This window comes from Mycobacterium fragae (assembly GCF_002102185.1).
Taxonomy (GTDB): domain Bacteria; phylum Actinomycetota; class Actinomycetes; order Mycobacteriales; family Mycobacteriaceae; genus Mycobacterium; species Mycobacterium fragae.
This window is the reverse complement of sequence record NZ_LQOW01000005.1, coordinates 57,672-249,438: the sequence shown is the minus strand read 5'-3', so window position 1 is coordinate 249,438 and position 191,767 is coordinate 57,672. Positions and strand designations below refer to the sequence as shown.

Below are 191,767 nucleotides of genomic sequence, written 5' to 3'. Positions count from 1 at the left end.
ATCTTGCGGGCCTCGTCCTCCACCGTCTGGGCGTGCACATCAAAACGGCCCGCCATCGCCCGCATCTCGTGCGGGTCCGTCATAAAACGCGTGGTCACCTGAATGTCTCCTTTATCTCAAATCATTCGATATCAACCGTTTTGCGGATTGAGCATGTGAGGGGCTCCTTCGAAATGTGTCGCGGTCCAACGCGCTACGGCTGAGTCGGGTACCGCACTAACGCCACCTAGCTGGTAGCAATTGCATTGGCAACCTCAGTGGCTGCATACGAGCCGGCGCTGGTGGCTAGGGTGTTCACGAACATCTCGTGAATCGCGACCGCCTGGGCGCTGATCGCCTGATACATCTGGGCGTGCGCGGCAAACTGTGCTGCCGTAAGCGCCGACACTTCGTCGGCAGCGGCGGGAACCACGCCTGTCGTCGGTGCTGCTGCCGCCGCGTTGTGAGCGGCCATGGTCGACCCGATGGCCTGCAGACTGGAGGCTGCTGCCGTGAGCACCTCCGGTTGTGTTGTCACGAACGACATTTGGCTTCTCCTTTCTAGTTATCCCCACCGAGCCTTCCGTGGCGTTGAGGTCTTCGTGTTGTCGCCGGAAGACAGGTGCACGGCATGGATGCCCGGTTTTTTCGACAGCTGGGCGATGAGCCCGTCAAGTTCAGCCTCATTGGTCTCCCAGTGCTGCACCGAGTCCGGGTTCTGCGACATTTCCGCCAGGACATGCTTGAGGTTCTCCGGCGTCTCGCTGTCCTTGTCCGACGAGGGGCGGCCTACCCCTCGGGCGGCGATTCCGGCTGTCGCGCGGGGAACACCGCCGCCCAGAGCGCTTCCGGCCAAACTTGCCAGGGCCATCTGACCATAGAGGCTTCCCGTGACCGCGGGGGCGGCAGCCGCGCTGGTGCTCTGCAACACGGTGGCGGCCAACCTGATCGTCGGAGTGGCTGCGGCCCAGCTCGGCGGCACCGACAACGCCCCCACCAGGCCCGCGCTGCCGACGCTCGCCGATACCGTCGACCCGCGCGCCGCCAGTCCCGCTGCCCCCAACACTCGCGTGCCCGAACCAAGCTCCGCGAACAGCGGCCCCTCTAGTTCGACGGCCCTGTCGTTGATAGTCCGTGCGGCTGCGACCAAGCCCAAGCTAGTGCTGAGCAATGCGTCGTTAGCTGGGCGGATACCTTTGGTGACAAACTCGATATTCCCGGCGGCCAGCGCCAACGGCGATGAATTCAGGCTGGTCAGCAAACTCGTCAATGACGGCGGCGGATCAGCTGCCGCGGGCGTTGCGAGACTTTGCAGCCCTTGCGATGTCGCCGACATCAGCTGCGGCAACGTCGATTGTGCGTTCGTGCCTGCGGACGTCCCGGTGGCTTGGGCAACCGCAGCGGCCTGGCCGCCGACTCCGCCCGGGTTGGTGGTCTGCGGCGGCGGGGTGAACGGCGTCATCTGCGATGCGGTCGCCGAGGAGCCGCCGTAGCCGTACATCGCTGCGGCGTCTTGGGCCCACATATCCCCGTACTGAGCTTCGGTCGCCGCGATCGCCGGCGTGTTCTGGCCAAAAATGTTGGTCGCCACCAGCGACGCCAGCTGGCTGCGGTTAGCCGTGATCACCGGCGGAGGCACCATTGCCGCAAACGCGGTCTCATAGGCAGCCGCTGCCGCCCTGGCTTGGGCGGCGGCCTGCTCGGCCTGCGCGGCGGTGGCACTCATCCACGCCGCATACGGCGCGGCCGCAGCCGACATGGTCGCCGACGACGGGCCTTGCCACTCAGCGGTCAGCCCCGAGATCACCGAGAAGTAGGAGGCCGCGGTCGAATGCAGCTCGGCGGCCAGCTCATCCCACGCCGAAGCCGCCGCCATCATCGACCCGGACCCGGGACCGATGTACATGCGGCCGGAGTTGATCTCCGGCGGCAATGCTCCAAAATCCATCACTGCCCCTTAGCCGTTCGCAATCGTGTCAGCGGCCTCGGTGCACACCTGGTCGCCGCCGCCAACATTTCCGGCTGTGTCCTCACCACAGACACGTGTCCACCTCATGTCGTGGGCAGCGAAAGTTGCGCCCGTCGTACAAATGCATCGCTGTTGTTGATCCGGCACTGTCGGCAAACGCCTGAGCGACAACGGTTTGGGTACGATCACCAGACGTCCGGCCTTCAACACCGTGGCCGCCGAGCCTGTGGCGGCGGGGTTGAAGTCGATCTGGTGGTTGAAGGTCATCGGACGTGTCTCCAAAATTTCAGGGCGGGGCCGGTAACGCGCTGCAACGGCGGCTATTCCTTCGCGTCGTCGGCGGGTATCACGATGATGGTGGCCGTGGTGGCCGGCCCCCCGGTTCCGGCCCCGCCTACGCTGAGGGACCGGGCAGCGGTACCACCGGTACCGGCCATGGCACGTCCCGCCAAACTGGACAAGGCCATATTGCTGAATAGGCTCCCCTGACCGTCTGCTGCGAGCGCCGCGGGGGCGGTAGACAGAGCGGTTTGCGGCAATGCGACGGCGACCGGCCGCACCGGCTGGGCGCCGACGGTCCAACTTTGCGGCACCGAGAGGTTTCCGACCAAGCCGGCGCGGCCCATGCCCGCCGATATCCCGTTCCCGCCCGCTGAGCCCACCACACGCGTCTCCAAACCAAGGCCGGGGCCCAGCCCCGACTTCAACCGGTCCCTTTCGAGCCTGTGGGCCGCGCTGGTCAGGTTCGCCCCGTTTTGGGGCACCAGATAATTTTCTACGCCTAAGAGATACGGGCTGCCGCCAATGCCGTACAACGAGGTCGGCCCTAACGGGCCAGTGAGGAACTGGTCGAGTGAGAGCAGGGACGACAGCGGCGACGGCGGATCAGCCGCGGCCGCAGCGGGCGCTGTCGTCCCACTGGGCGCCGCGAGGCTTTGCAGTGCCTGCGGTGTCGTCGACATCAGCTGGGGCACCGTCTGTGCATGCGTAGCGGCCGCCGTGCCGGTGGCCTGGGCGACTGCGGCGGATTGGCTTGCCGCGCCCGCCGGATTCGTTGTCTGCGGTGCCGGACTGAACGGCGTCACCTGCGAGGCGGTCGCCGACGAGCCGGCATAGCCATACATCGCGGCGGCATCCTGGGCCCACATCTCCGCGTACTGGGCCTCCGTGGCCATGATTGCCGAAGTGTTCTGACCGAAAAAGTTTGTCGCGACTAACGCCATCAACTGGGCACGGTTCGCCGCTATCACAGGCGGGGGCACGGTGGCGGCGAACGCCGTCTCATAAGCCGCCGCCGCCATTCTGGCCTGGTTAGCGGTTTGCTCGGCCTGGGCTGCGGTGGCAGTCATCCACGCCGCATACGGTGCGGCCGCGGCTGCCATCGCCACCGACGACGGACCCTGCCAGCCAGCGGTCAATCCTGAGATCACCGATCCGTATGACGCCACCGTCAACTGTAATTCGGCGGCCAGCACATCCCAGGCCGCCGCGGCAGCGAGCATCGGCCCCGGCCCAGGGCCCGCATACATCCGACCGGAGTTAATCTCTGGCGGGAACAAACCGAAATCCATCAACAAACCCCCTTAGGGGGAAGGCATGCGATTGGTGACAGCGCTTGGACGCCAACAGGATACAGCTCACTGATCAGTGCCACGGCGCGACTATATCGTGAATATCCTTTGCATTCAATATGTTTGGAGCAAATTGCAGGTTGCGACCATCCCTTGGGCGCAGCAGATCCAGCGTCGTCACCGATGTGCGACGGATGGCAAACCCGTTCGACGCCAATAGATGTCGTCCACTAAGGGCTACTATTATTAATGGCCTTGACACTTCAGCCGAAGATGGCGCTCCTCGGCTGAGTACAGTTGCAACATCTGCATACGCTGCCCTGTGAGCCTTTTGAATCAGCTTGTCGTTGTTACCTCCGGCGTTGTAGACAGCACGGCGCTAGGACCGTTCTTGACGTACTTTTTGCGTCGGTTGCGCACCAGCGGCCTCTGCGAAATCGCCCTACCGACTGATTACGATTCCGTTAAGTGACGCTGCTGGTGGTGATTTGTCGCACCGTTGCGACACGAACGCCGGGGTAGAAGATGCATCCCGCGGCGCCCAAACCGCTATCGAACTGTTTACCGATCGGCACACGCATCATCGGGTGATCGGTTGCTTTCCGCGAGCCGCAGACGCCACCGAACGCTACGAGCCGCGACTGCGCCATTGCCGATGTCGTCGGCGTTGCAGATACGCCTCAATGCCGAGGCGATTCCGGGCTACGGCGGGCGGCGCCATTCGTGCCAGGTATCGGCAGCCATATCCCGGCGCTCTTGCGCGCCGAACTTCGCCTATCACGCCGCACATTGCCCACCTCCTCGCTCTCCCGGTACCCCCGCAGAGCATTGAGGCGGGTGACATACCCGCTGACCGGCCCCGATAAACCGGTCCATCCCCAACCGACGCAGTACTCAAGAACGCGGGTCGGTCGTCACATCGCGGCGGTTGACCGTGCGCCCGTGAGGAGTGCGGGCCCGGGTATCCCCGGCCGTCGAATTTTGCAAGCTCCGCTCTAGACCGCGTCTGTGACTACGGCTGCCAGCGTCCGTGCATCTGGCTGGCGCTACGGGGTATCGGCCCCTGCGCTCATCCGATCGGGCTGAACTCGCGGGTCAGGTCGTCGATAGCCGATCCCAAGCGGATGCCAGCACAGGGAACGATGCACCATGAGCGACGGTTCAACGGCGAGCACTGCGGGTATGCGAGCCGCATCCATTCCAGAAATCGGGCAAAGCGTGGACTGCGTTTCAACCTCAGTCAGGAACTGCGGGCGGCTCCTCGATCTTCGGGCCGGAAGCGATGCTCGCCATTCACGGTCTTGCTGTCGCGCTTGCGGAAAGCATGCGTGGCGAGCTGCCGACGTGAGCGCGCCGGAATGGGCAAACTGGGCGTAGAACCGGCAGGTTCGCGGTGACTGTCCAGCTAAACAAAAGCAAATTGTCGCCGGATGTGTTCGCGGTAGTGATGGCCACTGGAATCTTGTCCGTTGCGGCACGCAACCACCACTACACCTGGCTCAGCGCCTCCCTCAGCCTTTTCACTGCCCTAGCTCTCGTGGTTCTCGTTGCCGCGACGGTCATCGTCGCCGCCGCCAAGGGCCGGGTCGTGCCGTGGTCCATGACAGATGCTGAGGTCACCCTGCCCCTATTCACGTTTGTCGCCAGCTGTGCGGTGCTGGCCAACCGCCTATCCTCGTCCTATCCAATGGCGGTGCCGATACTCGGCGCGACTGCTGCATTGGCCTGGCTGATATTGCTGGTGCTGAGTTTGCGCAACCTCTGGGGGCGCCGCTTAGCCGAACTGCGAAGTCAAGCTCACGGTGCATGGCTCCTCGTTAGTGTGGCCACGTCAGGATTGGCGATCGTAGCCGCCAAGTTGACCAATAACATGGGTCAGCGCCGCTGGCTGATAGCCGCGTTGGCGTTCTGGGGCTTGGCATTGGCTCTCTACGTGATGTTGACGTCGCTGATGGTGTGGCGTGCCGTCGCCGAAAGACTCGACCGCGACGGATTTGAACCGGACGCCTGGATATTGATGGGCTCACTCTCGATCGCGGTCGTTGCTGGCCACTACATCGCGGAGCAGGCCCAGAACGGACTAACTGGGACGATGCGTGTGGTCACGGTAGTGCTCTGGGCACTGGCGAGCGCGTGGATACCGCTTCTGATGTACTTCAGCCTGCACCGCATAGAACAGCGACCGAAGATTTTGGACTTTACCGGCGCGTGGTGGACATTGGTGTTCCCGCTGGGGATGTACTCCGCCGCCACCTACGCGATAGCCACCGAACTCCACACGCAACCGCTGCAAACCGTTGCGCTAGTTGGCTTTTGGAACGCACTGATGGCCTGGGTGATCGTGGCCGTCTCTGCTGTGCTGCGAATACCCCGGGCGGTCAACGCGATCACCACAGACGGCACGCACGAGCCGCGGCACTCGTCTACTGAGCCAGGTGGACGCTCGCCGGAGCGTGGGCCGGCCGATGCATCCGGCGGCGACCGTGTGCGACGTCTGGGTTCGGGGCAAGAGTAGCCCTGTGCCTAACGCGGTTGCCGAGGACGCCAGCGAAGGCGACGCAGACTGCCTCAGTGATTCCTCCGCCAGCGCTACCAAAACCATGGAAGTCTGCCGGGGCATCGATGTCCAAAACGTTCCATCAAGATGCCGGTCGCTCGTCCGATCATGTCTCGAATGACCGGAGGTCCGAAATGCCGCGTACGCAATTTGAGCGCGCTGCACAATGTGACGGCTACCGCTAGCTTGTGGGCCCGTCACCTTCTACTCCGTCGCGTTCGAGGATAAGCTTCAGATATCGCAGTTCGGTTCGGGCGTGTTCGCGATCTTTTTTAATCCCGTTAAGTAGACGGGTGAAGCAGAACTCCATGACCTGGCCGAGCAGGTGGCGAGGGAAGTTCGCCCAGACCTCAGCGCTTACCCGCGCCGTCGACGAGTCCTGCGGCTCCACACGCCATGTCACACCCTCGCCGACCGTGAGGGGTACGCCAAGCCAGCGGTACCGTGCCGTGGCGTCCCACGTGACCGCCCTATCGGGTTTTACGTCGGTGATCTCACCGACCGCTTCCCCAGGTATACCGCCGATACGCTCGCGGATCCGGAAGCGAGCCCCCGCAGAGGTTACGTCTCGGTCGTTGAGCGGCTCCAGGTTGATGTGTTCGGGGTTCGATGCGGGCCACCAGTTTTCGACGTCGCGCAGTTGCTGCCAGACCACGTTGTGAGGTGCATTGATCAGGATGTCTTCGGTGAATTTGAACGCCACGTTTTGCATCATCCTTTCAGCTGCTTGTCTCAGGTGTGGTCTGGCCGCCTGGCAACCTGCCGCCAAGATTGCCCTCATTGGGGCGCGTTCATTGCTGCAGCCACTCCCACGCGTGGCCAAGTTCGTCGCGGCGAAACGTCCGCAACTCACCGTTTATCAGCAGTGCTGCAACTGCTTTCACGCAGAATTCCTCCCACTTGGGGGCGCCGACCATTGCTATCTTTTCGAAATCCCGCCTATGCCGGAAGTCCAGGACGCTGTTGGCCCATGCGGCCCCGACGCTCCAACCCGCAAAGGCGCTGTCCATCACGAACACGACGCGAAGCTTGCGAAACTGCTTGAGTAACAGTTCGATCCGCGGGGCAAGCACTTCGCGATAGTCCGCTCCGCTCAACTTCCCTGTTGCCCGAATACCTAAGATGTTGCCGCTACTTTCCTCCAGTAACTCAATCACTTTGGCGGTCTCCGGCTGCGGTATAGGGCCCGAACAACTCCTGGTCGTTTGCGCCGACGCCCTCGGGCGCCGTGACGATGACGATGATCGCCTTGTTTTGCTCGCAAATGGTGAAATCAAGAAATGGGCAGCATTGCTGCTCCCGTCGGACGAACTCCCGTACCTGAGCGGCCGCTGACCAATGATATGAGAGTTCGATGCGGGAGCCGTCGCGCCGGTAGTCGCACAGGGCCTCCTCGTTGAGCCGTTTGATCCAGCCCAACCGGTCGTTGTATTCGGCCCCGACGAGCGTGCATGCGATCGGCGAGGATTCCGTTTTCTTGGACATTCCTTCACCATTGCGCTTCAAGCTGCTTGAGGTTCAAGAAGGATGGCGAGAAAATTTGGTCATGAGCCTTAGGATCGGCCAGCTGGCGCAAGCAACCGGAACCACCGCGCCTACGATCCGCTACTACGAGGCAATCGGCCTTCTCCCCAGCCCGCCGCGGGCCGGCGGCCAGCGCCGTTATGGCGAAGATGATGTGCGGCGGCTGACGTTTATCCGGCGCTGCCGCGACTTCGGCTTCCCGATCGAGCAGGTACGAATACTTGCGGCGTTGACGTGCGACAGCGAATGCTCCTGCGCCGAGGCGCGAGACCTGGGCGTGGCGCATCTCGCAGCAGTGCGCGAGAAGATACGAGAGCTGCGTATCCTCGAGCACCACATCGCCCGTCTTATCGAAGCTGCCGAAGCTTCCTGCTGCAGCGGGTCGGCCGCTGACTGCGTCGTGCTCGACGCACTCGCAGAACCGGCACCGTAAAGAACGGGATGAATGCCAAAGCCACTTGATACTCTTCTGGCGACGAAGCGACACTTCTCCGCCGGATTGCTGTATGACGGGGCGGCGGCGAATCACTGCCTTACATCGCATAGTCCGGTAGTTCTATGTCGTCGCGGAACTCACGCTGGATGATCCAGTCAGCAAGCGGGGGGACAACCAGTAGTTTGCTTGCCTGGTTACGTGTCCAAAGCCCAAGCGATGTCTTGGGCGCGAACGTAGATGCGAAGTTCCGAGCGGAGCGCTGCTTGCCCGCGATCAGTGGTCGCAACAGTTGCTCGTAGCGCTGAAACGCCACGCGGTGGTCGCCGCGGGCTGCATTGAGCTCGCCGGCAAGCACGTAGGCCTGCAGCATCGCAAGCCCGGTGCCCTCACCGGCTAACAGTGACACACAGCAGGCAGCGTCGCCGATCAACGCAACGCGGCCCTTCGACCAACAGTCCATGGTGATCTGACTGACCCGATCGAAGTACACGTCGTCGGCTTGATCCAGTTGTGACATGATTTGTGGGCATTCCCACCCGACGCCGTCGAACGCTTGGCGCAGAACAACTTTGGTGTCGTCGAGATCTTTCGGGTCTGCGCTGCATTCGTCATCGTCGGCGTAGACGAGCAGAAACAGTGTCCGGTCATCTCGCAGCGCAAACCTTGCCACCATGTGCCCGGGCTCGGTGTAGGCCACATAGACGAGCTCATCGCGCGGTCGGTAGCCCTGGGCCTCGAACGCCGCGACCCGGTAGCCGATGTCGGTCTGGAATTTCGCGTTCGGACCGAAAACCAGAGCACGTACCGGCGAATGGATGCCGCCAGCGCCGATCACCAAATCGAAGCGACGGCATTGTCCGTGCTCGAAAGTGACCTGCGCGCCGCTACCGTCTTGCTCGATATCGGCGATACTGTCGTTGAAAACGGTCTCTACGTGGCCGTCGATGGCCCCATAGATCAGTGCCGCGAGATCACCACGCCGCAAACTGGTAAACCGACCGCTGAAACTGCGCCGGAAGCTCGCAACCGGGAACCCGCCCACCTTGCGGCCGCTGCGATTGATCAGACGCACTTCCTGAACCGCATACCCTGCATCCTGCAGGGCAGGAGCTAAACCCATCCGCTCCGCGACCGCATAACCCGCTCCCCAGAAATCGATCAGGTAACCTCCGGTCCGAAGCTGGGGGGCTTTCTCGATCAACGTCGGTTCGTGGCCACTGCGCCGCAGCCAATAGGCCAACGTAGGTCCGGCGATTCCGGCACCGCTAATTGCAACCTTCATATTCCTCTCCATTACCCGGACACGAATTTTGCGGCTGCACTCAAACCCGCTGTGAAACTCGTTTCCGCGCGAGTGCTTCGTGCTCCTCGGTAAGCGCTGCCGGGGGTCGACGCACGTACCTCGTCCACGTCACGATGGCGGCGATGACGTAGAACGCCAAGAAGATCCAATACGCGGGCGTGTCCGTGCCAGTGATGAGGTAGGACTGACGCAACGCCAGGTTGATTCCAACCCCGCCGAGTGCGCCGAATGCCGCGACGAACCCGATCACCGCCCCCGAGGTGGCTTCCGACCAATGACGACGTTCGGCCTCGCTGACGTTCAGTAGATGGCTGCGCGCGTCGAAGACCGACGGAATCATCTTGTAGACAGCACCGTTGCCGAAGCCAGACAGCACGAAAAGCACCATGAAGCCGCCGATGTAGCCCACGGCCGTTATCGTCGTCGGCCCCGGGGTGTGGTCGTCGAGGGTGCTGATGCCGACAAGAAGGGCGGTGGCCACCCCCATGGCGGCGAACACCGCCAAGGCGACGCGACTGCCGCCGACACGGTCGGCGAGCCTGCCGCCATAAATTCGGGCCAGCGATCCCAACGCCGGCCCGATGAATGCGAACTCGGCGGCATGCAATGCCGCTTGGGCGTGAGTCTGCCCGGCGGATTCGAAGTTCACTTGCAGCACAAGGCCAAACGCGAACGAGAATCCGATCCACGACCCGAACGTGCCAAGGTAAAGCAACGCCAGCAGCCAAGTGTCACGCTGGGAGAGGATTGCGCTTAAGTGGCCCACCCGTGTCGGATGTTCCAGGTTGTCCATGAAGTACGCGGCCCCGAACGCGACGACGGTCAGTAGCACGAGATAAAGCCCGCACACCCAATAGGGTTGACGGTGGCCTGCAATAGCGATCACAAGCAGCCCAACCAGCTGGATTGCCGGTACCCCGAGATTGCCGGCTCCAGCGTTGAATCCCAGGGCCGAGCCCTTGAGCCGATGCGGGTAGAAGGAGTTGGTGTTGGTCATCGACGCGGCGTAGTTGGCGCCGCCGCAGCCGGTGAGCGCGGCACAGACCAGATATGGCCACAGCGGCAGGCCCGGATGAGCCAGCATGAGGATCGCGCCGACGGTGGGGATCAGCAGTATCAGTATTGAAAATACCGTCCAGTTCCGGCCGCCAAAGTGCGCGATTCCCAAGGAATATGGGATGCGCAGGCAGGCCGCGACGAAGGTGGCGGTGGCGCCGAGCAAGAATTTGTCGGCCGCCGAAAAGCCGTAGGCGCTGTGGGGCATGAACAACGCCATAACCGGCCAGAGCGTCCAAATGCCGAAGGCGACGTGGTCGCACGCGACGATCCAGAGCAGATTGCGACGGGCGATGGCCTTATTGCCGAGCTCCCATGTGGCCGCATCTTCGGGATCCCAGTTGGGGATGCGATGCCCGGAGGATGTTCTCAGGGTGCGGCTCATCGTCGTTGTGCGGTAACGAGTAGGTACTCCCATTGCATGACGCCGTTGTGAATGTATTGCTCGGCGAGTTCGACGAGTTGGGCGTCGAGAGTAGCGGCCAGCACGGGCTTGTTGCCGATGGTGCGATAGGCGTTGATCGTTGGGCCGTAATGAGTTTTGAAATAGTCGTGCACAGCCTGCGCGCTGGCGAAGCGGTCGACGGTCAACATGCCGCGCCGGGTAGTGACCTCGCTGACGCGGTCGCCGAGCAACCCCACGGCGTAGTCTTCGCGTCCCCACAGTGACGCTGGCGGCACCCCGGGCGCCAGGGTGGGCCGATACGGTCGGATGGTGTTGAGCATCTGGCCGAAGAATCCCTCGTAGGTCCAACTGAGCACGCCGATGGTGCCACCTGAGCGACAGACGCGGACCAGTTCGTCGGCCGCACGTTGATGGTGTGGCGCGAACATCACACCGATTGCGGAGATCACGATGTCGAACTCGCCGTCCGCGAACGGCAGAAGTTCGGCATTCGCTTCACACCACTGCAGCGTCACGCCGTGTTGTGCAGCCCGGGCCTGAGAGCGCAATAGCAGTTCGGGGGTGAGGTCGCTGGAGACAACGCTGGCACCGGTCTTGGCAGCCGGGATTGAGATGTTGCCCGAACCTGCGGCGACGTCGAGCACGCGATCACCTGGGCCGATGCCGGTGGCCTCCACGAGCACCGGGCCCAGCGGAGCCATCACATCCTCGGCCATCAACGCGTAGTCGCCCAGCGCCCACACGGCTTGGGCAGTGGTCACCAGCGCTGGTCTGCCGGTAGGGGTATCGATGGTCATCACGACCTCCTCAGTTAGGAGAAAGCGCTGCGAGCTGCGACGTCGTTGTCGGCGGGGCGCATCAAAAGCTGATGCGGACGATAGTAGCAGTAGGCAATAATTGATGTCTATTATAATTGAGGTCTGCTACGATGTTCAGGCCGCCACTGACACCGCCGACCGGCTCGGACAAGGGGAGCGCCGATGCCTACCGAACCCGCCACGGCAACCGATGAGTCTCTCGATGCCATCACCGACGCGCTGCTGACCGCCTCCCGCTTGCTGGTGGCTATCTCGGCGCACTCGATCGCTGAAGTCGACGAGACCATCACGATTCCGCAGTTTCGAACCCTGGTGATCTTGTCCAACCGCGGTCCGATGAACCTGGCCACCCTGGCCGGACTGCTCGGGGTGCAACCGTCGGCCACTGGGCGCATGGTTGACCGGCTCGTCGGCGCCGGACTCATCGACCGGCTGCCGCATCCGACGTCGCGGCGCGAGCTTCTGGCCGCACTCACTAATCGCGGGCGTCAAGTGGTGCAACAGGTCACAGCGCACCGGCGCGTTCAGATAGCCAGCATCGTGGAAAAGATGCCACCACCGGAACGCCGCGGGCTGGTACGCGCTCTCACAGCGTTTACCGCCGCTGGCGGCGAACCCGCCGCAAACCTCGAGGACATCGACACCTGAGCCAAGAGCTCATGCGTCGCGGGATTGCGAAACAGCCCAAGGCTCAAGCGATTTCGTGGGTCGTCGGGGATAGGCTAATCGGCCTGCATTGGATCAATGTTCGGTGGCAGCGGCCCGTAGCCGCTCGGCCCTGGCGGTTTCGCGGTTGAGGCGCTGCGCATGGTAGATCGACACTTTGGTGTGATACATCAGCAATGACGCAATCCCGACTGCGATGATTGCTCCGGGCACCACGGAGAACGACCCGGTCATCTCGGCCACCATGATCAAAAGTGCTAGCGGTGCGTGGGAGACGCTGCCGAAACACGCCATCATCCCGACCACCACAAAGATGCCCGGACCGTCGGGCACTCCCGGAAGGTGGAACAACTCGCCCAGCCGCCAGATCGCCGCTCCCACGAATGCCCCGATCACAATTCCGGGCCCGAAGATTCCCCCCGAGCCGCCGGTGCCGATCGACAGCGATGTGGCGACGATTTTGGCGATCGGAAGGACCAGCACGATCCACAGCGGAATCGCCATCAGCGTCTCCTTGCTGCTGGCCAGCTGCACCCAGCCGTAGCCACTGCTGAGGATCTGTGGAATCGCCAAGGCCAACAGGCCAACCAGCAGCCCGCCGATAGTGGGTTTGAGCACCGCGCCGCCGGGGAGTCGAGCGGTCAGCGTCACGGTCGCGTAGAAGAAACGGGCATACAGGTAGCCGACAGCTGCCGCGACAAGACCCAGTACGACGAACCACAGCAGCGGCCAGGCGCTTTCGAAGCGGTATTCGGCGTCGATGTAACCGAACATCGGGGCGAAGCCCAGAAACGAGCCAAACACGGCATAAGCCGTTGCGGAGGTGATGAAACCGGGATAGAGCGTGCCGTACTCGAAGTCGTCACGATAGACGATCCCGGCCGCCAGGACGGCACCGCCGAGCGGCGCGCCGAAAATGGCGCCGATGCCCGCGCCGACGCCCAGCGACACCAGGATCCGGCCATCCGCGTCGGACAGGCCGAGCCGTCGGGTCAGCAGTGACGCGAAGCCGGCCGAAATTTGAGCGGTCGGACCTTCACGACCACCCGACCCGCCCGAGCCGATGGTTAGCGCACTGGCGACCATCTTCACCAAAACAACCCGTCCCCGGATATGGCGCGGATCGCTGTGCACAGCTTCGATCGCACTATCTGTCCCGTGGCCCGTCGCTTCAGGGGCAAACCCGGCCACGATCAACGCCGACGCCAGCGCACCCGCCGTCGTCACCAACGGAATCGCCCAGGGCCTCACGTAGCTAGCCGACCCAGCACTGCCGCCGTCCACGAGGGGGGTGGGAACGTGGTAACCGGCCAAATAGCCCAACAGAAATTCACCGGTGTACTTCAGCGCCATGTAGAAGGCGACCGCGCCGAGGCCGGCGATGACACCGACCATGACGCCGAGCAAGAGCCATTTGTACAGATATTCGAGATTGCCCACGAAGCGGCCGAATGGGCCGCCGCCGCGGTCGGTGTCATCCGCCTCCGGCATGCCCGCGACGCTAGCAGTGCCGACCCAAAGACGTCGCTCGCTCGATGCGTCAGGTCGCGGCAACGCCACCGACTGGCTAAGCAGTTTCAGCGATTGCTCCATTGCGGACAAATGGTTGATGTGCTCGCTGCCCAGCATGCGAGTGGCCCGACTATGCGTAGGGAGTAGGGCTGCCATTCCGAATGGGCCGAAACTGCTTCACAATTGAGGTCAATCTCGTCGCCATGTTGGCGGTCGTCAGGGTTCGATCAGGCCGGTTCTGATCGCGTACCGGGTTAGTGCCAAGCGGTCACGCAGACCTAACTTCTGCAGGGTGTTTGTCCGGTGCCGGTCCACCGTCTTGGCACTGATGCCAAGAGTATTCGCGATTTCTCGGGCTGAGTAACCCTCGGCGATTAGTTTCACCACCTCCTCCTCGCGTGGCGTCAAAATGGTGTCGGGCAACGCCTCTCCTTGCTGCACCCGGCGCAGATATTCCCGGATCAGCGCGGTCACCGCCCCGGCATACAGAAAAGGTTCACCGCGCAAGGTCGCCCGGCAAGCCTCGATGAGGTCGCGGTCGGCCACGGATTTGAGAACGTAACCGGACGCACCGACCCTGAGCGCTTCGAAGAGGTACTGCTCGCTGTCGTACATCGACAGGATCAGCGTCCGCACATGGGGATGCCTGCGATTGATCTCTCGTGCAGCCTGCAGCCCGGTCATCCGCGGCATCGCGATGTCGAGGACGGCCAGGTCTACCGGGATGCCATCGAGGGCCGCGAGAGCCTCGCCCCCATCGGCGGCCTCGGCAACTACACATAGGTCGGGCTCGGCGTCCAGGATCATTCTTAGGCCGCTTCGCACGAGCGCATGATCGTCGGCAAGGAGGATACGCGCCGGCTGCGACACCATCACTGGCTCCGAGCGATCGATCCTAGCGGCACGACAAGTCTGACTTCGGTCCCCTCGTTGCTCGGCGAGCTGATCGTCAGGGTGGCATTCACCAGCAGAGCGCGCTCACGCATACCGCTGATCCCTGCGCCCTCGGAGATCGCTCCGCCCCTGCCGTTGTCGGCGATCCGCAGCGTGAGTTTTTCCGGGGTGGCATGGAAGTCCAACCAGGCTTTGTGGGCGCTGGAATGGCGGGCGACGTTGGTCAAGCTCTCCTGGGCGATGCGATAGCAGACCAATTCAACATCGGGCTTGAGCCGGTCCGCTTGCGGGGCAATGTGTTTGACGACACCGATGCCACTCGCTTGGGCGAACTCATTGCATAGCGCATGCAGCGCGCTCGGCAACCCAAGGTCTTCAAGCGCATCCGGCCGTAGCCTGCGGGCGATGCCACGCACCTCATCGAGGCTGGCGCGCACGGTTTCCTGGGTGTTCTCGAGGTCGCTGAGTAGCCCAGAGGGCGCGCGGTCAATGGCTCGCTTGAGGTTGAGCAGCGCGACGGTGAGGGTTTGGCCGATCTCGTCGTGCAACTCCCGAGCGATCCGTTCACGCTCGTTCTCCTGCGCGGCCAGCGCCGCCGCGCTCGCGGAAGTCCGTTCTGATTCGAGCCGGTCCAGCATGGCGTTGAAGGACGTGATGAGTTGATGTAGATCGCGATCACCTCGGTCATGCATGCGGTCGCTGCGCCGCGGCGGATCGACCCGCCGCATTGACGCGGCGAGTCGATCCAGGGGGGCGAGCTTCGACCGCAGCAGTAGCGCGTTGGCGGTCAGCATCACCGCTAATCCGATCCCGAGTACCGGGATCTCCGCCAGCTTGATGGGCTTCGACACGGTCGCCGGCGACATGACGAGGACCAACGTGCCGAGGGTAAAGATCAGACCGTTGATCAAAACGACCCACCGGAACAGGCCGCCTGCCGGGATTCTCGTTCGTCGCCGCAGCTCGTCCATGACGGCTGCCCAGCGCTTCATACCACCAGCCTGATCCGGGTTGCAGCGGTTTGTCCATACAGGTCCGATCCCCTCGCAAATGGGTGTCAGACGCGATACCGATCGGCCTGTCGACCATCGAGACTGGTGTGCGTAACAAGGATGAAACATTTACGAAACAATGAGGAAATTAGCGCAACGGGCAGTTATCGGCGTCGCCAGTGCGCTGGTGATCACGGGCATCGTTGGCGGTACCGACCTGCTTGGACAAGCCCGCGCGGACGACATGCAGCGCGCTGCCTACGTGACGGATCCATGGCCGCCGCAGGAGGAGCCGCCCCGGGCGGATCCGCCTCCCAGCATTCTGACTATTTGCCGGCCAGCGGGGATGTTTGGGCAACACTGTTTTCAGCGGATCGTGCCATGAATCCGCAGGAGCCCCGGCACCTCATACCATCAGCCTGATTCGGGTGGCCGCGGTTCGTCTATACGGGTTCCATCCCCTCGCAAATGGGTGTCAGACGCGATAGTGATTGGCCGGTTGGCGACCGAGACTTGCGTTATGTGCGCAGGAGGGTCGAGCGATACCGATCGGACGCGTGAAGTGGCAGTGACGTCCGCAATTACTACGGACACAAACCAAATGGACCTGGACCGCATTACTCACCCGTTGAGGGTGGCCAAAGGCTCGCATCGGCCAGGATCTGACCGGGGGTGTGCCATGAATGTCATCTCATATATCAACGGCGATGCGGAGATCACCGATTTTCCGTCGTGCTCGGCCCGCCCTCTGGCCGCATTTGTTCAGTGGTGCAACGACTTGTTAGCCGGGCAGGACGGCTACCTGTCATCCGACGACAGCCTGCTGGTGCTCGAACTCGGCTGGCAGACCATGGGGACGGCAGATGCTTCCCGTGCTGTAGTCCACGCGTGGGTGGCCGAACTGCTGACCAGTCCCATATGGGGCGTTGTCGAATACGCCAAAAACATTGCTATCAAAATAACTTTCGATATCGCCGACTTGCACCGCATGGTCGCAGCAGGCGACACGCCGCCTATCACCGCGTGGTACAGCGCCGACCGCGCCGGACGCGCCGCCGCTCGCGCATACAGCCCGACGCTAAACGCGGCGGGGCTTTATGCCGTCCGCGCCGCTTACCAGTCGACCGCGATCGGGGCCACCGCCCACTCGGCACGGCTAGACGCCGTCACTGGCAACGTCCTTCGCGCCCACGCTCTGGGGGCCGGTAGCACCGCGGCCACCCGCGCCGTGCGGCTCACCCGGCACGCGATCGACTCGTGGCGTCATCTGACTCGGGTCGGACAGTCCGAGGACATCAACCTGGTGCCGCTCGACCGCGCCACGCAACGCAGAGAGGTACCCGCATAAAGAGGCCTCAGCCTGGACACAGGCATCATCATCCAGGTTATCGACGCCGGCGTACTGCAAATAGGTCGTCGACAACTCCGATGATTTCGTCGCCTCCCGACCTCGGGCCCGTAACGCACGCTGCACATTTCGGCCCTCGACAGCAGAACCGAACCCGTCGACGAAGTCGACGCCCGGTGGACCAACACCGTCACCACCCTCTGCTGAGGCGCACAACGCAACCGCGACAATCGCCGATTCCGGTCCGCTGACCGGACGGAGGACGTGTCAACCCAACAGCCGCAGCGAATCGCAGATAGCGAGACGGCGATGACCTGGATGTGGTTAGACGACAGGCATTTTCCTTGATCAATATCACTGCCCGGGTGAGCTTGTCCGATCGGTTCACAGGCACCTTGACTCCAGAAACAGCGCAGCGACATCTATTGAGAGAGGAGAGGAATCGATGTCGCGATTAGACACATCGAAGATGTTGAGTATCTACGATCGGATCGGTGGCCATGAAGCCCTTGAGCTCGTCGTAGACGACTTCTATGCCCGGGTGCTTGCCGATGATCACCTGTCGGGCTTCTTCACCGGGACGAATGTGAATCGCCTGAAGGGCCGCCAAGTCGAATTTCTTGCAGCCGCTCTCGGTGGGCCGGGACCGTATACCGGTGCTTCGCTGAGGCAGGTGCATCAAGGCCGTGGAATCACCATGCGCCACTTCAATCTGGTGGCTGGACACCTCACCGACTCGCTGCGTGCGGCTGGAGTCCCGTCCGAGACAGTCACTGACATACTCGGTGTCATTGCACCGCTAGCGGACGACATCGTATCCGGGAACACTGTCGCGGCGAAGGGCTGAAGTCGCCCGGGTGTTAGAGCTATCAAGGGCTGTGGATCGAAGCAAGCGATGGATTCACATGCCGAAGTGCGTGCGTTGCAGCGCCGCAACGGCTTCCGGCGGTCCGCTCACTTCGACTTGCGCAGCAGCTTGGCGCCCAAAGACGTATAGCAGGAGTTCGCCTGGCGGGCCGCTGAGTCGAGCCGTCGGTTCGCCTGGATGAACCGTCACCCGCTCGTTGGTTCCGCCCCACTCAATCTCAAGGCCGCATGCGTGAAGCCGCCGACTCAGATAGCGGCTGCCGCGACGAACGTTTCGCCACAAGGCAGCATTCATTGCGGGCGTGAGGCTACGGGGCCCTTGTCCATTGGCTCTGCGGACGTCCTCGTGATGAACAAAGAACTCGTTGAGATTCGCCAACGCGCGGACCCATCCGATGCGGAAGAGCCCGATGGGAGGACCAGACCGAATCCGCGCGACGAGCCACGTGAAGTCTTTGCTCTGGGCCAATCTGATCCTTTGCCGCTCGGCGAACCGCTGGAAGGGGCGGGGTAGCACGATGCAAGGGCCAGCGATGAAATCGCGTTCTCGCAACACGATGTGGGCGGCGAGGTCGTGAGCAGTCCAGCCCTCGAGCAGCGTGGGAGCGGACGGGCCGCGCTCGTCGAGCAGATCACACAGTTCAAGGCGCTCCTGCGTGTCCAGCGGAACATCAGCCATGCCGCCCCTCCCCAAAAGCGGGGATCGTCACCGCTTCCACGCCAAGAATCGCATGACTGTGCGCGATGTTCAGCTCAATGCGAAGTAGCGCAGCCAGAGATAAATCGCCGAGAGCGCAATGGACATTGCCGTGACCACCGCGCCTTTGCGGGTGAATTCCCAAAAGGAGATGGGATTACCCGAACCCCGGGCTATTCCGAGCATTACGACATTCGCACTCGCCCCGACGGCGGTCAAGTTGCCGCCGAAGTCGGCACCCAGCGCCAACGCCCACCAGAGTGTGTCGGGCTCAACGGAACCCGGCATGACCGCGCCCAGCTCGGTGACGATCGGTGTCATCGTGGCGACGTAGGGAATGTTGTCGATAATGCCGGACACCGGTGCTGAGATGCCGAGGATCAGCATCACGGTTAATGATTCGCTACCGCCGGTCACCTCGGTTGCCGCCCGCGCCAGGTGGTCGATAATACCTGTCTTGGCCAGGGCCCCGACCATGATGAACAGTCCGGCGAAGAACAGCAGAGTGTCCCACTCGACGCTGGACACGTAGTCGGAACGCTCCAGCCCAGAGATCACGATGAGGATGCCCGCGCCCAGCAGTGCCACGACAGACGGCTCGATGTGCAGCACCCGATGGGCGATGAATGCGCAGAACACCAGCGTTAGGACGATGCCGCACTTGACCAGCAGCCCGTGGTCGCGGATGGCCTCGCGTTCGTCTAGCGACATGACATCGGCGACCCTCTCGGCATCGACGTCGAAAGACCCTCGGAACAAGATCGGTAACAGCGTGACGAAGACCGTCATCACAATGAGGACGATCGGTGCCATGTGTACGAGGAAGTCGTTGAATGTCAACCCTGCTCGGCTGGCGATGATGATGTTGGGCGGGTCGCCGACGAGTGTCGCCGCACCACCGATGTTGGATGCGAACGCTTCGGCCATTAGAAACGATGCGGGGTTGATCGCCAGCCGATCGCACACCAACAGGGTGACCGGTGCGATTAGCAACACCGTGGTGACGTTGTCCAACAAGGCCGACCCAAACGCCATCACCACCACCAGCAGGATCATGATGCGCAGCGGGGAGCCTTTGGCGCGTTTGGCGCACCAGATCGCGACGTATTCGAAGACGCCGGTCTGGCGCAGCACACTGACGATGATCATCATGCCCAGCAGTAAAAAGATGACGTCCCAGTCGATTCCGGTTCGATGCGAGTAGAAGACATCCTCGGACCGGATCACAGGCAGGGTGACCACGGCCGCTGCCCCCGCGAGCGCCACCAGTGTCTTGTTGATGCGATCGCTCGCGATAAGCGCATACGCGACCACGAACACCGTGACGGCGACGATGCTCATTGGCTGTCAAAGCTGTAGGCCATAGTGCTTCCGGTCGTACGACAGAGGCCGACCAGGCTTCCCGGTACACCGAATTGCCAACGTTATCAGCAACGGTCGGCAGGCGTGATGCGAGGAGAACGGTCAACGAATTGCAATCGGTTGGCGCCGTCAGCTCAACACGAAGTAGCGCAGCCAGAGGTAAACCGCGGTGAGCCCGAGCGAGACGGCGGTGACCAATGCGCCCTTACGGGTGAACTGCCAGAAGGAGATGGGATTGTCTGCGCGCCGGGCAATCCCGAGGATGACCACATTGGCGCTGGCCCCTACTGCGGTGAGGTTGCCACCTAAGCCGGTACCCATGGCAAGTGCCCACCACAATACGTCGGGATGGACGTGTCCGATCGTGGATGGGCCAAGTTCGGTGACGATCGGTGCCATCGTCGCGGCATACGGGACATTGTTGATGACGCCGCTGAACACCAGCGAGGCTCCGAGGATCAGCATGGTCGCCAACAACGCATTGCCGCCGGTCACCCCGGTCGCCAAGCGTGCCAACTCGTTGACGACGCCAGTCTTGACCAGGGCGCCGACCATGATGAACAGCCCGGCGAAGAACAGCAGCGAGTCCCATTCGACGCTGGACAGATAATCGGAACGCTCCTGTCCGGAGATCACGATCAGGATGCCGGCCCCCATCAGGGCCACTATGGACGGGTCCAGACGCAGTAGCGAGTGCGCGATGAAGGCTGCGAATACCAAGACGAGGACGACACCGCATTTGATGAGCAAGCCCGGATCGCGGATGGCCTCCCGCTCCTCCAGCGACATGACGTCGGCGACTCGCTCGGCGTCGACGGCGAACGCGCCCGGGAACAATCGCGGCAGGAGTGCGACCAAGACGCCGATGATGATGATCACGATCGGTGTCAGGTGCGCCAGGAAGTCGTTGAAAGTCAGGCCGGCTCGGCTCGCGATGATGATGTTGGGCGGGTCGCCGACCAGGGTCGCTGTGCCGCCGATGTTGGATGCGAATGCTTCTGCCATCAAAAACGGTGCCGCGTTGATGGCCAGCCGGTCACACACCAACAGCGTGACTGGCGCGATCAGCAGCACAGTGGTGACGTTGTCCAGCAGAGCCGATCCGACCGCGGTGACCAGCACCAGCAGGATCATGATCCGCAGTGGGGAGCCCTTGGCGCGTTTGGTGGCCCAGATCGAGATGTACTCGAAGACGCCGGTCTGGCGCAGCACGCTGACGATGATCATCATGCCCAGCAGCAGAAAGATGACGTCCCAGTCGATTCCGGTGTCGTGAGAAAAGAAGATGTCGGTGGACCTGATCACCGGCAAGCAGACCACGATCGCCGCGCCCGCCAGCGCCACGAGGGTCTTGTCGATACGTTCGTAGGCGATCAGTGCATAGGCGACCACGAACACCGTCACCGCGACGACGCTCATCGGCGCTCCGCCGCGATCAATGTTTCAGTGCCGCGTCGATCAGCCGCGACGCGGTGATCACGCCGCGCAGGTCGCCGTGTTTGACCACGGCGATCAGCGGACTTCTGCGCTGCGCCATGACTGCGGCAACCTCGATGATGGTGTCGTCTGCGTCCACCGGCGGGATGTTGAGCAGGTGGTCGGGGAGCACCTCCCGGACGGTTTTGCCGCCCAACTTATCCGCGGCGCGGTCTGCCATGGATTCGTTGAGCACGCCGGCCAGCGAGGGGTCGTCTTGGACGTAGCGCGGCAAGAGGAATCGGACGACCTGCGAAGCCGGTAAAACCGCATACGGCTTACCGGATGTATCGGTAACCAACAGCCCGGGCAAGCGGTGCTCGGCAAGCATCCGGGCAGCTTCGAGAGCATTGGAGTCGGTGGTCACGACGGGGAAGTCTTCGGCGATTTCCTCTGCGCGCATACGGCGACGATACGTTCTCGGTGCGGACGGTGCGCACCAGTGTTGGCACGAGACGATCCGGTCGTGCCTGCGTACACTGGCGGGATGCTTGAACAGATCCGCGGCCCCGCCGATCTGCAGCACCTTTCCCAACCGCAGCTACGCCAACTGGCTCACGAGATTCGCGGTTTTCTCATCCACAAGGTCGCTGCCACCGGCGGGCATCTGGGGCCCAACCTGGGCGTCGTCGAGCTGACGCTGGCGCTGCACCGGGTGTTCGACTCGCCGCATGATCCGATCATCTTCGACACCGGCCACCAGGCATACGTGCACAAGATGCTGACCGGCCGTGCCGCGGATTTCGAGAGCCTGCGTAAAAAGGGTGGACTGTCGGGCTATCCGTCGCGCGCCGAGAGTGAACACGACTGGGTGGAGTCCAGCCATGCCAGCGCCGCGCTGTCCTACGCCGACGGTTTGGCCAAGGCGTTCCAGCTGACCGGGCACCGCAACCGGCACGTGGTGGCGGTGGTTGGCGACGGCGCGCTCACCGGCGGCATGTGCTGGGAGGCGCTGAACAACATCGCCGCGGCCCGCCGCCCCGTGGTGATCGTGGTCAACGACAACGGGCGCAGCTACGCGCCCACCATCGGCGGCTTCGCCGACCACCTGGCCACGCTGCGGCTGCAGCCCACCTATGAGCAGCTGCTGCAAAAAGGACGCAGCGCGATGCGCGGCATGCCGATGATCGGCGAGCTGGTCTACCACTTCATGCACAGCGTCAAGGCCGGTGTCAAGGACGCCTTGTCGCCGCAGCTGCTGTTCACCGACCTGGGGCTGAAGTACGTGGGGCCGGTCGACGGTCACGACGAACAGGCGGTGGAGTCGGCACTGCGCAGCGCCCGCGGGTTCGGTGGCCCGGTGATCGTGCACGTCGCCACCCGCAAGGGCATGGGGTACGCGCCGGCCGAGGACGACGAGGCCGAGTTGATGCACTCCTGCGGCGTCATCGACCCGTCGACCGGGGTGGCCACCAAGGTGCCCGGGCCCAGCTGGACGGCGACGTTCTCCGAGGCGCTGATCGGCTACGCAGCCAAGCGCCGCGACATCGTCGCCATCACGGCGGCCATGCCGGGTCCGACCGGCCTGACCCCGTTCGGACAGCGCTTTCCGGATCGGTTGTTCGACGTCGGCATCGCCGAGCAACATGCCATGACGTCGGCGGCCGGGCTGGCCATGGGCGGGCTGCACCCGGTGGTGGCGATCTACTCGACGTTCCTCAACCGGGCGTTCGACCAGATCATGATGGACGTGGCGATGCACAAGCTGCCGGTCACCATGGTCCTCGACCGGGCCGGCATCACCGGCCCCGACGGCGCCAGCCACAACGGCATGTGGGACCTGTCGATGTTGGGCATCGTCCCGGGCCTGCGAGTGGCCGCGCCCCGCGATGCCACCCGACTGCGCGAGGAGCTCGGCGAGGCGCTCGACGTCGACGACGGCCCGACAGCGATTCGCTTCCCGAAAGGCGATGTGGGCGAAGACATTCCGGCCGTCGAGCGGCGTTCCGGTGTGGACGTGCTCGCGGTGCCGGGCGACGGGTTGAACCACGACGCGCTGCTGGTGGCGGTGGGAGCGTTCGCGTCGATGGCGCTCGCGGTGGCCCAGCGGCTACGCAAACAGGGCATCGGGGTGACGGTGATCGACCCGCGGTGGGTGTTGCCGGTTCCCGACGTGCTGGCCGAATTGGCGGTCACGCACAAGGTGGTCGTGACGTTGGAGGACAACGGCGTGGCCGGCGGTGTGGGCTCGGCGGTGTCAGCGGCGCTGCGGCGCGCAGAGGTCGACGTGCCGTGCCGCGACGTCGGGCTGCCGCAGCAGTTCTTCGACCACGCGTCGCGCAGTGAGGTGCTCACCGCCGCCGGGCTGACCGAGCAGGATGTGGCCCGCCAGATCACCGGCTGGGTCGCGGCGTTGGGTAACGCCGTTTCCGAGGCCGACATCCGCGAGCACCTGGACTGAACCCAGGGCGCGACCGGCTAACCCAGCGCCGCGGCCAGCACGGGGACCACCAGTTCGCGCTGCCACCGGCGCGCCTGCCCCGCCGCCAGAAACTGATCGACCGCCGTCGTCGGGTTCTCGGTCGGCTCCCAGTCCCAGCACAGCCGTCGCACCAGCTCGGGTGAGACCAGGTTCTCCACGGGCACCGACACCCGCTGCGACAACTCGCCCAGCGCGGTGCGGGCCGCGTTCAGTCGCGCCGCGGCCTCGGGTCTGCGCTTGTACCAGCGCGCCGGCAACGGTGGCCCGTTGGGTGCTTCGGCATCCTCCGCGGCGACGGGGTTCTCCCGGGCCGTCTGCAGCGCCGACAACCAGATCGACGCGTTTTGGCGCTGCCGTCGGCCCCCGAATATCGGGAGGGCGATCAGGTCGTCGACGGTCTTCGGATCGGCGACGGCGGCATCGATGATCGCCGAATCCGGCAGGATGCGCCCGGGTGCGATGTCGCGGCGTTGGGCGATGCGGTCCCTGGTGATCCACAGCTCGCGGACCGCGGCCAGGCCGCGCTGGTCACGCACCCGATGGATGCCCGATGTGCGCCGCCAGCGGTCCCGCCGGGTCGGCGGTGCCGCCACCACTCCCGCGGTCCGCAGATACTCGAATTCCTCTGCGGCCCAGCCGGTTTTACCCTGTTCGGCCAGCACGCCCGCGACCGCGTCACGCAGTTCGATGAGCACTTCCACGTCCAGGGCGGCATAGTTGAGCCACGCCGCCGGCAGCGGACGTTTGGACCAGTCAGCCGCCCCGTGGCCCTTGGCCAGGCCCAGACCGAGCAACCGGCGCACCTCGGCGGCCAGATTGACCCGGTCGAATCCGGCCAGCCGCCCGGCCAGCTCGGTGTCGTACAGCGCGGGCGGTCGCATGCCGACCTCGGCCAGGCACGGCAGATCCTGATCGGCGGCGTGCAGAATCCACTCGTCGTCGGTGAGCACTTCGGCCACCGGCCGCAGCACGGCCTGCGGGTCGCCCCCGTGGCTGACCGGGTCGATGAGCACCGTGCCCGCGCCGGCCCGCCGGATCTGGATCAGGTAGGCGCGGTTGGAGTACCGGAAGCCCGACGCCCGTTCGGCGTCCACCGCGAACGGCCCCTCGCCGCCGGCCAGCAACGCCGCGGCGGACTTGATCTCGTCGACACTGGTGGCGAGATCGGGTACGCCGTCGGCCGGACTGAGCAGCGGGGTGGGGTCCGGTTCCGTGCTGTCGGGCTCGTCGGGCACTGCCTGGGAAGGTTCGGGGCACATCTCAGGCGCGGGACCGCGAGCCCAGGTCGGTCACCCCGACCGGCGGCAGGCCCGCGGCGTGTTCGAGCACCTCGCAAAACGCCTCGACGTGTGTGCCGATGTCGGGGGTGGTCGCGGTCCAAGACGCCCGCAGCTCCAGCTGGTGGGCGCGCGGCGGTCCGGAGATGTCTCCGTAGCGCACCGAGGTGGTGGCGGTGACGGTGCCGCCGAGCGCGGTGACATGCTCGGCGCGCGCATCCAGGGCTTCGACCAGCCAGCTCCACGCCACTTCCGGCAGCAGCGGGTCGACGGCCTCGCTGGCATCGAGGTCGGCCTGGATGTAGGCGACCAGCCGCATGGTGCCGTCCCAGGCGTCGGCGCCATCGGGGTCGTAAAGCAGGATCAGCCGACCGAACGCTTCACCCTCCGGACCCCCCGCCCCATCCGGGGCGACGTCCACGTCGGGATGTTTGACTTCGGCACCCAGCGCGTGGCTGTACGGCGCGAGCCGCTGCGGCGGGCGGATCGGGCCCAGCTCGATCTCCGACCGCACGGTGGCAGCATTCATCGCCGCCACCGCCTCGCGGAACAGAACCGGTTCGGCGGAAGTCACAACCTGTGACGCTAGACCTAACCGCTGACAGGCGGTAACAGGCACGCCGCCGTCACGCCGGACCGGCGGAAAAGCGCGCCGGCCGCTTCTCGCGGTGCGCCGCCAGACCCTCCTGGACGTCGGGCCCGCTGAACGATAGAAACTCCAGGCCAAGGGAGGTTTCAAAGGCCGGCGCGAACATCCGATACCAGTGGTTGAGGCTGTGCTTGGTGAACCGGATCGCGCTCTGTGCCCCCTGCGCCAGGTCGCCGGCGATGCGGGTCGCGGTGGCCAGCACGTCGTCGTCGTCGACGCAGGTCGAGACCAGCCCGATCCGTTCGGCTTCCTCGCCGGACAGCGGCTCACAGGTGAGCAGGTAGTACTTCGCCTTGGCCATGCCGACCAGCAGCGGCCAGCAGATCGCAGCGTGGTCGCCGGCGGCCACCCCCAACTTGGTATGCCCGTCGATGATCTTGGCGTTGCGCCCGGCCACCGACACGTCGGCGAGCAATGCCACCACCAGCCCGGCGCCCACTGCGGCGCCGCGGATCGCCGAAACGACGGGTTTGTCGAAGTTGACCATGTTGAGCACCAGATCGCGGGCCTCGCGCATGATGCGCATCCGGTCGGGGAAGTCGCCCATCGTTTCCGCGATCAGGTCGAAGCTGCCGCCGGAGGAGAAGGCCCTGCCCTCACCGCGGACCAGGACGGCCCGCACGTCGGGGTCACGATTGATGGCCGGCCAGATGTCGGCGAGATCGCGGTGCATCTGCGGCCCGACGGAGTTCAGGCCCGGCGCGTCGAGGATCACTTGTAGAACCCCGTCGGAGCCGGGTTCGATTCGCAGACTTGGGAACTCGCCGTAGTCGACCGGAGGGTGCTGTACTGGCATACCGACGAGGTTACGCAGGCACGGTCAGGCGGCCCGCATCGGCCTTGACATCTCCGCGGACGATACGTTCGGCCAGCCGCGACGCCAGCGCCATGATCGTCAACGCCGGGTTGGCGCTGCCCTGGGTCGGGCACACCGATCCATCGACGAGAAATAGGTTAGGCACCGCCCAGGTCCGCTGGTCGGAGTTCACCACGCTGGTATCCGGGTCGCTGCCCATGCGTGCGCCACCGATCAGGTGGGCGAAGCGCTGGATGGTCAGCACGTCCTGGGCGTCGGCCGCATGCAAGATGTTGGTGATCACCTTGGTGGAGTACTCCATGTTGGCCTTGTCGTTGTCCGACAGCGAGTAGTCGAACCGGGCGACCGGAATCCCGTAGGGGTCGGTCTCGTCGGCCAGGGTCACCCGGTTCTCCGGGTGCGGAAGCAACTCGTTGAGCACCCCGATGGTGGACCAGTGGTTGTAGTCACGCATGTATTCGCGCAGCGCCGCACCCCAGTGTCCGTCGGCCAGCACATGCTCGGCCCAGCCGATCGGCATCGGCGACACCGTCTGGATGGAGAAGCCGCGCGCGAAGCCCCGGTCCGGGTCGGTTTCGTAGAACTGCTCCGAGGAAATCTCCGGTGGCGGCGCCTTGTACATCCGCATTTCGTCGGGCCAGCGGCCGGCGGTCTGCGAGGCACCCTGCACCATCACATAGCGGCCGACCTGGTCGTTGTTGTTGCACAACCCTTTCGGGAACCGTGGACTGCTTGAGTTCAACAGCAGCCGCGGCGTTTCGATCGAATAGCACGCCACCGCAACCACTTTGGCACGCTGGCAGCGCTCAGTAGAGCTGTCCTCAGCGAAATACGTGACGCCGCGGGCATTTCCGGCCTCGTCAAGCTCGACCCGGCTGGCCATGCAGTTTGCCCGAATCTCGACACCGTGAGCCAGCGCGTCGGGGAGATGTGTGACATAGGGGCTGGCCTTGGCGTTCACCTTGCAGCCCTGCAGGCAGTAGCCGCGGTAGATGCAGTGCGGCCGGTTGCCGAACGTGCCGTTGACGATTCCTACCGGTCCCACTCGCATCTCGATGCCGAGGTTGATCGCGCCTTCCCAGAGTTTCATCGCCGCACCCGAGACCGGATGCGGCGCATGCGGATAGCGGTGCGGATCGCCCCACGGCCAGTCCTGACCGGCGACGGGCAGCTCGGCTTCCAGGAGCTCGTAGTGGGGCCGCAGGTCGGCATAGCTGATCGGCCAGTCGGCGCCCACCCGGTCACGGGTGAACGTTTCGAAGTCGCTGGGATGGAATCGCGGTGTGTAGCCGGCGTAGTGGATCATCGATCCGCCTACGCCGCGCCCGGAGTTGTTCTTGCCCAGCTCTTGCGGATCCGAGCCGCCGATGATCCGCTTCTGGGTCCAGTACAGCTGATGCGAACCGGCCTCGTCGGAGACCCAGTCCTCGTCGGGGTGCCAGAACGGACCTGCTTCCAGGATCACGATCCGCCAGCCGGCGCGGGCCAGCCGCTGCGCCAGCACCGAACCACCCGCGCCGGCGCCGACGATCACCAGGTCGACTTCCTCGTCGTCGTGGTAGCGGCGCATGGTGGCTTCGCCGGGTAGGTCGCGCGAATGCACGTCGAGCAAGAACCGCGAGTCGTTGTCGGGCGGCCCATATGCTCCCTTCAGCAGCCCGCGCCAGAAGTCACCCATCGATGTCTTCCTCTTCGATGGTCTTGACCGGGTCCTCGGACGTGGCTCCCGGCTTTTCGAACGGCTCGCGGATCCCGACACCGCCGAGCCGCATGAAGCCGCGGGGATAGGCCGGCCCGCCGAACCCGATCTCGTTCCACGCCCAGGGATGGCTGTAGAACGCGCTCAGCGCGCCCCGCATCACCACCGACCAGGCGCGCGAGACGTTCAACTTCTCCCAGCTGCCGCCGTACAGCTGGGCATCGGCGAACCGCTGCACGACCGATTCGCGGGTCTTGGCTTCGGCGGCGGCGAACGACTCCGCACCGGCGTCGCGCGCGGCCTCGTCCAGTCCGTTCAGCACCAGGCGCCAGGTGTCGCGGTCATCGGGCATGTCGGCGTACTGAAAGCCGTCCAGCCGCCCGTCGGCGAGCTTGGCGTCGACGAACTCGGCCACCGGGATCCGAGGTTCGCCGTCCTGAGCGAGCACGGTGTCGCAGAACGCGCGCAGCGTCGGCTCCTGCGCGGAGTCGAAGAACCGCAGCGGTCCGGGTTTCTCCAACCTGGCCAGCACCACTTTGCGGGTGGCCTCATCCCAGGTGTCGACCGTGGACAGCACGTCATAGTCGGGATAGCGGCCGATCATCTGCGGCGTGACGCCGCGGCGTTGGCGCGGCAGCCAGGACGGGTGCAGCGGCTTGCCGTCGGGCCGCAGGTTGGGCAGATGTTTGCCGCTGGCGATATCGGGCCGGTCGGGCATGCTCACTTCTCGCGGCGCAGAATCGCGGCCAACACACCCATCGCCCCGACGATGCTCATCAGCCCGGGAGCGGCGATCGGGGGGCCCATTGGCACGTTGTACGTATACAGCCGCCAGCCACCGGGCCGGCGTGCCACCCCGCGAGCGTGGAAGTACTGGCCCATCAGCCCGTTTGCCGCGTAGATCGCGCCGGTGATCGGCAGCCACCGCTTGGCCCAGCGCTTGGAGAACACCCCGGCCACCCCGGCGACCACCACCGGCGGCGTGACGACGATCGGGCTCCACATCCACTTGTTGCCGAAGCTGGCCCGGTAATGCTCGAAGTACACCTCGGCGGTCGTCACCAGCGCCGCGAACGCCGTCAGCCCGGACAGCGACCGCTCGAAGCGACCGTGGGCGATGTTGCGCAGCGCCCGGTCGACGAAGTACTCGGCCTCCTCGACCAGATCTCCACCCGGCTTGTCCATGAGAAACATCCACCGCTCCTTCCGTGCCGTCGAGTCGCACCGAGCACATTCCCCAAAACCACGGCTCGCACACGTGCCGTGGCAGCATTGACCGCAATGAGTACGCGTCGCGCGCTTCCCGAGTCGCCGTACCTGGCTGCGGCAACGGGCCGCAAGCCGCACCGGGTGCCGGTGTGGTTCATGCGCCAGGCCGGCCGCTCGCTGCCCGAATACCGGGCCCTGCGGGAACGGCACAGCATGATGGAGGCCTGTTTCGACGCCGAACTGATCGCGGAGATCACCCTGCAGCCAGTGCGCCGCCACCACGTCGACGCGGCGATCCTGTTCTCCGACATCGTTGTCCCGCTGCGCGGCGCGGGTGTCGACGTGGACATCGTCGCCGATGTCGGGCCGGTGATTGCGACGCCGGTACGCACCGCGGCGGATGTCGGTGCATTGAAACCCCTTGACCCGCAACGTGTTCAGCCTGTGGCGGACGCCGTCGCGACGCTGGTGGGCGCGTTGGGCGACGTTCCGCTGATCGGTTTCGCCGGTGCGCCGTTCACGCTGGCGTCCTATCTGGTCGAGGGGGGCCCGAGCCGTCACCATGCCCGCACCAAGGCGATGATGCTGGCCGAGCCGGACAGCTGGCATGCGCTGATGGAGAAGCTGACCGACCTCACCATCGACTTCCTGCGGGTGCAACTGGACGCGGGGGTGGATGCTATCCAGGTGTTCGACTCGTGGGCGGGCGCGCTGTCGCTGTCCGACTACCGCAGCTACGTGCTGCCGCACAGCGAGCGGGTTTTCGCCGTACTGGCCGACCGCGGCGTGCCGATGACGCACTTCGGCGTCGGCACCGCCGAGCTGCTGGGCGCGATGTCCGCTGCCGGTGCGACGGTGGTGGGAGTCGACTGGCGAACCTCGCTCTCCGATGCCGCCGCCCGGGTTCAGGCCGGAACGGCGCTGCAGGGCAACCTCGATCCGGCCGTGCTGCTTGCGGGTTGGCCGGTGGTGGAGCGTGCGGCACGCGCCGTGGTCGAGGACGGCCGTAAAGCCATCGACGCCGGCGTGTCCGGGCATGTTTTCAACCTCGGCCACGGCGTGCTGCCGGAGACCGACCTCGGGGTGCTCACCCAGCTGGTGTCGTTGGTCCATTCGCTATGAGCTCGTATTGTGTTGTCGGCGGCGGAATCTCGGGCCTGACGGCGGCCTACCGGTTACGGGTCGCCGCCGGCGACGAGGCGAGTATCACGCTGTTCGATCCGGCCGACCGGCTCGGCGGGGTATTGCGCACCGAGCGCGTCGGCGGCCAGCCCATGGACGTCGGTGCCGAGGCGTTCGTCGTGCGCCGCCCTGAGGTGCCGGCGCTGCTGGCGGAGCTCGGTCTTGCCGACCGCCAGCTCGACACCACCGGTGCGCGTCCGCTGATCTACAGCCAGGACCGGCTGCAGCCGATGCCCTCGGGCACCCTCGCCGGGATCCCGTCGTCGCCGGCCTCCATGGTGGGGCTGGTCGACGATGCGACCGTTGCGCGGATCGCCGCGGAACCGGGCCGCCCGCTGCACTGGCGACCCGGCAGCGATCCGTCGGTGGGCGACCTGGTGGCCGACCGGTTCGGCGAGCAAGTGGTGAGCCGGTCGGTGGATCCGCTGCTGGGCGGGGTGTACGCCGGGTCGGCCGCCACCATCGGTGTCCGCTCGGCCACTCCCAGCCTGGCGGCAGCCCTCGATGCTGGTGCGGCCAACCTGACCGACGCGGTGGGACGCGCGCTGCCGCCGAGTACCGACGGGCGGGTGTTCGGCGCGGTGGACGGCGGCTACACGGTTCTGGTCGACGAGCTCGCCCGGGCCGGTCGGCCGCGTTGGGTGCAGGCCGCGGTGGACAGGATCGAGCCGGGTTGGGTGTTGCACGACGACACCGGCGCCAGCTGGCACGCCGACGCGGTGGTCTTGGCCATCCCGGCGCCGCGGCTGGCGAGCCTGGTCCAGGGCATCGCGCCACGCGCCGCCGCCGCTGCGGGCCGGGTCGCGAGCGCGTCGACGGCGATCGTGGCGTTGGCGCTGCCCGTTGACGCTGCGCTCCCGGATAATTCCGGGGTGCTGGTGGCCAGCGGAGAACGGTTGCGCGCCAAGGCGATCACATTGTCGTCGCGTAAGTGGGGGCGCCGGGGCGATGTCGAGTTGGTGCGGTTGTCGTTCGGGCGGTTCGGGGACCCCCCCGCACATCAACCGGCGCGTTCCGCCTCCGACGACGAGCTGCTCGGCTGGGCGGTCGACGACCTCGAGGCCGTGTTCGGCGCCCCTGTCGAGCCGGTGGATGCCCGCGTGCGGCGCTGGGTCGACGCGATGCCGCAATACGGGCCCGGTCATGTCGATCTGGTCGCCGAGTTGCGCGCCGGGTTGCCCCCGACGCTGGCGGCGGCGGGCAGCTACCTCGACGGCATCGGCGTAGCGGCCTGTGTCGCCGCGGCTGGTCGGGCCGCGGCAGAGCTGCAGAACGCCTTGAACACAGAAGTGGCACGATAGGACCATGGCCCGCCTGGACTACGACGCCCTCAACGCCACCCTTCGCTACCTGATGTTTTCGGTGTTTTCGGTACGGCCGGGTGTGCTCGGTGAGCAGCGGGACGGGGTCGTCGACGAGACCGCCACCTTCCTCAAGAAGCAGGAAGACGGCGGGGTGGTGGTGCGGGGTCTCTACGACGTCTCCGGTCTGCGGGCCGACGCCGATTTCATGATCTGGACGCACGCCGAACGGGTCGAGGCCCTGCAGGCGACCTATGCCGACTTCCGTCGCACCACCACGCTGGGACGGGCGTGCACACCGGTATGGAGCAGCGTGGCCCTGCACCGGCCGGCGGAGTTCAACAAGAGCCACATCCCGGTGTTTTTGGCCGGCGAAGAGCCCGGCAACTACATCTGCGTGTATCCGTTCGTGCGGTCCTACGAGTGGTATCTGCTGCCCGACGAGGAACGTCGCCGCATGCTCGCCGAACACGGCATGGCCGCCCGCGAGTACAAGGACGTCCGGGCGAACACCGTGCCGGCGTTCGCGCTCGGCGACTACGAATGGATCCTGGCGTTCGAATCCCCCGAGCTGCACCGCATCGTCGACCTGATGCGTGAGCTGCGGGCCACCGACGCCCGACGCCACACCCGTGCGGAGACACCGTTTTTCACCGGCCCGCGGGTGCCCGTCGAGCAGCTGGTCGCCTCGCTGCCATGACGGCTTCAACGGATCCCAGTCGTTTCGAAGAGATGTACCGCGACGAGCGGACCTCACACGGTCTGCCGACCGCAACACCGTGGGACATCGGCGGCCCGCAGCCCGTCGTCCAGCAGCTGGTGGCGCTCGGCGCGGTCAAAGGCGAGGTTCTCGACCCGGGCACCGGCCCCGGCCACCACGCCATCTACTACGCCTCAAAGGGTTACACGGCCACCGGCATCGACGCATCGCCCACCGGCCTGGAACGTGCGCGCGAGAACGCGCGACGGGCCGGGGTGTCGGTCAACTTCCAGCTGGCCGATGCGACCAAGCTGGAGGGGCTGGAGAACCGCTTCGACACCGTCGTCGACTGCGCGTTCTACCACACCTTCAGTGACGACAAGGAGCTCCAGAACTCCTATGCCCGGGCTTTGCATCGCGCCACCAAGCCGGGGGCGCGACTGTACATGTTCGAGTTCGGCGCCCACAACGTCAACGGCTTCCGGATGCCGCGATCATTGTCCGAGGACGACTTTCGGCAGGCGCTGCCCCGTGCGGGCTGGGAAATCACGTACTTAGGGCCGACGACCTACCAGATAAACATGAGCTCGGAAACCTTCGACTTGATGCTTGCCCGCAATCCCGATGCGGCCGAACAGATCAAGCCGCTGGCCGAACGTTTCCGGATCATGGAGCCGTGGCTGGAGGACGGCCGCGCACACGCCCCGTTCTGGGAAGTACATGCCCGCCGAGTGGCCAGTTAATACACGCGAACGGCTAAAACACGTGCAATAACTGGCCACTCGACGGGGCAGATCAGGCAGGCACCAGCCGCAAGCAGATCGAGTTGATGCAGTAGCGCTGATCGGTCGGCGTGGGATATCCCTCGCCCTCGAAGACGTGGCCCAGGTGGCTGTGGCAGTTGGCGCACAGCACCTCGGTGCGGCGCATCCCCATCGAGTCGTCGGGCCGCAGGATCACCGCATCGGAGTCCGCCGGGTCGAAGAACGACGGCCAGCCGCAATGGGATTCGAACTTCTCGGTGCTGCGAAACAGCTCCGCGCCGCAGGCCCGGCACTGGTAGACACCTTCGGTCTTGGTATCGGTGTATTCACCCGAGAAAGGCCGCTCGGTGCCGGCCCGTCGCAGCACCGCGAACTCCTCGGGCGTGAGCTTGGCACGCCATTCATCGTCGCTCAGTTGCACCTTGGGCTGCGAAGAAGAGGTCATGCATCCACGGTAGCGCGCGGCCGTTCGGCCGCCAGCCACGCCGGATCGATCCCGTTGTCCAGCCGGTTTTCGGCCTTGGCATCCAGATAGCGGAAGTACAGCACGCTGAAGGTCACGATCAGCAGCAGCGACCAGCCGTAGGTGATCTTCAGGTATTCCAGCGGACGCCCGACATACATCCAGTTGAACAGCAGCCAGCGGTCCATCGTCATGAAGCCGTAGATGCCCAGCCACGCCGGCCAGTTGCGGATCACCGAGTTGGGCAGCACGACCGTCATCAGGAACGGGAACAGCATCATCGAGTAGTAGCCCTGCGCCAATGACAGCACCAGCCACGACCACAGCAGCAGCACACCGGAAGAGGTCAGCAGCCAAAACCGCGGGTCGCGGGTGCGGTAGTAGCGGTACAGCAGCCATAGGCTGCCGATCGCGATGAGTGTGAACAGGATCCGCAGCAACAGGATCAGCCAGGTCGGCAGACCGAAGTACACGCCGTTGCCCAGGATCGAGCTGTTGAAGTAGTCGCGTGTGCCCATGATGTAGGGCAGCGTGCGGGTGAAGAAGTCCATCGGGTCGGCGACCAACGGCACCGCGGCCAGGTTGAACACCGCCGGCACGATGATCGCGGCCAGCACCGCGCGCCACTGGCGGTTCAGCAGCGGCAGCAACAGCAACGGTGCCAGCACCGGTTTGACCACCAGCGCCAGGCCGATCACACCGCCGGCCCACCATTGATGTCGGGTTTCGCCGTCGAGCAGCCACCGGAAGAACAGCACCTCCAGCAACAGGATGCAGCCGTTGATGTTGGTGAAAACCAGTGTGTTGGTTACCGATTCGGTGCAAAACATGGCCAGCAGCAGCGCGGGCGCCGCGACCGAGGTCAACGTGAAGTTGAACATCCGCAACAGCAGGTACGCGGCGATGATGATGGCCACGGTATTGCAGGCGATGAACAGATACCGCGACTCCGCGAACGACAGATAGCCGAACGGCGCCATGATCAGCGTTCCGCCTGGCGGGTACAGGTAGTGCGGGTCGACGTAGTCGAAATGCTCGTTGTAGATGGCCCACCCATGCCGGAAGTTCAGCACCGCGCGGTAGACCGGCTTGAAGTCGTCGGTGATATTGCCGTTGGTGGTTACCACGACACTGCGGTGGATCACCGCCAGGATGGCCACCGGCCACAGCGCCGATCGCAGCACGGTGGCGGTGCTAGGCGATGAGGTGCGGGGGCGAAACAGGGAGTCGACTGCCGTCACGAGCGCACCGTACACGGACGCTCGCCCGATCGATCAAGCGGGACAGTATATGTCGGTGTCCGGCAGCTTCCCGCTGTTCAGGTAGCCGATCAGTGGTGGCACCGCGCACGAGGAGTAGATGCTGGCGCCGTGCCCGATGCCCTGCCACATCACCCGCTTGCTGGCCGCGGTGGCGTTGATGATCGTGGCGGCGGTGGCGGCGACGCCGTCCATGCCGACGATCGGGTCCTTTTGCGCGCCCAGCAGCAGCGCGTTGGTCTTGAGAACCTTGGGTGGCTGCGGCGGCGAGGCGCTCGGCCACGCCACGCATTTGACCAGGCTGAGCGCGCCGACGGTGCCGAACTGGGGATAGAGCTTGCCCCAGGCGACGACCAATTCCCGCACCCGGTCGGGGGTGGGGCGGTTGAGTGCGTCGCTGCAGGAGTTGACGAACTGGCCGTCGGTCTCCCGGGTATTTTCCGCCCGGGTGATCAGGCTGGTCAGCAGGTTGGTGTCACCCGAGCGTGCGCTGGCCAAGGCGTTGGCCAGGTCCGTGGTGCTGCCGACGCGGTCGCCGGTGGGGAAACCCAGCGCAGTCGAGATGGCGTTGGCGACCGAGGCCACCGACGCGCCGCCGGGCCCGTGGCTGGCGCGGGCATCGGCCAGCAGCGAGGTGACGGCGGCTTTGGCGTCCGGGGCCAGCGGGCAGTTGACCGCCGCACATTGTGCGGCGAACGCGTCCAGCGCCGCCTGCTGGCCTTTAACGCGTTGTTCCGCAGCAGCTTCGGCGCCCACGCCGTATCCGATCGGCGAGTCGAGGACCAGCCTCGCCACCTTGTCGGGATGCGAGCCGGCGTAGGACAACGCCACCTGGGCGCCATTGCCGATCCCGATCAAGGCCAGCGCGGGCACGTCCCAGGTGCTGCGCAGCCGCTCGATATCGGCGGCGGCGTGCGCGTTGTCGTAGGCGGAGTCGCCGGGCGCGATGGTGTCGGTGCAGCTGGTGGTGGCGCTCTGCATGATGTCGGCGAGGTTGGCGACCGGGTCGTCGCCGGCCTGGAACTGGGCCTGGTCGCGTATTCCCTGGCGGTCGAACTGGTCCAGGCAGTCGACCGGGCTCGACGCGCCCATGCCGCGGCGGTCGACCGCGACGATGGGATGGCTGCGCAGCACGTCGGCGCCGGCACGGGACAGCCACACCGGCAGCTGCAGCGACGACGGCACATCCCAGCCGGTGGTGAAGACCAGCGGGCCGGCGTCGGGCGGCGTCTGCGGCGAACGCGCGCGCACCACACCGATGCTCAGCGTGCCGGCAGCGCCGTTGACCGGGTCGAGGTCGGCGTCATAACTCGCACAATCCAGCTTGACTCCCGGCGCCGCGGGCACGGCGGCATCCCCGAATTCCCGCGAGGTGCAGTCGCGCCACGACAAGTCGTTTTTAGGCGCGGCGATCGGCGGCGGGCCCTTGGGCGCCGACGTCGTCCCGGGCTGGCCCTGCGGCCGGGCGCCGGAGTTCGTCGCGAAGCGCGGGTTGGCGGCCAACCCGGGCGCGCAGCCGGCCACCAACACGCTCACCACGATCAGCGACGTGGCGATCGGACGGCGCCGGCTCATGCCGACCACAGTAGCGATTCCCGTCCTACTCGCCCTTGACGTAGCGGGTGTACAGGTACCCGGCTTCGTCGGTCAGGATGTGCGCGCAGCGCATCCCAGTGAGCACCTGGCCCGGTCCGGTGGCGATTCGGCGGGCCTGACCGCCCACCAGGCTGGGCGCGATCGTCAGGCACAGTTCGTCGAGCAGGTTGCGTTCGACGAACGAGCTGAACAACATGGGGCCGCCCTCGGTCAGTACCCGGTACAGGCCGCGATCGGCCAGTGCGGCCAGCATCGCGGGCTCGTCGACCCGCGCCGGGTCGTCGCCCGAGCAGTCGACCACGTCGGCGAGTCCGGCAAGCCGACGCTGTGTCTCCTCGGCGGCCTCCGTACAGGTCAGCACCAGCGGGGGTACTTCGGTGCGGGTGAACACTGGCATATCCCGGTCCAGGCGGCCGGACTTGGTGACGATCGCGATCTGTGGGACTTCGCTTTGCCCGCGCGCCTGCCGGTGCTGGCGCTGCGCGACGGTGGGGCGTGCGCCGGAATAACCCTCGACCCGCACCGTGCCCGCCCCGACCAGAATCACGTCGGCGAGTTCGCGCAGTAGGTTGAACAGCGCCCGATCGCCCGGGCCACCCAAACGGCCGGTGGTGCCGCCGACCGTGGCACCACCGTCGAGGCTGGCGATGAAGTTCGCCCGCAGCCAGATGCCGTTGTGCTCGGCCGGGTAGCCGTACAGCTCGGGCAGTTCGCTGCCGTCGAGTTCGCGGATCGACCCGAGCAGTCTCAGCATGAGCTCGATTGCAACACGTCGGTAGGGTGCCCGCATGGACCGGGTCGGTCATCTAGTCGATCGGCGGCCGACCGTGTCACCTGAGCGGCTCATCGCCCAGCTGACACCCCCGCCGACCTTCGCCGAGGTGAGCTTTGCGAGCTATCACCCGGACCCGGCGGAGCCGACTCAGGCCGCGGCCGTCGAGGCGTGCCAACAGTTCTGTCGGCAAGCCGTCGAACGCCGGGCGGGCCGCAGGAGGCTTTTCGGCAGACGGGAAGTATTGCCCGGGGCCGGGCTGTACCTCGACGGCGGTTTCGGAGTCGGTAAAACCCATCTGCTGGCCGCGGCCTACCACCAATTGGATGGCATCAAGGCGTTCGCGACGTTCATGGAGCTGACCCAGCTCGCGGGGGTGTTCGGTTTCGCCGAATGCGTCGACCTGCTGGGCGATTACACGCTGTTGTGCATCGACGAGTTCGAGCTGGACGACCCGGGCAACACCACGCTGATCTCGCGCCTGCTCACCGAACTCGTCGAGCGTGGCGTGTCGGTGGCGGCGACGTCCAACACGTTGCCCGAGCAGCTGGGGGAGGGCCGCTTCGCCGCGCAGGACTTTCTGCGTGAAATCAACACGCTGGCAGCGATTTTCACCGTCGTGCGGATCGAGGGACCCGACTACCGGCACCGCGACCTGCCGCCGGCGCCCGAGCCGCCGTCCGACGAGCAGGTCGCCGCGCGGGTCGCGGCGGTCGACGGCGCGACCCTGGACGACTTCGACGCCCTGTGCGCGCACCTGGCCAGCATGCACCCGTCGCGCTATCTCACGCTGATCGAAGGCGTGACGGCGGTGTTTCTCACCGGCGCGCACACCATAGACGACCAGAACGTGGCGCTGCGGCTGGTGGCGCTGACCGACCGCCTCTATGACGCCGGCATCCCGGTGCTGGCGTCCGGGGAGAAGCTGGACCGCATCTTCAGCGAGGAGATGCTGGCCGGAGGATTCCGCAAGAAGTACCTACGGGCTACCTCGCGGCTGCTGGCATTGAGCGCTACAGTTCGCGCGCCATGAGGTAGTCGTGCTCGACACCGGCACCCACGCGGAATGTCCTGGTTCCGGTGACCGTAAAGCCATGCTTGAGGTAAAAGCGTTGCGCCCGTTGGTTTTCCTGGTTGACCCCAAGCCACACCCGGCTGTCCCCAAGTTCAGCGGCGGCTTGCAGTGTGGCATTCATCAACGCCGTCGACACTCCGGTTCCGTGATGCTCCGGCAGCACGTACATCTTGGACAACTCAACGCCCGGGCCAGCGCTGTCGCGAACGAGCATCGCGTAGCCGGCAATCCGATCATCCTGGCTGGCGGTGAGGATCAGGCGCTGCGGATCCGCCAGGTACTCGCCGAAGCGCGCGACGGACAGATTGGCGTCGACGAACGACGCGATGTTCTCGGGCGTCACCGAGGGCGGACACGCCAGCCGAAACGTGCGTGCGGCGACGGCGGCAAGCTCGTCGATGTCGATCGAATCCGTGGTGGCGACGCGGACGGCGAGGCCGCTTGTCCTCAAAGGTTCCACTGCGCGAGGTGCACGCCCGTCTTCCTGTCCAGCAGCACGACATTGGAGACCGGGTCACGGTACGCCTCCCAATACACGCCGCCGCGGACCACCGAGCCCGCCGGTGCATTCGCCAGCGCGGCGTCCAGCGCGTCGGGTGCGTCGGACGGGCGGGGCTTGTAGGCGTCGGCGAACGGGGTGACCCCGTCAAACGCGAAATCGGTGGCCATCTGATAGGGGGTCGGCACGCGGACCGCGTGGATCGCCACGTCGGCGCGCACCACCGCGCTGTCAGGGAAGCTCTTGACCGGGACGCCGACGCGGTTGTAGCCGAATCCCGGTGGCGGGTCGACCGGCTGGACGCTGCTGACGGTGACGTCGGCGACGATCTTGCCGGTATCGACGCGCAGCGTGTCGCCGAGGTGGCCGATCGGTGCGTCGCCGGCTGATGCGCGTGGCGCCGCAACAAGCGTGGCCGCAAAGACGGCGATCAGGACAACCAGGCAACGGTGCATGTTTCCTCCTCGGCGACCATCGAATGATGGCACATCCCGCCGGCGGCGTCGCCGGGTTGATCGCCCTAGTCGCTCGTGCCGGCCACAAGAGATTCCAGCACCGCGACCAGATCGGCCTCGGCCCGGTCCTTGTCGACGCCGACCCGATGCAGCGGGCCGTCACCGTCTTCCAGTTCGAGTAAGGCGAGCAGTAGATGCTCGGTGCCGATGTAGTTGTGGCCCAGGCGAAGTGCCTCACGGAAAGTCAGCTCGAGTGCCTTGCGGGCCGGGCCGCTGAACGGGATCAGCTGCGGCGGCTCGTCTTCGGCGGGGGGCAGTGCGATCGCGGCACGCACAGATTCGGGGTCGACGTGCTGCGCTCGTAGCAGCTTGGTGGCAAGTGCGTCGGGATCGGCGAGCACACCCAGGATCAGGTGATCGGGGGTGATTTCGGCGTTGCCGGCTTCGTGGGCGGCGTTTTGGGCCGCGACGACGGCGTTGCGGGCGCGGGGGGTGAAGCGCTCGAAGCCTTGGTTGGGGTCGATCGAGGCGGCCTCCGCTCGGGGCACGAATCGCTTCTGCGCCGCCTGTTTGGTGACGCCCATGCTCTTGCCGATGTCGGTCCAGGACGCCCCCGACCGGCGCGCTTGATCGACGAAGTGCCCGATCAGGTGGTCGGCGACCTCGCCCAGGTGTTCTGCCGCCAGGACAGCGTCGCTGAGCTGGTCCAGGACGTCGGCGTGCACCCGCTTGATGGCAGTGATCAGCTCGTCGAGCCTGACGGGATGGGTGACCGGGGTCGGTCCAGAAGCAGATTCCGTCATGCCGTCAACATTAGGTTGACGATTGGTATTCGTCAACCTTGAGTTGACGTCAGCTCAGCCCTTCGGATAGCCGCGCCGAACCGTGCGATCCAGGATGCCGAGCGTGGCACGCAGCGCGAGCTCGGAAATGACCGGGAAGATTCCGGCGTCGCGCCACTTCTCGTCGATTTGGGACCAGTCGTAGAACGACGTGACGAGCGTGCTCTCGCCGTCCTCCTCGGGCTCGAGGCGGTAGCCGTAGACGTGTCCGACCTGCGGTCGGATCTTGCCCAGGATGGTCCAGGAGATCAGCCGGTCCTGCTCGAACTCGCGGATGCTGACCGTGACGTCGTACTTGCCCATTTCGGGGAAGTCGTTGAGCGCCTCACGGTCCATGTGGACGACGAAGCTGTCGCCGACGCCGGCCACGGGCTGGCCCTCGGCGTCCTGCAACATCCCCGACGAGTCGATGGCGACGTGGCCGTGCGGATCGCAGAGCACTGCGAAGATATCGGCGGCCGGAGCGGCGATGCGGCGCGAGACGTCGATGCGCTCGGTCATGAATCGCTGCCCGTGGTGTAGGACGCCGCCCCGGTGCCGGCGAGCTTGCCGCCGTCGACGATCAGGTACTCCTCGCGAATCGGCCGACCGGCGAACCAGTCCTCGAGGATTTCCCGGGTCCCCGCGGCATAGCGGGCCTGCGCAGAGAGCGTGCTGCCCGAAATATGCGGCGTCATCGCATTATTCGGCATCGTCCGCCACGGATGGTCGGCCGGCGGCGGCTGCGGATACCACACGTCACCGGCATAGCCGGCCAGTTGGCCACTCTCCAGCGCCGCGACAATCGCGTCCCGCACACAGATTTCGGCGCGGGCGGTGTTGACGATGTAGGAGCCGCGCCGCATCGATGCCAGCAACTTTTCGTCGAACAGGTGATAGGTCTGCGGGTGCAGCGGGGCGTGAATGGACACCACGTCGACCGCGCGCACCAGCGAGGCCACGTCGGGATGGAAGGTGACGTTGAGTTCCTGCTCGACCTCGCTCGGCAGCCGGCGGGTGTCGGTGTAATGCAGGTTGACGTCGAACGGCACCAGCCGGCGCAGCACGGCCTGCCCGATCCGGCCTGCCGCCATTACCCCGACGTCGAAGCCCTCCAGGTCGTAGGCGCGCTCGACGCAGTCGGCGATGTTCCAGCCGCCATTGGTCGCCCACTGGTGCGATGGCACGAAATTGCGCACCAACGCGAGGATCTGCATCACCGCGTGCTCGGCGACGCTGATGCTGTTGCTGTAGGTCTCCTCGGCGACGGTGATGCCGCGGGCGATCGCCGCGTCGAGATCGACGTGGTCCGAGCCGATGCCGGCGGTGATCGCCAGCTTGAGCTTGGGCGCCTTGGCGATCCGCTCCGCGGTCAGGTATGCGGGCCAAAACGGTTGGGAGATAACGATATCGGCGTCGGGCAGCTCGCGCTCGAATTCCGAGTCCGGGCCGTCCTTGTCCGATGTCACCACCAGCTGATGCCCGCCGTCTTCCAGGAATTTCCGCAGCCCGAGTGCACCGGACACGCAGCCGACCAGCTCGCCGGGGGTGAAATCGATCGACGACGGGCTGGGCAGCGTCTGGCCGCCCGGATAGCCGTGTAGCACCGGAACGCTATCCCGGGCATACACCGGCGGATAGCCCGACACCGGGTCCGGATACAACACCAGCACGACTTTGGCCATGACGTCCTCCGTTCTTCGGGTTCTCCGCCGGGGGAAGACTATCCCGCGGGTGAACCGCGGTCGACAAGACAACGTCGCCGATATGACCGATGATGATGCGATGAGGTTTGCGCTGGTAGCGCTGACGAGCCTGGCCGCCATGCTCGGCTCGGCGGTGCCGGCGCAGGCCGACCCGGGGCTCGACGCGAGCTTTCTGGGCGCGCTCGACAAGGCGGGCATCACCTATCACAACGGGGCCGACGCCGTCGCCGCGGCCCACACGGCATGCAACCTGATGGACAAGGGTCAGCCGGAACTCGACGTCATCAAACATGTGACGGAAAAGAACCCCGGGTTCACGATTTCCGGCGCCGCCAAGTTCACCGCGATCGCGGCGAGTGCATACTGCCCTCAACATCTGAATGTCGTCGGCGGCAATGGCGGTGACGGCGACTCCACATAGCCTGGGCACGGGGAGGTTCGCTATGAGGTTGCGTCGGATTGCAGCTGCGCTGGTGGTTGCCACCTGCGTTCTGACGCCGAGCTGTCATTACAACAACGCGAACTCCGCGCGCAGCAGCGAATCACCGACGCCCCCGCCGCCCCCGCCGACAGTCGCGGTGGCCGCCCTAGACGGCCTGCTGCTCACTCCCGACCAGATCGACGCCACGATGGGCGCCAAAGGCATGGCGGTCAAAGGGGCAACGGCCACGCAAATGAATGACGATTCGCGCTACGTGGAGGACGCCGAGTGCCAAGTGATGTCCCAGGCGGCGAATGCTCCGGTCTATGCCGGTAGTGGTTGGACTGCTTATCGCGGTCAACAACTTCAAGAACCCGGCGATTCACACGATCACTACCTCTACCAGAACGTCGTGTCATTCCCATCCGCGGACAAAGCCGCCGCATTCGTCGCAACCTCGGCGCAGCGCTGGCTCGCCTGCTCCAACCGCAGATACCTCGCGCACAACGTCGCGCCCCAGAACGACATCTGGTGGAGTGTCGGGCCGGTCGAGAACTCCAACGGGATGCTGAGCGTGATCAAGAAAGACGAGGCAGTCCCGGGATGGGCTTGTCAGCGCGCGTTGACCGCCGCCAACAACGTTGCGATCGACATCAACGCGTGCGCGTACACCGAAGGGGGCAATTTCGGCGTCAACATCGCCCAGCAGATTGCTGCCAAAGTTCGTAGTGCGAGCCCGCGCAAGCCGCGCTAATCGCTCTTCACCCAGGGTTGGCAGCTGTGCGTCAAGAACGCGACGTCGCCGGGCTTCAGCGCGACGGTCTGAGGCTCATTGCCGATGTTGTTATTGATGATGTCGGTTGGATTGAGGCTGTTCAGCCTCGCCCAATAGCAATCGGATTCCCCCTGAGCGCTTCGACCACCCGAGCGATAAATGCCCGGTTCGATGTCGGTGCCGATTCGATAGGTGCCGTCGGTCTCCATCGTCTTTTTGGGGAGGGGCGTCGGCGGCGGGGGGACGGTCACCGTAACTGTCTTGGTGACAACCGGTTGGAGTGTGGATGTCACCGTGGCCATTGGCCGGCTAGGCCCTCCGCAACCCGCAAGCGCTATCGCGGCTCCCACGAGGGCAAGCTTCTTCCGATGCATTGAAGGAGAGTAAGCACGGGAGTGCTGTCCTGACGCTGTTTTTCGCGCTTGAAAGATGTGGGTGACTCCGCTGCTCGATCCAACCTTCGTTGGAATCCGCCCCGCGGCGCGCACTAATTGGGGCAGTAAAACTGCCGCGCCCCGGCCATGATCCAGTATCTGTCCCCGCCGACCGCGGGAACCTGTCGGGCCACGATCGCCTCAACCGTGGAAGTAGGTAAGCCGTCGGTAAATTGGGCGCATGCGATGTGTGCCGCTCTGATCGCGGTGTTCGCGTCGCCCCCTACGTTGTGCTCCGCAAGGAACGACAAGAACGGCTGATCTTGCGGATCGGCATGCGCGATCGGCGCTAACCAGATCCCCGCCACCACCGCTGCTACCAGCGCTATTTTCACGATTCGTCCTAGTGAAGTGACGCCTGCGTGCATTCGCTGCCGTCACCCTAACGGATGAACGACGTCACCGGCTCGGGGTTGGCATGGGCATCGACGGCATGCCCGGCCGTGGCGGCATGCTCGGCATGTTTGTCATCGGCATTTTCATGTCTTTCATCATGGACGCACAACAATCGTTCGACTGAGTTGGCGGCGGGTCGGCTTTCATCATGTGACAGCCGCTCGGCTGGGCGAAGAGGAGATAGAGGCCGGCGGCGATAACGAAGATGCCGACCGCGATGCCGGTGATGGCGAGTATTGGGTAGAGCCAGCGAGTCCAACCCGGGGTGGGGGGAGGGCTCGTCGAGGTGGTGGAGGCGGTGTCAGTCATCGTCCTTACCCTTCCTGCGGGGCGGTTGGATTAGTGGCGGACAATCTATTATTCGCCAGCCGCAGCTATATCGGGCGATTTGTTTACCAGCGCGTATTCGCTGTGGCCGACCACGCCCCTGCCGGCCAGGCGACCGCCGGGGTATTGCAACAGCGCGAGCCGCTGTTCGCAGCATTCCTGCGCCGTGCGCCGGCCATATCGCATTACGGTCGGGTCGCAGGGCGCATGTCAACCCTCGATAGCGATTGCTCGATTGCGGTACCCGCCCTACTCGGCCTGCTTATCGTGTTGCTCAACCCGTGGCGCCGGGAGCTGGTTGGCCGCTGCGCGGCGTCTTGATCTGCGGCGTACTTCGCGAATGCCCTGCAAGCCTCGTTGACCAGCTCGTTAGTAAGGCTGCCATCGCGTACAGCACGCACAACATCACCGACTGCCTGCACGACGACGAGATCAAAAGTCAAGCATGCCGGCGACAAATGGCCCTCAAGCAGCGCGTGGTTAAGGACGGCCTTGAAGCGATCCAAAAGTTCCTCGTAGGACGGCGGTCCCGCCGTTTCTTGCATGGTGCATATAAGGCTTCTCCTATTGCGGCATCAGCGCAATAGCAAAGTGTCTGTCGAAGGTTTGCTGCCGCGGCTGGCCCGCCGTGGCTCGGCCGATCCGCAACTCCAGATGCTCCTGTCCCATTGGGCAGGTCTGGGGCAGGCGGCGCGTTGCGTAGTCCAAGTAACGCGTGCACAACGCTGGTGCGCGGTACTGGGATTGAACCAGCGACCTCTTCCGTGTCAGGGAAGCGCTCTCCCGCTGAGCTAACCGCGCCCGGTCAAAGAAATTGAGGTGGAGACGGGAATCGAACCCGTGTGCACGGCTTTGCAGGCCGTTGCCTCACCACTCGGCCACTCCACCGCGGGGTTTGATGCCATTTGCACCCGAGCGGATGACGGGATTCGAACCCGCGACCCTCACCTTGGCAAGGTGATGCGCTACCAACTGCGCTACATCCGCGCGCAACGGACGAGATCGTCGCCCGGTGCGAAGCACGACGATAGTCCACCTGAGCGGGCCCGCACAAATTTTCTTGGTGGCGGCGGGCGTGCCTCCATGGCGGCCCACGCAGCACATTCTGTTGAGGCTACGACGCGTGCTACCTTCGACGTCGTTCGCCTCTCGGCACCGGTCCTGTAGCTCAGCGGGAGAGCGTCCGCCTCACACGCGGAAGGTCGCTGGTTCGATCCCAGTCGGGACCACAAGCATTGGCGCGATCGTGCATTGGGGCCGCGAAGCGGTGGATTGCCACCGATTACGACGTCCGTCGCAGCCGCCCGGCCGACGCCCCGTTACCTTGGCATACATGGACAGCGAGCCGGGCGAATCCGAGTTCACGGGACTGGGCCGGCGCGAGCTGGAGAGCCAGATGCACCAACAGCTCGACGAGCTGCGGGCAGCGCGCGACCAGATGGGCCAACTGGTGCAGGTCATCGTGGAAATCGGCGCCGATTTGGACCTGGATGTGACGCTGCATCGAACTGTCGATGCCGCGATGGAGCTCACCGGCGCCCGCTACGGAGCGCTGGGCATCCGCGGACCCGGCGGTGCAGTCGTCTCGTTCATCCACGCCGGCATGGACGAGGACACCGTGCGGCGGCTCAGCGACCTGCCGGTGGGTGAGGGCCTGCGTATCGACGACCTGAGTGCTCACCCGCAGGCCACCGAACTCCAAGTCCACCAGCCGCAGATACGGGCACTGCTGGGAATACCGATCACCATCCGGGAATCCGACTTCGGCAACCTTTACCTGGCCGATGACCGGCCCGGCCGAGTTTTCTCCGAATCCGAGGAGGGCGCGGTGCGGGCGTTGGCGTCGGCGGCGGCCGTGGCCATCGACAACGCGCGGCTATTCGAGGGAGAACGCGAGTCGGCGAAATGGACGAAGGCCAGTCGTGAAATCACGACCGCGCTGCTCTCCGGTGACCCGCAGACGGGGCCCTTGCAGCTCATCGTGAACCGGGCGCTGGAGCTGGCCGGAGCCGAGCAGGCGATCTTGCTGGTCCCCAGCGAGCCCAATGTGCCCCCCGATGAGGTCGACACACTTGTCGTGTCCGCCACCGCGGGCCGGTACGCCTCGCAGGTCATCGGTCAGCAGGTTCCGGTGGACGGCTCCACCACGGGAGGTGTTGCGCGTCGTGGCATTCCGCTGATCACCGATTCTTTCCAATATCCCATCGAGGGATTCACCGATGTCGGTGAGCGCTCCGCAATCGTCATGCCGCTGATTGCCGACGGCGCGGTGCTTGGGGTTATCGCTGTCGCGCGCAACCCGCAGCAGCCGCCATTCGGTAACGATTACCTAGATCTCGTCAGTGACTTTGCCCGACACGCTGCTATTGCGTTGGCGCTGGCGGCAGGTCGCGAGCACGCGCTCAATCAGCAACTCGCCCAAGCCGACACCGTCGATGACGCGCTGCGAGCCGCAGCCGAGGAACTGCGTCGACTGTGGCGGGCTCGCCGCGTCATGGCCGTTACCTTCTCTCGGCACGGCTCATCCACGGAAACCGCTTCCGGCGCACCAGATCTCGTGTCAGTCGGCGAGCCTGCGCAGTGGCACGACTTGCCAGCCCAGACCCGAGACATGCTCAGCTCATTGCGCGACGGCGAGCTACTCACGCCGAATGCGACGCAGCCCGGGACGGCCGGCATCGCGCTGCAGCATCCCGAGGGGGTGCTCGTCGTCTGGATCGATCTGGCTGAGCAACGGCCATTCACCCTCGAGGACCAGACCTTGCTGACCGTGCTGGCAGGCCGCCTCGGCCAGGGCCTGCACCGCGTGCACCAGGTTGACCAGCAGCGCGAGACCGCGCTAGCGCTGCAACACGCAATTCTCGGCCCCGCTGATCTACCGCGCGGGTTCGCGGTGCGCTATCAGGCTGCCAGCCGCCCCCTACAGGTGGGCGGTGACTGGTACGACGTCGTCGACCTGGAGGACGGACGCATCGCGCTGATCGTCGGCGACTGTGTGGGCCATGGCCTCACGGCGGCGACCGTGATGGGACAGCTGCGCAGCGCCTGCCGCGCGCTCCTGCTCGATCAGCCCAGCCCTAGCGCGGCTCTCGCAGGTCTGGACCGTTTCGCCGCGCGGCTGTCCGGCGCCCAGTGCACCACCGCGGTCTGCGCCGTGCTCGACCCGGACACCGGTGAACTGGTGTATTCCAACGCCGGGCACCCACCCCCCATCCTGGTCTATGCCGACGGCACGACCCGGACGCTCGAGGACGGCCACACCATTCCATTGGGATTACGAGCCAATCGACCTCGCCCCGAAGCCCGTGTGACCATGCCGCCGCGCGCGACCCTGCTGCTCTACACCGACGGCCTGGTTGAGCGGCGCCGACGTGGCCTGGACCATGGCATCGCCCGCGCCTCAGCCCTCGTTCAAGAAGGCCGAGCATCCACACTGGATGATTTGGCGAGCCGGATCATGTCCCGCCTCGCGCCGAGCGGCGGCTATCAGGACGACGTTGCGTTGCTGCTCTACCGCCAGCCCGCCCCCCTGGAGATGCGCTTCCCCGCCCACGCTGACCACCTCGCCCGTACCCGCGCCGCCTTGCGCAGCTGGTTGACCCGAGCCCGGGTTGATCCGGGGCAAAGTTATGACGTGCTCGTCGCCGCCGGAGAGGCCGTCGCCAACGCCATCGAACACGGTCACCGCGATAGTCCGGAGGGCCTAATCACCCTGCGCGCGACCGCTCTGGTGGACCACGTGCAGTTGACCATTGTGGACACCGGCTCGTGGAAGTCGCCAGAACCGGCAACCAATCCGCATCGCGGCCGGGGTATCACGATCATGCGAGCACTCATGCAGGATGTGACGATTCAACCCGATACGGCCGGAACAACAGTTCACTTGTCCGCGAGGATCACCTGATGCCCACATCGCTCACCCTCGACACCGTGCGTCGCGACGGAAAACTCGTGCTGATCGCGGCGGGGGAAATCGACCTAAGCAACGTCGACACATTCACTCGAGCCCTCACCACGGCCGTCACGGAGAGTGCGGGCAGCAAGGCGAGGGTCACCGTCGACCTCAGCGAAGTGGAGTATCTGGACAGCGCCGCCGTCAACGCGCTGTTCGCCCACGCCGAGCATATCCACCTCGTCGTCCGCCCCCTTTTGATCCGCGTCTTCACCGTGAGCGGCCTAAACGAATTGGCCACTATTGAGACCGCGCAGCCGAAGCAGAACCCTGGCTAGATAGCCAGCCGGCGGGGTCGAAAACTAATCGTCTATCTCCCCGGAAATCCCACGCTCGATCCTTGCCTGGGTCGCGGGCGGCAACACGATCAGACCGTCGAGTTCCTTGCAAGCGAGGTCGTATGCGTGCTGACGCTCCTGTGGAGCCGCGGCCGAATCCGATACCACGCGCAGGAGGCTCTGAGCGCGCGCGATCCGCTGCTGCTCGTCCTGGGCAAAGCCGTTGCGACGGGTGCGAACTGCCTCCGCCTCAGCGACATTGAATGCGCTTACATATTCCTGAACCGCGGCCAGATACTGTTCCGCTGCCTCTCGGTCATCGAGAAGGTCTTCCGCTTTCACCGGGCGCAGGAAGTCCGCTCGCAGCTTGGCCTTGTGGAAGGCCGTCGTAAGCGGATTACGCATGTCGGTCATGAGCGGAAAGTCCAGAAGCTTCGCGAAGTCGAGTTCATACTCCAGCCAGCGTGCGTCTGTACGGCTGTGCTCTTCCACGACACGTTTGATCGACGCCCATTGGGCGGCATGGTTGCTGCCGGCGCGTGCTGACGGCGCGGCGGCCGGCAAGTCGTCTGGGTGCCCGGCCCGATCCCGGGCTTGCATTCCTCGCCGCTGGGCGGCAGAGAACGCCTTGACCGCGGCGATGATCATCCCGGCCAGCGGCACTATCAGGAGGAGTAACTCTGCCAGCCGGAACAGCAAGCCCATATGGCGATGATGCCACCAGGGCCGGCGTCAGCGCGGGCTCGAATCAAACCCAGACGTAGAGACGAGGAGCGCTAGGTTCGTCTCGCTGAAATGAAACGGGTGTGTCAACGCCGGCGAGTGCGACGCGAATCGCCTCCGCATCGGCGGAGACGGCAACGATGGTCCCGATGTGGTACTTGTGCTCGTCGTCCCACCTGATGGCGGCATGGCACCCCAGATGCCGCACGGAAAGCTCCTCCGGCGCGACTTGGGTCGGCTTCGCCGGGGACACAGGCGCTCTTGGGCTCGGATGATCATGCGCCGGTCCGGCATCCTCCGACCATGCACGGTCGTCGCCGAAGTACTCGACATCGTCGCTGCTGCGCTCAACGCGAGTCACCGCGGACTGCAACCTCTTGGAGGCAGGCGCATCGTCGTCGACCCAAAGCTTCCAACCCGGTGGAGGCGGCGGCCACGAGGGGTCCGGCGACCACCCGGCTGGCGGCACCCAACCCTCAGGCGGCTTAGGCCAGTTCGGCGGAGGGTTGTAACGCATCGACATTCACCCTTCAGCTTGAGGGTTCGCACTGAATCAACCATATCCGAGCGGCGGTCGGCCCACCGCGACATGCCACGACGCGAAACCGTGCGTGCATCGCGTTTCGCGGGCAAGATGTCCGGCGTGGCTATGCACGAGGGGCGGGCCCTCGCGGACATAAATCTCAGTGGCGTGCCGCTGGCGACCGAGCTTGAAGCCTTCCTCTGCCGGCGTGATCCGCGCTTGAAAAATGTCCAGGTGAGGCGCGCCGTTCCGACGGGGGACATCGAAACGCGGGTCCAGCCCAACAAGCGCTGGTATGAGGTCACGTACTGGACTGACGACGAGGAACCGGACGAAGCGGACAGTTGATCGCATGACCGGAAAGGATGCGCCGTGACGGGAGTGCGTGATCGGGTCGTCGATCGAGCTCGTGGGATGCGTGACCTGGTGCGGTCTGAAGCTGCGGAGTCCGAGCGGTTGCGCACGCTTTCCGCGCCGATCGTGGAAGAGATGTGGGCCAGTGGCCTGATGTCAGCGTTCAATCCCGTGGCGGCGGGCGGCGTCGAACCATCATTGGCGGAGATGATCGAGACGTGGATCGAAATGGCTTGGCAGGACGGCTCTTTCGGCTGGATCGGTATTGCAAACCTGCCGTCGGCGTTCGCCGCAGCGACCTATCTTCCCGACGAGGGTTTCGCGGAGCTGTTCACCCGCAACGACAACCGCGTCGCCATCGGCGGCCAGTACTTCCCCAACGGTCAGGGCGTGGTCGTCGACGGCGGGTACCGGCTTAGCGGCGCATGGAATTTCGGCTCCGGCACCGCTCACTCGGCCTATATCGGTGCCGGCTTCTTCCCGATGGACAACGGTGAGATGCGCTGGGTCAGCGAGGGCATTCCGGAAATGCGCGTTGCGTTTCTGCCGCGGGAGCAGGTCACCTTTACCGACGGATGGTATGTGCAGGGGCTCAAAGGTACTGGCTCCTATGACTACAACGTCACCGACGTGTTCGTGCCGGAGTATCGAACGATGCCGTTGTTCACCCGTGAGCCTTTCCGGGGAACCTCGGCGGCCAGCCGCATGGGCCTGATGCCTGTCACCGCCGCCGGCCACGCGTCGTTCGCGTTGGGTGTCGCCAAGAGCATGCTCGACGACGTCGAGGAACTCGCGGCCACCAAGGTGCGGATGAGTGACATGGCGACGCTGGCCAGTCGTCCGACTTTCCAAAAGGGTCTCGCCCATCACGTGGCGGCGTGGCGGGCGGCGCGTCTTCTGGTCTTCGACGCCTTCACAGCGGCCGAGGCGGCACTGGACGCCGGTGACGAGCTCACGCCCCGACTGCGAGCCGACATGCGGGTGGCCGCGGTGTACGCCACCGACACGGCACGAGCATGTGCCGAGTGGGCCCATCTCGCGGCGGGCACCACATCGATCCGTGAGGGCAGCCGACTCGAGCGCGCTTTCCGCGATATCTACACCGGCACTCAGCATGCCTTCATCAGCGAGAAGGTGGCGATGGACGCAGCACAGATCTGGCTTGGCATCGCTGAGGATCATTTCGGACTCTGACTGTGCGCCAACCGAATTCGCCTGTTACGAGAGGACCGCTAAATGGTGAGCGCTGATCGCGCCCGTTCGCGCACATTCGTGGTGACGGGCGCGGCATCCGGCATCGGCCTGGCCACCGCCCAGCGCCTGGTGGCCGAAGGTGCAACCGTCGTCGGGGCCGACATCGCCTCGCCGCCAGACCTCGGCCCGCAGTTCCGGTTTGTGACGGCCGACGTGACCGACGAAGCCGCGATCGCTGCGGTGCTGGCCGCTGTGCCCGACCGCCTCGACGGGGTGGTGCATGCTGCCGGCGTCGCCGGCGGCGGTCCGGTCCACCTGCTCGACAAGGCCGAATGGGACAGGGTGATCGGAATCAACCTCACCGGCACGTTTCTGGTCGTCAAGGCCGCGCTGGCCAGGATGATCGAGCAGCCCCGCGTCGACGGTGAACGAGGCTCCATCGTGACACTGGCCAGCATCGAGGGCCTTGAAGGCACGGCGGGCGGCAGCGCCTACAACGCCGCGAAGGGTGGCGTCGTCCTGCTCACCAAGAACATCGCGCTCGACTATGGCCCGAGTGGCATCCGGGCCAACGCCATCTGCCCCGGCTTCATCGCAACGCCGATGACCGACAGCGTTTTTGACATTCCCGGGATGGAGGATCCGAAGGCTTCGATCACCGAGGAGCATGCCCTGCAACGGTTGGGGGAGCCGGAGGAGATCGCGGCGATGGCTGCCTTCCTGTTGTCGCCCGACGCGTCGTTCGTCACTGGTCAGGCCATCGCCGTCGACGGCGGCTACACAGCCGGCCGCGACCACGGAGTGGTTCAGCTTTTCGGCTTGCCGCGGTAATTCACGCTCTCAGAAGTGGAATCCCGGAAGCGGGAAGTGGAAACCCGGCATCACCGGGGCGGCGGGAACCGGCATCCGGGGGGCCGCCGGAGCCGGCATCGTGGGCATCCGGGGAGCGGCTGGAGCCGGCATCGTGGGCGCCTGCGGGGCCTCCGGTGCCGGCATCAGCGGGAAATGCGGGGCCGCGGGGGGAGGCAATTGCATGGGAGGCTGCGGGTCCGGCACGTTCACGGGCGGCTGCGGCGCGGGCATCAGCGGGAAATGCGGGGCCGCGGCGGGTGGCAGGTTCACCGGCGGCTGGGATACCGGCTCGCGTACCGGGGGGATCGGCTGGTAGATGGGAGGGGCCGGCTCGCGCACCGGGGGGAATGGCTCGCGGATCGGTGGGAACGGCTGGCGCACCGGCGGGTAGGGACGGTGCACCGGCAACGGTGACCGCACCGGAGGCTGGGGAGCCGGCAGCTGCACCGGCGGCTGTGGGGCCGGCGCCTGGACCGGGGGCGGCACGCGGACGGGAGCCGGGGGCGGCACGCGGACGGGAGCCGGAGCCGGCACACGGACCGGCACCGGAATCGGCACGGGCACAGGTGCGGCAGGAACCGGCACGGGTGCGGCCGGAACCGGCACGGGCGGTGGTGCGGCCGGCGGCGGAACCGCGGGCGCCGGCACGTTCACCGGCGGGGCCGCCGGCGCCGCGGGCAGGTGAACGGCAGGCGGTTCGGGTGCCGCAACCTGCGCCGCCGGCGGCGAGGGCGCCTGCTCGGTCGGCACGATGAGAGCTTGGCGTGGAGTGGGCCGCAACGCCACCGCAGGCCGGATCCCCATCGCCAGCGCGATCTCCAGCGCCAGAGCAGCGGTCACCACGATGACCGCCAACACGCTGCCGACCAGCAGCATCGGGCTGCGCCGCTCCAGAACCGCGTTCAAGCCGCCGGCGGCGATAACAGCGGTCGGGGCGTCGGCGTCTTCGTCGGGGATCGCACTGTAGGCCAGGTCTTCTTCGCTCAGCTCGGCGTCGGGGCGATTAGCGGTGACTTCCAGGTAACCGGGCGAGACGGCGTAACGGTCCACTACGCCGGTGCCGGGATCTTGTGCGTAGGCCAACGCCGCAGTGGACGAGGCGAATAGCGGCGCGTTGGCCGACGCCAGCGCCGCGCCGCGGGCCAACGCGGTGTCCGGCTCCTCCGGCGCACTCACGGGCAGCCGGGTCGTCGCCTCCAGCGCCGGCTTGATCGGCGCGATATCCACACCGCAGCCCACGACGAACAGACCCTGCGGCCGGGTCTCCAGCCACTCGGCGTCGGCGACCATCGCCGCCAGCTCGGTGACCGGGTCGTCGCTTCGCAGCGGGCGCCGGTAGACGTCGGTGACCGAACCGTCCGCGGAGTCGACGACTGCCAGCGTGGCGGTATCCGGCTCGACGAACAGCATCGCGGTGGTCGCGTAATTCATTGCCTGGCCGACGGTTTGGGCCAGCGCAGCGGCAGCCAAAAAAGCCGAGACCAGCATGACGTTCTCGACCTTGCGGGCGGCCAGCGCGTCCCGCAGCGCCGCGGCATCAACCGGGTCTGTCCAGGTCACTCCGGTCGACGTCAACTGGTAGCCGGCTTCGGCGGCGCTTTCGCGGGTACCGAGTATGGCGGCAATCACCTGGTCGGCGCCGCCGAGGGTCGCTGCGTCATCGGCGGCAGCGACCTCGAAATTCTCTTCGTCGACGGTCACGCCGTCGGCGTTTTCGCCCTCGACCAGCACCATGCGAATCGTCGCGGGTGCCATCGATACCCCGAGAACGATGTCCACTGCACCTCCAAGTGCCCCGCGCGAGCCGCCGCCTGGATACGTCGCAGCAGGACAAGATGACGTTACATCGTCAGGATTAGTGCCAGCTGTGAAATTTCAGGCCACCCGGAACTGTTCCAGGTCAGCCTGTTTGACGGTCAGCCCGTGGCCCGGCGCCGTCCGATCCGGGCGCAGCAGGCCGCCCGGTTCGGGATCGATGGTGCCGTCGAAGGCCAGTCCTTCGATGCGGACGTGATCGTGGAAGTACTCGAGATGGCGCATGTGCCAGACCGCGGTACCGACCTGACCACTGATCTGCGGCGCGCAGTGCAACGACAAGTCCATGCCGCGCGCATCGCACAGGGCGGCGACCTTGAGCACACCGGTGATCCCAAGGGCGCGAGTGACATCGGCCTGCAGGCAGTCCACCGCTCCTGCGTCGAGCATCTGGTGGAAATACGGCAGGTGATAGCCGTACTCACCGGCGGCGATGTCCATACCCGCCGGGCCGTGCTCGCGTAACTGGTGCAGGCCGTCCAGGTCGTCGGAGGTCACCGGTTCTTCGAACCACCGCACGTCATAGTCGGCGAAGCGCTGGGCCCACAGCAGGGCCTGCTTGCGGTGGTAAGCGCCATTGGCGTCGACGAACAGCTCCACGTCATCACCGATCGCCGACCGCGCCGCCTGAACCCGGCCGATGTCGGCGTCCGGGTCGCTGCCGACCTTCATTTTGACCCGCGGGATACCGGCGTTGACCCAGCCACACAGCTGCGCGCGCAGGGCGTCGTTGTCGTACGAAGTAAATCCGCCGCTGCCGTAGATCGGAGTGGCGTCATGCACGGCGCCGAGCGCGACCACCAGTGGTTCGTCGAGCAGTCGAGCCCGCAAGTCCCACAGCGCGATGTCGACTGCCGAGATCGCCTCGGAAACCACACCTGGCTTGCCCAGATTGCGAACCGCATGCTGCATGTCGGCCCACCGGGCCGGCGGCTGCAGGGCGTCACCGTCCTTGACGACGTCGGCGAGCTTGGCGGCCACCACCGTCGCGACGGCGGTGCCGGCATACGTGTAGCCGGTGCCGACCTGGCCTCCGGCGTGCACGCTCACCAGCACGAGGGTGGTCGAATCCCACGACAGCGTCCCGTCCGCCTCCGGGGCGTCCGTGGGAATGGAGTACGCGGAGACTTCGACGGATTCGACGGGGATCGCTGATCCGGCACGCAAAGTCATGTCCGGTGACTACCCGCAACGCAAAGCGGGTATGCGGCGCCCGGGTATCCGATGCGAAGGGACACTATGCAAGACACCCCACTGCGCGCCGACGAGTTTCCACCGCATGTGCTTCGCGAGTATGCGTTGCTCGCCGACGGCGAGCGCGGCATCGTCGTCGGGCCGCGCGGCGACTGTTGCTGGATGTGCTTGCCCCGCTGGGACAGCCCCGCGGTGTTCACCTCATTGCTCGGCGGCACCGGCGTGTACGCGGTCGCCCCGGATCATCCGCGCTACGTCTGGGGCGGCCGCTATGAAACGCGGTCGTTGATCTGGCGGTCCCGGTGGGTGACCACCGACGGCATCGTCGAATGCCGCGAGGCACTGGCCTTTCCGGGCGACCCGCATACCGCGGTGGTGCTGCGTCGTATCCGCGCGTTGGACAAGCCGATGCGCATGCGCATCACGCTGGACATCCGCGCGGGCTTCGGCGCCGAGCGCATGCATGAGCTGGCCTGCCACGACCGCATCTGGAACGGTCGTTCGGGGCCGCACCGGTTCCGCTGGGCCGGAGCGGCTGACGCGCAGCGAGGCGACGACGGGTCCCTGCAGGCGATCGTGCACGTCGTCCCGGGGCACGACCACGACCTGGTGCTGGAGGTTGCCGATCGGGAACTGCCTAAGGACCCGGCGCGGCCCAACGACGCCTGGCGCAACACGGAAAAGGCTTGGGCCCAAGCGGTTCCAGCAGTCTCCGACAGCTTGGCCGACGACGACGCGCAGACCGCCTACGCGGTGCTGCGGGGCATGACGGGCAGCAGCGGCGGCATGGTCGCCGCGGCGAGCATGGCGCTGCCGGAGCGGGCAGAACAGGGTCGCAACTATGACTACCGCTACTGCTGGATCCGCGACCAGTCCTACGCCGGGCAGTCCGTCGCCGTCGCCGGCGTGCACCCCTTGCTCGACGACGCGGTGCACTTTGTCAGCGAGCGGGTGCTTGCCGATGGTCCGCAGCTCAAGCCGGCCTACTGCATCACCGGCGACGCCCCGCCGGGGGAGCAGGATCTCGACCTGCCGGGGTATCCCGGCGGCGCGGTCAAGACCGGCAATTGGGTGACCGACCAGTTCCAGCTCGACGCCTTCGGCGAAGCGCTGCTGCTGTTCGCTACCGCTGCCCGGCTGGACCGCCTCGACAAGCAGCACTGGCAAGCCGTGCAGACCCTGGTCGACGCCATCGAGAAGCGCTGGCGTGAGCCCGACGCCGGGATCTGGGAATTGGACGACCGGCGCTGGGCCCATTCCCGGCTGATCTGTGCGGCCGGCCTGCGGCGCATCGGCGAGGAGGCGCCCGCGCGGCAGGGCGCAGAGTGGCAGCATCTGGCTGACCGATTGATCACCGATGTCGACTCCGACTGTCTGCATCCGGACGGCAGATGGCAACGCGCACCGGATGATTCGCGAATCGATGCGGCTCTGCTGACGCCGACGATCCGCGGGGCTATTCCGGCCAACGATCCGCGCAGCATCGCTACCGTCGAGGCGGTGCGTGCGGACCTCGGCCGCGATGGGTTTGTGTACCGGTTCCGGCCGGACGAGCGACCGCTCGGCGACGCGGAGGGCGCGTTCCTCCTGTGCGGATTTCTGATGGCGCTGGCCGATCATCAGCTGGGCAACGATCTCGCGGCCGTTCGGTGGTTCGAACGCAACCGCACGGCCTGCGGTCCGCCGGGCCTGTTCACCGAGGAGTTCGACATCCGTCAGCGGCAATTACGCGGAAACCTACCGCAGGCTTTTGTGCATGCGTTGTTGTTCGAGACGGCGCATCGGCTCGCCGATTCCGGCAGAGTGTCCGTCGGCACCGGGACGGGAGGCGGCCGATAGACCTGCGGCAATGGTTTGCAGGGCGGCGCGGCGGGGTACCTAGCCGCCGTGGCTCCTGTCGACAGAATGCTCGTCGAATTGTGGAAGCGCAGCCGCGTGTACCGGATGTTGCGGCTGGGCGGCTATGTCGCCTTCGACCTGCCACGCACGGTGACCGCGCTGGGCGGACTGCTGCTGCTCGGCATCGTCGTGGCACATCTGTACGTGCTGACCACCCAAACGGCGCTGCCGGCGTACTTCGTCGTCTACGCCGTGGTGTTGATCGTGGGTTGCCTGGCGGCGGCCGGAGCCATGTGGCTCGCCCTGAACCCCCATGTGCCGCAGTTGGGTTGGCTTTTGGGTGACCTGATTTCGGTCGTCTTCCTCGGCCTGTATCTGGCCAGCCGCGCGGCCAGCCTGCCGGGGCTGGTGGCGTTGACCGGCCGCTGGGACGTGGCGCCCGGTTCCCTCGCGGGGGCTTTCGCGCTGGGCTTCATCGCGGTGCACATGTCGGTGCTGTTGGGCATCAATGTGGCGTACCCGCAACGACAGAACTGGCGCGACTAGCGGGAGGGGCATCGGCGATGACGTTCAACTACCCGGTGTGGCTGCGGATCGACCATTGGCTCAATGTGCTGTTTCTGACGTTGCTGTTGCGCAGCGGGATCGAGATCTTGGGCACTCACCCGAAGTTGTATTGGCACGAGGACAGCAAACCCGGCACCGAGTGGGCGCGCTTTACCACCAAGGAAATGCCGACGAACAAGTTGTACGACACCCTCGATGAGGAGGAGTCCTACAGCTCGATCGTCGCCCTGCCCGGCCACAAGAAACTGGGGATGGGCCGGCACTGGCACTTTTTCGCGGTGATCGGGTGGATTCTGGTGGGGCTGTCCTACTACATCCTGCTGTTCGGGACCGGCCAATGGCACCGGTATTGGCCCTATTCGTGGGAGATATTCCCGGATGCCTGGAACGACATCGTCGCCTACATGACGTTCAACCTGCCGCCGCTGCTGCCCAGTGAGCCGCTTGATGCCATCCAGAAGCTGGCCTACGCCGCGGTCATCTTTGTGCTCGCGCCGTTTCAAATCCTCACCGGCGCCGCCCAATCGCCGGCCATCGAGGCGCGGTTCCCCTGGTATGTGCGGATGTGGGGCGGACGGCAGTGGGCGCGCAGCCTGCATTTCTTCGGCCTGCTCTCCTTCCTGATCTTCATCGTGATCCATCTGTCGATGGTGTTCTTCTGGGGCTGGGGCCAGCTGAATGCCGCGATGATCTTCGGCTCGGTCCGCAACATCAACTGGGCCACGTTCTGGTCGTTTGTGATCATCGGTGCGATCGTCGCCGTCCACGTCGCCGCCACGGTGTGGAGCCTGCGACGGCCTGATCAGGTTCACCGAATACTCGGCGCGATCAATACCCGGGCCAAACTCATGCTGTTGCGCCCCTTGGATTCTCGGCAGAACTATCCGGTGGAGAAGCTGTCCAAGGAACATCGCGTCAACGGCAAACCACCCTGTTCCAGCGAGTACAAGGTGATGGCGGTGCACAACTTCGTCGACTGGCGGCTGCGGGTCGGCGGTCTGGTGGAAAATCCGGTGACACTGGATCTCGCGGCGCTGCGAGCGCTGGGGGAACCGGAAACTCAACGGGTGCTGCACAACTGCGTGCAGGGCTGGACGAGCATCGGTCAATGGAGCGGCCTGCACCTGAGCAGCTTGGTGGAATACGTCAAGCCGCTGCCCCAGGCACGCTACATCTGCGTCCTCACCATGCAGGACAACAGCCGCGACGAACCCAGCTCGGATGGATTGGGGCAGTTCTACGAAGTGATCGATCTCGAACTCGCGTACAAGCCACAGACCATCCTGGCCTACGAAATGAACGGCCACCCTTTGCCGATCAAGCACGGCGCGCCAGTGCGGCTGCGGATCGAGACCCAGGTCGGGTTCAAGATGGCCAAATGGATCAACCAGATCGAGTTCGTCGACGACCACCGGGGCATCGGGATGGGCTTCGGCGGCTGGCGGGAGGACAACATCCACTACGACAAGGATGTGGAGATCTGAGATGACCCACCCCCGTCCCGAACTCGTGAGCCTGAATTCCGCTGAGCGCGAATGTGTTCTCAAGCAGGTCACCGCCAAAGGCGGACACTGCGAGAGCTGCGGCGGCACCGATCTCGAAGTGGGCGACGCACTCTATCTCGGTTTTCTGTTCCTCGACGAGGACGACGACGCCTACATGGTGGCGCTGACGTGTCGCAACCCGGATTGCCCCGAGCCGCGGACCGGAATCAGGCTACGCGAGAAGGACTTTCTCATCCGCGACGCAAACGCAGCCCGCGCCGCGAGCTGGACCGTCGAGCTCCCCGATGCCGTTTAGCTTTAGCGGGCGGGCTGTCGGTGAACACCGGATGAGCCAGGTCGAATCGATCGATCAGTTCCGATAACCCGCGCAGCTCGTCGCACAGCGATTGAAAGCGGCGTTCGTCGGCATCGCTGAGGACGCCCTGCGTGCTGTAATGCACCAGTCGGCGCAGCCGCCCGGCCAGTGCAGCGCCCCACCTGATGCTGAAGTCGTAGTCTTCGCCTTCCTCCAATTCGTCTTTCTGACCCAGCTTCTTCAGCGCCTGGATCTGCTCGTTCAGCAACTCGAAGTCGTCGTCGATGCCGATCGGCGTTTGGCTTTCCGGTGTCGCGGTCATCGGTCCTCACAGGTGCGGCTTGGCGACGCCGATCACGTATTGCGCGCCGCGCAGGGTGAGATACACCCGGTGCGGCCCGATCGCCATCCCGGACAGCGGCGCCGACTTCGCCCGCCCGGCGGGCAGACTCGAGCGGTAGTCGACAACGTGGATCACATTCATGGTGTCGTTCGGGTATCCGCCGAAGCTGTTGGTTTCAAGCGTCACCAGTTGCCGGTCGGTGGCAGCGTAGATCCGGGTGTCGTCGGTTCCGAGGTAGCGGATCGGAGCCGACGGCAGGGGTGCGCGGCCGACCACTTCCAACCCTCGTCCGCCCCATTGGGAGTCGACCGAATAGAGGATGGCGTGGGCGTGGTCGGCGACGTAGGTGCGGGTCACCTTTGTGTTGTTGCCCGCCGACACGGCGACGTTTATGGCCAGCGCGCCGCGTTCCTCCGGAGGCGACGAGGGGCCTTTGTAGAACCGGATTCCCGACGGGGCGAAGAGGTGATAGGCGATCTCGCGGCCGCGATTGGAGCCGTCGATCGAGTCCGCCCGATCCCCGGTGACCTTCGCGGCCGGCAACTTCCGGTAGCCGTACTCCTCCACCGGTGTCACCGTTGATCCGTCGGCCGACAGCGCCAGCAGGATGCGCATGCCGGCATCTTCGGACAGGTAGTCCGGGGCGGGGCCGGCGTCGAAGTGGTCGACGGACTGCAAGCTGGCGATGTCGACGACGGCGACTGTGCCACGCTGCGGCTCCGGCACGAAGACCTGCCCGTCGTTTATTTGGTTGATCTGTAGATTGCGCCCGGCTTCCAGCGGTGCGGACACCGTGGTTTGCGCCGTACCGGCATTCTCGACGCCGCTGACCTTCGCCACTCGATGGTCGTCGGTGAGCGCGAGCAGGGTGTGGCTGCCGTACGACCACACCGGGTTGTGCAGCGCCGCGCCGACCGCGGTCAGCGTCACTTCGGGTGTGCTCTCCGGCTGTCGCGGAGACGAACACCCGCCGACGACGAGAGCACCTGCGGCGGTCACGGCACACCAGCGCCACATACCGGTGGTCACGATCGATGCAGTACCCGGACAGCCGCCTCGCTACACCTGAGTTTCGTCGAACTGGCCGCCGGGTAGCCAATGACCGCGCGCACCACAACCAGCCCGGCGCGCAAAATCCGGATACTGCAGGAGGAAATCATGGCAGCGCCTGCCGCCGACACACCGACGGACGTCGTCGAATTCCTCGTCGGCCAGCACGATCAGATCAAGGACCTGTTCGCCGAGACGCTCAAGGCCACCGGCAAGGATCGGAAGGAGCCGTTCATCAAGCTGCGGCGACTGCTCGCCGTGCATGAGACCGCCGAAGAGGAGATCGTTCACCCGCGCGCCAAGCGCAAGCTGCCCAACGGCAGAGACGTCGTCGCAGCGCGGCTGGAAGAAGAGCACGACGCCAAGAAAGTGCTCGCCCAGTTGGAGAAGCTCGACGTCAGCTCGCAGGAATTCACCACCGAACTGAGCAAGTTCCGTGACGCGGTCGTGCAGCACGCGGAGAAGGAAGAGAAGCAGGAGTTCGCCAAGCTGCAAAAGGAATTGAGCAGCGAGGAGCGGGAAAGGATGGGCCGCGCCGCCAAGCTTGCCCAAGCGATCGCACCGACCCGCCCACACGCCGGGGTGGAATCCCAGGTGGCCAATCTGATGGCGGGACCGTTCGCGGCGATGCTGGACCGGGCCCGCGACGTCATCACGGGTAAGCGCTGAGGCCGGTCATGGCGAGTCTGGGTTACTTCCTGTCCTGCGAGGAATTCCCGCCCAATGAGTTGGTGCGCCAGGCCGTTCGAGCCGAGGCTGCCGGCTTCGAACGGCTCTGGATTTCCGATCACTTCCATCCGTGGAACGACAAGCAGGGCCACAGTCCGTTCGTGTGGTCGGTGATAGGCGCGCTGTCCCAAGCGTGTTCGCTGCCGGTGACCACGGCGGTCACCTGCCCGATCATGCGGATCCATCCCGCGGTGGTCGCCCAGGCCGCCGCCACCAGCGCCACGCAGCTCGACGGGCGGTTCGTCTTGGGCCTGGGAACCGGGGAAGCACTGAACGAGCACATCACCGGCCAGCATTGGCCGACATCGGCGATCCGGCGACAGATGCTCGAGGAAGCCGTCGAAATCATCCGCAACCTCTTCTCCGGCGAGCAAATCAGCCACCACGGTCGATATTTCACGGTGGAGAATGCCCGCATCTACACCGTGCCTGCGCAGCCGGCTCCGATCTATATCTCCGGTTTCGGCCCGCACGCCGCCCGGTTGGCGGGGCGGATCGGCGACGGTTATCAAAGCACGATGGATTCACCGGAGCTGCTCGCCGCGTTCCGCGAGGCCGGCGGCGAAGGCAAACCCACCCAGGCCGGCTTCAAAGTCTGCCACGCCCCGACGACCGAAGACGGCGTCCGCACCGCTCATGATTTATGGCCAAACGAGCACCTGCCCGGTGAATTGGCCCAGATCCTGTCCACGCCAAGCCATTTCGAGCAGGCGTCGAGTTTGGTTCCCGAGTCGACGGTCGAGCAAGCCGTGCCGTGTGGACCGGATCCCAAGCCCTACATCGAACGGATTCGCGCGTTCCTCGACGTCGGCTACGACGAGGTGTACATCCAGCAGATCGGTCCCGAACAAGACCGGTTCTTCGACTTCTGGGAGTCGGAGATCGCACCCGAGTTCGCGGCCTGATGGCTACGCCAGCCGGGGCCGAACGCTACCTGCCCGAGGACCGCAGCTTGGACTCGCTGGCGGCCGCGGCCAGCGGTTGTCATGGCTGTGCGCTGTACAAGAACGCGTCGCAAACCGTGTTCGGGCACGGGCACCCGGATGCGCCGATCATGTTGGTCGGCGAGCAGCCCGGCGACCGCGAGGATGTCGAGGGGCTGCCGTTCGTCGGCCCCGCCGGGCGGCTGCTGGCCCGTGCGCTCGACGACGCGGGCATCGATCCGGATTTGACGTATCAGACCAACGCCGTCAAGCACTTCAAGTTCACCCGCAAGAACGGCAAACGACGGATTCACCAGAAGCCCAGCCGTACCGAGGTCGTCGCCTGTCGGCCCTGGCTGATCGCCGAGATGGAGACGCTCCAGCCGCAGGTGGTGGTGCTGCTCGGCGCGACAGCCGCCCAGGCGTTGCTCGGCACGTCGTTTCGGTTGACGGCCCATCGTGGCGAGCCCGTGCATCTGCCCGACGGCGACGGTCTGCGGCTGGACCCCGAGCCGCTGTTGACTGCCACGGTCCACCCGTCCGCGGTGCTTCGCGACCGCACCGATCGCGAGAAGGCCTACCAGCTGTTTGTGGAGGACTTGCGTACCGCACGCAGCGGTCTTACCACCGTTTGACAGGCGTACTCGCGGGTATACGTCGGCTACCCAGCAAACCGACAGCGCACTCAAGGAGTACCCATGCCTAAGACCGCCGACTTCATCCTCGACCGCTTGCGGCAGTGGGGAATTCACCGAATCTACGGATACCCGGGCGACGGCATCCTGTCGATGCTGGGTGCGCTGGACCGGGCCGGGGGAGACCCGGAGCTCATTCAGCCCCGGCATGAGGAGATGGCGGCTTTCATGGCGACCGGTCACGCCAAATTCACCGGAGAGATCGGCTGTTGTCTGGCCACCTCCGGCGGCGGGGCGATTCATCTGCTCAACGGCCTCTACGACGCCAAGCTCGATCACCAGCCGGTGGTGGCCATCGTCGGTCAGCAGAAAAGGATGTCGCTGGGAGCGGCGTTCCAGCAGGAGATCGACCCCAATTCGCTGTACAAAGACGTCTCGTCGGACTTCGTTCAGACCTGTATGGCGCCGGAGCAGGCGCGGCACCTCGTCGACCGGGCCTGCAAGGTCGCGCTGAACAACCGCACCGTGGCCACGATCATCCTGCCCGAAGACGTGGCCGAAACCGATGCGGTGCCGTCGCCGCCGCGGATGCACGGCGCGGTGTTCACCAGCATCGGTTGGACCAAACCACGAGTGATCCCGCCGAAGTCGGAATTGGAGAAGGCCGCCGAGATCCTCAACGAGGGCAAGAAAGTGGCCATCGTTGCCGGGGTTGGTGCCGCCGAGGCGGCTGACGAGGTGGTTCAGGCGGCGGAGCTGCTTGGCGCCGGGGTGGCCAAGACATCGTTGGGACGCGCCGTGTTGCCGGATGACCTGCCTTATGTCACCGGGCCGATCGGGCTGTTGGGTTCGACCGCCAGCGAGGCCATGATGTCGGATGCCGACACCCTGTTTTTCATCGGCACCAGCTTCCCCTACGCGGAGTGGCTGCCCAAGGAAGGGCAGTGCCGCGGTGTGGAGATCAACCTCGACGGCCGGATGATCGGGACGCGCTATCCGATGGAGGCCAACCTCGTCGGCGGCTCCAAAGAGACGCTGCATGAGCTGATTCCGCTGCTGCAGCGCAAGGACGACCGGTCTTGGCGGTCCAAGATCGAGAAAGAAGTCAAGGAATGGTGGGCGGTGCTCGACAAGCGCGCACACGACAAGGCCGACCCGCTCAACCCCGAGCTGGTGGTGCACGAGCTGTCGCAACGACTGCCAGACAACGCGATCCTGACCACGGACGCGGGCTCGGTGGCCAATTGGTGGGCACGGCATCTGAAGTTGCGTCCGGGCATGGCGGCATCGTTGGCGGGAAACCTGGCCACGATGGGGCCGGGTACGCCGTATGCGATCAGCGCCAAGTTGGCCCACCCGGGGCGTCCGGTGATCGCGCTTGTCGGTGACGGTGTGTTCCAGATGAACGGGCTGGCCGAGATGATCACCGTCAAGCGGTACAAGGACCGGCTCTCCGATGGCCCGCTGGTCTTCTGCGTGTTCAACAACCAGGACCTCAACCAGGTGACCTGGGAGCAGCGGGCGATGGGCGGGGAGCCGAAATTCGAGGGCTCTCAGTATATTCCGGACGTTCCGTACGCCGAGTTCGCCAACCTGCTGGGTTTGACCGGTATCCGCTGCGACAGCCCCAAGACCATCGGTGAGGCCTGGGAGCAGGCGCTGGCGGCCAAAGGCCCGGTGGTGCTGGAAGTCGTGGTGGACAAGGACATTCCGCCGGTTCCGCCGCACATCAAGAAGATGATGGCCAAGAAGACGGCGAAGGCGGTGCTCAAAGACCCCGACCGCGTGAGCATCGGCAAGAAGGGCGCCAAGCAGAAGATGCACGAGTTCACCGAGTCGATCAAGCAGACGGTCAAGGGCGACGAATGACGCAGACGATTCCGGCCCGGCCCGACACGCGGTTCGTCGCCGGGATGGCGGCGGTCGACAAAGTCAACGTCGCCGGGCTGGAAAGCCAGCTGCGCCGGCACGTCAGCGGGGAAGTCCGGTTCGACACCGCGACTCTGGCGATGTATGCCAACGACGCGTCGAACTTCCGTCAGGTGCCGATAGGTGTGGTCGTTCCCAAGACGCTCGACGACGTCGTCGAGACCGTGCGGGCCTGCCACACCTATCACGCGCCGGTGCTGTGTCGCGGCGGAGGGACGAGTCTGTCCGGTGAAACCGTCAATGTCGCTGTCGTCATCGACTTTTCGAAGTATCTCACCGACATCCTCGACATCGACGCCCAGCGTCGACTGGCGACCGTGCAGACCGGGGTGATCAACGAGCAACTCAACAGGGCCACGGGCGAGTACGGGTTGGTCTTCGGCCCAGACCCGTCGTCGCATTCGCGGTGCACGTTGGGGGGCAACATCGGCAACAACTCCTGCGGTGTGCACTCGATCCAGTCGCATCTGTACGGGCCGGGACCGCGGACGTCGGACAACACTCATGAACTCGACGTCGTCACGTACGACGGCGCGCGGTTCACGGTCGGCGTCAACGAGGAGGACGATCTGGACTCCATCATCGCCGCGGGCGGCCGGAAGGGCGAGATCTATGCTGCGCTAAGGGATTTGCGCGACGAGTACGCCGAGGACATCCGCAAAGGCTATCCGGACGTCGACGAGCTGCCGCGCCGGGTGTCCGGATACAACCTCGACGAGCTGCTGCCGGAGAAGGGCTTCAACGTTGCCCGCGCGTTGGTGGGCACCGAAAGCACCTGCGCGGTGGCGCTGACCGCGACGGTGATGCTGACGCCGGCGATGGTCCACCGCACGCTGGTGGTGATCCAGTACGACTCGATCGGCGAGGCCGGCGACGCGGTGCCAGACCTGATGGCGTGGAAGCCGATCGGGCTGGAGGCGGTCGACAGTCTGCTCGTCCACAACCAGGAGCTCACGGGCGCCAATGCCTCGGGCCGCGCGGCGCTGCCCAGGCTCAAGTCCGATGGTGCCTGGGTGTTCATGCAGTTTGGATCCGACGAGCCGGGCGAATCACTGCGCCGCGCAGAGGAATTCGTCGGCTGGCTGCGCAAGAAGAAGGACTACGACGACGACCGCATCGTGCTGGCTCGCAGCAAGCAGGACGGCGGAAACAGCGACGAACTGTGGTCGATCCGGGAGGCCGGGCTGGGGTCGACGGCATTCCCGGCCGATAGCGGCGATCACTGGCCGGGCTGGGAGGACTCGGCCGTGCCGCCGAATCGGGTCGGCGACTATCTGCGCGACCTGCAGCAGCTCTACGCGGACCATGATCTGCGCGGCGCCATGTACGGCCACTTGGGTGAAGGCTGCATCCACTCCCGGATCAGTTTCGACCTGCGCCACAAGGACGGACTGGCGACTTACCGGCATTTCATGGAGGCCGCCGGCGACCTGGTGGCGTCCTACGGTGGCTCGATGTCCGGTGAGCACGGCGACGGCCAGCAGCGCGCCGAGCTGCTCGGCAAGCAGTACGGCCCGCGGCTGATGGAGGCGATGCGCAAGTTCAAGCTGATCTGGGATCCCGAGTGGAAGATGAACCCGGGCAAGGTGATCGACCCGTATCGGTTCGACGAGAACCTCAAGCTCGGCACCGACTACAACCCCCCGCGGCCCAAGGTGAAGTTCGCCTACGAGGTGGATGGGGGCGATTTCGCGCATGCGGCGCTGCGCTGCGTCGGCGTGGGCAAATGCCGGGTGCCCGATGCGCAGATGACGATGTGCCCGAGCTATCAGGTGACGCGCGAGGAGAAGCACTCCACCCGCGGGCGCGCCCGGCTGCTGTTCGAGATGCTGCGCGGCGAAGTGATCACCGACGGCTGGCAGTCCGCCGAGGTGGCAGACGCGTTGGACCTGTGCCTGGCCTGCAAGGGCTGCACCAGCGACTGCCCGGTCGAGGTTGACATCCCGACCTACAAGGCCGAATTCCTCTACCACCACTTCCGGTCGCTGCGCCGGTGGCGGCCCCGCTATGCCTACGCATTCGGGTTCATCGACCAGGCCGCGCGGTTGGCCAGCGCTATCCCCGAGCTGGCCAACTTTGCCACTCAGACGCCGGTGCTGTCGCGAATCGCCAAGGCGGTGGGCGGAATCGACCGGCGCCGGCCATTGCCGACCTTCGCCCCGATGACATTGCAGCAGTGGTTTTCGGGGCGTCCGGTGGTCAACGCCAGCGGGCCGCGGGTCGTCCTGTTCCCGGACACGTTCAACAACCGGCTGCACACCGATGTCGGGGTCGCCTGCGTCGAGGCCATCGAAGCGGCCGGTTGGCGGGTGATCATGCCAACCGGCCACATTTGTTGTGGCCGACCGCTTTACGACTACGGATTCCTCGACGTCGCGGAACGCTATCTGCGTGACGTGTTGTCGCAGTTGCGTGACGAGATCCGCGCCGGCACACCGATCGTGGGTATGGAGCCCAGCTGTCTGGCGGTGTTCAAGGATGAGCTGCCGAAGTTGTTGCCACATGACGACGACGCGGATCGATTGGTGCGCAACAGCTATCACTTCGCGGAGTTCCTGACGAAGTTCGATGTCGAGCTACCAACGATGTCGGGAACGCAGGCTCTGCTGTGGGGGCACTGTCATCAGCGAGCCACCGGTGGTGTCGACGCCGACCAGCAGGTTCTGGAGAAGATGGGTGTCGACGTGCAATCTGTCTCCGGCGGATGTTGCGGGTTGGCCGGCTCGTGGGGTTTCGAGCAAGGTAAATACGACATCTCGATGGACTGCGGCGAGCAGGCATTGCTGCCGGCGATTCGCAAAAACCCGGGTGCGCTGGTGGTGGCGAACGGGTTCTCCTGCCAGACCCAGATCAGCGACGCCGGCGTGGCGACCCCACTGCATCTTGCGCAGGTGATGGCCGGCGTCCCGCCCGGACGCCCGGAGCCCTCGACGCGCGTTCGAGCCGCGCGGGTGGGCATACCGGTGGCCGCGATGGCATTGGCGGGTGCCGGAGCCTCCTGGGCGTTGGCATCTGCACTGCGGAGGCGTTGAGCCGCTACGGATCCCCGTCGTCTTCGTCGTCTCGCAATAGCTTTTCGGGATGATGGAACCGATTGATGCGTGGTTGGCCGTAATCCAAATGCGGTGGCGGGATCCATTCGGTGTCGCCGTTGGCGTTCTTGCGGGTGGTCCAGCCTTGTTCGGCCAGCGGGTGATGGCCGCCGCAGCCTAATGTCAAGTCGTTGACGTCGGTGGTGCGGCATTGGGCGTAGCGGGTGCAGTGGTGGGCTTCGCAAAAATAGCCCGGCACGTCGCAATTGGGGAATGAGCACCCGCGATCCTTGGCGTAGAGCACTATTCGCTGTGCGGGTGAGGCCAGCCGCTTGCTGTGATAGAGCCCGAGCGCCTTGCCCTTGTCGAAAATGGCTAGGTAGTGATGCGCATGCGAGGCCAGCCGGATCACATCGCTCATCGGCAGCAAAGTGCCGCCGCCGGTGAGCGCTTTTCCGCAACCGGATTCGAGCTCGGCGAGCGTGGTGGACACGATGATGGTGGCGGGTAGCCCGTTGTGCTGACCCAAATCCCCGGAGGCCAATAGCGCGCGCCCGGCGGCATTGAGCGCATCATGGTTGCGCTGGCCGGCACTTCGGGTGTCTTGTTCGATGGCTTGCTGCGAGGGGGTGCCGCCCAGACATGGGGTGGGGTCCTCGGGGTTACACATGCCCGGGGCGGCCAGCTTGGCCATCACCGCGTCGATGGTGGCGCGTGCCTGCGGGGTCAGATACCCGCTGATCGGGCTCATGCCGTCGATGTCTTGCTTGCCGATGATGATCGAGCGGCGGCGCGCCCGGTCGGTGTCGGTGAAATCCCCGTCGGGGTTCAGACAGTCGGTCAGTTTGTCGGCCAGCTTGGCCAGCTGGTCGGGCCGGAACTCGCCGGCCTGGCGGGCGAGCTGGGCTTCGGCTTTCTCCCGCGTCTCGACGTCGACGACGTCGGGTAGCCGGTGATAGAAACCGCGGATCACCGCGACATGGCCGGTCCCGATGGTCCCGGCGCGTTGGGCTTGGGCGGTGGCGGTCAGCACCGGCGGCAGGGGTTCGCCGGTCAGTGCGCGGCGGGGGCCGAGATCGGCGGCCTCGCCGATGCGCCGCGACGCTTCGGGACGCGTGATGCGCAACCGCTCGGCCAACGCAAACCGCAACTTGCCGCCCAACTCGGTCTCATCGGCCTGTTCGGCAACCTGGTTGATCAACGGGTGCTCGACGGCTGGCAGCTGGCGGCGCAGCGTTTCGCAGCGCTCCAACATCGCCAGACACTCACGGGTGGTCAGCGTGTCGAAGGACAAGTCCAGAGCGCGTTTCAGGTATGCCGCGAGCCCGTCGAAAACCGCGACGATCTCCTCACGGCTACTCGAACACATGTTCGAAGGATATCAACGGGGTCTGACTCGTGCTGGCACCCAAGGTCAGGTCTGTGGATAAAGCTCCGACTGTGGATGGCTTACTGCGGTTGGCGGCGGAACCGGTGAGCCGCAAGAGGTTTCAACGCCAACGCTCAACGGGGGCTGCAGCGGGCCACCGGGGTGCCGACGAGCCGGAACTCGTCGCTCTTGTCGATCTGCGGATTCACTCCCTCTTGGAAAAGGATGATGATGTCCGAGCCGCCGAACTGGAAGTAACCGAACTCTTCCCCTTTAGCCATGTGTCTGCCTGCGACCGATGTGAGGACGACCGACGACACGTGAGCCATTCCCACCGGGATCACCGCGACAATGCCGATATCGCCGCAGTCGGATTCCGAGGTGTCGATGGTCACCACTCCACGGGTCTGCGAAAACTCGTATCCCGTACTGGCGCTGTCGCTGCCCCGGAGCTGGTGATCTTCAATGATCACCCGCATGAAGACCTTGCCGTTGATCCGGAAGGACTCTTTGACCAGCCCGCCAACCGGTAGGTGGTAGCGGTGGTAGGCGTGCACCGGCAGCATGTAGTGGACGAACGTGCCACCGGCAAAGCTTTCGCCATAGCTGCTGCCTTCCATGAGCTGCTTGATGTTGCCGTATTTGTGGTTCTTGAGCCTGATGTCCGGGACATTCGAGTCGGCGTCGATGTCGTACGCGTGCTGAAAACTGCAGTCCGCCGGTCTCGTAACCACCAGATTGGTGGCGGGCTCGGCAATCGGACGTAGCCCGCCGTTGATCTCACGCGCGATGAACTGGTTGGCGGTCAGCCAGCCGCTGGGCGCGTTCGGCACGCCGTCGACCAATGATTCATCGATGCGGTATTCGGGAGCGTCGTCGATGAACGATTTCAAGACTTCTGGGCTGAACGACTCCGGAGTGTCCAGAAAGCTGCCCCACTGCCGGGCGAATTCGGTGATCCACTCCCGAAAAACGGCGGAATCCTGTGGCGCCTCCTCGCCGACCTTCTGATCGACGAGGAAGTAAAAGTGGCTCATCCGATCGCTGACTTCCTGGGACTGGCTCTTCTCGTTCTTCCAGGCATCCGCATCCGACTCGTGGGGGACCCATCTGACGAAGCGCTTGAGGTAGTTCTCGTACTCACCGATATTGCGAGGCCACTCCAGGGCCGCGAACAGCTCCGAATCGAGTTCCGCCTCGGCCGATTTCCGGGCCTCGGCCAATGACCCTTCAACTAGATCGGCAAGGCCCTTTTCCTTTTCGAGAGTGTCTCGGAGTTTTTCGATGATCGCGTCCGGCTCGCCCATCTGATTGAGGTACCCGCCGGGGGCCGTAGTTACCCGCCGGGGAGTTGCGGTCATGAGCTATCGCTGAAGACGTCGACGGCCCCAGTCGTAAATCGCCAGCGCGGAGGCCAGCACGCCCGCGCCCAACAGCGATCGGCGATGCCGGGTCAACCAGAATTGCGCGCTGTGCGCGTGGGATTGGTCGTCGAAAACGCCATGTGCCCCATAGTCGTCGCCGCCGGGCCCGTCCAGGGGCTCCCATAGATTCGCCGGCTGACCCGACCGGACCTTCTGATCGGTTTGTTGCGAGTCGTACCCGGTCCGCGCCAGATAGCGGTCGAGCAGCGCCGGCACCAGCCGTTGGCCCGCGATTGTGCCGACCGTGGAGGCGCCCACCCAGTACTGCTTGCGGCGAGGGTGGTCCAGCGCGTGCAGCACACCGCGCGCCGCGACCTCCGGCTGATAGATCGGCGGCACTGGCTGGGGATGTTTGTCGAGACGTGAAAGGACCCAAGAGAACTGCGGAGTGTTGACCGCCGGCATCTGCACCACGGTGACTCGAACCTTGCTCTTCTCATGCATCAATTCGGTCCGCAGCGATTCGGTGAAACCGTTGACCGCGTGCTTGGCACCGCAGTATGCCGACTGAAGCGGAATCGCGCGGTCGCCCAGCGCCGACCCCACCTGAACGATGACGCCCGAATTCCGAGGGCGCATTCGCTTCAGCGCCACCATGGTGCCGTATACGAAGCCCAGGTAAGTGATCTCAGTGACCCTGCGGAATTCCTCCGGCTTGATCTCGGCAAAGGGGGCGAACACCGAGCTGAATGCGACGTTGATCCAGGCGTCGATCGGGCCGAACCGTTCCTCGACGCGTTGTGCCGCCTGTTCGACCGCGTCGTAGTCGGAGACGTCGGTCGTGATCGCCAGCGCCTCACCACCCGCCGCACGCACATCGGCAGCCGCCCCCTCCAATCCCGTCTCGCCGCGGGCGAGCAAACCGAGGCGCGCACCGCGTTGGGCGAGCAGTTGCGCGGTTGCGCGACCGATTCCCGCGCTCGCCCCGGTGACGACGACGACTTGCGAACGTTTGAAAGCGCCCTTGATTCCCATGGCTTTACGATGTCCCGATCCGGTAGCCGGTAAACATGAAACCGTTAGTCCTGACGAACCGTTGACAGCCACTTACCGTTCGTGCACACTTACCGACATGCCCGCCTCCGTCGACGCCGTGCTGGACGCCTTGGGGGACCGCACCCGGCGCGAAATACTGGAGAAGCTGTCGTCGGGCCCGATTGCCGTCGGCGTGCTGGCCGACCAGCTGCCGGTTTCGCGGCCGGCGGTGTCGCAGCATCTGCGAGTGCTCAAGGACGCGGATCTGGTCGTCGAGTCGATCGCCGGGACCCGCCGGCTGTACCGCATCAATCAAACCGGACTGCAGGTCGTGCGCGACTACTTCGACCGGTTCTGGGAAACCACGCTGGACAACTTCGCGATTCTGGCCGAGAGGAGCAAGGATGAGCACTGAATCCGCCGCTGTGGTCGAGGTTGTGCGATCGCTGAGCGTGCCGCTGTCGCAGGCCCGTGCCTTCGAGTTGTTCACCGCGCGAATGACCGACTTTTGGCCCAAGGAACACTCCATCGGAAGTTCGGAGATCGCCGAGGTCGTCGTCGAACCCCGCGACGGTGGGCGCTGGTTCGAGCGCGGCGTCGACGGCAGCGAGTGCCCGTGGGGTCGTGTGGCGTCATGGGACCCACCCCGAAAAGTCGTGCTGCTCTGGCAGATTGGTGCCGACTGGCAATACGATCCGGACTTCGAAACCGAGATCGAAGTGACGTTCACAGCGGAGGACGCAAACCGCACCAGGCTGGATCTGCGCCATCAGAACTTGCAGCGCTACGGCGACAACACCGAGCAGATGCGAGCCATCTTCGACGATCCCGCCGGTTGGGCTGGGACACTGGCCAACTTCGCCGACCTCGCTGCGAAGGCCGGCTCCGGTGAATGAGCCGACGACGATGCAGATGGCCTGCGAGGAACGCGAAGACTTCGCGGAGCTGCTCGCCGGACTATCGCCGGAGCAATGGGAGCAACCCAGCCTGTGCGAGCACTGGCGGGTGCGCGACGTCGTCGCTCACGTGCTCAGTTTTGAGGAGCTCAACCGCTGGGAAGTGGTGCGGCGCTTCGTCAAAGGCGGATTACTGACCAACCGCATCAACGCGATCGGCGTCGCCGAGTACGCCAGGCGCACGCCCGAGCAGCTCACCGAGCTGATGCGCGCCTCGATCCCTCCGCGTGGTTTCACAACAGGCTTCGGCGGCATGATCGCCCTCGTTGACGGCATGATCCACCAGCAGGACATTCGGCGACCCCTGGGCATCTCGCGTGTCATTCCGCCGCAGCGCCTGCAGCGTGTGTTGAAGCTCGCGCCGCGTGCTCCGGCATTACGCGGTGCCTGGCGGGCCCGAGGCGTGCGGTTGGTTGCCACGGATGTCGACTGGACCCATGGCAAGGGGCCCGAGGTCAGCGGTCCGGGGGAGGCACTGCTGATGGCGATGGCAGCGCGACCGGACGCGCTCAATCAATTGGCCGGTGCCGGGAAAGAGATTCTCGCGCGCCGCATTTGCCCTTAGGCGGCAGCGGCTGGACCTGGACTACCAGTCAGCCGGAGCCGACGCCAATAGGGCGGCGTCCACGGTGGCGTCAACCGGCAGCAGTTCGCTGAGGCCGCAAGCGGCGACGATCCGGGCGACAACGGGTTGGCTGCTTACCAGCCGCAGCGCCAGGCCGCGACGCCGGCAGCGCTCTGCCTCTTCGGCGAGTGCGGCATAGGCGCAGCAACCCATGAAATCCAAGCCGCTCGTGTCGACGACAAGCGGTCCGGGCGGGCCGGCGTGGGCGGCTGCCTCGCTCAACAGGCGCCGCCAGGTGACTTCGTTGGAGGCGTCCAATTCGCCCCCGGCGTTGACGATCACCGCCGAACCGCTCCGCTCGGTAGTGGTCCGTAATGTGCTCCGCGCCTGTGCCAGCTCTGAAATGAGCCGGCTGCTTAGCATGATGTGGCTCGCAGACGGTTCTGCGATGGCAAAACTGCTCATGGTGAACTCCTCATCGGCAGACGCTTCGCGTCAGCGATATGGGATGCCCGCCCTGCGTGCCTGAAGACAGACGTTGAATTAGCAGATCTCGTTTTTATAACACCTTAACGGTAGAAATGTCCATCGAACGTTGCCTAAGAATCTGGTGAGGCCAGGTGAGTTGGCGGGACACCGGACGACGTCGGGGGCCGCGGCCCTGGTCGGCGAGCGAACGTTTGAACACAGATTATGCAATCTGCTCCTGGCGCCCGGGGGGCGCAGTGACTGATTGGCAATGGCCGCCCAAAAGTCAGCTGAACATCGGGTTTTCGACGGGCAGACGACTACCTGGCGATCGTCTCGGTGGTTCGTGAAACGTGCGTGGTGAGGCGCAGATGCGAACGTCTGGCAAAGCCGCGGACGACCATTTGCTGCTTATCTCGGACCGCCTTCTCGGGCCGGTAACCGGACCGCGACGACCCCGAGCGCTGGTTTGCCAGAGGGGGGTCTGGGGCCGTAGGGCTAGGCGGTGGTCTGTCCGGACTCGCGGCTGTGCTCGGCCTCCAGCTCGGCAATTGCGCGGGAGGTGCGTTCCCGCAGCACGACCGCGATGATGACGCCGCAGACGACCGCCACGAGCAAAGCTATCCAGGAGAAGCGCGTCAGCCACCGTTCGGCCGCCACACCCGCGAAATACACCAGCGCGGTGGTGCCGCCCGCCCAGCACACTGCGCCCGACACGTTGGCCACCAGAAACCGGGGGTAGCGCATCTTCAGCGCCCCGGCCAGCGGCCCGGCGAAGATTCGCAGCAGCGCGATGAACCGCCCGAAGAACACCGTCCGCGAGCCCCAGCGGTCGAATAGCCGCTCGGCGAACATGACGTGCCCCGGGCTGAAGTGGCGCGGGAAGCGCCGGCCCAACCAGTCGAACAGCGGCATGCCCAGCCGGCGGCCGATCGTGTAGCCGATCGAGTCGCCGATCACCGCCCCGATCACCCCCGCCGCGCCGACCCCGACCGGGTTGACCGCTAGCGCATGCCGTGACGACAACAGCGCGGCGCTGACCAGCACGATCTCGCCGGGCAGCGGGACGCCCAGGCTCTCCAACCCGACCACCGCGCCGACCACGAAATAGACCGTAAGCGGGGGGATCGATTGCAACAGGGCATCCACCGTCATGGTGTCAAGAATGCCTGACCCACGTATTCCAGGCGCGGGCGCTTGGGTTCCCGCCCGTCGGCGGACGAGCGCCCGCGTACGCGTCGCCACATCCACGGGATGAGCATGTTCTGCGTCCAGCGCAGCTGTGCATACAACCGCGCTGCCGTCGAAACAGGCACCGCCACACCACTCGATCGGGCCCAATCATGGTTGCTTGCAGGCAGATTGAGGGCTTCCGCCGCGGCGGCCGCGAACAGAATGTGTCCCTTGGTGGATGCGTGAATCCGGTCGGCGCTCCAGGTGTCCAGCTCTTGCATGGAGGCTGCGGTATAGAGATCGACCAGCCCGAATCCGTGTCGTTGGGCGCCGGCGCGGATCGCGTCGTTGATGCGGGTTACTCGCGACTCGATGAGGCGGCCGACTGGCACAAGCTTGGCGACGTCGGGAAAGGTCGTCGTCAGAACGGTTGCCCCTGATTCCGCGAGCCGTGCGTGCAGCCGTTCGAGGTCGATCAGGGCTTGGTCAAAGGAGCGTCCGGGTCGGGTCACGTCGTTCATGCCCACGCACGAGGTGATCAGATCGGGCCGCATCGACAGCGCTCGGGGAAGCTGGTCGTCCAGGACATCGCGGATCCGCATACCGCGGATGGCCAAATTGGCGTATTTCAAGCCCGGATACAGCCCGTCGAGCATGACGGCCAGCCGGTCGGCGAAGCCGACGAGCCCGTTTTCGTCGTCGCCGTCCCACAGTCCCTCGGTCTGGCTGTCGCCGATGGCCACGTAGCGGCGGTATGGGTGTTCGATAGGCATGCTGCTCGTACCGTAACGCAGGTAGGTTCTCTGTCATGCAGAAAAAGGCGCGGCGAGCAGTCGGCGCGCGGGCCACCGATTCGCTTGCCCCGCAGTACCCGATCGAGTCGGTCGACAAGGCGTTGAAGCTACTGCTGCTGTTGGGGGAGCGGCCCGAGATTCGGTTGAGCGAGGCGACGCGGTATTTGGGTGTGGCGTCGTCGACCGCGCATCGGCTGCTGGCAATGTTGGCCTATCGCGGTTTTGTCCGCCAGGACCCGGTGTCGAAGGCCTATCTGCCCGGTCCGGCGTTAACCGGTGTGGCGTTTGCGATTTTCGGCCGCGTTGACATCGCGGGGACGGTCACGCCGGTCCTGCGCGGCCTGAGCGAGCATTTGCGCGAGACAGTGCACGTCGGGATGCTCGACGGCGCCGCGGTCCGTTTCGTCGCCGCGGTCGAGGGCCCGGCCGCCGTGCGGGTGGCCTCCCGGCTGGGTCGCACCTTGCCGGCGCATTGCACGTCGACCGGCAAGGCCATGCTGGCGCAGTTGCCGCAGGCGGAATTGCGTCAGCTGCTGCCCGACGAGGAACTGGAGCGCGTCACCGACCGGTCGATCGGCAGCCGAACGGCGTTGGAAGCCGAGCTTTCTCGGGTGCGCGAGCAGGGCTACGCCGTCAACCGCGAGGAGAGCGAAGAAGGCGTCGCGTCGGTGGCGGTGCCCATACCTACCCGAGCGCCCGGGTTGCGGTTGGCGCTCAACGCCGCAGCGCCGCAGCATCGGCTGCACAAGTCGCAGTACGCGTCGGTGGCTGCCGTGCTTGTCAAGGCGGCCAAGGAGATCGGCGATCAGCTCTAACGGTCGAACGTCGAGTTGTTGCGAGAATTTGGCCGAAATCGCCCGACAAGTCGACGCTCGGCGGGGACGGCGTTACCCGAGGCGGGCGAGCTCGTGGCGCCATGCCGCGTCGACGGTGAAGCCCGGCCCTAAATCCGGGAGATCCTCCCAGTCCCGGTCGTCGATATCGTGCAACGCCCCGCCGGCTGCGCGTACCCGTAATGCCATGCGGGCCAACGCGTCGAGGCTGATGGCCTGAAGTACAGCGTGCTGCACCGTGGTCGCCGCGCTGGTGATTCCGTGGCCACGGCAGATCACCACCGGCCGGCCGCGCATCGCGGTCACCATCTCCTTGCCCAACTGGGTATTTCGGATCAGCACCGCGCGTTCGTAGACCGGCACGCCGCCGCGAGCAAGCCAGGCGCCGGGAATGTCGTACGCCCCATAGATCGGCCGGATCGTGATGCCGGCGAGATCGGCGGCGACGACGGCGGGCGGATGCAGATGCGCGACCGCCCGGTGTTCCGGGTTGGCGAGCATGGTTTCGACGTGGATAGGCAGCTCGTTGGGAACCCGGTAGCCGTCGAGTTCGCCTGCGGCACCGGCACTCCCGTCGAAGCGGATCAGCCGGATATCGGTAGGCCGGGTGAATGCCACACCGCCGTCGGTGTCGCTGCGGCACCGGACTAGTAGCCGTTCGTCGTCGACCCGCAGACTCAGGTGACCGAGGACGCCGTCGACCAAGCCGCGCGCCGCCGCGACCCGGCACCCCTGTGCCACCAGCGCGCGTTGTTCGTCGAAAATCATGGCGGCGCCTGTTTGGGTGTCCCCAGCGCGAATCCGCCATCCGGATGGGCGGTTTCACCGGTGATCCCCCGGGTGCGGTCGGAGGCGAAGAACACGAAGCTCCACGCCTGGTCTTCGGCGGAGAGTGCGACGTTCAGTGGTGTGCGCGCTGCCAGCTCGCGGGCACGGTTCGGAGCATCGTCGAGGCGGGTGCTGTGCTGTCCGAAAGTGCTCAGGCCGCGAAGGTCGGTGTTCATCGTGCCGCCCGGCGCCACCCCGTTGACCCGGATCTGGGGTGCCAGCTCGTAGGCCAGCGCGGCAACCAGTCCGCGCACCGCGAACTTCGACGACACATACAGCACTCCGCCACGTCCGGGATAGAAGGATGACGCGGATTCCGTCAGCACGATCGATGACCCCTCCTCGTCTTGCAGTGCTGGAACGGCTGCCTTGACCGATTGCAGATGGCTCAGCACGTTGGTGTGAAACATCTCGTCGAAGCCTGACTGCAGGTCGTCAGCATCGATGTCGCCGATTCCCTTGTAGAAGTCGAAAATGCCGACGCAATTTACCAATGTGTCGAGCCCGCCGAAGGCCTCCACCGCAGTCGCGACCGCCAGATCGTTGGCTGCGCGGGTGATGGCGTCGCCCTCGACCACCGGCACCTTCTTCAGCTTGTGCCGAAGTGCATCGCATTTATCCGCATCCCGTTCGAGCACAGCGACTTTCGCCCCTTCGGCACGGAACGCGTCGACGACAGCTCTGCCGATCCCGGACCCGCCGCCCACCACCAGCGCCCGCTTGCCGTCCAGCCAGCCGCTCACCGTTGTTCGCCTTCGTCGGGCAGCAGCGGGCCGTTGACGTTGCCGACCATCGCGGCCAGCGTTCGGGCGTTCTGGCGCGTCAGCGCCTCCACCTCGAGGGCATCCAAGGTGATCCACCGTCCGGATTTGGGCGCCGTGATCAGCAACCGTGAGCCGTTGCGGGTGTCGACGCGGCGCACCTCGACCTCGGTGAATTCGTTCGCAATGGTAAGCGGTTCATCGTTCACAGGAACACCGCCAGATTCTGCATTCGGAGCACCGACTCGTCGACCATGATTATGCGCCGGGCGAGTTTCCATCCGTCGCCGGATTGGCGCAATACGTCTTCGCGACCACAGGACACCAGCGCGGCCTCGTTGACGTCGCCGCGGCTGCGAAACAACAGCTCCGCGGATTCGACGACCAGATGCGCATCGTCCTCGCCGGCGAACGTGCGCACATTGGTGATGTAGTGGCGCAGCCGCGACGGCGGGTCTTCGGTCCAGGCGTGCTCGGTGCGGAACCGGGCCACGCGTCGGCCCAGCGAGTACTTGTCCTCGTCGAAGTGCGCCATACCCGGCGAGGTGTCAAACCCGGCGCCCAGCGCGGTCGTCACCCGCACCGGCATCAGATAGCGAATATCGTCGGTGAGGGTGTCCAGCCACGCCTCGTATTTTTGGGCATCGAGCAGGTAGGCTTCGTCGACCAGGAACTGGTGCGCCTGCAGATGCCGAATATCGTTGAACGGCAGCGGTTTTCCAACAGACTGTGTCATGGCCTCTCCAGGTAGGCGGCCCACAGCCGCAGCAGTTCGCGCTGGTTGTGCTCGTTGTAGCCGACCTGCGCACGCCCCGGCCCGTGAAATGCCGTGGCGGGCAGCGTGTCGACGACCGGGCGGTCGTCGCAGAGCAGGCCCATCCGGCTGTTGAGCAGCAACCGGCGCGCCATCGAGCCGCCGGCGGTGGTGGTCAACGACACCCAGTTCTCCACGTCGTCCTGTTCGAACATCCCGGTCGATCCGAAGCACATGAGGTAGGCCTTGTAGGAGTTCTCCTTGTACTCCGGCGGTGCGGCGGCGTCCACCGCGAACCATGAGCACACCTCGGTCTCGTTCTCGCTGACCGGCTGCCAGAGGCGGATCGAGATGAACGGCAGCACTCGGTCACTTCCGGGCAACTTCGGCCAGTTGTGCACAAAACTGAGGTTCGGGAAACATGATGCGGCCGAGATCATGAACCCGTCGTCGCCGACCATTCGCTGTTGCTGTGGCGACCAGACGTGTCTGATCCGGTCGATCATTTCGTCGGGGTAACCGACGTAATGCATGCGTTCGTCGAATGTGCCCGGCGGAAGTTTGTAGGTGGTTCCGCCGCCGCTGTGCGCCCAGTAGGTGGCTCCGTCCTTGCGTTTTTGGGCTTTCGGCTCGCGGAAGAGGTCGATGTCGACGATCGACGCGTGGGTGTGCGGGGTGTGGTACATGTCGCCGGCGAAGTTTTCGGCACCGATCTTCCAGTTGGCCTTGATCCGCCAGCGCTGCGGCCCGTGTACTTCCAGGCCGTCACGGCTTTGCTTGGTGTAAAAATCCAGATAGAACCGAAAATCGCCGAGGAATTCCTCCAGCGGCTCGGCGTGTGCATCCATGCTGATGAAGATCAGCCCGTTGTAGCTCGCCAGACTCGGTGCGGGCAACAGGGTTTGGCCAGTTCTGGGAAAGCCGTCGTCGCCGCCGTAGGCCTCCCGGTGGAACGGAAGACCAGTGAGCCGGCCGTCGTTGCGATAAGTCCAGCCGTGGTAGGGGCAGCGGAAGTTGGAGGCGTTGCCCATTTCTGCGCGGCACACCTGCATTCCGCGGTGCAGGCACATATTGAACAAGGCCCGTACATTGCCGTCGCCGTCACGAGTGATGATGAACGAATCATCGAGCACTCTGCGCACGACATAGTCGCCGTCATGCGGAATCTCCGATTCGTGTGCCACGAACACCCAGGCCCGGCTGAAGAGTCGCTCCTTCTCCAGCTCGAAGAGCTCTTTGTCGTTGTAGATGTGCGCGGGGATCATCCCGCGCCGGACATTGTCGATGACGTTTCCGAGGGCTGTCATTTCTCTGGCTTCCAGAAGCTAATTCTGTAATCTAGAATGCCTCACTGGCGCGCCCATCGTCAATGCGCTGATGAAAAGGTTTCTGCGCCAAGGGTTTACACAATGTGGACAGTTCCTGAGATGCCGGAGGCCTGAGCCTTCCGGTACGGTGGTGACCGGATGTGAACCGCACGTGCGTATTGTGTGAGCAGCTGTGCTTGAAATTATCGAAGATAGTGCGTGCGTTATACCAGAATGTCTCCGTATTTGAGGAAGGACTGATGCCGTGGTTGCGGGGTCTCCGGAGAGGAAGTTCCAGAAGCGGGGGGAGCGGCTGCTGTCGTTCATTGGGCGTCAGGAGTGGTTGGACCGGCCCAGTTACCGCTTCGAGCACTTCCTCAGCATTGCCTTCAACGCGTTGGGCGGTGCCCGCGATCGGGTCACCAATGCGCTGAACGGAGTGTGGCTCGGCCATCCGGTGCATCCTCCGCTCGCGTCGCTGACCAGTGGCGCCATCGGGACGACGGTGGGATTGGACGTGCTCAGTCTGCTGCCGGGCCGGCCGAAGTCGGAACTCCTCGACGCATCCCGGTTCGCTTCGCGCGCATTGGGACTGGGGATTCTGGCGAACCTGACCTCGGCGGTCACGGGTGTCACGGATTGGCAGCACACGCACGAGGAAGATCGCCGCATCGGTTTGGTGCACGGCCTGTTGAACGTGCTGGCGACCGGTCTCTACGTGATGTCATGGTCTGACCGCCGCCGCGGTCGGCACCGCCGGGGGATAGCGATCAGCGCGCTCGGCTACGGCATCACCGTCGCCAGCAGCTATATGGGCGGGGCGTTGGTGTTCGAGTCCGGCATAGGCATCGACCAATCCGGTCAGCGGCTGCGCACCGCGGACTGGACACCGGTGCTGCCGGCGGAGTCGTTGACGAACGGGAAACCGCAGCGGGTCGAAGTCGACGGCGTGGGCCTGGTGCTGTGCCGGACCGGTGACGGGGAGATAGCGGCGTTCGGCGAGTTCTGCCCTCACCTGGCCGCCCCGATGACCGACGGGTGGGTCGATCGCGGGCGGCTGGTATGCCCTTGGCACGGTTCACGATTCGATCTCTGCTCCGGAGAGGTGCTGCGGGGCCCATCAGCGGCGCCGTTGCCGCGCTATCAGACGCGGATCAGCGACGGGATGATCGAGCTGCGCGGCGACGGCCAGCACTCGCTCCCGGCCGGGAAGGGAATTGCGAAGTGAACGCCTACACCGTGTTGCAGGACCACCACAAAGTACTCAAAGGGCTGGTCCACAGAATCTCCTCGACCCCCGCGACCGCGCCCGAACGCCAGGAATATCTCGACGATCTGCTGGTCGAACTCGACATCCACTTCCGCATCGAGGATGACCTGTACTACCCGGCTCTGGCGGCAGCCAGCACATTGATCGCCATTGCGCACGCCGAGCATCGTCAGGTCATCGACCAGCTCTCCGTGCTGTTGCGCACCTCGCCGACCGCACCGACCTACGACGACGAATGGCGTTCCTTCGCGACCGTTCTGGAGGCGCACGCCGACGAGGAGGAGCGCGACATGATCCCGGTGCCCCCCTCAGTGAAGATCACCGACGCCGAGCTCGAGGAGCTGGGTCACCAGATGGCCACCCGCATAGAGCAGCTGCGGGACTCCACCGGTCACAAACTCCGGGTGAAGGGCAGAAAGTCGCTGTTGCGAGCGCTGTAGCGTTAGCCGCCAACGGGTTTGGTGCGGCGGCCGATTCCCGCCATCATCATCGGTGTCAGGACCCGCCGGTCCTCGGCGAAGCGAGCGGCTGCCGCGTCGGCATCTTCGCGCGACAGTAGGCCGGCGTCCACCACGGCGTCGCGCACACTCTCGAAGGACAGCCTGAAGAAGTCGAAGCCGGGGGAGCGGGAGTCGATCACCAGGGCGCGGCCCTCGCCGCGAACATCGGCGAGTCCGGCGGCGGCCATGTCGGCGACCACACGGCGGCCGTACCGCGGCTCGAATCCGGCTTGCTGCATCAACCCGAAGACCGCCTCGGTCACATGGTCGAACTGCGGGTCGGCGTCCTCGAAGCCGAAGCCGGTCCAGTCATAGTCCTCGATGACCAACCACCCGCCGGGCCGCAGTGCGGCGACCAGCCGGTCGAGGATCTGCCGGCGCTCGGTCAGGTGCTCGAGCACCAGACGGGCATGCACCACGTCGAACTCGCCACTCGGCAGCGGGTCGGTCCGGATATCGACGTGTCGGACCTCGATGGCGTCGGACGCGAGCGGCTCGATGAATCGGGTGTCGATGTCGATCGCCAGCACCATGGCGCCGCGCTCGGCCATCCACTCGACCAGCGAGCCGCCGCCCGCGCCGACCTCCAGGCATCGTCGGCCGTCGCCGACGCCGAGCTCCTCGAGCAGGGCCCGGCTGCCCGGGTCCCACAGGCTTTCGATGCCCTCCAGCCGCGTTGCTCCTCGGAGAACCCCTGGTCATAGATGTAGCCACGCTCCATGGGACCAGACTATTGGGCGCGCAGCGCGGAAATACCGCGAAGACGGTTGAGGGCAGCCGATTTTGGCGTTAGCGTCAGTTTTGATGAAGGCTGCAGCCGAGTCGGCCCGCACCGTGTCTCAGCGTGAGATTACGGCGCAGATCGACCGCATCGCAGCTGGTCACCGCGGAAAACGAGATGAGCCGCGGCTTGACTACCCGCCCTACCGAAGCAGCTTGCTGCGGCATCCGCGCTCGCCGTTCGTCCGCGTCGACCCCGACGAACTCGAGCGCTGTGCTCCGTGCTTCGGCCGCGAGGACGTCGACCCCCTGGATGCCGACCTCACCGCCGGCCATCCTGGCGAGCCCATCGGCGAGCGCATCATCGTGACCGGGCGGGTGCTCGACACAGCCGGGAGGCCGCTCGCTGGCCAACTCGTCGAGATCTGGCAGGCCAACGCCGCCGGCCGCTATCACCACGAACGCGACCAGCACCCGGCGCCGATCGATCCGAACTTCATCGGAGTGGGCCGCTGCCTCACCAAACCCGATGGGACATACCGATTTCTGACCATCAAGCCTGGTCCCTATCCATGGCGTAACCACCAGAACGCCTGGCGTCCGGCGCACATTCACTTCTCGGTGTTCGGAACCGCCTTCACCCAGCGCTTGGTCACTCAGATGTACTTTCCGGGCGACCCGTTGTTCAGCCTGGACCCGATCTATCAGTCCATCGTGGATCCCATTGCGCGCCAACGACTTGTGGCCACCTATGACCATGACGTTACTGAGCCTGAGTACGCCATCGGTTACCGGTGGGACGTCGTGCTGGGACGGCGGCCATGCCTGAATTAGCTTGCACCCCAGGGCAAACGGTCGGACCCTTCTTCCACCTCGCATTACCGTATCCCGGTGATAGCCAGTTGGCCGGCGACGGGCAGGCCGGCGCAATCCGGTTACACGGAACGGTCTACGACGGCGCCGGCGAGCCAGTGCCCGACGCCTTGGTCGAACTGTGGCAGCCCGGCCCCGACGGCAGCATCGCACGGCGGGCAGGCTCGCTGCGACGCGACGGCGAAACGTTCACCGGGTGGGGCAGATGCGCGACCGACACCGCGGGGCAGTACAGCTTCATCACGTTGACACCCGGGACGGCCGGCGGGCGAACCCCGTTCTTCGCGATCACCGTGTTCGCCCGCGGATTGTTGGACCGGCTGTTCACTCGCGCTTACCTGCCGCATGCCGATCCGGCAAGCGACCCGCTGCTGGCCGCTCTCGACGCGGCGCGGCGCACAACCCTGATCTGCGCCGAAGAAAACGGCGGATATCGCTTCGACATCCACTTGCAAGGCGCGAACGAGACTGTGTTCCTTACACATTGCGGTGTTGCGGGATGACGAATCTGTTGTGGCCGGGAGACCAGCGCGCCGGTGACCTGATGACTGATGCGGCGCTACTGGCGTCGATGGTCGCGGTGGAGTCGGCGTGGCTGAGCGCGCTCGCCGCCGCCGGTCTGGCTCCGGACGAGTGCGCCGGAGCCGATCTCGGGCGGCTGGTCGGTCCCGGGGACTGCGAGACACTTGCCGCCACCGCGGAGGACGGGGGCAACCCCCTCATCGGCCTGGTGGCGCTGCTTCGGGAGCGGGCCACTCCGCAGCTCAGCCGGTGGATCCACCGCGGCCTCACCAGCCAGGACGTCATCGACACCGGACTCATGCTGGCTGCCCGCGCCGCCCTCGATCAGCTGATATCACAACTGGCCGAACAGATTTCAACACTCTCCGCACTAGCCACAACGCACCGGGGCACACAGATGGTGGCCCGTACCCTGACTCAACCTGCAGTGCCCACCACGTTCGGCGCCAAGGCCGCTACGTGGTGCAACGGCGTCGTCGACGCGTATCAGCAACTCAGCGCATTGCCCACCCCGGTGCAGATCGGCGGCGCCGGCGGAACACTGGCCGCGACAACCGAATTGGCCACTCTTACGGGTCGTGACAATCCCGCCGAAATCTCCGCTCAGTTGGCGCAGACCGTTGCGGCCACTTTGGGTTTGGACATCCGGATGCCGTGGCACACCACCCGCACGCCGGTGACGGCGGTGGCCGATGCGCTGGTGGGCTGTACCGATGCCTGGGGACGTATCGCGTCTGACGTCGTGACGCTGGCCCGTCCGGAAATCGGCGAACTGAGCGAACCTGCCACAGGCGATCGCGGCGGATCGTCGAGCATGCCCGGCAAGCGGAACCCGGTGCTGTCCATCTTGATACGCCGGGCCGCGATTTCCACACCGCCTCTGGCCGCGACCCTGCACACCGCCGCCGCCCTGGCCAACGACGAACGCCCCGATGGCGCCTGGCATGCCGAATGGGACACGCTGCGCACGTTGGCCCGCCGAACCGTCGTAGCAGGCTCCCAGTGCAGCGAGCTGCTCGCCGGACTGCAGGTCCATCCCGACCAGATGGCCAAGAACCTCGGCAGCGCCGATGTGCTCGGCGAACAACGGGCCATTGCCGAGCTGGCCGGAAAAGCCCCGTCCGCGAACTACTTCGGTGCGGTCAACCCGCTGATCGCCGAGAGCCTGGATCGCGCCAAGCGGATCGTCAAGGAACTGCAGTGAGCGCGCCCCTAATTCGTGGATCCCACCTCGGGGGCTCACCGGACCTGCCGCCGCTGGTGGTCGGACCGTCGCTGGGCACCTCAGTGGCCGCCCTGTGGTCGGGGGTTGCCCGACGCCTGGCCGGCATCTACCACGTCATCGGCTGGGACCTCCCCGGTCACGGCGCCAGCCCGCGGCCGCACGATGCCTTCACCATCGAGGACCTCGCTGCCAGCGTCGTCAAGCTCGTGGAAGAGCGGATCGGCAAGCGGCCCTTCACGTATGCCGGCGTCTCGGTCGCCGGGGCGGTGGGACTTCAATTGCTGCTGGGGCATCCCGAGCGCGTCGTGTCGGCCGCGCTCATCTGTACCGGCGCGCGGATCGGCGACCCGGATGACTGGCAGTCGCGGGCGAAGGTCGTGCGAACCGAGGGCCTCGGGGAAGTCGTGGCGCTGTCGATTCGACGGTGGTTCGCCCCGGGCTTCTTCGAGCGTGATCCGGCCTCGGCGCGGGCGCTGCTCGACACGTTGCGCAGAGTCGACGACGACGGTTATGCGCGTACCTGTGAGGCGCTGGCCGAATTCGACGCCCGGCACCGCCTCAGTGAGATCGACACGCCGATCGTCGCCGTCGCCGGTGCGAATGACACTGCAACGCCACCGGATTCGCTGCGCTACATCGCCAGCAACGTCACCCGGGGACGCTTTGTCGAGGTGCCTCGCGCCGCCCACCTCGCACCGGCCGAGCAGCCCGACCGAATCGCCGATGTGTTGGCGAAGCTGAGGAGATTGGGGGCCAGATGACGGCCGACCGCTACGACCGTGGCTTAACCGTCCGTCGGGAAGTGCTCGGCGACGGTCACGTCGAGCGCGCCGACGCGCAGATCACCGACTTCACGCGTGACTTCCAAACGCTGATCACCGAATACGCGTGGGGCGCAATCTGGACGCGACCCGGTCTCGACCGCCGAAGCCGCTCGATGATCGCGCTGACCGCGCTGATCGCCCGGGGACGCGACGAAGAGCTCGCCGCTCACATTCGCGCTGCGCTGCGCAATGGGCTGTCCAGAGACGAAATCAAAGAAGTTCTCTTGCAATGCGCGGTCTATTGCAGTGTGCCGGATGCCAACAGCGCCTTCCGGATTGCTCAAGGCGTGTTCGACGGCATCGACGCGCAATAGCTTCAGACTCGCGGACGTTCTGAGTTAGGACGCCATCGGCGTGGTCGCGACGGCCATCAAACTGCCTGGCGCACGGTGGGTGTCAGCGGCAGGATCTCCCGCTTTTGGTGCACGGTCAGGTAGCGCAACCCGTCCGGGCCGGCGCTGAACTGCCGCCGCGATCGCTTGGGCAGCCACAGCAGCGCGCCAGGAACGAGGTCGATCGTGCCCCGCTCGGTGCCGAGTTGCCCGCTGCCGGAGAGCACATGGATCAAGACGTCGACGTCGGCGCCGGCGTGCGCATCGATCCTCCCGCCCGGCGCCAGCGCGATGACGTTCGAGTCCAGGTCGCGTTCGCGAACATCCAGCTTCCACACCGCCCCGGTGACGTCGGGCTCGCTGGGCGCGACGGCTGTGTTGGTCAAGATGCGGGGGAGCGGGGTGGCGGTGAGTTTGGTGATCCGGATCCGCCAGACCGCGGGACCCTTCTCGAGGTATTCCCAGCCGTAGCCACCGGCGTGGTCGGCTTCGAACTCGTCGTGCAGGTGCTTGGGATCGTGGTTGTTGACCAGCACGAATGATTCGCCGACCGACAGCCGCTGGTAAGTGGCGAAGATCGTCGGGTGCTTGTCCGGCTTGCGCAGCTGTCGAACGTCAAGTTCATTATCGGCCATGGATTTTCGCGCCTTCTCTAGTTTTTACAAGTTCGCTTGTGTAAACTCTACCGCATGACGTACGTGATCGGGAAGCCGTGCGTCGACGTGATGGACCGTGCGTGCGTCGACGAGTGCCCGGTGGATTGCATCTACGAGGGGGGCCGGTCGCTCTACATTCACCCCGACGAATGCGTCGACTGCGGCGCATGCGAGCCGGTCTGCCCCGTCGACGCGATCTACTACGAGGACGACCTTCCCGACGAGCTGCAGCCCTACCTTGCCGACAACGAGGCGTTCTTCACCGAGACGCTTCCGGGTCACGACGAGCCGCTCGGCTCGCCGGGCGGGGCCGCCAAAGTCGGCCCGCTTGGCGTCGACACACCGCTTGTGGCTAGCCTGCCCAAAGCGGCACCAACTTCGGGAGAATGAGCGTCATCACCAAGTCGGCACAGCACCCCGCCGGACGCCGCCGCGACGTCTTGCGGGTATTGCGGGCGGCGAATGCTCCGATGAGCATCGTCGCGATCGCCAACGTGCTCGACGTGCACCCGAACACCGTTCGCTTCCATCTGGACAACCTGGTCAGCACAGGCCGGGTGGAGCAGGTCGCGCCCGAGCGCAAAGGGCCCGGCCGGCCCCCGCTGATGTTCCGGGCGACCCGGCAGATGGATCGCGGGGGACCGCGGCGCTACCGGCTGCTCGCCGAGATCCTCAGCATCGGGTTCGCTTCCGGCCGCGACGCCGACGCCAGGGCACTGGCCGCCGGCCGGGCGTGGGGCCGCAAGCTGGAGTCGCCGCGCCGAACCGCCGCAGGGACAATCGGCGCCGGCGAATCGATCGAGCACTTGGTCGATCTGCTCGACGAGTTGGGATTCGCCCCCGAGCGTCGCGGCGACGAGTACGTCGGTCTGCGGCACTGCCCGTTTTTGGAGTTGGCCGAAACCCGGACGAGCGTCGTCTGTCCGATCCACCTGGGACTCATGCAAGGCGCGCTGGAAACCTGGCACGCGCCGGTGACGGTCGATCGGCTGGATGCGTTCGCCGAGCCGGACCTGTGCCTGGCCCACCTCAGCCGGCAAGTCGCCGCGACGTGAGCGCCGGACCGGCGGTAGCGGTCGCGATCAGCTTCGTCTGGCTGGGCATGGTGCTGGCCATCTCCTTCCTCGAAGCGCCGCTGAAATTCCGCGCCCCGGGCGTCACGGTGCAGATCGGGCTCGGCATCGGCCGTCGGGTCTTTCGCGCGCTCAACGTGATCGAGGTGGCTCTCGCCGTCGTCATCCTGGTGGCGACGGTGGCCGACCCGCCACCGGCGACGGTGACAACCGCATTCGCGGTCGCGTTCGCGACGCTTGCGCTGCAGCTGGGAGCGGTGCGACCCCGGCTGAATCGCCGTTCCGACAAGGTGCTCGCCGGCCTCGATGCGCCCCGGTCCCGCGGTCATTACGTTTACGTCGGTCTCGAGGTGATCAAGGTGCTCGCCTTGGCCACCGCCGGGATTCTTCTACTATCCAGCTGAGGCAACTCGACCGAAGGGCGCATTGATGGAAACCATTTCGCTGACCAGCCTGGCCGAGGAAAAGCTGGCCGAGGCCCGACAGGCACGCAGCGGTCGTGCCTCGCACACGATTCACGGCGGGCACACCCACGAACTGCGGCAGACCGTGATGGCACTGCTGGCCGGGCGTGAGCTCTCCGAACACGACAGCCCCGGGCAGGCGTCGCTGCAGGTCCTGAAGGGACACGTGCACCTCACCGCCGGTGACGACGTGTGGGACGGCAAGGCCGGGGACTACGTCGTGATCCCGCCGCAGCGGCACTCCCTACAGGCAGTCGACGATTCAGTGGTCATGCTGACTGTTTTCAAGAGCCTTTAGCCAGTTGTTGTCGACGCCGTGGTCGCGGGACATGGGCCTGCGGGTGCCGATCGTCAACGCCCCGATGGGCGGGGTCGCCGGCGGGCGGCTGGCGGCCGCGGTGAGCGCCGCGGGCGGACTGGGCATGGTCGGCATGGGCAGTGCCGGGTCGACGTCGTCGCTCGAGGGCGAGTTGCCGCACGTGCGCGGGACGTTCGGAATCGGCTTGGTGGACTGGGTGATTCGCCAAGAGCCGCAGCTGCTGGACGCGGCGCTGGCCACCCGACCCGCACTGCTGTCGGTCAGCTTCGGCACCGACTTGTCCTGGGTCGCTCGCGTGCATGACGCTGGGATCGCCGCCGCTACACAGGTTTACGACAGCGCCGACGCGCGGCGAGCCCAGGACGCCGGAATCGACCTGCTGGTGGCCCGCGGCGCCGAAGGCGGCGGCCACGGGGACGCGACGATCGCGACGCTGCCGCTGCTCGACGCCGTTTTGGACGTCGCAACAGTGCCGGTGCTGGCGGCCGGCGGAATCGCCTCGCCGCGTAGCCTCGCTGCCGTGCTGGCCGCCGGCGCCAGCGGAGCGTGGTTAGGCACCTGCCTGTCGGCCACCTCCGAGGCGCTGACCACCGACGGCGCCCGGCAAGCGCTGGTCACGGCCCGCGAGACCGACACCACCAGCACCCGCGTGTTCGACATCGCTCGTGGGTTGCCCTGGTCGGAGCGGTTCCCGTCGCGCGTGCTGCGCAACGAATTCGTCGAGCGTTGGGCCGGCCGCGAGGACGCACTCGCTGACGATGCGGAGGCGCAGGCCGAGCTCGCGGCGGCGATCGCCGCAGACAATCGTCGGACCGCCCCGGTCGATGCCGGTCAAGGCGTCGGGATGGTCACCGCCGTAGAGCCAGTCGGCCACGTGATCGAGCGACTCTGCACGGGCGCGGAAGAGCTGCTGGCGAAGTGGCGCTAGAGCGCTCGGTTATGACCCCGGCCTGAGCACCACACAACACCGTTCGGGCTGCGGCTCAAGACAGGTGTGCGGGCTGTGCGGTGCCAGCGCGTCGGCCACCCCGCAGACCAGCGCGTGGTTCATGCCGCAGGCCAGTTCGGTCTGCTGTCGAGCCAGCGCATGAAACGGGCAATTCGCCAGCTGCACTTCGCCATTCGTGTATCGCGGCTCGTAGCCGTAGTCAGTCAGCACGGCCGCCGCGAGCTGGAGTGCTGAGTCGCGGTCGGACGGCCGATCGATATGTTCCGCGATGGCCCGGCCGTATTCACGAGCGATCTGGTCCAGCGCCTCGACGGCGGGCACGCCGGTCGCTGCGGATCGGGCGATGGCGTCGGCCATCAGCCGCCCTGCCAGCTCGTACTCCCGCGGGGGCAGGCTCACTGCGATGTCGCGACGGGCCCGGCGATACAGCTTCGACGTGCGCCCCGCACCGGGACCGGACCGGCCCGTCACCCGCGCATAGTCGCACTCCAGCAGGCCCTCGTCCGCCAGCCGGTCCAGGTGGAACTTCGCCTGGTGGCGCGCGATACCGACAGCGTCCGCCGCCTGGTCGCGGCTGACCGGCCCGGGTTGCGAGCACACAAACAGATAGAGCCGGTGGCGTACCGGGTCGGCGAGGGCGCCGATACCGGCGGCGTCGCGTCGCATGCCGTCCATGGGCCGCTCATTTCTAACAGACAAAAGACTTGACGCTACATACTACAGCTTCTAACGTTTTGTTTGTTATCCGTTAGAAAAGGAGTGGCCATGAGCACCTACCAAACTGCCAATCCGCAGCTCGGCGACCGGTTGAAGGATCCGACGTTTGCGGCCTACGCGCTGCTGCGGACCGTTTTCACCGTCGCGCCGATCCTGTTCGGGCTGGATAAGTTCTTCAATCTGCTCACCCACCCGCATCACTGGAGCATGTATCTGGCCCCCTGGATCGACAACATCGTTCCCGGTACCGCCGACCAGTGCATGTACCTCGTGGGGGTGATCGAGATCGCGGCCGGTGTGCTGGTCGCGATCGCACCAAGGATCGGCGCCTGGGTGGTGGCGGCATGGCTGGCCGGCATCATCATCAACCTGGTGACGCTGTCCGGCTACTACGACATCGCATTGCGTGACTTCGGCCTGCTGGTCGGCGCCGTCGCACTCGGGCTGCTGGCCCAGGGCGTGCACGCCGCCCACGCCGGCCCCGCCGTCCACGCCGAAAAGACGGTCAGGTAGAGCTCGACGGGCCCTGGCGTCACACCGCCCGAACGTAGCGTTTGTTCATCACGCGCTGGGCCAGTGACGTCAGCGGCCCGCCCGCTTTGCTCCACCACGTCGCCGGCCGGGAGAACGCGGACACCTCCGCGAACACCGCGCCGGTGACCGGGTCGTGGCGCACCGCGAACCGTTCCTCACCCGACTCGGGGTGCCCGGGCAAGGTGCCGTAGGCGAATCCCCGCACGGTGGGCTCGTCGATCACGTAGACCACCCGGCACGGTGCTTGCAGGAAACCGATTTTGACGACCACCACCGTGCCGACGGTGGCGACCTCGCTGCTGGCCTGAACCCGCAGCCCGCTGCCACGCTGCATGCCCCAGTGCATGACGGCGTCGGCGGCCTGGTCGAAGCGCAGTTGACCCATACCGATGTGGGCCGAGTAGCCGATGTGTTTATACCCGGGGGGCGGCGGGCCCGCCGTCGCACCGACTTCCGGGTAGGTCAGGGGCTGCTGAGCAAGTGTGTACAAGTCCACGCGTGTTAGCTTGCCACGCGGCCGCGGGGCCAAACGCGGCGCGGCGTACGGTCAAAAAGATGACTGCACACACCGCGAAAGCCCAGGCATCCGGAACGTTCACGCTCGGCGACCTGACGGTCAACCGGCTCGGATTCGGCGCGATGCGCCTCACCGGCAAGGGCGTGTGGGGCCCGCCGGCCGACCGCGAGGAATCCGTACGGGTGTTACGACGCGCCGTGGAACTAGGTGTCAACTTCATCGACACCGCGGACTCCTACGGCCCCTACATCTCCGAAGACATCATCGCCGAGGCGCTGCACCCCTATGACGGCTTGGTGATTGCGACCAAGGCAGGGCTGCTGCGCACCGGGCCGGATGTCTGGATACCGCTGGGCAATCCCACGTATCTGCGCCAGGAATGCTTGATGAGCCTACGGCGGCTGCGGGTCGACACCATCGACCTGTTTCAGTTGCACCGCGTCGACCCGAACTTCCCGCTGGCCGACCAGGTCGGCGAGCTGGTCAAGCTGAAAGACGAAGGCAAGATCCACCACATCGGCTTGTCGGAGGTCAACGTCGAGCAGTTGACGGAGGCTCAGCAGATCACCGAAATCGTGTCTGTGCAGAACCTTTACAACCTGACCAACCGCGCCGCCGAACCGCTGCTGGACGCCTGCACCGAACAGCGCATCGGCTTCATCCCGTGGTTCCCGCTGGCCGCCGGGCCGCTGGCCGCGCCCGACGGGCCGCTGGCCCGCATCGGTGCCGAGCACCAGAACGCGACGCCCTCGCAGATGGCGCTGGCGTGGCTGCTGAAGCGCTCGCCGGTGATGCTGCCGATCCCGGGCACCTCGAGCGTGGCGCACCTGGAAGAGAACGTCGCCGCCGCCGAGATCACACTGTCCGACGACGAGTTCGAGGCGTTGGCGAGCGCGGGGGCGTCACACAGCGATTGACTCTGCGTCTAGGGTGCAAAAGTGCGAGTAGGCCACGCCCTGAGCGCAGAGTGAACGCCCGACACCCCGGCGGGGGCTTCAATCCGCCCGAACCGACCACCAAGGGTGGGCCCGATTACGGCCGGTTCATCGAGGCGGTGCGCACGCTGCAGGATCATGCCCGGGCGGTCGACGCGCCCGACGAGGTGATCAGCGAGGCGGCCAATCTGATCGAGAAGGTGTCCGATTTGCTGAGCCCATTCGACACCGACGAATGGCAGACGCCATCCGGCCGGCGGATGGACCTGCCGAGCCGTGGCAATGTTCTGCCTGTGCCGATGAAGGTGCACAAGACTGACGACGGCCGGGTCCGCGGCTGGGCCCGTTTTCGGCGGTTTCACCTGGGACGCAACGGCGCCGTGCACGGCGGCGCGCTCGGGCTGCTGTTCGACTCCGTGTTGGGTATGACGTCCGCGGTGATCACCGGCGGCCCCCGGCAGCGCACCGCATACCTGCACATCAATTACCGCCGGATCGTTCCCATTGAAAAGGAGCTGCAGATCGATGCGGGAATCGACCGGGTCGAGGGCCGCAAGATCTTCGTGTCGGGCACGTTGAGCGACGGCGACACCGTGCTGACCGACAGCGAGGCGCTCTTTGTCCTACTCAAACCCGGCCAGCCGTAAGGCTGGAACCCTCGGCGGCGACCGCCCCGATAGCATGGTCGGGTCAGTTTCGACACCCCGAAAGCCATGGAGACCGCCGCGATGAGCGCCCCCGCAAACCCTGCCCCAGCCCTGATCCGGGTTGCGGCCGGGACGACCGCGGCCGCCGCGGTGCGTGAGGCGGGCCTGCCGGGCCGCGGCGCGCCCGACGCGATCGTGGTGGTGCGCGACGGCGATGGCAAGCTGCGGGACTTGAGTTGGGCGCCCGACGCCGACGCGGAGGTCACTCCGGTGGCCGCCGATACCGAGGATGGACGCAGCGTCATCCGGCATTCCTGCGCCCATGTGTTGGCCCAGGCCGTCCAAGACCTGTTCCCGGACGCCAAGCTGGGCATCGGGCCGCCGATCACCGACGGCTTCTATTACGACTTCGACGTGCCGCAGCCGTTCACCCCTGAGGACCTTGAGGCGCTGGAGAAGCGGATGCGCCAGATCCTCAAGGACGGGCAACTGTTTTCCCGGCGGGTCTACGAATCCAAGGAGCAGGCTCGCGCGGAATTGGCCCACGAGCCCTACAAGCTCGAGCTCGTCGACGACAAGTCCGGCGACCCGGCGGTGATGGAGGTCGGCGGCGACGAGCTCACCGCCTATGACAACCTCAATCCCCGCACCCGCGAACGGGTTTGGAGTGACCTTTGCCGCGGCCCGCACATCCCCACCACACGCCACATCCCGGCGTTCAAGCTCACCCGCAGCTCCGCGGCCTACTGGCGCGGTGACCAGAACAATGCCAGCCTGCAGCGCATCTACGGCACCGCCTGGGAGTCGGCCGACGCGCTCGACCGCCACCTGCAGCTAGTGGAAGAGGCCCAGCGTCGCGACCACCGCAAACTGGGCATCGAGTTGGACCTGTTCAGCTTCCCCGACGAAATCGGTTCCGGCTTACCGGTTTTCCATCCGAAGGGCGGCGTCGTGCGCAGGGAGTTGGAGGAGTATTCGCGGCGCAAGCACATCGAGGCCGGCTACGAATTCGTCAACACCCCGCACATCACCAAAGCCGAGCTGTTCCACACCTCCGGGCATCTGGACTGGTACGCCGAGGCGATGTTCCCGCCGATGCACCTCGACGCCGAGTACGACGACGACGGCACCGTGCGCAAACCCGGGCAGGACTACTACCTCAAGCCGATGAACTGCCCGATGCACACCTTGATCTACGCCGCGCGTGGGCGGTCCTATCGCGAACTTCCGTTGCGGCTCTTCGAGTTCGGCACCGTCTACCGCTACGAGAAGTCCGGGGTGGTGCACGGGCTGACCCGGGCCCGCGGCTTCACCATGGACGACGCGCACATCTTCTGCGCTCGCGAGCAATTGCCCGACGAACTGGCGTCGCTAATGCGGTTCGTGCTCGAGTTGCTCGGCGACTATGGCCTGGAGGACTTTTATCTGGAGCTGTCCACCAAGGATCCCGAGAAGTTCGTCGGCTCCGAGCAGATGTGGCAGGAAGCCACCGACACCCTGGCCCAGGTGGCGGCGGATTCCGGCCTGGAGCTGGTGCCAGATCCGGGTGGTGCGGCGTTCTACGGACCCAAGATCTCGGTGCAGGCCCGCGACGCGCTGGGCCGCAGCTGGCAGATGTCGACCATCCAGGTGGACTTCAACTTCCCGGAGCGCTTCGAGCTGGAGTACACCGCCGCCGACGGCACCCGCAAGCGTCCGGTGATGATCCACCGGGCGCTGTTCGGGTCGATCGAGCGGTTCTTCGGCATTCTCACCGAGCACTACGCGGGTGCCTTCCCGGCGTGGCTGGCTCCGGTGCAGGTGGTCGGCATTCCGGTAACCGACGGCCATGTGCCGTATTTGGAAGACGTTGCCGCGCAGCTGAAATCCCGCGGGGTGCGGGTCGAGGTGGATGCCAGCGACGACCGGATGGCCAAGAAGATCGTCAACCACACGAACCAAAGGGTGCCGTTCATGCTGCTGGCCGGCGACCGCGATGTCGAGGCCGGCGCGGTGAGTTTTCGGTTCGGGGACCGCAGCCAGATCAACGGGGTGCCTCGCGACGACGCGGTGGCAGCGATCGTGGGTTGGATAGCCGACCGCGAGAACGCCGCTCCCACAGCGGAGCTGATGAAGGTGAGCAGTCGTGAGTGACGACGACGCGATCGTCGACAGGGGCGTGGGTGAGGCCGACCACCTTCAGCGGTTGTGGACCCCTTATCGAATGTCCTATCTGGCCGAGGCGCCGCTGAAGCGCGAGAACTCCGACCCTGCACAGCTGTTCACCGACATTCCCCAACTGTCCGACGAGGACGGCCTCGTGGTCGCGCGGGGCGAGCTGGTCTACGCCGTCCTCAACCTGTATCCGTATAACCCCGGTCACCTGATGGTGGTGCCGTACCGGCGAGTGTCCGAACTCGAGGACCTCACCGACAAGGAGAGTGCGGAACTGATGGCTTTCACGCAGAAGGCCATTCGCGTCATCAAGAGTGTGTCGCATCCGCACGGCTTCAATGTCGGGCTGAACCTGGGGATATCGGCCGGCGGATCGCTGGCCGAACACCTGCACGTGCACGTCGTGCCGCGGTGGGGCGGCGACGCCAACTTCATCACGATCGTCGGCGACTCCAAGGTCATCCCGCAGTTGCTGCGCGACACCCGCGAGCTGCTGGCCACCGAGTGGGAAAAGCAACCGTGAGCAAGCTGCTGTCCCGTGAAGGGGTCGCGCGGGTCACCACACCGCTGGCGCGAGCGTTCCTGCGGGCGGGCTTCACCGCAGACGGGGTCACGATCATGGGCACCGCCGCCTCGGTGGTGGCCGCGCTGACGTTGTTTCCCACCGGCCGGCTGTTCGCCGGTACGTTCGTGATCTGGTTTTTCGTCATGTTCGACATGCTCGACGGGGCGATGGCACGGGAAAGCGGCGGCGGCAGCCGGTTCGGCGCGGTACTGGACGCCACCTGCGATCGCATCAGCGACGGCGCGGTGTTCTGCGGCCTGGCGTGGTGGGCGGCGTTCGGCCTGCGCAGCCCGTCGCTGGTGGTGGCGACGTTGATCTGCCTGGTCACCTCGCAGGTGATCTCCTACATCAAGGCCCGCGCCGAAGCCAGCGGGCTGCGCGGCGACGGCGGTTTCATCGAGCGGCCGGAACGGTTGATCATCGTGCTGGTTGGCGCGGGGTTGTCGGACCTGCCGGTGTTTCCGTTGACCTGGGCGCTGCACGTGGCCATGTGGCTGCTCGCCATCGCCAGCTTGATCACCTGTGCTCAGCGGCTGCACACCGTGCGGCACTCGCCGGGAGCGGGCGATCCGATGGCCGCCCCACCAGAACCCGGAAACAGCGAGCCGTGATCTCCAACCCGGCAGGGCTGAAACTGCCTGGAGTCAAGGGCTTCTCGTTGACGAGCCGGTTGACGGACTGGGGCTATGCGGCCGGGTGGATGGCGGTGCGCGCCATGCCCGAGTTCGCCGCGCGCAACGTGTTCGACGCCGGGGCACTCTACGCGTCGCTGGGCGGCGGACCGGACCAGCTGCGCAAGAATCTGGCCCGGGTGATTTCAGTGCCGCCGGCCGAAGTGCCCGGGTCGCTGATGCGGGCGTCGCTGGCCTCCTATGCGCGCTACTGGCGGGAGGTGTTCCGCCTGCCGACGATGGACCACCAGGCGCTGGGCCGGCAACTCTCCGAACTGATTCTGGGCCAGGAAAATCTCGACGCGGCGCTGGCGGCCGGCCGCGGCGCCGTGCTGGCGTTGCCGCACAGCGGCAATTGGGATATGTCCGGGGTGTGGCTGGTACAGGCTCACGGCACCTTCACCACCGTCGCCGAGCGGCTCAAGCCCGAATCGCTGTACCGTCGTTTTATCGACTACCGGGAGAGCCTGGGCTTTGAGGTGCTCCCACTGTCCGGCGGTGAGCGGTCACCATTCGAACTGCTCAGCGAACGGCTGCGGGATAACGGGATTGTGTGTCTGATGGCGGAGCGGGACCTCACCCGAACCGGGGTGCAGGTCGACTTCTTCGGCGAACCCACCAGGATGCCGGCCGGATCGGCGAAGCTGGCGATCGAAACCGGGGCAGCGCTGCTGCCGGTGCATTGCTGGTATGACGGCGACCTGTCCCGCGCTGAGATATACCCGGCGCTGGACTGCACCAGCCGCGACGTCGGCGTCATCACCCAGGCGCTGGCCGACCAGTTCGCCAAGAACATCGCCGCGCACCCGGCCGACTGGCATATGCTGCAGCCGCAATGGCTGGCCGATCTGTCCCCCGAGCGACGGGCCGGATTGGGGGGCGCCTGATGCGGATCGGGATGGTGTGCCCGTACTCGTTCGACGTGCCGGGCGGGGTTCAGGCCCATGTGCTGCAGCTCGCCGAGGTGATGCGCCAGCGCGGTCATACGGTCAGCGTGCTGGCACCGTCGTCGCCGCATGTTCAGTTGCCCGACTATGTGGTGTCCGCGGGCAGGGCCGTCCCGATTCCGTACAACGGCTCGGTGGCCCGGCTGCAGTTCAGCCCGGCAGTACACGGCCGGGTGCGAAGGTGGCTGGCCGACGGCGACTTCGACGTGCTGCACCTGCACGAGCCCAACGCGCCCAGCCTGTCGATGTGGGCCTTGCGGGTGGCCGAGGGGCCGATCGTGGCGACATTTCATACGTCGACCACAAAATCGTTGACGCTGACGGTGTTTCAGGGCGTGCTGCGGCCCTGGCACGAGAAGATCATCGGCCGCATCGCGGTGTCCGATTTGGCGAGGCGCTGGCAGATGGAAGCGCTCGGATCCGACGCGGTCGAGATTCCCAACGGCGTTGACGTGGCGTCGTTCGCGTCGGCGCCGCTGCTGGAGGGCTACCCGCGGCCCGGCAAGACCGTGCTGTTTTTGGGGCGCTACGACGAGCCCCGCAAGGGCATGGCGGTTTTGATGGACGCGCTGCCCCACCTGGTCGAGCACTTCCCCGGGGTGCAGCTGCTGATCGTCGGGCGCGGCGATGAAGACGAATTACGCGGCAAGGCAGGCGAATTGGCCGGCCATCTGCGTTTCCTCGGCCAGGTGGACGACGCCGCGAAGGCATCCGCGCTCCGCAGCGCCGATGTCTACTGCGCGCCCCATACCGGAGGGGAGAGCTTCGGCATTGTGCTGGTCGAGGCGATGGCCGCGGGCACCCCGGTGGTGGCCAGCGACCTGCACGCGTTCCGGCGGGTACTGCGCGACGGCGAGGCGGGCCGGCTGGTGCCGGTCGACGACGGTCCCGCGCTGGCCGCTGCCCTGGTCGACGTCTTGGAGAACGACGCGATGCGGGAGCGCTACATCGCGGCCGGCGCCCAGGCAGTGCGCCGCTATGACTGGTCGGTGGTGGCCGAGCAGATCATGCGGGTCTATCAGACGGTTGCCGGCTCGGGCAGCAAGGTTCAGGTCGCGAGCTGATGGTATGGCCGATCCTTCTCATCTTTGCCCTGGTGCTGCTGCTTGCGGTGCTGGTCGTGGTGGGTGCCCTGGCCTATCAGACGGCCAACCGGCTGGACCGCTTACACGTGCGCTACGACCTGTCCTGGCAGGCGCTTGACGGCGCGCTGGCGCGCCGCGCCGTGGTCGCCCGCGCGGTGGCTGCCGACGCGCTGGACGAGTCTGCGGGCAGGCACTTGGTGGCGCTGGCCGATGCCGCCGAGCGGGCGCCCCGGCCGGCTCGCGAGGCGTGCGAGAACGAGTTGTCCGCGGCGCTGGCGATGGTCGATCCGGCGTCGCTGCCGGCGGGTCTGATCGCCGAGCTGGCCGACGCCGAAGCGCGGGTGGTGCTGGCCCGCCGTTTCCACAACGACGCGGTGCGGGACACCTTGGCGCTGCGCGAAAGGCGCATGGTCCGGCTGCTGCGGCTGGGTGGAAGGGCTCCTCTGCCAAGCTATTTCGAGATTGCGGAACGGTCTCATGCGATGCGCCACGACGATCACCGTCCGGCTGGCCGGCGCACCTCGGCGCGGGTGGTGCTGCTCGACGAAACCGGGGCCGTGCTGTTGCTGTGCGGATCTGACCCGGCAGTGTCCGGCGGGCCTGGAAAACCCGCGCCGCGGTGGTGGTTCACCGTCGGCGGGGAGACCGCCGACGGGGAGTCGCTGGCCGAGGCCGCCGCGCGTGAGCTGGCCGAGGAGACCGGTTTGCGGGTCGACCCCGCCGACATGGTCGGACCGATCTGGCGGCGCGACGCCGTCTTCGACTTCAACGGCTCGGCGATCGACAGCGAGGAGTACTTCTTCGTCTACCGCACGCAGCGGTTCGAGCCGTCCACCGCCGGGCGCACCGAGCTGGAAAACAGCTACATCCACTGCCATCGCTGGTGTCACACCGACGACATCGCCGAGCTGGTGGCCGCCGAGGAAACGGTGTACCCGCTTCAGCTCGCCGAGCTACTCGCCGATGCGGTCGCGCTGGCCGGGGCACCGGATCGGCCGCGCCAGCTGCAGTCCATCCGCTGAGGTGCGCGAAATACGGTTTGCCGTCCACCACTAGACTTGGATGCATGGATACCGCGTCAAACGGCGGCCCGCAGACTGGAACGGCGCGGGTCAAGCGCGGCATGGCCGAGATGCTCAAGGGCGGCGTCATCATGGACGTTGTCACCCCGGAGCATGCCCGTATCGCCGAGGGCGCCGGCGCCGTCGCGGTGATGGCGCTGGAACGCGTGCCTGCCGATATCCGCGCCCAGGGCGGCGTCTCCCGGATGAGCGACCCGGACATGATCGAGGGCATCATCTCCGCGGTCACCATTCCGGTGATGGCCAAGGCCCGCATCGGGCACTTCGTCGAGGCGCAGATCCTGCAGAGCCTGGGCGTCGACTACATCGACGAGTCCGAGGTGCTCACCCCCGCCGACTACACCCACCACATCGACAAGTGGAAGTTCACGGTGCCGTTCGTGTGCGGCGCGACCAACCTCGGCGAAGCTTTAAGGCGTATCAACGAGGGTGCGGCGATGATCCGCTCCAAAGGCGAAGCCGGTACCGGTGACGTCTCCAACGCGACCACCCACATGCGGGCGATCGGCGGTGAGATCCGACGGCTGACGTCGCTCTCCGATGACGAGTTGTACGTTGCCGCAAAGGAATTGCAAGCGCCGTATGAGCTTGTCGTCGAGGTGGCCCGAGCGGGCAAGCTGCCGGTCACACTGTTCACCGCCGGCGGCATCGCCACCCCGGCCGACGCGGCGATGATGATGCAGCTCGGCGCCGAAGGTGTGTTCGTCGGCTCGGGCATCTTCAAGTCCGGCGACCCCGCGCAGCGCGCCGCCGCGATCGTCAAGGCCACCACGTTCTATGACGACCCGGACGTGCTGGCCAAGGTGTCACGCGGGCTGGGCGAACCGATGGTCGGCATCAATGTGGAGGAGATCGCCGCGCCGCATCGCCTGGCCGAGCGCGGCTGGTGATTAACGGCGATGAGCGCTTGCGCGAAGAGCAGACGGTCATAGCGTGTCGATCGAGCAGATCCTTGATCTCGAGCAACTCGAGGTCAACATCTACCGCGGCAGGGTGTTCAGCCCGGAATCGGGTTACTTTCAGCGCACCTTCGGCGGGCATGTGGCGGGACAGTCGTTGGTGTCGGCGGTGCGCACGGTCGATCCGCACTTTCTGGTGCATTCACTGCACGGCTACTTCATCCGGCCCGGAGATGCCCAGGCGCCCACGGTTTTTCTGGTCGAGCGTCTGCGCGACGGTGGCTCGTTTTGCACCCGGCGGGTCAACGCCATCCAGCACGGCGAAACGATCTTCTCCATGTCGGCGTCGTTCCAGACCGATCAGGAGGGCATCCACCACCAGGACGTGATGCCGTCGGCGCCGCCGCCGGACGACCTGCCCGGGTTGAAGTCGATGAAAGTGTTCGACGACGCGGGATTTCGCCAATTCGAAGAATGGGACGTGCGGATCGTGCCGCGGGAGAAATTGGTACTGCTGCCCGGGCTCGCGTCGCAGCAGCAGGTGTGGTTTCGGCATCGCGATCCGCTGCCCGACGATCCGGTGCTGCACATCTGCGCGCTGGCCTACATGAGCGACCTGACGCTCTTGGGATCGGCCCAGGTCACCCACCTCGAGGAGCGGTCGCATCTGCAGGTGGCGTCGCTGGATCATGCCATGTGGTTCATGCGGACGTTCCGCGCCGACGAGTGGCTGCTCTACGACCAGTCGTCGCCGTCGGCGACCGGCGGTCGCTCGCTGACCCAGGGCAAGATCTTCAACCAGTACGGCGAGATGGTTGCCGCCGTCATGCAGGAGGGGTTGACCCGCTACAAGCGTGATTTCCGTCCGGGCAGCCAATGAGCCCGTCGCGCATCGGTGTCTTGGCGCTGCAGGGCGACACCCGAGAACACCTGGCGGCGTTGCGCGACGCGGGTGCCGACCCAGTGCCTGTGCGGCGCCGTGACGAACTCGACACCGTCGACGCATTGGTCATCCCCGGTGGGGAGTCCACCACGATGAGTCATCTGCTGCGCGACCTCGATCTGCTGGAGCCGTTGCGCACCCGATTGACGGACGGCTTCCCCGCGTACGGCGCGTGCGCCGGGATGATCCTGTTGGCCAGCGAGATTCTCGACGCAGGCGCGGGCGGCCGCGAGGCCCTACCTTTGGGCGGTATCGATATGACCGTGCGGCGCAACGCTTTCGGACGTCAGGTCGACTCCTTCGAAGGCGATATCGCGTTCGGTGGTTTCGACGAGCCGGTGCACGCGGTGTTCATCCGCGCGCCGTGGGTGGAGCGGTGCGGGCCTGAGGTGCAGGTGCTGGCCCGGGCGGCCGATCATGTGGTGGCGGTGCGGCAGGGCCCGGTGTTGGCCACGGCGTTCCATCCGGAGATGACGCGTGATCGCCGCATCCACCGGTTGTTCGTCGACATCGTCAACGGGCGCGCCTGATCGGTCCACGTAGACTCGTCTGGCGAACTTTCGAAGCGACAGAAGAGGTAGTAGGGGATGAGCGGCCATTCCAAATGGGCCACCACCAAGCACAAGAAGGCCGTCGTCGACGCGCGGCGCGGCAAGATGTTCGCCCGCCTGATCAAGAACATCGAGGTCGCGGCCCGCGTGGGCGGCGGCGACCCGGCGGGCAACCCGACGCTGTACGACGCGATCCAGAAGGCGAAAAAGAGTTCGGTGCCCAACGAGAACATCGAACGGGCCCGCAAACGCGGTGCTGGCGAGGAGGCCGGTGGCGCCGACTGGCAAACCATCACCTACGAGGGCTACGGTCCCAACGGGGTGGCCGTGCTGATCGAATGCCTGACCGACAACCGCAACCGCGCCGCCAGCGAGGTCCGGGTCGCGATGACCCGCAACGGCGGCAGCATGGCCGACCCCGGATCGGTGGCTTACCTGTTCTCGCGCAAGGGCGTGGTGACGCTGGAGAAGGACGGGCTGACCGAGGACGACGTGCTCACCGCGGTGCTCGACGCGGGCGCTGAGGACGTCAACGACCTCGGTGACAGCTTCGAGGTGATCTCCGAGCCCGGCGACCTGGTGGCGGTGCGGACCGCCCTGCAGAACGCCGGCATCGACTACGACTCCGCGGAGGCCAGCTTCCAGCCGTCGGTCAGCGTGCCGGTCGACCTCGACGGCGCCCGCAAGGTGTTCAAGCTGGTCGACGCGCTGGAGGACAGCGACGACGTGCAGAACGTGTGGACCAACGTCGACGTCTCCGACGAGGTGCTGGCGGCGCTCGACGAGGACTAGCGCCCCGCGTGTCCTACCGGGCGTTGTCGGTCCCGCCCAGTAGGGTATCGAACAACCGTTCGGCATCGAGGGAGCGTGACGTGCGCGTGATGGGCGTCGACCCGGGACTGACCCGCTGCGGGCTGTCGGTGGTCGAGACCGGGCGCGGCCGCCAGCTCACCGCGCTTGACGTCGACGTGGTGCGCACGCCCGCCGACCAATCGGTGCCGAGGCGGCTGCTGATGATCAGCGAGCACGTCGACCATTGGCTGGACACGCATCAGCCCGACGTCATGGCCATCGAGCGGGTGTTCTCCCAGCAGAATGTGTCGACCGTGATGGGCACCGCGCAGGCCGGTGGCGTGATCGCGCTGGCGGCGGCCAAACGCGGCATCGACGTGCACTTCCACACCCCGAGCGAGGTCAAAGCCGCGGTCACCGGCAACGGCCGAGCAGGCAAACCGCAGGTCACCGAGATGGTCACGAAAATCCTTGCACTGCAAGCCAAACCGACGCCGCCCGACGCCGCCGACGCGTTGGCGCTGGCGATCTGTCACTGTTGGCGGGCCCCGATGCTCGCGCGGATGGCCGCGGCCGAGGCCATGGCGGCCGAGCAGCGCAAAAGGTTTGCGGCGAAAGTCAAGGCGGCAACATGATCGCGTCTGTCCGCGGAGAGGTGCTCGACGTCGCTCTCGATCACGTCGTCATCGAGGCGGCGGGGGTGGGCTACAAGTTGATGGCGACGCCGTCGACCCTGGCGACGCTGCGCCGCGGCAGCGAGGCCCGGCTGATCACCGCGATGATCGTGCGCGAAGATTCGATGACGCTCTACGGATTTCCCGACACCGACGCCCGCGACCTGTTCCTGACGTTATTGGGGGTCTCCGGTGTCGGACCCAAGATCGCGCTGGCCTCCCTCGCGGTCTACGACGCGCCCGCGCTGCGCCAGGCACTGGCCGACGGCGACGTCACCGCGCTCACCCGGGTGCCCGGCATCGGGAAGCGCGGCGCCGAGCGGATGGTGCTCGAGCTGCGCGACAAGATCGGGCCGGTGGGCACAGGTGCGGCGGTAGCATCGGTCAACGGCCACGCGGTCCGCGGTCCTGTCGTGGAAGCCCTTGTGGGACTTGGCTTTGCGGCCAAGCAAGCCGAGGAGGCCATCGACAAAGTGATGGCCAATGAGCCGGAAGCCACCACGTCGACCGCGCTGCGCGCCGCCCTGTCGATGTTGGGTAAGAAATGAGTCGCTTCGAGGACGACGAGCCCGAGGACCGGGAAGTCTCCGCCGCGCTCACCGTCGGCGAGGGCGACATCGACGCCAGCCTGCGGCCACGCTCGCTGCGCGAGTTCATCGGTCAGCCGCGGGTTCGTGAGCAGCTGCAGCTGGTCATCGAGGGCGCCAAAAACCGTGGCAGCACACCGGATCACATCCTGCTGTCCGGCCCGCCCGGGCTGGGCAAGACGTCGCTGGCAATGATCATCGCCGCCGAGCTGGGGTCGTCGCTGCGGGTGACGTCGGGGCCGGCGCTGGAACGCGCCGGCGACCTGGCGGCGATGCTGTCCAACCTCGTCGAGCATGACGTGCTGTTCATCGACGAGATTCACCGCATCGCCCGCCCCGCCGAGGAGATGCTCTACCTGGCTATGGAGGACTTCCGCGTCGACGTCGTCGTCGGCAAAGGCCCTGGGGCGACATCGATTCCACTGGAGGTCGCGCCGTTCACCCTGGTCGGTGCGACCACCCGCTCCGGCGCGCTGACCGGCCCTCTGCGTGATCGGTTCGGGTTTACCGCGCACATGGATTTCTATGAGCCCGCGGAGCTGGAGCGGGTGTTGGCCCGCTCCGCGGGCATCCTGGGCATCGAGCTGGGCGCCGACGCAGGCGCGGAGATCGCCCTACGGTCACGGGGCACGCCGCGGATCGCCAACCGGTTGTTGCGCCGGGTCCGCGATTTTGCCGAGGTGCGTGCCGACGGCGTCATCACCCGCGACGTCGCCAAGTCGGCGCTGGAGGTTTACGACGTCGACGAGCTCGGCCTGGACCGCCTGGACCGTGCGGTGCTGTCGGCGTTGACCCGCAGCTTCGGGGGCGGTCCGGTCGGGGTGTCGACGCTGGCGGTGGCGGTCGGGGAGGAGGCCGCCACGGTCGAGGAGGTGTGCGAGCCATTTCTGGTGCGGGCAGGCATGATCGCGCGCACGCCGCGCGGCCGGGTCGCGACGCCGCAGGCATGGACCCACCTGGGGATGACGCCGCCGGTAGGAGTCCTCGGGCAGCCGGCGCTGTTCGAATAGGAGGGCGCGATGGTCACCGCCGGGTTGATATTCGCCGTGCTGGCTGCACTTTTGCACGTTTACATATTCACGATGGAGTCGCTGACCTGGAGCAGCCCGCGCACCCGCGCGACATTCGGCACCACGCCCGAGGAAGCCGAGACCACCAAGCTGCTCGCATTCAACCAGGGCTTCTACAACTTGTTCCTGGCGATCATCACCGCCATCGGAGTCATCGCGGTTGCCTTGGGGCACAACGGCATTGGAGCTGCGCTTGTTTTCGCTGGGGTCGGATCGATGGCGTCGGCCGCGGTCGTGCTGCTGGCATCGTCACCCGATAAGGCCCGGGCCGCGATAACCCAGGGAATCTTTCCGTTAATCGCCATCGTGCTGCTGGTGATCGGGCTGGTCACCGACTAGCGTGACATTGCGCTGGCGCGACGGTTATATCGCCAGCGGGTTTGGGTACTCAGCACGCACTTGACACCACCGGTGTCCACTGTTTGAGGAGACTCTCGATGAATCACTCGCGGTCAGGTTTCGGCAGCCTGCACATGCCGCGCAGCCGCGGAGCGGTAAGCGGATTGCTCCTGCTGATCCTCGGTATTTGGGGGGCATTGGCCCCATTTGTCGGGCCGTATTTCAATTTCGCGTACACCCCGGACCGCGCATGGGCGTGGACTGCTGCGCGTGGCTGGCTGGAGGTGTTCCCGGGCGCCACCGCCGCGCTGGGCGGTCTGTTGCTGATGGTGTCGGGAAACCGCGCCACCGCGATGTTCGGCGGCTGGTTGGCGGCCTTCGCCGGTGCCTGGTTCGTTGTCGGTCGCGCATTCGCATCGACATTGCGGATCGGCGACGTCGGCCACCCGGTCGGGGCGACCGACCTCAAGCGGGCTGTGCTCGAGGTCTGCTACTTCACCGGGCTGGGTGCGCTCATCGTGTTCCTGGCCGGAGCGGTCTTGGCGCGCCTCTCGGTCCGGATGGCACGCGACGTGGAACTGGCACCCGCGCCCGAGCCCGAGGTGGCGGCGGCGGATGCGTCAGGGCCCTTCTCGGCGCCGGAAGTGTCGCCCAATGCGATGACGCAGGTCGGGCAACCGGCCTCGGTCGAGTCGCACCGGCGCGAGCGCCGGAGCCTCTTCCGTCGGCGCCGCGAGAGCGCGAACCGGTAGCTCAGCTGGAACTGCTCGTCAGAGCAAGCCCAGCAGTCGCAGATCGCTGACGTACTTGGCGATGATCGCCGGTGTGATGTGCGGAATGTCTTTGTCCGGGCCAACTTTCGCGTCCTGGACGGCCGCACGGAACCGGTCGGTCGGTGCCAACGACCCGTTGATCGGCGTTGTGGGCTTCTGGTAGTTGTGCAACAGCGGCAGTAGCGAAGCGTTGCGCTGCTTTTCCGGCAGGGCCCGCAGGCTGGTCTCGAAGCGCGGCAGCCAGTCACCGTAGTCATCGATGCGTTGGATCGAGCAGCCGGCCCCGACCAGCCAGTCGACGAACTCGTCCATCCCGATGCCGTCGTCGTACGGGTTCATCACGTGGTAGGTCTGGAAGCCGCCGACGTCCTCAAGGCTCTGCGCCCCCAACGTGGAGATGGCCTCGGCGATGAACTCGACCGGCAGGCCGTCGTAGTGGGCGCGTTGCCAATGGCCGTCCGCGTCCAGCTCGTAGAACGAGCCGGGCGCGATGCCGGTGGCCACCAGGCTCAGCATCATCCGGGTGAACATGTCGGGGACATTGAGCTGACCGGCATAGCTGGTATCGGCCAGGATCATGTCGCAGCGGAACACCGCGACCGGCAGCCCGCACAGGTCGTTGGCCTCGCGCAGGAGCACCTCGCCGGCCCACTTGCTGTTGCCGTAGCCGTTGGCGTAGCTGTCGTCGATCCGCCGGGTCGGGCTGATCGTGCGGATGTCGGCGTCCTCGGTGAACTTGCCGGGTTCGATCTGATCACCCACCCCGATCGTCGATACGTAGGTGTAGGGCTTCTGCTTGGTTGTCAGCGCGATGCGGATCAGCTCCGCAGTGCCCAGCGCGTTGGGTCCGAACAGCTCGCTGTAGGGCAGCACGTGGTTGACCAGGGCCGCGGGGTCGACGATCAAATCGACCGTGTCGGCCAGCCGCTGCCATGTCGCCTGGTCCAGGCCGAGGTTGGCCTCGCCCTTGTCGCCGGCGATGACCTCCAGGTGGTCGGCGGCCAGATCCCGGTAATGCGCAAGCAGCTTCGGGTCGCCGCTGTCGAAGGTCTTGTCCAGCCGGGCCCGCGCATCCTCGTCGGACTTGGCCCGCACCAGGGCGATCACCTTGCCGTCGACGAGGTCCATCCGCTCCAGCCACTCCAGGGCCAGGTAGCGGCCCAAAAACCCGGTCGCTCCGGTCAACAGGACGGTCCGCACCTCGGGACTGGGCTGCGGCAGCTCGGGTGCCGCGGCCAGCGTGGCGGCGTCGATGAACTTGTCCAGTGTGAGATCACTGGCGTGCACCTCGGTCGCATCCCGACCGTGCACACCGGCGAAGGTCGGCCGCTTGGCGCCGTTACGCTGCGCCTCGATGTAGTCGGCGATGACTTGCAGGTCGCCGGCCGGGCTGACGATCACACCCACCGGCACGTCGATGTCGAAGATCTCATGCAGCAGGTTGCCGAATGTCAACGCGGACAACGAGTCTCCACCCAAGTCGGTGAAGTGCGCATCCGGTGACAAGTCGCTGCTGGCTGTGCCCAGCAATGCGGCGGCGGCGCGGCTGACGGTGTCCAGCACCGGTGCGTCGGCACCCCTTTCGCGCAAGCTACGAAGCTCGTTGGCCTGGCCCTCAGCCAGCTCCGCATACAGCTGTTCCAGCCGCTCGCCGTAATGCGCCTTGAGCTTGGGCCAGGCCAGCTTGCGGATGCCGGTGAGCAGACCGTTCTCCACCGTGAACGGTGTGGTCTCGATGATGAAGTCGCGCGGCACCTCGTAGGACTGCAGACCGGCCTCTTTGGCCACGTTCTGCAGCGACTCCGCGATCGCTGCCTTCGACGCGTTCTCTTCGGTCGGCACGACGACCGCCAACAGATATGGGTGAGCGCTGTTGCCGTAGACATAGATCTGGCGCACCAGCGGGCTGTTGCCAAACACCGCCTCCAACTTGGCGAGCGTGACGAACTCGCCCTGGGCGAGCTTGAGCACGTTGTTGCGCCGATCCACATACACCAGCCGGTCAGGTCCGACCTCGGCGACAACGTCGCCGGTGTGGTAGTAGCCGTCGGAGTCGATCACCTCGGCGGTGATCTGCGGCCGCTTGTAGTAGCCGGGGAACATGTTCTCGGTCTTGAGCAGCAACTCGCCGCGCGGATACGGGCGGTCGGTGGCGAAGTAGCCGAGATCCGGCACGTCGACCAGCTTGTAGTCGATAACGGGTGGGCGTTGGATTTCACCGTCGAACAAAACCATTCCGGCCTCGGTGGACCCGTAGCCGTCCAGCAGGTGCATCTCGAGCAGGGACTCCACCCAGCTCTTCAACTCCGGGGAGGTGGGTGCTGAGCCCGTCATCGCGAAGATGAAGCGCCCGCCCAGCAGGTACTCGCGCAGCTCGGCCAAAACCTCGGCTTCGGCCGCGGATCGTTCCGCGCCCTCGGTGCATCGCCGATCCACCCGGCGCTGGAATTCGCCGAACAGGGTCTCCCAGATGCGCGGCACGAAGTTCAACTCCGTGGGGCGCACCAGCTCGAGGTCTTCCAGCAGCGTCGAAAGGTCGCTCTTGGCCGCGAAGTAAGCGGTGCCGCCGTTGCCGAGCGTGCCGTAGAGGATGCCGCGTCCCATGACGTGGCTCATAGGCATGAAGTTCAAGGTGATCGAGGCGATGCTCTCGCCGAACCAGTTCCTGCTCGACCGTCGCCACATCTTGCCGACATTGCGCTGCGGGTACATGGCACCCTTCGGTGCGCCGGTGCTGCCGGAGGTGTAGATCAGCAAGCCCAGGGGGTCATTACCGTCGTCGGGCACGGTGAGCGACGTGGCAGGCAGGCTCTTGCCTTGCTCGAGGAGATCGGCCAGCGTCTCGACTGCCACTGCGGTGCCCGCCAACCGCGCCCGGGCGGTTTCCACCGCCTCGCGCTGGTCGTCGACCTCAGGGTGGTAGTCGAACACCACGAGCTTGGCGGGTTGATGGCCGCTCACGATCAGCTCGACGGCGTCGGGGAGCTGGTTGACGCTCGCGGCAAACACAGCCGGCTCGGTCTCGGTCACGATCGGCTGCAGCTGGGTGATCGCCGCGCTGGTCTGCAGCGGAACCGCCACCGCGCCGATCTGGCCCAATGCCACGTCGATGGTGGTGAAATCGACGCTGGTGAAGCCCAGCACGCAAACCCGGTCGCCGGGCTGCACCGAGTCATTGCTCAGCGCGCGGGCCAGCGCGGCGGCGCGCTCGCCCAGCTCGCGGTAGGTGATGGTCTCGAAGCGGGGGAGCAGCTCCACCGAGGTGCGTCCGGTCTGTGGGTCCTTGACGAACTCCACGGCGCGCTGGCCCAGGGCCGGCCGGTCGGCATAACCCTCCAGCACGGTCTGGATGATCTGGGGCAGCCGCAGTCCGGGCTGCTCGAGTGCTGCGGCGACGGCCGGGTCGGGCCGGGCGGCGGCGAACTGCGGGTCAGTGGCGGACAATTCGGCAATGCGACGTTCCAGGCGTTCTTCACGGGTATCCATCGGCATAACGAAACCTTCTGAGTAAGTCGCGGGAGAAAAATCGGCCGGCGCCACGCTGCGCCTGGCATTTACTACGTTAGCGAAGCTAATGATATTCCCCGCTGGGGGCGCGCTGTCAACAAATGTGAGCTGTTGTACAGCGGGCTAGAGCTCGGCGAGCAGTTCGGCCAAGACGTCGAGACCCTCGGTCAGCAGCTCGTCGCTGATCGTCAGCGGCGGCAGCAGGCGCACGACGTTGACGAAGGTTCCGGCCGTCAACACGATGACGCCGGCGGCGTGCGCGGCGACGACCCAGGCGCTGGTCAGCTCGGCGTCGGGTTCGGCGGTGTCGGGGTTTACCAGCTCGACGGCGATCATCGCGCCGCGGCCGCGCACGTCGCCGATCCGCTTGTCGGCGGCTTGCAATGCCAGCAGTCGGTCCTTGATCAGCCGTTCCATTTGCTGTGCTCGCTCGACGAGCCCGTCGGCCTCGATGGTTTCGAAGGTGGCAAGCGCCGCCGCGCAGGCGACCGGGTTGCCGCCGAACGTGCCGCCGACGCCGCTGGGGTGGGGGGCGTCCATGATCTCGGCCCGGCCGGTGACCGCCGAGAGCGGCAGCCCGTCGGCGATGGCCTTGGCGGTACAGATGAGGTCGGGTTCGATGCCCTCGTGTTCGCAGGCGAACATCGCCCCGGTTCGCGCAAACCCGGTCTGCACTTCGTCGGCGACGAAGACGACGTCGTGCTGCCGGCACCACTCCAGCAGCGTCGGCAGGAACCCCTCCGCCGGGACGATGAAGCCGCCTTCGCCCTGGATGGGCTCGATGACCACGGCGGCCAGATTGTCGGCGCCGACCTGTTTGTTGATGACGTCGATGGCCCGCCGGGCCGCAAGTTCGCCGTCGGTGGCCAGTTCCTTGTCGAGCAGCCCGTCGCGGAACGGGTAGGACAGCGGCGCCCGATAGATCTCCGGCGCGAACGGGCCGAAGCCGCTTTTGTACGGCATCGACTTGGCGGTCAGTGCCATGGCCAGGTTGGTGCGGCCGTGATAGGCGTGGTCGAACGCCACCACCGCGGGTTTGTGGGTGTACGAGCGCGCGATCTTGATGGCGTTCTCAATGGCCTCGGCGCCGGAGTTGAAAAGTACCGAGCGCTTTTCGCCGGAGCCGGGGGTCAGCCGGTTGAGCTGCTCGGCGACCGCGACGTAGCCCTCGTACGGCGTCACCATAAAGCAGGTGTGGGTGAACTCGGCGACCTGGGCGCGCACCGCCTCGACGACCCGCGGCGCAGCGTTGCCGATGGTGGTGACGGCGATGCCGGAACCCAGGTCGATGAGCCGGTTGCCGTCGACGTCCTCGACGATTCCGCCGGCGGCGCGCGCAGCGAACACCGGCATGGTGTTCCCGACGCCACGGGACACCGCCGCGGCCCGGCGCTTGGTCAGCTCCAGCGACGCCGGGCCGGGGATTTCGGTGACGAGGTGGCGGCTCTGTTCGACGGCGGGCACTCCCGCAGCCTATCCGGGCCTTCTTATTCGGCGGTACCGCCGACGGCTGTCGCGGTTCAGGCTTGGCCGAGTGGCTTGCACACGTTGTCGCCCGGCTTCCAATACTGGCCTTCCGGGCAGTTCAGCGGCTGTGGCCCTTCGCCAAGTGGCCGGCACACGTTCGCCGTCGGATCCCACCACTGGCCGGGTTCGCAGTTGAGCGGTTCCGCCGAGCTCACGGCTGGCGTCGCGACCGCCACGACCGCCGCCGCAGCCGCCGGCAACACCACCACGGCCGTCATCCGTCCAATAAGGTTTCTCATGCAGGTGAGCTTAGCGTCGGCCCGTCGATCGAGTCGACCGTAGCAAAGGAGCTGACCGGTGCGCGGCGGAGCCGGCGCGGCTGACGCACTGGATATCCCAACGCGATCACCGCCGCCAGCGCCATCGTGTCGGGAGCGCCGAGCAGCGACTTAACCTGCGGCTCTTCGCGAATCGCGATGGTAGTAATGACGCCGCCAAGGCCCTCCTCACGAGCGGCGAGCAGGATGCTCCATGCGAACGGATAGATCGAGGCGCCGCCGGCAAACGTATATCGGTCGGCGTCGCGGTCCACCGCGGCGAGCAACGACAGGTCGGCGAACAACGCGAGCAGAACCGGGGCCTGGTCGAATCGTTCGGCGAATCCGCCTGGCGCCGAAGGGTTTTCGGCGGCCAAGGCACGGGCCTCGGCTTCCCGGTCGTTGGTCGGCGCCCAGGGCCGCAGTCCGGCGACGCTCAAAGCCAGGTAGTCCCGGGAACCCGTTAGGTACAGATCCTTCAGCCGGCGTCGCCGCTCGGGGTCCTTGAGCACCACGACGCGCCACGCCTGCGCATTGGCGCCGCTGGGCGCGAACCGTGCGGTGTCGAGCACCCGGGCCACCGTGGCGTCGTCGACGGGCTGGTCGGTGTAGTCGCGGATCGCTGCGGTGGTGCGCAATGCCTCGTTGAGCTCCATCGCTCAATGATGAAGCAGCGCGTCGACGTTGGTGTGGAAGAGGCCGGGCATCTGAGGCTCCTGACAGCCCATCCGCTGGTAGTCGTCGAGCGGCGTCAGCGTCCCCTCGGAGTGCGGGTAGTCGCTGCAGAACATGAATACGTCGCCGGTCGCCTCGGTCAGCCGCTTGGGGTCCTCGTAGGAGAAGGAGGACACCCGGACGTGGTCGAGGAAGTACTCGCTGGGCCTGCGGGACAGCTTCGCCACCGGCTTCCCGTTGAGCCGGGTGGTGAAGTCGGACGCGCCGTCCAGCATCAGTAAGAACTGCGGCACCCACGCAGAGCTGAGCTCGACGACGCCGAAGCGCAGGCCCGGATGACGATCGAAGACGCCGTGCAGGATCAGGTCGGTCAGCGCCAACGCCGGAGGAACCCACAGAAACACCGCCTCGGTGGCGGGCACCAGATCCTCCGGGTCGTCGGGATACCAGCAGTCGTCGAAGACCCGCACCTGGTCGGCGACGTGAAAGACCGGGGTGATGGCGTGGTCGACGAAGGCCGACCAGATCCGGTCGTGGTCTGGATGCGACAACGGGCGGTCATCCACCGGGCCGGCGCCGATCATGGCCAGCCTGACACCGCCGCGCGCGAGCGTCTCCAACTCGGCCTCGAGCCAGTCGGGGTCGCGCAGCGTGAGATGTGCGACCGGATGCAGCCGCCCTCTGCCCTCGCCAGCTACCACCGCACACCACCGGTTCCACGCCCGCATGTTCGCGGTCACGGCGGGAAGCGACGACGAAAGCCGGCGCTCCCAGAGCAGGCCGTAATTGGGGAACACGACCGCTTCGTCGAGACCGGCGTCGTCGAGCCATTGCACCCGCGACGCGGGCAACCAGTAGGGCTCGGGCAGCGCGTCGTCGTAGCGATAGGAGGACGGCTGGCCGGCCCGTTGGCGCTTGCGGTGCTCCCCGCAGGACGCGGTGTCACCGGGAAGGTGCACGTCGGCCAGGGCGAGATGGGTGCCGCGCCAGCTCAGCCAGGTGTAGCCGAGCTCGTCGTCGACCAGGCTCAGCGCGTCATGGCGCGCCGCGGGGTCGATATAGTCGGCCCACATCGAGCGGCTCTCGTAGAGGTGCTGGTCGGAGTCAATGACGCGGGCCACGTGCCCGTTGTCCCACTTGTCGTGTCGGTACGTCAAGGCGTAATGGCACACTGGTGACTTGTAAAGACCAACAGGAAAGATTTTTGCCGTGAACCAACTGGTTGTCTTCTTGCCGCTGCTCATCGTGTTGGGCGCATTCATGTTCTTCGCATCGCGGCGCCAGCGGCGCGCCATGCAAGCCACCATCGACCTGCACGAGTCGCTGCAAATCGGCGACCGGGTGCACACCACCTCGGGGCTGCAGGCGACCGTCACCGGCATCACCGACGACACGGTGGACCTCGAGATCTCCCCGGGCGTGGTGACCACCTGGATGAAGCTGGCGATCAGGGACCGCATCGAGCCGGAGGCTCCCGAGGTTGAGGAGACCCACGCCGTCGAGCTCACCGCCGACCCGGAGCGACTGCCCAAAGACTGAGGTGAGCTGACCGGCACGTAACCTTTGCGGGTGCAGTCGTAAATCGGCAAGCGAGGAGACTCAACAACGTGGCATCGCCTAAGGCGCCGGTGCATCCTGCCCGTTACCTGACGGTGTTCCTGATCCTGCTCATCGGGGTCTACCTCCTGGTCTTCCTCACCGGTAACAAGCGCGCCGCGCCCAAGCTCGGCATCGACCTGCAGGGCGGCACCCGGGTCACGCTGACCGCACGGACCCCGGACGGCTCCCGGCCGACACGGGAAGCGCTGTCCCAGGCGCAGCAGATCATCAGCGCCCGGGTCAACGGGCTGGGTGTCTCGGGTTCTGAAGTGATCGTCGACGGAGACAACCTGGTCATCACGGTGCCGGGCAGCAACGGCAACGAGGCGCGCAACCTGGGCCAGACCGCGCGGCTTTACATCCGGCCGGTGATCACGTCGCTGCCCGCGGAGGCCGCTCCGCCGCCACGCAATCCAAACCCTGCTCCCGGTGGTCAGCCGCCCGCCCCAGCGCCGGCACCGGCCGAAGAGCCGACACCCGCACCTCAGCCGCGGCCGTACCCGCAAGAGCCGCCGCCGTCGCCGGCCCCGACGCCTGCACCGCCGCGGCCCGCGGCACCGGCACCCGTGCAGCCCGGGCCACCGGATCCCCGCAAGGACCTCGCCGACCGCATCGCCAAGGAGAAGGAGTGGCGGCAAAGCACCAACGAGAATCTGCAGTTCTGGGCGTTGAGATATGAAGCCATCCACTGCGGCGACAAGGACATCCTGGCCGGCAACGACGACCCCAAGCTGCCACTGATCACCTGCTCAACCGACCACAAGACCGCCTATCTGCTGGCGCCGTCCATCATCAGCGGCGACCAGATCCAAAACGCCAGCTCGGGGCTGGACCAGCGCAGTGGCGGCTACGTCGTCGACCTCCAGTTCAAGAGCGCGGCCGCCAACACCTGGGCAGACTTCACCGCCGCCCACGTCGGCACCCAGACCGCGTTCACGTTGGACTCGGAGGTGGTGAGCGCACCGCAGATCCGCGAGGCGATCCCGGGCGGCCGGACCCAGATCACCGGCGGCGATCCGCCGTTCAACGCTGAGACGGCACGCCAGCTCGCCAACGTCCTCAAGTACGGCTCGCTGCCGTTGTCGTTCGAGTCCTCGGAAGCCGAAACCGTCTCGGCGACACTGGGTTTGACGTCCCTGCGGGCCGGTCTGATTGCCGGCGCCATCGGTTTGGCGCTGGTGCTGGTGTACTCGCTGCTGTATTACCGCGTGCTGGGATTGCTGACCGCGTTGTCGTTGGTGGCTTCCGGCGCAATGGTTTTCGCGATCCTGGTGCTGCTCGGCCGATATATCAACTACACCTTGGACTTGGCCGGCATCGCGGGTCTGATCATCGGTATCGGTACCACCGCCGACTCGTTCGTCGTGTTCTTCGAACGCATCAAAGACGAGATCCGCGAAGGCCGTTCGTTCCGGTCCGCGGTTCCACGCGGCTGGACGCGGGCCCGCAAGACGATCGTGTCGGGTAACGCGGTGACGTTCTTGGCCGCTGCCGTGCTGTACTTCCTGGCGATCGGCCAGGTGAAGGGCTTCGCCTTCACTCTGGGCCTCACCACGATCCTCGACATCGTCGTGGTGTTCCTGGTGACCTGGCCGCTGGTGTACCAGGCGTCCAAGTCCGCGACGCTGGCCAAACCGGCATACAACGGCCTGGGAGCGGTCCAGCAGGTAGCACGTGAACGTTACGCTGCAGCCCATCCGGGACGGGGATAGCGAAATGTCCTCCAAAGCAACCGAAGCCGTTGAGATCACCGCGTCCGACGCCGCCGTCGCCGACGATGCCGGCGCCACGCTGCCGCACCACAGTTTCCTGTCGCGCCTCTACACCGGCACCGGCGCATTCGAAGTCGTCGGGCGCCGCCGGATGTGGTACGCGATCAGCGGAGCGATCGTGGCGATCGCGATCGCCAGCATCGTGTTGCGCGGGTTCACCTTCGGCATCGACTTCGCCGGCGGCACCAAGGTGTCGATGCCTGTCTCGGCCGCGACGGGCACCGTCCAGGTCAGCCAGGTAGAAGACGTCTTCAGGAAAACCATCGGTGTCGACGCCGAGTCGGTTGTGATCGTCGGCAAAGGCTCCTCGGCGACCGTGCAGATCCGCTCGGAAACGCTGTCCAACGACCAGACGGCGAAGCTGAAAACCGCGCTGTTCGACCGTTTCCAGCCCAAGGGCCCGGACGGGAAGCCCAGTAAGCAGGCCATCAGCGATTCGGCGGTGTCGGAGACCTGGGGCGGTCAGATCACCAAGAAGGCGGTGATCGCGCTGGTGGTATTCCTGGTGCTGGTCTCCGTCTACATCACCGCCCGCTACGAGCGCTACATGGCGATCTCGGCACTGGCCGCGATGTTCTTCGACGTGAGCGTCACCGCTGGGATCTATTCGCTGGTCGGCTTCGAGGTCACCCCGGCCACGGTCATCGGGCTGCTGACCATTCTCGGGTTCTCCATCTACGACACCGTCATCGTGTTCGACAAGGTCGAGGAGAACACCCAAGGCTTCCAGCACAAACCCCGGCGCACCTTCGCCGAGCAGGCCAACCTGGCGGTCAACCAGACGTTCATGCGCTCGATAAACACCAGCCTCATCTCGGTGCTGCCGGTGATCGCGCTGCTGGTGGTGGCGGTGTGGCTGTTGGGTGTGGGCACGCTGAAGGACCTGGCGCTGGTGCAGTTGGTGGGCATCATCGTCGGCACCTATTCGTCGATCTTCTTCGCCACACCGTTGCTGGTCAGCCTGCGCGAGCGCACCGAGCTGGTGCGCACACACACCCAGCGGGTGCTCCGGCGCCGCAACGCGGGCGTCGAGCGGACCGGGCAAAGCGCCTCGCGCACCGAGTCGGCCAACGACGAGCCGCAGGAGCAAAACGGTGCGACCGTCGCGGCCAGTGCGGCGCCGAGCAAGCCGGCCCCTGGCGCGCGGCCGGTGCGTCCCACCGGTAGCCGCCGTTCCCGTCCGACTGGCAAGCGAAACAAGCGGTAGCCCGGTGGCTGCCTGGCGTCGGCGTGTGGCCGTCAGCTGCCTGGTGGCAACGCTGGCGGCGGTCGGGCCGTCGATGCTGGCCGGTTGTTCCGGAACGGCTGCGGGGCAGATCGACTACGTCGTCGACGGCGTGCTGGTCACCTACAACGCCAATACCGTCACCGGTGCCGCGTCGGCCGCGGCGCAGGCTTTCGCGCGCACGCTGACCGGGTTCGGCTACCACGGACCCGACGGTCAGGTCGTCGCCGACCATGACTTCGGCACCATCTCGGTGGTCGGCGGTGCGCCGTTGGTGCTCGACTACCAGATCGCCGATAACGCCGTCTACTCCGACGGCAAACCGATCACCTGCGACGATCTGGTGCTGGCGTGGGCGGCCCAAGCAGGCCGATTCCCGGGTTTCAACGGCGCCAGCCAGGCCGGCTTCGTCGACATCGCCGCCATCGACTGTCAACCGGGACAGAAGAAAGCGCGGGTGTCATTCGCGCCGGACCGCACCGTCGTCGACTACACGCAGCTTTTCACCGCGACCCAGATCATGCCCTCGCACGTCATCGCCGACGAACTCGGTGTCGATGTGACCACCGCGCTGCTCAGCAACAACGCGCCGGTCATCGCACGCATCGCCCAGCTGTGGAACACGACGTGGGATCTCAAGCCGGGCCTGGATACCAAGCATTTCCCGTCGTCGGGGCCGTACAAAATCGAGTCGGTGATGGACGGCGGTGCGGTGGTCCTGGTCGCGAATGACCGTTGGTGGGGCGCCAAGCCGATGACCAAGCGGATCACGGTCTGGCCGCAGAAAGCCGACATCCAGGATCGGGTCAACGACCAGAGCGCCGACATCGTCGACGTCGCGGTCGGGTCGTCCGGGTCGCTGGCCACCCCGGACAACTACCGCCGCACCGACTCGGCGTCCGACGGCATCGAGCAGCTGATCTTCGCCCCGCGTGGCCGCTTCGCCGACAGCCTCGTACGCCGCGCGGTTGCCTCGTGCACACCGCGTGACGTCATCGCGCGCGATGCCGGGTCGCCGATCGCCAACGCGCGGCTGCATACCGCCGCCGAAGACGCCATCGCGCGGGCCGAAAACGTCCCGGAGGCGGGCCAATTCGTCAAGTCGAATCCCGATGCCGCGCGCGCCGCGTTGGGAGGGGCGCCGCTGACCGTGCGGGTCGGCTATCGGGCGCCCAACGCGCGCCTGGCCGCCATCGTCGGCGCGATCGCCAAGGCGTGCGCCCCGGCCGGTATCAAGATTTCCGACGTCACCTCGGACTCCACCGGCCCGCAGACGCTCAAAGACGGCCACATCGACGTGCTGTTGGCCAGCACCGGCGGCGCTACCGGCAGCGGATCCACCGGGTCGTCGGCGCTGGACGCGTACGCCCTGCACACCGGTAACGGCAACAACCTGCCCGGCTACAGCAACGGCCAGATCGACGGAATCATCAGCGCTCTGGCGGTGTCCACCGACCCGGCCGAGCAGGTCCGGCTGCTGACCGAGAGCGCGCCGGTGCTGTGGAAGGACATGCCGACGTTGCCGCTCTACCGCCAGCAGCGCTCGCTCTTGGCGTCAAAGAAGATGTATGCGGTCAGCAGCAACCCCACCCGCTGGGGCGCGGGCTGGAACATGGACCGATGGGTCCTGGTGCGGTGACTGACCTCATCGTGTCGCTGACCCGCACCGTCGCCGACTTCCCTGTTCCAGGTGTCCAGTTCGAGGACCTGACCCCGGTCTTCGCCGACCCCGGGGGGCTGGCCGCGGTGACCGAGGCGCTGGCCGGCATCGCGTCGGGCGCTGACTTGATTGCAGGTATTGACGCCCGCGGATTCCTTGTGGGCGGCGCCGTGGCGCTTCGGTTAGGAACCGGGATGCTCGCCATCCGCAAGGCGGGCAAGCTGCCGCCGCCGGTGCATGCCGAGCAATATGACCTCGAGTACGGCGCCGCCAGTCTGGAGATCCCCGCGGAGGGCATCGAGTTGGCCGGCCGCAGCGTGGTGATCGTCGACGACGTTCTGGCCACCGGCGGCACAGTGGCCGCGGCGCGGCGGCTGCTCGAGCATTGCGGCGCCACCGTGACTATGGCCGCGGTGGTGCTCGAGTTGACCGCGCTGGGCGGTCGCGGAGTCGTCGCCCCGCTTCAGGTCCACAGCTTGCGCCGCATTTGAGCGATATCCTGGGGACTCGGAGGTGACGAACGTGGCGGACGATCAGCGCACGGCCCTGCAGCCAGCCACCGAGCCGCTGCCCGTCCCCGATGCGCTGCCCGCTGAGACTCGGGTCGGACTGAAGACCTCCACAAGTGCGTCGCGACGGGTCCGGGCCCGGTTGGCGCGGCGGATGACCGCGCAGCGCAGCACGGTCAGCCCGGTGCTCGAGCCGCTGGTGGCAGTGCACCGCGAGATCCACCCGAAAGCCGACCTGTCGCTGTTGCAGCGCGCCTACGAGGTCGCCGAGCAGCGGCACGCCGACCAGATGCGGCACTCCGGGGATCCGTACATCACCCATCCGCTGGCCGTCGCCAACATCCTCGCCGAGCTCGGCATGGACACCACCACGCTGGTCGCCGCCCTGCTCCACGACACCGTCGAAGACACCGGATACACGCTGGAGCAGCTGTCCGAGGAATTCGGCGAGGAGGTCGGTCATCTCGTCGACGGGGTGACCAAGCTGGACCGGGTGGTGCTGGGCAGCGCCGCCGAGGGCGAGACCATCCGCAAGATGATCACCGCGATGGCGCGCGATCCGCGGGTGCTGGTGATCAAGGTGGCCGACCGGCTACACAACATGCGGACCATGCGCTTCCTGCCGCCGGAGAAGCAGGCCCGCAAAGCCCGCGAAACGCTGGAAGTGATTGCGCCGCTTGCCCATCGGCTGGGAATGGCCACCGTCAAGTGGGAGCTCGAGGATCTATCGTTCGCGATCCTGCACCCCAAGAAGTACGAGGAGATCGTGCGGCTGGTGGCCGGTCGTGCGCCGTCGCGGGACACCTACCTGGCCAAGGTGCGCGCCGAGATCGTCGCCAACCTGACTGCGGCGAAGATCAATGCCGTGGTCGAGGGCCGTCCCAAGCACTACTGGTCGATCTATCAGAAGATGATCGTCAAGGGCCGCGACTTCGACGACATCCACGACCTGGTCGGCATCCGCATCCTGTGCGACGAGATCCGGGACTGTTATGCCGCTGTGGGCGTGGTGCATTCGCTGTGGCAGCCGATGGCCGGCCGGTTCAAGGACTACATCGCCCAGCCGCGATACGGGGTATACCAGTCGTTGCACACCACCGTCGTCGGCCCGGAAGGCAAACCACTGGAGGTGCAGATTCGCACCCGCAACATGCACCGCACGGCGGAATACGGCATCGCGGCGCACTGGCGCTACAAGGAAGCCAAGGGCCGCAACGGAGTTCCGCACCCCCACGCGGCCGCCGAGATCGACGACATGGCCTGGATGCGCCAACTGCTCGACTGGCAGCGTGAGGCCGCCGATCCCGGCGAGTTCTTGGAGTCGTTGCGCTATGACCTTGCGGTCAAAGAGATCTTCGTGTTCACCCCGAAGGGTGACGTGATCACGCTGCCCACCGGGTCGACGCCGGTGGACTTCGCCTACGCGGTACACACCGAGGTCGGCCATCGCTGCATCGGGGCCCGGGTGAACGGGCGACTGGTTGCGCTGGAGCGCAAGCTGGAAAACGGGGAAGTTGTGGAGGTTTTCACCTCCAAGGCGCCCAACGCCGGGCCGTCGCGGGACTGGCAGCAGTTCGTGGTGTCACCGCGCGCCAAGACCAAGATCCGCCAGTGGTTCGCCAAGGAACGTCGCGAGGAAGCGCTGGAATCCGGTAAAGAAGCGATGGCCCGCGAGGTGCGCCGCGGCGGACTTCCGTTGCAGCGCTTGGTCAATGGCGGGTCCATGGCAGCGGTGGCCAACGAACTGCACTACGCCGACGTGTCCGCGCTCTACACCGCGATCGGCGAGGGCCACGTCTCGGCCAAGCATGTCGTGCAGCGGCTGCTGGCCGAGCTCGGTGGTATCGAGCAGGCGGAAGAGGACCTTGCCGAACGGTCGACCCCCGCCACGATGCCGCGCCGCGCGCGCAGCACCGACGACGTCGGGGTGGCGGTGCCGGGCGCTCCGGGGGTCCTGACCAAGCTGGCCAAGTGCTGCACGCCGGTGCCCGGCGACCAGATCATGGGATTCGTCACCCGCGGCGGCGGGGTCAGCGTGCACCGCACCGACTGCACCAACGCCGCGTCTCTGCAGCAGCAGGCCGAACGCATCATCGAGGTGCGTTGGGCGCCGTCGGCGTCGTCGGTGTTCCTGGTGGCGATTCAGGTCGAGGCGCTCGACCGGCACCGGCTGTTGTCGGATATCACCCGGGCGCTGGCGGACGAAAAGGTCAACATCCTGTCGGCATCGGTGACCACCTCGAACGACCGGGTGGCCGTCAGCCGGTTCACCTTCGAGATGGGCGATCCGAAGCATCTGGGGCACCTGCTCGACGTGGTGCGCAGTGTCGAGGGCGTCTACGACGTCTACCGGGTGACGTCGGCGGCCTAGCTATCGGCGGTAGCAGTGCTGCCCGAACATTCCCGCTGACGTGCAAACCAGCTGCGGGCCGGATTGTTGACTCGGCGCATTGGCCGCGTCAGGCACCGGCGCCGGGCAAGGTTGTGTCGGGCCGGCCACGCACGGCGGGCTGTCCGCGCGGGCTTGTCCCAGCAGGTCGGCACTGCCGACGGTGCCGATGATCGCCAGCGCACCGACGCCGGCTATCGCCGCCCGTTGCGCGAGTTGCAGCACGACCGATCTCTCGTGTGGCCGCCGCCGGCCAGGGGCCTGAATGTTTTCGTGTACCGACATGGGCTTCTCCCGCGCGGTCGCAACTTCGGCAATAGACTTTGGGCTATATAAACAAACTCTAGTCCAAAAAAGTGAACTCCGGTAGTTAACATAGTTATTACGTCCAGGTAATCGGGACCTTTTCCACCAAAGGCACTGTGAGAGCTCATGGAAGACCGAGATAAAGACCCGACCGTGGTGCTGCCCTACCTTGTCGGCAGGCCGCTGGCCGCCACCGAGGTCTATGAGGCGTTCGGCTATCGCAAGTCGGCGTACTACAAGGCGGCTCGCGAGGGCAGGCTCATCACGGCCGACAACCTCATCAGAGCCGCCGAGTACTTCGGACTGAATCCGGTCGACCTACAAGTCCGCTTCGGATTGATCCGGCCCGAGGCGGTCACCGAATACGTCGAATCAACGCCGCACAAACTGAGATTGCGCGACCTACACCCGGACCCGACCAAACCGCCCGTCTGACTCGACCGCGGGTAAGTTGGTTGGTGCCAATGATGTCCGCACTCATCGTCGCCACGCTGGCCGCCATCATCTACAGCCTGTGGATCCGTCGCCACACCTGGCGGTCCCGGTGGGAAGCTGGCGCGACCCTCAACATCGCCCTGCAAGGCTGTGCCGTGCTGCTGATGTCGCCGTGGGCATCGGCCACCCTGGGACCCGTGCTGCACCGGATGACCGGGCGGTGGAATGTGGAAGATCTGCTCGGCCACATCTGCCTGATCGTCGCGGTGACTGCGATCATCCACCACGGGTTGGCCCGGCTGGACCACGAACGCCAGCTCCGCAGCCTCTTTCGCCGGCACATCGAAATGCCGCTGCGGCTGGGCATTCCGCTGCTCCTGGCGGTGTTCATCATCGCCGACGAGGGCTACCACCATGACCTGTTCCCGGCCCACGTCAGCACCCTCTGGTTCGGCGCCTACTGGCTGGTGCTGGGAGCGCTGCTGATCTATTTGTTCAGCTACGCGGGCAGGGTGCTGTTGATCCTTCGCGAAGATCCCCGCTCGACGGCGACGGTCAACCTGTATTTGACCTCGGCCGGCTTCGGTGTGGCGGCGACCGCGATCCAGGTGATCACCGCCGAGATCGGCATCGATACCACGCTGCCCGTCTGGTTGTGCGCATGCTTGGGCGCGATCGGCTTCGCGTACGGCTCGGCTCGATCCTGGCACGCCAAAGTCGCCTGGTTCACGCCCGGCAGCCCCCCGCCCTCGAGCGGGTCCGCAGCCTAATTCGTTGCGCGCCTTAGTCGAGCCGCACCGACGTGATCGTCACCGGAATCGTCGGCGACCCGTCCTCACCGCCACCGGCGACGCCGCCCTTGGCGATCTTGTCCAGGGTGGCCAGCCCGTCGTCCTGAATCTTGCCGAAGACGGTGTATTCGGGTGGCAGCTGGGAGTCCTTGTACACCATGAAGAATTGGCTGCCGTTGGTGTTCGGGCCGCTGTTGGCCATGGCCAAGGTGCCGCGTGGGTACACGACCGGCTCATGCGCCTTGGGGTCGTCGGGCTTGTACTGGTCGGTGGGGTATTCGTTGGCGAACTGATACCCCGGCCCGCCAGTGCCGTCGCCCTTCGGGTCGCCGCATTGCAGCACGCTCAGGGTCGGCGATGTGGACAACCGGTGGCATTGCGTGCCGTCGAAGAACTTTTGCGTCGCCAGGCTGACGAAACTGTTGACGGTGCAAGGCGACTCGTTGTTGGCGAGCAGCAAGCCGACATTGCCCTGGTCGGTCACCATGCTGACACTGACCTGGGCCGGGTCGGTGGGGACTTTGCCCGTCCTCGGCGGTTTCACCGGCTTGCTGGCCGGATCCGGTGAAGGCGGGTACTGGCAGTTGGCGCCCAGGTTCGCGGGCGGCTTGAACGATGGCAACGGGGGAACACCCGGGAATGCGTTTGACGTCGGTGAGCTGCCGGCGGTTGATGCCTGCTTGTTCTTGTCCTGATTGGTGAGAACGAAGGTGAGCACCACCGCGATCACGACGGCCACCGCTGCGAGCGCTGCGCCGACGATCGCGATGAGGCGATTACGACGGGCGCGCTGTGCCCGGCGTTCCTGCTGGCGCTCCAGTTTGCGCTTGGCATTCGCACGTCGCTGCTCGTTGGTCGGCACCGCCGATATCCTTTCGTGTTCGTGTGCTGAGTCAGCATGAGTGTGCCAGCCGATGCTGAATACAGGTGGCGCGGGCCGGGCTGCGGCACGGTAATGGGAAACTGGACCTCGTGTTGATCACCGGATTTCCCGCCGGGTTGCTGCAGTGCAATTGCTATGTGCTGGCGCCGCACCCGGGAGCGGACGCCATCATCGTCGACCCAGGCCAGCGTGCGATGGGCCAGCTGCGGCGCATCCTTGACAAGAATCGGCTGACCCCCGCGGCCGTGCTGCTCACGCACGGCCACATCGACCATATCTGGTCGGCGCAGAAGGTATCCGACACCTTCGGCTGCCCGGCATACATCCACCCCGAGGACCGGTTCATGCTGACCGACCCGATCAAGGGCTTCGGTCCGCGGCTGGGACAGATACTGCTGGGCGCCATGTTCCGCGAGCCCGAGCAGGTCGTCGAACTGGACCGGGACGGCGACAAAATCGACCTCGCGGGCGTCAGCGTCACCGTCGACCACACGCCCGGCCACACCCGCGGCTCGGTGGTCTTCCGGGTGAGCGACGATGACGACATCGTGTTCACCGGTGACACCCTGTTCGAGCGCTCGGTGGGCCGCACCGACCTGTTCGGTGGCAGCGGGCGCGACCTGATGTGCTCGATCGTCGACAAGCTGCTGGTCCTCGACGACAAGACGGTGGTGCTGCCCGGACACGGCCCGCAGACCACGATCGGCGCCGAACGCCGCTACAACCCGTTTCTCGAGGGGCTCAGCCCGTGACCCAATTCAGCGCGCCAAAGGGCGTGCCGGAATACGTCCCGCCCGACTCGGCGCAGTTCGTCGCGGTGCGCGACGGGTTGCTCGACGCCGCCCGCCGGGCCGGCTACAGCGACATCGAGCTGCCGATCTTCGAGGATACCGCGCTTTTCGCGCGCGGCGTGGGGGAGTCCACCGACGTGGTGTCGAAGGAGATGTACACCTTCACCGACCGCGGCGACCGCTCGGTCACGCTGCGCCCGGAGGGCACCGCCGGGGTGGTGCGTGCGGTGATCGAACACGGCCTGGACCGCGGGGCGCTGCCCATCAAGCTGTGCTATGCCGGGCCGTTCTTCCGCTACGAGCGGCCCCAGGCCGGGCGCTATCGCCAACTGCAGCAGGTCGGTGTGGAGGCAATCGGCGTCGACGACCCCGCGCTGGACGCCGAGGTGATCGCGGTCGCCGACGCCGGCTTCCGCTCGCTGGGCCTCGACGGGTTCCGGCTGGAGATCACCTCGCTGGGCGACGACACCTGCCGCCCGCATTACCGAGAGTTGTTACAGGACTTCCTGTTTCAACTCGACCTCGACGAGGAAACCCGCCGCCGGGCCGAGCTCAACCCGCTGCGGGTGCTCGACGACAAGCGCCCCGAGGTCAAGGCGATGACGGCGGACGCGCCGGTGATGCTCGACCACCTATCCGATGTCGCCAAGCAGCATTTCGAAACCGTGCTGGCGCACCTGGACGGTCTCGGCGTGCCATACGTCGTCAACCCGCGGATGGTGCGCGGTCTGGACTACTACACCAAGACCGCGTTCGAGTTCGTGCACGACGGCCTGGGCGCGCAGTCGGGCATCGGCGGCGGTGGCCGCTACGACGGCCTGATGCGCCAGCTCGGGGGAGCCGACCTGTCCGGCATCGGGTTTGGTCTCGGCGTGGACCGCACCCTGCTGGCGCTGCGAGCCGAGGGCAAAAGTGTTGGCGTTACGGCGCGTTGCGATGTGTTCGGCGTGCCGCTGGGCGAGCAGGCCAAGTTGCGGCTTGCGGTGCTGGCCGGGCAGCTGCGAGCCGCCGGTGTGCGAGTCGACTTGGCCTATGGCGACCGCGGTCTCAAGGGCGCGATGCGTGCCGCCGACCGCTCCGGTGCGCGGCTCGCGCTGGTCGCCGGTGACCGCGACATCGAATCGGGAACAATCGGGGTCAAGGATCTGACGACGGGCGAACAGGTCGACGTCGCCGCGGACTCCGTTGTCGCCGAAGTTCTTTCAAAGCTAGGGAGCACCAATCCTCGCGCAAATCGACTGTGAACTGATGGCTTTCAGTGTGAGACTAGGGCGGGAAAATCGCGAAATTGCCGCCCCACATTCACACTCGGCGCCAAGGGTGCAGGCTCGGCCGGGGGCCCCGGTCAGGCTCGGCTGTGCTTCACCTGGTTGAACGGGACGCCGCGGTCGGCGGCGTATTCGCGCGGAAAGCCCAATACCCGTTCGCCGATGACGTTGCGCGCCATTTCGGTGCTGCCGCCGCCGAGCGCCGCGGTCTGCCGGGACAGATAGCGTTGGCCGACGGCCAATACCCCGGTGGGCCCGTCGACGACACCGGCGCTGCCGCCGATCGCCAGGGCGGTGTCGACTTCGAGCTCGATGGACTCGGCGTGGTAGAGGCGGATGAGCGAGCCGGCGGCGGGCGGCAGTGAGCCGTCGAGCACGCCGCGGTAGACGTAATCGACCAGGTGGTCGCGGACGGCGCGGTGCACCAGCGCCCGCCCCGCCGCTTCGCGGACCCTGTCGTTGCCGGCCTGCCCGGTCGCCGGGATCAGTGCGGTGTAGTCCGGCGGCTGCTCCTGCGCGTTTTCGCTGCCGCTTCCGCTGGCGAATTCCGAGCCACCGCCGACCGCGCGCCGCTCGTGGTACAGCAGGCGCGACGCCACCTCCCAGCCCTTGTCGACCTCGCCGACCACCGCGTCGTCGCCGAGCTCGAGGTCGTCGAAGAACTCCTCGCAGAACTCGGTTGAGCCGTGAACCTGCGTGATCCGGCGCAACGTGAGCCCCGGGCTGTCGATGCGCACAAGAAACATGGTCAGGCCGTCGTGCTTGGGCACATCCCAATTGGTGCGGGCCAGCAGCAGGCCGTAGTCGGCGGCGAAGGCGCCGGTGCTCCACGTCTTGGCGCCGTTGACCACCCAGCGGTCGCCATGCCGGTCGGCACGCGTCATCACGCCTGCCAGGTCCGATCCGCCACTGGGCTCGGAGAGCAGTTGGACGAGCACCTCGTCGCCGCGCAGCGCCGCCGAAACGTGTTGCCGCTTCTGGTCTTCGGTGCCGGTATCGAGGATGGTCGCACAGCAGATCGTGAACGTCGGGGTGTTCAAGATCAGCGGCATCTCATAGCCGACGCTTTCGGCGTCGAACGCCTTTTGATACTCCATGTCCAGGCCGAGCCCGCCGTACTCGGTTGGGAAGCAGATACCCGCGAATCCGCCGTCGTAGAGCAGTCGTTGCAGTTCGCGGGCGCGTTGCCAGGACGCCTCGTCGCCACGATCGGCGAACGACGGATTGCGCGGGTCGGTGCGCGGCATGGTTGCGGCCAGCCAGGCGCGGGCCCGCTCGGCGAACTCCGCGACCGATTCCGTGGGCATGCGACGGCTCCCCGAGAGTGTCATTGTTCTGAAACGGAAATGACATTACCACCGGGCGGGCCGGACCTGGGGCCGGGGCGTCAGCCGCCGCGCGGCCTGGTAAGAGTGAACTCTTCGACGACTTTCGTCGCGCCGAACGCGCCGGTGACGGCGTAGTGAGTGGCCTTGATCGACGTGTTGCCGCCGGGTGAGCCCGGATCGACATCGAATGCCACGAACCCGTACGGGTTGTCGCGGTCGCGGAACGCCGACCAGGGTGCGTCCTCGACCAGATAGATCGGCGCCTTGTGTCCGCGCGCCGGATCGAAGTCGCCGACACCGGTCAACACCCGGCACTTGGGCTGCGGGAAGAACATCGTGTTCGACGGTGCCGACGTGCCGCCACCGCCGATGACGACGTGCACGGTTCCCTTGGTGGTGTCGATCACGCCGCCGTGGGTGTCGACCGCTATCGGCATCTTGCCCTCGGTATCCAGGGTTCCGCGCACCGGATGCGAGCGTTCGTAGTGGTGTTCGTGACCGCAGACGACAAGGTCGACCCCGTAATGGTCGAACAGCGGCAGCCATTCCCGGCGGATGCCCAGGTCGGCGCCGTTGGTGGACGCCCCGGTCGACACGGCCGTTTGGTGCATGCACACCACTACCCAGTCCACGTCGGGGTCGGCGCGAGCATCGGCGAGTTCGGTCTCCAGCCAACGTCTTTGCGCGCCACCGGAGTAGCCGTGCACGTAGAAGTTGCCGCCGTCCTGCAAGCAGACGTCGTCGTTGCTGAGGCTGATCACCCGCACCGAGCCTGCGGTGAACGAATACCACAACCCGCGAAGCTCGGCGTCGGATCCCGACGAGGGCAGCGCGAAGAATGTCTGGTATGCGGCGAAACCGACTGGCCCGTTGCCCAATTCGTTCTCATGGTTGCCGACCGCCGGCATCCAGGGCCGATAGCGTGCCGAGCGGCTGTTGCCCTCGAACCAGTCCGCCCAGGTGCGAATGCGGTCGTGTGCGAGGTTGGCGTAGCACAGGTCGCCGTTCACGAGGTTGAACAATGGAGCGATGCGTTCGATCGCGGTCGTGGTGTCCCCGGCGGCAGGCGAACCGAGATTGTCGCTGACGTAGGTACTGTCTTTCAGCCTGCCGAGCGTTGAGGTAGCCTGATCTCCGAAGCTGGTGAAGCGCAATGGGTTCCGCCCGAGTGGCGCGGTGCGGACCGTTCCCAGCTCCGGGTCGGCACCGTCATGTACCGCCGCATACACGTAATCGGTGTTCGGCCTCAGGCCGTCGAGGCGGGCATGGTTGGCGCGAACCTCGGTCTTGGACTTCGCATCCCGGTAGGTTCGGGTCTCGGCCTGCACGACGCGGCCGAATCCGGAGGTCGACGTGCCCACCATGACGCGTGGGTTGCGCACACGATCGGTGGTATGCCACGACACCACGACTTCGCGCGAGGCGTCTCGGCCGAACTGTAGATGCAGACCGCCGACAGGTTGTACGCCGCTTCGATCGGACTGCGTCCACAGCGTCGGGCCGTGATGCGATGACCGCAGCAGCGCAATCCCGCCCGCGCCGATGCCGGCACCGACGACGGCCGCCGCCGCGCCCGTCGTGAGCAGCCGCCGGCGGCTGATGCCCGACGGGGCAGGCTTGCCGTCGCCGTTTACCGGTTCCGGCTCGTCGTCCATCCTTGTTTCATACCTGACGGCCGACGTGCCTGCCTACGTCGGGATCGTTCTGCGCGACGACGATGACTTCGGGGGCTTCGGCGCCGACCGCACGGAATTTGTGGCTGACCGATGCGTCGAAGTAGGCGCTGTCGCCCGCCCCGAGGGTGAGGGTCCGGTCGCCGTAATCCAGTTCGACGCATCCGGCGTGCACGAACACGAATTCCTGGCCAGGATGCACCGGATGCAGATCGTCTGCTGTTCTTCGTTTGGGCCGAACAACGAAGGGTGACATCGACTTCCCCAGAACGGTCGACGCCAACGCCACGTACCGCTGACCCTTGGCGCCGCGACGGTCGCCGGCGCGGTCGACGGTGATGTTCTCGTCGGCGGCCTGCTCGGAGAAAAGCTGCGCGACGTCGACGTCGAGGGCACTGGCCACCTTGAGGGCCACCGCAATCGACGGTGTGCTCTGGCGGCGCTCAATCTTCGACAGGTAGCTCTTGGTCAATCCGGTTCGCTCGGCGAGGCTCTCCAGGGTGAGGCCGCGCTGCCGGCGGACCGCACGCAACAGTGCTGTCATGGTTTGCATGATGACACAAGGTTTCCTATGGTGGCCATAGTGTCATAAACCCGGCGATCCAGGGAGCCACTCATGGCAACCACATTCACTGACTCGAAGGCCGACTTGATGCGGCGTGCGCAGGAGAGTCTGGCCGCAAACGTCGGCGAGTCGAAGCTGACCACACGCCAGAAGGTGGCGCTGACCTGTCGCGTGCTGTTCGACGCCGGGCACGATTCGGGTCTGGCGGGGCAGATCACCGCCCGGGCCGAGAAGCCCGGCACGTACTACACCCAGCGGCTGGGCCTGGGATTCGACGAGATCACCGAGGGCAATCTGCTCACCGTCGACGAGGATCTCCACGTGCTCGACGGCGACGGAATGGCAAATCCCGCCAACCGCTTTCACAGCTGGATCTATCGCGCCCGGCCCGATGTGCAGTGCATCGTGCACACGCATGCGTTCCACGCCGCGGCGTTGTCGATGTTGGAGGTTCCGCTGGTGGTGTCGCAGATGGACACCACGCCGCTCTACGATGACTGCGCGTTCCTGCCCGAGTGGCCGGGCGTTCCCGTCGGCAACGAGGAGGGCGAGATCATCAGCGCGGCCCTCGGCGACAAGAAGGCGGTCTTGCTGGCCCATCACGGCCAGGTGGTGGCGGGGGCCAGCGTCGAGGAAGCCTGCTCGCTGGCGGTGCTGATCGAGCGCGCGGCCAAACTGCAACTGGCCGCGATGGCTGCCGGGACCATCAAGGAACTGCCGGAGCGACTGGCCCGCGAGGCCCATGACTGGACGCTGAGGCCGCAACGAAGCCGCGCGAACTTCGCCTACTACGCGCGCCGCGCCCTGAAGAATGATCCCGACGTTTTGACCAGCTGAGGAGCCCACAGTGCCCGAGATTCACGGCATCATCGCGTACCCGGTGACACCGTTCGCCACCGATTCCGCCGACCCGATCGACACCGCCGCGTTGGCCGCGCTCGTCGATCGGCTGGTGGGCGCGGGAGTCCACGCGATCGCACCGCTGGGCAGCACCGGGGAGCTGGCGTACCTCGATGAGTCCGAGTTCGACACCGTCGTCGACACCACGATTTCCGCGGTCGACGGACGGGTGCCTGTCGTGGTTGGTGTCTCGGATCTCACCACTGCCAACACAATTCGGCGCGCGCAGTATGCCGAGAAGGCCGGCGCCGACGCGGTGATGATTCTGCCGGTGTCCTACTGGAAGTTGTCCGAACGAGAAATCGTGCAGCACTACGCCAGCATCGGCGAGGCCATCGAGATTCCGATCATGGCGTACAACAACCCGGCCACCAGTGGCATCGACATGAGCCCGGAGCTGCTGGTGCGGATGTTCGAGACCATCGACAACCTGACCATGGTCAAGGAGTCAACCGGGGACTTGTCGCGGATGCAGCGGATCGCCGAACTCAGCGATGGTCGGCTGCCGTTCTACAACGGCAGCAACCCGCTGGTGCTCGATGCGCTACGGACCGGGGCGGCCGGATGGTGTACTGCCGCACCATGTTTGCGTCCACAGCCCTGCATCGACCTCTACGACGCTGCCCGCGCAGGCGATTTGGACAAAGCGCAGAAGATCTATGACGACCTCAAGCCACTGCTGGAGTTCATCGTCGCGGGCGGCCTGCCCACGACGGTGAAGGCCGGGCTGGATCTTCTCGGCGCCGGCGTCGGGGATCCGCGCCGGCCGTTGCTGCCGCTCGATGACGACGGCCGGGCCAGGTTGCGGGAGTTGCTCGCCGAGGCTTGACATATATTCGAACAAGAGTTCGAATAGAGTATGCGGTGGGACGAGCAGGGCATCCGCGTCGACGACGGCGCGCTGCCCGGGCTGGAGCGCATCGGTTTCGTCCGCAGTGTGCGGACGCCGCAATTCGACGGCATCACGTTCCACGAAGTGCTGTGCAAATCCGCGCTGAACAAGATTCCGAACACCGCTGCCGGCCTGCCTTTTCAGTACACCGTCAACGGTTACCGCGGTTGCTCGCACGCCTGCCGCTACTGCTTCGCCCGGCCCACCCACGAATACCTGGACTTGGACTGCGGCAACGACTTCGACACCCAAATCATCGTCAAGACGAATGTCGCCGACGTGCTGCGCCGGGAGCTGCACCGCAAATCGTGGCGTCGCGACACGGTCGCGCTGGGCACCAACACCGATCCCTATCAACGCGCCGAGGGCCGCTATGCGTTGATGCCGGGCATCATCGGCGCGCTCGCGGAATCGGGCACCCCACTGTCGATTTTGACCAAGGGCACGCTGCTGCGCCGCGACCTGCCACTGATCGCTGACGCTGCGGCGCAGGTTCCGGTCAGCCTGGCGGTCTCGCTCGCTGTCGGTGATCCCGAACTGCACAAGGACGTGGAACCGGGCACACCCAGCCCGCAGGCACGCCTCGGGCTGATCGCGGCGATCCGCGACGCCGGCATGGACTGCCACGTGATGGTGGCGCCGGTATTGCCACACCTGACCGATTCCGTCGAGCATCTCGACAGCCTGCTACGGCAGATCGCCGAAGCCGGGGCCACGGGTGTGACCGTGTTCGGGCTGCATTTGCGTGGGTCGACGCGCGGCTGGTTCATGTCGTGGCTGGCGCGCACCCATTCCGAACTGGTCGGCCGGTATCGCGAGTTGTACCGGCGCGGAGCGTATTTGCCGCCGCACTATCGCGACGAGCTACGGGCGCGAGCCGCACCGCTGATCGCCAAGTACGGGCTGGCCGGCGATCAGCGCCGATTCGATAGCGCCCCGAAGCATCAGATCGCCGAGGCCCTGCAGCCGACGCTGTTCTGAGCGGCTAGCCGAGATTCGGTTCGCGGAAGGTGTCGCACTGGTTGGGATCACCGGTCTGGTAACCGACGGTGAACCAGTGCTGCCGCTGCTCGGACGAGCCATGGGTCCACGACTCGGGATTGGTCCGTCCGGTGGCGGCCTTCTGGATCCGATCATCGCCCACCGACGCCGCCGCCGACAGCGCGTCGGCAATGTCCTTGTCGCTCAATGGTTGCAGGTAGGGCACGCCGGTGCTTTCCTGCTTGGTGATCGAGGCGTAGTGCGCCCACACGCCGGCGTAGCAGTCGGCCTGTAACTCGGTGCGCACGCCGCTGCCGCCGGCGCCCTGCGCGCCGTGCTGGGCGCGGCTGAGGGTTCCAGCCAGGTCCTGCACGTGATGGCCGAACTCGTGGGCGACCACATATTCCTGCGCCAATGGCCCACCGCTGGAACCGAATTGATCTTTCAGCACGTCGAAGAAGCCGGTGTCGAAGTAGGCGGTCTCATCCGCCGGGCAGTAGAACGGCCCCACTTCGGTGGTTGCCGGGCCGCAGCCGGTGTCGACCTGTCCGCTGAAAAGCCGCACCCGGGGGCGGGTGTATCCGCGCATCAGCTGGCTCCAGACGGCGTCGACCGAGTTGCCGGTGGCCACCACGCGGCACTGCACGTATTTGTTCGCGTCTGCTCCGGTTCGGCACTGGTTGAGGTCGAAGCCGGGCGCCACGTCCTCGCGGGTGTTCGCGGGCTGCTGGGTCACCACCTTGCCGGGATCGACGCCGAGCAGCATGGCCACGACCAGGAATATCAACCCGCCCAATCCGCCACCGATCGCGATCATCCGCCCGCCGCCGCCACCAGAAGTCGTCGTCGTGCTGGTGTCGATCTGCATACCCTCGTTGAAGGTCATCGCACTCTCCGTTGCGTCGATGTCGTGGCTCCCAAGAGCTTCTAGCCCGACGGGATCAGCTTTGCACACTACGATTCAGGCGTGCCCGCGGTTGCCGAAGTTCCGACCCTCGCGCACACGGCGGTCGGTGATCTCCGGGGCACCGTCGAAGGCGGCGTCGCGGTGTGGCGCGGCGTGCCGTACGCGCAGCAACCTGTCGGCGAGCGTCGATTCGCCGCGCCGGCGCCGCTGCCGGCATGGACCGGTGTGCGCGACGCCGTCGAGCACGGCCCGCTGCCGCTGCAGAGCCGCTCGCTGGTCGCAGGCGACCGCAATAACCCGAAAATCCGCGACGAGGCCTGCCTGACGCTGACGGTGTGGTCACCGGAGACGTCCGCCTCGCTGCCGGTGATGGTTTGGATCCCCGGCGGAGCATTCCTCACCGGCGCGGGGCAATTGCAGCTGTACAAGGGGTCGCGGCTGGCTGCCCACGGCAACGTGGTCGTCGTCAACGTGTCCTATCGGGTCGGGGTATTCGGCGGCTTCGAACTCGGCGACCTCGGCGAGGGCTTCGACGACAACCTGTGCCTGCGCGACCAAATCGCCGCGCTGGCCTGGGTGCGCGACAACATCGCCGCGTTCGGCGGTGACCCCCACCGCGTTACCGCATTCGGTCAATCCGCAGGCGCCACTTCGATACTGGCGATGCTGGCCAGTCCTGCCGCCGACGGGCTGTTCGCCCGCGCGATCGTGCAGAGCCCGGCATTGCCGCTCATCGCCGACCGGGCGACGCGCGCCGAGCAGGCGCGGCAGTTCCTGGACCGGCTCGGCGTGGGCCCGAAGGCGATAAAAGAACTGCCGCAACGCCAATTGCGCCGGGCCGCCGGAGAACTGCAGCTGGCCAGCGTGGCGACCACACCGACGCTCGCGCATGGGCTGACCTACGGGGTCGACCTGCTGCCGCGGCATCCGATCGAGGCGGCCCGCGCGGGCACGGTGACGCGACTGCCACTGATCATCGGCGCCAACCGTCACGAGGCGTCGATATTCGCGCGTTCCAAGCCGCCGATGCTGCCGACGACACCGGCCAACATCAACCGCTGTCTTTCCCGCCTCGGCCCGCAGGCACGGGAGCGCGTCCTGGCCGCCTACCCCGGCTACCCACGCCGACGCGCGCGGATAGCCCTCGGCGGCGACGCCATGTTCGGCGCAGGTGTCTGGGCGTTCGCCGACGCCTATAGCGCGCATGCGCCGACCTATGTCTACCGGTTCGATCACACGCCGTGGGTCCTGAGGGCGCTGGGCCTGGGTGCGGTTCATGGCAGTGAGATCGTGCAAATTCAGCACAATTACGCCTCGCAGCTGGGCCGCAGGCTGCATCCGTTGGGCAGCTGGCTGCAGCCCGCCGTAGGCCGCCGGATGCAGCGAACATGGCTGGATTTCGCCACCAAAGGCTGGTCCGACGGCCATAGCTGGTCCGACGACTGGCCTCCCTACGACACTCGGCGACGGGCCACCCGCGTCATCCGGTCATGGTCCGACGTCGTCCTCGATGATCCGGACGCGGTGCGGCGCTCGGCCTGGGCGGGTTTGTTTTAGCTCGGGGCGGGAAGAACGCCGATCTGAGTCAGCACGGTGGCTGTGTCGAAATAGACCTTCTCGCATAGCAATCGGTCGCCGTCGAACTCGAAAATTCCAACTACCGGAAACTCGACGCGGCGTCCGGTAGCTGGGATACCCGACCATTCGCCGTCATGGGTTCCCGTGATGACCCCCTCGCCGAAGACGGCGTCGTCGGCATGGCGCATCTTGCCCATGGCGATGTGGAAATCGGGAAAGCCGTCCATCAAGCCTTGGAGCAGCTCGCGAACGGCCTCCTCGCCGTCCAGGGGTTCACCGTTCACCTCGTAACGCGGACGGTGAAAGGTTGCGATTGTCGCCTTGACGTCATGGCGGTTTTCCGCTTCGGCGTGCTGATTGACGACCGCCTCACGACGCCGGCGAAGGGTGGTGATGTCGTCGACCGCTGTCATGGTGTGACCCTAACTCTGCGGCGTCGTGGCGAATCGTTTATCGGTGTAGCGGCGCAGATTGGCCAGAAACCGGCGAAACCCCAAATTCAGCAGCGGCCGGACCGCGAACATCGCAACCTTGGCCGGCCCCGCGGGTTTCTGCGCCAGCGTCCATGTCATCCGGCAGCCGCCCGCAATGGCCTCGACCCGGTAGTCCTCCGCGAACGCCGCCACGGCCCGCGTCGAGCATTCGTTGAACCGAAAAGCCATGCGGGTGAACGGTTCCCAGACCAGGAACTCTTCGTCACCGACAATGCCGCGCATGTGGACGAGGCGCGTGCTGCCCACCCCGCGGGGCTCGGGACTGGTCCAGGTCACCTTGGTGATCACGCTCGCCCAGTGCGGCCAGGCCTCCGTATCGGCGAGTACCTCGAACAGTTGCTCGGGCGTGATTGCGAGCTCGACGCTGTTGGAAAACCGGTACGGCGCGGTCTCGGTGAAGCTCACGTCCACACGTTCGCAGGGAAACATCTTCGGTTTCTTCTTCATCGGCATTGCCTTAGCTATCCGGGTCCGTCGCTGGCGGCGGCCAACAACGGTACAAGCACGTCGCTGATCGGTGTGGGCAGACCGTGCGCGCGGCCCTTGCGGATGATCACCCCGTTGCGGATGTCCCATTCCAGCGGTCGGCCGGCTTCGCGGTCGGCGAGCATCGAGGTGCCCATGTCGGTGGCGACCTGACGGAACATCTCCACCATCTCGTCGACGACGTCGTCGCCGAGGCGGGCACCTTCCGCGCGGGCCACGGCCAGGCATTCGGCGAGGTAGCGGCGGGAAACTTCGGCCATGTCGTCGCGGCGGAACATTCCGGATCGTCGCCCGGTCAGCACCATGAGCCCGGCCAGCGCGTTGACGAGCAGCTTGCGCCACAACGCGGTGGTGAAGTCCGAGTCGCATTCCACGACGCAGCCGGCCTCGCCGAGCAGTTGAGCGAGCTTGTCGGCGGCCGGCCCGGTGGGCAGCACGATCCGGGCTTCGGTGCGCAACCGCACCCATCCTTCCGGTTGGGTCTCCGCGCCGTACCAGACAATGCCCGGCACCACGGCCGACGACGGACAGTGTGGCTGCACCTGCTCGACTTGCTCGACGCCGTTTTGCAGCACCGCGACCAGGGTGCTTTCGTCGCACAGCCGGGCCAGCCAGCGGGCGGCGTCATCATTCTGGGTGGCCTTGACGGCTAGCACCACTACGCCGACGGGACCGGCGATCTCCGCCGGATCGGTGCACACCGGGCCGGGCACCACGATCGGATCGCCGTCGTCGGGCCGCAGCTCGATCTGCTGTCGCGGTGTCCGCCCACATAGCAGCACCCGGTGACCGGCGGCATGCAGATATGCGGCGACCGTCGTACCGACGGCGCCCGGACCGACAACTGCAATATCGACTGCGATGTCACTGAAATTAGCAACCCCGACCCGCCCTTTAGACTGTGCAGTCGTGTTGCGTAGTCACGGCGCCGGGTCGTTGCGCGCCTCCGACGCCGGGCAGAAGGTGACGCTGGCCGGTTGGGTGGCGCGCCGCCGCGACCACGGCGGGGTGATCTTCATCGACCTACGCGATGCCTCGGGGGTGTCGCAGGTGGTGTTCCGCGCCGCCGACGTGCTGAGCCAGGCCCACCGGCTACGCGCCGAGTTCTGCATCGCCGTCGAGGGTGTCGTCGAGATCCGGCCGGAGGGCAATGCCAACCCGGAGATCGCCACCGGCGACATAGAAGTCAACGCAACGTCGCTGACCGTGCTGGGCGAATGCGCGCCGCTGCCATTTCAGCTCGACGAGCCTGCCGGGGAGGAAACCCGGCTCAAGTATCGCTACCTCGACTTGCGCCGTGACGGCCCGGGCGGGGCAATTCGGTTGCGCTCCAAGGTCAATGCGGCGGCCCGCGCCGTGCTGGCCGAGCATGACTTCGTCGAGATCGAGACCCCGACCATGACGCGCTCGACGCCGGAAGGGGCCCGGGACTTCCTGGTGCCGGCGCGGCTGCAGCCGGGCTCGTTCTACGCGTTGCCGCAGAGCCCGCAGCTGTTCAAGCAGCTGCTGATGGTGGCCGGGATGGAGCGCTACTACCAGATCGCCCGCTGCTACCGCGATGAGGACTTCCGCGCCGACCGGCAACCGGAGTTCACCCAGCTCGATATGGAGATGAGCTTCGTCGACGCCGACGACGTGATCGCGATCTCCGAGCAGATCCTGCGCGCGCTGTGGGCGCTGATCGACTACGACCTGACGCTACCGTTGCCGCGAATCACCTACGCCGAAGCGATGCGCCGCTTCGGGTCGGACAAGCCCGACCTGCGATTTGGCCTCGAGCTCGTCGAGTGCACAGAGTTCTTCAAGGACACGCCGTTTCGGGTTTTCCAGGCGCCATACGTCGGCGCGGTGGTGATGCCAGGCGGGGCGTCGCAGCCGCGCCGCACGCTCGACGGGTGGCAGGACTGGGCCAAACAGCGCGGGCACAAGGGCCTGGCCTATGTGCTGGTGGGCGAGGACGGCACACTGGGCGGGCCGGTGGCCAAGAACCTGTCCGACGCCGAACGCGCAGGACTGGCCGCACATGTCGGCGCGTCGCCCGGAGACTGTGTTTTCTTCTCGGCGGGGCCCGTCAAGTCCTCGCGCGCACTGCTGGGCGCTGCGCGCGTCGAGATCGCGCGACGGCTCGAGATGATCGACCCGGACGCCTGGGCGTTCACCTGGGTGGTGGACCCGCCGCTGTTCGAGCCCGCCGACGAGGCCACCGCTGCCGGTGAGGTGACCGTCGGTTCCGGCGCATGGACCGCGGTGCATCATGCGTTCACCGCGCCCAAGCCGGAGTCAGTCGACAGCATCGAAAGCGACCCGGGTGCCGTCCTGGCCGACGCCTACGACATCGTCTGCAACGGCCACGAGATCGGCGGCGGCTCGATCCGTATCCATCGCCGCGACGTCCAGGAGCGGGTGTTCGCCGTGATGGGCCTCGACAAGGCGCAGGCCGAAGAGAAGTTCGGTTTCCTGTTGGAGGCGTTCATGTTCGGGGCGCCGCCGCATGGCGGCATCGCGTTCGGCTGGGACCGGACCACCGCGCTGCTGGCCGGTGTGGATTCGATCCGCGAGGTCATCGCCTTTCCGAAGTCCGGCGGCGGCGTCGACCCGTTGACCGATGCCCCGGCACCGATCACCGCCCAGCAGCGCAAGGAGTCCGGAATAGACGCCCGGCCCGAGCGGGTTGACCGCGCATGACCCAACAGATTCCCGATGCCGAGACGCTCAAGGCGTTCAACAAGAGCATCGTCGACGAGTTCCGGGCCCACGACGGCAAGGTCGGCGGCCAGTTCGAGGGCGCCAACCTGCTGCTGCTCACCACGACGGGCGCCAAGTCCGGTCAGCCTCGGACCGCGCCGTTGGCCCATTTCCGTGTCGACGGCAAGCTGATCATCGTCGGCTCTTTCGCCGGATCCGATATCAACCCCGCGTGGGTGCACAACCTGCGCGCCAACCCGTCGGCACACGTCGAGATCGGCAATGAATCCTTCGACGTGATCGCCCGTGAATTACCGGCCGCCGAGCGCGACGAGCTTTTCCCGAAAATCACCGCGGCGGCGCCGGGCTTCGCCGAGTATCAGTCGAAGACGACGCGGGTGCTCCCGCTTTTCGAACTGCAGCCGGTGCACTAGGCCCCGATCACGGGGTGATCACATCGGCTAGTGCCGGAGCGCTTTCGACCATAGTTTGTTGATCGTGGTCCGGATCGGATGCCCGGACCGCAGGATGTTGACCACTTCGGTCGGGAAGAGCGTTTGATCGGGGCCGCACTTGGGCCACGCCTCGGGGCCCTCGGTGGCCAAGACGCGGTTCGCCACCGCGATCTGTTGCTCGCGCGAGGCGTGCGCCGGCGAGCCGACTCCGCCGTTTTCCTCCCAGGTGGACTGCTTGAATTGCAGGCCACCGTAGAAGCCGTTACCGGTATCTGCCGACCAGTTGCCGCCGGACTCGCACTGCGCGACTGCGTCCCAGTTGACGCTCTCTGCATACGCCACGCCCGTGGCGGGATCAATGAAGACCGAGATGACAACGACGACGACCGCGGAAATAACAAGCGACTTGCACAGCGATTCCACCCTGAATGCCCTGTGAAAATAACTCATTTAACACCAGTAACAAACCTGAGTGAAAATTGTCAACAGCTGAGAACTATTTAATTTAGCGGGATCTTTGATGTGAAGGCGCTTTAAGTAACTGGAGTTAATCAAAGTAAATCAAAGTGCAAATTGATGCAATTGTTACCAACGCTGTTTATGTTGTAGATGTTACTGATGTTGTCAGAGTTACTCGTTTTGTGATCTGAGTCAAGTGTCAGATCGACTCGCCCAGAAACTCCTGGACCAGGCGCTTCGGGGCCTGGGTCAGCCAAGCCTCGGTGACCAGCTCGCGCAGCCCGAGCTCGTCGATCTCGGCCAGCCTGACCAGCACCGCGGGATAACCGTCGAAATGCGGCGTGGTGAAGTACACGCCCGGCTCGTCGGCGATCAACGCGAACTTGACGCCCTCGTCGGCGACCCGGACGGCGACGATATCGCCCTCGGGCGGCTCGATCCCGGACGACGCCAACGCGTCCCGGTCCGACTTGCGCAGCGGCCGCTCCCAGGCGATCAGCTTCTTGCCGATCCGCCAGTCGTGCGTCGACCGCTCCTCGACGAGCGGCAGCTCCCCGAGGACGCTGGCAACGTCGTCCCACGTGGCCACCCTTCGATTGTGCGCCCGGCAAACGGGCTAGTGTGCAAATCGTGTGGCGCAGTTGGCTGATCGACCGGTAGGCGGTAGCTCCTTGTCGTCGCCGCCAGAGGCTGTGCAGGACGATCGAGACCGGCTCGTTGCCGCCTACCGCGGCGCCCGGGGACAGCCGGCACTGTTCGACGTGCATGGCGTCCCGCGGGGAATCGGCTACGACGAGTTCGTCGACGCCGACGGCGAAATTCGCCCGCACTGGGCTGAGCTTGCGGCAGTGATCGGCGAGCGCGGCCGTGCCGGCCTGGACCGGCTGCGCGCGACGGTGAGCGCCCTGGTCGAGCACGACGGGATCACCTACATCGCCGTCGACCACGACGGCGAGCCGGTCACCAACGGCCAGGGCATCGCAACCCCCGGACCCTGGCACCTGGACGCGCTGCCGCTGCTGCTGACCCCGGAAGACTGGACGACGCTGGAAACCGGTGTGGCGCAACGCAGCAGGCTGCTCGACGCGGTGCTGGCCGACGTGTACGGACCACAGCGGGCCGTCACCAGCGGGGTATTGCCGGCTCAGCTGCTCTTCGCCCACCCCGGCTATATCCGGGCCGCCCGCGGCATCGAAATACCCGGAGGGCATCAACTTTTCCTGCACGGCTGCGACGTCAGCCGCGACCGGTCGGGCGCCTTCCTGGTCAACGCGGACTGGACTCAGGCGCCGTCCGGAGCCGGATACGCCCTGGCAGACCGTCGCGTGGTCGCGCATGCCGCTCCGGACCTCTACGAGCGCGTCGGACCGCGTCCGGTGTCACCGTTCGCGCAGACTCTGCGGCTGGCTTTGATCGACGCCGCGCCGGAGGCCGCCGAGGATCCCGTGGTGGTGGTCCTCAGCCCCGGCATCGGGTCCGAGACCGCTTTCGACCAGGCGTATCTGGCGTCCGTGTTGGGTTTCCCGCTGGTCGAAAGCGCCGACCTGGTGGTCCGCGACGGCACGCTGTGGATGCGCTCGCTGGGCACCTTCAAGCGAGTGGATGTCGTGCTGCGCCGCGTCGACGCCGACTACGCCGATCCGCTGGATCTGCGATCGGATTCCCAGCTGGGCGTGGTCGGGCTTGTCGAGGTGCAGCGCCGTGGGGCGGTGACCGTGGTCAACACCCTGGGCAGCGGGGTACTGGAAAGCCCTGGGCTGCAGCGCTTCCTGCCCGAGATAGCCGATCTGCTGATCGGCGAGGCCCCGCTGCTGCCCTCGGCGCCGACGTACTGGGGCGGTATCGACGCCGAACGATCGCATCTGCTCAGCCACCTGCCGTCGCTGCTGATCAAACCGACCGTCGGCGGAAAGACCATCGTCGGTCCGGCGCTGTCGACCGGAGAACGCGAGGCGCTGGCCGCGCGTATCGCGGCCACGCCGTGGCAGTGGGTCGGACAGGAGCTGCCGCAGTTCTCGTCGGCGCCGACCGATCAGGGATTTGCCGCGGCCGGCGTCGGAGTGCGGTTGTTCACCGTCTCGCAGCGCGGCGGCTATGCGCCGATGGTCGGCGGGCTGGGTTATGTGCTCGCAGCGGGAAATGCCGCCTACAAGCTGAATACTGTTGCCGCCAAGGATGTTTGGGTCCAGGCGCCGACGCGGGCCCAGGCCGAGGTCACGGCGCCGCCGGTGGAACCGCCGACCACACGGCCCAGCGGCACCCGCGGAATCAGCTCGCCGCGGGTGCTCTCGGATCTGTTCTGGCTGGGCCGTTACGGCGAGCGGGCCGAAAGCACGGCCCGGTTGCTGACCGTCACCCGCGAGCGTTACCACGAATACCGCCACCGCCAGCACACCGCAGGAAGCGAATGTGTGCCGGTATTGCTGACTGCGCTCGGCAAGCTCACCGGCACCGACAACGCCGCCCCCGACCCGGTCGCTGCAGCGCCGCGGACGCTGTGGGCGCTCACCGTCGACCGGCAACGACCGGGGTCGCTGGCGCAGTCGGTGGAACGACTCGGCCGGGCGGCCCGCTCGGTGCGCGACCAGATGTCCAACGACACCTGGATGGTGCTGAGCAGTGTGGAGCGAGCGCTGGCACAACTGCCCGAAGCGCCTGCGGGCGGGCCGATCTCGGTCGCCGACGACACCGCATTGGCCACTGCGCACGCGCTGACCCTCGCCGGGATGCTGGCGTTGTCCGGGATGGCGGCCGAGTCGGTGGTGCGCGACGTCGACTGGACGATGACGGATATCGGCAAACGCATCGAACGTGGACTGTGGTTGACCGGATTACTGCGCGCGACGCTGGGGCAGGCTCGCAGCCGTGCCGCCGAGCAGACGATCATCGAGTCCACGCTGGTGGCGTGCGAGTCGTCGGTGATCTATCTGCGACGCAACCTGGGCGTCGTTAGTGTTGCAGCCGTGGCCGACCTGGTGCTCTTCGACGAGGAGAACCCGCGGTCGCTGGTGTATCAGCTGGAACGGTTGCGCGCCAACTTGAAGACCCTGCCCGGGGCGTCCGGATCATCACGGGCCGAGCGCGTGGTCGACGAGATCAGCACACGGCTGCGTCGGGTCGACCCCGGCGACCTCGACGAGGTCACCGCCGCCGGGGAGCGGGCCGAGCTGACCGAGCTGCTCGACGCCATGCACGACGGCCTGCGCGATCTGTCCGGCGTCATCACCGCCACTCAACTGTCGCTGCCCGGCATGATGCAGCCACTGTGGGGACCCGACCGGCGCCGGGTGGTGCCATGACCCGCGCCGGCAACGGGGCTACCCGCCACTACCGGATCACCCACCGCACCGAATACCGCTACTCCGATGTGGTGACCAGCTCCTACGGGCGGGGGTTTCTGACTCCGCGCAACCTGGACCGCCAATGCTGCCTGTCGCACGAGCTGCGCATCGTGCCGGCACCCGCCGACAGCTCGACCAGCCGCGACGCATATGGCAACATCAGCTCCTATTTCCACGTCACCGAACCCCACCGGACGCTGACCATCACCGCCGAGTCCGTCGTCGAGGTGTATCCGCCCCCCGCCGACCTGTACGGCAGCGGGTTTGCCTGTGCCCCTTGGGAAATGGCTCGCCCCACGGGCGTGGACGGCGCGCTGGCCGTCGAATTCGCCCTCGACCTCGATCCGCCGGAGATCACCGACGGGGTACGCGAGTACGCCGCGCCCAGCTTCGCGGCGGGACGTCCGCTGATCGAGGTGCTGCGTGACCTGGGTTCGCGGATACATGCCGACTTCACCTACCGCTCCGGCTCGACGACGGTTTCCACCGGCGTCAACGAGATGCTGGCGGCCCGCGCGGGGGTCTGCCAGGATTTCGCCCGGCTGGCCATCGCCTGCCTTCGCGCCAACGGCCTGGCCGCCAGCTATGTGTCGGGGTATCTGGCCACCGACCCGCCGCCCGGTAAGGACCGGATGGTCGGCATCGATGCCACCCACGCGTGGGCGGCGGTGTGGACGCCGGACAACCGGTGGCGGGGCTTGGATCCCACCAACGACCAGTTGATCGACGAGCGTTACATCATCGTCGGCCGCGGCCGCGACTACGCGGATGTGCCACCGCTGCGCGGCATCATCTACACCAACTCCGAGAACAGTGTCATCGACGTCGCTGTCGACGTGGTGCCATGCGCGATGGGAGCGCAACATGCGTGACTTCGTGTGCCCCAACTGCGGTCAACGGCTGACGTTCGAGAACTCGGTCTGCCTGTCGTGCGGCTCAGCACTCGGGTTCTCCCTCGACGACATGGCCTTGCTGGTGATCGCCGAGTCCGGGCATGCGGGGGCTGTTGACCCCGACAACTATCAGCTGTGCGCCAATATGCATCTCGCCGAATGCAATTGGCTGGTGCAGGGTAACGAGCTGTGTGTGTCCTGCAAGTTGACCCGGCGGCGGCCCAACGACTCCGACACCAAGGCACTCGCGGCGTTCGCTCGTGCCGAGCACGCCAAACGGCGGCTGATCGTTGAGCTCCACGAGCTCAGGCTGCCCATCGTCGGACGCGACCGCGACCCCGACTACGGGTTGGCGTTCGACCTGTTGTCCAGCGAGTCGGAGAACGTCATCACCGGACATCACAACGGCGTCATCACTTTGGACATGGCCGAGGGTGACGACGTGCACCGTGAACAACTGCGCGTCGCAATGGACGAGCCGTATCGAACCCTGTTGGGGCACTTTCGTCATGAGATCGGCCATTACTACTTCTACCGGCTGATCGACCCGTCAGCGGACTACTTGGCGCGCTTTCGCGAACTGTTCGGCGACCCGGACGCCGACTACCAGCAGGCCCTCGATCGGCACTACCGCGAAGGCACGCCAGCGGGCTGGGAGGAGCGCTTCGTGTCGTCGTATGCGACCATGCATCCGGCCGAAGACTGGGCCGAGACGTTTGCGCACTACCTGCACATCCGCGACGCTCTGGACACCTCGGCGGCTTGCGGCCTGGCCCCGGCCGCCGCCACCTTCGAGCGACCACCCTTGGGCCCCAGCGCTTTTCGCAAGATCATCGACATGTGGCTGCCGTTGTCGTGGTCGTTGAACATGGTGAACCGGTCCATGGGTCACGACGACCTGTACCCGTTTGTGCTGCCGGCGGCGGTGCTGGACAAGATGCAGTTCATCCACACCGTCATCGACGAGGTGACGTCCGATCCCGTTCGGCGGGCGGCCGGTTAGGGCGTCAACTGCGCAACCTGGCCGCCGGAGAGTCGACGGTAGGTGTAGACCAGGATCAGCATCGCGACGGGGGCGGCGACGATCAGGCCGAGCCCGCACAGGAGCGCCCCGACGAACACGAGCAGTCCCTGCACCAGCCAGGACAGAAAAGCTCCGCCGGCGTCCGACCTGACCGTTGCGAAACTGGCCTTCAACGCCTCTATCGCCGGCAGGGCGCGATCGATCGCGAACGGGATCGTGAACATCGCGAAGAAGCTGAAGATGAGGCCGGGAATAACGCACAACACCATCCCGATCGCGGTGAGGAAGCCCACCAGCAGCGCGGCGAGGATCACACCGCCGAAGTTGCGTGGTTTGAAGAACGAACCGATGCTCACCGCGTTCCCGTCGGCAATGTCGAGGCACCCGGAGAGCAACCCCGCCTGGGTCAGGGTGCCGTACACGAACGCCACGATGTCGAGCACGATCGTGCCGGTGGTGCCCAAAGCGAAGCCGAAACCTCCGCCGCCGCTGCTGGAGCTGAAACCTCCGAAACCGGCGATCACCCCCGCGTAGAGGATCGCCCCTATGAGGCCGTAGACGACGAACGAAACAATCAGTGGCACAGCGTCTTTACTGAACTTGTTCCATGCCCAGCTGAATGCCTGACCGATATCGAATTGCTGGCCGGGCCGCGGTGGATAGCCCTGCTGCTGCGGCGGATAGCCGGGAGGCGGTGGGTAGCCCTGCTGCGGCGGGTAGCCGGGAGGCGGTGGTGGCGCGCCATACCCGGGCTGCGGCGGTCCGTAGCCGGGGGGCGGTCCGGGAGGTGGCCCGGGTGGCCCGTAGCCGGGAGGGGGCCCGGGAGGCGGTCCGGGCGGGCCGTAGCCGGGAGGTGGTTGGCCGCCGGGATTGGGGTTAGGACCCCACGGATCGCTCGGGTTGCCTGGGTACTCCGGGGGTCGGCTCATTGCCGCTCCTGCCTTGTTGTCGTGGAGTATGCCGTCCGAGAACTTAGCAAGGATTCGGCGCCGCCGCTGCGAACCGACATGCGTGGGCGGTATTCATGCCGTCACTCGGTCCGTCGGCGCAGGCCAAGCGTGCGTAGCAATTCGGGGCGGCGCAAAATCAGCCCGATCCAGAGCAGTACGCCGACATAGACCGCCGACAGCACGAACGTGGCGATCGGCTTTTCGGCGCGCATGTTCGCCGTCACCGCGCCGCCGAGATAAGCGGTGATACCGATCGCCCCGAGCACCGCCGTGCGCGGAATGAGAAAGACGACCAGGCAGGCCAGCAGTACCAGTCCGATCACCGGGGTCTGCTCGACCGGGAAGCCGAGCGCCGCTGTTCCCTCGCGACTGGCTTCGACACCGACGATCTTGGTCACGCAATCGAATGCCAGGAACACCGCGAGCAGCGCGGTGATCACGGTGCCGACGATCCGGCTGCGGGACCTGCGGCTGTTGGTCTGTTCGGTCATGTTTCTTCCTCCTTCGACGCCAAGCGTGTCGAGGTGTAGACCGCGTGCGCGCGCTGATCTCATCGGCCGCGGCGTGTGGCGCTGCCGATGAGGCCGGGATCCGCCCACGACCTGGGCCGCAGCGGTAAAGTCGCTCTACCAAGTGTCTTCATGCTGGGGAAGCGGTCACTATGCGAACCGTCGACGGCCGCACACCGCGGTGGGCTGCGACTTTGCGGAAGCCGACCCAGGCGCTCATTCCGATACTGGGATGCGTTGCAACGGTGACGCTTCTGGGTGCATGTGCCGGCGCCGGTCCGACCGCGACTCCGGCCAAAAGCACCCCGACCACTTCGTCGGCGTCCGCAACCACCACGCTCGACCTGCCCGCCCTGCCCGCCACGCTGGCCTCTTACTCGCTCGGGTGAGCTCCTTGACATGAACATCGGCGGATTTTTCTGCAACAGCACCTCTATTGGCCTTTGCTGACCGCAAGGCAGGCGCTGGGCGCTGCACTGCGATGCCAGTCCGGTCTACGTGGTATGCCTGAAACCGTGTCCGACGGTCTGTTCGACGTCCCCGGCGCACCCGGCTTCACCGAGCGCGACGGCGGTGGGTCGACGGCCGCACCGTTGGCGGTGCGGATGCGTCCGGCCACCCTCGACGAGGTGGTCGGACAGGACCATCTGCTCCCACCCGGCTCGCCGCTGCGCCGCCTGGTGGAGGGCTCGGGCGTGGCGTCGGTCATTCTGTACGGCCCGCCCGGAAGCGGAAAGACCACGCTGGCGGCGCTGATCTCGCAGGGGACCGGCCGCCGCTTCGAGGCGCTGTCGGCGATCTCGGCCGGTGTCAAGGAAGTGCGCGCGGTGATCGACGCCGCGCGTCGGGCCGCCGCGTACGGCGAGCAGACGGTGCTGTTCATCGACGAGGTGCACCGGTTCTCCAAGACCCAGCAGGACGCGCTGCTCTCGGCGGTCGAAAACCGGGTGGTGCTTCTGGTGGCGGCCACCACCGAGAACCCGTCGTTCTCCGTGGTGGCCCCGTTGTTGTCGCGGTCGCTGATCCTGCAGTTGCGGCCACTGACCGCCGACGACATCCGCACCGTCGTGCACCGCGCGATCGAGGACCCGCGCGGGCTGAACGGGCGCGTGCACGTGGAGCCCGACGCCGTGGACCTGCTGGTGAAGTTGGCCGCAGGCGACGCTCGTCGCGCACTGACCGCGCTGGAGGTGGCGGCCGAGGCGGCGGGGGATCGCGTCACCGTCGAGGCCGTCGAGCAGTCACTGGATGAGGCCGCGATCCGTTATGACCGCGACGGCGACCAGCATTACGACGTCATCAGCGCGTTCATCAAGTCGGTGCGTGGTTCCGACGTCGACGCGGCGCTGCACTACCTGGCCAGGATGCTGGTCGCCGGGGAGGACCCGCGGTTCATCGCGCGGCGGCTAATGATCTTGGCCAGCGAGGACATCGGGATGGCCGACCCGACGGCGCTACAGACCGCGGTCGCCGCCGCGCAGACCGTGCAACTGATCGGCATGCCCGAAGCGCAGCTGACCCTGGCGCACGCCACGGTGCACTTGGCCACCGCACCCAAGTCGAATGCCGTGACCACCGCGCTGGGCGCGGCCATGGCCGACATCAGAGCGGGCAAGGCCGGGCTGGTGCCGGCGCATCTGCGCGACGGCCACTATTCGGGTGCCGCGGCTTTGGGCAACGCGCAGGGCTACAAGTATTCCCACGATGACCCGGATGGTGTTGTGCCGCAACAGTATCCACCGGACGAGCTGGTCGGCGTGGACTACTATCGGCCCACCGGCCACGGCGGTGAACGCGAGATCACCGGCCGGCTGGCGAAGCTGCGGGCGATCATCCGCGGCAAGCGCGGCTGATCAGGTCTTCGTCCGCTCCAGCCACTCGGCCAGCGAGCGGCCCGCGTCGAGCACATGGCGTTCGGCGATATCCCGCGCCCGCTCGGCGTCGCGGTCGGCGAGCGCGGCGACCAGCGCCTGGTGATCCTCCAACGAGTGGTGTTCATGCTCGGGAAACATCGCCAGGAAATTCGACGGCACGACACGGACCGCCTGACGGATCTGCGCCATCAGCCGCCGCGAGTGGGCCGCGCGATGGATCTCGCGGTGGAACTGCCAATTCGCGTCGATGATCGCGCCTTCACCGGAGTGGGCTTCCACATCGGTGGCCAACACGCGCAACCGCTCAATGCCCTCCGGGGTGACCCGCTGCGCGGCCCATGCCGCGGCCTGACCCGTCAGCACACCCAGAATCGTGAAACTGTCCAGCACATCGTCGGGGCTGATGCCGATCACCGTGATGCCGCTGCGCGGAGCCACCCGTACCAGCCCGTCGTAGGACAGTTCCAGCAACGCCTCCCGGACCGGGGTGCGGCTGGTCGCGAACTCCGTGGTGATGGCGTCGAGGTCGAGGCGTGTCCCGGCAGGCAGCGCGCCGGTGAGAATGCGGTCGCGCAGTTCGCGCGCGGCGCGCTCGCGCACCGTCCCGGAGATATCGATGCTGGGCATGACGACGACTTTAAGCCAATCCGGCATCTGACACTTGAAATCTGATATATCAAATGTTAGACACAGAGCTATGACCACACGACAGATGGCGCTGGTCGCCTTCATGCAAGCGGGCAACACCTCGGTGTATGCGGGCTCGTGGCGGCACCCCGCCACCGAGCACGGTTACCTCGATGCCTCCTACTACGCCAAAATCGGTCGCCAACTCGAAGAGGGTTGCTTCGACCTGATGTTCTTCGACGACCGGCTGGCGATGCCGGGCATCTACGGCGGATCGGTCGCCGAGGCCGTGCGATACGGCGCCCGACCGGTCAAGTTGGACCTGTCCATCGTGCTGGGTGTGCTGGCCCAGGCGACGTCGCGCATTGGGCTGGGCGCGACCTGCTCCACGACCTACTACCCGCCGTTCCATGTGGCCCGCACCTTCGCCACCCTCGACCACCTGTCGGGCGGGCGCGCGGCGTGGAACGTGGTCACCTCGGTCAACGACAGCGAAGCCCAAAACTTCGGCCTGCGAACACATTTGGACCACGACGCACGCTATGACCGGGCCGAGGAGTTCCTCGAGGCCGTCGTCGGGCTGTGGGACACCTGGGAGGACGGCGCCGTGCTGCACGACCGGGTCGACGGGCGATATGCCGATCCCGCGAAGGTGCACGAGCTCGCCCATGTCGGCGAGTACTTTTCGGTACGCGGGCCGTTGACGGTACCGCGCAGCCCCCAGGGCCGGCCGGTGGTCATCCAGGCCGGCTCGTCGGGGCGCGGCCGTGAATTCGCTTCCCGCTGGGCCGATTTGATCTTCACCGGCGACCCCGGCATCGACGTCGCGCGCAGTCACTACGCCGACCAGAAGGAGCGCATCGCCGCGGCCGGTCGCAACCCCGAGGCGGTCAAGCTGTGTCCCATGGCCTACGCCGTGGTGGGGGAGTCGGAAGACCACGCCAAGCACCGCGAGCAAGTCTTCCTCAACGAGCTGGTGCACCCGATGGCCTCGCTCACCCTGCTCTCGGAGCTGATGAACTACGACTTCTCCCGGCACGACCTCGACGACCCGATCACCGACGAACTCATCGATTCGGTGTCCGGCATCCGCGGCCTGGTGCAAAACCTGCGCACCCACATCGGCGGTGACACCGTCACGCTGCGCGACCTGGCCGGCCACCGCGCCACGCTGCTGCAGGGCCCCCGCTTCGTCGGCACCGGCCCGCAGGTCGCCGACCAGATGGAGGAGTGGTTCAACACCGGCGCATGCGACGGATTCGTCCTGGCCGCAACACATCTGCCCGGAGCCTTCGAAGACGTGGTGCGGATGGTGGTCCCGGAGTTGCAGCGACGCGACCTGTTCCGCGACTCGTATGACGGCGCGACCCTGCGCGAGCATCTGAGCCTGCCTCGGCCGGCCCGTACCGCGCCCGTCGGCGCATGATGCTCGACGGCATCCGGGTCCTCGACATCGCCACCCTGGCCGCGGCGCCGCTTACCGCCACCTATCTCGGTGAGTTCGGCGCCGACGTCATCAAGGTCGAGCAACCCGGACCCGGCGACCCGATCCGCGGCTGGGGCCATCAGGTCGACGGCGTCGGGCTGATGTGGAAGTCGGTGTCGCGCAACAAGCGTTCGATCACCCTCGACCTGCGTGTGGCCGAAGGCCAAGCATTGCTGCGCCGGCTGGTCGAGAACGCCGACGTGGTGATCGCCAATACCCGGCCGTCGACGCTGCGGGCCTGGGGACTGGACTACCCGGCCCTGCGTGCCGTCAACGACCGCATCGTCATGCTGCACATCACCGGCTACGGGCTGACCGGCCCGAAAAGCGATCGGCCGGGGTTCGGCACGCTCGGTGAGGCGATGAGCGGGTTCGCCAACATCACCGGCCAGGCCGATGGCCCGCCGACCCTGCCGCCGTTCATGCTGGCCGACGGCGTGGCGTCGCTGAACGCCGCCTACGCGGTGATGATGGCGCTGTATCACCGCGACGTGTACGGGGCGCCCGGCCAGCTGATCGACGTCAACCTGATCGACCCCCTGGCGAGGCTGCTGGAGCAGACGCTGCTGGGCTACGACCAACTCGGGCTGGTGCCCACCAGGGCGGGCAACCGCTGGGACATCTCGGCGCCGCGCAACACCTACCGCACCGCCGACGGTCGCTGGCTGGCGATGTCGGGTAGCTCACCGGCGTTGGCGCTGAGGGTGTTTCGGGCCATCGGACGTGACGACCTCGCCGACGACGCCGACTTCTCCGACCCGCAGCGCCGACTGTCCCGGGCCGCCGAGGTGGACCAGGTTGTCGCCGACTGGGTGGCCGGCAAGACCCTGACGCAGGCCATTGACATCCTGGAGGCCGAAAACGTCGCCGCCGCACCGGTTTACGACGTCGCGGATCTGGTCGCCGATGAACAGCTGGCCCACCGCGAGGTTTTCATCAAAGTCGACGACGACGAACTCGGCGCCATGACGGTCCAGGCGCCGGTGCCGCGGTTTTCCGCCACGCCCGGCCGGGTCCAGCACCTCGGCCCACGACTCGGCGAACACAACGCCGAGCTGTACGGCGAACTGCTCGGGCTGACGGCCACCGAAATCGACGACCTGCACGCCCGCGGCGTGCTGTAGCCAAGGAGATCAGCCAATGCTGTTGCGCCGCTCCGAACTCGCCGTTCCCGCGAGCAACGACCACATGTTCACCCGCGCCGCCTCCTCGGAAGCCGACCTGGTGTTCCTCGATCTCGAGGACGCCGTCGCACCGGCACACAAAGAGGCGGCGCGCGCCAACGCCATCACCGCGTTGACCGAACTCGACTGGGGCCGTGCCGTGCGTGCGGTCCGCATCAACGGACTCGACACCGGGTGGTGCCATGACGACATCATCGAAATCGTCACGCACGCCGGCGAACACCTGGACACCATCGTCATCCCGAAGGCGCGCACCGCCCGTGACGTCTGGTGGGTGGACGTGCTGCTGACCCAGCTGGAGGCCAAGCTCGGGCTGCGGCGCCCGATCCGGCTCGAGGTGCTGATCGAGGAGGTCGAGGGACTGGCCAACGCCGAGGAGATCGCCGTCGCCAGCAACCGGCTGGACGCGTTGATCTTCGGCGTCGGCGACTTTTCGCTGTCGCAGGGGGCGCGGGTGGACACCAACTTCGTCCCGCTCGGCGAATACCCCGGCGACTTTTGGCACTACGCCCGCAACAAGGTGCTGGTTGCCGCCCGCATCGCGGGCATCGAGCCAATCGACGCGCCCTACCCGGACTACCGCGATCTCGAGGGCTACGAGCGCGACGCGCGGCGGGCGTCGCTGTTGGGCTACACCGGCAAGTGGGCGATCCACCCCAGCCAGGTCCCCGTCGCCAACGCGGTTTACTCACCGACCGCGGAGGAAATCGCGCTGGCGCGGCGCAACGTGACCGCCTATCGCGACGGCGAGGCCAACGGGCTCGGCGCCGTCGGCGTCGACGGGGTGCTCGTCGATGCCGCGCATGCCAAGATGGCGCAGGCGACGCTGGAACGCGCCGCGCTGATCGACGGCGACAGGGGTACCGGATGAAGACCTTCACCGACGACGAGATGAACGCGCTGCTGCCGGCCGCGAAGACCTACAGCGTCGTCATCCTCAAGCAGGGGCCCAACTTCGGCGGCGACGACACCCCGGCGATCATCTGGGAGCACGGCCGGCGCAACTTCGCGCTGCGCCACGAAGGCGTCCTGCCAGTGGTGTTGCCGGTCGCCGACGGCTCGGAGGTATGCGGCGTCGGCGTGTTCACCGGCAGCGTCGACGAGACCACCGCGATGATGAACGACGACCCCGGCGTGCAAGCCGGGGTGTTCACCTTCGAGGTGCACCCCTGCCGCGGCTTCCCGGGGGACTCGCTGCCGTAAGCGGCTAGACCAGCTCGGGCACCCGCAGGTGGGCGATTGCCAGCTCGAACTCGCCGACGTCGTACTGATCGGTGCCCAGGTCGCGTAGCAGGGCGGTCCGCAGCGAGCGGGCCTTGTCGTCATTGCGCTGCATCGCGTCGGCGCTGTCGAACGTCGACGACGACACCGCACGCCATGACGCACGGTCGAGCATCAGGCTCGCGCTGCAGAAGCCCTCGAGCTTCTCGATGTCAGGCAGCACCGACTCGCGGTAGAACTCGATGGCCCGGTCGAACTGGTCGGGCTGCACCTTGAGCCACGTGGTGCGCACGCAGGCGCCCGCGCCGGAGTGATGGTCACGGTGCAGCACCGCGATCTCCCACTCGTCGACGCTTGGACTGCCGCCGAAGGCCTGCGCGGCCTCGTCGCGAACCGGCCGCACCCGCTCGGCGCTGGCATGCATCGCCTCTTGCGATTCCCAGGAACTGGTCATGATGCAGCGCCCGGACTGCCGGTCGACCAACAACGACAGCCCGAGACAGCCCTCGACCTCCTGGAGTCTGGGCATGACTACGTCGCGAACGTGTGCGATACCGGCGTCGATGGACGACGGTTGCGCCTCGATAGTGGTAGAGCGCGCGTACACGATTCACTCCTCCTTTCGGGCAGCGCCCCCGGCGGCGCCACCGGTCCACTCAATTACCTTCCTCCGGCCGATTCAGCGTGGCAATGGGCCTCACACCAGCTCGGGCACCCTCAGGTGGGCGATCGCCAACTCGAACTCGCGTTCGTCGAGCTCCTGGGCGCCCGCTTCGCGGGTCCGGGCGTTCTTGAGCTCGGTCGACTGATCGCGGTTTCGGTCCATCGCATCCATGCTGTCGAACGTCGCGCACGACACAGCGCGCCCGGATGACCGGTTGACCATCAGGCTCGCGCTGGAGAACCCCTCGAGGTTCTCCAGGTCGGGCAGCACCGACGACTTGTAGAACTCGATGCCCTGGTCCATTTGGTCCGGCTCGACGCGTACCCAGGTGGCCCGCACGCAGGCGCCCTCACGCGAGGGGTGATCACGGTGCAGCGCCGCGATTTCCCACTCTTCGACCTCCGGGCTGCCCCCGAACATCTCGGCGGCCCGGTCCCGCATCGGGCGTATCCGCTCGTCGCTTGCGCGCATCGCCTCCTCGTTCTCCCAGGCGCTGGTAGCGATGCATCGGCCGGACTGCCGGTCGACCAACAGCGACACACCGACACACCCGTCGACCTCCTGGAGGGCGGGCATGACCTCGTCGCGAAGGTGCGCAATTCCCGCGTCGATCGAGGAGGGTTGCGCCTGAATAGTGGTAGAGCGTGCGTACACGATCCACCCCCTCATTTCTCGGGGCAGCGCCCCGGCGGCGCCACCGGAACATCCACTACTTTCCTCCGACGGATTTCATTGCGCATGGCAATCGGCAAAGCCGTACGGATTCAAGGCATTGGCAGGCCGGCGACCGTTCCCCGTAGGCTGGAAAGCATGGATACCGATGTGCTGGAGCTGGACACCAGCCGTCGCCGCATCGTGGATTTGACCGAGCAGGTGCGCTCGTTCTGCGCCTCCCGCGCGGACGGCGGGGACGGGTTGTGCAACGTGTTCGTCCCGCATGCGACGGCGGGGGTGGCCATCATCGAGACCGGCGCCGGTTCCGACGACGACCTCGTCGACGCGCTGGAGCGGCTGTTGCCGCGCGACGAGCGCTATCGGCACGCGCACGGATCGCCGGGCCACGGCGCCGACCACGTGCTGCCGGCGCTCGTGGCGCCGTCGGTGACGGTGCCGGTTGCCGGCGGCGAGCCGCTGCTGGGTACCTGGCAGAGCGTGGTGCTCGTCGACCTGAATCGGGACAATTCCCGGCGGTCGGTCCGGCTGAGCTTCGTCACAGCCTGACGGGCGCGAGTAAGGCGGACCGGTACTGTAGTGCGGTCGAAAAAAGGAAGCGGAACGTGCAGACACACGAGATCAGGAAGCGGTTCCTGGATCATTTCGTGAAAGCGGGTCACACCGAAGTGCCGAGCGCCTCGGTGATCCTCGACGACCCCAATCTGCTGTTCGTCAACGCCGGCATGGTCCAGTTCGTGCCGTTCTTTTTAGGCCAGCGCACGCCGCCGTACCCGACGGCCACCAGCATCCAGAAATGCATCCGCACACCGGATATCGACGAGGTCGGGATCACCACCCGGCACAACACGTTCTTTCAAATGGCCGGCAATTTCTCGTTCGGCGACTATTTCAAACGCCGCGCCATCGAGTTGGCCTGGACGCTGTTGACCAGCAGCCTCGATGACGGCGGATACGGGTTTGATCCCGAAAAGCTCTGGGCCACCGTGTATTTGGAAGATGACGAAGCCGCCCAGCTGTGGCAGGAGGTCGCGGGGCTGCCGGCGGAGCGGATCCAGCGCCGCGGCATGTCGGACAACTACTGGTCGATGGGTATCCCCGGGCCGTGCGGGCCGTCGTCGGAGATCTACTACGACCGGGGACCGGAATACGGCCCCGAGGGCGGCCCGCTGGCCAGTGAAGAACGCTACTTCGAGATCTGGAATCTCGTGTTCATGGAAAACGAGCGCGGTGAAGGCGCCGGCAAAACCGACTACCCGATCCTCGGGCCGTTGCCGCGCAAGAACATCGACACCGGCATGGGAGTCGAGCGGGTCGCAGTGCTGCTGCAGGGTGTGCACAACGTCTACGAGACTGACCTGCTGCGGCCGGTGATCGACACCGTCGCCGCGCGCGCACCCCGGCGGTATGACGTCGGCAACCACGAGGACGACGTGCGCTACCGGATCATCGCCGACCACAGCCGGACCGCGGCGATCCTGATCGGCGACGGCGTCAGCCCCGGCAACGACGGGCGCGGATATGTGCTGCGCCGACTGCTGCGCCGGGTGATCCGCTCCGCCAAGCTGTTAGGCATCGAAGCGCCCATCGTCGGTGACCTGATGGCCACCGTGCGCGACGCGATGGGCCCGTCATACCCCGAACTCGTCGCCGACTTCGAACGGATCAACCGCATCGCCGTAGCCGAGGAGACGGCGTTCAACCGCACACTGGCGTCGGGCTCGCGGCTGTTCGACGAGGTGGCCGGCGCCACCAAGGCATCCGGGGCCAAGGTGCTGTCCGGCTCGGATGCCTTCACCCTTCACGACACCTACGGCTTCCCGATCGAGCTCACCCTCGAGATGGCCGCCGAAGCGGGCCTGCAGGTCGACGAGGCCGGCTTCCGGGAACTCATGGCCGAGCAGCGGCGCCGCGCCAAAGCCGATGCCGCCGCCCGCAAGCACGCGCACGCGGACCTGTCGGCCTACCGCGAATTGGTCGACACCGGGCCCACCGAGTTCACCGGCTTCGACGAATTGACGTCGCAGGCACGGGTTTTGGGCATCTTCGTCGACGGCAGCCGAGTCCCGGTAGTGTCTCACGGCGCTGACGGGATGGAACGTGTGGAGCTCGTGTTGGACCGCACCCCGCTCTACGCCGAAGCCGGTGGGCAGCTCGCAGACGTCGGAACCATCACCGGCACCGGCGCCGGCGAGAGTGCACGGGCCGCCGTCACCGATGTGCAGAAGATCGCCAAAACCCTATGGGTGCACCGGGTCAACGTGGAATCCGGGGAATTCGTCGAGGGCGACACCGTCACTGCGGCGGTGGATCCCGGTTGGCGCAAAGGCGCCACCCAAGGCCATTCGGGCACTCATATGGTGCACGCTGCGCTGCGACAAGTCTTGGGCCCCAATGCGGTACAGGCCGGCTCACTGAATCGGCCGGGCTATCTGCGCTTCGACTTCAACTGGCAGGGCCCGTTGAGCGAAGAGCAGCGCATGCAAGTCGAAGAGGTCACCAACCAGGCGGTGCAGGCCGACTTCGAGGTGCACACCTTCACCGAGCAGCTCGACAAGGCCAAGGCGATGGGGGCGCTGGCGCTGTTCGGGGAGAGCTATCCCGACCGGGTGCGGGTCGTCGAGATCGGCGGGCCGTTCTCGCTGGAGCTGTGCGGCGGCACCCATGTGCACAACTCGGCGCAGATCGGGCCGGTGACGATCCTGGGCGAATCCTCGATCGGCTCCGGGGTGCGCCGGGTGGAGGCCTATGTGGGGCTGGAGTCGTTCAAGCACCTGGCCAAGGAGCGCGCGCTGATGGCCGGGCTGGCGTCGTCGCTGAAGGTGCCGTCCGAGGAGGTGCCGGCCCGGGTGGCCAACCTCGTCGAGCGGCTGCGGGCCGCTGAGAAGGAGCTCGAACGCACCCGGTTGGCGACGGCCCGGGCCGCGGCGGTCAATGCCGCCGCGGGCGCGCAGCGCATCGGTAACGTCCGCGTGGTGGCGCAGCGGATGTCGGCGGGAATGACAGCCGCAGATCTGCGCTCGCTGGTCGGCGACATCCGCGGCAAGCTCGGCAGCGATCCGGCTGTGGTGGCGTTGATCGCCGAAGGAGAGAGCGGATCGGTGCCCTATGCCGTCGCCGTCAATCCCGCCGCCCAGGATCTCGGGATCCGGGCGAATGACCTGGTCAAGCAGCTGGCCGGCGCGGTCGACGGGCGGGGTGGCGGCAAGCCCGATCTGGCGCAGGGCTCGGGCAAAGATCCATCCGGCATTGACGCCGCGCTCGACGCGCTGCGAAAAGAGATAGCGCGGGTTAGCTGAGTGGACTCTGCGGCGCACCGCCCGCCGGATCGGCCCGGCGGGGACGATCCCGGACGCGGCCGGCGGCTCGGCGTCGACGTGGGCAGCGTGCGTATCGGCGTGGCCTGTAGCGATCCGGACGGCATCCTCGCCACCCCGGTTGAAACCGTGCGTCGCGACCGGTCCGGCAAGCATCTGCGCCGGCTGGCCGAACTGGTCGCCGAACTGGAAGCGGTCGAGGTCGTTGTCGGGCTGCCGCGAACCCTGGCCGATCGCACGGGGTCGTCGGCGCGCGACGCCATCGAGCTGGCCGAGGTGCTGGCACGCCGGATCGCGCCCACACCGGTGCGGCTGGCCGACGAGCGGCTGACGACGGTGGCCGCGCAGCGGTCGCTGCGCCAGGCCGGGGTTCGCGCGAAGGGCCAGCGTAAGGTCATCGACCAGGCGGCGGCGGTGGCGATCCTGCAAGGATGGCTCGACGAACGCCGCGTCGCGCTGCCCGGGGAGGTCAACGGTGTCTGAGGGTCGGGGGCGCGCGGGGCGCGCCCGGCCGGTGGCGGTGGGGCCGCCGCGGCGCGGTCGCAGCCGTGCCGAACGCATCCGCGCCGAACGCAGCCGGCGGCGCCGGCGCGTCGCCCTCGGGTTCGCCGTCGGGCTGCTCATCGTCGTCGTCGTGGCGGCGGCGTTCGTCGGCTCCAAACTGTGGCACACCGTATTCGGCCCGCAGAACGACTACACCGGCAGCGGCAAGCGTGATGTGGTGATCCAGATCCACGCCGGCGACTCGACCACCGCGATCGGCGAGACGCTGCAGAGCCACAGCGTGGTCCGCACGGTGCGGGCATTCGTCGACGCCGCACACGGCAACGACAAGATTTCGTCGATCCAGCCCGGTTATTACCGGATGCGCACCGAAATTCCCGCGTCGTCGGCGGTGCAGCGGCTCACCGATCCCGAGAACCGGGTGGGCAAGCTGGTCATTCCCGAGGGGCAGCAACTCGACGACACCACCGACGTCAAGACCAACGCGGTGACGCCGGGCATCTTCACCCTGATCTCCCGGGCCACCTGCGTGGACCTCGACGGGGACCGGCGCTGCGTTTCAGTGCCCGATCTGCGGGCAGCGGCCGGTCAGGCCGCGCCGGCCACGCTGGCGGTGCCCGCCTGGGCGCTGGATCCGGTGAAGCGGATGGGCGACGACCACCGCCGGCTCGAGGGCCTGATCGGGCCGGGCACGTTCAACGTCAACCCGTCGGCCTCTCCGCAGACGATCCTGCAGACGTTGATCAGCGCAAGCGCCGTCGATTACGTGAAGTCGGGTCTGCTGGACACGGCCAAGGCCATGAACCTGTCGCCCTACGACGTGCTGGTGGTCGCCTCGCTGGTGCAGCGCGAGGCCAAACCGCAGGATTTCCCGAAGGTCGCCAGGGTGATCTACAACCGGCTGGCCGAGCACCGCACGTTGGAGTTCGACTCGACGGTGAACTATCCGCTGGACCGCCGGGAAGTGGCCACCACTGACGCCGACCGCGAGCAGCCCACGCTGTGGAACACCTACGTCGACGAGGGCCTGCCGGCGACACCGATCTGCTCGCCCGGCACCGATGCCCTCGAAGCGGCGGAGCATCCCGCACCCGGTGACTGGCTGTATTTCGTCACAATCGATGCGAAGGGCACGACGCTGTTCACCCGCGATTACCAAGAGCATCTGGCGAACATCGAGTTGGCCAAACACAACGGTGTCCTCGACAGCGCCCGCTAGAAAAGCCGGCGTGCTCGGCTCGCCGATCGCGCACTCGCGATCACCGCAGCTGCATCTGGCCGCCTACCGTGCGCTGGGCCTGGCCGACTGGACCTACGAGCGCATCGAATGCGGCGCCGACGAGCTGCCGGCCGTAGTTCGTGCATTCGGCCCGGAGTGGGTGGGCGTCTCGGTGACGATGCCGGGAAAATTCGCCGCGCTGGCCTTCGCCGACGAGCACACCGCCCGCGCGGAACTGGTGGGATCGGCCAACACCCTGCTGCGAACGCCGCGCGGCTGGCGGGCCGACAACACCGACGTCGACGGTGTGCGGGGAGCGTTGGGCACGGCGTCGGGGCGGGCGGTGGTGTCGGGGTCCGGGGGCACTGCGCCTGCGGTGATCGTGGGATTGGCCGAACTTGGGGTCAGCCATGTCACCGTCGTGGCACGCAATCCGGACAAGGCGGCCCGGTTACTGGAGCTGGGCAGCCGTGTCGGGGTGGCGACGCGGTTCTGCGACCTGGAAAGCAGCGAACTGGGGGCCGCGGTGGCCGAGGCGACCGTGTTGATCAACACGCTGCCGGCCGATGTGGCCGCCCGGCATGCCTCGGTGTTTGCTTCGGTTCCGGTGCTGTTGGACGCGGTCTACGACCCATGGCCCACGCCGCTGGCCGCGGCGGTGGCTGCGGCGGGTGGGCGGGTGATCAACGGCCTGCAGATGCTGCTGCATCAGGCGTTCGCGCAGGTAGAACAATTCACAGGGCTGCCCGCGCCGCGTGAGGCGATGGCGGCCGCGCTGGGTTAGCCTGCCGCCCGTGGGGGCGGGGATCGCGATGCTGTGGATGGCCGCGTTGGCCGGCTACGACATTCGGCAACGCCGGCTGCCCAACTGGTTGACGTTGCCGGGGGCCGCCGCGGTGACGGCGTCTGCCTGTTTGGCCGGCCGCGGTTTGCCTGCCGTCGCCGGGGCGATGGCGCTGGGCGGGGTGTATTTGGCGGTGCATCTGGTTTCGCCGACGGCGATGGGCGCGGGGGATGTGAAGTTGGCGCTCGGCCTCGGCGCGTTGACCGGTTGCTTCGGTGTCGGCGCGTGGTTTCTGGCTGCGGCTGGCGCGCCGTTGTTGACCGCGGTGATCGGTGTCCTCCGGGGCGGTGGCAGCGTGCCGCACGGGCCATCGATGTGCCTGGCGAGCGCGATGGCCGTTGCGCTGGGTTGTTGACTGGCAGCTTCTGGCAGCCCCGACGCTGGAGCTGGCAGTGGATCCGCCGCACGATCGGGGACATGACAGGCACATCGATCTCAAATAGTTCCCGTCGAACCGACGATCTCCGCTGGCGATCCATCCGCGCCGACCTGGGCTTCTGGAGCGTTGCGGGCGCCGTCGTCGCCATCTTGAGCGGACCGCTCAGTATCTGGTGGAGCGTGCCGCGTGCGGTCCTCCTCGTCGGTGGGGTGTCGTTCCTCGTCGGCGGTGTCGGCCTGCTATTCGGTTTGAACCGGGTCCGTCCGACATCCCGGGGGCTGGTGTGGGCCTTCGGCCTGTCCAACCTTCTGCTCGCGCCGATCGTGTGGACGGCAGCCTCCATAGGCGTGCTTCCGTTGAGCGTGGGGGGTCAATGGGCGCTGGCCACCGTTGGCGTCGTCGCGCTTGTTCTGGGAGTCTGGCAGCTCACTACGTTGCCGCGGCACGCTTACTGAGGCCCAGCGTTCGCCCGGCCCCAAGCCAGGCGTGGAAAGAGGGGAACAGGACGGCGTGAGCGACGACAGTCATGACATCGCCCCGGCCCGCTCCATGTGCCCTTCGAAGTCAAGTGATCTCGCCATGTCGCGATAGCGCTTCACGAATTTTCCGTATGCCTGGTCGTCGTCGCGGGCGCGAGCGAACAGCGCACGTAGCCGCAGCAGCGCCAGCTCATATAGCACGAACCCCGGCTCGCTCGGACAGGCTGCGAGCCTCTCGATGGCGGCCTGCGCTTGCTGCAGATCTTGCTTGCTTCCGCGGCGTAGCAATGATTCCACCAGCACGGTCCATGCCGGGCCTCGGAAGAAGACTTCGTTGCTGTCGAGAAGGTGCCCGACGGTTGCCTCGGCGATCTCGATCGCTGCGCCCAGATCTCCAGCGTTTGCGATGCATTCTGCGGTCTGGATATCGGCCATCGTCACCGTAAGCAGGTCCGCGTGCCGGGATGCTTGCTGACGTCCCTTCGCCAGTAACTCCATACCGGAGGCCCAGTCGCCGCCAGGCACACGAACCAGCATGATGCCGTGCGCGACTCGCGCCCACGCCAGTGAAACGTCGTCGCCGGATCGCTCGGCGGTCCTAAGTGAATCGGCTGTGTGCCCGATCACCGCCGCATCAGGGATCAGGGCGCCGTTCATCACTGGGACCACATAGCCGTATGTGGTGACGACAATCTGGGTAAAACGCTGCACCTCGCGAGCCATCGCGAGCCCAGCTGTCAGGTCGTCGCGCCAACCCCGACGTCCCAGGCTGCAATTGGCGAGACTTCGGAGGGTCATCGTCCAGGCAAGCGGTGATTCGAAGAAGAAATTGCCCATCGTGATTCGGCCATCGGCCAGCTCGATTACCCGCTCGATCAGCGGTAGTGTATTGGTGATCTCACCGGCCTCCAACTTGGCATGCGTCGCGGTGTTGAGCAGCCCAACGATCAGCGCGGGATCACCAATGGACTCCAGCATGCGGACGTATTCCGTTGCAAGCGTTCGTAATTGGTGCAGCTCATGGTTGAGAGTCATCGACACAAGCACTCCCGACATGCCCATCACCAACGACATCTGGTCACCAGCCGCACCGCAGAGGTCGCGCAGCTCATTGAGGCCCGCTTCGGCAAACCCGCCACCTCCGGCGCGCCAGGCGTAGCCACAGATCAGGGTTCGCGGGCCGATGCGCATCGACGTTCGGTCCGGATCGTCGTCCGGCAATCGGTCGGCGACCTCCCGGGCCCGTAACCAACTCGCTCGTGCCGCGCGGACGTCGCGGTCCGTCAGCCACGTCGCGGCCCGCATGTGCCAACCCCACGCCGCGCGCAAATCGCCTGCAGCCTCCAGGTGTGTGGCGATCAGCGCCGCATTCTCCTCCACGGCCGACGGATCGCGCTGTTGGATCGCCGTCGCTACCCGCTGGTGCAACAGCGAGCGGTCCGACCTCAGTTGCGATTCATAGGCCACCGCGCGGATCAACGGGTGATCGAAGGCGTACTCGGCTCGCGGGGAAACCGTTACCTGATCGAGAAGTTCTGCATCGACAAGCTCCGCAAGCGCCACATCCTCGTCGACGCACGCGAGCAGGTCGGCCTCGAACCGGGAGCCGATCACCGCTGCGGCATTCAATGTGCGTTTGGCGGCCCCGCCGAGACGGTCGATGCGTGCGGCAATGGTGGCCTGCACGGTGGCGGGCACATGGACCTCAGCCACGTCCGCACTGGAGGTATAGCCGCCGCGGTCGCCCTCGAGCACTCCGCGCTCGCCGAGTTCGCGCACCATTTCTTGGATGAAGAACGGGTTGCCGGCGGCACGGCCCGCAACGGTGGTTTTGATCGCCGCGACCGACGCATCGGATCCTAATAAGTCGGCGAGCAGCTGGTTCGTTTCTGCTTCAGTCAGCGGTGTGAGCGAAATCGTCTGCGTACCTGTGACATTGGCCAGCGCACCTTCGTACTCCGGGCGATACGTGATCAACACCAACGAACGCGTCCGGGCAATGGCTGAAACGAAGTCGCTGAACATCGACTCGCTCACCTCGTCGATCCAATGCACGTCTTCGATGACGTAAATGGCGGGCTCGCTACGCGCCTGCGCCAGGGAATTGATCAGGGCAGTCAACCGCCGCCGCCGGGCGTCGGGATCGATGGTTGGCAATGCCACTTCGGGGTCGCGTATGCCCACCAGGTCATATAGCAGCAGAACATCCTCTTCGCCAGCATCGGGCAGCTGGTCATTCACCCGTCGGCGCGCCGCCTCGTCACCGAGATCGGTGATCCCTGCGGCCTCACGCAGCAGTCGCGCCACCGCATGAAACGGCACGTCGCTGGTATGCGACTCGCAAAAGGTGAAAAATACATCGACACCGCGGCCGATCGCGAATCGCACTGCCTCACCGACAAGCCGGGTCTTACCGATCCCGGCTGGCCCCGCGACACACACCACAGCACCGTGACCGGCGGCGGCGCGATCCAAAAGGCCAGCCAGCGTGGTCAACTCCAAGTCGCGGCCGACCAACGCCGCTTGCCCGGAGCCGGCGAGTTCGCGCTGCCCGGCGATGCCCAATAGTTGGCGCGCGGGCACTGGACGATGACCTCCTTTGATGGGAGCCATCTCCAGGTCACCCAGCATCGCAGTCTTCTCGACGAGTCGAGCCGTGGACTCGCTGAGCGTAACCCCGCCCGGTGGCGCAACCGATTCCATCCGTTGCGCCATGCCGACCTGCTCACCGATGGTGGTGTAACCGAAAGAGCCTGAACCGATCTCACCGGCTATCACCTGACCGGAGTTGAGTCCGACGCGTAGCATGAGGTCCACGCCATCGCAGCCTTGCACGTCGACGGCGAGCCGCTTGGCCTCCTGCTGAACACCCAATGCAGCCAGACACCCGCGAAGGGCGTGATCCTCCAAGGCCGTCGGTGCGCCGAACACCGCCATGATGCCGTCGCCGGTGAACTTGTCGACGGTTCCGCCATAACGCCGCACCACCGCCGCGCAGCGATCGGCGAGGTCGGCCATGATCTCGCGCAGCCGCTCGGCACCCACCGACGCTGCGATGTCCATGGAATGCACCACATCGGCGAACAACACGGTGACTTGCTTGTACTCCGCCGATCGCCTGACCTGAGTGATGGGAGCACCGCACTCGTTACAGAACTTGGACTTTGGCGACAGTTCGGTGCCGCATGACCCACAGACCAGCCCCGTCGCGGTCAGTCCGTCGCCACCATCGCCGCTGGGAGCCACGTCAGTATCGTTTCATCGTTGGTCAACGATGTCCTTCATATCGCGGTGCCGAACCCTGCGAGCGCGCTCACGCAAACCTGAGCGTTCGCCCGGCTCCCCGGCCACTCGTGGGAAGATGGGACACGTGTTGCGATGGACCACTGCCGGTGAATCCCACGGCCGCGCGCTGGTGGCCGTGCTGGAAGGCATGGTCGCCGGTGTGGCCGTCACCTCCGAGGACATCGCCGCCCAGCTGGCTCGCCGTCGGCTTGGGTACGGCCGCGGCGCCCGGATGAAGTTCGAGCGCGACCAGGTCACCGTGCTGGCCGGGGTGCGGCACGGCATCACGCTGGGCGGACCGATCGCCGTCGAGATCGCCAACACCGAATGGCCGAAGTGGGAGGCCGTCATGGCGGCCGACCCGGTCGATCCGGCCGAACTCGACGTCGCGCGTAACGCCCCGTTGACCCGGCCGCGGCCCGGCCACGCCGACTACGCCGGCATGCTCAAGTACGGATTCGACGACGCCCGCCCGGTTTTGGAGCGCGCCAGTGCCCGCGAGACCGCCGCCCGTGTCGCCGCCGGGACGGTCGCACGGCTGTTCCTGCGGCAGGCGCTCGGCGTCGAGGTGCTCTCCCATGTCGTGTCCATCGGCGAGTCGGCCCGCTACGACGGTCCGCCGCCGCGTTCCGAGGACCTGCCCGCGATCGACGCCAGCCCGGTTCGCGCGTTCGATAAGGCCACTGAGAAGTCCATGATTGCCGAGATCGAAGCCGCCAAGAAGGACGGCGACACCCTGGGCGGCGTCGTGGAGGCCGTCGCGGTGGGCCTGCCGGTCGGTTTGGGCTCGTTCACCAGCGGCGAGAACCGGCTGGACAGCCAGCTCGCCGCGGCGGTGATGGGCATCCAGGCGATCAAAGGCGTGGAGATCGGCGACGGGTTTGAGACCGCACGCCGGCGCGGCAGCCGCGCACACGACGAGATGCATCCCGGGCCGGACGGCGTTGCCCGCTCGACCAACCGGGCCGGCGGGCTGGAAGGCGGTATGACCAACGGCCAGCCGTTGCGGGTGCGCGCGGCGATGAAGCCCATATCCACCGTGCCCCGGGCCCTGGCCACCGTCGACATGGCGACCGGCGACGAGGCCGTCGCGATCAACCAGCGCTCCGATGTGTGCGCGGTGCCGGCCGCCGGCGTGGTTGTCGAGACCATGGTTGCCCTGGTGCTGGCCCGCGCCGTGCTGGAGAAGTTCGGCGGCGATTCGCTGGCCGAAACCCGCCGCAACATCGAGGCTTATCGGCGTGCGGTCGCCGACCGCGAACCGGCCACCGAAGTCCGGGTATCGGGGTAATGGCACCCAAGGCCGTACTCGTGGGGCTGCCGGGGTCGGGTAAGTCCACGATCGGGCGACGGCTGGCCAAGGCGCTCGGTGTCGACATGCTGGACACCGACGCGGCGATCGAACAGCGCACCGGACGCAGCATCGCCGAGATCTTCGCCACCGACGGGGAGACGGAATTCCGCCGGATCGAGGAAGAAGTGGTCCGCACCGCGCTGGCCGAACACAACGGAGTGCTGTCGTTGGGCGGTGGCGCCGTCACCAGTCCCGGTGTGCGCGCGGCACTGGCCGGACACACCGTCGTCTTCCTGGAGATCAGCGCCGCCGAAGGGGTGCGCCGCACCGGCGGCAACACCGTGCGGCCGCTGCTGACCGGTGACGACCGCGCCGAGAAATTCCGCGAGCTGATGTCGCAGCGGGTGCCGCTATACCGGCGCGTGGCCACCATCCGGGTCAACACCAATCGCCGCAATCCGGGAGCCGTCGTCCGCCACATCGTGTCGCGGCTGCAGGCACAGGTCGAGGCGGCCAAATGACGAACGCCGCCCCTCCGGTCACCGTGGAGGTGGCCGTCGACCCGCCCTACCCGGTGCTGATCGGGCGCGCCGTGCTGGCCGAGCTCGACGAATTGCTCGCCGGGCGCCACCGGGTCGCTATCCTGCACCAGCCGGCGCTGGCGGCGACCGCGGAGCTGGTCCGAAAGCGCCTGGCCGACAAAGGTGTTGACGCACACCGCATCGAAATCCCGGACGCCGAGGCCGGCAAGGATCTGCCCGTCGTCGGGTTCATCTGGGAAGTGTTGGGCCGCATCGGCGTTGGCCGCAAAGACGCCCTGGTCAGTCTGGGCGGTGGGGCGGCCACCGACGTCGCCGGTTTCGCCGCGGCGACGTGGATGCGGGGAGTTTCGATCGTGCACGTGCCCACCACGCTGCTGGGCATGGTCGACGCGGCGATCGGCGGCAAGACCGGGATCAACACCGACGCCGGCAAAAACCTGGTCGGCGCGTTCCACCAGCCGATCGCGGTGCTCGTCGACCTGGACACCCTGAAAACCTTGCCGCACAACGAGATCGTGGCCGGGATGGCCGAAGTCGTGAAGGCGGGGTTCATCGCCGACCCGGTGATCCTCGATCTCATCGAAGCCGATCCGCGGGCGGCGCTGGACCCTGCCGGCGAGGTGCTGCCGGAATTGATCCGCCGCGCGGTAACCGTCAAGGCCGAAGTGGTCGCCGCCGACGAGAAGGAGTCGCAGCTGCGCGAAATCCTCAACTACGGCCACACTTTGGGCCACGCGATCGAACGCCGGGAGCGCTATCAGTGGCGGCACGGCGCCGCGGTGTCGGTGGGCCTGGTGTTCGCCGCCGAGTTAGGCCGGCTGACCGGCCGGCTCGACGACGCCACCGCCGACCGGCATCGCAGCATCCTGACGTCGCTGGGCTTGCCGGTCGGCTACGACGCCGACGCATTGCCGCAGCTGCTGGAGTACATGGCCGGCGACAAGAAGACCCGGTCGGGCGTGCTGCGGTTCGTGGTTCTCGACGGGCTGGCCAAGCCGGGCCGGCTGGAAGGGCCCGACCCGTCGCTGCTTGCCGCAGCCTACGCGGAGGTCGCCGCCCAGTGACAACCGTCAACGTCATCAACGGGCCGAATCTCGGCCGGCTTGGCCGCCGCGAGCCGGAAGTCTACGGCGATACCACCCATGACGATCTGGTGGAGATGATCGAACGTGAGGGCGCCCAGCTCGGATTGAAAATCGCTGTGCGGCAGAGTGACAGCGAGGCGCAGCTGTTGGACTGGATTCATGTGGCCGCCGACGCGAACCAACCTGTGATCCTCAACGCCGGCGGGCTGACGCACACATCAGTGGCACTGCGCGACGCTTGCACCGAGCTGCGCGCACCCTTGATCGAGGTGCACATTTCCAATGTGTATGCGCGCGAGGAGTTTCGGCACCGCTCGTATTTGAGCTCCGTCGCCACCGGGGTGATCGTCGGACTCGGCGTGCAGGGCTACCTGTTGGCCCTGCGCTATTTGGCCAGCGTCTACGCCTGATCTTCGTCCGATTTGCCTGCCCGCCGGCCGAACCGCCTCGGTTTGGCTTGCGTCGGCGCCTCCTGGGTTGCTTCGCCCTCCGTCGGGATGGCCTCGGTGGGCTCCGCGCTCCCGCGGGCCGGAACCTCCTGGGTCGTCTCCTCGCTGTAGGCCGGGGCGGCTTCCGTCGTCTCCTCGCTGTAAGCGGTTGCCGCACCATGGTCTTCACGCTGCGCCGTCGCCACCGGCGAGCGCTGTTCCTCGCCCCAGCCGCCGCCCTCGCGGGCCGCCTCATCGGAGCGCACGGCAGCGAACACGTCCGTGTCGACGCGGTCCTCGTCACCGCCGCGCTGCGGGGCATATTCACCCTTGCGGTCGATGAGGTAGCGGCCGACCGTGACTCCGGCGATCCCGGCGAGGAACACCACCAGCGCGGTGAAGGCCGCGAACGTGGTGATCTCGTTGATCAGCCCGCCGACATACATTGCGCTGTCGACCAGCCCAACCAGCCATGCCACCAGGCCGCTGACAATCCCGGCCACCAGGCCGGCCAGCAGCCACGTCATCGCCAGGTCGCCGCGGCGATCCGGATCCGGTTGTGCCCGCGCGTCGGCGCGGCCGTCGATCACACCCCACGCCGCGACACCGGCGATGAACAAAACCAGCAGCACAATGCTGATCAACGCGGCTTGCGTCTGGAACGCGTTGATCAGGGCTCCCTGAAAGACGCGGACAACGACCATCGCAGCGGCGAGTACCAGCCCGCGCAGCATCCAGTTAGTCATGGGGCCTCAGCGTAGCGAGTACCGTCAGCGAACGTGACACATTCCCACCGTCGAGCCGCTCTCAGCACGCAGATCTGCTCCGCGGGGTTGGACGCGATGCTGGTCACCGACCTGGTCAACGTGCGCTATCTATCCGGTTTCACCGGCTCTAACGCGGCCCTGCTGGTGTTCGCCGACGACCGGGCCCCGGTGCTGGCCACCGACGGTCGGTACCGCACCCAGGCTGCCCGCCAAGCACCCGATCTGGAACTGGCCATCGAGCGGGCCTGCGGGCGCCACCTGGTCGCGCGGGCCGCGTCCGCCGGCGCGCAGCGGCTGGGCTTCGAGAGCCATGTGGTCACCGTGGACGGATTCGACGCGCTCTCTGGGGAGGCCGGTGACACCGAGTTGGTCCGAGCGTCGCAGACGGTGGAAGCGTTGCGCGAGGTCAAGGACGCCGGCGAAGTGGCGCTGCTGCGGCTGGCATGCGAGGCGGCCGACGCCGCGCTCACCGACTTGATCGAGCGCGGCGGGCTGCGTCCCGGCCGAACCGAACGTGAGGTCGGCCGCGAGTTGGAGTCGCTGATGCTCGACCACGGCGCCGACGGCGTGTCGTTCGAGACGATCGTTGCCGCCGGGGCGAATTCGGCGATTCCTCATCACCGGCCCACCGATGCGGTGCTTGCGGCGGGCGACTTCGTCAAGATCGACTTCGGTGCCCTGGTCGGCGGCTATCACTCCGATATGACCCGAACGTTCGTGCTGGGCAAGGCCGCCGATTGGCAGCGGGATATCTATCAGTTGGTCAGCGACGCGCAACGCGCCGGCCGCGATGCGCTGCAGGCGGGAGCGGTGCTGGCCGACGTAGATGCAGAAGCGCGCCGCGTCATCGTCGACGCCGGCCACGGCGAGCATTTCGGCCACGGCCTCGGTCATGGGGTGGGGCTGCAGATCCACGAAGCGCCGGGAATCAATGCTTCGGCCGCCGGTACACTACTGGCGGGCTCCGTGGTGACCGTGGAGCCCGGCGTCTATTTGCCCGACCGCGGCGGCGTCCGCATCGAGGACACGCTCGTCGTTCCCGACGAAACCTCCGGGCACGCACCGGAATTGCTCACCCGGTTCCCCAAGGAACTGGCCATCCTGTAGGAGATTGCGCGACTGTGGCAACGACTGCCGACTTCAAGAACGGGCTCGTGCTGGTGATAGACGGCCAGCTGTGGCAGATCGTCGAGTTCCAGCACGTCAAACCCGGCAAGGGCCCGGCGTTTGTGCGTACCAAGCTGAAGAACGTGCTGTCGGGCAAGGTCGTCGACAAGACGTTCAACGCCGGGGTGAAGGTAGACACCGCCACGGTGGACCGGCGCGACACCACATATCTCTACCGCGACGGGGCGGACTTCGTGTTCATGGACAGCCAGGATTACGAGCAGCACCACCTGCCTGAGTCGCTGGTCGGCGACGCGGCCAAGTTCCTGCTGGATGGCATGCCGGTGCAGGTTGCGTTCCACAACGGCAGCCCGCTGTACCTCGAGCTGCCGGTGACCGTCGAGCTGGAGGTCACCCACACCGAGCCGGGTCTGCAGGGCGACCGGTCCAGCGCCGGCACCAAACCGGCGACGCTGCAGACCGGGGCCCAGATCAACGTGCCCCTGTTCATCAACACCGGTGACAAGCTCAAGGTGGACACCCGCGACGGCAGCTACTTGGGCCGTGCCTGACGATGGCTGAGGCCAAGCCGGCAAGGTCTGTTAAGGGTAGGCACCAGGCCCGCAAGCGTGCGGTGGACTTGTTGTTCGAGGCCGAGGCCCGCGGGTTGACTCCGGCCGAAGCGGCCGAGGCGCGTAGCGCGCTGGCTGAGGCGAAGCCCGATGTGACACCGCTGAATCCCTACACGGTGACGGTGGCTCGCGGGGTCAGCGAGCACGCGGCTCATATCGACGAGCTGATCGCGTCGCATCTGCAGGGCTGGACGCTGGATCGACTGCCCGCCGTGGACCGGGCCATCCTGCGGGTCGCGGTGTGGGAGCTGCTGCATGCCGACGACGTGCCGGAGCCGGTCGCCGTCGACGAGGCGGTGCAGCTGGCCAAGGAGCTGTCCACCGACGACTCGCCCGGCTTCGTCAACGGGGTGCTGGGCCAGATCATGTTGGTGACGCCGCAGATCCGCGCCGCCGCTGCTGCAGTACAAGCAGCGGCACGCGAAGAGCCGTCATGACCCGGCTGGAGTTACGCGTCGTCATCGCCGGCGTGCTGGCGGCGACGGTGGTGCTGGGCGCAGTCATGTGCGCGGCGTACGGGCAGGCGGTGATCGCGGCGGCGCTGGCGATCTACGGCTTGGGCGTCGGGGCTTTTCTGTACTACTCGATCGAGCGCTACGTGCTGGCCCGGCGGATCAGCACGGTCCGTTCGGCGGCAAGGCCGTTTCAGCCATTGCTTCCGGTGATGGCCGCGATCATGGGGTTGACGCAGGCCGTGGTTCGGTCGCTGTCCGATGTCACCGAGGTGGGGCCTCGGCGCTGGGACCTGCCTGTGCGGCGGTGGATGGAGATCACCCGCGGGCGCACGAGAGGTGACGACGACCTCGAGGGCTGAGCCGTTGGCGGCGTCCACCAACGCCGAATGTGCACTCAGGGCGAAAAATCGCGGGGAATTTCGCCTTGAGTGCACGCTCGTCGGGCCTTAAATGCCCCCACGCCACTCTGCGGAGGGACACACTGGCGGTATGGACCGCGACGGCAAACGCCCGAGACGGCTTCGGGTTTCTGCGCTGGCGGCGGTGGCCAACCCGTCGTACTCGCGAATCGACACCTGGAATCTGCTCGATGACGCGTGCCATCAACTCGCCGTGCTCGACCGTGCCGGGCTGGACACCACCCGCGAAGTCGCCCGGGTCAAGCGCCTGATCAATCGTCTTAGCGCCTACGAGCGCTATTGGTTGTATCCGGGTGCGGAGAACCTAAAGGCATTCCGCGACCGTCTGGACAACATGGCCACTATCGGCCTGGCCGACCAGGTGTCGCTGGCGGTGCGGCTGCTGTCCGAATACGGCGACCGCGCGGCGCTCTTTGACACGTCGAGCTCGCTGGCAGATCAGGAGCTTGTGGCGCGCGCCAAAGAACAGCAGTTCTACACCGTTCTGCTCGGCGATGATTCCCCGGCCTCGGCGCCGGAGAGCCTGGCCGACTGCCTGCGCGCGCTTCGCGATCCGGCCGACGATGTCCAGTTCGAGCTGCTGGTGGTGACGAGCGTCGAGGACGCCATCACGGCGGTCGCGCTGAACGGCGAGATTCAGGCGGCGATCATCCGGCACGACCTGCCGCTGCGGTCCAAAGACCGGGTGCCGTTGATGAACACATTGCTCGGGGCCAAAGAGCAAGTGGCCACCGATCGCACCCACGACTGGGTGGAATGCGGGGAGTGGATCCGTGAACTGCGCCCCACCATCGACCTTTACCTGCTCACCGACGAGTCGATCGCCGCCGAAACCGAGGACGAGCCGGACGTCTACGACCGCACGTTCTACCGGCTCAACGACGTCACCGACCTGCACAGCACGGTGCTCGCCGGCATCCGAAACCGGTTCGCCACACCGTTTTTCGATGCCTTACGCGCCTACGCCGCGCGGCCGGCAGGCCAATTCCACGCGCTGCCCGTCGCGCGTGGCGCCAGCATCTTCAATTCCAAGTCGCTACACGACATGGGTGATTTCTACGGCCGCAACATCTTCATGGCCGAGACATCGTCGACATCGGGCGGGTTGGACTCGCTGCTGGACCCGCACGGCACGATCCGGGCCGCGATGGACAAAGCCGCGGTGACCTGGAACGCCAATCAGACCTACTTCGTCACCAACGGGACATCGACCGCCAACAAGATCGTCGTGCAGGCCCTCACCCGGCCCGGTGACATTGTGCTCATCGACCGCAATTGCCATAAGTCCCACCACTACGGGCTGGTGCTGGCCGGGGCGTATCCGATGTATCTGGACGCCTACCCGCTCGAGTCGTTCGCGATCTACGGAGCGGTGTCGCTGGAGACGATCAAGAAGGCGCTGCTCGACCTGGAGGCGGCCGGGCAGCTGGACCGGGTGCGCATGCTGCTGCTCACCAATTGCACGTTCGACGGCGTCGTCTACAACCCGCGCCGCGTCATGGAGGAGGTGCTGGCGATCAAGCCGGACATCTGCTTCTTATGGGACGAGGCCTGGTACGCGTTCGCAACCGCAGTGCCGTGGGCCCGGCAGCGCACGGCGATGATCGCCGCAGAGCAAATCGAATCGATGCTGTCGTCCAAGGCCTATGCCGAGGAGTACCGGAATTGGCGGGCCTCGATGGAGGGTGTCGAGCGCGGCGAATGGGTCAAGCACCGGCTGCTTCCCGACCCCACCCGCGCCCGGATCCGCGTGTACGCGACACATTCCACCCACAAATCGCTCTCGGCGTTGCGGCAGGCGTCGATGATCCACATCCGCGACCAGGACTTCAAAGCGCTCACCCGCGACGCGTTCGGTGAGGCGTTTCTGACCCACACCTCGACCTCGCCGAACCAGCAACTGCTCGCCTCGTTGGACCTGGCGCGGCGCCAGGTCGACATCGAGGGGTTTGAGATGGTGCGCTACGTCTATGACATGGCGCTGGTGTTCCGTCACCGGGTTCGCAAGGACCGGCTCATCAGCAAGTGGTTTCGCATCCTCGACGAGTCGGACCTGGTGCCCGACGAGTTTCGGGGATCGACGGTCAGCTCCTACCGACAGGTCAGGCAGGGCGCCCTGGCCGAGTGGAACGAGGCGTGGCGGTCGGATCAGTTCGTGCTCGACCCGACGCGGGTGACGTTGTTCGTCGGCAAGACCGGAATGACGGGATACGAGTTCCGCGAGAAGATCTTGATGGACCGGTTCGGGATCCAGATCAACAAGACCTCGATCAACAGCGTGCTGCTGATCTTCACGATCGGCGTGACCTGGTCGAGCGTGCACTACCTGCTCGACGCGCTGCGCCGGGTGGCCGACGATTTCGAGCACGGCCACTGCGCGGCCAGTAAAGACGATCGCGTCCTGCAACAGCGCAGGGTCGAAGAGATCACCGAAGACCTACCGCCGCTGCCGGACTTCAGCGAATTCGACGTCGCGTTTCGTCCGGACCCCGCCTGTTCGTTCGGCGACATGCGGTCGGCGTTCTATGCCGGGTATGAGGACTCTGACCGTGAACATTTCCCGCTGGGCGCTGCGGGTCGACGGCTTGCCGACGGAAAGCCCTTGGTGTCGACGACTTTCGTGGTTCCCTACCCGCCCGGGTTCCCCGTGCTGGTGCCGGGACAGATGATCTCCAAGGAGATCCTCTACTTCCTGGCCGAGATCGATGTCAAGGAAATTCACGGGTATAACCCCGACCTGGGGTTGTCCATCTTCACCGAGGCGGCGCTGGCGCGGATGGCCTCCGCGAGACGTGCTGTTGCCGAGGCAGGTGGGAACGGCAAGGCGTCGGAGGTGGCGGTGGCGACCACCCGCGCCGTGATCGGATGAGGGGTTCAGCCGCCTGCGATCCGGGTATGCCCAACGGACCGCTAACCGAAGGGCTCCACGTATGGACGCTTTGACGTTTCTTCGCCAGGACCACAAGAGCGTGCTGGGCATGTTGGAGGTGCTGGACTCCGCGCCGTCGGGCTCCGGGGCCGAGACCAGCGGCTTGCACACGATGGTGACCAGTCTGGTCATCGCCGAGTCGCAACATGAAGCCATCGAGGAACAGCTCTTCTGGCCTGCGGTGCGCAAGGCGCTCGACGACGGTGATGCGCTCGCCGACAAAGCGATCAGTCAGGAGCAGGACGGCAAGAAGCTGTTGCAGCGCCTGGAAAACGGCAAGCTCCGTGACTCGGCCTACCACGACGCACTTCAACAATTTGTCCAAGCCGCTCGGGAACACATCGCCTATGAGCAGGACGTCGTGTGGCCACAGTTTGAAGCCGCGGTCAGTCGCGAGCAGCTGGAAAAGCTCGGCGCGAGGCTCGAGCAGGCAAAGAAGATCGCGCCCACCCGCCCGCACCCCGGCACTCCGCCGAGTCCCGCGGTGCTCAAGACGATGGGCATGGTCGCCGCGATCGTCGACCACGTGCGCGACGCATTCTCCGGTCGCGCGGCTGACAACCCGCCGGATCCACAGATCCACTGAAGCGAACGGCCGGCGCCCAAATTCTCGACGCCGGCCGTCATGCTGTCGATTATGTTGTGGGCATGTGCTGTTCGTGAGTGAACGGCTTCTCCGCCTCAACGGCTGGTGAGCCCGTCGGATTCTTTTCGGCACCTGTGTTCTGCCGGATCTTGGTGCCCAGCCACTGTTCTTCGGGCTTCTCGACGTACTTCCACTTCATGCCCTCCGGCCATGGGCCTTGGCCCTGGTTCCAGGGTCCGCGCACCGACTCGCCGCCGTTGGACATGTTGAACGCGACGTTTTGGAACCGCGGATCACCAGCCAGCGTTCCGGGTGGGAAGTTGACCGGAAGTTCATTGAGCGCGGCGCTGAACTGCTGGTAGTGAGCGACCTCGCGAGTCATCAGGAAGGTTAGCGTGTCCTGCACGCCGGGATCATCGGTGAACTGCTTGAGGTATTCGTACACGATTTTCGCCCTGGACTCGGCGGCCAGATTGTTGCGCAGGTCAACCGTCGGATCGCCGTTGGCGTCGATGAAGGCACCCGTCCAGTTGTTGCCCGCGGAGTCCTTGGCATCCGGTCCGCCGCCGCTGAGCACGAAGAACAGCGGGCTCACCGAGACTTGGTGAATCGCCTGTTCGCGGCCGTCGGCGCTGGCCACTGCGGGCATCCAATCACACCGCTGGTGAGCGAGCTTGAGGTCGTCGTTGAGCCCGTCGAGCAGCATGGTGATCATCGACCCCACCATTTCGAGGTGGCTGAGCTCCTCGGTGGCGATGTCCATGAACAGGTCGTACATTTTGGGATTCTTCTCCCGCAGCACGAACGCCTGGATGAAGTACTGCAACGCGGCCGTGAGTTCGCCGTTGGCGCCACCGAACTGCTCCATCAGTAGCGACGCGAAGCGTGGATCGGGCTGGCCGACTCGGACCTCGAATTGAAGATCTTTGTTATGGACGAACATTTGCTCCCCCTCCCGGGGCTGTAGAACTGACGCAAGTCTCGCTGGATACCCGTGGGTTGTGTCGCCAAACCTGAACTTCCGCTCACCGGGATCGGAAACGCCGCCGGTTGTCCGGAGGTGGCGCAATACCCAGCCGGTGGCCGGCTTTCGGCTGGTTGCCACGGAGTCCAGAGCGGCGCAATGCGCTGCTCCAGCGCACTGTCCCGAGATTCGGTAAGCCGAGCTGCGGTGCGGGCGGCGTTAGCGTGTCGGCGTGGCCGTAACGTTGCACATTCGCCAGGGTCGCGCTGACCGCGCGCGGCAGGTCGCCGATGTGCTGCGCCATCAGATCCACGCCGGCGGCTACGATGACGGGCTGCCCGGCGAACCGGAATTGGCTGCCGAATTCTTCGTCTCCCGCAACACAATTCGCGCAGCGCTGAAGGCCCTGAAGGACGAGGGGCTGATCGACCGCGGGCCGAAGGTGGGCACGCACGTTGCGCAACGCAAATACGATCACGGGCTCGACGCGCTGCTGGGGCTGAAGGAAACCTTCAAAAGCTACGGCGAAGTCCACAACGAAGTGCGCGCGGCGATGACGGTGGCCGCTCCGCCGTCGGTCGCGCAGCGGCTGCGGCTGGAGCCCGGAGAGCAGGTGGTGTTCGTCGAACGGCTTCGCTACCTCGCCGGCTTGCCGTTGAGCCTCGACCTGACCTATCTGGCACCGGATATCGGCGCCGAGATCCTGGCGCATCCACTGGAAAGCAACGACGTGTTCGCGCTGATCGAGCAGGTCAGTGGGCATCGGCTGGGCTCGGCATCGTTGGCGCTGGAAGCCATTCCCGCCGACCCGCATTCCGCGGCGGCACTTCAGGTTCCCGACGGGGCAGCGCTGTGGATGTTGGAGCGGCTGACCAGTCTGGACGATGGCAGACCCGTTGACCTGGAATATATCCGGATGCGCGGTGATCGAATCACCATGCGCGGCAGCATGATAAGGAGCGCACCATGACGCTGGTCAACCACCGTGTCGACGTCCCGGTGACAATCGACGAGTCGCTGTGCATCGACGGTTGCACGCTGTGCGTCGAGATCTGCCCACTGGACTCACTGGCCATCAACCCCGACACCGGGAAGGCCTTCATGCATGTCGATGAATGCTGGTACTGCGGGCCATGCGCCGCCCGCTGCCCGACGGGCGCGGTGACCGTCAACATGCCCTACCTGATCCGCTGACCACAGGACATCTCATGAGACGATCCGCCGTCTTGATGGCGTCGCTTGCCCTGGTTGCTTCGGGTTGCGCGCTGGACTCTGCCGACAGCGTCAATGTGGTCGTGGGCTACCAGTCCAGAACCATCAACACGGTGACCGCGGGCACGCTGCTGCGTGCCCAGGGTTATCTGGAGCGACGGCTCTCCGATGTCACCAGGCGCACCGGCACCAAATATCACGTGGTCTGGCAGGACTACGACACCGGCGCGCCGATCACCGCGCAGATGGTCGCCGAAAAGATCGACATCGGCTCCATGGGTGATTACCCCATGCTGATCAACGGATCCAAAACTCAAGCCAACCCACGTGCGGCCACCGAGATCGTCTCGGTGACCGGCTACAACGCCAAGGGCGGGCTGAACATGGTGGTGGTCGCACCCAATTCGCCCGCGGCCGCGGTGACCGACCTGGTCGGTAAAAAGGTCTCGGCCAGCGTCGGGTCGGCCGGTCATGGCACCTTGGTGCGGGCGCTTTCGAACGCCGGTATCAATCCCGGCACCGGCGTCGACGTACTCAACCAGCAACCGCAGGTCGGCGCGTCTGCTCTGGAGTCCGGTCAGGTACAGGCACTTTCGCAGTTCGTCGCGTGGCCGGGACTGTTGGTGTACCAGGGCAAGGCCAAGCTGCTCTACGACGGTGCGGAGCTCAACTACCCAACGCTGCACGGCGTGGTGGTGCGCCGCGCCTACGCTGCCGCGCACCCGGACGTGCTCGATGCGTTTCTACAGGCCCAGCTCGACGCCACCGACTTCATCAACGAAAAGCCTCTGGAGGCCGCGCGCATTGTCGCCGAGGGCAGCGGGCTGCCGCAGGAGGTCGTCTATCTCTACAACGGCCCGGGCGGTACATCCTTCGACACCACGCTCAAGCCGTCGCTGGTCGACGCACTGAAAAACGATGTGCCTTACCTGAAGTCGATCGGCGACTTCACCCCCCTCGATGTCGGAGCCTTTGTCCAGGACAGGCCGCTGCGGGCCGCGTTCGCCGCGCGCAAGCTCGATTACGACGCCTCACTGCGGGCTACCGCCAACCCCTCGGCGCGGGCCGCCGAATTGTGGCTGGACGGTTCGGATACCACCCGAGCGGTTGCCAATCCGACCGAGTTGTTGCGGGTCGTGCGCGACGCAACCGCCCGCGGCGCGCACGTGCGCGCCGCCTACGTGCACGACAGCGAACTGGGCACCCGCTGGTTCGCCGACAAATCGGTCTGGGTGCGAGCCGGCGACCAGTATCTGCCGTTCGACACCGTTGCGGGTGCGCAACGCTACGTCGGCGGGCATCCGGGCAGCGTCGCGGTCGACTACCAGCAGGCCCTGGCGGGTGCGGCATGACCGCCGTCGAGGTCGGCGCCGGCCCACTGGTCGCCGCACCCCTCAGTCCGACATGGCCGCGCGCGGGTGCCGTATGGCGGTCCCGGCTGCTGCGGTTGACGTCGATAGCGGCCGCGATCGGGTTGTGGCAGTTGCTCACCGCGGGTCACGTTCGGTTCTGGTTGCGATTCGACACCCTGCCCACCGTGACGCAGATTGTCGGCGCGCTGCGGCGCGCGCTCGGCACCGATGCCTACTGGATGGACCTGGGCCAGTCGCTGATCCGCATCCTCACCGGCTTCGGGCTGGCCGCCGCCGTCGGCGTGGCCACCGGGATCATGCTCGGCCGGTCAAGGCTTTTCGGTGACCTCTTCGGCCCGCTGACCGAGCTCGCCCGGCCGATCCCGGCGATCGCGGTGGTGCCGGTGGCCATCTTGCTGTTTCCCACCGACGAGGCCGGCATCGTGTTCATCACATTCCTCGCGGCCTACTTCCCGATCATGGTCAGCACCCGGCACGCCGTGCGGGCATTGCCCACCCTGTGGGAGGACTCGGTCCGCACGTTGGGCGGCGGCCGCGCCGACGTACTGATCCAGGTCGTGGTGCCGGGCATCCTGCCGGGTGTTTTCGGCGGCCTTTCGGTCGGCATGGGTGTGGCGTGGATCTGCGTGATATCGGCCGAGATGATCTCCGGTCGGCTCGGCGTCGGCTATCGCACCTGGCAGGCCTACACGGTGCTGGACTATCCGCAGGTGTTCGTCGGCATCATCACGATCGGGGTGCTCGGCTTCGCCACGGCGGCGGCGGTGGAGCTGGTCGGCCGACGGGTCACGCGGTGGCTGCCGCGCGGTGAGGAGAACGCACGATGACGGCCGGAATGAGCCTCGAGCTGGACCGAGTGCGGTTGTGCTACAGCGGCGTTCCGGTCATCGACGGGCTGAGCCTGCATGTGCGGCCGGGGGAGATCCTGGTACTCACAGGGCCGTCGGGCTGCGGCAAGACGACGGTACTGCGCGCGCTGGCCGGCCTGCTGGCCCCCGACGCGGGCCGGATATTGGCCGACGGCGCCGAGGTCACCACCACCTCGGGTGATCGCGGGGTGGTGTTTCAGGACAACGCGCTGTTGCCATGGCGCAGCGTGCATTCCAACATCACGTTGGCGCTGCGGCTGCGCGGCGAGCCGCGCGCCACCCGGGCCGCCCGGGCCGACCGCTGGATCGCCGAGCTCGGCCTGGCCGGCTTCGGGGACTACCTGCCCAAGAACCTCTCCGGCGGGATGCGACAGCGCGTCCAGCTGGCCCGGGGGCTGGCCGGGGCCCCGCGCGCGGTGATGATGGACGAGCCGTTCGGTGCGCTGGACACCCAAACCCGCGTCGCGATGCAGCGGCTGCTGATCGACTCCTGGCGAGCCCATCCGACGACGATCGTGTTCGTCACCCACGACGTCGACGAGGCACTGACGCTGGGGGACCGGGTTGCGGTGCTGGGCCGCGCGGGCCAGCCGCTGCAGGCGCTCGTCGACGTACCGGCGCCGCGCGACGATCGGCCGCGGCCAGAACTCCGCTCGGAAATCATTGCCGCGCTGCAGGATTCGATAGCCGCATGATCGACATCCCCGAGCCTGCGGCCCCCGTGCGCCTGGACTGTGACGTGCTGGTCATCGGCGGCGGTACCGCGGGCACCATGGCCGCCCTGACCGCGGCCGAGCACGGCGCGCAGGTGCTGCTGCTGGAAAAGGCGCACGTGCGCCACTCCGGGGCGCTGGCGATGGGCATGGACGGTGTCAACAACGCCGTCATACCCGGCAAGGCCGATCCCGAAGACTACGTCGCCGAGATCACCCGCGCCAACGACGGAATCGTCAACCAGCGCACCATTTACCAGACCGCCACCCGCGGGTTCGCGATGGTGCAGCGGCTCGAGCGCTATGGAGTCAAGTTCGAAAAAGACGAGCACGGCGAGTACGCGGTGCGACGAGTGCACCGATCCGGCTCATATGTGTTGCCGATGCCCGAGGGAAAGGATGTCAAAAAGGCCCTCTACCGGGTGCTGCGACAGCGATCGATGCGGGAAAAGATCCGCATCGAGAACCGGCTGATGCCGGTACGGGTTTTGGTGGACGACGGCCGCGCGGTGGGTGCGGCCGCATTGCACACGCGCACCGGGGAATTCGTCGGCGTCACCGCCAAGGCGGTGATCCTGGCCACCGGCGCGTGCGGGCGGCTCGGCCTGCCCGCGTCGGGATACCTATACGGCACCTACGAGAATCCGACCAACGCCGGCGACGGATATTCGATGGCGTACCACGCCGGCGCGGAGCTCTCCGGCATCGAGTGCTTCCAGGTCAACCCGTTGATCAAGGATTACAACGGCCCGGCCTGCGCGTACGTGGCCAACCCCTTCGGCGGCTACCAGGTCAACGCGCTGGGGGAGCGGTTCGTCGATTCGGACTACTGGTCGGGGCAAATGATGGCCGAGGTGCGCAGCGAGATCGAGTCCGCGCGCGGGCCGATTTACCTGAAGGTGTCGCATCTGCCCGACGAGACACTGACCGCGCTGGAGAACATCCTGCACAGCACCGAACGGCCCACCCGTGGCACGTTTCACGCCAACCGCGGCCACGACTACCGCACCCACGACGTCGAGATGCACATCTCCGAGATTGGCTTGTGCTCCGGGCATTCCGCATCCGGGGTATGGGTCGACGAGCATGCCCGCACCACGGTGCCCGGCCTTTATGCCGCCGGGGATCTGGCGTGTGTGCCGCACAACTACATGATCGGGGCGTTCGTCTTCGGCGACCTGGCCGGTGCGCACGCCGCCTCGACCTTGTCCGACATCGCCGCGCCCCAACGACTTCCGACCGACCAGCTGGTGGCTGCCCACGAACTGATCTACCGCCCACTGCGCCACCCCGACGGTCCACCGCAGCCGCAGGTCGAGTACAAGCTGCGCCGATTCGTCAACGACTATGTGGCGCCGCCGAAGTCGGCGGCCAAGCTGTCCATCGCCGTGCGCACCTTCGAGCGGATGCGCGCAGAGATCGCCGAGATCGGCGCCCGCACACCGCATGAGTTGATGCGGGCCGTCGAAGTGTCGTTCATCCGGGATTGCGCCGAACTGGCGGCCCGCTCGTCGCTGACGCGCACCGAATCACGTTGGGGGCTCTACCACGAACGCGCCGACCTGCCCGCACGCGACGACCAGCAGTGGGCTTACCACCTCAACCTGCGCAAGGCCGCCGACGGGTCGACGGAGTTCCTCAAGCGCCCGGTCGCCCCGTATTTTGTGTCGGTGCCCGGCCTGGACGCACTGCCGCCGGCCGACCAAACGGTGCGAACCGTCAAGCAGCCGCCGGTGGTCGGCGGTCGAGCCCCGGCCACCGCACGCTCGAGAGTCGGCGGTCAGGCACCAGCCGACCCGCCGTCGCCTCGTATCGCCGCCGTCCTGGCCCTCGACGAACCCACCATCGCGGATCTCGCTGGCTTCCTTAATGATCCGGATGCCGGCGTGCGACGGACCGCGGTGACCACGCTGACCGAGCACACGCCGGACGGCTACGCGGAGGCGCTGCTGGCCACACTCGACGACACCGATGCCGCGGTCCGGCGCGTCGCCGCCGACGGCGCGCGCGAACTCGTCGAAGTGCTACCGCGTCCGCGAGCCGCACAGGCATTTCTCACGTCAGCGGACGCAGTGGTTCGGGCCGTCAGCGTGTATCTGCTGGCCGCGCGCCGTGTCGGTGACGCCGAGGAGTACCGCCGCGCACTGTGCGACGCCGACCACCGGGTGCGGATCGAGGCGGTCCGCGCGCTGGTATCCATCGACGACGCGGCCGGAGTCGCCGCGGCCGCCCGCGACGACAACCGAGAGGTTCGTATCGCGGTGGCCAACGGCTTGGCCGCGCTGCGGGCAGGTCAGAACGTGGTGCGCGCTTTGCTCGCCGACCCGGATCCACTGGTACGCGCGGCGGCGCTCGCAGCGATAGGTGAAATAGGTTGCAGTGAAACGGATTTAGCTGCCGTCGAGCAGGCCTTACGCGCAACGGCATGGCAGGTGCGCGAGGGTGCGGCCCGGGCGCTGTCGGGTACCGCGGCGGAGCTGGCGGTCCCGCGGCTGGCCGACGCCCTTGTCGATGAGCACCTCGACGTGCGCAAGGCGGCTGTGCTGAGTTTGACTCGGTGGGCGTCCTCGGAGGCCGCGGCCCGCGACGCGCTGAGCATTGCGCTCAAAGACGACGACGCTGACGTGCGTGCCTACGCCCGCCGGGCACTGACGAGCGACTCCGCCTAGGGCTCCCGGCGGCGTCCAGGCGTTCGGAATATTGGACTGGTGTGCGATTTCGCAGTCGGCGTCTGCCTAGATCGCTAGGCTTACCGACCGTGGCATCCTCGGGCGGCTCGGCCAATTCGCGGCTCTCCGTGAATGACTGGGTGCAGGAGGGCTTCCGGGTGCTCGCCGAAGACGGTGTGAAGGGCTTGACGCTCGACCGGCTCTGCCGTCGGCTCGGGGTGACCAAGGGCAGCTTCTATTGGCATTTCAGCGACATGAAGGCTTACCGCGAAGCGCTGATCGGAACCTGGGCCGCCGTCCGCGACGAGGATCGCGGGTATTTCGACCAGCTGGCCAGCGAGCCTCCCCGGCAGCGGTTGTCGCGCATGATGACCGCACTGGTCGGTCCTCGGCACTGGATGCTGGAGCGGGCGATGCGGGAGTGGGCGCGATCGGAGACCGCGGTCGCCGCCGCTGTGCGGGCATCCGATCATCAGGTGGTCGCGGCAGTTCGGCAAGCGTTCCTCGACGACGGCTTCGGCCCCGAGGAGGCCGACATGCGTGCCAATGCCACGTTCGCCGCCGGCATCGGGTTCTTGCACCTGTCTGGTTCGCGGCCCAGCCCGCAGGCCGCCGGACGCCGAGAGGACTTCCTCGAGGTGATGCTGCGGCACTGAGCGTTTCCGCCGCTTACCATACCAAAAGGTATGGTACGGTCCTCGCCATGGTCAGCGCAGATTTCGTCGCCCGCTTGGCCGACCGCGCCGGTGAGGCGGAAAACATGCGCCGGCTGCCGCGCGCCACCATCGACGACTATCGGGAATCCGGTCTCGCACGTCTGCTGCTGCCGGCGCGTTACGGCGGTCAGCAGGCCGACTTTCCGGACAGCCTCGACGCGGTACGCACAATGGCCCACGGCTGCGCCTCGAGCGCTTGGACACTGGGGTTCTACACGCTCCACAACTGGCTGCTCGCGCTGTTCGACGAGCAAGCTCAAGACGAAGTGTTCGTCGACGGGCCGGTGCTGTGCCCTGCGCCGCTGGCGCCGACCGGGCGCGGCGCGCCGGTGGACGGCGGGATCCGGTTGACCGGCCGATGGTCATGGGCGACCGGGGTGATGGAGGCCGACTGGGTGTTGGTCGGCGCGATCTGCGGCCCAGACGACGAACCGTATCCGGCGCTGGTTCTGCTGCCGGCGAGCGATATTCGTGTCGACGATGTGTGGCACACCGCTGGGATGTGCGCCACCGGCTCCAACGACGTCGTCGTCGACGACGTGTGGGTGCCCGGGCACCGGCTGGTCAAGGTGGTCGACATCTACAGCGGCACAACGCCGGGTGCGGCGCTGCACGACGCCGCGGTGTACCGCTGGCCGATGGTGCCCGCGCTGGCTCTGACGGCCGCGATGCCCGCGCTGGGTTCCGCCGAACTGGTCGCCGATCTCTACGCCCAGCGGCTCGGTGAGCGAATACTTGCCTATTCCGGTGTGGCGCAAAAGGATCAGCCCACCGCGCAGGTTCGTCTCGGCGATGCGCGCGTGCGGCTGCGCACGCTGCGGACATTGGTCGACGCCGCCGCCGACGACATCCAGTCCAGGGTCTCCGGGGGGCAGCATGTCGGCCGTGCGGCCCGCGCCAACACACGCGCGGCCGCGGCGCACGTCGTACATGAATCCCGTGCGGTGATCGCCGATCTGCTCGAGGCGTCCGGCGCCAGCGTGCAGTTCCTCGACAACCCCATGCAGCGGGCCAAACGCGATGTCGACGTGATCGCCGGGCACGTGGTGTTCGACTACGACCTCAGCCGCGAGCTGGCCGGCGCGCTGGAGATCGGCGCAAACGTGTCGCCGTTCGCCATGATCTAGGCGCGGTGGGACTAGAGCCCCAGCGCGCGATAGGTGCGGTGCACGAATTTCGGTTGCACCGCTTGCAGCTTCGCGCGCGACGTGTTGCCGGCGACCGCCGCGGCCGCGTCGCCGGACAGAGTCGGCAGATTCTGAATCAGATAGAGCAGGATCAGGTCGGCGCTCGGGTCGGCCTGCCACCACGTCCCGTATGCGCCGGGCCAACTGAACGTCCCCAGCCCGCCGGGCCCGAACAGCGGCGCCGACTTCGCCGGATCGGTCACCACCGACAGGTTCAGCCCGAATCCGCGACCGATCCAAAACGGCGAGCCGAGAAAGGTGTGCCGCTTCTGCTCGTCGGTGAGACGATCGGTGCGCATCGCGCGCGCCGACTCCGGCGACAGCACCTTCACGCCGTCCAATGTGCCGTCGCGCAACAACATTTCGACGAACCGCAGGTAGTCGTCGGCGGTCGACCATAATCCGCCGCCGGCGTTACAGAACGCCGGAGGTGAGATGTGTGGCTGGCCCATCACGTCGTGCTGCAGCCGGTCATTTTCGTCGAGCCGGTACATGGTCGCGGTGCGACGACGGCCCTCGAGCGAGACGAAGAACCCGGTGTCGACCATGCCGAGCGGCTGCAGGATCCGCTCGTCGAGCACCTGGTAGAACGGCTTGCCTTCGATCCGCGACACGAGCACCCCGAGCACGTCGATGGCGTGGCTGTAGGTCATCCGCTCACCGGGCTGATGCACCAGCGGCAACTCGGCCAGTGCGGCCAGCCAGACGTCGGGACCGTGCCCGAACGGGAGGCGAACATAGGCGCGGGAAATCGGTCCGCCGACCGAAAATCCGTAGCCCAGACCGCTGGTGTGGGTGAGCAGATCCTCGACCAGGATCGCCCGCCGCACCGGATGGGTGCGGTCCAGCGGTCCGGTTGGGTCGTCGAGCACCCGCATGTCGGCGAACTCCGGCAGCCAGCGCACGATCGGATCGCGCAATGCCAGCTTGCCCTCGTCGACCAGGGTCATCGCCGCTGCGACCGTGACCGGCTTGGTCATCGACGCGATGCGAAACAGGGTGTCGCGTTGCATCGGCAGCCGCGCGTCGATGTCGCGATAGCCGATCTCGTTGACCTGCAACATTTCTCCGTGCTGCCAGACCATGGTCACCGCGCCGGCGAGCAGGCCGGCGTCGAAGGCCTCGCGGATGGAGGCCTGGTTGCCATCGAGGTTCACCCGGTTGAGCGTCATCCGCGGCGCTGCGCCTGCACGAGCCAGAAGGCCATTTCGACTTGTTCGCCCTCCATCTCGCGGCGCACGGTGGCCGGCTCCAGCGACACGATGTCCCAGCCGGCGCCGCCGAGGACGTCGCGCAGCGTCTGCTCGGTGACCGTCGGGCGCGGTCGTTCGGGGTCCGGGGGGTTGGCGTCGCAGAAGCAACTGAGCAAGAGGGTGGCGCCCGAGCGGGTGGCGCGGTGCACCGCGGCGGCGTACCTGCGTTTGCCTTCGTCGTCGAGGCAGTGGAACATGCCGCTGTCGACGACGGTGTCGAACGCATCGGTGTAACCGTCGAGCCTGGTGGAGTCGGCCACCGCAAACGTCACGTTCACACCCGCGTCCTTGGCGCGGCGCTCGGCGGTGATCAGGGCGGTCGGGGAGATGTCCAGCCCGGTGACGTGAAAACCTTTTTCGGCCAGGTAGACGGCGTTGTCGCCGAGTCCGCAGCCGATGTCCAACACCTCCCCGTGCACCAGACCTTGGGTTTGCCAGCCGACAACACTTTCCTTGGGTGCCTTGGTATCCCATGGCGGCGTCGTCACCGCCGGGAGGCCCTCACCCGGGCTTTCGCCACGGTAGAGGGCGTCGAAGTCGATACGCGGAAAACCGGAGGATTGTGAGCCTGTCATTTTCGCCAGCGTAACTGGGAGTGTTACGCTGCCGGTCAGTCGACATCCTTTAACGATCCGTCCGGTGAGGCGGAGAAGGAGGTCAAGGTCGCGCATGGGCGCTGCGGGTGGTATCGGCTTAGGCAGCGGATCCCGGGAATTGATGTCGGCGGCCGACGTGGGTCGCACCATTTCCCGCATCGCACACCAGATCATCGAGAAGACCGCTCTGGACGACATGAGTGGGCCCGCGCCCCGGGTGGTGTTGCTCGGGATTCCGACCCGCGGGGTGATCCTGGCCGAGCGGCTGGCGGCCAACATCCGTGAATTCTCCGGCGTGGACGTTGCCCACGGCGCGCTGGACATCACCCTTTACCGCGACGACCTGATGCAAAAGCCGCCGCGCCCGCTGGAGGCCACCTCGATACCGGCCGGCGGCATCGACGACGCGCTGGTGATCCTCGTCGACGACGTGCTGTACTCCGGTCGTTCGGTGCGCTCGGCGCTGGATGCGCTGCGTGACCTGGGCCGCCCGCAAGTCGTGCAGTTGGCGGTGCTGGTCGACCGGGGACACCGCGAGCTGCCGCTGCGGGCCGACTACGTCGGCAAGAACGTGCCCACATCGCGCAGCGAGAGCGTGCATGTGCTGCTCGCCGAGCACGACGGCCGCGACGGCGTGGTGATCTCTCGCGAGGAGGCGCCATGACCAGGCACCTGCTGGCCGCCGGCGACCTGAGTCGCGACGACGCCACTGCGATCCTCGACGACGCCGACCGGTTCGCACAGGCGCTGGTGGGCCGCGAGGTCCGCAAGCTGCCGACGCTGCGCGGCCGGACCGTGATCACGATGTTCTACGAGAACTCCACTCGCACCCGAGTCTCGTTCGAGGTCGCCGGCAAGTGGATGAGCGCCGACGTGATCAACGTCAGCTCCGCCGGATCGTCGGTGGCCAAAGGCGAATCGCTGCGCGATACCGCGCTGACGCTGCGGGCGGCGGGCGCCGACGCGCTGATCATCCGGCACCCCGCGTCGGGTGCGGCGCATCTTCTGGCCGACTGGACCGCTGACGGCGCCGGCGGTCCGTCGGTGATCAACGCCGGCGACGGCACCCACGAGCACCCGACTCAGGCGCTGCTGGACGCGCTGACCATCCGGCAGCGCCTCGGTGACATCGAGGGCCGCCGCGTCGTCATCGTGGGCGATATCCTGCACAGCCGGGTCGCCCGTTCCAACGTCATGCTGCTCGACACCCTGGGCGCCGAGGTGGTGCTCGTGGCGCCGCCGACACTGCTGCCGGTCGGGGTTTCCGACTGGCCGGTCACCGTCTCCTACGATCTGGACGCCGAACTGCCTGTGGCCGACGCGGTGCTGATGTTGCGGGTGCAGGCCGAGCGGATGAACGGCGGCTTCTTCCCGTCCGCGCGTGAGTATTCCGTGCTCTACGGGCTTTCCGAACGGCGCCAGGCGATGCTTCCCGGTCATGCCGTGGTGCTGCATCCCGGACCGATGCTTCGCGGCATGGAGATCTCCTCATCGGTGGCTGACTCCACGCAATCCGCTGTGCTGCAACAGGTTTCCAATGGTGTTCATGTGCGGATGGCGGTGCTGTTCCATCTGCTGGTGGGAGCAGCGGAGGTCGTGGCGTGAGCGTGCTGATCCGCGGTGTTCGCCGCTACGGCGAGGGGGACCGGGTCGACGTATTGGCCGACACCGCAGGCTTTGAAGGTCAGATCGCCGATATCGGTGCCGGACTACGGATTCCCGACGACGCCGACGTGATCGACGCCACCGGACAGGTGTTGCTGCCGGGCCTGGTCGATCTGCACACCCATCTGCGCGAGCCCGGCCGCGAATACGCTGAGGACATCGAAACCGGTTCGGCCGCAGCAGCTCTCGGCGGTTACACCGCCGTGTTCGCGATGGCCAACACGAATCCGGTGGCCGACAGCCCAGTGGTCACCGACCATGTCTGGCACCGGGGCCAGCAGGTGGGCCTGGTCGACGTGCACCCGGTCGGGGCGGTCACCGTTGGTCTGGCCGGAACCGAGCTCACCGAGATGGGCATGATGGCCGCCGGTACCGCGCAGGTGCGGATGTTCTCCGATGACGGCAAGTGCGTGTACGACCCGCTGGTGATGCGGCGGGCCCTGGAGTACGCCACCGGCCTGGGCGTCTTGATAGCACAGCACGCCGAGGAGCCCAGATTGACCGGCGGCGCCGTCGCGCACGAAGGCCCAAACGCCGCCAGGCTGGGACTCTCCGGATGGCCGAGGGCGGCCGAAGAATCGATCGTCGCCCGCGACGCCCTGCTGGCCCGCGACGCCGGTGCCCGGGTGCACATCTGTCACGCGTCCACTGCCGGTACCGTCGAGATCCTCAGATGGGCCAAGGCCCAAGGCATTTCGATCACCGCCGAGGTCACGCCGCATCACCTTCTGCTCGACGACAGTCGGCTGGCCAGCTATGACGGGGTGAACCGGGTCAACCCGCCGTTGCGTGAAGCCGCCGACGCGGGCGCGCTGCGTCAAGCGCTCGCCGACGGGGTAATCGACTGCGTGGCCACCGATCACGCCCCGCACGCCGAACACGAGAAATGTGTCGAGTTCGCCGCTGCGCTGCCGGGAATGCTGGGATTGCAGACTGCGCTGTCCGCCGTGGTGCAGGCTATGGTCATGCCCGGTCTGTTGACGTGGCGTGATGTGGCGCGCGTAATGAGCGAGAACCCGGCGCGCATCGCCGGGCTGCCCGACCACGGGCGCCCACTGGAAATCGGGGAGCCGGCCAACCTCACCGTGGTGGATCCCGATGCCACCTGGACGGTGGCCGGAGCGGACTTGGCAAGCAGGTCGTCCAACACCCCGTACGAGGCGATGACGTTGCCCGCCACGGTGACCACAACACTGCTGCGCGGCAAGATCACCGCGCGCGACGGGAAGAGCCCGGCATGAACTCCGCAACCTTGGTCGCATCGCTGATCGTCGCCGCGCTTGTGGCGGTGCTGATCACATTGGTCATCCAGCTGATGATGCGCGGCTGGCGGCGGCGTGGGGAGCGGCAGGCCGAGATTATCGGCGCACTGCCCGACGTGCCCGACGAGCTGGGCTCGGCGATGATCACCACCCGCGGCGTCTATTGCGGCTGCACGATGGCGCCGAACTGGAACGAGCGGATCACCGCCGGTGATCTGGGCTACCGCAGTAAGGCGGTGCTTAGCCGCCATCCCGAGGGAATATTGCTGCAACGCATTCGTGCGCGCCCGATTTGGATTCCGCAGGACTCCGTTACCGCCGTCCGCATCGAGCGCGGCATAGCCGGCAAGGTCGCAACCCGCGTCGGCGTACTGGCGATCCGGTGGCGGCTGCCGTCGGGCGCCGAGATCGACACCGGGTTTCGGGCAAGCAATCGGAGCGAGTATGACCGCTGGCTGGAGGCTGAACAAGAGGGCGCCGCATGAGTAGAGCGCTCCTGGTCCTCGAGGACGGCCGGATCTTCACCGGAACCGCATTCGGCGCGGTGGGCCAGACACTGGGCGAAGCGGTGTTCTCCACCGGCATGTCGGGCTATCAGGAGACGCTGACCGATCCCAGCTATCACCGGCAGATCGTGGTGGCCACCGCCCCGCAGATCGGCAACACCGGCTGGAACGGCGAGGACGCCGAAAGCCGCGGCGACAAGATCTGGGTCGCCGGCTACGCAGTGCGCGATCCCTCACCGCGAGCGTCGAACTGGCGAGCCACCGGCACGCTCGAAGACGAGCTGGTGCGCCAGAGGGTGGTCGGGATCGCCGGCATCGACACCCGCGCCGTGGTGCGCCATCTGCGCAGCCGCGGCTCGATGAAGGCCGGCGTGTTCTCCGGTGCGTCGCTCGATGAGCCCGAGGAGTTGATACAGCGGGTGCGCGAGCAGCAGCCGATGCTGGGCGCCGATCTGGCCGGCCAGGTCAGCACCGCGGACGGCTATGTCGTCGAACCCGAAGGGCCGCCCCGGTTCACGGTGGCCGCAATCGATCTCGGCATCAAGACGAACACCCCGCGCAACTTCGCCCGTCGAGGAGTTCGCAGCCGGGTGCTGCCGTCCTCGGCGACCTTCGAGCAGATCGCCGAGGTCAAACCGCACGGCGTGTTCTTGTCCAACGGCCCGGGCGACCCGGCCACCGCCGACCACGTCGTCGGGGTTACCCGCCAGGTGCTGGAGGCCGGAATCCCGTTGTTCGGCATCTGTTTCGGCAACCAGATCCTGGGCCGCGCGCTTGGCCTGTCGACCTACAAGATGGTGTTCGGTCATCGAGGTATCAACGTCCCGGTGATGGACCACGCGACCGGCCGGGTCGCGGTGACCGCCCAGAACCACGGCTTCGCATTGGAGGGGGAGGCCGGCCAGTCCTTCGACACGCCGTTCGGTCCGGCGGTGGTCAGCCATACCTGTGCCAACGACGGGGTGGTTGAAGGCGTCAAACTTGCCAGCGGCAAAGCGTTTTCGGTGCAATACCATCCGGAGGCCGCGGCCGGACCGCACGACGCGGAATACCTGTTCGACCAGTTCGTCGACCTGATGGCAGGGGAGCGCTAGATGCCGCGGCGAACCGACCTGCGCCACGTTCTGGTGATCGGCTCCGGGCCGATCGTCATCGGGCAGGCCTGCGAATTCGACTACTCGGGCACCCAGGCGTGCCGGGTCCTGAAAGCCGACGGCCTGGAGGTGACGCTCGTCAACTCGAATCCGGCCACGATCATGACCGACCCGGAGTACGCCGATCACACCTACGTCGAGCCGATCACGCCGGCGTTCGTCGAACGGGTCATCGCCCAGCAGGCCGAGCGAGGCAACAAGATCGACGCGCTGCTGGCAACTCTGGGAGGCCAGACCGCGCTTAACACCGCGGTCGCGCTGTACGAGAACGGGGTATTGGAGCGCTATGACGTCGAGTTGATCGGCGCCGACTTCGACGCCATCCAACGCGGTGAGGATCGCCAGCGGTTCAAGGACATCGTCGCCAAGGTCGGCGGCGAATCAGCCCGCAGCCGCGTCTGTTTCACCATGGACGAGGTCCATGAGACCGTCGCCGAGCTGGGCCTTCCGGTCGTGGTGCGTCCGTCGTTCACCATGGGGGGCCTGGGTTCGGGGATGGCGCACAGCGCCGACGAGGTCGACCGGATGGCCGGTGCGGGCCTGGCCGCCTCTCCCAGCGCCAATGTGCTGATCGAGGAATCCATTTACGGCTGGAAGGAATTCGAGCTCGAGCTGATGCGTGACGGGCACGACAACGTCGTCGTGGTGTGCTCGATCGAAAACGTCGACCCGATGGGCGTGCACACCGGCGACTCGGTGACTGTCGCGCCGGCGATGACGCTGACCGACCGGGAATACCAGGTGATGCGGGATTTGGGGATCGCCATCCTGCGTGAAGTCGGCGTCGACACCGGCGGCTGCAACATCCAGTTCGCCGTCAACCCGCGCGACGGGCGGCTGATCGTCGTCGAGATGAACCCGCGGGTATCACGTTCATCCGCGCTGGCATCCAAGGCCACCGGCTTTCCGATCGCAAAGATCGCCGCCAAACTGGCCATCGGCTACACGCTCGACGAGATCCTGAACGACATCACCCGCGAAACACCGGCGTGCTTCGAGCCGACGCTGGACTACATCGTGGTCAAGGCCCCGCGGTTCGCGTTCGAGAAATTCCCCGGCGCCGACCCGACGCTCACCACCACGATGAAATCCGTCGGTGAAGCAATGTCGTTGGGCCGCAACTTCATCGAGGCACTCGGCAAGGTGATGCGCTCGCTGGAAACCAGCCGTGCCGGGTTCTGGACGGCGCCCGATCCGGAACTGGCTGTCGACGACGTGCTGCGGCGGCTGCGCACACCCAGCGAGGGCCGGCTCTACGACATCGAGCTGGCGCTGCGGCTGGGTGCGACGGTCGAGCAGGTCGCCGAGGCATCCG

At 66.4% G+C, this 191,767-nt stretch carries 197 protein-coding genes, 4 tRNA genes and 1 pseudogene (1 of these 202 running past the window's edge); 117 read left to right on the top strand and 85 right to left on the bottom strand.

The window, feature by feature from the left end; all coding sequences use genetic code 11:
- The 5 genes and pseudogenes from AWC06_RS03980 to AWC06_RS03960 all read right to left on the bottom strand — a co-directional run.
- Positions 1-98: pseudogene (locus AWC06_RS03980) on the bottom strand (WXG100 family type VII secretion target); the annotation flags it as partial.
- Between the two features lie 128 nt (positions 99-226).
- Entirely contained in the window at positions 227-526 is a 300-nt protein-coding gene (locus AWC06_RS03975; RefSeq protein ID WP_085194566.1) for a PE family protein, read from the bottom strand.
- A gap of 18 nt (positions 527-544) precedes the next feature.
- Positions 545-1,927: a PPE family protein gene (locus AWC06_RS03970; RefSeq protein WP_085194564.1), complete on the bottom strand. Its 1,383-nt coding sequence runs from the start codon at positions 1,925-1,927 to the stop codon at positions 545-547.
- A gap of 9 nt (positions 1,928-1,936) precedes the next feature.
- Positions 1,937-2,215, bottom strand: a complete 279-nt coding sequence (locus tag AWC06_RS03965; protein ID WP_085194562.1) for a hypothetical protein — start codon at positions 2,213-2,215, stop codon at positions 1,937-1,939.
- 53 nt (positions 2,216-2,268) lie between these two features.
- Positions 2,269-3,519, bottom strand: a complete 1,251-nt coding sequence (locus AWC06_RS03960; RefSeq protein ID WP_085194560.1) for a PPE family protein — start codon at positions 3,517-3,519, stop codon at positions 2,269-2,271.
- Positions 3,520-4,912: 1,393 nt separating this feature from the next.
- Between AWC06_RS03960 and AWC06_RS03950 the strand changes: the two genes are divergently transcribed.
- On the top strand, positions 4,913-6,034 hold the full coding sequence (locus tag AWC06_RS03950) for a tellurite resistance/C4-dicarboxylate transporter family protein (RefSeq protein WP_085194557.1): 1,122 nt from the start codon (positions 4,913-4,915) through the stop codon (positions 6,032-6,034).
- Positions 6,035-6,257: 223 nt separating this feature from the next.
- Here the strand turns inward: AWC06_RS03950 and AWC06_RS03945 are convergent, their stop codons facing one another.
- From AWC06_RS03945 to AWC06_RS03935, 3 genes are all read right to left on the bottom strand, one after another.
- On the bottom strand, positions 6,258-6,791 hold the full coding sequence (locus AWC06_RS03945; protein ID WP_169715284.1) for an SRPBCC family protein: 534 nt from the start codon (positions 6,789-6,791) through the stop codon (positions 6,258-6,260).
- A 76-nt stretch (positions 6,792-6,867) separates the two neighbouring features.
- Positions 6,868-7,233 (bottom strand): SpoIIAA family protein, encoded by a 366-nt coding sequence (locus tag AWC06_RS03940; protein ID WP_085194553.1) that lies wholly within the window; start codon positions 7,231-7,233, stop codon positions 6,868-6,870.
- The gene (locus AWC06_RS03935; protein ID WP_085194551.1) at positions 7,226-7,561 is read right to left on the bottom strand and encodes a hypothetical protein; all 336 of its coding nucleotides are present in this window, start codon (positions 7,559-7,561) and stop codon (positions 7,226-7,228) included. Before AWC06_RS03935 ends, AWC06_RS03940 begins: the two co-directional genes overlap by 8 nt.
- Between AWC06_RS03935 and AWC06_RS03930 the strand changes: the two genes are divergently transcribed.
- Positions 7,554-8,033 carry a MerR family transcriptional regulator gene (locus tag AWC06_RS03930; RefSeq protein WP_227371151.1) on the top strand — a complete coding sequence of 160 codons (480 nt, stop codon included), beginning with the start codon at positions 7,554-7,556 and terminating at the stop codon, positions 8,031-8,033. The two genes, AWC06_RS03935 and AWC06_RS03930, sit on opposite strands and share 8 nt — an antisense overlap.
- A gap of 100 nt (positions 8,034-8,133) precedes the next feature.
- Here the strand turns inward: AWC06_RS03930 and AWC06_RS03925 are convergent, their stop codons facing one another.
- Genes AWC06_RS03925 through AWC06_RS03915 form a run of 3 tightly spaced genes read right to left on the bottom strand, consistent with a single transcriptional unit; the run spans position 8,134 to position 11,598 of the window.
- The gene (locus AWC06_RS03925) at positions 8,134-9,318 is read right to left on the bottom strand and encodes an FAD-binding domain (RefSeq protein ID WP_085194550.1); all 1,185 of its coding nucleotides are present in this window, start codon (positions 9,316-9,318) and stop codon (positions 8,134-8,136) included.
- A 40-nt stretch (positions 9,319-9,358) separates the two neighbouring features.
- Positions 9,359-10,780, bottom strand: coding sequence for an MFS transporter (locus AWC06_RS03920; protein WP_085194548.1), 1,422 nt, complete (start codon positions 10,778-10,780; stop codon positions 9,359-9,361).
- Entirely contained in the window at positions 10,777-11,598 is an 822-nt protein-coding gene (locus AWC06_RS03915) for a class I SAM-dependent methyltransferase (protein WP_085194625.1), read from the bottom strand. Before AWC06_RS03915 ends, AWC06_RS03920 begins: the two co-directional genes overlap by 4 nt.
- A gap of 183 nt (positions 11,599-11,781) precedes the next feature.
- On the opposite strand from AWC06_RS03915, the gene AWC06_RS03910 reads away from it, so the two are divergent.
- Entirely contained in the window at positions 11,782-12,267 is a 486-nt protein-coding gene (locus AWC06_RS03910) for a MarR family winged helix-turn-helix transcriptional regulator (protein ID WP_085194546.1), read from the top strand.
- A gap of 93 nt (positions 12,268-12,360) precedes the next feature.
- Here the strand turns inward: AWC06_RS03910 and AWC06_RS03905 are convergent, their stop codons facing one another.
- From AWC06_RS03905 to AWC06_RS03895, 3 genes are all read right to left on the bottom strand, one after another.
- Positions 12,361-13,776 (bottom strand): chloride channel protein, encoded by a 1,416-nt coding sequence (locus AWC06_RS03905; protein WP_085194624.1) that lies wholly within the window; start codon positions 13,774-13,776, stop codon positions 12,361-12,363.
- 237 nt (positions 13,777-14,013) lie between these two features.
- Positions 14,014-14,670, bottom strand: coding sequence for a response regulator transcription factor (locus AWC06_RS03900; protein ID WP_085194544.1), 657 nt, complete (start codon positions 14,668-14,670; stop codon positions 14,014-14,016).
- Positions 14,670-15,683, bottom strand: a complete 1,014-nt coding sequence (locus AWC06_RS03895) for a sensor histidine kinase (protein ID WP_085194542.1) — start codon at positions 15,681-15,683, stop codon at positions 14,670-14,672. Before AWC06_RS03895 ends, AWC06_RS03900 begins: the two co-directional genes overlap by 1 nt.
- A gap of 679 nt (positions 15,684-16,362) precedes the next feature.
- On the opposite strand from AWC06_RS03895, the gene AWC06_RS03890 reads away from it, so the two are divergent.
- Entirely contained in the window at positions 16,363-17,031 is a 669-nt protein-coding gene (locus AWC06_RS03890; RefSeq protein ID WP_085194540.1) for a hypothetical protein, read from the top strand.
- 445 nt (positions 17,032-17,476) lie between these two features.
- A complete protein-coding gene (locus tag AWC06_RS03885; RefSeq protein ID WP_085194538.1) occupies positions 17,477-17,878 on the top strand; it encodes a group I truncated hemoglobin in 402 nt (133 codons plus the stop codon).
- Positions 17,879-17,932: 54 nt separating this feature from the next.
- Here the strand turns inward: AWC06_RS03885 and AWC06_RS03880 are convergent, their stop codons facing one another.
- From AWC06_RS03880 to AWC06_RS03865, 4 genes are all read right to left on the bottom strand, one after another.
- Positions 17,933-18,577: a TIGR03085 family metal-binding protein gene (locus AWC06_RS03880; protein WP_085194536.1), complete on the bottom strand. Its 645-nt coding sequence runs from the start codon at positions 18,575-18,577 to the stop codon at positions 17,933-17,935.
- Between the two features lie 69 nt (positions 18,578-18,646).
- The gene (locus AWC06_RS03875; RefSeq protein ID WP_085194534.1) at positions 18,647-19,936 is read right to left on the bottom strand and encodes an ArsB/NhaD family transporter; all 1,290 of its coding nucleotides are present in this window, start codon (positions 19,934-19,936) and stop codon (positions 18,647-18,649) included.
- Between the two features lie 150 nt (positions 19,937-20,086).
- A complete protein-coding gene (locus AWC06_RS03870; protein ID WP_085194532.1) occupies positions 20,087-21,376 on the bottom strand; it encodes an ArsB/NhaD family transporter in 1,290 nt (429 codons plus the stop codon).
- Between the two features lie 16 nt (positions 21,377-21,392).
- A complete protein-coding gene (locus AWC06_RS03865) occupies positions 21,393-21,836 on the bottom strand; it encodes a CBS domain-containing protein (RefSeq protein ID WP_085194530.1) in 444 nt (147 codons plus the stop codon).
- An 84-nt stretch (positions 21,837-21,920) separates the two neighbouring features.
- On the opposite strand from AWC06_RS03865, the gene dxs reads away from it, so the two are divergent.
- The gene (gene dxs / locus AWC06_RS03860; RefSeq protein ID WP_085194528.1) at positions 21,921-23,834 is read left to right on the top strand and encodes a 1-deoxy-D-xylulose-5-phosphate synthase; all 1,914 of its coding nucleotides are present in this window, start codon (positions 21,921-21,923) and stop codon (positions 23,832-23,834) included.
- Positions 23,835-23,851: 17 nt separating this feature from the next.
- Here dxs and AWC06_RS03855 read toward each other — a convergent pair whose 3' ends face one another.
- From AWC06_RS03855 to AWC06_RS03830, 6 genes are all read right to left on the bottom strand, one after another.
- A complete protein-coding gene (locus tag AWC06_RS03855; RefSeq protein ID WP_085194526.1) occupies positions 23,852-25,114 on the bottom strand; it encodes an HRDC domain-containing protein in 1,263 nt (420 codons plus the stop codon).
- Between the two features lies 1 nt (position 25,115).
- A complete protein-coding gene (locus AWC06_RS03850) occupies positions 25,116-25,661 on the bottom strand; it encodes a DUF3000 domain-containing protein (RefSeq protein ID WP_244899011.1) in 546 nt (181 codons plus the stop codon).
- A gap of 97 nt (positions 25,662-25,758) precedes the next feature.
- Complete coding sequence (locus AWC06_RS03845; RefSeq protein WP_085194522.1) at positions 25,759-26,577, bottom strand: enoyl-CoA hydratase/isomerase family protein; 819 nt, start codon at positions 26,575-26,577, stop codon at positions 25,759-25,761.
- Between the two features lie 10 nt (positions 26,578-26,587).
- Complete coding sequence (locus AWC06_RS03840) at positions 26,588-28,276, bottom strand: GMC family oxidoreductase (RefSeq protein ID WP_085194520.1); 1,689 nt, start codon at positions 28,274-28,276, stop codon at positions 26,588-26,590.
- On the bottom strand, positions 28,269-29,015 hold the full coding sequence (locus AWC06_RS03835) for a gluconate 2-dehydrogenase subunit 3 family protein (RefSeq protein ID WP_085194518.1): 747 nt from the start codon (positions 29,013-29,015) through the stop codon (positions 28,269-28,271). Before AWC06_RS03835 ends, AWC06_RS03840 begins: the two co-directional genes overlap by 8 nt.
- A gap of 2 nt (positions 29,016-29,017) precedes the next feature.
- Entirely contained in the window at positions 29,018-29,491 is a 474-nt protein-coding gene (locus AWC06_RS03830; protein ID WP_085194517.1) for a hypothetical protein, read from the bottom strand.
- 87 nt (positions 29,492-29,578) lie between these two features.
- Between AWC06_RS03830 and hemE the strand changes: the two genes are divergently transcribed.
- The 4 genes from hemE to AWC06_RS03810 are packed head-to-tail and all read left to right on the top strand — an operon-like array spanning position 29,579 to position 33,432.
- Positions 29,579-30,628, top strand: coding sequence for a uroporphyrinogen decarboxylase (hemE, locus tag AWC06_RS03825; RefSeq protein WP_085194515.1), 1,050 nt, complete (start codon positions 29,579-29,581; stop codon positions 30,626-30,628).
- On the top strand, positions 30,625-31,989 hold the full coding sequence (locus AWC06_RS03820) for a protoporphyrinogen oxidase (protein ID WP_085194513.1): 1,365 nt from the start codon (positions 30,625-30,627) through the stop codon (positions 31,987-31,989). The genes hemE and AWC06_RS03820 overlap by 4 nt, the downstream gene beginning before the upstream one ends.
- Positions 31,990-31,993: 4 nt before the next feature.
- A complete protein-coding gene (gene hemQ / locus AWC06_RS03815) occupies positions 31,994-32,689 on the top strand; it encodes a hydrogen peroxide-dependent heme synthase (RefSeq protein ID WP_085194511.1) in 696 nt (231 codons plus the stop codon).
- A complete protein-coding gene (locus AWC06_RS03810) occupies positions 32,686-33,432 on the top strand; it encodes a class I SAM-dependent methyltransferase (RefSeq protein WP_085194509.1) in 747 nt (248 codons plus the stop codon). Before hemQ ends, AWC06_RS03810 begins: the two co-directional genes overlap by 4 nt.
- 52 nt (positions 33,433-33,484) lie before the next feature.
- Here AWC06_RS03810 and msrB read toward each other — a convergent pair whose 3' ends face one another.
- From msrB to AWC06_RS03790, 4 genes are read right to left on the bottom strand one after another with little or no spacing between them, the layout of a single operon-like run.
- Complete coding sequence (gene msrB / locus AWC06_RS03805) at positions 33,485-33,898, bottom strand: peptide-methionine (R)-S-oxide reductase MsrB (protein ID WP_085194507.1); 414 nt, start codon at positions 33,896-33,898, stop codon at positions 33,485-33,487.
- Positions 33,895-35,172, bottom strand: a complete 1,278-nt coding sequence (gene aftC, locus AWC06_RS03800; protein WP_085194505.1) for an arabinofuranan 3-O-arabinosyltransferase — start codon at positions 35,170-35,172, stop codon at positions 33,895-33,897. The genes msrB and aftC overlap by 4 nt, the downstream gene beginning before the upstream one ends.
- 18 nt (positions 35,173-35,190) lie before the next feature.
- On the bottom strand, positions 35,191-36,759 hold the full coding sequence (locus AWC06_RS03795; protein ID WP_139819893.1) for an alpha/beta fold hydrolase: 1,569 nt from the start codon (positions 36,757-36,759) through the stop codon (positions 35,191-35,193).
- Positions 36,760-36,775: 16 nt separating this feature from the next.
- Complete coding sequence (locus AWC06_RS03790; protein WP_085194501.1) at positions 36,776-37,561, bottom strand: pyrimidine reductase family protein; 786 nt, start codon at positions 37,559-37,561, stop codon at positions 36,776-36,778.
- Here AWC06_RS03790 and zapE point away from each other — a divergent pair.
- Positions 37,560-38,576, top strand: coding sequence for a cell division protein ZapE (gene zapE, locus AWC06_RS03785; protein WP_085194499.1), 1,017 nt, complete (start codon positions 37,560-37,562; stop codon positions 38,574-38,576). The genes AWC06_RS03790 and zapE overlap by 2 nt on opposite strands.
- Here the strand turns inward: zapE and AWC06_RS03780 are convergent.
- The 5 genes from AWC06_RS03780 to AWC06_RS03760 all read right to left on the bottom strand — a co-directional run bounded on the left by AWC06_RS03780 (position 38,557) and on the right by AWC06_RS03760 (position 42,078).
- A complete protein-coding gene (locus AWC06_RS03780) occupies positions 38,557-39,078 on the bottom strand; it encodes a GNAT family N-acetyltransferase (RefSeq protein WP_085194497.1) in 522 nt (173 codons plus the stop codon). The genes zapE and AWC06_RS03780 overlap by 20 nt on opposite strands.
- Entirely contained in the window at positions 39,066-39,572 is a 507-nt protein-coding gene (locus AWC06_RS03775) for a hypothetical protein (protein WP_085194495.1), read from the bottom strand. The genes AWC06_RS03780 and AWC06_RS03775 overlap by 13 nt, the downstream gene beginning before the upstream one ends.
- Before the next feature lie 65 nt (positions 39,573-39,637).
- A complete protein-coding gene (locus AWC06_RS03770) occupies positions 39,638-40,375 on the bottom strand; it encodes a Clp protease N-terminal domain-containing protein (RefSeq protein WP_085194493.1) in 738 nt (245 codons plus the stop codon).
- Between the two features lie 54 nt (positions 40,376-40,429).
- Complete coding sequence (locus AWC06_RS03765) at positions 40,430-40,915, bottom strand: SRPBCC family protein (protein WP_085194491.1); 486 nt, start codon at positions 40,913-40,915, stop codon at positions 40,430-40,432.
- Positions 40,912-42,078, bottom strand: coding sequence for an NAD-dependent formate dehydrogenase (locus tag AWC06_RS03760; RefSeq protein ID WP_085194489.1), 1,167 nt, complete (start codon positions 42,076-42,078; stop codon positions 40,912-40,914). The genes AWC06_RS03765 and AWC06_RS03760 overlap by 4 nt, the downstream gene beginning before the upstream one ends.
- Before the next feature lie 82 nt (positions 42,079-42,160).
- Between AWC06_RS03760 and AWC06_RS03755 the strand changes: the two genes are divergently transcribed.
- Positions 42,161-42,520, top strand: a complete 360-nt coding sequence (locus tag AWC06_RS03755; RefSeq protein ID WP_227371153.1) for a DUF732 domain-containing protein — start codon at positions 42,161-42,163, stop codon at positions 42,518-42,520.
- 22 nt (positions 42,521-42,542) lie between these two features.
- Positions 42,543-43,274 (top strand): sensor domain-containing protein, encoded by a 732-nt coding sequence (locus tag AWC06_RS03750; protein ID WP_169715282.1) that lies wholly within the window; start codon positions 42,543-42,545, stop codon positions 43,272-43,274.
- Here the strand turns inward: AWC06_RS03750 and AWC06_RS03745 are convergent.
- From AWC06_RS03745 to AWC06_RS03720, 6 genes are all read right to left on the bottom strand, one after another.
- Complete coding sequence (locus AWC06_RS03745; protein ID WP_227371154.1) at positions 43,271-43,597, bottom strand: Rv1352/Rv1906c domain-containing protein; 327 nt, start codon at positions 43,595-43,597, stop codon at positions 43,271-43,273. The two genes, AWC06_RS03750 and AWC06_RS03745, sit on opposite strands and share 4 nt — an antisense overlap.
- A 185-nt stretch (positions 43,598-43,782) precedes the next feature.
- Entirely contained in the window at positions 43,783-44,064 is a 282-nt protein-coding gene (locus AWC06_RS03740; RefSeq protein ID WP_169715281.1) for a DUF732 domain-containing protein, read from the bottom strand.
- A 64-nt stretch (positions 44,065-44,128) separates the two neighbouring features.
- On the bottom strand, positions 44,129-44,434 hold the full coding sequence (locus AWC06_RS23215; protein ID WP_169715277.1) for a hypothetical protein: 306 nt from the start codon (positions 44,432-44,434) through the stop codon (positions 44,129-44,131).
- A 744-nt stretch (positions 44,435-45,178) separates the two neighbouring features.
- Positions 45,179-45,253 (bottom strand) — tRNA-Val (locus AWC06_RS03730).
- Positions 45,254-45,269: 16 nt separating this feature from the next.
- Positions 45,270-45,340: transfer RNA gene (locus AWC06_RS03725), tRNA-Cys, on the bottom strand.
- A gap of 26 nt (positions 45,341-45,366) precedes the next feature.
- A tRNA-Gly gene (locus AWC06_RS03720) sits at positions 45,367-45,439 on the bottom strand.
- A gap of 170 nt (positions 45,440-45,609) precedes the next feature.
- On the opposite strand from AWC06_RS03720, the gene AWC06_RS03715 reads away from it, so the two are divergent.
- The 3 genes from AWC06_RS03715 (at position 45,610) to AWC06_RS03705 (ending at position 48,682) form a co-directional block, all read left to right on the top strand.
- Positions 45,610-45,681, top strand: a tRNA-Val gene (locus tag AWC06_RS03715).
- A 104-nt stretch (positions 45,682-45,785) separates the two neighbouring features.
- Complete coding sequence (locus tag AWC06_RS03710; protein WP_085194480.1) at positions 45,786-48,356, top strand: SpoIIE family protein phosphatase; 2,571 nt, start codon at positions 45,786-45,788, stop codon at positions 48,354-48,356.
- Positions 48,356-48,682 (top strand): STAS domain-containing protein, encoded by a 327-nt coding sequence (locus tag AWC06_RS03705; protein ID WP_085194478.1) that lies wholly within the window; start codon positions 48,356-48,358, stop codon positions 48,680-48,682. The genes AWC06_RS03710 and AWC06_RS03705 overlap by 1 nt, the downstream gene beginning before the upstream one ends.
- A gap of 24 nt (positions 48,683-48,706) precedes the next feature.
- Here the strand turns inward: AWC06_RS03705 and AWC06_RS03700 are convergent, their stop codons facing one another.
- The gene (locus AWC06_RS03700) at positions 48,707-49,387 is read right to left on the bottom strand and encodes a hypothetical protein (protein ID WP_085194476.1); all 681 of its coding nucleotides are present in this window, start codon (positions 49,385-49,387) and stop codon (positions 48,707-48,709) included.
- A 661-nt stretch (positions 49,388-50,048) separates the two neighbouring features.
- Between AWC06_RS03700 and AWC06_RS03690 the strand changes: the two genes are divergently transcribed.
- From AWC06_RS03690 to AWC06_RS03680, 3 genes are all read left to right on the top strand, one after another.
- Positions 50,049-50,276 (top strand): hypothetical protein, encoded by a 228-nt coding sequence (locus tag AWC06_RS03690; protein ID WP_139819892.1) that lies wholly within the window; start codon positions 50,049-50,051, stop codon positions 50,274-50,276.
- A gap of 66 nt (positions 50,277-50,342) precedes the next feature.
- On the top strand, positions 50,343-51,476 hold the full coding sequence (locus tag AWC06_RS03685; protein ID WP_085194471.1) for an acyl-CoA dehydrogenase family protein: 1,134 nt from the start codon (positions 50,343-50,345) through the stop codon (positions 51,474-51,476).
- Between the two features lie 42 nt (positions 51,477-51,518).
- Positions 51,519-52,307, top strand: a complete 789-nt coding sequence (locus AWC06_RS03680) for an SDR family NAD(P)-dependent oxidoreductase (protein ID WP_085194469.1) — start codon at positions 51,519-51,521, stop codon at positions 52,305-52,307.
- A gap of 9 nt (positions 52,308-52,316) precedes the next feature.
- On the opposite strand, the gene AWC06_RS23210 is transcribed toward AWC06_RS03680, so the two are convergent.
- Both AWC06_RS23210 and AWC06_RS03670 read right to left on the bottom strand, forming a co-directional pair.
- Positions 52,317-54,107, bottom strand: a complete 1,791-nt coding sequence (locus AWC06_RS23210; RefSeq protein ID WP_169715280.1) for a DUF7159 family protein — start codon at positions 54,105-54,107, stop codon at positions 52,317-52,319.
- A 96-nt stretch (positions 54,108-54,203) separates the two neighbouring features.
- Entirely contained in the window at positions 54,204-55,316 is a 1,113-nt protein-coding gene (locus AWC06_RS03670) for an enolase C-terminal domain-like protein (RefSeq protein ID WP_085194468.1), read from the bottom strand.
- 66 nt (positions 55,317-55,382) lie between these two features.
- Between AWC06_RS03670 and AWC06_RS03665 the strand changes: the two genes are divergently transcribed.
- Genes AWC06_RS03665 through AWC06_RS03650 form a run of 4 tightly spaced genes read left to right on the top strand, consistent with a single transcriptional unit; the run spans position 55,383 to position 59,543 of the window.
- Positions 55,383-57,176 carry a glycoside hydrolase family 15 protein gene (locus AWC06_RS03665; protein WP_085194466.1) on the top strand — a complete coding sequence of 598 codons (1,794 nt, stop codon included), beginning with the start codon at positions 55,383-55,385 and terminating at the stop codon, positions 57,174-57,176.
- A 48-nt stretch (positions 57,177-57,224) separates the two neighbouring features.
- Complete coding sequence (locus AWC06_RS03660) at positions 57,225-57,722, top strand: oxidoreductase (protein ID WP_227371069.1); 498 nt, start codon at positions 57,225-57,227, stop codon at positions 57,720-57,722.
- 17 nt (positions 57,723-57,739) lie between these two features.
- Positions 57,740-59,227 carry a molybdopterin-dependent oxidoreductase gene (locus AWC06_RS03655; protein WP_085194463.1) on the top strand — a complete coding sequence of 496 codons (1,488 nt, stop codon included), beginning with the start codon at positions 57,740-57,742 and terminating at the stop codon, positions 59,225-59,227.
- 1 nt (position 59,228) lies between these two features.
- A complete protein-coding gene (locus AWC06_RS03650; protein WP_085194461.1) occupies positions 59,229-59,543 on the top strand; it encodes a hypothetical protein in 315 nt (104 codons plus the stop codon).
- Here the strand turns inward: AWC06_RS03650 and AWC06_RS03645 are convergent.
- Together AWC06_RS03645 and AWC06_RS03640 are read right to left on the bottom strand one after the other, a co-directional pair.
- Positions 59,479-59,865: a hypothetical protein gene (locus tag AWC06_RS03645; protein ID WP_085194459.1), complete on the bottom strand. Its 387-nt coding sequence runs from the start codon at positions 59,863-59,865 to the stop codon at positions 59,479-59,481. The genes AWC06_RS03650 and AWC06_RS03645 overlap by 65 nt on opposite strands.
- Positions 59,866-59,871: 6 nt before the next feature.
- On the bottom strand, positions 59,872-60,903 hold the full coding sequence (locus AWC06_RS03640) for a hypothetical protein (RefSeq protein WP_085194457.1): 1,032 nt from the start codon (positions 60,901-60,903) through the stop codon (positions 59,872-59,874).
- A 141-nt stretch (positions 60,904-61,044) separates the two neighbouring features.
- Between AWC06_RS03640 and AWC06_RS03635 the strand changes: the two genes are divergently transcribed.
- From AWC06_RS03635 to AWC06_RS03615, 5 genes are all read left to right on the top strand, one after another.
- Positions 61,045-61,605, top strand: coding sequence for a hemerythrin domain-containing protein (locus AWC06_RS03635; protein ID WP_085194620.1), 561 nt, complete (start codon positions 61,045-61,047; stop codon positions 61,603-61,605).
- 8 nt (positions 61,606-61,613) lie between these two features.
- A complete protein-coding gene (locus tag AWC06_RS03630) occupies positions 61,614-62,570 on the top strand; it encodes a TIGR03557 family F420-dependent LLM class oxidoreductase (protein ID WP_085194455.1) in 957 nt (318 codons plus the stop codon).
- Complete coding sequence (locus AWC06_RS03625) at positions 62,570-63,223, top strand: UdgX family uracil-DNA binding protein (RefSeq protein WP_085194453.1); 654 nt, start codon at positions 62,570-62,572, stop codon at positions 63,221-63,223. Before AWC06_RS03630 ends, AWC06_RS03625 begins: the two co-directional genes overlap by 1 nt.
- A gap of 63 nt (positions 63,224-63,286) precedes the next feature.
- Positions 63,287-65,092, top strand: a complete 1,806-nt coding sequence (locus tag AWC06_RS03620) for a thiamine pyrophosphate-requiring protein (RefSeq protein WP_085194451.1) — start codon at positions 63,287-63,289, stop codon at positions 65,090-65,092.
- Positions 65,089-68,184 (top strand): FAD-binding and (Fe-S)-binding domain-containing protein, encoded by a 3,096-nt coding sequence (locus tag AWC06_RS03615; protein WP_085194449.1) that lies wholly within the window; start codon positions 65,089-65,091, stop codon positions 68,182-68,184. Before AWC06_RS03620 ends, AWC06_RS03615 begins: the two co-directional genes overlap by 4 nt.
- A 4-nt stretch (positions 68,185-68,188) precedes the next feature.
- On the opposite strand, the gene AWC06_RS03610 is transcribed toward AWC06_RS03615, so the two are convergent.
- From AWC06_RS03610 to AWC06_RS03600, 3 genes are all read right to left on the bottom strand, one after another.
- The gene (locus tag AWC06_RS03610) at positions 68,189-69,553 is read right to left on the bottom strand and encodes a 13E12 repeat family protein (protein WP_085194447.1); all 1,365 of its coding nucleotides are present in this window, start codon (positions 69,551-69,553) and stop codon (positions 68,189-68,191) included.
- A 134-nt stretch (positions 69,554-69,687) separates the two neighbouring features.
- A complete protein-coding gene (locus AWC06_RS03605; RefSeq protein WP_085194445.1) occupies positions 69,688-70,860 on the bottom strand; it encodes a phosphatidylserine decarboxylase in 1,173 nt (390 codons plus the stop codon).
- Between the two features lie 57 nt (positions 70,861-70,917).
- Complete coding sequence (locus AWC06_RS03600; protein ID WP_085194443.1) at positions 70,918-71,952, bottom strand: SDR family oxidoreductase; 1,035 nt, start codon at positions 71,950-71,952, stop codon at positions 70,918-70,920.
- Positions 71,953-72,049: 97 nt separating this feature from the next.
- Here AWC06_RS03600 and AWC06_RS03595 point away from each other — a divergent pair, with 97 nt between their 5' ends.
- From AWC06_RS03595 to AWC06_RS03585, 3 genes are read left to right on the top strand one after another with little or no spacing between them, the layout of a single operon-like run.
- Positions 72,050-72,367, top strand: coding sequence for an ArsR/SmtB family transcription factor (locus AWC06_RS03595; RefSeq protein WP_085194441.1), 318 nt, complete (start codon positions 72,050-72,052; stop codon positions 72,365-72,367).
- Complete coding sequence (locus AWC06_RS03590; protein ID WP_085194439.1) at positions 72,357-72,848, top strand: SRPBCC family protein; 492 nt, start codon at positions 72,357-72,359, stop codon at positions 72,846-72,848. Before AWC06_RS03595 ends, AWC06_RS03590 begins: the two co-directional genes overlap by 11 nt.
- 10 nt (positions 72,849-72,858) lie before the next feature.
- Positions 72,859-73,473, top strand: coding sequence for a maleylpyruvate isomerase family mycothiol-dependent enzyme (locus tag AWC06_RS03585; protein WP_085194619.1), 615 nt, complete (start codon positions 72,859-72,861; stop codon positions 73,471-73,473).
- 21 nt (positions 73,474-73,494) lie between these two features.
- On the opposite strand, the gene AWC06_RS03580 is transcribed toward AWC06_RS03585, so the two are convergent.
- The 3 genes from AWC06_RS03580 to AWC06_RS03570 all read right to left on the bottom strand — a co-directional run bounded on the left by AWC06_RS03580 (position 73,495) and on the right by AWC06_RS03570 (position 75,887).
- Positions 73,495-73,938: an anti-sigma factor antagonist gene (locus AWC06_RS03580; RefSeq protein WP_227371068.1), complete on the bottom strand. Its 444-nt coding sequence runs from the start codon at positions 73,936-73,938 to the stop codon at positions 73,495-73,497.
- Between the two features lie 501 nt (positions 73,939-74,439).
- Positions 74,440-75,096, bottom strand: a complete 657-nt coding sequence (locus AWC06_RS03575) for a DedA family protein (RefSeq protein ID WP_085194438.1) — start codon at positions 75,094-75,096, stop codon at positions 74,440-74,442.
- On the bottom strand, positions 75,093-75,887 hold the full coding sequence (locus AWC06_RS03570) for an SGNH/GDSL hydrolase family protein (RefSeq protein ID WP_085194436.1): 795 nt from the start codon (positions 75,885-75,887) through the stop codon (positions 75,093-75,095). Before AWC06_RS03570 ends, AWC06_RS03575 begins: the two co-directional genes overlap by 4 nt.
- Before the next feature lie 35 nt (positions 75,888-75,922).
- Between AWC06_RS03570 and AWC06_RS03565 the strand changes: the two genes are divergently transcribed.
- Positions 75,923-76,723: an IclR family transcriptional regulator gene (locus AWC06_RS03565; protein ID WP_085194434.1), complete on the top strand. Its 801-nt coding sequence runs from the start codon at positions 75,923-75,925 to the stop codon at positions 76,721-76,723.
- A 72-nt stretch (positions 76,724-76,795) separates the two neighbouring features.
- Here the strand turns inward: AWC06_RS03565 and phtC are convergent, their stop codons facing one another.
- From phtC to AWC06_RS03540, 5 genes are read right to left on the bottom strand one after another with little or no spacing between them, the layout of a single operon-like run.
- Entirely contained in the window at positions 76,796-77,509 is a 714-nt protein-coding gene (gene phtC, locus AWC06_RS03560) for a 3,4-dihydroxyphthalate decarboxylase (RefSeq protein WP_085194432.1), read from the bottom strand.
- Positions 77,506-78,312 (bottom strand): 3-(cis-5,6-dihydroxycyclohexa-1,3-dien-1-yl)propanoate dehydrogenase, encoded by an 807-nt coding sequence (gene hcaB, locus AWC06_RS03555; RefSeq protein WP_085194430.1) that lies wholly within the window; start codon positions 78,310-78,312, stop codon positions 77,506-77,508. The genes phtC and hcaB overlap by 4 nt, the downstream gene beginning before the upstream one ends.
- Positions 78,309-78,539 carry a dihydrodiol dehydrogenase gene (locus AWC06_RS03550; RefSeq protein WP_085194428.1) on the bottom strand — a complete coding sequence of 77 codons (231 nt, stop codon included), beginning with the start codon at positions 78,537-78,539 and terminating at the stop codon, positions 78,309-78,311. Before AWC06_RS03550 ends, hcaB begins: the two co-directional genes overlap by 4 nt.
- Positions 78,536-79,066: a 3-phenylpropionate/cinnamic acid dioxygenase subunit beta gene (locus AWC06_RS03545; protein WP_085194426.1), complete on the bottom strand. Its 531-nt coding sequence runs from the start codon at positions 79,064-79,066 to the stop codon at positions 78,536-78,538. Before AWC06_RS03545 ends, AWC06_RS03550 begins: the two co-directional genes overlap by 4 nt.
- Positions 79,063-80,391, bottom strand: coding sequence for an aromatic ring-hydroxylating dioxygenase subunit alpha (locus AWC06_RS03540; protein ID WP_085194424.1), 1,329 nt, complete (start codon positions 80,389-80,391; stop codon positions 79,063-79,065). Before AWC06_RS03540 ends, AWC06_RS03545 begins: the two co-directional genes overlap by 4 nt.
- A gap of 265 nt (positions 80,392-80,656) precedes the next feature.
- On the opposite strand from AWC06_RS03540, the gene AWC06_RS03535 reads away from it, so the two are divergent.
- Together AWC06_RS03535 and AWC06_RS03530 are read left to right on the top strand one after the other, a co-directional pair.
- A complete protein-coding gene (locus AWC06_RS03535) occupies positions 80,657-81,619 on the top strand; it encodes a Rieske (2Fe-2S) protein (RefSeq protein WP_085194422.1) in 963 nt (320 codons plus the stop codon).
- Complete coding sequence (locus AWC06_RS03530) at positions 81,616-82,101, top strand: hemerythrin domain-containing protein (protein ID WP_085194420.1); 486 nt, start codon at positions 81,616-81,618, stop codon at positions 82,099-82,101. The genes AWC06_RS03535 and AWC06_RS03530 overlap by 4 nt, the downstream gene beginning before the upstream one ends.
- A gap of 2 nt (positions 82,102-82,103) precedes the next feature.
- Here AWC06_RS03530 and AWC06_RS03525 read toward each other — a convergent pair whose 3' ends face one another.
- Positions 82,104-82,790, bottom strand: coding sequence for a class I SAM-dependent methyltransferase (locus tag AWC06_RS03525; protein ID WP_264032954.1), 687 nt, complete (start codon positions 82,788-82,790; stop codon positions 82,104-82,106).
- A 175-nt stretch (positions 82,791-82,965) separates the two neighbouring features.
- Between AWC06_RS03525 and pcaH the strand changes: the two genes are divergently transcribed.
- Genes pcaH through pcaC form a run of 5 tightly spaced genes read left to right on the top strand, consistent with a single transcriptional unit; the run spans position 82,966 to position 86,639 of the window.
- Positions 82,966-83,715, top strand: coding sequence for a protocatechuate 3,4-dioxygenase subunit beta (gene pcaH, locus AWC06_RS03520; RefSeq protein ID WP_085194416.1), 750 nt, complete (start codon positions 82,966-82,968; stop codon positions 83,713-83,715).
- The gene (gene pcaG / locus AWC06_RS03515; protein ID WP_085194414.1) at positions 83,703-84,257 is read left to right on the top strand and encodes a protocatechuate 3,4-dioxygenase subunit alpha; all 555 of its coding nucleotides are present in this window, start codon (positions 83,703-83,705) and stop codon (positions 84,255-84,257) included. Before pcaH ends, pcaG begins: the two co-directional genes overlap by 13 nt.
- The gene (locus AWC06_RS03510) at positions 84,254-85,480 is read left to right on the top strand and encodes a lyase family protein (RefSeq protein WP_085194412.1); all 1,227 of its coding nucleotides are present in this window, start codon (positions 84,254-84,256) and stop codon (positions 85,478-85,480) included. Before pcaG ends, AWC06_RS03510 begins: the two co-directional genes overlap by 4 nt.
- Positions 85,477-86,262 (top strand): alpha/beta fold hydrolase, encoded by a 786-nt coding sequence (locus AWC06_RS03505; RefSeq protein ID WP_085194410.1) that lies wholly within the window; start codon positions 85,477-85,479, stop codon positions 86,260-86,262. Before AWC06_RS03510 ends, AWC06_RS03505 begins: the two co-directional genes overlap by 4 nt.
- Positions 86,259-86,639 carry a 4-carboxymuconolactone decarboxylase gene (gene pcaC / locus AWC06_RS03500; RefSeq protein WP_085194408.1) on the top strand — a complete coding sequence of 127 codons (381 nt, stop codon included), beginning with the start codon at positions 86,259-86,261 and terminating at the stop codon, positions 86,637-86,639. The genes AWC06_RS03505 and pcaC overlap by 4 nt, the downstream gene beginning before the upstream one ends.
- A gap of 56 nt (positions 86,640-86,695) precedes the next feature.
- Here the strand turns inward: pcaC and AWC06_RS03495 are convergent, their stop codons facing one another.
- Positions 86,696-87,292 carry a DUF2249 domain-containing protein gene (locus AWC06_RS03495; protein WP_085194407.1) on the bottom strand — a complete coding sequence of 199 codons (597 nt, stop codon included), beginning with the start codon at positions 87,290-87,292 and terminating at the stop codon, positions 86,696-86,698.
- Positions 87,293-87,346: 54 nt separating this feature from the next.
- On the opposite strand from AWC06_RS03495, the gene fdxA reads away from it, so the two are divergent.
- The 5 genes from fdxA to AWC06_RS03470 are packed head-to-tail and all read left to right on the top strand — an operon-like array spanning position 87,347 to position 90,097.
- On the top strand, positions 87,347-87,703 hold the full coding sequence (gene fdxA / locus AWC06_RS03490) for a ferredoxin (RefSeq protein WP_085194405.1): 357 nt from the start codon (positions 87,347-87,349) through the stop codon (positions 87,701-87,703).
- Entirely contained in the window at positions 87,700-88,368 is a 669-nt protein-coding gene (locus AWC06_RS03485) for a helix-turn-helix transcriptional regulator (protein ID WP_085194403.1), read from the top strand. Before fdxA ends, AWC06_RS03485 begins: the two co-directional genes overlap by 4 nt.
- On the top strand, positions 88,365-88,790 hold the full coding sequence (locus tag AWC06_RS03480) for a hypothetical protein (protein ID WP_085194401.1): 426 nt from the start codon (positions 88,365-88,367) through the stop codon (positions 88,788-88,790). The genes AWC06_RS03485 and AWC06_RS03480 overlap by 4 nt, the downstream gene beginning before the upstream one ends.
- A gap of 25 nt (positions 88,791-88,815) precedes the next feature.
- Positions 88,816-89,148, top strand: a complete 333-nt coding sequence (locus AWC06_RS03475) for a cupin domain-containing protein (protein WP_085194399.1) — start codon at positions 88,816-88,818, stop codon at positions 89,146-89,148.
- Positions 89,149-89,152: 4 nt separating this feature from the next.
- The gene (locus AWC06_RS03470) at positions 89,153-90,097 is read left to right on the top strand and encodes an NAD(P)H-dependent flavin oxidoreductase (RefSeq protein ID WP_085194397.1); all 945 of its coding nucleotides are present in this window, start codon (positions 89,153-89,155) and stop codon (positions 90,095-90,097) included.
- Between the two features lie 9 nt (positions 90,098-90,106).
- Here AWC06_RS03470 and AWC06_RS03465 read toward each other — a convergent pair whose 3' ends face one another.
- The gene (locus AWC06_RS03465; protein ID WP_085194395.1) at positions 90,107-90,793 is read right to left on the bottom strand and encodes a helix-turn-helix transcriptional regulator; all 687 of its coding nucleotides are present in this window, start codon (positions 90,791-90,793) and stop codon (positions 90,107-90,109) included.
- A gap of 90 nt (positions 90,794-90,883) precedes the next feature.
- On the opposite strand from AWC06_RS03465, the gene AWC06_RS03460 reads away from it, so the two are divergent.
- Positions 90,884-91,348, top strand: a complete 465-nt coding sequence (locus tag AWC06_RS03460) for an Rv2617c family stress response/phage resistance protein (protein WP_085194394.1) — start codon at positions 90,884-90,886, stop codon at positions 91,346-91,348.
- A gap of 19 nt (positions 91,349-91,367) precedes the next feature.
- Here AWC06_RS03460 and AWC06_RS03455 read toward each other — a convergent pair whose 3' ends face one another.
- Positions 91,368-91,865: a DUF1990 domain-containing protein gene (locus AWC06_RS03455; protein ID WP_085194392.1), complete on the bottom strand. Its 498-nt coding sequence runs from the start codon at positions 91,863-91,865 to the stop codon at positions 91,368-91,370.
- A 59-nt stretch (positions 91,866-91,924) separates the two neighbouring features.
- Here AWC06_RS03455 and AWC06_RS03450 point away from each other — a divergent pair, with 59 nt between their 5' ends.
- The 17 genes from AWC06_RS03450 (at position 91,925) to AWC06_RS03370 (ending at position 106,579) form a co-directional block, all read left to right on the top strand.
- Positions 91,925-92,803, top strand: coding sequence for an aldo/keto reductase (locus AWC06_RS03450; protein WP_085194390.1), 879 nt, complete (start codon positions 91,925-91,927; stop codon positions 92,801-92,803).
- A gap of 50 nt (positions 92,804-92,853) precedes the next feature.
- On the top strand, positions 92,854-93,468 hold the full coding sequence (locus AWC06_RS03445; protein ID WP_085194388.1) for a PaaI family thioesterase: 615 nt from the start codon (positions 92,854-92,856) through the stop codon (positions 93,466-93,468).
- Between the two features lie 81 nt (positions 93,469-93,549).
- The gene (gene thrS / locus AWC06_RS03440; RefSeq protein WP_085194615.1) at positions 93,550-95,601 is read left to right on the top strand and encodes a threonine--tRNA ligase; all 2,052 of its coding nucleotides are present in this window, start codon (positions 93,550-93,552) and stop codon (positions 95,599-95,601) included.
- Positions 95,594-96,145: an ATP adenylyltransferase gene (locus tag AWC06_RS03435; RefSeq protein ID WP_085194386.1), complete on the top strand. Its 552-nt coding sequence runs from the start codon at positions 95,594-95,596 to the stop codon at positions 96,143-96,145. Before thrS ends, AWC06_RS03435 begins: the two co-directional genes overlap by 8 nt.
- Positions 96,142-96,798, top strand: a complete 657-nt coding sequence (pgsA, locus tag AWC06_RS03430) for a phosphatidylinositol phosphate synthase (protein ID WP_085194384.1) — start codon at positions 96,142-96,144, stop codon at positions 96,796-96,798. Before AWC06_RS03435 ends, pgsA begins: the two co-directional genes overlap by 4 nt.
- On the top strand, positions 96,795-97,745 hold the full coding sequence (locus tag AWC06_RS03425) for a phosphatidylinositol mannoside acyltransferase (protein ID WP_085194382.1): 951 nt from the start codon (positions 96,795-96,797) through the stop codon (positions 97,743-97,745). Before pgsA ends, AWC06_RS03425 begins: the two co-directional genes overlap by 4 nt.
- Positions 97,745-98,869 (top strand): glycosyltransferase family 4 protein, encoded by a 1,125-nt coding sequence (locus AWC06_RS03420; protein ID WP_085194380.1) that lies wholly within the window; start codon positions 97,745-97,747, stop codon positions 98,867-98,869. The genes AWC06_RS03425 and AWC06_RS03420 overlap by 1 nt, the downstream gene beginning before the upstream one ends.
- Positions 98,869-99,912 (top strand): NUDIX hydrolase, encoded by a 1,044-nt coding sequence (locus AWC06_RS03415; protein ID WP_085194378.1) that lies wholly within the window; start codon positions 98,869-98,871, stop codon positions 99,910-99,912. The genes AWC06_RS03420 and AWC06_RS03415 overlap by 1 nt, the downstream gene beginning before the upstream one ends.
- Before the next feature lie 44 nt (positions 99,913-99,956).
- On the top strand, positions 99,957-100,862 hold the full coding sequence (gene pdxS / locus AWC06_RS03410; protein ID WP_085194376.1) for a pyridoxal 5'-phosphate synthase lyase subunit PdxS: 906 nt from the start codon (positions 99,957-99,959) through the stop codon (positions 100,860-100,862).
- 43 nt (positions 100,863-100,905) lie between these two features.
- A complete protein-coding gene (tesB, locus tag AWC06_RS03405; RefSeq protein ID WP_085194374.1) occupies positions 100,906-101,751 on the top strand; it encodes an acyl-CoA thioesterase II in 846 nt (281 codons plus the stop codon).
- On the top strand, positions 101,748-102,344 hold the full coding sequence (gene pdxT / locus AWC06_RS03400) for a pyridoxal 5'-phosphate synthase glutaminase subunit PdxT (protein ID WP_085194372.1): 597 nt from the start codon (positions 101,748-101,750) through the stop codon (positions 102,342-102,344). Before tesB ends, pdxT begins: the two co-directional genes overlap by 4 nt.
- A gap of 57 nt (positions 102,345-102,401) precedes the next feature.
- A complete protein-coding gene (locus AWC06_RS03395) occupies positions 102,402-103,157 on the top strand; it encodes a YebC/PmpR family DNA-binding transcriptional regulator (protein ID WP_085194371.1) in 756 nt (251 codons plus the stop codon).
- Between the two features lie 80 nt (positions 103,158-103,237).
- Positions 103,238-103,792 (top strand): crossover junction endodeoxyribonuclease RuvC, encoded by a 555-nt coding sequence (ruvC, locus tag AWC06_RS03390; RefSeq protein WP_085194369.1) that lies wholly within the window; start codon positions 103,238-103,240, stop codon positions 103,790-103,792.
- A complete protein-coding gene (ruvA, locus tag AWC06_RS03385) occupies positions 103,789-104,379 on the top strand; it encodes a Holliday junction branch migration protein RuvA (RefSeq protein WP_085194367.1) in 591 nt (196 codons plus the stop codon). The genes ruvC and ruvA overlap by 4 nt, the downstream gene beginning before the upstream one ends.
- Positions 104,376-105,428, top strand: a complete 1,053-nt coding sequence (ruvB, locus tag AWC06_RS03380; RefSeq protein ID WP_085194365.1) for a Holliday junction branch migration DNA helicase RuvB — start codon at positions 104,376-104,378, stop codon at positions 105,426-105,428. The genes ruvA and ruvB overlap by 4 nt, the downstream gene beginning before the upstream one ends.
- 9 nt (positions 105,429-105,437) lie before the next feature.
- Positions 105,438-105,827, top strand: a complete 390-nt coding sequence (locus AWC06_RS03375; protein WP_085194364.1) for a DUF1304 domain-containing protein — start codon at positions 105,438-105,440, stop codon at positions 105,825-105,827.
- Between the two features lie 98 nt (positions 105,828-105,925).
- The gene (locus AWC06_RS03370) at positions 105,926-106,579 is read left to right on the top strand and encodes a hypothetical protein (RefSeq protein ID WP_139819890.1); all 654 of its coding nucleotides are present in this window, start codon (positions 105,926-105,928) and stop codon (positions 106,577-106,579) included.
- A gap of 18 nt (positions 106,580-106,597) precedes the next feature.
- On the opposite strand, the gene car is transcribed toward AWC06_RS03370, so the two are convergent.
- The 5 genes from car to AWC06_RS03345 form a co-directional block, all read right to left on the bottom strand.
- Entirely contained in the window at positions 106,598-110,092 is a 3,495-nt protein-coding gene (gene car / locus AWC06_RS03365) for a carboxylic acid reductase (protein ID WP_085194362.1), read from the bottom strand.
- Between the two features lie 138 nt (positions 110,093-110,230).
- Entirely contained in the window at positions 110,231-111,571 is a 1,341-nt protein-coding gene (gene gabT / locus AWC06_RS03360) for a 4-aminobutyrate--2-oxoglutarate transaminase (protein ID WP_085194360.1), read from the bottom strand.
- Between the two features lie 56 nt (positions 111,572-111,627).
- Positions 111,628-111,873: a hypothetical protein gene (locus AWC06_RS03355; RefSeq protein ID WP_139819889.1), complete on the bottom strand. Its 246-nt coding sequence runs from the start codon at positions 111,871-111,873 to the stop codon at positions 111,628-111,630.
- Positions 111,870-112,547 (bottom strand): nitroreductase family protein, encoded by a 678-nt coding sequence (locus AWC06_RS03350; protein WP_085194358.1) that lies wholly within the window; start codon positions 112,545-112,547, stop codon positions 111,870-111,872. Before AWC06_RS03350 ends, AWC06_RS03355 begins: the two co-directional genes overlap by 4 nt.
- Before the next feature lie 3 nt (positions 112,548-112,550).
- On the bottom strand, positions 112,551-113,723 hold the full coding sequence (locus tag AWC06_RS03345; protein ID WP_139819888.1) for an amidohydrolase family protein: 1,173 nt from the start codon (positions 113,721-113,723) through the stop codon (positions 112,551-112,553).
- Between the two features lie 52 nt (positions 113,724-113,775).
- On the opposite strand from AWC06_RS03345, the gene yajC reads away from it, so the two are divergent.
- From yajC to AWC06_RS03315, 6 genes are all read left to right on the top strand, one after another.
- A complete protein-coding gene (yajC, locus tag AWC06_RS03340; protein ID WP_085194354.1) occupies positions 113,776-114,105 on the top strand; it encodes a preprotein translocase subunit YajC in 330 nt (109 codons plus the stop codon).
- Positions 114,106-114,173: 68 nt separating this feature from the next.
- The gene (gene secD / locus AWC06_RS03335) at positions 114,174-115,877 is read left to right on the top strand and encodes a protein translocase subunit SecD (RefSeq protein ID WP_085194351.1); all 1,704 of its coding nucleotides are present in this window, start codon (positions 114,174-114,176) and stop codon (positions 115,875-115,877) included.
- Between the two features lie 4 nt (positions 115,878-115,881).
- The gene (gene secF / locus AWC06_RS03330) at positions 115,882-117,144 is read left to right on the top strand and encodes a protein translocase subunit SecF (protein WP_085194349.1); all 1,263 of its coding nucleotides are present in this window, start codon (positions 115,882-115,884) and stop codon (positions 117,142-117,144) included.
- A gap of 4 nt (positions 117,145-117,148) precedes the next feature.
- Positions 117,149-118,801, top strand: a complete 1,653-nt coding sequence (locus AWC06_RS03325; RefSeq protein ID WP_372458121.1) for an ABC transporter substrate-binding protein — start codon at positions 117,149-117,151, stop codon at positions 118,799-118,801.
- Positions 118,783-119,313, top strand: coding sequence for an adenine phosphoribosyltransferase (locus AWC06_RS03320; protein WP_085194347.1), 531 nt, complete (start codon positions 118,783-118,785; stop codon positions 119,311-119,313). Before AWC06_RS03325 ends, AWC06_RS03320 begins: the two co-directional genes overlap by 19 nt.
- Positions 119,314-119,344: 31 nt before the next feature.
- A complete protein-coding gene (locus AWC06_RS03315; RefSeq protein WP_085194608.1) occupies positions 119,345-121,702 on the top strand; it encodes a RelA/SpoT family protein in 2,358 nt (785 codons plus the stop codon).
- Here the strand turns inward: AWC06_RS03315 and AWC06_RS03310 are convergent, their stop codons facing one another.
- Positions 121,703-122,005: a hypothetical protein gene (locus AWC06_RS03310; protein ID WP_085194345.1), complete on the bottom strand. Its 303-nt coding sequence runs from the start codon at positions 122,003-122,005 to the stop codon at positions 121,703-121,705. It abuts the gene before it with no gap.
- A 147-nt stretch (positions 122,006-122,152) separates the two neighbouring features.
- Between AWC06_RS03310 and AWC06_RS03305 the strand changes: the two genes are divergently transcribed.
- Together AWC06_RS03305 and AWC06_RS03300 are read left to right on the top strand one after the other, a co-directional pair.
- Complete coding sequence (locus AWC06_RS03305) at positions 122,153-122,461, top strand: hypothetical protein (RefSeq protein ID WP_085194343.1); 309 nt, start codon at positions 122,153-122,155, stop codon at positions 122,459-122,461.
- Positions 122,462-122,490: 29 nt separating this feature from the next.
- Entirely contained in the window at positions 122,491-123,231 is a 741-nt protein-coding gene (locus tag AWC06_RS03300; RefSeq protein ID WP_085194342.1) for a hypothetical protein, read from the top strand.
- A 13-nt stretch (positions 123,232-123,244) separates the two neighbouring features.
- Here AWC06_RS03300 and AWC06_RS03295 read toward each other — a convergent pair whose 3' ends face one another.
- Entirely contained in the window at positions 123,245-124,114 is an 870-nt protein-coding gene (locus AWC06_RS03295; protein WP_085194340.1) for a peptidylprolyl isomerase, read from the bottom strand.
- 110 nt (positions 124,115-124,224) lie between these two features.
- On the opposite strand from AWC06_RS03295, the gene AWC06_RS03290 reads away from it, so the two are divergent.
- Both AWC06_RS03290 and hisS read left to right on the top strand, forming a co-directional pair.
- Entirely contained in the window at positions 124,225-124,887 is a 663-nt protein-coding gene (locus tag AWC06_RS03290) for an MBL fold metallo-hydrolase (protein ID WP_085194606.1), read from the top strand.
- Positions 124,884-126,170, top strand: coding sequence for a histidine--tRNA ligase (hisS, locus tag AWC06_RS03285; protein ID WP_085194338.1), 1,287 nt, complete (start codon positions 124,884-124,886; stop codon positions 126,168-126,170). Before AWC06_RS03290 ends, hisS begins: the two co-directional genes overlap by 4 nt.
- A 101-nt stretch (positions 126,171-126,271) precedes the next feature.
- Here the strand turns inward: hisS and AWC06_RS03280 are convergent, their stop codons facing one another.
- The 3 genes from AWC06_RS03280 to AWC06_RS03270 all read right to left on the bottom strand — a co-directional run bounded on the left by AWC06_RS03280 (position 126,272) and on the right by AWC06_RS03270 (position 129,739).
- Positions 126,272-127,501, bottom strand: coding sequence for an acyl-CoA dehydrogenase family protein (locus tag AWC06_RS03280; RefSeq protein ID WP_085194336.1), 1,230 nt, complete (start codon positions 127,499-127,501; stop codon positions 126,272-126,274).
- 80 nt (positions 127,502-127,581) lie between these two features.
- On the bottom strand, positions 127,582-129,177 hold the full coding sequence (locus AWC06_RS03275; protein WP_085194334.1) for a purple acid phosphatase family protein: 1,596 nt from the start codon (positions 129,175-129,177) through the stop codon (positions 127,582-127,584).
- 7 nt (positions 129,178-129,184) lie between these two features.
- Positions 129,185-129,739: a helix-turn-helix domain-containing protein gene (locus AWC06_RS03270; protein WP_085194604.1), complete on the bottom strand. Its 555-nt coding sequence runs from the start codon at positions 129,737-129,739 to the stop codon at positions 129,185-129,187.
- A gap of 72 nt (positions 129,740-129,811) precedes the next feature.
- On the opposite strand from AWC06_RS03270, the gene AWC06_RS03265 reads away from it, so the two are divergent.
- Genes AWC06_RS03265 through AWC06_RS03255 form a run of 3 tightly spaced genes read left to right on the top strand, consistent with a single transcriptional unit; the run spans position 129,812 to position 132,533 of the window.
- Positions 129,812-130,597 carry an aldolase gene (locus tag AWC06_RS03265; protein WP_085194332.1) on the top strand — a complete coding sequence of 262 codons (786 nt, stop codon included), beginning with the start codon at positions 129,812-129,814 and terminating at the stop codon, positions 130,595-130,597.
- Between the two features lie 10 nt (positions 130,598-130,607).
- Positions 130,608-131,489, top strand: coding sequence for a dihydrodipicolinate synthase family protein (locus AWC06_RS03260; RefSeq protein ID WP_085194330.1), 882 nt, complete (start codon positions 130,608-130,610; stop codon positions 131,487-131,489).
- A 30-nt stretch (positions 131,490-131,519) separates the two neighbouring features.
- Positions 131,520-132,533, top strand: coding sequence for an Rv2578c family radical SAM protein (locus AWC06_RS03255; RefSeq protein WP_085194328.1), 1,014 nt, complete (start codon positions 131,520-131,522; stop codon positions 132,531-132,533).
- A 4-nt stretch (positions 132,534-132,537) separates the two neighbouring features.
- Here the strand turns inward: AWC06_RS03255 and ypfJ are convergent, their stop codons facing one another.
- Positions 132,538-133,419: a KPN_02809 family neutral zinc metallopeptidase gene (ypfJ, locus tag AWC06_RS03250; RefSeq protein ID WP_085194326.1), complete on the bottom strand. Its 882-nt coding sequence runs from the start codon at positions 133,417-133,419 to the stop codon at positions 132,538-132,540.
- Between the two features lie 81 nt (positions 133,420-133,500).
- Between ypfJ and AWC06_RS03245 the strand changes: the two genes are divergently transcribed.
- A complete protein-coding gene (locus tag AWC06_RS03245) occupies positions 133,501-134,997 on the top strand; it encodes a carboxylesterase/lipase family protein (RefSeq protein ID WP_085194324.1) in 1,497 nt (498 codons plus the stop codon).
- On the opposite strand, the gene AWC06_RS03240 is transcribed toward AWC06_RS03245, so the two are convergent.
- Genes AWC06_RS03240 through AWC06_RS03230 form a run of 3 tightly spaced genes read right to left on the bottom strand, consistent with a single transcriptional unit; the run spans position 134,994 to position 136,861 of the window.
- Complete coding sequence (locus tag AWC06_RS03240) at positions 134,994-135,431, bottom strand: ester cyclase (protein ID WP_085194322.1); 438 nt, start codon at positions 135,429-135,431, stop codon at positions 134,994-134,996. The two genes, AWC06_RS03245 and AWC06_RS03240, sit on opposite strands and share 4 nt — an antisense overlap.
- Positions 135,432-135,440: 9 nt before the next feature.
- A complete protein-coding gene (locus tag AWC06_RS03235) occupies positions 135,441-135,941 on the bottom strand; it encodes an SRPBCC family protein (protein ID WP_085194603.1) in 501 nt (166 codons plus the stop codon).
- 32 nt (positions 135,942-135,973) lie between these two features.
- Positions 135,974-136,861, bottom strand: coding sequence for an oxidoreductase (locus AWC06_RS03230; RefSeq protein WP_085194320.1), 888 nt, complete (start codon positions 136,859-136,861; stop codon positions 135,974-135,976).
- Positions 136,862-136,907: 46 nt separating this feature from the next.
- Between AWC06_RS03230 and aspS the strand changes: the two genes are divergently transcribed.
- Both aspS and AWC06_RS03220 read left to right on the top strand, forming a co-directional pair.
- Entirely contained in the window at positions 136,908-138,683 is a 1,776-nt protein-coding gene (aspS, locus tag AWC06_RS03225; RefSeq protein WP_085194317.1) for an aspartate--tRNA ligase, read from the top strand.
- Positions 138,680-139,117 (top strand): nitroreductase family deazaflavin-dependent oxidoreductase, encoded by a 438-nt coding sequence (locus AWC06_RS03220; RefSeq protein WP_085194316.1) that lies wholly within the window; start codon positions 138,680-138,682, stop codon positions 139,115-139,117. The genes aspS and AWC06_RS03220 overlap by 4 nt, the downstream gene beginning before the upstream one ends.
- 27 nt (positions 139,118-139,144) lie before the next feature.
- Here AWC06_RS03220 and AWC06_RS03215 read toward each other — a convergent pair whose 3' ends face one another.
- Both AWC06_RS03215 and AWC06_RS03210 read right to left on the bottom strand, forming a co-directional pair.
- On the bottom strand, positions 139,145-139,588 hold the full coding sequence (locus AWC06_RS03215) for a transglycosylase family protein (protein ID WP_085194314.1): 444 nt from the start codon (positions 139,586-139,588) through the stop codon (positions 139,145-139,147).
- A 208-nt stretch (positions 139,589-139,796) separates the two neighbouring features.
- A complete protein-coding gene (locus AWC06_RS03210; RefSeq protein ID WP_085194312.1) occupies positions 139,797-140,186 on the bottom strand; it encodes an MmcQ/YjbR family DNA-binding protein in 390 nt (129 codons plus the stop codon).
- Between the two features lie 103 nt (positions 140,187-140,289).
- On the opposite strand from AWC06_RS03210, the gene AWC06_RS03205 reads away from it, so the two are divergent.
- The 3 genes from AWC06_RS03205 to AWC06_RS03195 are packed head-to-tail and all read left to right on the top strand — an operon-like array spanning position 140,290 to position 144,834.
- On the top strand, positions 140,290-142,896 hold the full coding sequence (locus tag AWC06_RS03205; RefSeq protein WP_244899006.1) for a circularly permuted type 2 ATP-grasp protein: 2,607 nt from the start codon (positions 140,290-140,292) through the stop codon (positions 142,894-142,896).
- Complete coding sequence (locus AWC06_RS03200; protein ID WP_085194601.1) at positions 142,893-143,810, top strand: transglutaminase family protein; 918 nt, start codon at positions 142,893-142,895, stop codon at positions 143,808-143,810. The genes AWC06_RS03205 and AWC06_RS03200 overlap by 4 nt, the downstream gene beginning before the upstream one ends.
- Entirely contained in the window at positions 143,803-144,834 is a 1,032-nt protein-coding gene (locus AWC06_RS03195; protein ID WP_085194307.1) for a zinc-binding metallopeptidase family protein, read from the top strand. The genes AWC06_RS03200 and AWC06_RS03195 overlap by 8 nt, the downstream gene beginning before the upstream one ends.
- Here the strand turns inward: AWC06_RS03195 and AWC06_RS03190 are convergent.
- Together AWC06_RS03190 and AWC06_RS03185 are read right to left on the bottom strand one after the other, a co-directional pair.
- Positions 144,831-145,784: a DUF2189 domain-containing protein gene (locus tag AWC06_RS03190; protein WP_085194305.1), complete on the bottom strand. Its 954-nt coding sequence runs from the start codon at positions 145,782-145,784 to the stop codon at positions 144,831-144,833. The two genes, AWC06_RS03195 and AWC06_RS03190, sit on opposite strands and share 4 nt — an antisense overlap.
- 101 nt (positions 145,785-145,885) lie before the next feature.
- Positions 145,886-146,296: a DoxX family protein gene (locus AWC06_RS03185; protein WP_085194303.1), complete on the bottom strand. Its 411-nt coding sequence runs from the start codon at positions 146,294-146,296 to the stop codon at positions 145,886-145,888.
- Positions 146,297-146,817: 521 nt separating this feature from the next.
- On the opposite strand from AWC06_RS03185, the gene AWC06_RS03175 reads away from it, so the two are divergent.
- Positions 146,818-148,167: a replication-associated recombination protein A gene (locus AWC06_RS03175; RefSeq protein WP_139819886.1), complete on the top strand. Its 1,350-nt coding sequence runs from the start codon at positions 146,818-146,820 to the stop codon at positions 148,165-148,167.
- On the opposite strand, the gene AWC06_RS03170 is transcribed toward AWC06_RS03175, so the two are convergent.
- Positions 148,168-148,815: a GntR family transcriptional regulator gene (locus AWC06_RS03170; RefSeq protein ID WP_085194598.1), complete on the bottom strand. Its 648-nt coding sequence runs from the start codon at positions 148,813-148,815 to the stop codon at positions 148,168-148,170.
- 70 nt (positions 148,816-148,885) lie between these two features.
- Here AWC06_RS03170 and AWC06_RS03165 point away from each other — a divergent pair, with 70 nt between their 5' ends.
- From AWC06_RS03165 to AWC06_RS03150, 4 genes are read left to right on the top strand one after another with little or no spacing between them, the layout of a single operon-like run.
- Entirely contained in the window at positions 148,886-150,241 is a 1,356-nt protein-coding gene (locus AWC06_RS03165) for an LLM class flavin-dependent oxidoreductase (protein ID WP_085194300.1), read from the top strand.
- Positions 150,241-151,425: a CaiB/BaiF CoA transferase family protein gene (locus AWC06_RS03160; RefSeq protein ID WP_085194596.1), complete on the top strand. Its 1,185-nt coding sequence runs from the start codon at positions 150,241-150,243 to the stop codon at positions 151,423-151,425. Before AWC06_RS03165 ends, AWC06_RS03160 begins: the two co-directional genes overlap by 1 nt.
- A gap of 16 nt (positions 151,426-151,441) precedes the next feature.
- On the top strand, positions 151,442-152,356 hold the full coding sequence (locus AWC06_RS03155; protein ID WP_085194298.1) for an HpcH/HpaI aldolase/citrate lyase family protein: 915 nt from the start codon (positions 151,442-151,444) through the stop codon (positions 152,354-152,356).
- Entirely contained in the window at positions 152,353-152,688 is a 336-nt protein-coding gene (locus AWC06_RS03150; RefSeq protein ID WP_085194296.1) for a hypothetical protein, read from the top strand. Before AWC06_RS03155 ends, AWC06_RS03150 begins: the two co-directional genes overlap by 4 nt.
- A gap of 4 nt (positions 152,689-152,692) precedes the next feature.
- On the opposite strand, the gene AWC06_RS03145 is transcribed toward AWC06_RS03150, so the two are convergent.
- Positions 152,693-153,313: a putative quinol monooxygenase gene (locus AWC06_RS03145; RefSeq protein ID WP_085194294.1), complete on the bottom strand. Its 621-nt coding sequence runs from the start codon at positions 153,311-153,313 to the stop codon at positions 152,693-152,695.
- Between the two features lie 90 nt (positions 153,314-153,403).
- Positions 153,404-154,024, bottom strand: a complete 621-nt coding sequence (locus tag AWC06_RS03140; protein WP_085194594.1) for an antibiotic biosynthesis monooxygenase family protein — start codon at positions 154,022-154,024, stop codon at positions 153,404-153,406.
- A 168-nt stretch (positions 154,025-154,192) separates the two neighbouring features.
- Between AWC06_RS03140 and AWC06_RS03135 the strand changes: the two genes are divergently transcribed.
- The 7 genes from AWC06_RS03135 (at position 154,193) to AWC06_RS03105 (ending at position 160,760) form a co-directional block, all read left to right on the top strand.
- Positions 154,193-154,591 (top strand): secondary thiamine-phosphate synthase enzyme YjbQ, encoded by a 399-nt coding sequence (locus tag AWC06_RS03135; RefSeq protein ID WP_211281885.1) that lies wholly within the window; start codon positions 154,193-154,195, stop codon positions 154,589-154,591.
- Positions 154,592-154,647: 56 nt separating this feature from the next.
- Positions 154,648-157,341 (top strand): alanine--tRNA ligase, encoded by a 2,694-nt coding sequence (gene alaS / locus AWC06_RS03130; protein WP_085194290.1) that lies wholly within the window; start codon positions 154,648-154,650, stop codon positions 157,339-157,341.
- On the top strand, positions 157,342-157,842 hold the full coding sequence (gene ruvX / locus AWC06_RS03125) for a Holliday junction resolvase RuvX (RefSeq protein ID WP_085194288.1): 501 nt from the start codon (positions 157,342-157,344) through the stop codon (positions 157,840-157,842).
- The gene (locus AWC06_RS03120) at positions 157,835-159,082 is read left to right on the top strand and encodes an endolytic transglycosylase MltG (protein WP_085194286.1); all 1,248 of its coding nucleotides are present in this window, start codon (positions 157,835-157,837) and stop codon (positions 159,080-159,082) included. The genes ruvX and AWC06_RS03120 overlap by 8 nt, the downstream gene beginning before the upstream one ends.
- On the top strand, positions 159,060-159,866 hold the full coding sequence (locus AWC06_RS03115; RefSeq protein ID WP_244899005.1) for a shikimate dehydrogenase: 807 nt from the start codon (positions 159,060-159,062) through the stop codon (positions 159,864-159,866). Before AWC06_RS03120 ends, AWC06_RS03115 begins: the two co-directional genes overlap by 23 nt.
- A gap of 10 nt (positions 159,867-159,876) precedes the next feature.
- Positions 159,877-160,281, top strand: coding sequence for a prepilin peptidase (locus tag AWC06_RS03110; protein WP_372458141.1), 405 nt, complete (start codon positions 159,877-159,879; stop codon positions 160,279-160,281).
- 62 nt (positions 160,282-160,343) lie between these two features.
- The gene (locus AWC06_RS03105) at positions 160,344-160,760 is read left to right on the top strand and encodes a hypothetical protein (RefSeq protein WP_139819884.1); all 417 of its coding nucleotides are present in this window, start codon (positions 160,344-160,346) and stop codon (positions 160,758-160,760) included.
- Between the two features lie 69 nt (positions 160,761-160,829).
- On the opposite strand, the gene AWC06_RS03100 is transcribed toward AWC06_RS03105, so the two are convergent.
- Positions 160,830-164,030 carry an AAA family ATPase gene (locus AWC06_RS03100; protein WP_227371078.1) on the bottom strand — a complete coding sequence of 1,067 codons (3,201 nt, stop codon included), beginning with the start codon at positions 164,028-164,030 and terminating at the stop codon, positions 160,830-160,832.
- Positions 164,031-164,154: 124 nt separating this feature from the next.
- Here AWC06_RS03100 and aroC point away from each other — a divergent pair, with 124 nt between their 5' ends.
- Genes aroC through aroQ form a run of 4 tightly spaced genes read left to right on the top strand, consistent with a single transcriptional unit; the run spans position 164,155 to position 167,400 of the window.
- Complete coding sequence (gene aroC, locus AWC06_RS03095) at positions 164,155-165,360, top strand: chorismate synthase (RefSeq protein WP_139819883.1); 1,206 nt, start codon at positions 164,155-164,157, stop codon at positions 165,358-165,360.
- Positions 165,360-165,884: a shikimate kinase gene (locus tag AWC06_RS03090; protein WP_085194278.1), complete on the top strand. Its 525-nt coding sequence runs from the start codon at positions 165,360-165,362 to the stop codon at positions 165,882-165,884. Before aroC ends, AWC06_RS03090 begins: the two co-directional genes overlap by 1 nt.
- Positions 165,881-166,969, top strand: coding sequence for a 3-dehydroquinate synthase (aroB, locus tag AWC06_RS03085; protein WP_085194276.1), 1,089 nt, complete (start codon positions 165,881-165,883; stop codon positions 166,967-166,969). Before AWC06_RS03090 ends, aroB begins: the two co-directional genes overlap by 4 nt.
- Positions 166,966-167,400 carry a type II 3-dehydroquinate dehydratase gene (aroQ, locus tag AWC06_RS03080; RefSeq protein ID WP_085194274.1) on the top strand — a complete coding sequence of 145 codons (435 nt, stop codon included), beginning with the start codon at positions 166,966-166,968 and terminating at the stop codon, positions 167,398-167,400. The genes aroB and aroQ overlap by 4 nt, the downstream gene beginning before the upstream one ends.
- On the opposite strand, the gene AWC06_RS03075 is transcribed toward aroQ, so the two are convergent.
- The gene (locus tag AWC06_RS03075; RefSeq protein WP_169715279.1) at positions 167,391-168,164 is read right to left on the bottom strand and encodes a B-4DMT family transporter; all 774 of its coding nucleotides are present in this window, start codon (positions 168,162-168,164) and stop codon (positions 167,391-167,393) included. The two genes, aroQ and AWC06_RS03075, sit on opposite strands and share 10 nt — an antisense overlap.
- A gap of 33 nt (positions 168,165-168,197) precedes the next feature.
- On the opposite strand from AWC06_RS03075, the gene AWC06_RS03070 reads away from it, so the two are divergent.
- The 6 genes from AWC06_RS03070 to AWC06_RS03045 all read left to right on the top strand — a co-directional run bounded on the left by AWC06_RS03070 (position 168,198) and on the right by AWC06_RS03045 (position 174,313).
- Complete coding sequence (locus AWC06_RS03070; RefSeq protein WP_085194272.1) at positions 168,198-169,292, top strand: M24 family metallopeptidase; 1,095 nt, start codon at positions 168,198-168,200, stop codon at positions 169,290-169,292.
- A 14-nt stretch (positions 169,293-169,306) separates the two neighbouring features.
- Entirely contained in the window at positions 169,307-169,864 is a 558-nt protein-coding gene (gene efp, locus AWC06_RS03065) for an elongation factor P (RefSeq protein ID WP_085194270.1), read from the top strand.
- Between the two features lie 2 nt (positions 169,865-169,866).
- On the top strand, positions 169,867-170,361 hold the full coding sequence (gene nusB, locus AWC06_RS03060) for a transcription antitermination factor NusB (protein ID WP_085194267.1): 495 nt from the start codon (positions 169,867-169,869) through the stop codon (positions 170,359-170,361).
- A complete protein-coding gene (locus AWC06_RS03055; RefSeq protein ID WP_085194265.1) occupies positions 170,358-170,738 on the top strand; it encodes an antitermination protein NusB in 381 nt (126 codons plus the stop codon). Before nusB ends, AWC06_RS03055 begins: the two co-directional genes overlap by 4 nt.
- A 130-nt stretch (positions 170,739-170,868) precedes the next feature.
- Positions 170,869-173,667, top strand: coding sequence for an aminotransferase class I/II-fold pyridoxal phosphate-dependent enzyme (locus tag AWC06_RS03050; protein ID WP_085194263.1), 2,799 nt, complete (start codon positions 170,869-170,871; stop codon positions 173,665-173,667).
- A gap of 61 nt (positions 173,668-173,728) precedes the next feature.
- Positions 173,729-174,313 carry a hemerythrin domain-containing protein gene (locus tag AWC06_RS03045; protein WP_085194261.1) on the top strand — a complete coding sequence of 195 codons (585 nt, stop codon included), beginning with the start codon at positions 173,729-173,731 and terminating at the stop codon, positions 174,311-174,313.
- 49 nt (positions 174,314-174,362) lie between these two features.
- On the opposite strand, the gene AWC06_RS03040 is transcribed toward AWC06_RS03045, so the two are convergent.
- Entirely contained in the window at positions 174,363-175,256 is an 894-nt protein-coding gene (locus AWC06_RS03040; RefSeq protein ID WP_085194259.1) for a manganese catalase family protein, read from the bottom strand.
- 253 nt (positions 175,257-175,509) lie between these two features.
- On the opposite strand from AWC06_RS03040, the gene AWC06_RS03035 reads away from it, so the two are divergent.
- From AWC06_RS03035 to AWC06_RS03000, 8 genes are all read left to right on the top strand, one after another.
- Entirely contained in the window at positions 175,510-176,247 is a 738-nt protein-coding gene (locus AWC06_RS03035; RefSeq protein ID WP_085194257.1) for a GntR family transcriptional regulator, read from the top strand.
- Positions 176,244-176,471, top strand: a complete 228-nt coding sequence (locus tag AWC06_RS03030; RefSeq protein ID WP_085194255.1) for a 4Fe-4S dicluster domain-containing protein — start codon at positions 176,244-176,246, stop codon at positions 176,469-176,471. Before AWC06_RS03035 ends, AWC06_RS03030 begins: the two co-directional genes overlap by 4 nt.
- A 14-nt stretch (positions 176,472-176,485) precedes the next feature.
- Complete coding sequence (locus tag AWC06_RS03025) at positions 176,486-177,841, top strand: ABC transporter substrate-binding protein (protein ID WP_085194253.1); 1,356 nt, start codon at positions 176,486-176,488, stop codon at positions 177,839-177,841.
- Positions 177,838-178,689: an ABC transporter permease gene (locus tag AWC06_RS03020; RefSeq protein ID WP_085194251.1), complete on the top strand. Its 852-nt coding sequence runs from the start codon at positions 177,838-177,840 to the stop codon at positions 178,687-178,689. The genes AWC06_RS03025 and AWC06_RS03020 overlap by 4 nt, the downstream gene beginning before the upstream one ends.
- Positions 178,686-179,426 carry an ABC transporter ATP-binding protein gene (locus AWC06_RS03015; RefSeq protein WP_085194249.1) on the top strand — a complete coding sequence of 247 codons (741 nt, stop codon included), beginning with the start codon at positions 178,686-178,688 and terminating at the stop codon, positions 179,424-179,426. The genes AWC06_RS03020 and AWC06_RS03015 overlap by 4 nt, the downstream gene beginning before the upstream one ends.
- Positions 179,423-182,113, top strand: coding sequence for a fumarate reductase/succinate dehydrogenase flavoprotein subunit (locus AWC06_RS03010; RefSeq protein WP_085194247.1), 2,691 nt, complete (start codon positions 179,423-179,425; stop codon positions 182,111-182,113). Before AWC06_RS03015 ends, AWC06_RS03010 begins: the two co-directional genes overlap by 4 nt.
- 89 nt (positions 182,114-182,202) lie before the next feature.
- Positions 182,203-182,769: a TetR/AcrR family transcriptional regulator gene (locus tag AWC06_RS03005; protein WP_227371077.1), complete on the top strand. Its 567-nt coding sequence runs from the start codon at positions 182,203-182,205 to the stop codon at positions 182,767-182,769.
- 47 nt (positions 182,770-182,816) lie between these two features.
- A complete protein-coding gene (locus tag AWC06_RS03000) occupies positions 182,817-183,956 on the top strand; it encodes an acyl-CoA dehydrogenase family protein (protein WP_085194245.1) in 1,140 nt (379 codons plus the stop codon).
- An 11-nt stretch (positions 183,957-183,967) separates the two neighbouring features.
- Here the strand turns inward: AWC06_RS03000 and AWC06_RS02995 are convergent, their stop codons facing one another.
- The gene (locus AWC06_RS02995; protein ID WP_085194586.1) at positions 183,968-185,173 is read right to left on the bottom strand and encodes a serine hydrolase domain-containing protein; all 1,206 of its coding nucleotides are present in this window, start codon (positions 185,171-185,173) and stop codon (positions 183,968-183,970) included.
- A gap of 11 nt (positions 185,174-185,184) precedes the next feature.
- On the bottom strand, positions 185,185-185,844 hold the full coding sequence (locus AWC06_RS02990) for a class I SAM-dependent methyltransferase (protein ID WP_085194243.1): 660 nt from the start codon (positions 185,842-185,844) through the stop codon (positions 185,185-185,187).
- A 94-nt stretch (positions 185,845-185,938) separates the two neighbouring features.
- Between AWC06_RS02990 and pyrR the strand changes: the two genes are divergently transcribed.
- The 6 genes in view from pyrR to carB are tightly spaced (each overlapping or abutting the next) and all read left to right on the top strand, a layout consistent with a single transcriptional unit that may run on beyond the window.
- Positions 185,939-186,529, top strand: a complete 591-nt coding sequence (gene pyrR / locus AWC06_RS02985; RefSeq protein ID WP_085194241.1) for a bifunctional pyr operon transcriptional regulator/uracil phosphoribosyltransferase PyrR — start codon at positions 185,939-185,941, stop codon at positions 186,527-186,529.
- On the top strand, positions 186,526-187,470 hold the full coding sequence (locus AWC06_RS02980) for an aspartate carbamoyltransferase catalytic subunit (protein WP_085194239.1): 945 nt from the start codon (positions 186,526-186,528) through the stop codon (positions 187,468-187,470). Before pyrR ends, AWC06_RS02980 begins: the two co-directional genes overlap by 4 nt.
- Positions 187,467-188,771, top strand: coding sequence for a dihydroorotase (locus tag AWC06_RS02975; protein WP_085194238.1), 1,305 nt, complete (start codon positions 187,467-187,469; stop codon positions 188,769-188,771). The genes AWC06_RS02980 and AWC06_RS02975 overlap by 4 nt, the downstream gene beginning before the upstream one ends.
- Positions 188,768-189,277, top strand: coding sequence for a PH-like domain-containing protein (locus AWC06_RS02970; RefSeq protein ID WP_085194236.1), 510 nt, complete (start codon positions 188,768-188,770; stop codon positions 189,275-189,277). Before AWC06_RS02975 ends, AWC06_RS02970 begins: the two co-directional genes overlap by 4 nt.
- Entirely contained in the window at positions 189,274-190,392 is a 1,119-nt protein-coding gene (carA, locus tag AWC06_RS02965) for a glutamine-hydrolyzing carbamoyl-phosphate synthase small subunit (RefSeq protein ID WP_085194235.1), read from the top strand. Before AWC06_RS02970 ends, carA begins: the two co-directional genes overlap by 4 nt.
- Positions 190,393-191,767, top strand: the start of a protein-coding gene (carB, locus tag AWC06_RS02960; protein WP_085194233.1) for a carbamoyl-phosphate synthase large subunit. 1,973 nt of this gene lie beyond the right edge of the window; the window shows 1,375 of its 3,348 coding nt (coding positions 1-1,375); the start codon lies at positions 190,393-190,395; its stop codon lies beyond the right edge, outside the window.

Bases quoted from the DNA above. Each gene is read 5' to 3' on its own strand.
- AWC06_RS03585 (WP_085194619.1), top strand. From the start codon at position 72,859: ATGCAGATGGCCTGCGAGGAACGCGAAGACTTCGCGGAGCTGCTCGCC.
- AWC06_RS03870 (WP_085194532.1), bottom strand. From the start codon at position 21,376: ATGAGCGTCGTCGCGGTGACGGTGTTCGTGGTCGCCTATGCACTGATC.
- AWC06_RS03375 (WP_085194364.1), top strand. From the start codon at position 105,438: ATGGTCACCGCCGGGTTGATATTCGCCGTGCTGGCTGCACTTTTGCAC.
- AWC06_RS03840 (WP_085194520.1), bottom strand. From the start codon at position 28,276: ATGGGTGACTTCTGGCGCGGGCTGCTGAAGGGAGCATATGGGCCGCCC.
- AWC06_RS03055 (WP_085194265.1), top strand. From the start codon at position 170,358: ATGACCCGGCTGGAGTTACGCGTCGTCATCGCCGGCGTGCTGGCGGCG.
- AWC06_RS03880 (WP_085194536.1), bottom strand. From the start codon at position 18,577: ATGGCTGATGTTCCGCTGGACACGCAGGAGCGCCTTGAACTGTGTGAT.
- AWC06_RS03270 (WP_085194604.1), bottom strand. From the start codon at position 129,739: ATGACAGCACTGTTGCGTGCGGTCCGCCGGCAGCGCGGCCTCACCCTG.
- ypfJ (WP_085194326.1), bottom strand. From the start codon at position 133,419: ATGACCTTCAACGAGGGTATGCAGATCGACACCAGCACGACGACGACT.
- AWC06_RS03630 (WP_085194455.1), top strand. From the start codon at position 61,614: ATGGCGAGTCTGGGTTACTTCCTGTCCTGCGAGGAATTCCCGCCCAAT.
- AWC06_RS03705 (WP_085194478.1), top strand. From the start codon at position 48,356: ATGCCCACATCGCTCACCCTCGACACCGTGCGTCGCGACGGAAAACTC.
- AWC06_RS03640 (WP_085194457.1), bottom strand. From the start codon at position 60,903: ATGTGGCGCTGGTGTGCCGTGACCGCCGCAGGTGCTCTCGTCGTCGGC.
- AWC06_RS03565 (WP_085194434.1), top strand. From the start codon at position 75,923: ATGCAGAAAAAGGCGCGGCGAGCAGTCGGCGCGCGGGCCACCGATTCG.
- AWC06_RS03190 (WP_085194305.1), bottom strand. From the start codon at position 145,784: ATGAGCCGACCCCCGGAGTACCCAGGCAACCCGAGCGATCCGTGGGGT.
- AWC06_RS03485 (WP_085194403.1), top strand. From the start codon at position 87,700: ATGAGCGTCATCACCAAGTCGGCACAGCACCCCGCCGGACGCCGCCGC.
- AWC06_RS03460 (WP_085194394.1), top strand. From the start codon at position 90,884: ATGAGCACCTACCAAACTGCCAATCCGCAGCTCGGCGACCGGTTGAAG.
- AWC06_RS02970 (WP_085194236.1), top strand. From the start codon at position 188,768: ATGAACTCCGCAACCTTGGTCGCATCGCTGATCGTCGCCGCGCTTGTG.
- AWC06_RS03300 (WP_085194342.1), top strand. From the start codon at position 122,491: ATGATGTCCGCACTCATCGTCGCCACGCTGGCCGCCATCATCTACAGC.
- AWC06_RS03970 (WP_085194564.1), bottom strand. From the start codon at position 1,927: ATGGATTTTGGAGCATTGCCGCCGGAGATCAACTCCGGCCGCATGTAC.
- nusB (WP_085194267.1), top strand. From the start codon at position 169,867: ATGGCTGAGGCCAAGCCGGCAAGGTCTGTTAAGGGTAGGCACCAGGCC.
- AWC06_RS03905 (WP_085194624.1), bottom strand. From the start codon at position 13,776: ATGCCGGAGGCGGATGACACCGACCGCGGCGGCGGCCCATTCGGCCGC.
- AWC06_RS03975 (WP_085194566.1), bottom strand. From the start codon at position 526: ATGTCGTTCGTGACAACACAACCGGAGGTGCTCACGGCAGCAGCCTCC.
- AWC06_RS03575 (WP_085194438.1), bottom strand. From the start codon at position 75,096: ATGACGGTGGATGCCCTGTTGCAATCGATCCCCCCGCTTACGGTCTAT.
- AWC06_RS03255 (WP_085194328.1), top strand. From the start codon at position 131,520: ATGCGGTGGGACGAGCAGGGCATCCGCGTCGACGACGGCGCGCTGCCC.
- AWC06_RS03895 (WP_085194542.1), bottom strand. From the start codon at position 15,683: ATGAAGCGCTGGGCAGCCGTCATGGACGAGCTGCGGCGACGAACGAGA.
- AWC06_RS03000 (WP_085194245.1), top strand. From the start codon at position 182,817: ATGGTCAGCGCAGATTTCGTCGCCCGCTTGGCCGACCGCGCCGGTGAG.
- AWC06_RS03700 (WP_085194476.1), bottom strand. From the start codon at position 49,387: ATGGGCTTGCTGTTCCGGCTGGCAGAGTTACTCCTCCTGATAGTGCCG.
- AWC06_RS03635 (WP_085194620.1), top strand. From the start codon at position 61,045: ATGGCAGCGCCTGCCGCCGACACACCGACGGACGTCGTCGAATTCCTC.
- AWC06_RS03945 (WP_169715284.1), bottom strand. From the start codon at position 6,791: ATGATGCAAAACGTGGCGTTCAAATTCACCGAAGACATCCTGATCAAT.
- AWC06_RS03680 (WP_085194469.1), top strand. From the start codon at position 51,519: ATGGTGAGCGCTGATCGCGCCCGTTCGCGCACATTCGTGGTGACGGGC.
- hemE (WP_085194515.1), top strand. From the start codon at position 29,579: ATGAGTACGCGTCGCGCGCTTCCCGAGTCGCCGTACCTGGCTGCGGCA.
- pcaG (WP_085194414.1), top strand. From the start codon at position 83,703: ATGCCTGAATTAGCTTGCACCCCAGGGCAAACGGTCGGACCCTTCTTC.
- AWC06_RS03665 (WP_085194466.1), top strand. From the start codon at position 55,383: ATGCAAGACACCCCACTGCGCGCCGACGAGTTTCCACCGCATGTGCTT.
- AWC06_RS03015 (WP_085194249.1), top strand. From the start codon at position 178,686: ATGACGGCCGGAATGAGCCTCGAGCTGGACCGAGTGCGGTTGTGCTAC.
- AWC06_RS03855 (WP_085194526.1), bottom strand. From the start codon at position 25,114: ATGTGCCCCGAACCTTCCCAGGCAGTGCCCGACGAGCCCGACAGCACG.
- AWC06_RS03790 (WP_085194501.1), bottom strand. From the start codon at position 37,561: ATGCGGGCACCCTACCGACGTGTTGCAATCGAGCTCATGCTGAGACTG.
- AWC06_RS03240 (WP_085194322.1), bottom strand. From the start codon at position 135,431: ATGACAGCGGTCGACGACATCACCACCCTTCGCCGGCGTCGTGAGGCG.
- AWC06_RS03170 (WP_085194598.1), bottom strand. From the start codon at position 148,815: ATGCCCAGCATCGATATCTCCGGGACGGTGCGCGAGCGCGCCGCGCGC.
- AWC06_RS03625 (WP_085194453.1), top strand. From the start codon at position 62,570: ATGGCTACGCCAGCCGGGGCCGAACGCTACCTGCCCGAGGACCGCAGC.
- AWC06_RS03030 (WP_085194255.1), top strand. From the start codon at position 176,244: ATGACGCTGGTCAACCACCGTGTCGACGTCCCGGTGACAATCGACGAG.
- AWC06_RS02980 (WP_085194239.1), top strand. From the start codon at position 186,526: ATGACCAGGCACCTGCTGGCCGCCGGCGACCTGAGTCGCGACGACGCC.
- pdxT (WP_085194372.1), top strand. From the start codon at position 101,748: ATGAGCCCGTCGCGCATCGGTGTCTTGGCGCTGCAGGGCGACACCCGA.
- AWC06_RS03620 (WP_085194451.1), top strand. From the start codon at position 63,287: ATGCCTAAGACCGCCGACTTCATCCTCGACCGCTTGCGGCAGTGGGGA.
- AWC06_RS03885 (WP_085194538.1), top strand. From the start codon at position 17,477: ATGTCGCGATTAGACACATCGAAGATGTTGAGTATCTACGATCGGATC.
- AWC06_RS03275 (WP_085194334.1), bottom strand. From the start codon at position 129,177: ATGGACGACGAGCCGGAACCGGTAAACGGCGACGGCAAGCCTGCCCCG.
- AWC06_RS03355 (WP_139819889.1), bottom strand. From the start codon at position 111,873: ATGAGAAACCTTATTGGACGGATGACGGCCGTGGTGGTGTTGCCGGCG.
- carA (WP_085194235.1), top strand. From the start codon at position 189,274: ATGAGTAGAGCGCTCCTGGTCCTCGAGGACGGCCGGATCTTCACCGGA.
- AWC06_RS03195 (WP_085194307.1), top strand. From the start codon at position 143,803: ATGCGTGACTTCGTGTGCCCCAACTGCGGTCAACGGCTGACGTTCGAG.
- AWC06_RS03765 (WP_085194491.1), bottom strand. From the start codon at position 40,915: ATGACCGAGCGCATCGACGTCTCGCGCCGCATCGCCGCTCCGGCCGCC.
- AWC06_RS03235 (WP_085194603.1), bottom strand. From the start codon at position 135,941: ATGTTTCCCTGCGAACGTGTGGACGTGAGCTTCACCGAGACCGCGCCG.
- AWC06_RS03600 (WP_085194443.1), bottom strand. From the start codon at position 71,952: ATGGGAATCAAGGGCGCTTTCAAACGTTCGCAAGTCGTCGTCGTCACC.
- AWC06_RS03160 (WP_085194596.1), top strand. From the start codon at position 150,241: ATGCTCGACGGCATCCGGGTCCTCGACATCGCCACCCTGGCCGCGGCG.
- AWC06_RS03745 (WP_227371154.1), bottom strand. From the start codon at position 43,597: ATGGCCACGGTGACATCCACACTCCAACCGGTTGTCACCAAGACAGTT.
- AWC06_RS03310 (WP_085194345.1), bottom strand. From the start codon at position 122,005: ATGTCGGTACACGAAAACATTCAGGCCCCTGGCCGGCGGCGGCCACAC.
- AWC06_RS03830 (WP_085194517.1), bottom strand. From the start codon at position 29,491: ATGTTTCTCATGGACAAGCCGGGTGGAGATCTGGTCGAGGAGGCCGAG.
- thrS (WP_085194615.1), top strand. From the start codon at position 93,550: ATGAGCGCCCCCGCAAACCCTGCCCCAGCCCTGATCCGGGTTGCGGCC.
- AWC06_RS03835 (WP_085194518.1), bottom strand. From the start codon at position 29,015: ATGCCCGACCGGCCCGATATCGCCAGCGGCAAACATCTGCCCAACCTG.
- AWC06_RS03605 (WP_085194445.1), bottom strand. From the start codon at position 70,860: ATGGGCGAGCCGGACGCGATCATCGAAAAACTCCGAGACACTCTCGAA.
- AWC06_RS02990 (WP_085194243.1), bottom strand. From the start codon at position 185,844: ATGACAGGCTCACAATCCTCCGGTTTTCCGCGTATCGACTTCGACGCC.
- AWC06_RS03760 (WP_085194489.1), bottom strand. From the start codon at position 42,078: ATGGCCAAAGTCGTGCTGGTGTTGTATCCGGACCCGGTGTCGGGCTAT.
- AWC06_RS03965 (WP_085194562.1), bottom strand. From the start codon at position 2,215: ATGACCTTCAACCACCAGATCGACTTCAACCCCGCCGCCACAGGCTCG.
- AWC06_RS03420 (WP_085194380.1), top strand. From the start codon at position 97,745: ATGCGGATCGGGATGGTGTGCCCGTACTCGTTCGACGTGCCGGGCGGG.
- AWC06_RS03040 (WP_085194259.1), bottom strand. From the start codon at position 175,256: ATGTTCGTCCATAACAAAGATCTTCAATTCGAGGTCCGAGTCGGCCAG.
- pyrR (WP_085194241.1), top strand. From the start codon at position 185,939: ATGGGCGCTGCGGGTGGTATCGGCTTAGGCAGCGGATCCCGGGAATTG.
- pcaC (WP_085194408.1), top strand. From the start codon at position 86,259: ATGACGGCCGACCGCTACGACCGTGGCTTAACCGTCCGTCGGGAAGTG.
- AWC06_RS03750 (WP_169715282.1), top strand. From the start codon at position 42,543: ATGAGGTTGCGTCGGATTGCAGCTGCGCTGGTGGTTGCCACCTGCGTT.
- AWC06_RS03645 (WP_085194459.1), bottom strand. From the start codon at position 59,865: ATGACCGCGACACCGGAAAGCCAAACGCCGATCGGCATCGACGACGAC.
- AWC06_RS03580 (WP_227371068.1), bottom strand. From the start codon at position 73,938: ATGAGCAGTTTTGCCATCGCAGAACCGTCTGCGAGCCACATCATGCTA.
- fdxA (WP_085194405.1), top strand. From the start codon at position 87,347: ATGACGTACGTGATCGGGAAGCCGTGCGTCGACGTGATGGACCGTGCG.
- AWC06_RS03925 (WP_085194550.1), bottom strand. From the start codon at position 9,318: ATGAAGGTTGCAATTAGCGGTGCCGGAATCGCCGGACCTACGTTGGCC.
- phtC (WP_085194432.1), bottom strand. From the start codon at position 77,509: ATGATTTTCGACGAACAACGCGCGCTGGTGGCACAGGGGTGCCGGGTC.
- AWC06_RS03710 (WP_085194480.1), top strand. From the start codon at position 45,786: ATGGACAGCGAGCCGGGCGAATCCGAGTTCACGGGACTGGGCCGGCGC.
- AWC06_RS03155 (WP_085194298.1), top strand. From the start codon at position 151,442: ATGCTGTTGCGCCGCTCCGAACTCGCCGTTCCCGCGAGCAACGACCAC.
- AWC06_RS03075 (WP_169715279.1), bottom strand. From the start codon at position 168,164: ATGACTAACTGGATGCTGCGCGGGCTGGTACTCGCCGCTGCGATGGTC.
- AWC06_RS03670 (WP_085194468.1), bottom strand. From the start codon at position 55,316: ATGACTTTGCGTGCCGGATCAGCGATCCCCGTCGAATCCGTCGAAGTC.
- AWC06_RS03495 (WP_085194407.1), bottom strand. From the start codon at position 87,292: ATGGCCGATAATGAACTTGACGTTCGACAGCTGCGCAAGCCGGACAAG.
- dxs (WP_085194528.1), top strand. From the start codon at position 21,921: ATGCTTGAACAGATCCGCGGCCCCGCCGATCTGCAGCACCTTTCCCAA.
- AWC06_RS03615 (WP_085194449.1), top strand. From the start codon at position 65,089: ATGACGCAGACGATTCCGGCCCGGCCCGACACGCGGTTCGTCGCCGGG.
- AWC06_RS03045 (WP_085194261.1), top strand. From the start codon at position 173,729: ATGGACGCTTTGACGTTTCTTCGCCAGGACCACAAGAGCGTGCTGGGC.
- AWC06_RS03915 (WP_085194625.1), bottom strand. From the start codon at position 11,598: ATGACCATCGATACCCCTACCGGCAGACCAGCGCTGGTGACCACTGCC.
- AWC06_RS03050 (WP_085194263.1), top strand. From the start codon at position 170,869: ATGGACCGCGACGGCAAACGCCCGAGACGGCTTCGGGTTTCTGCGCTG.
- pdxS (WP_085194376.1), top strand. From the start codon at position 99,957: ATGGATACCGCGTCAAACGGCGGCCCGCAGACTGGAACGGCGCGGGTC.
- AWC06_RS03175 (WP_139819886.1), top strand. From the start codon at position 146,818: ATGCCTGAAACCGTGTCCGACGGTCTGTTCGACGTCCCCGGCGCACCC.
- AWC06_RS03395 (WP_085194371.1), top strand. From the start codon at position 102,402: ATGAGCGGCCATTCCAAATGGGCCACCACCAAGCACAAGAAGGCCGTC.
- ruvB (WP_085194365.1), top strand. From the start codon at position 104,376: ATGAGTCGCTTCGAGGACGACGAGCCCGAGGACCGGGAAGTCTCCGCC.
- AWC06_RS03105 (WP_139819884.1), top strand. From the start codon at position 160,344: ATGACAGGCACATCGATCTCAAATAGTTCCCGTCGAACCGACGATCTC.
- AWC06_RS03450 (WP_085194390.1), top strand. From the start codon at position 91,925: ATGACTGCACACACCGCGAAAGCCCAGGCATCCGGAACGTTCACGCTC.
- AWC06_RS03475 (WP_085194399.1), top strand. From the start codon at position 88,816: ATGGAAACCATTTCGCTGACCAGCCTGGCCGAGGAAAAGCTGGCCGAG.
- AWC06_RS23215 (WP_169715277.1), bottom strand. From the start codon at position 44,434: ATGACTGACACCGCCTCCACCACCTCGACGAGCCCTCCCCCCACCCCG.
- AWC06_RS03875 (WP_085194534.1), bottom strand. From the start codon at position 19,936: ATGAGCATCGTCGCCGTCACGGTGTTCGTGGTCGCGTATGCGCTTATC.
- AWC06_RS03655 (WP_085194463.1), top strand. From the start codon at position 57,740: ATGACGTTCAACTACCCGGTGTGGCTGCGGATCGACCATTGGCTCAAT.
- AWC06_RS03685 (WP_085194471.1), top strand. From the start codon at position 50,343: ATGCGTGACCTGGTGCGGTCTGAAGCTGCGGAGTCCGAGCGGTTGCGC.
- AWC06_RS03960 (WP_085194560.1), bottom strand. From the start codon at position 3,519: ATGGATTTCGGTTTGTTCCCGCCAGAGATTAACTCCGGTCGGATGTAT.
- AWC06_RS03545 (WP_085194426.1), bottom strand. From the start codon at position 79,066: ATGACACAGTCTGTTGGAAAACCGCTGCCGTTCAACGATATTCGGCAT.
- AWC06_RS03020 (WP_085194251.1), top strand. From the start codon at position 177,838: ATGACCGCCGTCGAGGTCGGCGCCGGCCCACTGGTCGCCGCACCCCTC.
- AWC06_RS03540 (WP_085194424.1), bottom strand. From the start codon at position 80,391: ATGACAGCCCTCGGAAACGTCATCGACAATGTCCGGCGCGGGATGATC.
- AWC06_RS03280 (WP_085194336.1), bottom strand. From the start codon at position 127,501: ATGCCCACGGAATCGGTCGCGGAGTTCGCCGAGCGGGCCCGCGCCTGG.
- car (WP_085194362.1), bottom strand. From the start codon at position 110,092: ATGCCGATGGATACCCGTGAAGAACGCCTGGAACGTCGCATTGCCGAA.
- AWC06_RS03215 (WP_085194314.1), bottom strand. From the start codon at position 139,588: ATGAGTTATTTTCACAGGGCATTCAGGGTGGAATCGCTGTGCAAGTCG.
- AWC06_RS03150 (WP_085194296.1), top strand. From the start codon at position 152,353: ATGAAGACCTTCACCGACGACGAGATGAACGCGCTGCTGCCGGCCGCG.
- AWC06_RS03010 (WP_085194247.1), top strand. From the start codon at position 179,423: ATGATCGACATCCCCGAGCCTGCGGCCCCCGTGCGCCTGGACTGTGAC.
- AWC06_RS03755 (WP_227371153.1), top strand. From the start codon at position 42,161: ATGACCGATGATGATGCGATGAGGTTTGCGCTGGTAGCGCTGACGAGC.
- AWC06_RS03570 (WP_085194436.1), bottom strand. From the start codon at position 75,887: ATGCCTATCGAACACCCATACCGCCGCTACGTGGCCATCGGCGACAGC.
- AWC06_RS03465 (WP_085194395.1), bottom strand. From the start codon at position 90,793: ATGGACGGCATGCGACGCGACGCCGCCGGTATCGGCGCCCTCGCCGAC.
- ruvA (WP_085194367.1), top strand. From the start codon at position 103,789: ATGATCGCGTCTGTCCGCGGAGAGGTGCTCGACGTCGCTCTCGATCAC.
- AWC06_RS03890 (WP_085194540.1), top strand. From the start codon at position 16,363: ATGAATGTCATCTCATATATCAACGGCGATGCGGAGATCACCGATTTT.
- AWC06_RS03865 (WP_085194530.1), bottom strand. From the start codon at position 21,836: ATGCGCGCAGAGGAAATCGCCGAAGACTTCCCCGTCGTGACCACCGAC.
- AWC06_RS03090 (WP_085194278.1), top strand. From the start codon at position 165,360: ATGGCACCCAAGGCCGTACTCGTGGGGCTGCCGGGGTCGGGTAAGTCC.
- msrB (WP_085194507.1), bottom strand. From the start codon at position 33,898: ATGACCTCTTCTTCGCAGCCCAAGGTGCAACTGAGCGACGATGAATGG.
- AWC06_RS03200 (WP_085194601.1), top strand. From the start codon at position 142,893: ATGACCCGCGCCGGCAACGGGGCTACCCGCCACTACCGGATCACCCAC.
- AWC06_RS03910 (WP_085194546.1), top strand. From the start codon at position 11,782: ATGCCTACCGAACCCGCCACGGCAACCGATGAGTCTCTCGATGCCATC.
- AWC06_RS03320 (WP_085194347.1), top strand. From the start codon at position 118,783: ATGGGTCCTGGTGCGGTGACTGACCTCATCGTGTCGCTGACCCGCACC.
- AWC06_RS03775 (WP_085194495.1), bottom strand. From the start codon at position 39,572: ATGCACCGTTGCCTGGTTGTCCTGATCGCCGTCTTTGCGGCCACGCTT.
- AWC06_RS03845 (WP_085194522.1), bottom strand. From the start codon at position 26,577: ATGCCAGTACAGCACCCTCCGGTCGACTACGGCGAGTTCCCAAGTCTG.
- AWC06_RS03595 (WP_085194441.1), top strand. From the start codon at position 72,050: ATGCCCGCCTCCGTCGACGCCGTGCTGGACGCCTTGGGGGACCGCACC.
- AWC06_RS03935 (WP_085194551.1), bottom strand. From the start codon at position 7,561: ATGTCCAAGAAAACGGAATCCTCGCCGATCGCATGCACGCTCGTCGGG.
- AWC06_RS03920 (WP_085194548.1), bottom strand. From the start codon at position 10,780: ATGAGCCGCACCCTGAGAACATCCTCCGGGCATCGCATCCCCAACTGG.
- AWC06_RS03610 (WP_085194447.1), bottom strand. From the start codon at position 69,553: ATGTGTTCGAGTAGCCGTGAGGAGATCGTCGCGGTTTTCGACGGGCTC.
- AWC06_RS03810 (WP_085194509.1), top strand. From the start codon at position 32,686: ATGACGGCTTCAACGGATCCCAGTCGTTTCGAAGAGATGTACCGCGAC.
- AWC06_RS03850 (WP_244899011.1), bottom strand. From the start codon at position 25,661: ATGAATGCTGCCACCGTGCGGTCGGAGATCGAGCTGGGCCCGATCCGC.
- aroB (WP_085194276.1), top strand. From the start codon at position 165,881: ATGACGAACGCCGCCCCTCCGGTCACCGTGGAGGTGGCCGTCGACCCG.
- pcaH (WP_085194416.1), top strand. From the start codon at position 82,966: ATGAAGGCTGCAGCCGAGTCGGCCCGCACCGTGTCTCAGCGTGAGATT.
- AWC06_RS03350 (WP_085194358.1), bottom strand. From the start codon at position 112,547: ATGGAGCTCAACGAGGCATTGCGCACCACCGCAGCGATCCGCGACTAC.
- AWC06_RS03415 (WP_085194378.1), top strand. From the start codon at position 98,869: ATGGTATGGCCGATCCTTCTCATCTTTGCCCTGGTGCTGCTGCTTGCG.
- AWC06_RS03220 (WP_085194316.1), top strand. From the start codon at position 138,680: ATGACCCAACAGATTCCCGATGCCGAGACGCTCAAGGCGTTCAACAAG.
- AWC06_RS03770 (WP_085194493.1), bottom strand. From the start codon at position 40,375: ATGACGGAATCTGCTTCTGGACCGACCCCGGTCACCCATCCCGTCAGG.
- AWC06_RS03370 (WP_139819890.1), top strand. From the start codon at position 105,926: ATGAATCACTCGCGGTCAGGTTTCGGCAGCCTGCACATGCCGCGCAGC.
- AWC06_RS03820 (WP_085194513.1), top strand. From the start codon at position 30,625: ATGAGCTCGTATTGTGTTGTCGGCGGCGGAATCTCGGGCCTGACGGCG.
- AWC06_RS03650 (WP_085194461.1), top strand. From the start codon at position 59,229: ATGACCCACCCCCGTCCCGAACTCGTGAGCCTGAATTCCGCTGAGCGC.
- AWC06_RS03590 (WP_085194439.1), top strand. From the start codon at position 72,357: ATGAGCACTGAATCCGCCGCTGTGGTCGAGGTTGTGCGATCGCTGAGC.
- AWC06_RS03305 (WP_085194343.1), top strand. From the start codon at position 122,153: ATGGAAGACCGAGATAAAGACCCGACCGTGGTGCTGCCCTACCTTGTC.
- AWC06_RS03185 (WP_085194303.1), bottom strand. From the start codon at position 146,296: ATGACCGAACAGACCAACAGCCGCAGGTCCCGCAGCCGGATCGTCGGC.
- secF (WP_085194349.1), top strand. From the start codon at position 115,882: ATGTCCTCCAAAGCAACCGAAGCCGTTGAGATCACCGCGTCCGACGCC.
- AWC06_RS03900 (WP_085194544.1), bottom strand. From the start codon at position 14,670: ATGGTGTCGCAGCCGGCGCGTATCCTCCTTGCCGACGATCATGCGCTC.
- AWC06_RS03025 (WP_085194253.1), top strand. From the start codon at position 176,486: ATGAGACGATCCGCCGTCTTGATGGCGTCGCTTGCCCTGGTTGCTTCG.
- AWC06_RS03510 (WP_085194412.1), top strand. From the start codon at position 84,254: ATGACGAATCTGTTGTGGCCGGGAGACCAGCGCGCCGGTGACCTGATG.
- AWC06_RS03165 (WP_085194300.1), top strand. From the start codon at position 148,886: ATGACCACACGACAGATGGCGCTGGTCGCCTTCATGCAAGCGGGCAAC.
- hemQ (WP_085194511.1), top strand. From the start codon at position 31,994: ATGGCCCGCCTGGACTACGACGCCCTCAACGCCACCCTTCGCTACCTG.
- zapE (WP_085194499.1), top strand. From the start codon at position 37,560: ATGGACCGGGTCGGTCATCTAGTCGATCGGCGGCCGACCGTGTCACCT.
- AWC06_RS03265 (WP_085194332.1), top strand. From the start codon at position 129,812: ATGGCAACCACATTCACTGACTCGAAGGCCGACTTGATGCGGCGTGCG.